Origin of the sequence: Bradyrhizobium hereditatis (assembly GCF_020329435.1) — a bacterium.
Classification (GTDB): domain Bacteria; phylum Pseudomonadota; class Alphaproteobacteria; order Rhizobiales; family Xanthobacteraceae; genus Bradyrhizobium; species Bradyrhizobium hereditatis.
On the sequence record NZ_JAGKJK010000003.1, the window covers coordinates 1 to 230181 of the forward strand.

Annotated in this window: 204 protein-coding genes and 16 pseudogenes (1 of these 220 only partly in view); 89 read left to right on the top strand and 131 right to left on the bottom strand. The window is 60.5% G+C overall.

The window, feature by feature from the left end; all coding sequences use genetic code 11:
- The first annotated feature begins 811 nt into the window (after positions 1-811).
- The gene (locus J6524_RS08025; protein WP_225669858.1) at positions 812-1852 is read left to right on the top strand and encodes an alpha/beta hydrolase; all 1041 of its coding nucleotides are present in this window, start codon (positions 812-814) and stop codon (positions 1850-1852) included.
- Positions 1853-1996: 144 nt separating this feature from the next.
- Here J6524_RS08025 and J6524_RS08030 read toward each other — a convergent pair whose 3' ends face one another.
- Positions 1997-2464 carry a MarR family winged helix-turn-helix transcriptional regulator gene (locus J6524_RS08030; RefSeq protein ID WP_225669859.1) on the bottom strand — a complete coding sequence of 156 codons (468 nt, stop codon included), beginning with the start codon at positions 2462-2464 and terminating at the stop codon, positions 1997-1999.
- A 191-nt stretch (positions 2465-2655) separates the two neighbouring features.
- On the opposite strand from J6524_RS08030, the gene J6524_RS08035 reads away from it, so the two are divergent.
- From J6524_RS08035 to J6524_RS08060, 6 genes are all read left to right on the top strand, one after another.
- On the top strand, positions 2656-4581 hold the full coding sequence (locus J6524_RS08035) for an FAD-binding monooxygenase (RefSeq protein ID WP_225669860.1): 1926 nt from the start codon (positions 2656-2658) through the stop codon (positions 4579-4581).
- A 328-nt stretch (positions 4582-4909) separates the two neighbouring features.
- A complete protein-coding gene (locus J6524_RS08040) occupies positions 4910-5203 on the top strand; it encodes an acyl carrier protein (RefSeq protein WP_028346689.1) in 294 nt (97 codons plus the stop codon).
- Positions 5204-5212: 9 nt separating this feature from the next.
- Positions 5213-5683 (top strand): 3-hydroxyacyl-ACP dehydratase FabZ family protein, encoded by a 471-nt coding sequence (locus J6524_RS08045; RefSeq protein WP_225669861.1) that lies wholly within the window; start codon positions 5213-5215, stop codon positions 5681-5683.
- Positions 5680-6879 (top strand): beta-ketoacyl-ACP synthase, encoded by a 1200-nt coding sequence (locus J6524_RS08050; protein WP_225669862.1) that lies wholly within the window; start codon positions 5680-5682, stop codon positions 6877-6879. Before J6524_RS08045 ends, J6524_RS08050 begins: the two co-directional genes overlap by 4 nt.
- 86 nt (positions 6880-6965) lie before the next feature.
- A complete protein-coding gene (locus J6524_RS08055; RefSeq protein ID WP_225669863.1) occupies positions 6966-8243 on the top strand; it encodes a beta-ketoacyl-ACP synthase in 1278 nt (425 codons plus the stop codon).
- A gap of 21 nt (positions 8244-8264) precedes the next feature.
- On the top strand, positions 8265-9200 hold the full coding sequence (locus J6524_RS08060; protein ID WP_225669864.1) for a lipid A biosynthesis lauroyl acyltransferase: 936 nt from the start codon (positions 8265-8267) through the stop codon (positions 9198-9200).
- A 20-nt stretch (positions 9201-9220) separates the two neighbouring features.
- On the opposite strand, the gene J6524_RS08065 is transcribed toward J6524_RS08060, so the two are convergent.
- From J6524_RS08065 to J6524_RS08085, 5 genes are all read right to left on the bottom strand, one after another.
- Positions 9221-9544: a DUF5615 family PIN-like protein gene (locus J6524_RS08065; RefSeq protein WP_225669865.1), complete on the bottom strand. Its 324-nt coding sequence runs from the start codon at positions 9542-9544 to the stop codon at positions 9221-9223.
- A gap of 32 nt (positions 9545-9576) precedes the next feature.
- Positions 9577-9807 carry a DUF433 domain-containing protein gene (locus J6524_RS08070; protein ID WP_225669866.1) on the bottom strand — a complete coding sequence of 77 codons (231 nt, stop codon included), beginning with the start codon at positions 9805-9807 and terminating at the stop codon, positions 9577-9579.
- A gap of 425 nt (positions 9808-10232) precedes the next feature.
- The gene (locus J6524_RS08075) at positions 10233-11339 is read right to left on the bottom strand and encodes a polyamine ABC transporter substrate-binding protein (RefSeq protein WP_225669867.1); all 1107 of its coding nucleotides are present in this window, start codon (positions 11337-11339) and stop codon (positions 10233-10235) included.
- A gap of 2 nt (positions 11340-11341) precedes the next feature.
- Entirely contained in the window at positions 11342-12514 is a 1173-nt protein-coding gene (locus J6524_RS08080; protein ID WP_225669868.1) for an aminotransferase, read from the bottom strand.
- A gap of 6 nt (positions 12515-12520) precedes the next feature.
- Positions 12521-12799: a rhodanese-like domain-containing protein gene (locus J6524_RS08085; RefSeq protein ID WP_210265022.1), complete on the bottom strand. Its 279-nt coding sequence runs from the start codon at positions 12797-12799 to the stop codon at positions 12521-12523.
- Positions 12800-13219: 420 nt separating this feature from the next.
- On the opposite strand from J6524_RS08085, the gene J6524_RS08090 reads away from it, so the two are divergent.
- The 4 genes from J6524_RS08090 to J6524_RS08105 all read left to right on the top strand — a co-directional run bounded on the left by J6524_RS08090 (position 13220) and on the right by J6524_RS08105 (position 18640).
- A complete protein-coding gene (locus tag J6524_RS08090; RefSeq protein WP_225669869.1) occupies positions 13220-14908 on the top strand; it encodes a Na/Pi cotransporter family protein in 1689 nt (562 codons plus the stop codon).
- 725 nt (positions 14909-15633) lie between these two features.
- Complete coding sequence (locus J6524_RS08095) at positions 15634-16854, top strand: vanadium-dependent haloperoxidase (RefSeq protein WP_225669870.1); 1221 nt, start codon at positions 15634-15636, stop codon at positions 16852-16854.
- A gap of 4 nt (positions 16855-16858) precedes the next feature.
- Entirely contained in the window at positions 16859-17884 is a 1026-nt protein-coding gene (locus tag J6524_RS08100) for a hypothetical protein (RefSeq protein ID WP_225669871.1), read from the top strand.
- A 141-nt stretch (positions 17885-18025) separates the two neighbouring features.
- The gene (locus J6524_RS08105; RefSeq protein ID WP_376712002.1) at positions 18026-18640 is read left to right on the top strand and encodes a L,D-transpeptidase; all 615 of its coding nucleotides are present in this window, start codon (positions 18026-18028) and stop codon (positions 18638-18640) included.
- A 57-nt stretch (positions 18641-18697) separates the two neighbouring features.
- On the opposite strand, the gene J6524_RS08110 is transcribed toward J6524_RS08105, so the two are convergent.
- The 4 genes from J6524_RS08110 to J6524_RS08125 form a co-directional block, all read right to left on the bottom strand.
- A complete protein-coding gene (locus tag J6524_RS08110; RefSeq protein ID WP_225669873.1) occupies positions 18698-19456 on the bottom strand; it encodes a hypothetical protein in 759 nt (252 codons plus the stop codon).
- A gap of 205 nt (positions 19457-19661) precedes the next feature.
- Positions 19662-20012 (bottom strand): DUF6665 family protein, encoded by a 351-nt coding sequence (locus J6524_RS08115; protein WP_225670211.1) that lies wholly within the window; start codon positions 20010-20012, stop codon positions 19662-19664.
- Between the two features lie 322 nt (positions 20013-20334).
- Complete coding sequence (locus J6524_RS08120) at positions 20335-20538, bottom strand: hypothetical protein (RefSeq protein WP_225669874.1); 204 nt, start codon at positions 20536-20538, stop codon at positions 20335-20337.
- Positions 20539-20696: 158 nt separating this feature from the next.
- Entirely contained in the window at positions 20697-22889 is a 2193-nt protein-coding gene (locus tag J6524_RS08125) for a PAS domain S-box protein (RefSeq protein ID WP_225669875.1), read from the bottom strand.
- A gap of 231 nt (positions 22890-23120) precedes the next feature.
- Between J6524_RS08125 and J6524_RS08130 the strand changes: the two genes are divergently transcribed.
- From J6524_RS08130 to J6524_RS08150, 5 genes are all read left to right on the top strand, one after another.
- Positions 23121-24479, top strand: coding sequence for an ABC transporter substrate-binding protein (locus tag J6524_RS08130; RefSeq protein WP_225669876.1), 1359 nt, complete (start codon positions 23121-23123; stop codon positions 24477-24479).
- A 404-nt stretch (positions 24480-24883) separates the two neighbouring features.
- Positions 24884-26623 (top strand): pyrroloquinoline quinone-dependent dehydrogenase, encoded by a 1740-nt coding sequence (locus tag J6524_RS08135; RefSeq protein WP_225669877.1) that lies wholly within the window; start codon positions 24884-24886, stop codon positions 26621-26623.
- 64 nt (positions 26624-26687) lie between these two features.
- The gene (locus tag J6524_RS08140; protein ID WP_225669878.1) at positions 26688-27047 is read left to right on the top strand and encodes a c-type cytochrome; all 360 of its coding nucleotides are present in this window, start codon (positions 26688-26690) and stop codon (positions 27045-27047) included.
- A complete protein-coding gene (locus J6524_RS08145; protein ID WP_225669879.1) occupies positions 27040-27846 on the top strand; it encodes a substrate-binding periplasmic protein in 807 nt (268 codons plus the stop codon). The genes J6524_RS08140 and J6524_RS08145 overlap by 8 nt, the downstream gene beginning before the upstream one ends.
- Before the next feature lie 136 nt (positions 27847-27982).
- Positions 27983-30010: an alpha-amylase family protein gene (locus tag J6524_RS08150; RefSeq protein WP_225669880.1), complete on the top strand. Its 2028-nt coding sequence runs from the start codon at positions 27983-27985 to the stop codon at positions 30008-30010.
- Between the two features lie 83 nt (positions 30011-30093).
- On the opposite strand, the gene J6524_RS08155 is transcribed toward J6524_RS08150, so the two are convergent.
- From J6524_RS08155 to J6524_RS08210, 12 genes are all read right to left on the bottom strand, one after another.
- On the bottom strand, positions 30094-31602 hold the full coding sequence (locus J6524_RS08155; protein WP_225669881.1) for an amidohydrolase family protein: 1509 nt from the start codon (positions 31600-31602) through the stop codon (positions 30094-30096).
- Between the two features lie 485 nt (positions 31603-32087).
- On the bottom strand, positions 32088-32336 hold the full coding sequence (locus tag J6524_RS08160; RefSeq protein ID WP_225669882.1) for a metallothionein: 249 nt from the start codon (positions 32334-32336) through the stop codon (positions 32088-32090).
- A gap of 209 nt (positions 32337-32545) precedes the next feature.
- Positions 32546-33469 carry a complex I NDUFA9 subunit family protein gene (locus tag J6524_RS08165; protein WP_225669883.1) on the bottom strand — a complete coding sequence of 308 codons (924 nt, stop codon included), beginning with the start codon at positions 33467-33469 and terminating at the stop codon, positions 32546-32548.
- A gap of 109 nt (positions 33470-33578) precedes the next feature.
- The gene (locus J6524_RS08170; RefSeq protein WP_225669884.1) at positions 33579-34154 is read right to left on the bottom strand and encodes a hypothetical protein; all 576 of its coding nucleotides are present in this window, start codon (positions 34152-34154) and stop codon (positions 33579-33581) included.
- Positions 34155-34429: 275 nt separating this feature from the next.
- Complete coding sequence (locus J6524_RS08175; RefSeq protein WP_225669885.1) at positions 34430-36355, bottom strand: potassium transporter Kup; 1926 nt, start codon at positions 36353-36355, stop codon at positions 34430-34432.
- A gap of 152 nt (positions 36356-36507) precedes the next feature.
- Entirely contained in the window at positions 36508-38406 is a 1899-nt protein-coding gene (locus J6524_RS08180; RefSeq protein ID WP_225669886.1) for a potassium transporter Kup, read from the bottom strand.
- 157 nt (positions 38407-38563) lie between these two features.
- Positions 38564-39391 carry an OmpA/MotB family protein gene (locus tag J6524_RS08185; protein WP_225669887.1) on the bottom strand — a complete coding sequence of 276 codons (828 nt, stop codon included), beginning with the start codon at positions 39389-39391 and terminating at the stop codon, positions 38564-38566.
- Between the two features lie 37 nt (positions 39392-39428).
- Positions 39429-40202, bottom strand: a complete 774-nt coding sequence (locus J6524_RS08190; protein WP_225669888.1) for a motility protein A — start codon at positions 40200-40202, stop codon at positions 39429-39431.
- A gap of 453 nt (positions 40203-40655) precedes the next feature.
- Entirely contained in the window at positions 40656-41375 is a 720-nt protein-coding gene (locus tag J6524_RS08195; protein WP_225669889.1) for an RraA family protein, read from the bottom strand.
- Between the two features lie 134 nt (positions 41376-41509).
- Positions 41510-42394 (bottom strand): CDP-alcohol phosphatidyltransferase family protein, encoded by an 885-nt coding sequence (locus J6524_RS08200; RefSeq protein WP_225669890.1) that lies wholly within the window; start codon positions 42392-42394, stop codon positions 41510-41512.
- Between the two features lie 76 nt (positions 42395-42470).
- Positions 42471-43169 carry a phosphatidylserine decarboxylase gene (locus J6524_RS08205; protein ID WP_225669891.1) on the bottom strand — a complete coding sequence of 233 codons (699 nt, stop codon included), beginning with the start codon at positions 43167-43169 and terminating at the stop codon, positions 42471-42473.
- Positions 43170-43224: 55 nt separating this feature from the next.
- Positions 43225-45222 carry an ABCB family ABC transporter ATP-binding protein/permease gene (locus J6524_RS08210; protein WP_225669892.1) on the bottom strand — a complete coding sequence of 666 codons (1998 nt, stop codon included), beginning with the start codon at positions 45220-45222 and terminating at the stop codon, positions 43225-43227.
- 212 nt (positions 45223-45434) lie between these two features.
- Here J6524_RS08210 and J6524_RS08215 point away from each other — a divergent pair, with 212 nt between their 5' ends.
- Complete coding sequence (locus J6524_RS08215; RefSeq protein WP_225670212.1) at positions 45435-46040, top strand: LOG family protein; 606 nt, start codon at positions 45435-45437, stop codon at positions 46038-46040.
- 93 nt (positions 46041-46133) lie between these two features.
- On the opposite strand, the gene J6524_RS08220 is transcribed toward J6524_RS08215, so the two are convergent.
- The 4 genes from J6524_RS08220 to cysS form a co-directional block, all read right to left on the bottom strand.
- Complete coding sequence (locus tag J6524_RS08220) at positions 46134-46511, bottom strand: VOC family protein (protein WP_225669893.1); 378 nt, start codon at positions 46509-46511, stop codon at positions 46134-46136.
- Between the two features lie 120 nt (positions 46512-46631).
- Positions 46632-48230: a citramalate synthase gene (cimA, locus tag J6524_RS08225; protein ID WP_225669894.1), complete on the bottom strand. Its 1599-nt coding sequence runs from the start codon at positions 48228-48230 to the stop codon at positions 46632-46634.
- Positions 48227-48730 (bottom strand): GNAT family N-acetyltransferase, encoded by a 504-nt coding sequence (locus J6524_RS08230; RefSeq protein ID WP_225669895.1) that lies wholly within the window; start codon positions 48728-48730, stop codon positions 48227-48229. The genes cimA and J6524_RS08230 overlap by 4 nt, the downstream gene beginning before the upstream one ends.
- A 117-nt stretch (positions 48731-48847) precedes the next feature.
- Positions 48848-50263 carry a cysteine--tRNA ligase gene (cysS, locus tag J6524_RS08235; protein WP_225669896.1) on the bottom strand — a complete coding sequence of 472 codons (1416 nt, stop codon included), beginning with the start codon at positions 50261-50263 and terminating at the stop codon, positions 48848-48850.
- A 301-nt stretch (positions 50264-50564) separates the two neighbouring features.
- Between cysS and J6524_RS08240 the strand changes: the two genes are divergently transcribed.
- Entirely contained in the window at positions 50565-50876 is a 312-nt protein-coding gene (locus J6524_RS08240; protein WP_225669897.1) for a hypothetical protein, read from the top strand.
- A 168-nt stretch (positions 50877-51044) separates the two neighbouring features.
- Positions 51045-52199 (top strand): DUF2865 domain-containing protein, encoded by a 1155-nt coding sequence (locus J6524_RS08245; RefSeq protein WP_376712003.1) that lies wholly within the window; start codon positions 51045-51047, stop codon positions 52197-52199.
- Between the two features lie 56 nt (positions 52200-52255).
- Here J6524_RS08245 and J6524_RS08250 read toward each other — a convergent pair whose 3' ends face one another.
- Positions 52256-53170 carry a DUF2189 domain-containing protein gene (locus tag J6524_RS08250; RefSeq protein WP_225669898.1) on the bottom strand — a complete coding sequence of 305 codons (915 nt, stop codon included), beginning with the start codon at positions 53168-53170 and terminating at the stop codon, positions 52256-52258.
- 531 nt (positions 53171-53701) lie between these two features.
- Here J6524_RS08250 and J6524_RS08255 point away from each other — a divergent pair.
- The 6 genes and pseudogenes from J6524_RS08255 to J6524_RS08280 form a co-directional block, all read left to right on the top strand.
- Entirely contained in the window at positions 53702-54535 is an 834-nt protein-coding gene (locus J6524_RS08255; RefSeq protein ID WP_225669899.1) for a cytochrome c oxidase subunit II, read from the top strand.
- Positions 54536-54612: 77 nt separating this feature from the next.
- Complete coding sequence (locus J6524_RS08260; RefSeq protein WP_225669900.1) at positions 54613-56388, top strand: cytochrome c oxidase subunit I; 1776 nt, start codon at positions 54613-54615, stop codon at positions 56386-56388.
- Positions 56385-57089: a cytochrome c oxidase subunit 3 gene (locus J6524_RS08265; protein ID WP_225669901.1), complete on the top strand. Its 705-nt coding sequence runs from the start codon at positions 56385-56387 to the stop codon at positions 57087-57089. Before J6524_RS08260 ends, J6524_RS08265 begins: the two co-directional genes overlap by 4 nt.
- A gap of 10 nt (positions 57090-57099) precedes the next feature.
- Positions 57100-57819: a heme-copper oxidase subunit III family protein gene (locus J6524_RS08270; protein WP_225669902.1), complete on the top strand. Its 720-nt coding sequence runs from the start codon at positions 57100-57102 to the stop codon at positions 57817-57819.
- 57 nt (positions 57820-57876) lie between these two features.
- On the top strand, positions 57877-58224 hold the full coding sequence (locus tag J6524_RS08275) for a cytochrome C oxidase subunit IV family protein (protein ID WP_225669903.1): 348 nt from the start codon (positions 57877-57879) through the stop codon (positions 58222-58224).
- Positions 58225-58230: 6 nt separating this feature from the next.
- A pseudogene (locus tag J6524_RS08280) lies at positions 58231-58344 on the top strand (GYD domain-containing protein); the annotation flags it as partial.
- 6 nt (positions 58345-58350) lie between these two features.
- On the opposite strand, the gene J6524_RS08285 reads toward J6524_RS08280, so the two are convergent.
- Genes J6524_RS08285 through J6524_RS08295 form a run of 3 tightly spaced genes read right to left on the bottom strand, consistent with a single transcriptional unit; the run spans position 58351 to position 61891 of the window.
- Positions 58351-60102 carry an NAD+ synthase gene (locus J6524_RS08285; RefSeq protein ID WP_225669904.1) on the bottom strand — a complete coding sequence of 584 codons (1752 nt, stop codon included), beginning with the start codon at positions 60100-60102 and terminating at the stop codon, positions 58351-58353.
- 45 nt (positions 60103-60147) lie between these two features.
- A complete protein-coding gene (locus tag J6524_RS08290) occupies positions 60148-60501 on the bottom strand; it encodes a diacylglycerol kinase (RefSeq protein ID WP_225669905.1) in 354 nt (117 codons plus the stop codon).
- Position 60502: 1 nt separating this feature from the next.
- A complete protein-coding gene (locus J6524_RS08295; protein ID WP_225669906.1) occupies positions 60503-61891 on the bottom strand; it encodes a class II 3-deoxy-7-phosphoheptulonate synthase in 1389 nt (462 codons plus the stop codon).
- 172 nt (positions 61892-62063) lie between these two features.
- On the opposite strand from J6524_RS08295, the gene J6524_RS08300 reads away from it, so the two are divergent.
- Positions 62064-62969, top strand: coding sequence for an alpha/beta hydrolase family protein (locus tag J6524_RS08300; protein WP_225669907.1), 906 nt, complete (start codon positions 62064-62066; stop codon positions 62967-62969).
- 155 nt (positions 62970-63124) lie between these two features.
- Here the strand turns inward: J6524_RS08300 and J6524_RS08305 are convergent, their stop codons facing one another.
- Positions 63125-63475: a C40 family peptidase gene (locus J6524_RS08305; protein WP_225669908.1), complete on the bottom strand. Its 351-nt coding sequence runs from the start codon at positions 63473-63475 to the stop codon at positions 63125-63127.
- A 243-nt stretch (positions 63476-63718) separates the two neighbouring features.
- Here J6524_RS08305 and J6524_RS08310 point away from each other — a divergent pair, with 243 nt between their 5' ends.
- Together J6524_RS08310 and J6524_RS08315 are read left to right on the top strand one after the other, a co-directional pair.
- Positions 63719-64309 (top strand): cysteine hydrolase family protein, encoded by a 591-nt coding sequence (locus tag J6524_RS08310; RefSeq protein WP_225669909.1) that lies wholly within the window; start codon positions 63719-63721, stop codon positions 64307-64309.
- Positions 64310-64390: 81 nt separating this feature from the next.
- Positions 64391-65467: a flavodoxin family protein gene (locus tag J6524_RS08315; RefSeq protein ID WP_225669910.1), complete on the top strand. Its 1077-nt coding sequence runs from the start codon at positions 64391-64393 to the stop codon at positions 65465-65467.
- A 216-nt stretch (positions 65468-65683) separates the two neighbouring features.
- On the opposite strand, the gene J6524_RS08320 is transcribed toward J6524_RS08315, so the two are convergent.
- The 4 genes from J6524_RS08320 to rpiA all read right to left on the bottom strand — a co-directional run bounded on the left by J6524_RS08320 (position 65684) and on the right by rpiA (position 69357).
- Positions 65684-66535 (bottom strand): 3-hydroxybutyryl-CoA dehydrogenase, encoded by an 852-nt coding sequence (locus J6524_RS08320; protein WP_225669911.1) that lies wholly within the window; start codon positions 66533-66535, stop codon positions 65684-65686.
- Positions 66536-66675: 140 nt separating this feature from the next.
- Positions 66676-68061: a glutathione-disulfide reductase gene (gene gor / locus J6524_RS08325; RefSeq protein WP_225669912.1), complete on the bottom strand. Its 1386-nt coding sequence runs from the start codon at positions 68059-68061 to the stop codon at positions 66676-66678.
- A gap of 33 nt (positions 68062-68094) precedes the next feature.
- Positions 68095-68634 (bottom strand): DUF2059 domain-containing protein, encoded by a 540-nt coding sequence (locus tag J6524_RS08330; protein ID WP_225669913.1) that lies wholly within the window; start codon positions 68632-68634, stop codon positions 68095-68097.
- A gap of 24 nt (positions 68635-68658) precedes the next feature.
- Positions 68659-69357: a ribose-5-phosphate isomerase RpiA gene (gene rpiA, locus J6524_RS08335; RefSeq protein WP_225669914.1), complete on the bottom strand. Its 699-nt coding sequence runs from the start codon at positions 69355-69357 to the stop codon at positions 68659-68661.
- 119 nt (positions 69358-69476) lie between these two features.
- On the opposite strand from rpiA, the gene J6524_RS08340 reads away from it, so the two are divergent.
- The 4 genes from J6524_RS08340 (at position 69477) to J6524_RS08355 (ending at position 74009) form a co-directional block, all read left to right on the top strand.
- A complete protein-coding gene (locus tag J6524_RS08340; RefSeq protein ID WP_225669915.1) occupies positions 69477-70172 on the top strand; it encodes an HAD-IA family hydrolase in 696 nt (231 codons plus the stop codon).
- 287 nt (positions 70173-70459) lie between these two features.
- On the top strand, positions 70460-71488 hold the full coding sequence (gene moaA / locus J6524_RS08345; RefSeq protein WP_225669916.1) for a GTP 3',8-cyclase MoaA: 1029 nt from the start codon (positions 70460-70462) through the stop codon (positions 71486-71488).
- A gap of 383 nt (positions 71489-71871) precedes the next feature.
- Positions 71872-72411, top strand: a complete 540-nt coding sequence (locus J6524_RS08350; protein WP_225669917.1) for a TRAP transporter small permease subunit — start codon at positions 71872-71874, stop codon at positions 72409-72411.
- Positions 72408-74009, top strand: a complete 1602-nt coding sequence (locus tag J6524_RS08355) for a TRAP transporter large permease (RefSeq protein ID WP_225669918.1) — start codon at positions 72408-72410, stop codon at positions 74007-74009. The genes J6524_RS08350 and J6524_RS08355 overlap by 4 nt, the downstream gene beginning before the upstream one ends.
- A gap of 79 nt (positions 74010-74088) precedes the next feature.
- Here the strand turns inward: J6524_RS08355 and J6524_RS08360 are convergent, their stop codons facing one another.
- From J6524_RS08360 to J6524_RS08375, 4 genes are all read right to left on the bottom strand, one after another.
- Positions 74089-75177: a TRAP transporter substrate-binding protein gene (locus J6524_RS08360; RefSeq protein ID WP_225669919.1), complete on the bottom strand. Its 1089-nt coding sequence runs from the start codon at positions 75175-75177 to the stop codon at positions 74089-74091.
- A 168-nt stretch (positions 75178-75345) separates the two neighbouring features.
- Positions 75346-76434 carry a TRAP transporter substrate-binding protein gene (locus J6524_RS08365; protein ID WP_225669920.1) on the bottom strand — a complete coding sequence of 363 codons (1089 nt, stop codon included), beginning with the start codon at positions 76432-76434 and terminating at the stop codon, positions 75346-75348.
- Between the two features lie 186 nt (positions 76435-76620).
- Positions 76621-77745, bottom strand: a complete 1125-nt coding sequence (locus J6524_RS08370) for an Mrp/NBP35 family ATP-binding protein (RefSeq protein WP_225669921.1) — start codon at positions 77743-77745, stop codon at positions 76621-76623.
- Positions 77746-77922: 177 nt separating this feature from the next.
- Complete coding sequence (locus J6524_RS08375) at positions 77923-78360, bottom strand: VOC family protein (protein WP_225669922.1); 438 nt, start codon at positions 78358-78360, stop codon at positions 77923-77925.
- Between the two features lie 102 nt (positions 78361-78462).
- On the opposite strand from J6524_RS08375, the gene J6524_RS08380 reads away from it, so the two are divergent.
- From J6524_RS08380 to J6524_RS08400, 5 genes are all read left to right on the top strand, one after another.
- A complete protein-coding gene (locus tag J6524_RS08380) occupies positions 78463-79407 on the top strand; it encodes an NAD(P)-dependent oxidoreductase (RefSeq protein ID WP_283843272.1) in 945 nt (314 codons plus the stop codon).
- Between the two features lie 202 nt (positions 79408-79609).
- The gene (locus J6524_RS08385; RefSeq protein WP_225669924.1) at positions 79610-81208 is read left to right on the top strand and encodes a sensor histidine kinase; all 1599 of its coding nucleotides are present in this window, start codon (positions 79610-79612) and stop codon (positions 81206-81208) included.
- A 47-nt stretch (positions 81209-81255) separates the two neighbouring features.
- Positions 81256-81459, top strand: coding sequence for a DUF1289 domain-containing protein (locus J6524_RS08390; RefSeq protein WP_225669925.1), 204 nt, complete (start codon positions 81256-81258; stop codon positions 81457-81459).
- Positions 81460-81499: 40 nt separating this feature from the next.
- Positions 81500-82057, top strand: coding sequence for a TIGR02281 family clan AA aspartic protease (locus J6524_RS08395; RefSeq protein ID WP_225669926.1), 558 nt, complete (start codon positions 81500-81502; stop codon positions 82055-82057).
- A 162-nt stretch (positions 82058-82219) separates the two neighbouring features.
- Positions 82220-82411 carry a hypothetical protein gene (locus J6524_RS08400; protein WP_225669927.1) on the top strand — a complete coding sequence of 64 codons (192 nt, stop codon included), beginning with the start codon at positions 82220-82222 and terminating at the stop codon, positions 82409-82411.
- A 52-nt stretch (positions 82412-82463) separates the two neighbouring features.
- Here J6524_RS08400 and J6524_RS08405 read toward each other — a convergent pair whose 3' ends face one another.
- Positions 82464-82946: a MarR family winged helix-turn-helix transcriptional regulator gene (locus J6524_RS08405; RefSeq protein ID WP_225669928.1), complete on the bottom strand. Its 483-nt coding sequence runs from the start codon at positions 82944-82946 to the stop codon at positions 82464-82466.
- Positions 82947-83125: 179 nt separating this feature from the next.
- Here J6524_RS08405 and J6524_RS08410 point away from each other — a divergent pair, with 179 nt between their 5' ends.
- From J6524_RS08410 to J6524_RS08435, 6 genes are all read left to right on the top strand, one after another.
- On the top strand, positions 83126-83644 hold the full coding sequence (locus tag J6524_RS08410; RefSeq protein WP_225669929.1) for a flavin reductase family protein: 519 nt from the start codon (positions 83126-83128) through the stop codon (positions 83642-83644).
- 45 nt (positions 83645-83689) lie between these two features.
- The gene (locus J6524_RS08415; protein WP_225669930.1) at positions 83690-84922 is read left to right on the top strand and encodes an acyl-CoA dehydrogenase family protein; all 1233 of its coding nucleotides are present in this window, start codon (positions 83690-83692) and stop codon (positions 84920-84922) included.
- A gap of 28 nt (positions 84923-84950) precedes the next feature.
- Positions 84951-85976 (top strand): amidohydrolase family protein, encoded by a 1026-nt coding sequence (locus tag J6524_RS08420; protein WP_225669931.1) that lies wholly within the window; start codon positions 84951-84953, stop codon positions 85974-85976.
- Between the two features lie 45 nt (positions 85977-86021).
- A complete protein-coding gene (locus tag J6524_RS08425) occupies positions 86022-87398 on the top strand; it encodes an MFS transporter (protein WP_225669932.1) in 1377 nt (458 codons plus the stop codon).
- 77 nt (positions 87399-87475) lie between these two features.
- On the top strand, positions 87476-88552 hold the full coding sequence (locus J6524_RS08430; RefSeq protein WP_225669933.1) for a maleylacetate reductase: 1077 nt from the start codon (positions 87476-87478) through the stop codon (positions 88550-88552).
- 13 nt (positions 88553-88565) lie between these two features.
- Positions 88566-89462: an intradiol ring-cleavage dioxygenase gene (locus tag J6524_RS08435; RefSeq protein ID WP_225669934.1), complete on the top strand. Its 897-nt coding sequence runs from the start codon at positions 88566-88568 to the stop codon at positions 89460-89462.
- Positions 89463-89523: 61 nt separating this feature from the next.
- Here J6524_RS08435 and J6524_RS08440 read toward each other — a convergent pair whose 3' ends face one another.
- The gene (locus J6524_RS08440; protein ID WP_225669935.1) at positions 89524-90138 is read right to left on the bottom strand and encodes a hypothetical protein; all 615 of its coding nucleotides are present in this window, start codon (positions 90136-90138) and stop codon (positions 89524-89526) included.
- A 288-nt stretch (positions 90139-90426) separates the two neighbouring features.
- Positions 90427-91413: a tRNA dihydrouridine(20/20a) synthase DusA gene (gene dusA / locus J6524_RS08445; RefSeq protein WP_225669936.1), complete on the bottom strand. Its 987-nt coding sequence runs from the start codon at positions 91411-91413 to the stop codon at positions 90427-90429.
- A 135-nt stretch (positions 91414-91548) separates the two neighbouring features.
- On the opposite strand from dusA, the gene J6524_RS08450 reads away from it, so the two are divergent.
- The gene (locus J6524_RS08450; protein ID WP_225669937.1) at positions 91549-92676 is read left to right on the top strand and encodes a site-specific integrase; all 1128 of its coding nucleotides are present in this window, start codon (positions 91549-91551) and stop codon (positions 92674-92676) included.
- A 145-nt stretch (positions 92677-92821) separates the two neighbouring features.
- Here the strand turns inward: J6524_RS08450 and J6524_RS08455 are convergent, their stop codons facing one another.
- Positions 92822-93028 carry a helix-turn-helix domain-containing protein gene (locus J6524_RS08455; RefSeq protein WP_312002355.1) on the bottom strand — a complete coding sequence of 69 codons (207 nt, stop codon included), beginning with the start codon at positions 93026-93028 and terminating at the stop codon, positions 92822-92824.
- Positions 93029-93207: 179 nt separating this feature from the next.
- Here J6524_RS08455 and J6524_RS08460 point away from each other — a divergent pair.
- Positions 93208-93368: pseudogene (locus tag J6524_RS08460) on the top strand (serine O-acetyltransferase); the annotation flags it as partial.
- Between the two features lie 16 nt (positions 93369-93384).
- On the opposite strand, the gene J6524_RS08465 reads toward J6524_RS08460, so the two are convergent.
- The 6 genes from J6524_RS08465 to J6524_RS08490 all read right to left on the bottom strand — a co-directional run bounded on the left by J6524_RS08465 (position 93385) and on the right by J6524_RS08490 (position 98015).
- On the bottom strand, positions 93385-94260 hold the full coding sequence (locus J6524_RS08465) for an ABC transporter permease (RefSeq protein WP_225669939.1): 876 nt from the start codon (positions 94258-94260) through the stop codon (positions 93385-93387).
- Positions 94253-95113, bottom strand: coding sequence for an ABC transporter ATP-binding protein (locus J6524_RS08470; RefSeq protein WP_225669940.1), 861 nt, complete (start codon positions 95111-95113; stop codon positions 94253-94255). The genes J6524_RS08465 and J6524_RS08470 overlap by 8 nt, the downstream gene beginning before the upstream one ends.
- On the bottom strand, positions 95110-96177 hold the full coding sequence (locus J6524_RS08475) for an ABC transporter substrate-binding protein (RefSeq protein WP_225669941.1): 1068 nt from the start codon (positions 96175-96177) through the stop codon (positions 95110-95112). The genes J6524_RS08470 and J6524_RS08475 overlap by 4 nt, the downstream gene beginning before the upstream one ends.
- A gap of 30 nt (positions 96178-96207) precedes the next feature.
- Positions 96208-97137, bottom strand: coding sequence for a TauD/TfdA dioxygenase family protein (locus tag J6524_RS08480; protein ID WP_225669942.1), 930 nt, complete (start codon positions 97135-97137; stop codon positions 96208-96210).
- A gap of 91 nt (positions 97138-97228) precedes the next feature.
- A complete protein-coding gene (locus J6524_RS08485) occupies positions 97229-97420 on the bottom strand; it encodes a hypothetical protein (RefSeq protein WP_225669943.1) in 192 nt (63 codons plus the stop codon).
- Positions 97421-97679: 259 nt separating this feature from the next.
- Positions 97680-98015 carry a hypothetical protein gene (locus tag J6524_RS08490; RefSeq protein ID WP_225670250.1) on the bottom strand — a complete coding sequence of 112 codons (336 nt, stop codon included), beginning with the start codon at positions 98013-98015 and terminating at the stop codon, positions 97680-97682.
- On the opposite strand from J6524_RS08490, the gene J6524_RS08495 reads away from it, so the two are divergent.
- Together J6524_RS08495 and J6524_RS08500 are read left to right on the top strand one after the other, a co-directional pair.
- Positions 97932-98165 carry a class I SAM-dependent methyltransferase gene (locus J6524_RS08495; RefSeq protein WP_225670214.1) on the top strand — a complete coding sequence of 78 codons (234 nt, stop codon included), beginning with the start codon at positions 97932-97934 and terminating at the stop codon, positions 98163-98165. The genes J6524_RS08490 and J6524_RS08495 overlap by 84 nt on opposite strands.
- Positions 98056-98493: a Cof-type HAD-IIB family hydrolase gene (locus tag J6524_RS08500; protein ID WP_225670251.1), complete on the top strand. Its 438-nt coding sequence runs from the start codon at positions 98056-98058 to the stop codon at positions 98491-98493. The genes J6524_RS08495 and J6524_RS08500 overlap by 110 nt, the downstream gene beginning before the upstream one ends.
- Positions 98494-98499: 6 nt before the next feature.
- Here the strand turns inward: J6524_RS08500 and J6524_RS08505 are convergent.
- The 3 genes and pseudogenes from J6524_RS08505 to J6524_RS08515 all read right to left on the bottom strand — a co-directional run bounded on the left by J6524_RS08505 (position 98500) and on the right by J6524_RS08515 (position 101554).
- A pseudogene (locus J6524_RS08505) lies at positions 98500-99353 on the bottom strand (ABC transporter ATP-binding protein).
- The gene (locus tag J6524_RS08510; RefSeq protein WP_225669944.1) at positions 99350-100153 is read right to left on the bottom strand and encodes an ABC transporter permease; all 804 of its coding nucleotides are present in this window, start codon (positions 100151-100153) and stop codon (positions 99350-99352) included. Before J6524_RS08510 ends, J6524_RS08505 begins: the two are co-directional and overlap by 4 nt.
- A gap of 3 nt (positions 100154-100156) precedes the next feature.
- Positions 100157-101554 carry an ABC transporter substrate-binding protein gene (locus J6524_RS08515; RefSeq protein WP_376712004.1) on the bottom strand — a complete coding sequence of 466 codons (1398 nt, stop codon included), beginning with the start codon at positions 101552-101554 and terminating at the stop codon, positions 100157-100159.
- Positions 101555-102039: 485 nt separating this feature from the next.
- Between J6524_RS08515 and J6524_RS08520 the strand changes: the two genes are divergently transcribed.
- Positions 102040-102732 carry a Crp/Fnr family transcriptional regulator gene (locus tag J6524_RS08520; RefSeq protein WP_225670215.1) on the top strand — a complete coding sequence of 231 codons (693 nt, stop codon included), beginning with the start codon at positions 102040-102042 and terminating at the stop codon, positions 102730-102732.
- Here the strand turns inward: J6524_RS08520 and J6524_RS08525 are convergent.
- The 14 genes and pseudogenes from J6524_RS08525 to J6524_RS08585 form a co-directional block, all read right to left on the bottom strand.
- The gene (locus J6524_RS08525; RefSeq protein WP_225669946.1) at positions 102729-103694 is read right to left on the bottom strand and encodes a HEAT repeat domain-containing protein; all 966 of its coding nucleotides are present in this window, start codon (positions 103692-103694) and stop codon (positions 102729-102731) included. The two genes, J6524_RS08520 and J6524_RS08525, sit on opposite strands and share 4 nt — an antisense overlap.
- A 1-nt stretch (position 103695) precedes the next feature.
- Complete coding sequence (locus J6524_RS08530) at positions 103696-103929, bottom strand: 4Fe-4S dicluster domain-containing protein (RefSeq protein ID WP_225669947.1); 234 nt, start codon at positions 103927-103929, stop codon at positions 103696-103698.
- 14 nt (positions 103930-103943) lie between these two features.
- Positions 103944-105680 (bottom strand): fumarate reductase/succinate dehydrogenase flavoprotein subunit, encoded by a 1737-nt coding sequence (locus J6524_RS08535; protein WP_225669948.1) that lies wholly within the window; start codon positions 105678-105680, stop codon positions 103944-103946.
- Between the two features lie 9 nt (positions 105681-105689).
- The gene (locus J6524_RS08540; RefSeq protein ID WP_225669949.1) at positions 105690-105977 is read right to left on the bottom strand and encodes a gamma-butyrobetaine hydroxylase-like domain-containing protein; all 288 of its coding nucleotides are present in this window, start codon (positions 105975-105977) and stop codon (positions 105690-105692) included.
- Positions 105978-105992: 15 nt separating this feature from the next.
- The gene (locus J6524_RS08545) at positions 105993-106355 is read right to left on the bottom strand and encodes an ABC transporter permease (RefSeq protein ID WP_225670216.1); all 363 of its coding nucleotides are present in this window, start codon (positions 106353-106355) and stop codon (positions 105993-105995) included.
- Positions 106241-106867 (bottom strand): ABC transporter permease, encoded by a 627-nt coding sequence (locus J6524_RS37610; RefSeq protein WP_225670252.1) that lies wholly within the window; start codon positions 106865-106867, stop codon positions 106241-106243. Before J6524_RS37610 ends, J6524_RS08545 begins: the two co-directional genes overlap by 115 nt.
- A gap of 4 nt (positions 106868-106871) precedes the next feature.
- A complete protein-coding gene (locus tag J6524_RS08555) occupies positions 106872-107669 on the bottom strand; it encodes an ABC transporter ATP-binding protein (protein WP_225669950.1) in 798 nt (265 codons plus the stop codon).
- Positions 107670-107686: 17 nt separating this feature from the next.
- Positions 107687-108613 (bottom strand): ABC transporter substrate-binding protein, encoded by a 927-nt coding sequence (locus J6524_RS08560; protein WP_225669951.1) that lies wholly within the window; start codon positions 108611-108613, stop codon positions 107687-107689.
- Between the two features lie 193 nt (positions 108614-108806).
- Positions 108807-109172, bottom strand: coding sequence for an IS66 family transposase zinc-finger binding domain-containing protein (locus tag J6524_RS08565; RefSeq protein ID WP_376711991.1), 366 nt, complete (start codon positions 109170-109172; stop codon positions 108807-108809).
- Positions 109173-109176: 4 nt separating this feature from the next.
- The gene (locus J6524_RS37850) at positions 109177-109356 is read right to left on the bottom strand and encodes an IS66 family transposase (RefSeq protein ID WP_376711992.1); all 180 of its coding nucleotides are present in this window, start codon (positions 109354-109356) and stop codon (positions 109177-109179) included.
- Positions 109316-109620: pseudogene (gene tnpB / locus J6524_RS37070) on the bottom strand (IS66 family insertion sequence element accessory protein TnpB). The gene J6524_RS37850 and the pseudogene tnpB overlap by 41 nt, the downstream one beginning before the upstream one ends.
- The gene (locus J6524_RS08575; protein ID WP_225669952.1) at positions 109617-109850 is read right to left on the bottom strand and encodes a hypothetical protein; all 234 of its coding nucleotides are present in this window, start codon (positions 109848-109850) and stop codon (positions 109617-109619) included. Before J6524_RS08575 ends, tnpB begins: the two are co-directional and overlap by 4 nt.
- 21 nt (positions 109851-109871) lie before the next feature.
- Positions 109872-110069 carry a transposase gene (locus J6524_RS08580; protein WP_225669953.1) on the bottom strand — a complete coding sequence of 66 codons (198 nt, stop codon included), beginning with the start codon at positions 110067-110069 and terminating at the stop codon, positions 109872-109874.
- Positions 110070-110334: 265 nt separating this feature from the next.
- Positions 110335-110931, bottom strand: a complete 597-nt coding sequence (locus tag J6524_RS08585; RefSeq protein WP_225669954.1) for a super-infection exclusion protein B — start codon at positions 110929-110931, stop codon at positions 110335-110337.
- A 156-nt stretch (positions 110932-111087) separates the two neighbouring features.
- Here J6524_RS08585 and J6524_RS08590 point away from each other — a divergent pair.
- The 4 genes and pseudogenes from J6524_RS08590 (at position 111088) to J6524_RS08605 (ending at position 113429) form a co-directional block, all read left to right on the top strand.
- A pseudogene (locus tag J6524_RS08590) lies at positions 111088-111451 on the top strand (hypothetical protein).
- A 124-nt stretch (positions 111452-111575) separates the two neighbouring features.
- Positions 111576-112040, top strand: coding sequence for a hypothetical protein (locus tag J6524_RS08595; RefSeq protein WP_225669955.1), 465 nt, complete (start codon positions 111576-111578; stop codon positions 112038-112040).
- 230 nt (positions 112041-112270) lie between these two features.
- Positions 112271-112429, top strand: coding sequence for a hypothetical protein (locus J6524_RS08600; RefSeq protein WP_225669956.1), 159 nt, complete (start codon positions 112271-112273; stop codon positions 112427-112429).
- Positions 112398-113429, top strand: a complete 1032-nt coding sequence (locus J6524_RS08605; protein WP_225669957.1) for a pentapeptide repeat-containing protein — start codon at positions 112398-112400, stop codon at positions 113427-113429. The genes J6524_RS08600 and J6524_RS08605 overlap by 32 nt, the downstream gene beginning before the upstream one ends.
- Before the next feature lie 151 nt (positions 113430-113580).
- Here the strand turns inward: J6524_RS08605 and J6524_RS37615 are convergent, their stop codons facing one another.
- A complete protein-coding gene (locus J6524_RS37615) occupies positions 113581-113796 on the bottom strand; it encodes a helix-turn-helix domain-containing protein (RefSeq protein WP_225669958.1) in 216 nt (71 codons plus the stop codon).
- Between the two features lie 88 nt (positions 113797-113884).
- Here J6524_RS37615 and J6524_RS08615 point away from each other — a divergent pair, with 88 nt between their 5' ends.
- Entirely contained in the window at positions 113885-114280 is a 396-nt protein-coding gene (locus J6524_RS08615) for a hypothetical protein (RefSeq protein WP_225669959.1), read from the top strand.
- A gap of 14 nt (positions 114281-114294) precedes the next feature.
- Here the strand turns inward: J6524_RS08615 and J6524_RS08620 are convergent, their stop codons facing one another.
- The 13 genes and pseudogenes from J6524_RS08620 to J6524_RS08680 all read right to left on the bottom strand — a co-directional run bounded on the left by J6524_RS08620 (position 114295) and on the right by J6524_RS08680 (position 127543).
- A complete protein-coding gene (locus tag J6524_RS08620; RefSeq protein WP_225669960.1) occupies positions 114295-114528 on the bottom strand; it encodes a DUF2274 domain-containing protein in 234 nt (77 codons plus the stop codon).
- A gap of 3 nt (positions 114529-114531) precedes the next feature.
- Positions 114532-115809: a TraB/TrbI/VirB10 family type IV secretion system protein gene (locus J6524_RS08625; RefSeq protein ID WP_225669961.1), complete on the bottom strand. Its 1278-nt coding sequence runs from the start codon at positions 115807-115809 to the stop codon at positions 114532-114534.
- Positions 115806-116831, bottom strand: coding sequence for a P-type conjugative transfer protein TrbG (gene trbG, locus J6524_RS08630; protein ID WP_225669962.1), 1026 nt, complete (start codon positions 116829-116831; stop codon positions 115806-115808). The genes J6524_RS08625 and trbG overlap by 4 nt, the downstream gene beginning before the upstream one ends.
- Positions 116828-117532: a conjugal transfer protein TrbF gene (gene trbF / locus J6524_RS08635; RefSeq protein WP_225669963.1), complete on the bottom strand. Its 705-nt coding sequence runs from the start codon at positions 117530-117532 to the stop codon at positions 116828-116830. Before trbF ends, trbG begins: the two co-directional genes overlap by 4 nt.
- A gap of 3 nt (positions 117533-117535) precedes the next feature.
- Positions 117536-118699, bottom strand: coding sequence for a P-type conjugative transfer protein TrbL (gene trbL, locus J6524_RS08640; protein ID WP_225669964.1), 1164 nt, complete (start codon positions 118697-118699; stop codon positions 117536-117538).
- Between the two features lie 11 nt (positions 118700-118710).
- The gene (gene trbJ, locus J6524_RS08645) at positions 118711-119463 is read right to left on the bottom strand and encodes a P-type conjugative transfer protein TrbJ (protein WP_225669965.1); all 753 of its coding nucleotides are present in this window, start codon (positions 119461-119463) and stop codon (positions 118711-118713) included.
- A gap of 28 nt (positions 119464-119491) precedes the next feature.
- On the bottom strand, positions 119492-122080 hold the full coding sequence (gene trbE, locus J6524_RS08650) for a conjugal transfer protein TrbE (protein WP_225669966.1): 2589 nt from the start codon (positions 122078-122080) through the stop codon (positions 119492-119494).
- Positions 122074-122331: a VirB3 family type IV secretion system protein gene (locus J6524_RS08655; protein WP_225669967.1), complete on the bottom strand. Its 258-nt coding sequence runs from the start codon at positions 122329-122331 to the stop codon at positions 122074-122076. The genes trbE and J6524_RS08655 overlap by 7 nt, the downstream gene beginning before the upstream one ends.
- Positions 122331-122600, bottom strand: a complete 270-nt coding sequence (locus J6524_RS08660; RefSeq protein ID WP_225669968.1) for a TrbC/VirB2 family type IV secretion system protein — start codon at positions 122598-122600, stop codon at positions 122331-122333. The genes J6524_RS08655 and J6524_RS08660 overlap by 1 nt, the downstream gene beginning before the upstream one ends.
- 113 nt (positions 122601-122713) lie before the next feature.
- Complete coding sequence (gene trbB / locus J6524_RS08665) at positions 122714-123697, bottom strand: P-type conjugative transfer ATPase TrbB (RefSeq protein ID WP_225669969.1); 984 nt, start codon at positions 123695-123697, stop codon at positions 122714-122716.
- Positions 123690-124205, bottom strand: coding sequence for a CopG family transcriptional regulator (locus tag J6524_RS08670; protein WP_225669970.1), 516 nt, complete (start codon positions 124203-124205; stop codon positions 123690-123692). The genes trbB and J6524_RS08670 overlap by 8 nt, the downstream gene beginning before the upstream one ends.
- A gap of 48 nt (positions 124206-124253) precedes the next feature.
- Entirely contained in the window at positions 124254-126275 is a 2022-nt protein-coding gene (locus tag J6524_RS08675; protein WP_225669971.1) for a conjugal transfer protein TraG, read from the bottom strand.
- 501 nt (positions 126276-126776) lie between these two features.
- Positions 126777-127543 (bottom strand): annotated as a pseudogene (locus J6524_RS08680) (GSU2403 family nucleotidyltransferase fold protein).
- Here J6524_RS08680 and J6524_RS08685 point away from each other — a divergent pair.
- Positions 127439-127801 carry a hypothetical protein gene (locus J6524_RS08685; RefSeq protein ID WP_225670253.1) on the top strand — a complete coding sequence of 121 codons (363 nt, stop codon included), beginning with the start codon at positions 127439-127441 and terminating at the stop codon, positions 127799-127801. The pseudogene J6524_RS08680 and the gene J6524_RS08685 sit on opposite strands and share 105 nt — an antisense overlap.
- A gap of 77 nt (positions 127802-127878) precedes the next feature.
- On the opposite strand, the gene rlxS is transcribed toward J6524_RS08685, so the two are convergent.
- The 10 genes from rlxS to J6524_RS08735 form a co-directional block, all read right to left on the bottom strand.
- The gene (rlxS, locus tag J6524_RS08690; RefSeq protein ID WP_225669972.1) at positions 127879-129846 is read right to left on the bottom strand and encodes a relaxase/mobilization nuclease RlxS; all 1968 of its coding nucleotides are present in this window, start codon (positions 129844-129846) and stop codon (positions 127879-127881) included.
- Between the two features lie 316 nt (positions 129847-130162).
- Entirely contained in the window at positions 130163-130702 is a 540-nt protein-coding gene (locus J6524_RS08695; protein ID WP_225669973.1) for a S26 family signal peptidase, read from the bottom strand.
- Entirely contained in the window at positions 130692-130910 is a 219-nt protein-coding gene (locus J6524_RS08700) for a helix-turn-helix domain-containing protein (RefSeq protein ID WP_065745343.1), read from the bottom strand. Before J6524_RS08700 ends, J6524_RS08695 begins: the two co-directional genes overlap by 11 nt.
- Positions 130911-131063: 153 nt before the next feature.
- On the bottom strand, positions 131064-131783 hold the full coding sequence (locus J6524_RS08705) for a DNA -binding domain-containing protein (RefSeq protein ID WP_249789360.1): 720 nt from the start codon (positions 131781-131783) through the stop codon (positions 131064-131066).
- Between the two features lie 737 nt (positions 131784-132520).
- A complete protein-coding gene (locus J6524_RS08710) occupies positions 132521-132670 on the bottom strand; it encodes a hypothetical protein (RefSeq protein WP_225669975.1) in 150 nt (49 codons plus the stop codon).
- Positions 132671-132927: 257 nt separating this feature from the next.
- Complete coding sequence (locus J6524_RS08715; protein WP_028349841.1) at positions 132928-133245, bottom strand: DUF736 domain-containing protein; 318 nt, start codon at positions 133243-133245, stop codon at positions 132928-132930.
- A 727-nt stretch (positions 133246-133972) separates the two neighbouring features.
- Positions 133973-134110, bottom strand: coding sequence for a hypothetical protein (locus J6524_RS08720; RefSeq protein WP_225669976.1), 138 nt, complete (start codon positions 134108-134110; stop codon positions 133973-133975).
- Positions 134111-134418: 308 nt separating this feature from the next.
- Positions 134419-135357 carry a DUF2493 domain-containing protein gene (locus tag J6524_RS08725; RefSeq protein ID WP_225669977.1) on the bottom strand — a complete coding sequence of 313 codons (939 nt, stop codon included), beginning with the start codon at positions 135355-135357 and terminating at the stop codon, positions 134419-134421.
- A 348-nt stretch (positions 135358-135705) separates the two neighbouring features.
- The gene (locus J6524_RS08730) at positions 135706-136761 is read right to left on the bottom strand and encodes a DUF7146 domain-containing protein (protein ID WP_225669978.1); all 1056 of its coding nucleotides are present in this window, start codon (positions 136759-136761) and stop codon (positions 135706-135708) included.
- Positions 136761-137717 carry an ArdC family protein gene (locus J6524_RS08735; RefSeq protein WP_225669979.1) on the bottom strand — a complete coding sequence of 319 codons (957 nt, stop codon included), beginning with the start codon at positions 137715-137717 and terminating at the stop codon, positions 136761-136763. The genes J6524_RS08730 and J6524_RS08735 overlap by 1 nt, the downstream gene beginning before the upstream one ends.
- A gap of 916 nt (positions 137718-138633) precedes the next feature.
- Between J6524_RS08735 and J6524_RS08740 the strand changes: the two genes are divergently transcribed.
- Genes J6524_RS08740 through J6524_RS08755 form a run of 4 tightly spaced genes read left to right on the top strand, consistent with a single transcriptional unit; the run spans position 138634 to position 143709 of the window.
- The gene (locus J6524_RS08740) at positions 138634-140148 is read left to right on the top strand and encodes a GMC oxidoreductase (RefSeq protein WP_225669980.1); all 1515 of its coding nucleotides are present in this window, start codon (positions 138634-138636) and stop codon (positions 140146-140148) included.
- 35 nt (positions 140149-140183) lie between these two features.
- Positions 140184-141494, top strand: a complete 1311-nt coding sequence (locus J6524_RS08745; protein ID WP_225669981.1) for an aminotransferase class III-fold pyridoxal phosphate-dependent enzyme — start codon at positions 140184-140186, stop codon at positions 141492-141494.
- Positions 141495-141523: 29 nt separating this feature from the next.
- A complete protein-coding gene (locus J6524_RS08750) occupies positions 141524-142465 on the top strand; it encodes a sulfotransferase family protein (RefSeq protein ID WP_225669982.1) in 942 nt (313 codons plus the stop codon).
- A complete protein-coding gene (locus J6524_RS08755) occupies positions 142462-143709 on the top strand; it encodes an MFS transporter (RefSeq protein ID WP_225669983.1) in 1248 nt (415 codons plus the stop codon). Before J6524_RS08750 ends, J6524_RS08755 begins: the two co-directional genes overlap by 4 nt.
- A 399-nt stretch (positions 143710-144108) precedes the next feature.
- On the opposite strand, the gene J6524_RS08760 is transcribed toward J6524_RS08755, so the two are convergent.
- The 4 genes and pseudogenes from J6524_RS08760 to glmS all read right to left on the bottom strand — a co-directional run bounded on the left by J6524_RS08760 (position 144109) and on the right by glmS (position 150042).
- Positions 144109-145254, bottom strand: a complete 1146-nt coding sequence (locus J6524_RS08760) for a hypothetical protein (protein ID WP_225669984.1) — start codon at positions 145252-145254, stop codon at positions 144109-144111.
- 1170 nt (positions 145255-146424) lie between these two features.
- Positions 146425-146578, bottom strand: a pseudogene (locus tag J6524_RS37855) (IS5/IS1182 family transposase); the annotation flags it as partial.
- A gap of 669 nt (positions 146579-147247) precedes the next feature.
- The gene (locus J6524_RS08770; protein WP_225669986.1) at positions 147248-147445 is read right to left on the bottom strand and encodes a hypothetical protein; all 198 of its coding nucleotides are present in this window, start codon (positions 147443-147445) and stop codon (positions 147248-147250) included.
- A 770-nt stretch (positions 147446-148215) separates the two neighbouring features.
- Entirely contained in the window at positions 148216-150042 is a 1827-nt protein-coding gene (glmS, locus tag J6524_RS08775; RefSeq protein ID WP_225669987.1) for a glutamine--fructose-6-phosphate transaminase (isomerizing), read from the bottom strand.
- 1104 nt (positions 150043-151146) lie between these two features.
- Between glmS and J6524_RS08780 the strand changes: the two genes are divergently transcribed.
- The 5 genes and pseudogenes from J6524_RS08780 to J6524_RS08800 form a co-directional block, all read left to right on the top strand.
- Positions 151147-151893: a hypothetical protein gene (locus tag J6524_RS08780; RefSeq protein WP_225669988.1), complete on the top strand. Its 747-nt coding sequence runs from the start codon at positions 151147-151149 to the stop codon at positions 151891-151893.
- 1110 nt (positions 151894-153003) lie between these two features.
- On the top strand, positions 153004-153096 hold the full coding sequence (locus J6524_RS08785) for a hypothetical protein (RefSeq protein WP_225669989.1): 93 nt from the start codon (positions 153004-153006) through the stop codon (positions 153094-153096).
- Between the two features lie 1059 nt (positions 153097-154155).
- The gene (locus tag J6524_RS08790) at positions 154156-154434 is read left to right on the top strand and encodes a Gfo/Idh/MocA family oxidoreductase (protein ID WP_225669990.1); all 279 of its coding nucleotides are present in this window, start codon (positions 154156-154158) and stop codon (positions 154432-154434) included.
- 320 nt (positions 154435-154754) lie between these two features.
- Complete coding sequence (locus J6524_RS08795; protein WP_225669991.1) at positions 154755-155192, top strand: hypothetical protein; 438 nt, start codon at positions 154755-154757, stop codon at positions 155190-155192.
- An 83-nt stretch (positions 155193-155275) separates the two neighbouring features.
- Positions 155276-155650 (top strand): annotated as a pseudogene (locus tag J6524_RS08800) (transposase); the annotation flags it as partial.
- A 90-nt stretch (positions 155651-155740) separates the two neighbouring features.
- Here the strand turns inward: J6524_RS08800 and J6524_RS37860 are convergent.
- The 4 genes and pseudogenes from J6524_RS37860 to J6524_RS08820 all read right to left on the bottom strand — a co-directional run.
- A pseudogene (locus J6524_RS37860) lies at positions 155741-155815 on the bottom strand (hypothetical protein); the annotation flags it as partial.
- 486 nt (positions 155816-156301) lie between these two features.
- Complete coding sequence (locus tag J6524_RS08810; protein ID WP_225669992.1) at positions 156302-156808, bottom strand: cysteine hydrolase family protein; 507 nt, start codon at positions 156806-156808, stop codon at positions 156302-156304.
- Between the two features lie 65 nt (positions 156809-156873).
- Positions 156874-157512 (bottom strand): acyl-homoserine-lactone synthase, encoded by a 639-nt coding sequence (locus J6524_RS08815; protein ID WP_225669993.1) that lies wholly within the window; start codon positions 157510-157512, stop codon positions 156874-156876.
- A gap of 192 nt (positions 157513-157704) precedes the next feature.
- The gene (locus J6524_RS08820; RefSeq protein WP_225669994.1) at positions 157705-158433 is read right to left on the bottom strand and encodes a helix-turn-helix transcriptional regulator; all 729 of its coding nucleotides are present in this window, start codon (positions 158431-158433) and stop codon (positions 157705-157707) included.
- Positions 158434-158877: 444 nt separating this feature from the next.
- On the opposite strand from J6524_RS08820, the gene J6524_RS08825 reads away from it, so the two are divergent.
- Positions 158878-159756, top strand: a complete 879-nt coding sequence (locus J6524_RS08825; RefSeq protein WP_225669995.1) for a LysR substrate-binding domain-containing protein — start codon at positions 158878-158880, stop codon at positions 159754-159756.
- A 151-nt stretch (positions 159757-159907) separates the two neighbouring features.
- Here J6524_RS08825 and J6524_RS08830 read toward each other — a convergent pair whose 3' ends face one another.
- The 3 genes and pseudogenes from J6524_RS08830 to J6524_RS08840 all read right to left on the bottom strand — a co-directional run.
- Positions 159908-161785, bottom strand: coding sequence for an MFS transporter (locus J6524_RS08830; RefSeq protein WP_225669996.1), 1878 nt, complete (start codon positions 161783-161785; stop codon positions 159908-159910).
- Positions 161782-162696, bottom strand: a complete 915-nt coding sequence (locus J6524_RS08835; protein ID WP_225669997.1) for an alpha/beta fold hydrolase — start codon at positions 162694-162696, stop codon at positions 161782-161784. The genes J6524_RS08830 and J6524_RS08835 overlap by 4 nt, the downstream gene beginning before the upstream one ends.
- 619 nt (positions 162697-163315) lie before the next feature.
- Positions 163316-163812, bottom strand: a pseudogene (locus tag J6524_RS08840) (IS701 family transposase); the annotation flags it as partial.
- A 376-nt stretch (positions 163813-164188) separates the two neighbouring features.
- Here J6524_RS08840 and J6524_RS08845 point away from each other — a divergent pair.
- Positions 164189-164590 carry a transposase gene (locus J6524_RS08845; protein WP_225669998.1) on the top strand — a complete coding sequence of 134 codons (402 nt, stop codon included), beginning with the start codon at positions 164189-164191 and terminating at the stop codon, positions 164588-164590.
- A gap of 341 nt (positions 164591-164931) precedes the next feature.
- Positions 164932-165070, top strand: a pseudogene (locus tag J6524_RS38215) (transposase); the annotation flags it as partial.
- Positions 165071-165249: 179 nt separating this feature from the next.
- Here the strand turns inward: J6524_RS38215 and J6524_RS08850 are convergent.
- The 3 genes and pseudogenes from J6524_RS08850 to J6524_RS08860 form a co-directional block, all read right to left on the bottom strand.
- Positions 165250-165689 (bottom strand): annotated as a pseudogene (locus J6524_RS08850) (IS5/IS1182 family transposase); the annotation flags it as partial.
- 65 nt (positions 165690-165754) lie between these two features.
- The gene (locus tag J6524_RS08855; protein WP_225669999.1) at positions 165755-166114 is read right to left on the bottom strand and encodes an IS66 family transposase; all 360 of its coding nucleotides are present in this window, start codon (positions 166112-166114) and stop codon (positions 165755-165757) included.
- 66 nt (positions 166115-166180) lie between these two features.
- Positions 166181-170914, bottom strand: coding sequence for a Ulp1 family isopeptidase (locus J6524_RS08860; protein ID WP_225670000.1), 4734 nt, complete (start codon positions 170912-170914; stop codon positions 166181-166183).
- 556 nt (positions 170915-171470) lie between these two features.
- Here J6524_RS08860 and J6524_RS08865 point away from each other — a divergent pair.
- Complete coding sequence (locus J6524_RS08865) at positions 171471-171653, top strand: hypothetical protein (protein ID WP_225670001.1); 183 nt, start codon at positions 171471-171473, stop codon at positions 171651-171653.
- A 1013-nt stretch (positions 171654-172666) separates the two neighbouring features.
- Positions 172667-172897, top strand: a complete 231-nt coding sequence (locus tag J6524_RS37085) for a hypothetical protein (RefSeq protein WP_249789362.1) — start codon at positions 172667-172669, stop codon at positions 172895-172897.
- Here J6524_RS37085 and J6524_RS37865 read toward each other — a convergent pair.
- The 5 genes from J6524_RS37865 to J6524_RS08890 form a co-directional block, all read right to left on the bottom strand.
- Entirely contained in the window at positions 172811-173005 is a 195-nt protein-coding gene (locus tag J6524_RS37865; RefSeq protein ID WP_376712005.1) for a Flp family type IVb pilin, read from the bottom strand. The two genes, J6524_RS37085 and J6524_RS37865, sit on opposite strands and share 87 nt — an antisense overlap.
- A 328-nt stretch (positions 173006-173333) precedes the next feature.
- Positions 173334-173489, bottom strand: a complete 156-nt coding sequence (locus J6524_RS08875; protein WP_225670002.1) for a hypothetical protein — start codon at positions 173487-173489, stop codon at positions 173334-173336.
- A gap of 32 nt (positions 173490-173521) precedes the next feature.
- The gene (locus J6524_RS08880) at positions 173522-174337 is read right to left on the bottom strand and encodes a ferredoxin--NADP reductase (protein ID WP_225670003.1); all 816 of its coding nucleotides are present in this window, start codon (positions 174335-174337) and stop codon (positions 173522-173524) included.
- Positions 174338-175960: 1623 nt separating this feature from the next.
- Complete coding sequence (locus J6524_RS37620) at positions 175961-176521, bottom strand: DUF6036 family nucleotidyltransferase (protein ID WP_312002375.1); 561 nt, start codon at positions 176519-176521, stop codon at positions 175961-175963.
- A gap of 179 nt (positions 176522-176700) precedes the next feature.
- Positions 176701-177060, bottom strand: a complete 360-nt coding sequence (locus J6524_RS08890; RefSeq protein WP_225670005.1) for a hypothetical protein — start codon at positions 177058-177060, stop codon at positions 176701-176703.
- 409 nt (positions 177061-177469) lie between these two features.
- On the opposite strand from J6524_RS08890, the gene J6524_RS08895 reads away from it, so the two are divergent.
- A complete protein-coding gene (locus J6524_RS08895; protein WP_225670006.1) occupies positions 177470-177988 on the top strand; it encodes a putative pterin-binding protein in 519 nt (172 codons plus the stop codon).
- 27 nt (positions 177989-178015) lie between these two features.
- Positions 178016-180442 carry a putative bifunctional diguanylate cyclase/phosphodiesterase gene (locus J6524_RS08900; protein ID WP_225670007.1) on the top strand — a complete coding sequence of 809 codons (2427 nt, stop codon included), beginning with the start codon at positions 178016-178018 and terminating at the stop codon, positions 180440-180442.
- Between the two features lie 772 nt (positions 180443-181214).
- On the opposite strand, the gene J6524_RS08905 is transcribed toward J6524_RS08900, so the two are convergent.
- From J6524_RS08905 to J6524_RS08915, 3 genes and pseudogenes are all read right to left on the bottom strand, one after another.
- Entirely contained in the window at positions 181215-181763 is a 549-nt protein-coding gene (locus tag J6524_RS08905; protein WP_225670008.1) for a 6-pyruvoyl trahydropterin synthase family protein, read from the bottom strand.
- Positions 181760-182446: a GTP cyclohydrolase I gene (gene folE / locus J6524_RS08910; protein ID WP_225670009.1), complete on the bottom strand. Its 687-nt coding sequence runs from the start codon at positions 182444-182446 to the stop codon at positions 181760-181762. The genes J6524_RS08905 and folE overlap by 4 nt, the downstream gene beginning before the upstream one ends.
- 135 nt (positions 182447-182581) lie before the next feature.
- Positions 182582-182731 (bottom strand): annotated as a pseudogene (locus J6524_RS08915) (Flp family type IVb pilin); the annotation flags it as partial.
- Positions 182732-183392: 661 nt separating this feature from the next.
- On the opposite strand from J6524_RS08915, the gene J6524_RS08920 reads away from it, so the two are divergent.
- The 3 genes from J6524_RS08920 (at position 183393) to J6524_RS37625 (ending at position 187553) form a co-directional block, all read left to right on the top strand.
- Complete coding sequence (locus J6524_RS08920) at positions 183393-184511, top strand: branched-chain amino acid ABC transporter substrate-binding protein (RefSeq protein ID WP_225670010.1); 1119 nt, start codon at positions 183393-183395, stop codon at positions 184509-184511.
- Between the two features lie 592 nt (positions 184512-185103).
- On the top strand, positions 185104-186894 hold the full coding sequence (locus J6524_RS08925) for a ThiF family adenylyltransferase (protein WP_225670011.1): 1791 nt from the start codon (positions 185104-185106) through the stop codon (positions 186892-186894).
- Complete coding sequence (locus J6524_RS37625) at positions 186891-187553, top strand: Mov34/MPN/PAD-1 family protein (RefSeq protein ID WP_312002358.1); 663 nt, start codon at positions 186891-186893, stop codon at positions 187551-187553. The genes J6524_RS08925 and J6524_RS37625 overlap by 4 nt, the downstream gene beginning before the upstream one ends.
- A gap of 94 nt (positions 187554-187647) precedes the next feature.
- On the opposite strand, the gene J6524_RS37295 is transcribed toward J6524_RS37625, so the two are convergent.
- A complete protein-coding gene (locus J6524_RS37295) occupies positions 187648-189954 on the bottom strand; it encodes a glycoside hydrolase family 113 (protein WP_283843277.1) in 2307 nt (768 codons plus the stop codon).
- A gap of 1640 nt (positions 189955-191594) precedes the next feature.
- On the opposite strand from J6524_RS37295, the gene J6524_RS08950 reads away from it, so the two are divergent.
- A complete protein-coding gene (locus tag J6524_RS08950) occupies positions 191595-192032 on the top strand; it encodes a MarR family winged helix-turn-helix transcriptional regulator (RefSeq protein WP_312002359.1) in 438 nt (145 codons plus the stop codon).
- An 834-nt stretch (positions 192033-192866) separates the two neighbouring features.
- Here J6524_RS08950 and J6524_RS08955 read toward each other — a convergent pair.
- Together J6524_RS08955 and J6524_RS08960 are read right to left on the bottom strand one after the other, a co-directional pair.
- On the bottom strand, positions 192867-193097 hold the full coding sequence (locus tag J6524_RS08955; RefSeq protein ID WP_225670012.1) for a hypothetical protein: 231 nt from the start codon (positions 193095-193097) through the stop codon (positions 192867-192869).
- Positions 193098-193307: 210 nt separating this feature from the next.
- On the bottom strand, positions 193308-194138 hold the full coding sequence (locus J6524_RS08960; protein ID WP_225670013.1) for a Crp/Fnr family transcriptional regulator: 831 nt from the start codon (positions 194136-194138) through the stop codon (positions 193308-193310).
- Positions 194139-196563: 2425 nt separating this feature from the next.
- Here J6524_RS08960 and J6524_RS08965 point away from each other — a divergent pair.
- Entirely contained in the window at positions 196564-197040 is a 477-nt protein-coding gene (locus J6524_RS08965) for an Lrp/AsnC family transcriptional regulator (protein WP_225670014.1), read from the top strand.
- A 739-nt stretch (positions 197041-197779) separates the two neighbouring features.
- Here the strand turns inward: J6524_RS08965 and J6524_RS08970 are convergent.
- Entirely contained in the window at positions 197780-198454 is a 675-nt protein-coding gene (locus J6524_RS08970) for a 4'-phosphopantetheinyl transferase family protein (RefSeq protein WP_225670015.1), read from the bottom strand.
- Positions 198455-198888: 434 nt separating this feature from the next.
- On the bottom strand, positions 198889-199134 hold the full coding sequence (locus tag J6524_RS08975; RefSeq protein ID WP_225670016.1) for a hypothetical protein: 246 nt from the start codon (positions 199132-199134) through the stop codon (positions 198889-198891).
- A gap of 955 nt (positions 199135-200089) precedes the next feature.
- On the opposite strand from J6524_RS08975, the pseudogene J6524_RS37870 reads away from it, so the two are divergent.
- Both J6524_RS37870 and J6524_RS37875 read left to right on the top strand, forming a co-directional pair.
- Positions 200090-200176 (top strand): annotated as a pseudogene (locus J6524_RS37870) (antitoxin MazE family protein); the annotation flags it as partial.
- Complete coding sequence (locus J6524_RS37875; protein WP_376712006.1) at positions 200139-200525, top strand: type II toxin-antitoxin system PemK/MazF family toxin; 387 nt, start codon at positions 200139-200141, stop codon at positions 200523-200525. The pseudogene J6524_RS37870 and the gene J6524_RS37875, both read left to right, overlap by 38 nt.
- A 332-nt stretch (positions 200526-200857) precedes the next feature.
- Here the strand turns inward: J6524_RS37875 and J6524_RS08990 are convergent, their stop codons facing one another.
- Positions 200858-201514, bottom strand: coding sequence for an FkbM family methyltransferase (locus J6524_RS08990; RefSeq protein WP_225670017.1), 657 nt, complete (start codon positions 201512-201514; stop codon positions 200858-200860).
- 478 nt (positions 201515-201992) lie between these two features.
- Here J6524_RS08990 and gmd point away from each other — a divergent pair, with 478 nt between their 5' ends.
- From gmd to J6524_RS09005, 3 genes and pseudogenes are all read left to right on the top strand, one after another.
- Complete coding sequence (gene gmd / locus J6524_RS08995; RefSeq protein WP_225670018.1) at positions 201993-203078, top strand: GDP-mannose 4,6-dehydratase; 1086 nt, start codon at positions 201993-201995, stop codon at positions 203076-203078.
- Positions 203059-204012: a GDP-L-fucose synthase gene (fcl, locus tag J6524_RS09000; protein WP_312002360.1), complete on the top strand. Its 954-nt coding sequence runs from the start codon at positions 203059-203061 to the stop codon at positions 204010-204012. The genes gmd and fcl overlap by 20 nt, the downstream gene beginning before the upstream one ends.
- 147 nt (positions 204013-204159) lie before the next feature.
- Positions 204160-205139, top strand: a pseudogene (locus tag J6524_RS09005) (tripartite tricarboxylate transporter substrate binding protein).
- Positions 205140-205293: 154 nt separating this feature from the next.
- Here the strand turns inward: J6524_RS09005 and J6524_RS09010 are convergent.
- The 6 genes from J6524_RS09010 to J6524_RS09030 form a co-directional block, all read right to left on the bottom strand.
- Positions 205294-205449 carry a hypothetical protein gene (locus J6524_RS09010; RefSeq protein WP_225670019.1) on the bottom strand — a complete coding sequence of 52 codons (156 nt, stop codon included), beginning with the start codon at positions 205447-205449 and terminating at the stop codon, positions 205294-205296.
- Positions 205450-205778: 329 nt separating this feature from the next.
- Entirely contained in the window at positions 205779-207143 is a 1365-nt protein-coding gene (locus J6524_RS09015; protein WP_225670020.1) for a type II toxin-antitoxin system HipA family toxin, read from the bottom strand.
- Positions 207140-207418 carry a helix-turn-helix transcriptional regulator gene (locus J6524_RS09020; protein WP_035728200.1) on the bottom strand — a complete coding sequence of 93 codons (279 nt, stop codon included), beginning with the start codon at positions 207416-207418 and terminating at the stop codon, positions 207140-207142. Before J6524_RS09020 ends, J6524_RS09015 begins: the two co-directional genes overlap by 4 nt.
- Before the next feature lie 406 nt (positions 207419-207824).
- Positions 207825-208865: an LLM class flavin-dependent oxidoreductase gene (locus J6524_RS09025; RefSeq protein ID WP_312002363.1), complete on the bottom strand. Its 1041-nt coding sequence runs from the start codon at positions 208863-208865 to the stop codon at positions 207825-207827.
- Positions 208835-209137, bottom strand: a complete 303-nt coding sequence (locus tag J6524_RS37300) for an LLM class flavin-dependent oxidoreductase (RefSeq protein WP_283843280.1) — start codon at positions 209135-209137, stop codon at positions 208835-208837. The genes J6524_RS09025 and J6524_RS37300 overlap by 31 nt, the downstream gene beginning before the upstream one ends.
- Before the next feature lie 711 nt (positions 209138-209848).
- The gene (locus tag J6524_RS09030) at positions 209849-210454 is read right to left on the bottom strand and encodes a hypothetical protein (protein WP_225670021.1); all 606 of its coding nucleotides are present in this window, start codon (positions 210452-210454) and stop codon (positions 209849-209851) included.
- A 1352-nt stretch (positions 210455-211806) separates the two neighbouring features.
- Here J6524_RS09030 and J6524_RS09035 point away from each other — a divergent pair.
- The 9 genes and pseudogenes from J6524_RS09035 (at position 211807) to J6524_RS09075 (ending at position 224550) form a co-directional block, all read left to right on the top strand.
- Positions 211807-212556: a P-loop NTPase family protein gene (locus J6524_RS09035; RefSeq protein WP_028351144.1), complete on the top strand. Its 750-nt coding sequence runs from the start codon at positions 211807-211809 to the stop codon at positions 212554-212556.
- 61 nt (positions 212557-212617) lie between these two features.
- Positions 212618-213289 (top strand): hypothetical protein, encoded by a 672-nt coding sequence (locus J6524_RS09040; protein ID WP_225670022.1) that lies wholly within the window; start codon positions 212618-212620, stop codon positions 213287-213289.
- Positions 213290-213778: 489 nt separating this feature from the next.
- Positions 213779-216013 carry a hypothetical protein gene (locus J6524_RS09045; protein WP_225670023.1) on the top strand — a complete coding sequence of 745 codons (2235 nt, stop codon included), beginning with the start codon at positions 213779-213781 and terminating at the stop codon, positions 216011-216013.
- Positions 216014-216158: 145 nt separating this feature from the next.
- Positions 216159-216446 carry a DUF3363 domain-containing protein gene (locus J6524_RS09050; RefSeq protein WP_028351141.1) on the top strand — a complete coding sequence of 96 codons (288 nt, stop codon included), beginning with the start codon at positions 216159-216161 and terminating at the stop codon, positions 216444-216446.
- A gap of 776 nt (positions 216447-217222) precedes the next feature.
- A pseudogene (locus J6524_RS09055) lies at positions 217223-219208 on the top strand (hypothetical protein); the annotation flags it as partial.
- Between the two features lie 2077 nt (positions 219209-221285).
- A complete protein-coding gene (locus tag J6524_RS09060; protein WP_225670025.1) occupies positions 221286-221660 on the top strand; it encodes a type 1 periplasmic-binding domain-containing protein in 375 nt (124 codons plus the stop codon).
- A 35-nt stretch (positions 221661-221695) separates the two neighbouring features.
- Positions 221696-222385: a response regulator gene (locus tag J6524_RS09065; protein ID WP_225670026.1), complete on the top strand. Its 690-nt coding sequence runs from the start codon at positions 221696-221698 to the stop codon at positions 222383-222385.
- Positions 222386-222458: 73 nt separating this feature from the next.
- Positions 222459-223874 (top strand): type II and III secretion system protein family protein, encoded by a 1416-nt coding sequence (locus J6524_RS09070; protein ID WP_225670219.1) that lies wholly within the window; start codon positions 222459-222461, stop codon positions 223872-223874.
- A 10-nt stretch (positions 223875-223884) separates the two neighbouring features.
- Positions 223885-224550 carry a CpaD family pilus assembly lipoprotein gene (locus J6524_RS09075; protein ID WP_225670027.1) on the top strand — a complete coding sequence of 222 codons (666 nt, stop codon included), beginning with the start codon at positions 223885-223887 and terminating at the stop codon, positions 224548-224550.
- 42 nt (positions 224551-224592) lie between these two features.
- Here J6524_RS09075 and J6524_RS09080 read toward each other — a convergent pair whose 3' ends face one another.
- The 7 genes from J6524_RS09080 to sctN all read right to left on the bottom strand — a co-directional run.
- On the bottom strand, positions 224593-225630 hold the full coding sequence (locus J6524_RS09080; RefSeq protein WP_225670028.1) for an EscU/YscU/HrcU family type III secretion system export apparatus switch protein: 1038 nt from the start codon (positions 225628-225630) through the stop codon (positions 224593-224595).
- Positions 225627-226448, bottom strand: a complete 822-nt coding sequence (gene sctT, locus J6524_RS09085; protein ID WP_225670029.1) for a type III secretion system export apparatus subunit SctT — start codon at positions 226446-226448, stop codon at positions 225627-225629. Before sctT ends, J6524_RS09080 begins: the two co-directional genes overlap by 4 nt.
- Entirely contained in the window at positions 226449-226733 is a 285-nt protein-coding gene (locus J6524_RS09090) for an EscS/YscS/HrcS family type III secretion system export apparatus protein (protein ID WP_028350693.1), read from the bottom strand. It abuts the gene before it with no gap.
- A gap of 2 nt (positions 226734-226735) precedes the next feature.
- A complete protein-coding gene (gene sctR / locus J6524_RS09095) occupies positions 226736-227401 on the bottom strand; it encodes a type III secretion system export apparatus subunit SctR (protein ID WP_028350692.1) in 666 nt (221 codons plus the stop codon).
- A complete protein-coding gene (gene sctQ, locus J6524_RS09100; RefSeq protein WP_225670030.1) occupies positions 227394-228449 on the bottom strand; it encodes a type III secretion system cytoplasmic ring protein SctQ in 1056 nt (351 codons plus the stop codon). The genes sctR and sctQ overlap by 8 nt, the downstream gene beginning before the upstream one ends.
- A 63-nt stretch (positions 228450-228512) precedes the next feature.
- Positions 228513-229043, bottom strand: coding sequence for a YscO family type III secretion system apparatus protein (locus J6524_RS09105; protein ID WP_225670031.1), 531 nt, complete (start codon positions 229041-229043; stop codon positions 228513-228515).
- On the bottom strand, positions 229019-230181 hold the 3' portion of the coding sequence (gene sctN / locus J6524_RS09110; RefSeq protein ID WP_312002364.1) for a type III secretion system ATPase SctN. Its footprint extends 187 nt past the window's final position; only the last 1163 of its 1350 coding nucleotides appear in the window; the start codon falls outside the window, past its right edge — the gene reads right to left on this strand; its stop codon occupies positions 229019-229021. Before sctN ends, J6524_RS09105 begins: the two co-directional genes overlap by 25 nt.

Here is a 230181-nt window from a genome sequence, read left to right on the forward strand (position 1 = left end):
GGACGATGACAGGTGAATGTGTGCCGGCGTTCTCGCGACGCGACTTGCGTCCGAGCTTTGCCAAGAAAACTTGTCTCCCCAACGAGAGGGAGCAGGGAATGCCGGGTGCACGCTGCACCCGCGGTCTCGTGTGCAATATGCGCAAAGCAAAACGCACACGAGCATACAGGTACAGCCGAAGCACTCCGGCATTCCCTGCGCAATGGTTTGACGGCTTATGCCGCGATCTCCCCGGAGCCGAATTCCTCTGGCCTCCGTCACTGCCGGCTTGATGGCCAAATCAATCCGGTTGGATTGAGTTCACCACCGGCAGCTTGGCACCAGCCACGGGTGTCAGGACCACACGGTTTTGCCGTACGCATCGAGCGCCGTCATCGTGCGCACCGTTTGCCGCTCATGAGGTTCATCTCACCCTGCGACCACGTCGTGCGCCGACGCCCTTGCGTCCACTGCATCCCGCCTCACGTTCGTGACGATCGCGATACGCCCCTCTTGTCGAGGCGGGACGGCGGAAGTTGTACGCGTGATTTGGGTCTGCGGAGAAGCGGAATATTTTTGATTCCCGGCCTTGACATGACTTCTGAAAATCAGAAGTGATTTGCCAGTTGGGTCGACATGTCACAGAAATCGTAGTGTGGGCAAAGCGAAGCGTGCCCACCATTTGGAGAGGCGGCCGGTGATAGATGGTGGGCACGGCGCTGACGCGCCTTTGCCCACCCTACGAATCTCCGCAAAGAACAAGGTGCATGCTTGCGCAAATCTCGCTACGTTCAAATCAGAAGCAAAACGAAGAATACCAGGGGAGGCACCATTGAGACTTTCAATCGCTGCCGCGGGCTTTTTTCTGGCAACGCTCCTTTCCATTCCCGCGCTCGCACAGGCGAGGCCTCTCGTGACCGAAGAGATGATGGTCAAGACATCTGATCCCGGCATCGATATCTACGTCCGCAACAAGCGGCCGGCCGACATGACCTCGTTCCGGCCGGAGCAGACGGTGCTTTACGTTCACGGCGCGACCTATCCTTCGGAGACTGCATTCGACCTCAAGCTGGATGGCCTGTCCTGGATGGAATACATCGCCGCGCGCGGTTACGACGTGTGGCTTCTCGATCTGCGCGGCTACGGCAAATCCACGCGTCCCCGCGAAATGGCCGACAAGCCCGATGCCAATCCGCCTATCGTAACCGGCCAGACCGCGGTGAAGGACATCGGTACCGCCGTGGATTTCATCCTGCAGCGCCGCAACATCCCGCGCCTCAACCTGATCGGCTGGTCCTGGGGCACGACGCTGATGGCGACCTACACCACGCAAAACGCGTCGAAGGTCGAACGCCTTGTCCTCTATGCACCTGTCTGGATCCGGCAAACGCCGTCACTCGTTCAGGCAGGGTCGGGCAAGCTTGGCGCATATAGAATGGTCACGCGCGATCAGGCCAAAGAGCGCTGGTACACCGGCGTGCCGGAGGACAAGAAAGCCAATCTCATTCCCGCCGGCTGGTTCGAGGCGTGGGCAGACGCGACATTTGCAACCGATCCGGACGGCGCAACGATGAACCCTCCGGTCGTTCGCGCCCCCAACGGCGTCGTGCAAGACGGCGCCGAATTCTTCGGCGCCGGCAAGCCCTACTACGATCCCGCCAAGATCACCGTGCCGACATTACTGGTCGGCGCCGAATGGGACCGCGACACGCCGCCCTACATGGCGCAGACGCTGTTTCCGCTGCTGGTGAATTCGCTGGGCAAACGCTACGTCGCGCTCGCCGAGGGTACGCACTCCATCATCATGGAGCGTAACAGGCTAAGGCTGTTCGAGGCGGTGCAGGCGTTTCTCGATGAGGGGAAGAGGCCGTGAGAAGCCGGTTGCGTAGGATGGGTGGAGCGCAGCGATACCCATCAAAGCGGCCCGAGACGCGATGGGTTTCGCTGCGCTCTACCCATCCTACAGACTGACAGAGCGCGGCGGATTACGCCTTGCGGCTAATCCGCCCTACGCTTCTCACCGCAACTCCGCCTCCCGCAGCGGCGCGCGACTTAGTTCGTTGCCGGCGGCGATGGCTTTGCGCAGCAGCCGCATCAGCTCCGTGCCCTCCTTTGCGGTGAGGCCACGCAGCATGGTGCGCTGGGCTTCCTCGACGGCCGGCGTGATGGCGCGGAGCGTGCGCTTGCCCGCTTCGGTGATCTGCAACTCGCGGGCGCGGCGGTCGCGGGGGCTTGGGTGACGGATCAGCAAGCCCCTCTGCACCAGACGATCGACCACGCCGGTGATCGTGGTGCGGTCATAGGCAATGAGGCCGGCGAGCGTCACCTGATCGACGCCCGGATTGGTCCTGATCGCGGCGAGCGTGGCATATTGCACGGGCGTAAGATCAAAGCCCGCCTCCTCGACCTCCGCGAGGAATACGGCCACTGCAATCTGCTGGAAGCGGCGCGCCAGATGGCCGGGCATCTCATTGTTATCTCTCACTGATCCCTCCCAAGGCCGGACAGAAGCAGCCCAACACAATTGACAAGCATACTGATAATCAGCATGCTGATCAATATTTCATCCCGTGCGCTTTGGTCGCGGCATAAATTGTGACCTGTGCCCTCGATGAAGGGCGATCCGTTCGGCCACAATCAACTCCGGATCGGCAAAGGACAGGAGGAGCAGGTTTCATGCAATTTCATCTGAATGGCTTCGAGCCGGGCGACCCTGAGATCGCCGATCCTGCGGAGCGGGTTGCCCCTTCCGGCATGTCCGGCTCCGTTCCGGCTGATGTCGATGTCCTGATCGTTGGCTGCGGACCGGCGGGCCTGACGCTGGCGGCGCAGCTTTCGGCGTTTGCCGACATCAAGACCTGCATCGTCGAGCAGAAGCCAAGTCGGCTTTTGCGCGGTCAGGCCGACGGCGTCGCCTGCCGCACCATGGAAATGTTTCACGCCTTCGGCTTCGGCGAGCGCGTGCTGAAGGAAGCGTGCTGGATCACTGAAACAACATTCTGGAAGCCAGACGATCGAAACCCTGAACACATCGTGCGCAGCGGCCGCGTTCAGGACGTCGAGGATGACCTATCGGAAATGCCGCACCTCATCCTGAACCAGGCGCGCGTGCATGATTGCTATCTCGATGTCATGCGCAAATCGCCCACAAAACTCGAGCCATATTATTCACGGCGCCTGCTTGACCTTGAGATAGCGCCGGCGGCGCGGTTCGAGGACCACGCGGTGACCGTGCGCCTCGAGCGGCTCGATGCCGGACACGAGGGCGAAATCGAGACCATCAAAGCGCGCTATGTCGTCGGCTGCGACGGCGCGCGCAGCACAGTGCGAAAGTCGATCGGGCGCGAGCTGCGCGGCGATTCCGCCAATCATGCCTGGGGCGTGATGGACGTCCTTGCCGTCACCGACTTCCCCGACATCCGCTACAAGGTGCTGATCCAGTCGGCCCGTGATGGCAGCATCATCGTGATCCCGCGCGAAGGCGGCTATCTCGTCCGCCTCTATGTCGAGCTCGCCAATCTCGATGCCGGCGAGCGGATTGCCAGCCGCAACATCACGTCCGACGACTTGATCGCGAAGGCGCGGCGGATTCTCAATCCGCATACGCTCGAGGTGAAGGAGATCGCCTGGTGGTCGGTCTACGAGATCGGCCAGCGGCTGACCGACAAGTTCGACGACGTGCCGGCGGATGAGGTCGGAACGCGCCTGCCCCGCGTGTTCATCGCGGGCGACGCCTGCCACACGCACAGCCCGAAGGCGGGTCAGGGCATGAACGTCTCGATGCAGGACGGCTTCAATCTCGGATGGAAGCTTGCTTCTGTGTTGCGCGGGCGCAGCGCGCCGCATCTCTTGCACAGTTATTCGGCGGAACGGCAGGCAGTTGCGAAGGAACTGATCGACTTCGACCGCGAATGGGCCGCGATCCTCGCGTCCGCCAAAGGCGACAACAAGGGCGGCGACGCGGCGCAAATGCAAAATTATTTCGTCCGTCACGGCCGCTATACCGCTGGCACCGCGACGCACTACCGCCCGTCCATCCTCACCGCCCAATCCGATCACCAGCATCTGGCAAAAGGTTTTGTGATCGGCACGCGCTTTCACTCCGCGCCGGTCGTCCGGCTCTCGGACGCCAAGCCGGTTCACCTCGGCCATGTCACGAAGGCGGATGGGCGCTTCCGGCTCTTCATATTTGCCGGCGCAGAAGATCCCGCGGCCGACAACGCTCCGCTCCGCTCGCTCTGCGATTTCCTGAGCGAGAGCCCGAAGTCGCCAATCAGAAGACACACGCCAGCGGGCGCCGACATCGATTCCGTGATCGACGTGCGCGCCGTGTTCCAGCACGCGCATGCCGAGCTCGCCATCGAGAAGATGCCCCCGCTCCTGCTCCCGCGCAAAGGACGCTACGGGCTCATCGACTACCAAAAAATGTTCTGCCCCGATTTCAGGAGCGGCCACGACATCTTCGCGATGCGCGGAATCAATCGGGACAAAGGCTGCATGGTCGTGGTCCGGCCGGATCAATTCGTCGCGCACGTGCTGCCGCTTGGTGCGTATGCGGAGCTTGCGGCCTATTTCGACGGGTTCATGCTAAGGGCGGAGTGAGCCGTAGCCCACATGAGCCAACGGGTCGCGCGAATGCGCGCCCGATGACAGGCTCCGCGATATGCGGGGGGTACTGTCCCCGGGGTCGCTTCGCTCGCCCGGGCTACACTCCGCTACGCTTCCACAGCGCCCCACCACCACCTCCCCGAAACTGCCACTTTTCCCGCCAAATCCATTGGGCTGGGATCGGGCCCTTTCCATTGAACTAAGCGCCCCGCTCCGATATACGGGCACTCGACTCCGGCCGGGGGATCAGGGCCTTCCGGGGCCGCTCACCCGCCCCCTCCAAGCCGCTACGGAATACCTCCAATATATCAAAGGCTTAATGATGTCTTCCACATTCGATCAGATCGCCAACATTATCGCGGAGACCTGCGACATCCCGCGCGACACGATCAAGCCGGAGAGCCACGCCATCGACGATCTGGGTATAGACAGCTTGGACTTCCTCGACATCGCCTTTGCCATCGACAAGGCGTTCGGGATCAAGATGCCGCTCGAAAAATGGACCCAGGAAGTCAACGACGGCAAGGCCACGACCGAGCAGTACTTTGTGCTGCAGAATCTCGCCGATCGCATCGACGAACTGGTCGCCGCCAAGAATGCAGCCCCGGGCGCCTAATCGCCCGCCATGGACCTTGATTACTTCAAGCTGATCGACCGCATCGTCGAGTTGAACCTCGACGAGAAGAGGATCACGGTCGAGGCGCAGGTTCCGGCGCAGCACACTATCTTCGAGGGTCACTTTCCGGGATTTCCGACCATGCCCGGCGTCTTGCTGACCGAGGCGATGGCACAGAGCTCCGGCTGGCTGCTGCTCGGCCTGTTGAAATTCGAGCGCATGCCGTTCCTTGCCATCATCAAGGAAGCCAAGATGCGCGGGTTCGTCAGCCCCGGCACGCTGCTGACGATCGAGGCGAAGCTTGAACACGAGGGTTCCGGCTTTGCCGTCACCAAGGCCAAGGGCCGCGCCGGCAAGGAATTGAAGTGCAGCGCCGAGATCACTTTTGGCCTCACTCCTTTCCCCGACCCCTCCATGCGCGTGCACATGGACGCGATGGCGAACAAGATCGGCTTCCCACTGCAGGCAATCACGCAATGACTGAGCCAAAATCCGCGGCCAAGGAAGTCTGGATCACCGGCATCGGCATCGTCTCCTCGCTCGGCGAAGGGCTGGACGCGCATTGGGATGCGCTGAACGAGAAGAAGATCAACGTCGACGACAAGCGGTTTGCGCCCTACATCGTGCACCCGCTGGCGCCTGTCACCTTCGACGCGCAGATTCCGAAGAAGGGCGATCAGCGCCAGATGGAAGCGTGGCAGCGCATCGGCACCTATGCCGCGGGGCTCGCGCTGGAATCGGCCGGCGTCAAAGGCAACCAGGAAATCCTGGGGCGAATGGACATGATCGTCGCCGCCGGCGGCGGCGAGCGTGACCTTGCCGTCGACGTTGCCATCATGACCGCCGACGCCAAGGGCAATTCCAGCCCCGGCTTTCTCAACGAGCGGCTGATGAACGATCTGCGGCCGACGCTGTTTCTGGCGCAGCTCTCTAACCTGCTCGCCGGCAACATCGCGATCGTGCACGGCGTGTGCGGAACGTCGCGCACCTTCATGGGCGAGGAAGCCGCCAGCATCGACGCGGCGCGAATCGCGCTCGCCCGCATCGAGTCCGGACAGAGCGAGATTGCGCTGGTCGGCGCCGCCCATAATGGCGAACGCAAGGATCTTCTGGTCCTCTATGAGTTCGGCGACTTCAACCTGAAGGAAAAGTTCGCTCCGGTCTGGCAACGCGAAGGCCAAAGCGGCTTTGCGCTCGGCTCGGCCGGCTGCTTTCTGGTGCTGGAATCCCGCGAGCATGCGGAGGCGCGCGGCGCCAAGCCATACGCGAAGCTGACCAAAGTGGTCTCCGATCTCGCGCAGCGCAAGCAGCCGGGCGCGGTGACTAAATCGCTGGAAGCGCTGTGGCCGAAACTCGGCGTTACCGCCGAGAGCGGCAACGTGATCACGGGCGCGACCGGCGCCGAGCCGGTGACATCGGAAGAGAAGGCCTTCCTGCGTCAACACCCGGGCTTTGCCGTGCGCGCCACCGGAACGATGTTCGGCCATACGCTGGAGACCCAGTTTCCGTTGGGCTTGGCGCTGGCCGCGCTCTCGCTCTCACGCGGCGCGCTGTTTCCGCCCAACGATCCCTCGGGCTTCGAGGTTGAAAAGGCAGGCAGCCCGGACCAGATTGTCGTGGTGGGGGCCGGTCACTGGCAGGGCGAAGGGATGGCCCTGGTCGAGGCCGTCAAGTAAGCGTCGCCGAAAGCGCGCTTTCGGTACGGCCAGAAGTGAGAGAGGCGCGCGAAACGCGCGAGTTACGGCGCAGCAGTGGGGGAACCATGTCAGCACCACGCGATAAATTCGGCAGACCGATCGTCGTCGTCACCGGCATGGGCGTGGTGACCTCGCTCGGCGCCGGCAAGGAAGACAATTGGCGCAGGCTGACTGCGGGTGAATCAGGCATCAAGACCGTGACGCGCTTTCCGGTCGACGGCTTGAAGTCGACCATGGCCGGCACGGTCGATTTCGTCACCGTCGATCCCGTGACCTCGACGGGGCTGACCGAGCGGCTGGCCGAAATGGCGACGGAAGAAGCGCTCGCACAGGCCGCGATCGGCGGCAAAGCCGATTTTCCCGGCCCGCTGTTCCTGGCGGTGGCGCCGGTCGAGGTCGAATGGCCGCAGCGGCTCGAGCTCGGGCGTGCAATCGGCAAGACCGAACTCAGCTATGACGATATGCTGCGCATCAGCGGTGGCGGCCGCTACGCCAAATATCATCGTCGCTTCATGTTCGGCTCGGTGGCGAGCCACCTCGCCGAAACCTTCGGCACCAAGGGTTCGCCGATCTCGCTCTCTACAGCCTGCGCCTCCGGCGCAACCGCGATCCAGCTCGGCGTCGAGGCGATCCGCCGCGGCGAAGCCGATGCTGCGCTGTGTGTCGGCACCGATGGCTCGGTGAACCCTGAAGCCATGGTGCGCTTCTCGCTGTTGTCGGCGCTGTCGACGCAGAACGATCCGCCGCAGGCCGCATCAAAACCGTTCTCGAAGAACCGCGACGGTTTCGTGATGGCGGAAGGCGCTGGCGCGATGGTGCTGGAAAGCTATGAGGCGGCGATCGCGCGTGGCGCCAAAATTCTCGGCGTGGTGGCCGGCTGCGGTGAGCTGACCGATTCCTTCCACCGCACCCGCTCAAGCCCCGACGGCAAGCCGATCATCGGCTGCATGCGCAAGACGCTGGCGGACGCCGGCCTCGAGCCGGAACAGATCGACCACATCAACGCGCACGGCACCTCGACGCCGGAAAACGACAAGATGGAGTACAACACGACCGCAGTCGTATTCGGCGATCATCTGCCGAAGATCCCGGTGTCGTCGAACAAGTCGATGGTCGGGCATACGATTTCCGCGGCGGGCGCAGTGGAGGCGGTGTTCTCGCTGCTGACGCTGGAGCACCAGCGGATTCCGCCGACCATCAATTACGAGATTCCGGATCCGGCGATCCTGTTCGACGTGGTCGGCAACAAGGCGCGCGACGCCAAGGTCACCGCCGTGATGTCGAACTCGTTCGGCTTCGGCGGCCAGAACGCCTCGCTGATCCTGACGCGCGAACCGGTGTAGCGACCGCGGTCCTCCTCGACGATGAACCGCCTGCTCCTACGTACCAAGGCGCGCCTGCGCGACGCTGCCAAGCCGGTGGCGGAAGCCGCCGTCGGCGCGCTGACGGTCGCGCTGCTCCGCACCACGCGCTACTTCGATCCGGACAAGACTGCCAATTTCTTCGGCCGCGTCACCCGCTTCATCGGGCGACGGCTGCGCGAGGATCGCATCGGCCGCGAGAATCTCAAGGCCGCCTTCCCCGAGAAATCGCCGGAGGAGATCGAGACCATTCTGACCGGCGTGTGGGATAATCTCGGCCGCATCGGCGCCGAGTTCGCCCATCTCGATCACATCTGGGACTATGACCTCGATCATCCGGAGAAGCCGAGCCGCATCGAGTTCACGCCGCGGACCAAGGAAATCTTCGATTCCCTGCGCGACGACGGCAAGCCTGCGATCATCTTCGCAAGCCATCTCGGCAACTGGGAAATCCCGGCGCTCGGCGCGGTGGCGCATGGGCTCGATTGCGCGATCCTGTTCCGCCGGCCGAACATCGAGGCCGCCGACCGCGCGATCGAGAGGATCCGCGCCGTCAAGATGGGCACGCTGGTGCCGGCCGGCCGCGACGCGCCGCTCAAGCTCGCCGAAGCCCTGCAGAGGGGCCAGCACGTCGCGATGCTGGTCGATCAGTACATGGGCAACGGCGTTGAGGTGACGTTCTTCGGCCGCAAGACCAAGGCCAACCCGACGCTGGCGCGGCTGCTCCGGCAGGTCGAATGCCCCGTGCACGGCGTGCGCATCATCCGCCTGCCCAATCACCGCTTCCGCGCGGAGCTATCCGAAGAGGTCAAGCCGGTGCGCGACGCCTCAGGCCAGATCGACATCCAGGGCACGATGCAGGCGGTGACATCCGTAGTCGAAGGCTGGGTGCGCGAATATCCGGACCAGTGGCTGTGGCTGCACCGGAGATGGCGGTAGGGGCGCAGCGACAGCGGCCTTTACCGCGTCAGTGGTCGCATGCGGATGCGGCCCGGTTCAACGACCGAGAAATGGCCGGTCCAATCGTGGCGCGCCATCAAACTCGTGAGCTGCTGCCCGACTTCATCGGGACGGGGCATAGGAATACGCAGCAAAATTACCCCGCATGCTGCAGGCAATCCCGATGCCTTCGCAAGTTCTCCGAAGTCTTTATCAAAAGTGAGCAGAATACGCCCGTCGCGCACCGCCCACGCCAACACCTCCTGATCGCGACTGCCAGGCGCTTCGGCCCTGATCCAAACGACGTCATTTCCGGCCCACACGAAGGGCTGTGACCAGCGCACCCGGTATATTCTCATTGGCAAGAAAGCGCATATCAGGCCGCGCTGGGATAGACCCTCTCCCCACTCAACGTATCGCGGGCATAAGCAAGGCACGCGATAACGTCGTCATGGGTAATATCGGGGTAGTTGGTCAGAATATCGGACTCGGTCCAACCATCTGCAAGCAAGCCAATCACGAATTCCACGGCGAGCCTGGTCCCGCGAATAACAGGCTTCCCGGCTAGCACATCAGGCGACAACGATATGCGAGGATGTTCAGTCATGTCGGCGGCCGCTCCTTATCCAGAGCCAGATACTACCTGAGTCCGGCCAGCTGCGCGACGACAGAATCGTAGAATGAATCCGTCTACAATGGAGCGGTGCGGGACCCCGGATAATTTCGGCCTACGCTACCCGCCGAACAGCAGGCCGAGGCTCCACGCTTTCATCGCAACGGTCGATGCCAGGACGAAGATGATTTGCAGCAGTGTGCGTGTTGAGAAGAATGCGAGGAAGTTGGTCATGTGATGCTCCTGGAGGGAGCTATAGATTCTCGCTCGGGTACCGGCAACAGGAGTTTGTTGGGATAAGCGTAGCCCGGATGAGCGCAGCGACATCCGGGATATTACCGACGCCGGCCCCGGATATCGCTTCGCTCATCCGCGCTACGGCTTCGCAATGACGGCGGAGAGACGCTCGCGCGCTGCCATCACCTCCCCGTCTTCACCCTTGTCCACAGCCGGTTGATGACGCGCTGTGTCGCGGGATCACGGGCCTTGATGACGAACAGCTTTTTCTGCGTCGCCTCGTCCGGGTAGATATTCTTGTCGTTCAGAATCTTCGGATCGATCAGCTTCTGGCTGGCCAGATTGCCGTTGGCGTAGGACAGGAAATTGGAATTCTTCGCCGCAACATCGGGGCGGTAGAGATAGTTGATCAGCTCATAGGCTTCCGCGACGTTCTTGGCGTCCGCAGGGATCGCGAGATTGTCGAAGAACATCTGCGCGCCCTCCTTCGGAATGGTGTAGCCGATCTCGACGCCGTTCTTGGCTTCCGCAGCGCGGCTGCGCGCCTGCATGATGTCGCCCGACCAGCCCACCACGAAGCAGATCTCGCCGGAGGCAAGCGCGCCCAGATATTCCGAGGAATGAAACTTGCGGACATTGGGCCTGATCTTGGCGACGAGTTCGGCGGCCTTTTCGAGATCGGCCTGCTTGGTCGAATTCGGGTCGATGCCGAGATAGCTCAAGGCCGCGGGCAAAATGTCGTCGGCGGAATCCAGCATGTGGATGCCGCAGTCTTTGAACTTGGCGAGGTTCTCCGGCTTGAAGACGATATCCCAGCTATCGATTTTCACGTCGGGGCCAAGAATTTTCTCTGATGTCTTGACGTTGTAGCCGATGCCGGTGGTGCCCCACATGTAATTGGCGGCGTAGTTGTTGCCGGGATCGTAGGTCGCGAGCTGGTCGGTCACCACAGGCCAGGCGTTGGCGAGATTGGGCAGTTTTGATTTGTCGAGCCTGGTGAAGACTTTTGCGGTGATCTGGCGCTGCAGGAAATAGCCCGTGGGCACCACGACGTCGTAGCCCGACTTGCCGGCCAGAAGGCGCGTCTCCAGCGTCTCGTTGGCGTCGAACGTGTCGTAAACCACCTTGATGCCGGTTTCCTTGGTAAAATCCTCCAGCACGCTAGGTGCCATATAGTTCGACCAATTGTAGAAATTGACCGTGCGCTCCTGCGCCGACGCGGGCGCGAGCAACAACGATGCAGCGATCGCGCCGATCAGGCACAGCGAATTTCGGATCGAATCGCGCATGTCTACCTCTTGCGACGGCCGTGCACCGCGTCGGACAGGCGCTCCAGCGCGGTATCCAGCGTTTCGTCCTTCTTGGAAAAACAGAACCGCACCACCGAGGTTACCGCATCCTGCTCGTAGAATGCCGACACCGGGATCGCCGCGACCTTATAATCGGTCACGATGCGCTTGCAGAACTCGACATCGGTTTCATTCAGCCCGAGCGGCGATAGGTCGACGGTGAGAAAATACGTCCCTTGCGATTTCAGCACGGGAAAGCCGATGCTCTCCAGCCCCTTGGTCAGGCGGTCTCGGCTGCGCGCGAGGTCGTTGCGCATGTCGTAAAAATATTGGTCGGGCTTGCCGAGGCCGTAGGCGACTGCGGCCTGCAGGTTCGGCGCGGTGGTGAAGGTCAGAAACTGGTGCACCTTGGCCGCCACCCGCAGCAGCGGCGGCGCGGCGCAGACAAAACCGACCTTCCATCCCGTCAGCGAAAAGATCTTGCCGGCGCTGCCGACCTTGATGGTGCGGTCGCGCATGCCTGGAATCGTGATCAGCGGAATATGCTCCCGGCCATCGAAGATGACGTGCTCCCAGACCTCGTCGCAGATCGCGATGGTGTCGAACTTCTGGCAGAACCGCGCCAGCAATTCGAGGTCCTCGCGGGGATAGACGACGGCAGCCGGATTGAGCGGGTTGTTGAACAGCACCGCCTTGGTCTTCGGATTGAAGACGCTTGCCAGCATCTCCTCGGTCAGCCGCCAGCCCGGCGGCTCGAGCCGGAGCAGGCGCGGAATGCCGCCGGCTTGGCGGATGATCGGCAGATAGCTGTCATAGACGGGCTGGAACACCACGACCTCGTCGCCGGGTTCGACGACGGCGAGAATGGAAGCGGTCAGCGCCTCGGTGCCGCCCGAGGTCACCATTACCTCAGTCATCGGATCAAGCGAGAGCTTGTGCCAGCGCCCGTAATGGGCGGCGATCGCCTGCCGCAGCTCCGGAATGCCCATCATCGACGGGTACTGGTTGTAGCCGTTCACCGTGGCGTCGGCCGCAGCGCGGCGGATATCCTCCGGTCCGGGATCGTCGGGAAAGCCCTGTCCGAGATTGATGGCGTTGTTGTCGCGCGCCGCCTGCGACATCGCCTCGAACACGGTGACGGGAAGGTCGGCGAAGACCTTGTTCATGGACGTCATGGCGCGTCAGCCGCCGGTCCTGGTCTGCAATCCCGCAGCCTTCCACGCCAGAATGCCGCCCGCCAGATGCTTGTCATAGGGCAGCCCTGCCGCCTGCGCCGCGAGCGAGGCCGTCACCGAGCGCTTGCCGGAGCGGCAGGCAAACACCACCTGCCTGCCCTTGGGATCGGGAATGGCCGCCGGGTCGAACGATTGCAGCGGCACTACGACGCCATCCGGATAGGCTTCCACCGCAACCTCGTTGGGTTCACGGACGTCGACCAGGAGATAGCGTCCTTCCGCCATTCCCTTCGCCACGTCTTCCGGCGTCAAATCGTGCACCTGATGGTCCGCCACGCAATCCTCCTGACAAGCCGCCGCGAGGGCTCCGATTGGCCCCCGCCAAGCGGGCGCCAAAGTCGCCCCTCGCGAGACGAAAATCAAGCGCTGCGAACGGTTTAAACGACCGCCCAATGTGCGGTTCGGCCCACCACGATTATTCTCCGCGCGCCCCTGCTCTCAGGTCAGAAGTTCTTTCTCTATGGGCCAGGCGCCTTCCGGCGTTTGCGGGGCCGGCCGGTAGCCGCGCCGGAGGTAGAAACCACGGGCGTTTGGGCTTGCCTCCGCGAACGCCTTCTGGAACAGCCGTTCGCGGATCAGCCCTTCAAGCATAACTGCGCTACAGTCTGGGAGCTGGCCTGACCGTCATTCACCTCAGGAGCCCGCATGGCTACGGCAATCTCGGTACTCGGCGGCGTGGGCCTCTTCCTGCTTGGTATGACCGTGATGACGGAAGGCCTGAAGAGAGTGGCCGGCTCCGCCCTGCGCGCGATGCTCGGCAAGGCAGCGGCGACGCCGCTGCATGGCTCATTTTGGGGCGCGATCGTCACGCTTCTGGTGCAGTCTTCCAGTGCAACCACCATGACGACGATCGGTCTCGTTAGCGCGGGCTTGCTAACGTTCCCGCAAGGGTTGGGCCTTGTCTTCGGCGCGAATGTCGGCACTACGGGGACCGGCTGGCTGGTCGCGCTCATCGGCGTCCGCGTCTCGCTCACGGCAGCAGCGCTGCCGATGATCTTCATCGGCGCGTTGACCAAGCTTCTGGCGCGCGGGCGAATGTCTGGGGCGGGCGCCGCTCTCGCCGGGTTCGGGCTTGTGCTCTTTGGGCTGACGACCCTGCAGCAGGGTATGGGCGGGCTGGCCGAACGATTGCACCCGGCGGATCTGCCCGCGGTTCTCGGAGGTCCGGAAGCGCGCTGGTGGTCGGGCCTGTTCGGCGTGCTGGCGCTCGTCGCGATCGGACTGGTGATGACCGCGCTGATGCAGTCGTCAACGGCCGCCGTCGCAGTGACCTTGTCCGGCCACTATGCCGGCGCGATCGGGCTGGACCAGGCCTGCGCGCTGATCATCGGCCAGAACATCGGAACGGCGACGAGTTCGGCCCTGGCCGCGATTGGCGCGAGCACCACCGCCAAGCGGCTGGCCATCGCTTATGTCCTTTTCAAGCTGGTCGCGGCCGTGATCGCGCTTGTGCTTTTTCCCGTCGTCATCCCTCTGCTTCTGCGCGCCGCGAGTACTGTCGACGGTGTCACGCTGCTGGCCGCCTACCACACGGCGTACAATGTTGTCGGCGTGGTGGTCCTGCTACCGCTGGTCAACCGGTTCACGCAACTGATCGAGCGTATCCTGCCCGAGCGTGGCTCGCCGCTGACGCGATGCCTCGAACCCCTGGCGCTCGCTAGTCCGATCGTGGCCGTGGAAGCGGTGCGGCGAACGATCGCGCGCGTGCTCATAACCGTGTGCGGTTCGGTCGAGGCGGCATTGACAGGCCGCGCCAAGCAGATTCGTCTCGGGAAGGACGCCGTATCGGTGCAGGAGGCGGCCGACGCCCTGCGCCAAGCGCAATTATTCCTGTCGGATATGACCGGCCCCCCTGACACCGACGAGGAGCAACGGCGTCTCACCAGCACACTACACGCACTCGACCGCGCGTCTCGGCTGACGGAGGTCGCGAATGGAGGAATCAATTTCGCTTCGGTGGGGGACGGACCGGAGGACATCCGGGCCGGAGAATTATGCGCAGAAGCGATGCGCAGCGCAGCCGCGATTGCGCGCGGCGTGGCAGCGCCGCCTCGCGTTGCTGGCTCTCCGCAAATTGTGCCGGCTTCACGTGGCGACGACGCCATGTCCGGTCCGCGTGCGATCCCGCCCGACGAGGCGATCGCCGAACTCGAACGCTGTACGAAGCAACTCGACGAAGCGCTGCGCACCCACCGCAGCGCGACGCTCGGCGCGGTCGCCAATGGAACGCTCACCGCCGATGCCGCGCTCCTTCGCGTCGAAACGGTGCGAAACCTCGAAGCGCTATCGCAGCACGCTTGGCGCTCTGCAGCTCATCTTGTCGGTCGCGGCTAGCCAAGGAAGCAGGACTGGGCTGGGGACAGGTCCCATCGAAACGCAAACGACCAGCGCACGGCAAAAGCCGTAGGCCCACTCGAATGTCTCTAGCCATAGGTGAGCTATTTCACATCGAGATCAAAAGCGAAGGACTAAGATTCCCAGCCTCAGCTGGCGTGAAGAAAGCTGAATACATTCGAATCTGGGACAACTTCGTTGTCCGATCTGTAGTCGCTCAAACATAGTTGAGCGCATTGTTGTTGAACCGTCGCGAAGTTCCCGTGACCCACGATAAGGGGCTTTGAGGACCGCAGGAGGTTCTGATGACGAGGCATCGAACGATTACTGGGTTCGTGGCTGTCGCTCTGCTCGCTGTAGCCGCATCAGCTGCCACCATGAGATCGCACTCGCCCTCGACCGAGGGCATTGGCGTCTCCGACGCGACTATGTTGAAAGGCCCCACGGTCGAGGCGAACGAAGTCCCGGCTGCGAGTTTTGACGAGCGCTGGTCCGCTATGTCCTCTTCGACGACGGACAAGCCTGAGCGATAAGCTCGACGTTCGCTAAGTGCCGCCGCAACCGGCCCACTTGGTGGAAATTGCAATGGACTCTGAGCAGTTGGGCGACGCATTCGCGTGACGAAGCGCAGATGCGGCTGCGCGCACGAGGAGATGAATACGGAGGCACGACACACCACACCACATTGGCAGTCATTTGAAAATTTATTTTCGAAGGAGGCAACGATGAACGTACTGAAAGCTGCAATCGTCGGCCTTGGACTAATTTCAGCCAATACAGCGGTCCACGCGGACGTCATCGCCGACTGGAACAACACCGCAATGGCCGTGATGAAGGCGGTTAATGTGGCCGGCAATCCGTGGACGCGCAGCATGGCGCTGGTGAACGTGTCCATGTCTGACGCGGTCAACTCTGTGCAGAACCGATATTCACGTTACATACCCGAGCTTCCACTAGACCCGAACGCGTCGGCCGAAGCCGCGGCAGCGGCGGCTGCCCGCGAGATTCTCATGCGCCAATATCCCGGCCAGAAAGACCGGATTGAAACGGCCTTCGCGGAGACGATGAAAACCATTCCGGACAACCCAGCGCGGGCCGCGGGGATTGCTTTAGGCGAACAAGTCGCAGCTGCTATTTTCACAGAACGGCAGAGCGACGCGACAAACATGCCCGACACATACCGCCCGCTCACCACGCCCGGCGTGTGGGTGCCGACCACACCGCCGCTCTTCCCTCAATATGCGACGGCCAAGCCGTGGGGTATGGAGAGCGCTAGTCAGTTTCGCCCGGGTCCGCCCCCTGCCCTCAACAGCGCTCTTTACGCGCGCGATTACAACGAAACGAAGGAAATGGGCGGCGTGAAAAGCACGAAGCGGACCGACGCGCAGTCCGACGCCGTGCGCTTCTGGACACAGGCCAACCTTGGGCCCGCATGGTTCCAGGCGGCCAGGCAGGCTTCCGCTCGTCGTGATCTCCCTGTGGCAGAAAGTGCGCGAGTGTTCGCACTGATGTCCATGGCTCTCGCCAATTGCTTCATCGTCGATTGGGACGCCAAATTCCAATACAATTTTTGGCGGCCGATCACCGCCATCCGCAACGGCGACCAAGACGGCAACGATGCGACGGAACGCGAGGCAGGCTGGCAGCCTTTGAACACCACGCCGATGCACCCCGAATACCCGTCTCAGGCGGGGATCAACGCGGGCGCGGCGCGAGGCGTTCTGGAAGCCGTGTTCGGCAATGGGACGGAAAGCTTCACCGCGACCGATACTTCCGACGCGCGCCTATCGCGCCAATTCACCAGCTTTGCGCAGATGGCCGAGGAGCACAAAGAGGTGCGCGTCTGGGGCGGCATACATTTCCGCAATTCGCTGGAGGTCGGAGAGGCGATGGGTCGCAGGATCGCTGACCATCTCGTGGCAAATTACATGAAGCCGACGCGGTAAGTCCATGTTCGGCGCCATCTCAAGGCGCTCGGTAACAGGCGGCGCGCTGCTGCTCGCCGCCTTCCTCGCCGCGGACGCCGCCGGCATAGATGACGATCTGCCCGACCTCAAGGACCAGATCACGCGGATGGCCTCCGACGTCGCGCTCGAATTGCAGGAAGTTTGTCCGCCTGCTTCACCGTCGGATCAGGCGGCCTTCGATCGATGCCGACGCAGCTTGTTCGGCGATTCCGCGCTGCGACGCAACCTCGCACCGAGGCTGCTGTGGGGCCGCCGAAATCAGGATGCCACGGCAGCGCTCGATGACACCAATCTCACGCAGTTTGCGCCCGATGTGATCACCGGCCTCTATCTTTCGCTGTTCATGTACAGCGGCGAGTACAGCGTCGAGTACGTCGAGCGCGAGCGATTGTACCTGATCCGTCTGCGTGCGGGATTCCGCAACCTGTTGCCGCCCGGGCAATTTCCGTATCCGTTCTGGCACGAAGAGACGAAGTGGAGTGTTTATCAGGCCGCGAACTCGGTTCTGTTCTGGGTCAATCCAAAGACCGCGAAAATCATCATCGGGCAATTTACCGAGCGGGGCGGCAATAGCCCGGTTGTCGACACGCAACCGATATGGCCCAAGTTCGATGGCAAATGGATGTGGATGGACAAGGACGGACGCATCCAGCCGCGCGTGACGCTCTTCGATGGCTTGTTCCGCCAGGATAATCCTTATCTGCCCGAGCTTGACTCCACCTACAGGACGCTGGCGCTGCGGATGCGCGACGCGCAATGCGACAAGTGTCACGTTCCGAACAATCCGATGCCGATGCGCCGGCTGCTGCTGTTGCACACGCCAGCCCACGCGGCAGGCGAGATCGCCCGGTTATTGAAGACGGTGCTTGCAGACAAGATGCCGCTCGACGATGCAGGCAACGAAGAGCCGCTCGAGCCTGCGCTCAAACGCGCGCTGCTCGAAAGCGGCGCAGCTTTCGAAGTAACGGTGAAGGCTGCAAAAGATTGGGAAGCGGCACACCGGGAATGAATGGCACTCGGCTGATCCGGTTGCTGAGCCACCTGCTCCGGGTGATCTTGTTGCGAGACAGGTTATCGTCACACGACGCCTTGATTTCTACACTTTTTGAGCAACAAATTGCGACACACAACTCTTGGAGGACACGCGATGATGGGGCGTGGGCTCGCGTTGTTACTGGTAGGGCTGCTCGGCGGCTGTGTGCAAACGACGCTTGCGCCGTCATCGACAGCCAGTTTGTCCCCAAGGGACCGGCAGTTGCTCGCCCATCCGCCCTACGCGCAGGTGAGCATTCCGGAGACCTATCGCCGGCATATTGTCGACTACACGCGCAAAGAACTGCCAGGCACGATCCTGGTCGATACCAACGCGCGTTATCTCTATTACGTCCTGCCGGGGAGCAAGGCGATCCGCTACGGCGTGACGGTGGGAGAAGAAGCGCTCGCTTGGTCCGGCGTCGCAACGGTTGGCCGCGTGGCTGAATGGCCGGATTGGATTCCGACGCCGGAGATCCAGGCTCGGCTCGGCCCCTACCCGAAGCGCGTTCCCGGAGGTCCAGCCAATCCGCTAGGCGCGCGGGCGATCTATCTTTACGAGGGCAACAAGGACACCCTCTACCGCATCCATGGCACCAACCAGCCGGAGTATATCGGTCAGGCCATCTCATCCGGCTGCATCCGCATGCTCAACGAAGACGTGATCGATCTCGTGAACCGGGTGAAGCTGGGCGCGATCGTCGTCGTCCTCCCGCCGGGTCGGAGTGCGTAGCGCGTGACGCAAAGCTAGGGCTTCGCGAGGCTCGTGGCCGCCTGCTCCGTCCTCACATTAACCGCGCAACAGCACGGCCTCCCGAAGGGTTCGGCTTGAACCTAGGATGGAGAGCAGCCCCAGCGCCATCAGCAGCACGCCAAGCCAGGTTGCCGTCCAGCCCAGACCGTCATCGGCTGCTTCGGCGATGGGAAAAGCAACCGACCCGACCGTAACAGGCACGGAGGCGTCGACCGCGTTTCTAGCCGCCGGCGCGGCCGCCAGAAGCGTCTCCACGTCGACCTGGCGCGGTGCGCCATGGTCAGGCGTGAGCCGGTCCGTCGCGAGTTTCTCGATGGGTGCCCGCGGCACGAAGGCCGCAGCCCCCGTAGTTACGACGGAAGCGGCATCAGCCACCTTGAGCTCGGGCGCGGGCGGCATCGGCTGAGACGATTCCGCCGGTGCGGAGCGCAGCAGCTCCGCACGCGCGTCCGCGACCGCCTTGCGCTTGCGCTGCGCGCTCTCGTTCTCCGCGGGAGCGGCGACACGAGGCTTCGTGGGCCGATGACGAACCTGCTTCTTCACCGCGGTCCCCTCGGCAGCCTGGAACCAGCATCTGCGGCCGCCATCGAAGCGGTAGACCCAGTGCTGACCTTCCGCCGTCGACTTGCCGGGCCGCGGCAAGCACTCCTCTTCCGCGGCAGCGGGCGCGGTGGCCTGCTGGGGAGCGGCATTGAAATTGAAGAAGTCGGTAAAAGCATTCGAACACGCAGGCGATGGCGTGAGACCTGCGAAAAGGACAAGAGCGGCGAAGCAAAATCGCGAATGACCGGACATGGAGACCCCCCGGTGCTGTGCCCCCGCGCGCACGACCTTTCGCCCCGACCTAGGTCACAATGCGGCTCAAATCCGGCAACGGGGTGGATTCATTTTGGCCTGCAAAACGAATCCAGGCGTGGGTGCGGGTCCTGCAAGCCGCGCGAAATACAACCAAGGTGACTTCTGACCTTCGACATTCGATAGGTGATTGAAACCCAGCGAGTCAGGTTGCGGCCCGCCTCGATGTGACGGGAATCGCCCCCATGCAGTGCTGCAATTCGTTCGGCACATTATATTCGCGCATGACAGCCCGACTGTCGCGCAAGCCACACGCCTCTCGCTGCACCACGAACATCCACAGCGCGTGGCCAGCCTCCGTGACCAGGGTGCGCCGTGCCTGCCGCGCTGACTCCGGAACGCCCGAGCGCGGATGGGCGGCATCGAACTCCCGCAATCTGGCGAGGGCCGCCTCCAGCGCTCGCCCCAGTCGTCCAAGCGCAACGGCCTGCTCCTGCGCGATCTCATAGTTGAGAACGTCGACGGGAGGGCGATCAAGGCGAAAGCCGTGGGACATGGGCAACATATAGCGCCACATGGGTCGCATGCGCAACGATGCGCCTTACTGCAGCATCTTCGCGCTTTATCGTCGGATGGTTGTCGACAGGCGTTCAGGTCTGCTGTTGGAGCAGACGATCGGCCTCCCTGCAAACGCTGCTTCAGGTGAAAGGTTCTCTTGCCGAAGAGGAGGCTCTGAGCCACCCAGCAAAACGAAAAACCCCGGCGTGAAGCCGGGGCTCGAAAAGCCACGGCGTACATCCGGCCATGACGATCGGTTTTTATTTAGCACGCAGTTCTTGAAGAAAGTGTGACGCTGCTGCTCGCGCCACCGGGCAGCTTTACTGACCGAAATTCTCGCCATCTGAACGCAACTGCGACGTCGGGCGCTGCTTCATCAGCGCATCCATTCCATTCCGGTGCAGCCAGAGCAGCCCCGTGGCAAGCTGCCGCAGATCATTGCGGGCCGCGCCAACAGGCAACCTTCTTGCACGGCGCAGCGCGTCGGCAGCTTGCTTTTCCAATGCTGACAGCTCGCGTTCCACCTGCTGCTCCCGATCAGGTCCCGCTTTGCCAGAGCTCTTTATCGCATTTCACACGCAAGCTTTGTGAAAGGGATCACTAGCGGCTCAGGCCCGCACTGCATCGGCGCTGGAGCACCGCGCCGCAACGGATGTCATTCTTCTTCCTGCAACCTGCAATCTCAAGCGGCTGGATTGGACTGGAGCTGCTGGGCTGCAATGCTCTCGTCTCGTTCCAGCGGTAGGGTAAATTGAAAGACGGCGCCTCGAGGTTCATTCGCGCTCGCCCACAGCCGTCCTCCGTGAGCTTCGACCATCGACCGGCAGATCGCGAGGCCCATGCCCATGCCCTTGGCCTTCGTCGTGTAGAAGGCCTGGAATACACGCTCGACATCCGCCGGGTCCAGGCCAGGACCGGAATCGCGAACCGTGACGAGAATGCCGGTGGCACCCGTCTCGGTGCTGATCGATAGCACGCGTGTTCCGTCGTCGAGGTCGACCATGGCTTCGATAGCATTGAGGATCAGGTTCAAGATCACCTGCTGCAGCTGAGTGCGATCACCCTGCACCACAGGCAAACCCTTCGCGAGCCGAGTCTGCAGCGAGATGCGGTGCTTGAGCGCTTCGCTTCGGGTCAGCACGATCATTTCGAGGATGGCTTCGTTGAGGTCGAACCAATCCTTCCGCGACGGGACCTTGTGGATGAGCGCGCGGATGCCGCCGATGACATTGCCGGCGCGCTTACCGTCCTCAACGATACGGTCGAGGGAGTGACGGACCTCTTCGAGATCGGGCGGTTGAGCGCGCAGCCAGCGCAGGGCAGCCTGGGCATTGGTCACCGTCGCGGCGATCGGCTGATTGACCTCATGGGCGATCGAGGCTGATAGCTGCCCCATCGCGGTGACGCGATTGGCGTGCGCGAGCTCCGCCTGCATCGCACGCAAGGCTTCCTCAGCGCGCCTACGTTCGGTGATGTGCCGACCGACGCCGCGGTAGCCGACGAAGCGCCCTGCATCATCAAACATAGGCAGCCCGGAGACCGAGACGTAGCGCTTGCTGCCGTCGGGGGCCAGCCGCGCAAGCTCGAAATCGCGAAACGGCAGGTGGGCATCCAGCGTCTCCCGATGCTTGCGCCAGGCCTCTTCATCGGGCTCCAGATAAGGCACTTCCCAACGTGTCTTGCCGATCTCGGAGCCCGGCGCCGGCGCATCGGCAAGCTCTTCCGCGAACTCCTGGTGCGTGAAGCGATGCTGCGCATCGGTCTCCCAATAAACGTCGAAGGAGAACTGCACGAGGGTGCGAAAGCGCTCCTCGCTCTGCCGCAGCGCCTCTTCCGCCCGCTTGCGCTCGGTCAGATCGAGCACAAAGCTGACACCTTGATTCGAGTTTTGTTCGAACATCACCCCACCGAGCAGCACCGGCACGCGGCTGCCGTCTTTCCGGAAGTACTCTTTCTCGGATGGTTGGACGGTCCCCGTCCGTCTCAGCTCTTCCGCGGCGCGTGCGTCGCGGTCGCGCCATTCCGCCGGCGTCAGGTCCGTCCAGTTCAGCCGACCCGAGGCAAGATTTTCGCGGTCGTAGCCCAACATACGGAGAAACGCGTCATTGGCCTCGAGAATGCGACCTTCGAGATCCCAAATGACGATGCCGACGATGTTCGCGTCGACCAGGCGCCGGATCTTCTTGTCACGCGCCAGGACATCGCCGTGGAGCGCGATGTTCTCCGCAATGGCTTTGCGCCGCCGGATCGCCTCGAGCCGTGCCAGCGCCAGCGCCACCCCAGCCAGGACCGCGACAATGATGACAGCGATCGTGATCAGCCAGGCTTTGCGTCGTTCGAGCGCCTCGGAGCGCTTGTCCAGATCCACACGTAGAAAGCGCTCATGATCCACCATCTGGTCGATCTGGGATCTTATCTCGTCCAGGCTGCGGATCATGGCCATAGCGGCCGGCCCCGAGTAGGTACGGACCGTTTTGACGATTTCGTCGATCTCGCGCAGCTTTGCTGCAACGGTCGCCGCCAGGTGTCCGGCACGATGGCTCTGCAATGGGTCGCCCGCTACCAGGTCCTTGAGCGCCTGGGCGTCCCGGCGAACGCTGTCGTCGGAGACACCATAGGCCTTGAGATAGTGCGGATCGAGGGTCAGCAGATATCCGCGCCTCTGCGCCTCCACGTCAGCGATGACTGTTTTGAGCCGTTCCAACGTCTCGAGCACCTGGCCGTTGCGCTCGTACGCAACATTCGCCTCTCGTCGCTCCTGCAAGTATCGCAAGCCGAAAAATCCGGTCGCGACAACCACAGTTAGAAGCGCCGCAACGACCAGCACCAGCGGACGAGCAAACCACCGAAAGAACTGGCGCAGGGATACTGACATTGGCCTTAGTCTTCGATGCTAGCGTGAGCGGCTGTTTTCTGATGCCGACGCAGGGCATTGCTAGTATAATCGAAATACAGCCACGGTCCGCACAGGTGAGACGGGAACTGGCAGATCCAACCGCGCAGATTTACACCGGCTTAAAAGGCCGTCAGTGCCCTCGCAAGGGGCCAGAACGTCACGGGTGGGAGCTTCTGCGCATGTCGTGCCGATCCCGGCAGGAGCAACCAGATGGCTCCAGGAAAAAAGTCGCCGAGCAGCCGACGTAACTTCGTCAAGGGATTGGGCGCGACGGGCGTAACGTTGCCTGCCCTCGCCATGTTGCCGCGGTGGGGTCTCGCACGGGATGTCGCGACGCCCTATGCCAACGCTGCAATCGATTGGAGGCAATCTGCGGGGCAGACGATCACGCTTGCGGGGGCGATCCATCCCTGGACGAACGCGATCACTCCACTTTTGCCTGATTTCACTGAGCTCACCGGTATCAGCGTCGTTCCCGACTTCCGATTGGAGACCACGTATCTGGGCGCACTGCCGATCCAGCTCAACCGCGGCGACAGCACGCCCGACGTCTTCATGTTCACGACCTATGGCCAGGGCATCTCGGCGGGATGGCTGGAGCCGCTGAACGCCTATTACTCCGACAGGTCGCTGACCGATCTCGGCTGGTACGACGAGAGCGACCTTCTCAAGACCGCCCGTGCCTTTCCAGTGTGGCGCAGCGGCGAACGCTACGCCATGCCGATCACATCCGAAGCGGTGACGTTGTTCGTCAACAGCGAAGCGCTGAAAGCCAAGCAGCTTCAGGTTCCCAAGACTTTCGAAGAGCTGCTGGTCACCGCGAACGCAGTCAAAACCGACGAGATGTCCGGGATAGCCATGCGGGCCCAGGCTGGCGGCAATTCGTCCGTGCCGGCGATGAGCTTTGTGTTCTCCCATGGCGGGGACATGGTCAAGGACAACAAGGCCGCCTTCGCCAGCCCCGAGGCAATCGCAGCGATCGAGATCTACGGTCGGTTGCTCAGTCAAGCAGGGCCGGCCGGTGTGAGCGGCTATGAATGGTACCACGTGCTGGACGACTTCCTGCAGGGCCGAACGGCGATGGCGATCGATAGCAGCAATTTCGCTACCGACATCTCCAATCCGGCAAGAAGCCAGGTTGCCAACCAGGCCGTGTTTGCTGCCTTCCCACACGCCGCCGGACGGCCGCCCGTCCCCTTCATGTCGCATTGGCAGGCGTGCATCAATTCCAGGTCACGACACAAGCGGGCGGCTTTTTTGTTTTTGCTGTGGGCGACAAGCAAGCCGACCTCGCTGAAGGCAGCCGCAGCGGGGCTGGCGACGACACGCGTGTCGGCCTGGTCGAGCGAGGGGTTCAAGAAGGCGTTCGGCGCTCAGGCCGCGGAGGCGGCGCTGATCAACTTGCAGAACGCCGATGTCGATCGCGCCAAGGCGATCCTCTTCCATCCGCAATCAAGACCGATCCTGGACGCGTTCATGATCGGCGTGAATGAAGTGGTCACCGGTGCGAAACCGGCGAAGATTGCCATGGTCAACGCGGCCGAGAAGGCCAATGCGGCGATCCGCTGATAGCAGAGCCTGTTACGGAGGACGGCCGCCGATCTGCCGAGCGCGGTGGCCGTGATAAGGTTGACGATGCCGACGGCGCTCCACAAAAAAACAACAATCCGGTCAACTAATGGGCGCGCATCGAGGAATGTGTCATGGTGCACCGCACCGACATCGCCGGGCGCAGTATGGGGCAGGCAAGTGCTGGTAATGACGGCATATGCCGCTATGCGTTGAATGACGCCCTTCTCGAAAACAACTTCTCACGCAAGCGACTGGAAATGCTGCCGCCTCTCAACGGCAGCTCCGCCGGTCCATGCCACCTATCCCGAGCTCCTGACCCTATGAGGCTTTGACACCAGAGAAACCTTGCAAGGGTCGCGACGAAAATTCGGCCCAACAAACACACCAAGGGGAGGATACAGATGACTTTGCGTGAACGATATCTCGTCGGCTGCGCCGCGCTGGCGGTGGCTTCTCTGGTCACTGTCTCGCCGACGCGCGCTCAGGCGCCGACGCAGCCACCAGAAGCTGCCCTAAATGCCGAGGCGGCCCAGAACAACTGGCCGACCTATCACGGCACCTACAAGTCCTACCATTACAGCGGCCTTGATCAGATCAATACCGGCAACGTCAAGAATCTCGAAGTCGCGTGGATGCATTTCCCCGAGCGCGCCACCCGCGGCGTTCAATCGACGCCGCTCGCGATCGACGGCGTGCTGTACTATTCGGGCTCCTACAGTCGTGTTTACGCGCTGGACGGCGCGACCGGCAAGACAATCTGGGCCTATGCGCCGGAGCTCGACGAGGACCTGGTCTCCAAGCAGACGCACTCGCCGTACAACCGCGGCATCGCCATCGGACACGGCAATCTCTATGTCGGCACGGTCGATGGGCGCCTGATCGCGCTCAGTCTGAAGGACGGCAAGCCGGTGTGGGATACGAAGCTGCTGGATTCCAAGAAGGTGACAGTCGGCTTCACCGGCGCGCCGCTGGTCGTGAAGGACATGGTGATCATTGGCGCCCAGGGCGGCGAATGGCCCGGTCGCGGGCCGATCTTTGCGGTGGACGGCAAGAGCGGACAGAAGAAATGGGAGTTCTTCACGGTCGCCGGTACCGAAGAGGCCAAGGCGACCTGGGGTGGCGACTCCTGGCGGACCGGCGGCGGCGGAGGCTGGATGCCCGGAACCTATGACCCGGAAACCAACACGGTGTGGTGGGGCACCGCCAACCCCGCGCCGCTCTACGACTGGGCGGGAGCGGACTGGAAGAAGAGCGGACCGCGTCCGGGCGACAATCTTTATACGACATCAGTCATCGCGCTCGATCCCGATACCGGCAAGCTCAAATTCTACCATCAGGAGCTGCCGCACGATGCCTGGGACTTCGACTCTTCCGTGGGCGAGTTCGTCATGCTCGACCGTGGCGGCAAGAAGCTCGTGGTGCACGCCAACAAGAGCGGATACGTCTTCGTCTATGATCGTTCCAACGCCAAGGTCGAGAACGTCTGGCCGCTGGTAAAGAACATCAATTTCGTCAAGAGCATTGACCCGAAGACCGGCGCACTGATCGGTCGTCGCGACCTCTCGGAAGGCAAGGTGGACCCGCCGTTGTGCCCGGCCATCGCCGGCGGCATCAGCTGGAATTCCGGCGCCTACAGCCCCAAGAACGGGCTCTTCTACCGGATCGGGCAGGAGTGGTGCATGGAGCTGACCGTCGAGAAGACCACGCCGGTACTGGAACCGATGGCCCAGCTCAACCTGGGCGCCACGTTCAAGTTTGTGCCGCCCCCGGACGGACCGGCCCGTGGTCATCTGAGCGCCCGCGATCCGGTCACCGGCGAGAAGAAGTGGGAGGTCAACTACAAGTACCCGCCGCTCGCCAGCGTTCTCGCCACTGCGGGCAATCTGGTATTCGTGCCGGATGCCGAAGGCGTCGTGCACGCTTACAACGCGGACACTGGCGAAGAGCTCTGGTCGCGTAACAACGGCATCGGGCATAATGGCGGCATCATCAGCTACATGGCCGGTGGCAAGCAGTACATCGCCGTACCGGCAGGCTGGGGCAGCTTGGTGGGCGACGAATTTGTCGCGCTTTTTGGCGAGCCCTTCAAGAGCATGTCCAAGAATACCGGAGCGCTGATAGTCTTCGCACTCAGGCAATGACGATGGCATGGGCGGCAGGACTGATCTCTCCCTGCCGCCCTTGTCGGCTAATACGGATGCTGGAATGCGAGTATCGCTTTTAACTGCTGCCTCCCTGGCCATTATCTGGCCATGGCTGTCGACCGCTACGTTTTCCCAACAGTCCAACTCAGCGGGCTCTGCGAGTCCGCAGGCGCAAGCCGAAGCCTCGCCAAACGACGTCGATGGCCGGAAAATGTTCACAAGCAACTGCGGCTTCTGTCACCAGGATGGCGGGCGCCATGCCGGTCGGGGTCCGAAGCTATCGAAGTCCGAGCGCAGCGACGAATTCATCATCGAGCGTATCAAGAAGGGCAAAACGGGCGCCATGCCCGCCTATGGTGAAGTGTTCAATGACGCCCAGATTGGCGCGCTTCTGGCCTACATACGAGGGCTGGATGACTAGGGCGTCTGCGGCAGACAAACCGCGTTATCGCCTCGCGCGCTACGCGGCAAGCCTCGCGCTGCTGATGCTCTGGAACGCGCCGCCAGCGGACGCCCGCTCGCTGGAAGCCGTCATCGAGCGCGGCGCCCTGACGCTCTGCGCCAGCCCCAATGCGCTGCCGTTTGCCAGCAAGTTCGGGCCGGTCCCAGGATTTCAGATCGAACTCGGCGAGAAGATTGCCGAGCAACTCGGCGTCAAGCTGACGCGGGAATGGGTGGTCAGCGCGATCCAGTATCGCCGCGCCGATTGCGATCTCGTGCTGGACGTCATCGCCCGCAAGGATACGGCGCCTGCGGGCGGTGTGCGGGTTACGCGCCCCTACCATCGCAGCGGCGTCGTACTCGCGGTGCGCAGCGACTCGAAGGCATCGTCGCTGGCAAACCTCGACCCCTATCAGCGGGTCGGGGTGCAGGTCGGCTCGCTGGTCTCCATGACCCTCAGTAAGGGCGGCGCCACCACCTCCCCGTTCGTATACGAGGACGACATTGTTGCAGCGCTGGCCAATCGCGAGATCGAGGCGGCCGCCGTCACACCAATGACGGTCGGCTGGTTCAACCTGCAGCATGCCGACAAACCTTTGCGCATCATTCCGGCGTTCGACAACGATCAGGACTTGAGCTGGAATATTGCGGCAGGGCTGCTGCGCCCCGACGACAAGCTGCGACAGCGCGTGGATGCGGCGATCGAGGCCCTGCTGGCCGATGGCACCATCGCGCGGATCTATGCGCGCTACGGCATCGAGCTGCGACCTCCACAGTGAGGTGCGGGTATCGCGCCATCATCGGGGCATGTTTCTGCGCGCGTTGATTTCGGCAGCCAGCGTCCCGATCATGGCGCCTCGGCAATCGCGTAACGGCTGGAGCACGCGGTGACGCCGACATCTGAGGGAGAGGCCGATGCGCTTTGATCTTCTCCAGAGAAAGCGCACCCATTTTGTGCTCTGGCGCCCGGGTAGCGTGAACCCGCCCCCTGCCCTCGTCATCGGCAGCTTCATCGAAGGAAACCCACCGGGCTTTCAACTGCTGAACAAATTCGATCTGGCTGCTTCACCTGTTGCGGCCGATCTATGGGAAATAGCGGCCACAGCCTGTGGGCTGGCGAACAACCGCGTCTATCATTACTGGTTCGAAGTCACCAACGCGAACCCGAAGACGCCATCGTCCGCGCGCATCCAGTGCACGGACCCGACTGCCTGGACTGTGGATTGGCGGCTGCGCGCACCGGCGCTGCCGCTCCCGTTCACCGACGACGACCGCGGGCCTGCGGCGGTCGTGAAGTGGCGGGATAACGAGCTGGTGCCCTGCGATCCCGCCGGCGACGAACCGGATTGGCAGGACGACGTTCGGCTCGACGGGCTCCCCGGCAACAACCGTCTCGTGATCTACGAGTTGCCAACGCGGTGGAGCCGGATTGAAACGACGGGCACCGTTAGCATCGCCGGCGGGACTTTCCGTGACGCCCTTGCGCTCATCGAGCGGGCCGCGGAGCCGATCAATTTTGCAGGCGTAGCTGCGCTGGCGGCCGGCCAGGCTCATCTCGAGGACCTCGGCGTCAACGCCCTCGAGCTCCTGCCGCCGGCCGACAGCTTCGTCAACCGCGAGTGGGGCTACGCGACGAGCAACTATTTCGCCGCCGATTTCGATTTGGGACTTCCGAGGGGCCATGCCTCGCCGACCGCGTCCGCCGATCTTGCGGCGCTCGTGGCCGCGTGCCATCGGCATCGCGTTCGGTTCTTCGCCGATGTCGTGATGGCCTTCGCGACCCGATACGCTTACCGGTATATCAACTTTCTCGATTTTCACGTCCACCGCCGGACGGGTGACCCGGAGGAAGACGCCCGGGATGATTTTGGCGGCGACCTCTTCAAGTACAACTTCCTGACCGACGCCTACGACCCGATCGGCGGAGGAACCGCGCGCCTTGTGCCGGCCCGCCGCCTCATGCTCGCCTGCCTTGCGCGCTGGATGCTCGACTTTCGGATCGATGGCATCCGGATGGACAGCGTGCCCAACATCATGAACTGGGACTTCGTGCAGGAATACAAGGATCTTGCCCGAACCCTATGGCACTCGCGGTGGCTGGCGCAGGGCCTTCCGGCATCGGGCTCCGGCGAACGCTTCCTCGTCGTCGGCGAGGATCTGGCTGTGCCGATTGATCTTCTGCGCCAGAACCGCCTCGATGGCCTGTGGAACGAAGAGTTCAAGCGGATGGTTCGATGCGCAATCCTGGGACAAAACGACGAGAAGGAGCCGAGTTTCGAAGAGACGGTGCGCAAGCTGATCGACTGCCGTCTGCTTGGCTTCTCCGATGGCTCCCAAGCGATCAACTACGTGACCTCGCACGATGTTGAGGGCTTCAGGAATGAGCGTCTGTACGATTTTCTCAACAACAATGGCGTTTGGAGCACGGAGCGGCGAATCAAGCTCGCCTTCGTTTGCCTGATGACGGCGGTCGGCATTCCCATGATTTTCGCCGGCGAAGAATTCGCCGACCAGCATGATCTCGCGGTCGTGCATCCACAAAAGCAGATCGATCCGGTGAACTTCGATCGCCTGCAGGACCCTTGGCGCCGGCGCGTATTCGAATATTGCGCCCGCCTCGTCCGTTTTCGCACGAGCTCCAATGCACTTGCCGTCAACGATACGGAGTTCATCCATGTCGATTTCGAAGAAGGCAAACGCGTGCTCGTCTGGCGGCGGGGCCGGCGGGGCATCGATCACCCCGTGATCGTGATCGCCAATTTTTCGGATTTTGAAACCGCGCTGCCGTTCGCATCTACTTCCGAATACCGTGTGCCGAACTGGCCGGCGACCCCGACGGGCATGCGCTGGCGCGAGATCACGCAGGATCGCTACGTTCCGCCCGAATGGGTCGGCCGGGAGCCGATCTTTCCGTGGGAGGCCAAGGTCTATGCGCTGACTTGAATGGAACGGCTAGCTGTTCTGTGAGGGGCAAGTGAATGGCGCCGGCGAAGCTTGGCCGCTCCGCCGGCGCGGCCGCCTAACGTTTACGCGGCGCGAACGTAACCATAGCGCAGGTTCGAGGGCTGCTTGGCCGCCAGCGAATACTCGTTCTTGAGCGCCGCGAGGCGATCCTCAGAAAACGTTGGCATCCTCGTATTGTCAGCCGCTCTCAGCTTGATCTTATAGAACCTGGTTGCGTTGCCGCCGAAGATCAGCTGCTTGGTGGCGCTATTGGCGTCGCCGAGCGGCGCAAAGCCGTACTTCTTCTGCATGTCCTCGGGGATTTCGAGCCGGCGCAGCGCCTCGATCTGCCACTGCGGCGAGCCGTACCAGACCGAGTCGGTGCCCCACATCACGTGGTCGACGCCCATGCCCTTGATCAACGTGCCAACCAGCGCGGCACAGAACTTGGGATGCGCCACCGCTGAGTTGGCAAAGGATGTGCCGAGCTCAGCATAGACATTGGTGACGCCGAACTTCTGCGGGATTTCCGCGAGATCCGAGGCCCACTGGATGCGGCCGGTCTGCTCGAACTCCGCCCACGCCTTGTCAGGCAGTTCGAGGAACGCTCGCAGCGCCGAGTGATAGATCACGAAGTTCATCTGCGGCCAATCCTTGGCGGCCTTTCCGATGTCCCATGCGGTTGCGTATTCCCACACGCCGGCGAATGACTTCTCATAATCCGGCGGCAGCAGCCCTTTGTGGATACACAGCGTGTTGATGCCGGCCTTCACCGCTTTTTCGTAGAACGGATACATCACCTGCTCGTCGTCGAGCCGCCATGGGAACTTGGAGGGCGCCAGCGGATCGCCGATGGTGTAGGACTTCCAGGAATCCGGCTTGTAGATCTCGATCGCCTTGTCGACCTCCTCCATCCAGCCTGGCTGCTTTGGCGTGATGACGCTGTGGGCCAACAGGCGGCGCGAACCGGCGAATTCGTTAATGAGCTCGCGTGCCTTGACGATCTGCTCGTTGGAAAGAAGCCACCAGCTCGGATCGTCGAACGGCGCGCCGCTCAATAGCGCCATGTTGGTGTCGCTGTCGTAGTAGATCTCTTTCACATAATTCTGGAACTTGTAACGGGCGAGCGAGGAGACGCCCTCCTCCTTCATCTTCGGATTCCAGTGCTGGCTCGCAAAGTCCGCCAGCCCCAGGAGCTCCTTGTGATCGAAGTCGTCGCGCACGAAATGGGTCTGAACGTCGAAGATGAACTGGCCGGCAAGGTCTTGCGCACGCGCCAGCATCATTTCGGGCTCTCGAGCCTCCGCAGGCGCGACCTGGAAAACATTGCCGTAGACGTCGTTCATGGCGAGGAATGCCGCGGCCATGCCGCAGCTCGTGTGCAGGAACTGCCTGCGGCTCAAGCCGAGGTGCTTGCCGTTCGCGTCAGCGAGCTCGTTGATCCGTGCCTCGACCTTCTTTTGTATGGCGCTCTGCGGGGGCGGCAGATACTCGCCGTTGGAAACGATCTGGGTGGGAATCGGCGTCGCGGCCGATGCCGCTTCTGCACCCGCGACAAGACGTTGCTCTCGCTCACTAAGCCAGGTGCTCATTGTTCTCCTCCCTTTGCTTGGCCATAGACGGTACTGGGCGCATAAGGCTGCGCGTTTGGCCACTCCCGATTAGTGCAGGGGTCGAAACAGGATACCCTCCCGTTTAGTGACGCACGAGGCCATCATGCTCGCCTCACACCTAAGCGAGCTTGTTCTTGCTTTGATACTGAGAGGGTACGGAGACACTTTGAAAAACGACTTGCGGTAGTGGCCCATCTCCGCCGAATTCAATGCTCAAACTTCGTTTGGCGCAAGCAATGTTATCTGGCAGTCATGTTGTCCCAATGCGCCTCAATGCGATGGCAAGTTTGCACGACCGGGGGCAATGCCTCTAGCTGACCGCGATCGTTTCGACCGCGGAGTATTCTCTTGATAACGGGAATGCCGTGGAAACGCCTGTCGATCTTACGAGGCAACCGTTGCAAATGAAGTATCACGTTTGCACACAGCCGGAGGGGAGCCTAGCCCGCACCGACTGCCCGAGCCTAGATCCGATCACGCAGCCCTTTAACGCCTTCCCGTTCGGCGCAATGCTCGCAACAAAAGAAGGTGCCGGACTTTTCCAATCCGTGCCCGACGATGCGGATGCCGCAATGATCGCAAGTCGGCGCGAGCGCATGAATGGCACACTCGAAACTATCGAATGTATGCGCCTTGCCGTCCATTGTGACCTGAAACGTCTTGTCATAGTCATTGCCGCAGGTTTCACATGTAGCCATGATGTCCGCCTTCACTATGACGCGTGGCCGCCCCCTTCACATTGAGTGAATTCAATAACGGTGTCGCCAAAGGTTGGTTCCTCAGCGCAACGTCGGGACCGACGGATCAAGGCGCGCGGCAGGCCTTCGCGGCGGTTTCCAAGCCTTTGCTCGCCAGATCCGAAATCCGGGCGGGTCTCGGTCGCAACGGCAAGCAAGGCGTCTGTTGACCCGGATCGAGGAGCTCATCCTGCGGAGTTCGACAGCATCTTCTGGAGTATTGTCTCGACTGAGTGCGGCGAAATCCCAAGCTCAACAAATCCAGGCATGTCTGGCGATGCCACGGTGTCGATTTGCATCAACTCCACCTGATTGCGGGTCAGCAATGGGATCTGGAGCAATTCGGACGCCCATGCCAGCGCATGCCAAGCGGCAAACGGGATTGGTATCAGTCGAGGCGCAAGCCCGGCTTGGTGCGCCACGGCCCTGAGAAGCTCCTCGTAAGAATACACGCGAGGGCCACCGAGCTCGAAGATCCCAGACAGCTCGGCGCGCTGCATGATCCCGCCAATTGCATCCGCAACGTCATCCACAAAGGCCGGCTGCAATCTGGTCGTGCCGCGACCGAACATCGGATAGACGGGAAGCTGGCGGAGCAGCTTGAGGATGACGGTCAGAAACGCGTCGTCAGGTCCGAACATCACCGCCGGGCGGATGAAGGTTGCCTCGGCGAATGCAGAGCGGACCGCCAGTTCGCCCTCGCCGCGTTTTCGGATGTAGCGTGAATGTGAGGCGGCATCGGCGCCGATCCCTGAAAGGTGAATGAGGCTTTTGACTCCAGCCCTGTGCGACTGAAGCGCGACGCGCCGTGCTGCCTCGACGTGAACGGAATCAAACGTCTCAGGTCCGCGCTCGACGTAAAGGCTGACCGCATTTACAACACCGTAAGCGCCAGCAAGCGCATCCGCGACGGATCGCTCGTCGTGAACGTTGGCCTCTACGGCTTGAAGTTGCGGATCATCAGCACCAGGCAGGGTATACCCCTGATCCGGATGTCTTGACGCAATCCGAACCGGAAATCCGCGTGAGCGCAGATGTTGGACGATGCGGCGGCCCAAAAAGCCGGTTCCGCCGAACACGGTGATGATTTGACCGCTCGTTGCCACCATGGCCCATTCGCCAATTCATGTCGCAACGTTCCCATTATAGCGGGCTTGGACCCGGCTGCGGGAAATAACTGCAAGCCGATCGCACCGGCCGAACTTACGCTCCCCGGCGCTATTTCCTTTGCTGCCACTGAATGAATTTTTCGAGCAGAGCTTGGGATTTTTCGGGCCCCTCTTTGGCCGTTCCAGCGGGAGCGGGTTCAGAAACAGCCCGTTCCTGATCTTCGCTTCCTTGTACCCCTTGGAATCGCTTGAATCCTTGAAGCAGCGCCTGGGAGTCTTCGGACGTCGGCTGGGTCGGCGTAGCCAGTGCAGGCGTCGAAATGGAAACGGCGAGCTCCGAGGGATCGCTCTTTGATTTAGGAAACGCGTTGAACAAAGCGAGCGCCAAGATCACGATGGCGCCGATCGCTGCGGCAATTGCGCCTGCAGTGGCGAGCCGTCCGCGTGGTGGACGGCGTTCGGAAACGAACTGGGACTCCAACGGACGGGTAGATTTGGCGAAGGCTTCCTCGCGCATCTCATCAGAACGAGACAAACGGGGAATGGGAGGCAAATGGTCTGACCTCGTCTGCGGTGGAGGGCTGGATCGTGGGTCCGCCATGCTGCGCCTGGAGCGCGGTGCGTAGTAGAGGGGATCATCCGGACTAGGGGGATTGGGATGGTCGTTCGCGCCGATGAAACTCATTTGCGCTACTCCTCACAATGTCAGCTCATCGCATGGGAATATTTTGGCCCATTCTCAGGGCTTCAGTCCAGACTTCCGAGCCCACGATCGCGCATGAAATGCCGCACGCATTCGCACCCTGCGGCCGGCGGGGGTAAAATTTCGATCCGACGACCCCGGCTTTGGGAGACTGATCCAAACCGGGACGCCTGTGGAGTCAGATGTTCTTCTCCGCCCAAGAAACAATACAGCTGTTGCCGTCTTGCGACAGCGCAGGTGGAACTTCGGGTTGGCGCCTAGATCGTGACCTGTGTTCCCACCTCGACGACGCGCCCTGTCGGGATCTGGAAATAGTCGGTGGCGTCGTTAGCGGAGCGGCTGAGGCGGATGAACAGCAAATCCTGCCAGCGCGGCATGCCAGAATGGGCAGCCGGCTTCAGCGCGCGACGGGAGAGGAAGAACGACGTCGACATGATGTCGAACTGCCAGCCGAGCTTGCGGGCGATCGCCAGCGTCTTCGGCACGTTGGGCGATTCCATGAAGCCAAACCGCAGCGTCACCCGCGAGAAGGTCTCGCTGAGCTGCTCCATCCGCACCCGCTCGGCATCGTCGATCCGCGGCGTCGGCGCGGTCTCGATCGTGAGAATGACGTTCTTCTCATGCAGCACCTTGTAGTGCTTCAGGCTGTGCATCAGCGCCGTCGGCGCGCATTCGGGATCAGAGGTCAAGAACACGGCGGTGCCGGGCACCCGCTGCGGCGGACGCTTCTCCAGCATCGCCACCAGCTCGGCGAGCGGGAATTCCAGCTTGCGCGATTTCTCGAACAGCAGCCGGCTGCCGCGCCGCCACGTATACATCAAGAGCATCACGACGCCGCCGAGCACCAGCGGCACCCAGCCGCCCTCGAACACCTTCAAGAGATTGGCCGCGAGGAAGGTGACGTCGAGGAACAGGAAAGGCGCGATCAGCGCGGCGGCGGCGATCGGCGACCACTTCCAGACCCGCCACACCACGACAAAACCCATCATCGCCGTGACCACCATGGTGCCAGTCACCGAGATGCCGTAGGCCGAGGCCAGCGCACTCGACGAGCGGAATAGCACCACCAGCAGGATCACCGCCAAGAACAGCAGCAAGTTGATCCGCGGGATGTAGATCTGGCCGGAATGGGCTTCCGAGGTATGGCGAATTTCGAACCGCGGCAGTAGCCCTAGCTGGATCGCCTGGCGCGTCAGCGAATAGGCACCGGTGATGACGGCCTGACTCGCGATCACGGTCGCCACCGTCGCGAGCACCACCATCGGGATCAGCGCCCAATCCGGGAACATCAGGAAGAATGGATTCTCGATCGCCTTTGGGTCGGCGATCAACAGCGCGCCCTGCCCCAGATAGTTGATCGCTAGCGACGGCAGCACGATGAAGAGCCACGCAGTCTGGATCGGCCGCTTGCCGAAATGACCGAGGTCGGCATAGAGCGCCTCCGCGCCGGTGACGGCGAGAAACACCGCACCCAGCGTTATGAAGCCGATCAGGCCGTGATGGAGCATGAAGGAGACCGCATACAGCGGATTGAAAGCCTGCAGCACTTCGGGATGACGCGCGATCTGCGGCACAGCGGCGATCGCGATCACGGCGAACCAGACGCACATGACGGGTCCGAAGAACGCAGCCACGCGCGCGGTGCCGCGGGACTGCACGGCAAACAGCGCCACCAGAATGATCAATGTCAGCGGCACGACATAATGCTCGAAGGTCGCAGTGATCAGCTTCATACCTTCGATCGCCGAGAGCACCGACAGCGCGGGCGTCAGGACGGCGTCGCCGTAAAACAGCGCGCCCGAGATGATGCCGAGCAGCACGATCGCCGCCCCGCCCTTGCCGACCGCCCGCTGCGCCAGCGCCATCAGCGCCAGCGTTCCACCCTCGCCGTTGTTGTCGGCGCGCAGGAGGATCACGACGTATTTCAGCGTCACCACCACGATCAGCGCCCACAGGATCAGCGAGAGCACGCCGAGCACGGCCTGCGGCGTGGCGGCGGTCGAAGCCTCGCTCGCGGCCACGACGGCTTCGCGGAGCGCGTAAAGGGGGCTGGTGCCGATGTCGCCGTAGACGACACCGATGCTGCCGAGCATCAGCGCCTTGAAGGTGGCGGTGGAATGCGCTTCGCCATGACCGTTGGCCGCGGGCGTTTCCGCCGCGGTGACCGCAAACTGGACTGACATGGGATGGAGGGCCTCGTTTGCCGCGCTGCACAATGCAGAAGGGCAGCCCTATACTCCCGCCGCCGCCCTGCAGGTTAGCCGGATTCCGGGCCTCCGGTATGCAACAATCGCATGGATGTCGACACGTGGGCTCAAAGAATCTACGCGGTTTATCAGATAGTTACCTGAGTTCCAACCTCGACGACTCGTCCCGTCGGGATCTGGAAGTAGTCGGTGGCGTCATTGGCCGAGCGGCTCATGGCGATGAACAGATGATCCTGCCAGAGCGGCATGCCCGACTGCGCCGAGGGCTTGAGCGAGCGCCGCGACACAAAGAACGAGGTCGCCATGATGTCGAACTGCCAGCCGAGCTTGCGCGCGATCACCAGCGCTTTCGGCACGTTCGGCGATTCCATGAAGCCAAACCGCAGCCTTACGGTGGAGAACTTCTCGCTGATCTTCTCCATCTTGACGCGCTCGGCGAGGTCGACGCGCGGCGTCTGTGCCGTCTCGATGGTCAGGATCACGTTGTGCTCGTGCAACACCTTGTTGTGCTTGAGATTGTGCATCAGAGCGGTCGGCACGAAGCTCGGGTCCGACGTCAGGAACACCGCCGTGCCCTTGACGATGTGGGGCGGACGCTTTTCCAGGCTCTTGATCAGATCCGCCAGCGGCACCTCGATACGCCGCGTCTTGATGACAAGGATCGCCGCGCCGCGGCGCCAGGTCCAGATCATCACCGCCACAGCCGCGCCGAACAGCAGCGGCACCCAGGCGCCTTCGAGCAGCTTCAGCAGGTTTGCGGCAAAGAAGCTCATGTCGACGACGACGAGCGGCAGAATGACGGCCGCCGCCGTCGCCGCACGCCAGTTCCAGAGCTTCCAGATCACGACAAAGCCCATGATGCCGTCGACGACCATGGTGGTGGAGACGGCGATGCCGTAGGCCGACGCGAGGCCACTCGAGGTACGGAACAGAAGCACCAGTAGCACCACCCCGATCAGCAGCAGCCGGTTGACGCGCGGCAGGTAAATCTGGCCGGCGTGAGCTTCGGAAGTGTAACGCACCTCGAAGCGCGGCAAGAGGCCGAGTTGCACCGCTTGGCGGATCAGCGAAAAGGCACCCGTGATCACCGCCTGGCTCGCGATTACAGTCGCTGCGGTTGCGAGCACGACCAGCGGCAATACCAGGATCTCCGGCACCATCCGGTAGAACGAGTTTGTGACCGCCGATGGATCGGACAAAACCAGCGCACCCTGCCCGAAGTAATTGATCAGGAGCGACGGCAATACGAAAAAGAGCCATGCAGTCTGGATCGGCTTGCGTCCGAAATGGCCGAGGTCCGCATAGAGCGCCTCGCCGCCCGTCACCGCCAGAAACACCAGGCCCATCGTCACCAGTCCGACGACGCCGTGGGACAGCATGAACTCGATCGCATACCAGGGATTGATCGCATAAAGCACGGTAGGATCGTCGCTGATGTGGACGAGGCCCATCACTGCCAGAACCACGAACCAGATCATCGTGACCGGCCCAAAGAGCGACGCGACGCGCGCGGTGCCGCTGCTCTGTACCGAGAACAGCACCACGAGAATGAAGATCGTCAGCGGCACCACGTAATGTTCGAACGCCGGCGTGACGAGCTTGAGACCTTCGACCGCCGATAACACCGAAATCGCCGGCGTGATCATGGAATCGCCGATGAACATCGAAGCGCCAACGACACCGAGCGCCAGCAACACCCAGCTTCGGTGGCCCAGCGCCCGCTGACCCAGCGCCATCAGGGAGAGCGTGCCGCCCTCGCCGTTGTTGTCGGCGCGCAACAGTAGCAGCACATATTTGGCTGTGACGACGATGAACAGCGACCACAAGATCAGCGAGAGCACGCCGAGGACGATGACGCGCGATACTGGCTGGCCCTCGGCCGCGTGGGTGACGGCCTCGCGAAACGCATACAGCGGCGAAGTGCCGATATCGCCGAACACTACGCCGATGCTGCCCAACGTCAGGGCCCAAAAGCCTGAGGTAACCTGCCCCTCATGGGCCTCGGTGGATGTGACGCTGACAGTCATGATGGAAGAGGAACGTTCTCGTCGTTGAATTGATCCGCGCGGCTATCGACGCTTCCGCGTTGCCTGTCAATCGGCCAAGCATAGCACCACAGCCGATGCGTAGCTTACGCAAAGCAGATTGCATCGAATTTTCAAGATGGTACTATGGTAGGTACGCTTACGGCTTCAAGTTTGGCGGAAGCGGCGGATTTTCGCGCATCAATGTGATGGTGACGCGACGGTTTGCAGGCAAAGTCGGATCGTCGGGAAACAGCGGCTGGCTGTCTGCCCGGCCGCCGACGGCGTAGATGTGGGATGCCGGAAGGCCCTCGCGTTCGAGGATCTGGCGCACCGCATTGGCGCGGTCCGCCGACAGATCGAACGCACCATATTCGCCCCGCGACGGCACAAAGCCGGCAGAAGTGTGCCCCATGATGTTGATGCGCAGCGGCGTCGCCTTCAGCGGAACGGCCAGTTTCTGAATCAACCGGCGAGTACGGTCATATGGCACCTTGGAGCCGTCGGGAAACATGGAGCGGCCGTCCTGGTCGACGATTTCGAGATTGAGCCCCTCTTTGGTCTCCTCGAACATGATGTGCTTGGACATTTCGGTCAGTTCCGGCATGTCCTGCAGCGCCTGGCGCAGCGAGGCGGCAGCGAGCGCGAATTCGCGATCGACTTTCAGGCGGGCGCCGATTTCTTTCTGACGGTCCTTCTCGTCGGGTGTCGGCGTATTGGAAGCTTCCTCCGGCGAAATGTGGGCGACATTCTTGAGCTTCGGCCGCGTCGGCAGGCCGTCGGATTCCACGATGCCCGAATGCCGGGACTCGGTCTGCACGCCGAACGCTTCGCGCATCGAGCCGGCGACGATCTTGAGCTTCTGCTGATCCTGGCTGGAGAACGCCACCAGCATCACGAAGAACGACAGCAAGAGCGCCATCAGATCGGCGAACGTCACGAACCAGCCGTGTCCGCCATGTGCCTCTTCGCGTTTTTTCTTGGCCATGCGTCTTACGTCCGCGCCTTAAATGCCGCCCAGTCGATCAGGCCGGAACCAGCTCGCCTTCTTCTTGGCGGTGCTTTTCGGGCAGATAGGCCAAGAGCATTTCGCGCACCAAGGCCGGACTCTTGGAATCGCGAATCATCAGAATGCCGTCGATGATCAGCGTGCGGTTGGTTTCCTCGTCGATGAGCTTGCCATGCAGCTTGTCGGCGATCGGCAGGCAGATCAGGTTCGCAACGACCGCACCGTAAAGCGTCGCCAGCAGAGCGACCGCCATGAAGGGGCCAAGCTTCGAGGGGTCCGACATGTTCGAGAACATCTGCACCATGCCGAGCAGCGTGCCGATCATGCCGAACGCCGGCGCGCAGTCGCCGATCGCCCGATAGATCTTCGAGCCCTCGTTGAGGTGCATCAGGAAGTTGTCGCGATCGCGCTCCAGATTATCTCTGATGAATTCGAGGTCGTAGCCGTCGGCGACGTAGCGGATGCCCTTGGCGAGAAACGGCTCGTCGGTCTCGACCTTTTCCAGCCCGACCGGACCCTGCTTGCGCGCGATTTCCGCGATGCGCGCCAGCTCGTCGACGAGGTCGCGTGCCGAAAGCCGGCTCATGGTGAAGGCGAATTTGGCGCCGAGCGGCATGCCATGCAGGATCGCGCTGAGCGGAAAGCGGATCATCGTCGCGGCGAACGAACCGCCGAAGATGATGATGACGGCGTGGATGTCGTAGAACATCCGGAAATCACCGCCCATCAGGATCAGCGTCGACAGGACGATCGCACCGGCTGTCAGGCCAACGAGCGTGGTGATATCCATTCTGAACTCCAACGCGTACGCGAACGACCGGCCATCCTGACCGGGCGCGCAGGCCATCCGGGACCTAGCGCAGGAGGTACCCTACGATCACTGCAATTAAAGAGCCGTAAAGGTTAAACTCAAACAGGGAACGTAAAATTGCGGGCTGCCGGGCGAGCGGCTTCAGGATTTAATAACCATGATGTGCCGTCGCGTCTGAGCAGTCTCCGCCGTCATTGCGAGGAGCTCGCGACAAAATTGCGAAGCAATTTTGCGCTGAAGCGACGAAGCAATCCATCTATCCACTTATGGCGCTATGGATTGCTTCGCGGAGCCTGTCATCGGGCGCGCATTCGCGCGACCCGTTGGCTCGCAATGACGGGGTTAGGTCAGCTGACCACGGCGTGCACCTGCTGCGCCTGTGTGCCGATATCGGCGGCCTTGATTGGCCGTCGTTTCGATCTCAGCCTCTCGTCAGTGAATCTCCGCCGAGCGCTTCAGCGCTTCTTTGAGCTTCTCGAGTGAGAAGTCGGGGCTGCGGGCGATCTCCAGGATGGGCGTCTCGCGGCGGCCGCAGAGCTCGCAGGCATCGGGCAGCTTGGCCGCCACGTCATGGGGAATGACGATGGCGCCGTGCTGGTCGGCGTGGATGAGATCGTCGGAGTGCACGGTCATGCCGGCGACCCGCACTTCGCCGCCCCAGCTTTCGGCGTGCACCCAGGCATGCGACGGCCCGATCGAGCCGGCCAGCGCCTGGAAACCCGGCGCCCATTGCGGGATGTCGCGGATCGAGCCGTCGGTGATGACGCCGAGGCAGCCGAGCGCCTTGTGCACATTGCTCTGCACCTCGCCCCAGAACGCGCCGTAGCCGACATCGGCGCCGTCGATATCCTGGATCACGGTGATGCGCGGGCCGAAACCGGTGCCGACATATTCGTAATAGGCGATGCGGCGCCTGGCCTGCTCGTCGGGCGGAAGGGTCGATTTGAGCACGGAGCGGATCGTCACGGTGCGGGCATAGCCGACCATCGGCGGCAGGTTCGGGAACGGGCAGACCAGCGGCTTGGTGGTGTAGCCGATCAGGCGGCGTTCGGGCGCGACGATCTCCATCGCGTTGCAGATCGTCGGCGTGTCGTAGCGCCCCAGCGCTTCGATGACGGAAGCAGGCAGCGGGGCGGTAACGGCTTTGTTCACGGCGTCTTCTCCTGATTGTTCTTGTGCCGGCTATCGTCGAAAGCCGCGCGTTCACATGCCGTATAGCCGAGATTGGGGGCGAACCCAACTCGGCAGCCGCTCATGGCAGATATATCGGAAGCCCCAGCAGGCGCTCAGTTCAGCCGCGCCGGCCGCTCGTCCTCACCATCGCCCTGGGCCGGCGCAAAGGCCGGTGGCGGCGTTGACGGCGCAGCTGCCTCAGCCGTCGTGGGCGGCTGCGCGGCAGCGGCATTTCGCTCATGGTCGCGATAGGACTTCCATCCCCATGGCAGGCTCAGGAGATAGAGCACCGAGCCGATCGACAGGATATGCCAGGGATAGCCGATCAAAAGCGCGACGAAGAACACGACGGAGACGAAGACCGGCAGCACCATTTCCGGCGGCACGCGCATCTTCACTGTCTTGCCGGAAAAGACCGGCAGCCGCGAAACCATCAGGAATGCGATCAACAGCGTATAGCCGGCCGTGAGTGTGGCCGGCGGCTTGGAAATGCCAAGAAACGCCAGATAGAACGGCAGCATCGCGAGAATGGCGCCGGCCGGCGCCGGCACGCCGGTGAAATAATTCGCAGCAAAGGCCGGCTTGTTGGGATCGTCGATAGAGGCGTTGAAGCGCGCCAGCCGTAGACCGCCTGCGATCGCAAACACCATGGCCGCGATCCAGCCGCCATTGTTCAATTCGTGCAGTTGCCAGAAATACAGCATCAAGCCGGGCGCGACGCCGAAATTGACGAAGTCCGCCAGGCTGTCGAGCTCGGCGCCGAATTTCGACTGGCCCTTGATCATGCGCGCGATGCGACCGTCAACGCCGTCGAGCACGGCTGCGAAGACAATGGCCGCGACGGCAAGCTCCATCCGCCCTTCGATCGACAGGCGGATTGCCGTCAGCCCGGCGCAGATCGCAAGCAGGGTAATGACGTTGGGTACGAGCATCCGCACCGGGATCGGACGAAACCGGCGGCGGCGCAGTTCAGGGTATTTGGGATCCGGGATCAGCATGACCTGCAATTATATAGCAAGCGCCGGTCCGGTTCGCCATTGGCGGCGCCTTCCCCTTTGGGCGACTGCGAAGTGGTTAATCGGCGCGGAACGTCCGGCCGTGCTCGGTCGACCCGAAATCGGCCAAAATCGTCTCGCCGGCAATCGCGGTCTGGCCCTCGGAGACCAGCGCCCGCGTGCCCTCAGGCAGGTAAACGTCCAGCCGCGAGCCGAAACGGATCAGGCCGAACCGCTCGCCGGCCCCGATCGACTGGCCTTCCCGCACGAATGAGACAATCCGCCGCGCCACCAGGCCTGCGATCTGGACCACGCCGATCCGCCCATTGGTGGTCGAGATGACCAGCGAGTTGCGCTCATTGTCCTCGCTCGCCTTGTCGAGCTCGGCATTGATGAAGGCGCCGGGACGGTAGGCGATGCGGTCGATGCGGCCCGCCACCGGGCTGCGGTTCACGTGACAGTTGAACACGCTCATGAAGATCGAGATGCGCGGCAGCGGCCGATCGCCGAGGCCGAGTTCGGCCGGCGGCAGCACCTGCGCGACCATGGATACGCGGCCGTCGGCCGGCGACACCACGATGCCGTCGCGCACCGGCGTAACGCGAACGGGATCGCGGAAGAACAGCGCGCACCAGACGGTCAATCCCGTTCCGATCCAGCCCAGCGGCGTCCAGATCCAGAACAGGATCAGGCTGGCCAGCGCAAAGGCGCCGATGAACGGATAGCCCTCGGAATGGATCGGCGGGATTTGCGCGCGGATGGAGTTCGCAATCGACATCGAGGCTCACTGCTGTCTGGCTGCTCCCCGTCGGGGAAGTGGCGCTGGTTTTGGATTATTCCGCGGCGGTTGCCAAGGGATCTTTGGGACCGTCCCTGGGCGGCCCCTTCGGCCCCTCGTCGAGCGGATCGTGCACCGGCGGCGGGGCGCGGTTCGGCGCCACGTTCTCGTCGTCGATCTGCGCGAGCTTCTCGCGCGCCGCCTCGGCCTCGCGCTGCCTGTTCCACATGCTGGCATAAAGCCCGCCGGCGGCCAAAAGCCTGACATGGGTGCCGCGCTCGGCGATGCGCCCTTGATCCAGCACGATAATTTCGTCGGCTCCGACGATGGTCGAGAGCCGGTGCGCGATCACGAGCGAGGTGCGGCCGCGCGAGACACGCTCCAGCGCTTCCTGGATTTCATGCTCGGTGTGACTGTCGAGCGCGGATGTCGCTTCGTCCAGCACCAGAATCGGCGGCGCCTTCAGAACCGTGCGCGCGATCGCCACGCGCTGCTTCTCGCCGCCCGACAGTTTTAGCCCACGTTCGCCGACCTGGGTCTCATAGCCCTTCGGCGAATTCCTGATGAAAGCATCGATCTGCGCCAGTTGCGCCGCCTGCTCCACCTCGGCATCGCTGGCGTCCCAGCGGCCATAGCGGATGTTGTAGCGGATGGTGTCGTTGAACAGCACGGTGTCCTGCGGCACCATGCCGATCGAAGCGCGCAGGCTCGCCTGCGTGACGTTGCGGATGTCCTGCCCGTCGATGAGAATGCTGCCGCCGGACACGTCATAAAGCCGAAACAATAGCCGCGAGATCGTCGACTTGCCGGCGCCGGAGGGACCGACGATCGCCACTGTCTTACCGGCAGGCACCTCAAAGCTGAGGCCTTTCAGGATCGGCCGCTCCGCATCATAGGCGAAGCGCACGTCGTCAAAGCGCACGCTGCCTGCGCTGACCACGAGCGGCGCCGCACCCTCGACATCCTTGATCTCGGGATTGCGCGACAGCACGTTGAACATCTTCTCGATGTCGATGATCGCCTGCTTGATCTCGCGATAGACCATGCCCATGAAGTTCAGGGGCTGGTAGAGCTGGATCATCATGGCGTTGACCATGACGAAATCGCCGACGGTGTTGGTGCCGTTGCGCACGCCGAGCGCGCACATCAGCATGGTCGCGGTGAGGCCGATGGTGAAGATGATCGCCTGCCCGGTATTGAGCACGGCGAGCGAGGTATAGGTCTTGACGCTGTTATGCTCGTAACGCTCCATCGAGCGGTCGTAGCGTTCGGCCTCACGCGTCTCCGCGCTGAAATACTTCACCGTCTCGTAATTGAGCAGCGAGTCGATCGCTTTCGTGTTCGCCTCGGTGTCGGAATCGTTCATCTTGCGGCGGATCTCGATCCGCCATTCCGTCGCGATGTAGGTGTAGTACATGTAGATCACGACGGTGATCGCCGTGACCAGCACGTAGCGCCAGTCGAACTGCCACAGCAGCACGGCCATCAAGAGCGACACCTCGACGATAGTCGGGATCAGCTGCAGGATCACCATCCGCACGATCACCTCGATGCCGGTGCGGCCGCGCTCCAGCACGCGCGTCAGGCCGCCGGTCTTGCGCTCCAGATGGAAGCGCAGCGACAATTCGTGCATGTGAACGAAGGTGATGTGGGCGAGTTTGCGCACCGCATGCATCGCGACGCGGGCGAAGATGCCGTCGCGCCACTGCGTGAGCACCGCCATCAGGATGCGGACCGCGCCGTAGCTCGCGGTCATCAGTAGTGGCGAGGCGATCAGCCACAGCATCCAGTTCGACGGCGCGACCGGCGCGGTGCCCATGCCGTTGAGCGCATCGATCGCCCATTTGAAGGTGAAGGGCACTGTCAGCGTCGCGAGCTTCGCGGCGAGCAGCAGCACCATCGACCAGACCACGCGCATCTTCAGATCGGCGCGATCGCCGGGCCAGATGTAAGGCCAAAGATGGACCAGCGTCCCGATCAGGGTCGCCTTTTCAGGAGATGCGTCGGCCGGCGCGGCGGCACCTGCAAGCGGCTGCGAATCAGCGTCAGCCATGGGCGTCGCGCCCACGGCGAGGTGGCGCACCGGTCACCCTCAAGGAAGTTTCGGCAGTCTGCATACGCCCGTCATATAAAGCGTTTACCTCTCTCGTACACCCTTGAAAGATAAATCTTTCCCCCGTTTGGTTTGATTTCGGGCCTATTTGTGCCGCATCACCGAAGTCAACCGGACTTGAGCTTTATCGGGTGCAGTGCCACATGACGAAAATGGATCAAATCAAAACTGTCTGTGTCTATTGCGGCTCCGGCCCTGGTTCCAGTCCCCGCTTTGTCGAAGCCGCCGTCGCCCTGGGAAAGACGTTCGCCGAAAACAGGATCCGCCTCGTCTATGGCGGCGGCTCGGTCGGCCTGATGGGCGCGGTCGCGAAATCCACGCTGGATCATGGTGGTCTCGTCACCGGTATCATCCCGGATTTTCTCAGGTCGCGTGAACATGCGCTGACACGCGTCCAGGAGATGATCGTCACGCCCGACATGCACGAACGCAAGCGGCTGATGTTCGAATGCTCCGACGCCTTCGTGGCGCTGCCCGGCGGCATCGGCACGCTGGAAGAGCTGGTCGAACAGATGACCTGGCAGCAGCTCGGCCGTCACTCCAAGCCTGTTCTGCTCGCCAATATCGACGGCTTCTGGGAGCCGCTGATCGCGCTGCTGGCGCATATGCGCGCAACCGAATTCATCCGCGCCTCGCTTCCGATCGAGGTGCTCAAGGCCGACCGGATCGAAGACGTGCTGCCGCGCCTGCGCGCCGCCGCCGCGCGTGCGCCGGCAGGCACCAAGGAGATGGCGCCCGAATTTGCGCAGAAGCTGTAGTTCGGTTCGTAGGATGGGTGGAGCGAAGCGATACCCATCATCTCTCCGCGCAGGGATTGATGGGTTTCGCTTCGCTCTACACATCCTACGCTTTCATTCACTCGTAAACGTCACGGCCTCGATGCGGTTGCCGTCGGGATCGATGACGAAGGCTGCATAATACTTCACGCGATCATGCGGCCGAATTCCCGGCGCGCCGTCGGAGCGGCCGCCGCTCGCTAGCGCCGCCGCGTGAAACGCATCGACATCATCAGTTGTTTTCGCGCGAAGGCAGATATGCGTGCCGCTCTCCGGCGGCACCGGTGTCATGCCGGCGCGCAGATTGATCCAGAATTCGGGATAGGTCTTGCCGAAGCCGATCGTGGCCGGGCGGGTGACGAGGCGCGAGAGGCCAAGGGCTGCGAGGGTTGCTTCATAGAAGCGTGCGGCGCGTTCGAGATCGGCGACGCCGACGGAGATGTGGTCGATCATGGAATGGCCCCCTGCTCGCTCCTGTCATTGCTACCGCTCGTAGCCCGGATGAGCGTAGCGACATCCGGGGAACGTGGGTGAGAGAATCCCGGATATCGCTGCGCGGCTACAATCTCAATCTCACGCCGGCGCGCCTGATTTCACCAGCTTGTACACCACCGAATCCATCAGCGCCTGGAACGAGGCGTCGATGATATTGGGCGAGACGCCGACCGTGATCCAGTTGTCGCCGTTTTCGTCCTCGCTCTCGATCAGCACGCGCGTCACCGCTTCCGTGCCGCCATTGAGGATACGCACGCGATAGTCGATCAGCTTCAATCCCTCGATGTATTTCTGGTACTTGCCGAGGTCCTTGCGCAAGGCGACGTCGAGCGCATTCACCGGGCCGTTGCCTTCCGCGGCCGAGATCAGCCGCTCGCCCGCGACATCGACCTTGACTACGGCAAGCGCCACCGTGACGCGCTGCCCGTTGGCGTTGTAGCGCTGCTCGACATTGACGTCGAACTGCTCGACCTTGAAATATTCCGGTACCTTGCCGAGCGTGCGCCGCGCCAGCAGCTCGAACGAGGCGTTGGCGGATTCATAGGCGTAGCCCGCCGCTTCCCGCTCCTTCAACTCCTCGACGAGACGCGCGAGTTTCGGATCGTCCCTTTCGTAAGGAATGCCGGCACGCTCGAGTTCGGCCATCACGTTGGAGCGGCCGGCCTGATCGGAGACCAGCACCTTGCGGTGATTGCCGACGGCTTCCGGCGAGACATGTTCGTAGGTTTGCGGGTCCTTCAGGACGGCGGAGGCGTGAATGCCGGTCTTGGTCACGAAGGCGCTCTCGCCGACGTAAGCAGCATGGCGGTTCGGCACGCGGTTGAGCATGTCGTCGAGCGTGCGCGACACCTTCATCAACGTCGCCATCTTCTCCGCGGTGACGCCGATCTCGAAGGCGTCGGAGAATTCGTTCTTCAGGCGCAGCGTCGGGATCAGCGAGCAGAGATTGGCATTGCCGCAGCGTTCGCCGAGCCCGTTCAGCGTGCCCTGGATCTGCCGCGCGCCGGCGCGCACGGCGGCCAGCGAGTTGGCGACCGCCTGCTCGGTATCGTTATGAGCGTGGATACCGACATGGCTGCCCGGGATATGCTTGGTGACGGCGCCGACGATGGTCTCGATCTCATGCGGCATGGTGCCGCCATTGGTGTCGCACAGCACTACCCAGCGCGCCCCGGACTCGTAGGCCGCCTTGGCGCAGGCGAGCGCAAAATCGGCGTTCTCCTTGTAACCGTCGAAGAAATGCTCGCAGTCGACCATCACCTCGCGCCCTGCGGCCTTGGCGGCTGCGACGCTGTCGCGGATCGAGGCGACGTTCTCCTCGTTGGTGGTCTCGAGCGCCACACGCACCTGATAGGCCGAGGATTTGGCGACAAAGCAGATTGCGTCCGCCTTGGCCTCAATGAGGGCCGCCAGCCCCGGATCGTTCGAGGCCGAACGGCCCGGCCGGCGCGTCATGCCGAAGGCGGTGAATTTGGCGCATCCGAACTTCGGCTTGTCGGAAAAGAATTCGGTGTCGGTCGGATTGGCGCCGGGATAGCCGCCCTCGACATAGTCGATGCCGAGTTCGTCCAGCATCTGCGCGATGATCTGCTTGTCATGCAGGGTGAAATCAACGCCATTAGTCTGCGCGCCGTCGCGCAGCGTCGTGTCGAACAGGTAAAGGCGTTCGCGGCTCATTGTGGCGCTCCCGGCGCGGGCAGCGCCTTCTGCATCGTGGTGTTGGCTAGCCATTCGCCGTTGATGGAGACGGTGTTGCGCTGTTTGGCCGTGTAGCCGCGCTTCCTGAACAGCGGCTCGGCGGTATCGCTGGCATCGACCGTCAGGGTTTTGGCGCCGCGCGCGCCTGCAAGCTTCTCCAATGCATCGACCAGCATGGTCGCAACCCCCTGCCCGGCCACGCTCGGATGGACGAACAGCATGTCGATGTGGTCAGACCCTTTCAGCGAGGCAAAGCCGACCGGCGCATTCTGAATGGTCGCGATCAACGTCAACTGCCCGGCGAGCTTCTTGCCGAAGGCAGCTTCGTCGTCGGCAGCTGCCGCCCAGGCTTCCTGCTGCGCCTCGCTATAGTCGTCGCCGGTCAGTTCCTCGATAGCGGCAACGAAGATCGCCGCCAGCATCGGAACATCCGCCGGCAGAAACGGCCGCAAGGCCGGTTTGGGCATCGACTGTCCCATCGCGTCAAAATACTCCGAACAGTCTCAAGGCCAGTATGACCGCGGCAACGATCAGCGCCCATTTGATGAAGATGTAGTATCGCCAGTGTTTGGGGAACGGCGTATCGGGTTTTTCCATTACGCAATCTCCCAGGTGGTTACAGGCTTTCCGTCGGCATCCTTGCCGTCCTTGATGGCAATGCCCATCGCGGAGAGTTGGTCGCGGATGCGGTCGGATTCCTTGAAGTCCTTGCGGGCGCGCGCAGCGGCGCGATCGGCGATCAGGCGCTCGACCTGCTCTGCATCGATACCACTCGCCTGCTGCTTGCGCCCCTTCCACTCGGCCGCACTCATCGAGAGGAAGCCGAGCAGGCGAAGCGAGGCGGCAAACTCACCGCGTTCCCGCGCCCCGCCCGACGCAGCAGCGTTGCGCAGGCCATGCAGGACAGCCATCGCCAGCGCCGTGTTGAGGTCGTCATAGAGCGCCTCGATCATGGCCGGCGACGGCTCGGTGGCCACGGCGTCGGCCGCAACCGCGTACCAATCGTCGAGCGTCTTCGCGCTCTCTTCCGCTCCCTTCAGCGTCCAATCGAGCGGCGAGCGATAATGCGTCTTCAGCATATTGAGACGCAGCACCTCGCCCGGCCAATCGGCCAGCATGTCGCGGATCGTGAAGAAGTTGCCGAGCGACTTCGACATCTTCTCGCTCTCGATCTGCAGGAAGCCGTTGTGCATCCAGACATTCGCCATGCGGTCGGAATGAAAGGCGCAGCAGGTCTGCGCGAGCTCGTTCTCATGGTGCGGAAACACCAGGTCGATGCCGCCGCCATGAATGTCGAACTTTTCGCCGAGATGCTTCCAGGCCATCGCCGAGCATTCGATGTGCCAGCCCGGACGCCCCTCCACCTTGATGCCCGAAGGCGATGGCCACGACGGCTCGCCCGGCTTTGACGGCTTCCACAGCACAAAGTCGGTGTTGTCGCGCTTGTAGGGGGCGACATCGACCCGCGCGCCGGCGATCATCTCGTCGAGAGTGCGCTTCGACAGCGCACCATAGCGCGGCATCACGGAATTGGCTTCGTTCATCGCCTGCGGCGAGAACAGCACATGATCTTCGGCCACGTAAGCAAAGCCGCCGGCAACCAGCTTCTCGATGATTTCCCGCATCTCCGGGATATGCTCGGTCGCGCGCGGCTGCACCGTCGGGGCCAAGCAGCCCAACGCCGTGACGTCGTCCTGATACTGCTGATACGTCTCTTCGGTGACCTTGCGGATCGCTTCGTTGAGCGGCACGCCCGGATAGTCACGCGCGGCGCGGACGTTGATCTTGTCGTCGACGTCGGTGACGTTTCGGACATAGGTCACATGGTCAGCGCCGTAGCGATGGCGCAGCACGCGAAACAGTACGTCGAACACGATCGCCGCTCGACCATTGCCGATATGGGCGAAGTCGTAGACGGTCGGTCCGCAGGCATACATGCGGACGTTGTTTGGATCGAGCGGCGCGAACGGCCGCTTCTCCTTCGTCAAGGTATCGTACAGACGCAAATCCATGGAAAACCCATCCCTTGCGGCCGGGCGTCCAGTGATCTCAATTGTTGAGAAAAGACGGCCTCAGCCAGCGAATCGCTAGCTAATAATCTCGCGGCAAATGCTGCAGATGGCGAGGAGACCGTTCATGGTTCCACCATTGCGGTATCGGAAGGACGCCGTCAAGGCCTTGCTTGTGCCTGATTTGGGACCGAACAGGTCGCGTAATCCCGCCATTCGCTGCCGCTCCAAGGCTCATGGTTAATCATTGTTAACCCTTTGGGCCTGGTTCTGGCAGCAGTCCCTTTCCCTTGCCGGTGTCCCCATGCGACTCTCCTCCGCGCTCCTAGCCTGCGGTCTCCTTGTTGCGGCCGCCTCGGCCGCTTCCGCCGACAGCCGCGTCTTCATTGTGGCCAACCAGGCCGACGGCTACGGCGTGGATGAGTGCCTCGCCCAAGGCCACAAATGCGGCGCCCACGCCGCCCGCGCCTTTTGCCAGTCACGGGAATTTGCGCAGGCCACCACCTATCGCCGCGTCGAGCCTGACGAGCTCACCGCCACGGTTCCAAATGGCGGCGGCGAGCGCTGCTTGGGCCCGTCGTGCGGCGAATATGTCGCCATTACCTGCCAGCGCTAGGGCTGAATATCCCGTAGAATCAAGGGCCGATTGCCACATCCGCGCCGTGGAAACGACGTGACGCTGCCCCGAGAAGCGGCTATTGGATGCAGCCTTGGCCGCAGAATGCTGCCTTGGCCGCGCCATCAGGGCTTGCAAGCCGCGCGGATCAGCCCTCAATGGCCGGACATGCTGGAAATTCTCAACCTTCGCCCCTCCCTTCGGACCTTGACCTGCGCTCTCCTGCTCGGCGTCGCCATGGGCGCACCCGCTCTGGCGCAGACCAGCCAGGACGCGATGGCGCAGATGAGCCCGGACGCGCCGCCGAATGCGCAAGGAAATCCGATCTGCATCCGGCTCGAAGGCCAATTGGCGACGATCGACCGCGGCGCCGGCACCGGCGACCCGGCCAAGGATGAGCAGATCCGCCGCTATCAGGAGGCCCAGGGCAAGCAGCAGGCTGAACTCGATCGGGTGACGCTGCAGGCCAAGCGCATGGGCTGCGAAAGCTCGGGCTTCTTCTCGCTGTTCAGCGGCCGCTCCGCCGAATGCGGTCCGGTGAACAACCAGATTCAGCAGATGCGTGCCAATCTCGATCAGATCACCACCAGCCTGGAGCGGCTGCGCAGCGGCGGCATCGGCGGCGCAGAGCGCGAAAACCAGCGCCGCTCGGTATTGATGGCGCTCGCGCAGAACAATTGCGGGCCGCAATATGCTGCTGCGGCGCGCGGCCCCGGCAACTTCATCGACAATCTGTTCGGCAACAACAACACACTGCCGCCGCCCAGCCCCGATCTCGGTGCGCCGTCCGGCACCTTCCGCACCGTCTGCGTCCGCACCTGCGACGGCGGTTACTTCCCGGTGTCGTTCGCCACCTATCAGCAGCGGTTTCAGGACGACGAGCGGACCTGCAAGGCGCTTTGTCCGGCGACGGAAGCCAACCTGTTCACCTATCGCAACCCCGGCGAAGATATTAATCAGGCGGTCTCGATTAGCGGCCAGCCCTATACGTCGCTGCCGAACGCCTTCAAGTTCCGGACCGAGTTCAATCCCTCCTGCGCCTGCAAGGCGCAGGGCCAGACCTGGTCGGAAGCGCTGAAGTCGGTCGATGACCGGGCCGGTGTCGAACAGGGCGACATCATCGTCACCGAGGAAAGCGCAAAGCGGATGCAGCAGCGCGCTCAGTCGAAGGGCGTGCCGCCCCCGCCCGCCAAGAAGGGCGCCGCGCCAGCCGGCACCACCGCCGCCTCGCCGGCCGCAGCCCCGCCGCCCGACACGACCGCCAATGACAAGGACCGGCCAATCCGCACGGTCGGCCCCACCTTCATCCCGCCGAAGCAATAGCTCCGGCCGTGTTAAACAGCTCCCGGCGACCGCCGCGATCGCCGGGCTCTTCGCCGCTACGGCTCGCGCTCACGGCTCCACGGGAAGAGAACCGCCGGAAAATCTGCTGCGTAGCGATGTCCCTTCCGCAGGTGGGGGTGTTCCTCTGGAGGGTTGGGGTTCGGCTCCACGACTTTCCGGTATAGATGCCAGGTGGCATGACCGAGCACGGGCAGAACGACGGCGAGACCGACGAACAGCGGTATCGAACCGATCACTAGCAGCGCCGCAACGATCAATCCCCACCCGGCCATCGGAATCGGATTTTTTATCACAGCCTGCATTGACGTCCGGATGGCGTCGATCGCAGTCGCATGCCGGTCGAGCATCAACGGAAACGACACAACGCTGACGCACAGGGCCACGACCGCAAACAGAAAGCCCACGCCGCATCCAATGAGGATGAGCGACCATCCATCCCGCGTCGTCAGCACGCGCGTTGCGAAGTCGGGGATGCTCGCAGCCGGAGCGTGACCAAAGATTTCAACGTAGATTGCGTTCGCTGCGCCGATCCAGGCGCCGAACAGAACGAGCAGGAGAATGCCAAGTTCGAGCATGGCGCCGAGAGACGGAGCGCGGAGCACGTGAAGCGCATCCCATACGCCGACGTCCTCGCCGCGCTCGCGGCGGCGGCTGAGCTCGTAGAGACCAATCGCGGCAAAAGGTCCAATCAACGCAAATCCGGCCGCCAGCGGAAACAGCAGCGGCAGTACCGAATAGCCTAGGACCATCCTGAACAGGGCAATACCGAGAACGGGATAAATCACGCACACCACGACCGCGTGACTCGGCATTGCCTTGAAGTCTTCCCATCCCAGGCGCAGCGCCTCGCCCAGGTCGGACAGTTCTATTTTGCGTATCGGATATGAGACGGCCTCGCCGAATATGTGCCGTCCTACCCTTGCGATGCTCTCGGAATACTGAGTGGCCATAAACGCACCCTCCCGTGCTTACAGTGGCGGCGATCGAATGACGCGCCGCAACCCGCGCGTCTCCGCCTTCATGAGCGAGAGTCGCGGTCGAGCCGAGTACGGCAAACTGCATCGAAAGGAGCTTAGCCGGACGAAACTTGTCGCGACCTGCGCAACGACTTTAGCGCCGTTGTGCTCAGACAGCGCTCACGGTTCTGTGTGAATTGTGCACGTTCGCGGTCATTGGGTGCATTGCGTCATCATCAAACGATCACCCTACGCTCGCAGCTTGCTGCATCACCGCATCGTCCTCGACGCTCAAGTGTCTATTGACGCCGCCCCCGACGCGTATCATCTTAATTTCTGACGCCCGGATCAATGAATTGCGGTCGTAACGTGCGCGCCGCGCCACGTTTTGATGTCACGACCGGTTCAAAGTTGGGCGAGGCAAGACGCACTGCGATGGCGCACGTGAAGTCGGCCATCAAGACAGGTGCGAGCTCCGCCCTTTGATTCATCTCCGTTGCCTTAGGTGGCAAGGAGGAATGAGGGATGATTGTCGCCATCATATTGCTTCTAGTCGCAGTCGGCTCGGTGCTGTTTCACATCTACAGCCCGTGGTGGTGGACGCCGATCGCCACGAACTGGCGCTACATTGACGACACGATCAACATCACTTTCTGGATCACCGGCGTCGTTTTCTTCGCGGTGATCGCCTTCATGGCTTATTGCGTCTTCCGCTTCCATCACAAGGAAGGACGACAGGCAGCCTACAATCCCGAAAACAAAAAGCTCGAATGGTGGCTCAGCATCGGAACGGCGGTCGGCGTCGGAGCCATGTTGGCCCCGGGCTTGTTTGTCTGGCACCAGTTCGTCACGGTTCCGGCTGACGCCACCGAGATCGAGGTCATGGGCCAGCAATGGAGCTGGAACTTCCGCCTTCCCGGCAAGGATGGCCGGATGGGCACGACCGATGTCCGCTTCGTCAGCGCCGAGAACCCTCTGGGCTTGAACCCCGACGATCAGCACGGACAAGACGACGTCGTCATTGCAAGTGACGATCTGCACCTTCCCGTCGGTAAGCCGGTCAAGGTTCTGCTCCGCTCCCTCGACGTCTTGCACGATTTCTACGTACCCGAATTCCGGGCGAAGATGGACATGGTCCCGGGCATGGTCACCTATTTCTGGATGACCCCGATCCGAACCGGAACGTTTGACGTTCTCTGCGCCGAGTTGTGCGGCTCAGCGCACTCGCAGATGCGAGCAAAGGTTATCGTTGACGAGGAGCGTGACTATCAGGCCTGGCTGGAGAAGCAGAAGACGTTTGCGGAATTGTCAGGCCAAAGCGCCGTTATGAAGGCGACGTATAAGTCCGGCGGCAAGTAAGGATTGCTGCCGCAAGATAGATCGGGCGCGCAAGACCGTTCATCGCGCCCCAATGGAAGCGACCAAGGAGGTACTCGATGGTCGATGTCCAATATGATGCACTCGCAGACGCTCCGCCTGCAGAAGTGCCGGAGGTTGAACTCTATCATCCCAAGAGCTGGTGGACACGATACGTCTTTTCGCAGGACGCCAAAGTCATCGCCATCCAGTATTCGCTCACAGCGACAGCAATCGGATTGGTTGCTTTGGTGCTGTCGTGGATGATGCGGCTGCAATTGGGATTTCCCGGCACGTTTTCCTTTATCGATGCAAACCAATATCTGCAGTTCATCACCATGCACGGCATGATCATGGTGATCTACCTGCTGACGGCATTGTTCCTGGGAGGCTTCGGCAACTACCTCATTCCGCTGATGGTCGGCGCCCGGGACATGGTCTTCCCCTATGTGAACATGCTGAGCTACTGGGTCTACCTGCTCGCAGTCCTGGTGCTGGCCTCGACCTTCTTCGTGCCCGGCGGGCCCACCGGCGCCGGCTGGACGCTATACCCGCCGCAGGCGATTCTCTCCGGCACCCCCGGACAGGATTGGGGCATCATTCTCATGCTGGCCTCGCTGATCCTGTTCATCATCGGCTTCACCATGGGCGGGCTGAACTACGTGGTGACCGTGCTGCAGGCGCGCACGCGCGGCATGACCTTGATGCGCATGCCCCTGACGGTGTGGGGCATCTTCACGGCGACCATCATGGCGCTGTTGGCCTTCCCGGCGCTATTCGTCGCTTCTGTCATGATGCTGTTCGACCGCGTGCTGGGAACCAGCTTCTTCATGCCGGCCCTCGTCGAGATGGGGCAGCAGATGAAGTATGGCGGTGGAAGCCCGATCCTGTTCCAGCATCTGTTCTGGTTCTTCGGCCATCCCGAAGTCTACATCGTGGCACTTCCGGCATTCGGCATCGTTTCGGATCTGATCAGCACCCATGCGCGGAAAAACATCTTCGGCTATCGCATGATGGTCTGGGCCATCGTGGCGATCGGCGCACTCAGCTTCATCGTTTGGGCGCACCACATGTATGTGAGCGGCATGCACCCGAAGTTCGGGTTCTTCTTCGCCACCACGACGCTCATCATCGCCATCCCGACTGCCATCAAGGTCTACAATTGGGTACTGACCCTGTGGCGCGGCGACATCCATCTCACCGTCCCGATGCTGTTTGCGCTCGGCTTCATCATTACGTTCGTGAACGGCGGGCTCACTGGCCTCTTTCTCGGCAACGTGGTCGTGGATGTCCCGCTATCGGATACCATGTTCGTCGTCGCGCATTTCCATATGGTGATGGGTGTGGCCCCGATCATGGTTGTGCTGGGCGCGATCTATCATTGGTACCCCAAGATGACGGGACGGATGCTCAATGACGCGCTCGGCAAGTTTCATTTCTGGGTGACGTTCCTCGGCGCCTATCTGATTTTCTTCCCCATGCACTACATCGGACTGCTCGGCGTTCCGCGCCGCTATCACGACATCGGCGAAGCGGCGTTCATCCCCTCATCGACCCATACGCTCAACGCCTTTATCTCGATCATGGCTTTGATCGTGGGCTTCGCCCAGATGGTGTTTCTGTTCAATCTCGTCTGGAGCTACTTCAAGGGCCGGCCTTCAGGCGGCAATCCGTGGCGGGCGACAACGCTGGAGTGGCAGACGCCGGAGACCCCGCCCGGCCACGGCAACTGGGGCAAGGAGCTCCCGGTGGTTTATCGATGGGCGTATGACTATAGCGTGCCGGGTGCCGCGCAGGACTTCATTCCGCAGAACCAGCCGCGGGCGAAGCCAGCCCTTCAAGGAGCTGCTCCGTGAGTGCCATTGTCCTGTTCATGGCGGTGATCGCGGTCATCGTCGGATGGTGGCTTTCGCAGCAACGGCTGACGGCCAAGCCCTGGCTGGAAGAAGGTGCGCCGGGTGATTTTCCCGACGCGGACGCCATGACCTGGCCCGCAGCGAAGATCGGACTGGGCGTGTTTCTCGCCGTCGCCGGCTCGCTGTTCGCACTCTTCATCAGCGCCTACTCCATGCGCATGAACATGGTGGATTGGCGGACGCTGCCCGTGCCTGGACTGCTGTGGTTCAATACGGGCGTGCTGGTCGTCAGCAGTATTGCGCTGCAATGGGCCTACCTGGCCGCGCGTACCGACGACATGGAAAATGTAATCATCGGCCTATGCGCAGGGGGCGCATCCGCCATTACTTTCCTGGTTGGACAGCTGGTGGCGTGGCAACAGCTGAGGGCGGCCGGCTATGTTGTCGCGTCCAATCCAGCCAATTCATTCTTCTACCTGATCACCGCGGCGCACGGGCTGCATCTGATCGGCGGTCTGGTGGCCCTGGGCAGAACGACTGCCAAGGTGTGGCGTGGCGCGGAGATGGCGCAAGTGCGCCTGAGTGTGGAGCTCTGCACCATCTACTGGCATTTCATGCTGCTGGTCTGGCTGGCCTTGCTCGGTCTGCTCACAGGCTGGACGGACAATTTCGTTGAGATCTGTCGCCGGTTGCTCACCTAGGAGAGACCTGATGGCGGAGACTGCGCTGACAAACCCTGGTGGACAGCCCGCGCCTGGCGGCTGGCAAGGCATTGCGGCCGACTGGTCCTCGGATCAGCGCGCCTTCAAGAATGTCTCCTGGGGGAAGGCCATGATGTGGATCTTCCTCCTGAGCGACACCTTCATCTTCAGCTGTTTCCTGCTGTCCTACATGACAGCGCGAATGTCCACGACCGTGCCGTGGCCGAATCCGAGTGAAGTCTTCGCTCTCGAGATTGCGGGGCACCATATCCCCCTCATCCTGATCGCCATCATGACCTTCATCCTGATCAGCAGCAGCGGGACGATGGCGATGGCCGTGAATTTCGGGTACCGCCGCGATCGCGTCAAAACCGCAGTGTTGATGCTGGTCACAGCGGCGCTTGGCGCAACGTTCGTCGGAATGCAGGCCTTCGAATGGACCAAGCTGATCATGGAGGGCGTAAGGCCCTGGGAAAACCCGTGGGGCGCGGCGCAGTTCGGCTCCAGCTTTTTCATGATCACAGGGTTCCACGGCACCCACGTGACGTTCGGCGTGATTTTCCTGATCGCTATCGCACGGAAGGTTTGGCGCGGAGATTTCGATCACGGGCGCCGCGGCTTCTTCACGAGCAGGAAGGGGAATTACGAGATCGTCGAAACAATGGGCCTGTACTGGCACTTCGTCGATCTGGTTTGGGTTTTCATCTTCGCCTTTTTCTATCTTTGGTGAGGTCGGCGCATGGTAGACGCAGCGATACATTTAGAACGACAACAACCTTCGTTACACATGCATGAAGCATACGCATCGGAAGCTACGCACGCAGAGGGGCAGCAGCATCCAATCAAGCTGTATCTCGTGGTCTGGGGATGGTTGTTCGTCCTCAGCACCTTCTCCTATCTCGTCGACTACTTTGGCCTCCAGGGCTATCTCAGATGGTCGCTGATTCTGCTGTTCATGGTGTTGAAGGCCGGCTTGATCGTCGCCGTCTTCATGCACATGGCCTGGGAGCGGTTGGCACTGACCTATGCAATCCTGCTGCCTCCGGTGCTGGTGCTGGTCTTCGTGGCCATCATGGTGTTCGAATCCGAGTACACGCACCTCATAAGGGTCCTGTTCTTCGCGTCGCCGACTTGAAAACTGCCTGATGACGCCGTGGCGGCACGCTTGCAGCTGGGCTCGCTGGGAAACGTCAAGACGCGCACGCTGAAAGCGTTTCCGGAAGCGGCCTATCGGGAAATCATCGGTTCGCTCGGCTCGAGCCTATCCGTCAAATACATCCGCCGACGCACGGCCGGCGCGGGCGACCAGCTTCTGGTCCGGCACGGGCAGTGCCTTGCCATTGTCGCGAAAGCGGTTGGTGATGGGATAGCGGCGGTCGCGGCCAAAGTTCTTTTCCGTGACCTTGACCCCGGGCGCCGCCTGCCGGCGCTTATATTCGGCGACGTTGAGCAGCCGGTCGATCCGGGTCACCACATCGGCCGGAAATCCGGCGGCGATGATCGTGGCGAGCGGCTCCTCGCGCTCGACCAGCCGTTCGAGGATGGCATCGAGCATCTCGTAGGGCGGCAGCGAATCCTGGTCGGTCTGGTTCTCGCGCAGCTCCGCCGTCGGCGGCCGCGTGATGATGTTGACCGGGATCACCTCGCCCGACGGCCCGAGCGCGCCATCCGGCTTCCATTCGTTGCGCAGGCTGGAGAGGCGGAACACTTCGGTCTTGTAGATGTCCTTGATCGGATTGAAGCCGCCGTTCATGTCGCCATAGATGGTGGCGTAGCCGACCGACATTTCCGACTTGTTGCCGGTCGTTACCACCATCGCGCCGGTCTTGTTTGAGATCGCCATCAAGAGCGTGCCGCGGGTGCGCGCCTGCAGGTTTTCCTCGGTGATGTCGTGTGGCAGGCCGGCAAACGGACCGGCCAGAATCTTTTCGAAGCCGTTGACGGCATCCGCAATCGGCAGCACCTCGTAACGGATGCCGAGCGCTTTCGCGAGCTTGGCGGCATCGTCGAGCGAGACCTGTGCGGTGAAGCGGAACGGCAGCATCACGCCGCGCACCTGGTCGGCGCCGAGCGCATCCACCGCAATCGCCGCGCACAATGCGGAATCGATGCCGCCGGAGATGCCGAGCAAGACGCCCGGGAAGCCGTTCTTGCGGACGTAGTCACGCAGGCCGAGCACACAGGCGGCATAGTCGGCCTTGTCGCCCTCGAGAAGCGGCACGACGGGGCCCGAACAACGCCAGCCATCCGTGCCTTTGGTCCAGTGCAGCGTGGTGATGTGCTCCTCGAACGCGGGCAGTTGCGCCGCGACCGAGAGATCAGCGTTGAGCGCGAATGACGCGCCGTCGAACACCAGTTCGTCCTGCCCGCCGATCTGGTTGAGATAGATCAGCGGCAAACCGCTCTCCGTGACGCGAGCGACCGCGATCGACAGCCGCAGGTCGTTCTTGTCGCGGGCGTAAGGCGAGCCGTTCGGCACCACGAGAATTTCCGCGCCGGTCTCGGCAAGGCATTCGACGACGTTCTCGTATTCCTCTGATTCTTCGAGCCAGATGTCCTCGCAGATGGGAACGCCGACCCGGATGCCCTTGACCGTGACCGGCCCTGCGGCGGGGCCGCGGGCGAACAGCCGCTTCTCGTCGAACACGCCATAATTCGGCAGATTGGCCTTGAAACGAAGCGCGGCGATGCGGCCCTGATCGAGCAGCGCGCAGGCGTTATAGAGTTTGCCGTCCTCGACCCAAGGCGTGCCGATCAACACCGCCGGACCGCCGCCCTTGGTCTCGCGCGCCAGCTCTTCGACCGCGGCGCGGCAGGCCGCCTGGAAGGCAGGCTTGAGCACCAGATCTTCCGGCGGGTAGCCGCAGATGAACAATTCCGGCAGCAGCAGAAGATCGGCGCCGTCAGCCGCAGCCTTCTCGCGCGCGGCGCGCGCCTTGGCGGCATTTCCCGTGACGTCGCCGACCGTCGGGTTAAGTTGCGCCAGGGTGATCTTGAAGGTGGGTTCGGTCATGGAGGCGATGGTGCCTTGCACACGAGCAAACTGCAATTGCTCGCTTCAAATTGCGCCTATGCGTTCGGCGAGGGCGAACAGCCAGAACGCGCCGGCCATTAACAGCGCGACGCCTACCGCCGCCGAGCCCATGTCCTTGACCTGGCCGATCTTGGGATCGCGATCCATGGTCAGGCGGTCGGCGAGCTTCTCGATCGCGGTGTTCAGCAGCTCGACCACCAGAACAAAGGCAACGGCCGCTACAAGTTCCACGCACCGCATGACCGTCGTGCCGACCAGCCAGGCCAGCGGCACCGACAGCGCCAGCGCGAACAATTCCTCGCGGACGGCCTGCTCCGAACGGATCGCAAAGGCGAGGCCGTTACGCGTATTGATGGTGGCCCGCCAAAGTCGCAGCAAGTTACAGTCCCGCTGCGGCCGGCATCGGCTTTTCCTTGCCCGCGCGTTCCTGCTTGAGCAGTTCGGCGATCAGGAAGGCAAGATCGATTGATTGTTCGGCATTGAGGCGGGGATCGCAGACCGTGTGATAGCGGTCGTTGAGGTCCTCGTCGGTAATGGCGCGGGCGCCGCCGATGCATTCTGTGACATCCTGCCCGGTCATCTCCAGGTGCACGCCGCCGGCATGCGTCCCCTCCGCGGCATGGATGGCGAAGAACGACTTGACCTCGGACAGCACGCGGTCGAATGGCCGGGTCTTGTAGCCGGTCGTCGAGGTGATGGTATTGCCGTGCATGGGATCGCAGGACCAGACCACGGTCCGCCCTTCCCGCTGCACCGCGCGGACCAGGCCTGGCAGATGCTCGGCCACTTTGTCGGAGCCGAAGCGGTTGATCAGCGTCAGGCGTCCCGGCTCGTTCTCGGGATTGAGGATGTCGATCAGCTTCAACAGCTCGTCCGGCTTCAGCGAGGGGCCGCATTTCAGGCCGATCGGGTTCTTGATGCCGCGGAAATATTCGACATGGCCGTGGTCGAGCTGGCGGGTGCGGTCGCCGATCCAGATGAAATGACCAGACGTCGCGTACCAGTCGCCGGTCGTCGAATCGACACGGGTCAGCGCCTGCTCGTAGCCGAGCAGCAGCGCCTCATGGCTGGTGTAGAAATCGGTCGAGCGCAGCTCGGGATGGCTTTCAAGGTCGAGGCCGCAGGCGCGCATGAAGTTCAGCGCGTCCGAGATACGGTCGGCCAGCTCCTTGTAACGCCGCGACTGCGGGGAATCCTTGAGGAAGCCCAGCATCCACTGATGCACGCTGCCGAGATTGGCAAAGCCGCCTGTCGCGAACGCGCGGAGCAGGTTCAGCGTCGCGGCCGATTGCCGGTACGCCATCATCTGGCGCTGCGGATCTGGGATGCGCGCTTCGGGCGTGAAGGCGATATCGTTGATGATGTCGCCGCGGTAGCTCGGCAGCTCGACGCCATTGACCTTCTCGGTGTTTGACGAGCGCGGTTTGGCGAACTGACCGGCGATGCGGCCGACCTTCACCACCGGCAGCGCGCCGGCATAGGTCAGAACGACCGCCATCTGCAGCAGCACGCGGAAGAAGTCGCGTATGTTGTTGGCGCCATGCTCGGCGAAGCTCTCGGCGCAATCGCCGCCCTGCAGCAGGAAGGCCTCGCCCTTGGCGACGCGCGCCAGCGCCTTTTTCAGGTTGCGGGCTTCACCGGCAAACACCAGCGGTGGAAACGTAGCGAGCTGCGCCTCGACGTCTGCCAATGCCTTGGCATCGGGATAATCAGGGACTTGCAGCACCGGCTTGGTGCGCCAGCTGTCGGGCGTCCACCGCTCGGACATGACGTTAACTCCTGAGCAAAAACCGCTACTTACCAGCGGTTACGAAGGCCCGCGTTATACACAGGCCTTTGACCAACCGCCAGTTAGATTTCCGGTAGTCCTGACAAGCCCTTGCGGCAAAAGCCGATTTCGCTTCTGTTATGGCCGCTCGCAAAGCTGGCAGGAGAACACGGTGGCCGAGCCGGAGCTGGACGAAGTATTTAGCGAAGATATCACGGTGCCGGCGACGGATGGACATCCCCTGGCCGCGACGCTATTTCTTCCCCGCGGGACCAAGCGGCATGCTGTCCTGATCAACTCGGCGACCGCCGTCCCCCGCAAGGTCTACCGGGGCTTTGCCGGCTACCTCGCCAAGCGCGGCTGCGCTGTGTTGACCTACGACTACCGCGGCACAGGCGATAGCCGGCGCCAAGCGCGGGCCGGCACCAACCAGCCGAAATCGCTGGTCGGTTTCAGGGCTTCGATGTCGGACTGGGCCGCACAGGACATCACGGCGGCGGTCACCTGGATGCGCGAGCGCTACAAGGCGCTGCCTTTCTCCTATGTCGGGCATTCGTTTGGCGGCCAGGCGCTCGGCCTGTTGCCGAACAATTCGGAAGTCGCACGCGCGCTGCTCATCGCCGCCCAGGCCGGCTACTGGAAACTGATGACGGCGCCGGAACGCTACCGCGTCTACGTCCTCTTGAATTTTGTCGGCCGCCCCCTCACCCGCATGCTCGGCTACATGCCCGGCAAAGCCGGCCTCGGCATGGACCTGCCGAAGGATGCATTCCTGCAATGGACCGGTTGGGTGATGAGCCCGCGCTATCTGTTCGACGATCCCAAACTCGACGCTCTGCAGAATTTCCAGAAATACCAGGGCGCGCTACGCGCGCTCTGCATGTCCGACGATCCCTGGGCGACGCGGCCCGCGGTCGAACTGCTATGCTCGGGATTTACCGCGATCAAGCCCGAGATCGTCACCGTGACGCCGGCCGACGCCGGCGCCGCGAAGATCGGGCATATGGGATTTTTCAGGCCCGAGCACCGCAACACGCTATGGCGCGGCGCGGCGGAGTGGCTTGAGGCGGGGGAATAGAGATTTCGCCGTCGTCTGAGAACGTCGATATGCAGACGGGCCCAACCGTCATTGCGAGGAGCAAAGCGACGAAGCAATCCATGTCTCCGCTTGCGGAGCTATGGATTGCTTCGCTGCGCTCGCAATGACGGTGCGGGCGGCTTCCGCGCTTTTCGCTACACGCGCCTGAACGCGATCGCGCCGGCGAGCGAACGTGGCCGCGTGCGGACCGCGCCGCCATCGTTGCCGCTGTGCACGATCCACTGACCGTCGGGCGTTTGTCCCGTGATGATTCCGACATGATGCCGCCAGACAACGACGACGCCTATGCCGGGACCGCCGGCATTCATGCCTTCGCTCGCCCAAGAGCGTGCCAGCGCAAGGCGTCGATCTGATTTGCCGAGAAACTTGCTTAAGTAACTGCCACACCAGGCGTGTGCTCTATGTCCATGATGCCGCGGACGCGCCTCGGCTTGATAGGAAAAAACGATCAGGACCGCCGAGGCAACCAGGAAGGGTTTCAGCATAAGCTACTCCACGCTGATGGGATGGGCAGGTGCAAACGCGCCCCCAACAATTGTTCCTCGTAGATTGTTCCCGCATAGCTGCCATTTCGCATCATCTGAAAACGGTCCGGACCAACTCCGACGCCATCGCGGATGTCGCTCACATCACGCGCTTCCGGGTCGCAGACGTCGATTGTTTCATCCTCATTGCGGAAACCAGTTCGCGCCTGCCGAATTAGCCAACAACCAAACCAGAGGCCCTCGATGCAAGCCATCAGCGACGCCGCGCATCTATGCATCGACATGCAGAATCTCTTCGCCAGAGGCGGCATTTGGGAAACGCCGTGGATGGAGCGCGTGCTGCCGGTCATCTCGGATATCTGCGCGCGCTATCGCGAGCGGACGATGTTTACGCGCTTCGTCACGCCGGAAAAGCCCGAGGACCGCCGCGGCCAATGGCAGATCTATTTCACGAAATGGCAGCGCGCCACGCGCGACAGTCTGCCGCCGAACGCGCTCGATCTGGTGCCTGAGCTCGCGCGCTACACGCCTCCGGCGCTCGTGGTCGACAAGCCTGCCTATTCGGCGTTCTTCGGCTCCAGGCTTGGCCACCTCTTGGTCGAGCGGCACGTCAGAACCGTGATCGTCTCGGGCGCAGAAACCGATGTGTGCGTACTCTCGACCGTGCTTAGTGCCGTCGATCTCGGCTTTCGGGTCATCATCGTACAGGACGCGCTGTGCAGTTCTTCCGACACCGGGCACGACGCGTTGATGACGATGTACCGGACGCGCTTCAGCGAGCAGATCGATCTGGTCAGTGCAGCGGAACTGTTTGACAGCTGGCGGCCGGACTAGACGTGCGGGCCGGACAGGCGGAACTGCCGCTCCAGCTCCGGAGTTGATCTTTGGCCAGTCACATCAGGCGAGGATCGATCCATGGCGGCGCCGGACATTCGCAAGGAAATGCCGCCCGTTAAATTGCCGCGCGGTGAATTCGAAAGACGCTATCGCAGCCGCTTCGTCGATCCTGCGTTCCAGCCGTTGCAACGCGAACTCGACGCTATTGTCGCCGCCGCGTGGGACGCGTACAGCCATTCGCGCAAGGCCCCGCATACGCGCAAAGCAGGCCCGGGCTTTGCAGATCCGGAGTATGAAATCTCCGTCGACTGGCTCGCGGCGCGCGAGGCCATTCTCGAGGCGCAGCGGCGGCACGATGACGCTGCAGCGCCGCCGCGCATTCTCATCATCAACGGTTCGGCGCGCAGCGAGCATACCTGTCCTGGCGAGACATCGAAGACATGGCGTCTGGTCAAGCTCGCCGAGCCGATCTTCGTCAAGATGGGATTTGCCGTCGACATTCTCGACCTGTCGCGACTGGCATCGGAATATGGCCGGCAGATTCATCCCTGCAAGTCCTGCGTCGCCACAGCGATACCGCTGTGTCACTGGCCCTGCAGCTGCTATCCGAACTATTCGCTCGGGCAGACCGACGACTGGATGAACGAGATCTATCCGCTGTGGGTCGCAGCCCATGGCATCCTGATCGTGGCGCCGGTCAACTGGTATCACGTTCCCACACCGCTGAAGGCGATGATGGACCGTCTGGTCTGTGCCGACGGCGGAAATCCCGATCCGACCTCGACGCACGGCAAGCATGCCGATCAAGCCAAGGCGTTGGAGCTGAAGGGCTGGCCCTACCCGCGGCATCTGGCGGGACGGCATTTTGGCCTTGTCGTGCACGGCGACAGCGCGGGCGTGGAGACGCTACGCCGCTCGCTGTCGGACTGGCTCACCGACATGGCGTTGATCTCAGCCGGCCGCACCGCGGAAGCGGAGGGTTATGTCGGCTACATGGCGCCCTATGCCACCTCGCACGAGGCGCTCGACGAAGATCGCGAATTCCAGGAAGAAGTGCGCAATGCGGCCCGCGCGCTGGGCAATGCGGTGAAACTCGCGCGGGCGGGGAAGCTCGAGAATCCGGCGGCAGGGCTCGTAGAGCCTGATCCGAAGTAGCTGCGTAGGATGGGCGGAGCGAAAGCGATACCCATCACCCATCCGCGCAGGGATTGACGGGTTTCGCTACGCTCCACCCATCCTACACGCTGCCAGACCTCATCCTGAGGAGCGCGGAACGCGCGTCTCGAACGATGAATGGCACGAGCGGGGCCGCATGGTTCGAGACGCCGCTAACGCGGCTCCTCACCTGAGGGTTTAGCTTTCCCGCTGCTCTCACTTCCCATAACTATAAAACCCCTGCCCGGTCTTGCGGCCGAGACGGCCGGCAGCAACCATTTCCTTCAACAGCGGCGCCGGACGATACTTGGGATCGTTGAAGCCCTCGTAGAAGACTTCCATCACCGAAAGCATCGTGTCGAGACCGATCATGTCGGCAAGCGCCAGCGGGCCGATCGGATGATTGCAGCCGAGCTTCATGCCGGCGTCGAGGTCCTCGGCGGTCGCAATACCTTCCTGAAGCGCGAAGATCGCCTCATTGATCATCGGGCAAAGAATGCGGTTGACCGCAAAGCCCGGGCTGTTCTTCGCCGTGATCGCGACCTTGCCTATTCGCTTTGCAAAGGCTTCCGCCTTGGCGTGCGTGTCATCAGACGTTTGCAGACCGCGGATCAATTCCAGAAGCGCCATCAGCGGCACCGGATTGAAGAAGTGCATGCCGATGAAGCGGTCCGGACGGTCGGTCGCGGCAGCAAGCTTGGTGATCGAGATCGACGAGGTATTGGTCGCGAGCAGCGCCTGCGGCCGCAGCTTCGGGCAAAGATCCTTCAGGATCTTGACCTTCAAATCCTCGTTCTCGGTTGCGGCCTCGATCACGAGATCGCAGGTGGAAAGCTTTGCAGTGTCCGTGGTCGTGGTGATGCGCGCAATCGCCGCCTGTCGGTCGGCATCGGTCATCTTCTGCTTGTTGACGAGCCGCTCCAGGCTGCCCGAGACAACCGACATGCCTCGGGTCAGCGCGGCATCGGCGATGTCGGTCATGACGACGGGTAGCCCCGCGGCGGCGCACACCTGCGCAATGCCGTTGCCCATCGTGCCCGCGCCGATAATGCCGATCTGCTCAATCATTGTTCGCCTGCCTTTGTTTGAATACTGGGTACGTGATTATCAGTCCGCGTAGCCCGCATGAGCGAAGCGATATGCGGGGAAAGAAAGGTCCCGGATGTCGCTTCGCTCATCCGGGCTACACACTAGATCTTCCAGCCGCCCTACTCCGCCGCCTCTTTCACATACCGAGCGGCCGGCGTCCGCATCGTCACCAGCTCTTCCGCCGCGGTCGGATGCAGCGCAATGGTCGCGTCGAAATCGGCTTTCGTTGCCTTCATCTTTACCGCGATGGCGACTGCCTGGATGATTTCGGCGGCGGTGTCGCCGACGATGTGACAGCCGAGCACGCGGTCCGTCGTGCCGTCAACGACGAGCTTCATCATGACGCGAGTGTCGCGGCCGGACATCGTCGCCTTGATGGGACGAAAATCGGTCTTGTAGATGTCGACACGGCTCACCAGCGCACGTGCCTGCGCTTCGGTGAGGCCGACGGTGCCGACTTCGGGTTGCGAGAACACCGCGGTGGGAATGCTGCTGTGGTCGACCTGAACGGGGCGCTTGCCGAACACGGTGTCGGCGAAGGCCTGGCCCTCGCGGATCGCCACCGGCGTCAAATTGAGGCGATGGGTGACATCGCCGATCGCATAGATGTTGTCGACGGAGGTCTTCGACCACTCGTCGACAGCAATGCCGCCATTCGCCGGATTGATGGCGACGCCGGCGTTCTCGAGCCCGAGATTGGCGACGTTCGGGTGCCGCCCGATCGCGAACATCACCTTCTCGGAGGCAATGCTGGAGCCGCTCGACAGATGCGTGGTGAATTCGTCGCCGTGCTTGTCCACCTTCTCGATGGTGCAGCCGGAGATGATGGTGATGCCCTGCTTCTCCATCTCGGCGCGCACATGCTTGCGGACGTCCTCGTCGAAGCCGCGCAGAATGTTGTCGCCGCGATAGACCACGGTCACGTCGGAGCCGAAGCCGGCAAAGATGCCGGCGAATTCCAGCGCGATATAACCGCCACCCTGGATCACGATGCGCTTGGGCAGTTCGGTCAGGTGAAACGCCTCGTTGGAGGAAATCACGTGCTCGATGCCGGGAATCTCGCGGCCGTGGTTGGGCGCTCCTCCCGTCGCAATCAGGATGTATTTCGCGGTGATCTTTTCGCCGGTCATCAGCCGCAGCGTGTGGGCGTCTTCCAGCATCGCACGGGTCTTCACAATGCGCGCGCCGCTCTTTTCGACATTAGCGGCGTAGATGCCTTCGAGGCGAGCGATCTCCTTGTCCTTGTTGGCGACCAGCGTCGGCCAATCGAACGAAAATTCGGGGATGGTCCAGCCGAAGCCCGCGGCGTCGGCAATCTCGTCGCGGACGTGGGAGCCGAGTACGAACAGCTTTTTCGGCACGCAGCCGCGGATCACGCAGGTGCCGCCCATCCGGTATTCTTCGGCGACCATGACCTTGGCGCCGTAGCCGGCGGCGATGCGGGCGGCGCGAACGCCGCCCGAACCACCGCCGATGACGAAGAGATCGACGTCGAACTCAGCCATATCACCCCCGTCCGAAGTCGTGTTTAGGATGAATCAAATGTCCTTGCCGCGCTTCTTCATCTCGGCGCGGAACTGGCCGTTGATGACCTCGGCAAAGGCCTGCGCCCACTGATTCATATAGGACATGCTGAACTGAATGGCGCGTGGCTCGCTCGCGAGCAGCTTCTGGCCGAGCGGCGATTTGTAGAAGGTGACGAGGTCCTTCAGCTCCTGCTCGGTGAACTCGTTGGCGTAGACCTGCGCCATGCCGTCGCCGATTTCCTTCTCACGGCCGGCGAGCTTCTTGGCAACGATCACGGCGACCTCGTTGAGGTCTTTCTGATAGTTCAGATTGCTCTGCAACAGTACGTTCTTGGTCTGCTCGACGAGATTGGGAACGGCGTTAGCGTACATCGCGCTCGCGTTCTTCATCGCCAGGATCTCCTTGGCGGCGGCGATCGCCGCCGGCGAACCGGGCTTCAGTGCTTGCGTGGCTGCGGGCGCGTTTTTCTGCTGCGCGTCGGCCGGGACGGCGGTCAGCGCCAGTCCGACTGCAAGGCCGGCGGCCGACAAAATCCCTGAAAGGCTCTTCATTCCAATTCTCCTCGATTACCGGCGTTACCGCCGCTCAACTACGCGAATTCCCTGGGCGCCTGCCAGGACGGCGGTGCTGGCCAGGCCAATGAACAACCCGTGTTCGACGACACCCGGGATCAGGCTCAACAGGCCCGCCAGACGCGGCGCATCCATGATGCGCCCCAGATGGGCATCGACAATCCAGTGGCCGCCATCGGTGACAAAAACGTGGCCGTCCTTGCCCTTGCGGAGCCCCATTTGCCCGGAAACGCCGCTTTGGGCAAATGCCGCGGCCATGGCCCGTTGGGTTGCGGCCAGCCCGAACGGAATTACCTCCACAGGTAGGGGGAAACGGCCGAGAACATCGACCCACTTGGTATCGTCGGCAATCACGATCATGCGATCCGAAGCTGCCGCCACGATCTTCTCCCGCAGCAGCGCGCCGCCGCCGCCCTTGATCAGGTTGAGGGCGGAATCGACCTCGTCGGCGCCGTCGACAGTGAGATCAAGCCGGTCGACTTCATCGAGCGTGGTCAGGGGAATTTTGCAGGCTTCAGCCTGGGCGCGGGTCGCCTCCGACGTCGGCACGCCGATCACGCGCAACCCACCGGCAACGCGCTCGCCGAGCAGTTCGACAAAATGCTTGGCGGTCGAGCCGGTGCCGAGCCCGAGCTTCATACCGTCCTGCACCTGCTCCAGTGCCTGCGCCGCCGCCTGTCGTTTCAATTGGTCCATGTTCACGTGCTGACGATGCTCCCAGGAATCCGCCGGTCCGCGGGCGCATGTCTAGCGTCGTTTTCGCCTTGGGAATAGCGCCATGAGGACTTGCATGAGGCTCCGCCTGCCGCTAGCGAATGCCGATGACCCCTGCCCGAATCGTTGTCTTCGACCTCGACGGCACCCTCGTCGACACCGCGCCCGACCTGATTGCCGCGCTCAATTACGTGCTCGACCGTGAGGGCCTGCCGCCCGTTCCCCTGAAATCGGCACGAAACATGATCGGCGCCGGCGCACGAAAGCTGATCGAGCGCGGGCTTGAAGTGGATGGCCGCGTGGTTGGTACCGATGACCTCAACCGCCTCACGAAGGATTTCATCGATTATTACGCTGCCCACATTGCGGACGCTTCGCGGCCGTTCGAGGGGCTGGAGGCAGCTCTCGACGAGCTTGCAGCACAGGGCTGCCGCCTAGCGGTGTGCACCAACAAGCTGGAATGGCTGTCGAAGCTGCTACTCGACCGACTGAGTCTGAGCGGACGATTCTCGGCCATTTGCGGCGCCGACACTTTCGGCGTCTCCAAGCCTGACCCAATCATCCTGCAACAGACGGTGGCGCGGGCGGGAGGGACTCTTGGCGCCACCATCATGGTCGGCGACGCCGGGCCCGACGTCGGCGTGGCTCGGAGGGCGGGGGTTCCCGTAATCGGGGTCGAGTTCGGCTATACGGACGTGCCGATCGCCGAACTGAAGCCCGACCGGCTGATCGGCCATATGCGCGACCTACCGGCGGCAGTGGAAAGCCTCAGCAGGGGTTCCGTCTCGCTCCTAAACGCCTGATTTATCTGATGTGTTTGGAAGGCTGATTTTTGCCATTAAACCATCTTTTAGGGATTTTCCCCGGAGCCGATGCGACGACCTCGCTCGGACCGGCTGCAAGACCCTGCTCTGTTGAAGTGCCCGCGCCCGAATTCCAGCCGGTCACGGTGCAGGTCCAGGTGGTCCGCAGTCCCCTCCCGACGAAGCGCTCAGCTAGTTGCCGATTGTGGGCGCCTCACAAGGTGCCTAGATTATGCTAACGAACGGCAGGCACAGGCAGCCCTTTACAAGGCGACAAGGCAGTTTGAATGAGCGGATTCCCGTCACCTGACCACCTGACACGTCCGATGGTCGACCCCTTCGGCCGAACCATCCGGTATTTGCGCGTGTCGGTGACCGATCGCTGCGATCTGCGCTGCTTTTATTGCATGTCCGAGGACATGACGTTCCTGCCGAAGAAGGACCTCTTGACGCTGGAGGAACTCGACCGGCTGTGCTCGGCCTTCATCGCCAAAGGGGTGCGCAAGATCCGCCTAACCGGAGGCGAGCCGCTGGTCCGCCGCAACGTGATGTCGCTGGTGCGCTCGCTGTCGCGGCACCTAGGCACTGGTGCGCTCGATGAGCTGACGCTGACAACCAATGCTTCGCAACTAGCGCGCTTCGCCGGCGAATTGCGCGATTGCGGCGTCCGCCGCGTCAACGTCTCGCTCGACACGCTGGACGCACAGAAGTTCCGCGCCATCACGCGCTGGGGCGATCTCGACAAGGTTCTGGCCGGCATCGAGGCTGCGCGCGATGCGGGCCTCGCCGTCAAGATCAATGCGGTGGCGCTAAAGAACATGAACGAGGAAGAAATCCCCTCGTTGATGGAATGGGCACACGGCAAGGGCATGGCGCTGACCCTGATCGAGGTCATGCCGATGGGCGACATCGGCGAAGGACGGATCGACCAGTATGTTCCGTTGTCGCTCATCCGCGCTCGCCTCGCCCAGCACTACACGCTGACCGATCTGGACGAGAATACCGGAGGCCCTGCCCGCTACGTCCGGGTCGGCGAGACCGGCGGCAAGCTCGGCTTCATCACGCCGATGACGCATAATTTCTGCGAGTCCTGTAACCGGGTACGGATCACCTGCACCGGCACGCTGCACACGTGCCTCGGCCACGAGGATGCCTCCGATTTGCGCAAACCGTTGCGGGCATCAGCGGACGACGAACTGCTGTCGGCCGCCATCGATCGCGCCATCGGGCTGAAGCCGAAGGGCCATGATTTCATCATCGACCGCCGGCACAACCGCCCGAGCGTATCTCGCCACATGAGCGTGACCGGCGGCTAGAGGCCGCCGCTGGCTTATCTCCCGTAAAAACGCGGATTTATCAGACCAACCAATCAATTGGTCCCCGCGTCAATTTGTCCATTTTCCGATTGACGCCGCCGCGACGCGCTGAAATGGTGCGCCTGCTTTCACGCCAGCACGGCCGGGAACAGGCCGCTGCATACCTTTGAGGTTGCAGTCAAGACGGCGGTAGCGCGAGACGGGGGGAGGACTGATCGTTGCAATCGCATGTGCGAATGAGCTGCGGCCTCGTGCGTTTTTCGCACGGGAGCGAACCTGCGCGTTGGTTGCATGGCAGCGGCTCCAGACGTCCGGCGCGAGATGGCAACGCAATATCAATGAAGAAATCCGGCACGCGTCACTGACGTGCCGAGGAGAGCGTAATGCGCCCATTGTTGGCACTGAGTAATTCAATCGACTGGCTCAATGAGAAACTAGGCGGCATCTGCAACTGGCTCGTGCTCGCAGCCTGCGTGGTGAGCGCCGCCAACGCGATGATCCGCTACGCGTTCGGCTATTCTTCAAACGCCTGGCTCGAACTGCAGTGGTACATGTTCGCCATCTTCGTGATGTTCGGCGCCTCCTACACGTTCAAGAAGAACGAGCATGTCCGCGTCGAGATCCTCTATTTGATGCTGTCCGAACGCGGCCAGCTCTGGCTCGATCTGATCGGCACGCTGTGCTTCCTGATTCCGGCCTGCCTGCTGCTCAGCTATCTGTCCTGGCCGTTCTTCATGCAGGCCTATGCGGTCGGCGAGACGTCGAGCAACGCCGGCGGCCTCCTGCGCTGGCCAATCAAGCTCGTCGTTCCCGTGGGCTTCGTTTTCCTGGCGCTGCAAGGCGTCTCCGAGGTGATCAAGCGCATCGCGGCGCTGCAGGGTTATGTCGTAATTGACGCGAAATACGAGAGGCCGACTCAATGATCACGCTGGAGATGATGCCGCCGCTGATGTTCGGCGGCTTGATTCTGGCCATGCTGATCGGCTTCCCGGTCGCCTTCACGCTGGCCGCGCTCGGGTTGTCGTTCGGGTTCCTGTCGATCTATCTCGGCTTCTTCGACATGAACTTCCTGCAGGCCATTCCGGGCCGCATTTTCGGCGGCGTGCTTTCCAACGAATTGCTGCTGGCGATTCCCTTCTTCACCTTCATGGGCTCGGTGCTCGAGCGGTGCGGCCTTGCGGAAGACATGCTTGACTCGATGGGCCAGTTGTTCGGCCCGATCCGCGGCGGCCTCGGCTATTCCGTCATCATCGTCGGCTTCATCCTCGGCGCGATCACCGGCACGGTAGCCGCGCAAGTCATCGCCATGGCGTTGATCTCGATGCCGGTGATGCTCCGCTACGGCTACAACACGCGCTACATCACCGGCGTGCTCGCCGCGTCCGGGACCATCACCCAGCTGGTGCCACCCTCGCTGGTGCTGATCGTGATGGCCGACCAGCTCGGCAAATCGGTCGGCGACATGTATCTCGGCGCCTGGGGGCCTTCGATCCTGCAGATCGTCCTGTTCGCCGGCTACACTTTCTTTCTGAGCATCTTCCTGCCCCACCACGTTCCGGCCGTCCCCAAGGACGCGCTGACGCTGCGGGGCTGGCCGCTCTGGCGCAAATGCCTGATGGGCATCATTCCCTCGGCCGTGCTGATCTTCGTGGTGCTCGGCACCATGATGATGGGCCTGGCGACGCCGACGGAAGCCGGCGCGATGGGCGCCATCGGCGCCATCGTTCTCGCCGCGATCCATCACAAGGACCTGAGCAGCAAGGGACAAAAAATGCTGCTCGTCGGCATCGCCGCCACCGGTGTCGCCGTCATCGTGGGAATTCTGGTCGGCGAAGGAAAGCTGTTGAAGCTGTCTTTCGCGGTGCTCTACATCGCCATCGTCTGGCTCTGTCTCGAAGCCGTCCGCATTCCGGACCTGCGTGATCTGATCAAGCAGGGCTACGAGTCGACGATGCGCCTCTCCACCATGGTGGTGTTCATCCTGATCGGCTCGACCTGCTTCTCGGTCGTATTCCTCGGCGTCAACGGCGGCGTCTGGCTCGAACATCACCTGACCTCGATCCCCGGCGGCGTCTGGGGCTTCCTGATCTTCATCAACCTGTTCATCTTCTTCCTGGCGTTCTTCCTCGACTTCTTCGAGATCGCCTTCATCATCCTGCCGATGGTGGCGCCGATTGCGCAGAAGGTGCTGGCGCCCGTCGTCGGACCGGATGCGGCGCTGATCTGGTTCGGCGTCATGCTCTGCGTCAACATGCAGACCTCGTTCCTGCACCCGCCGTTCGGCTTCGCGCTGTTCTATCTGCGCGGCGTCGCGCCCAAGGAAGTGAAGAGCTCCGACATCTATTGGGGCGCGCTGCCCTGGATCGGCCTGCAGGCGATCATGGTGGCGATCGTGATCGCCTTCCCGGTCGTGGTGACGGCGCTCCTCGACAAGCCGCTCGACGTTGACCTCAGCAAGGTCAAGATCGAGGTGCCGCAGATCGAACTGCCGCCCTTGGATTTCGGCGGGCCGAAGCAATAGCGGCGCACCTTCTCGGCAAGACAAAAACCCCGGAGCTTTCGCCCCGGGGTTTTCGTTTGTCGAGGTCTACGCAGTGCGGTCAGCCTTGCGGATTGCGCGCCATAAAGCTGTCGTAGCCGAGCTCGGCGACCTGGAACCACTGGTACCCGTTGGTCGTGAACGAGTTCATGGAGTCCAGCACCTTCTTGAAGTTCGGGTTAGAAGCAGCCGTCTCGGCGTACAGCTCCTTGGTCGCCTTCAGGCAGGCCTGCATGATCGCCGGCGAGAAGTTGTGTAGCTTGGTGCCGCCCGCGAGCAGCTTCTTCAGCGCCGGCGGGTTGCCCTGATCGTATTTCGCCATCATCCAGCTGTTGGCGGTCTGACCGGCCTGCTCGATGACGCTCTGATAGTATTTCGGCAGCGAATTCCACTTATCCAGGTTGACGAGGCCGAGCAGCATCGGGCCGCCCTCCCACCAGCCGGGATAGTAGTAGTGCGGCGCGACCTTGTTGAAGCCGAGCTTCTCGTCGTCATAGGGCCCGACCCATTCTGCGGCGTCGATCGTGCCCTTTTCGAGCGCGGGATAGATGTCGCCGCCGGCAAGCTGCTGCGGCACGACGCCGAGCCTCTGCATCACGCGGCCGGCGAAGCCGCCGATCCGCATCTTCAGCCCTTTCAGGTCGTCGACGGTATTGATCTCCTTGCGGAACCAGCCGCCCATCTGGCACCCGGTATTGCCGGCCAAAAATGAGGTGACGTTGTAGCTCTTGTAGAACTGGTTGAGCAGGTCCCTGCCGCCGCCCAGCATGTACCAGGCCTGGTTGAGGCGCTGGTTGGGGCCGAACGGGACCGCCGTGCCGAAGGCAAAGGTCGGGTCCTTGCCGAAATAATAATAGGACGCGGTATGGCCCATCTCGACGGTGCCGTTCTGCACGGCATCGAGCACCTGCAGCCCGGGAACGATTTCGCCGCCGGCAAAAGCCTGGACCTGGAACTTGTTGTCGGTGGCTTCGCCAATGAGTTTGGCCATCAGCTCGACCCCGCCCCACAGGGTGTCAAGTGACTTTGGCCAGCTAGCCGTCAGACGCCATTTGAGCTCCGGCATCGATTGAGCGATGGCGGGAGCCGCCAGTGTGGCGGCACCAGCCGCGCCAATGCCAGTCGCTTTAAGAAAATCTCTTCTTTTCATTGAATCCTTCCCTGTTGGTGATGCGTATCGTGGCCTTCTTGGCGAGGCCTTCGCGAGGCACCATGGAACAAACAGTTCCCGATTTCCATCCCGAATGATACGGGCACACGAAAAAGCCCGGCCTTCTTGCGAAGGCCGGGCTGCGGTGTTCTACGACTTAAGACGTAATCAGCCGCGGGTCCGTGAGCGGATCATGAAGCTGTCGTAGGTGTATTCGGCGACCTGCCACCACAGATACTGGTCGGAGCGGTAGGCCTGCATCGCGTCGATCGACTTCTTGAAGTCAGCGTTCTTGCCGGAGATCTCGGCCCACAATTCGTTGGTAGCCTTCAGGCAGGCTTCCAGCACTTCATTGGTGAAGGGACGCAGCTGCGTGCCGCCGGCGACCAGTCGCTTCAGCGCGGACGGATTTTGCATGTCGTAACGCGCATTCATCCAGCTGTTGGCGTGGGCGCATGCATTGGCCAGGATCGCTTGATAGTTCTTCGGCAGCGAATTCCACTTTTCGAGGTTGACGAAGGAGTGGACCATCGGCCCGCCCTCCCAGAAACCCGGGTAGTAGTAGTATTTTGCGACCTTCTGGAAGCCGAGCTTTTCGTCGTCATATGGACCGACCCACTCGGCCGCATCGATGGTGCCCTTTTCGAGCGCCGGGTAGATGTCGCCGCCGGCGAGCTGCTGCGGCACCACGCCGACCTTCTGCAGGACTTGGCCGGCGATGCCGCCGATCCGCATCTTGAGGCCGGAGAGATCGGCAACCGTCTTGATCTCCTTGCGGAACCAGCCGCCCATCTGCGTGCCGGTGTTGCCGGTGGCAAAGCCGATCACCCCGAACTTCTTGAAGAACTCGTTGCCGAGCGCCTCACCGCCGCCCTGCGACCACCAGGAGTTCTGCTGGCGCGCGTTGAGGCCGAACGGGACCGAGGCGTAGATCGCAAAGGTCGGATCCTTGCCGACGTAATAATAGGAGACGGTGTGGCACATCTCGACGGTGTTGTTGGACGTCGCATCGAGCGCCTGCAGGCCGGGGACGATTTCGCCAGCGGCGAATACCTGGATCTGAAACTTGTTGTCGGTCATCTCGGCGACGTACTTCGCCACCTGCTCAGCACCGCCATAGATGGTGTCGAGCGACTTCGGGAAGCTCGATGTCAGACGCCATTTGATCTCAGGCGATGATTGCGCGATCGCCGGCGAGGCAACGGCTGTCGCGGCAGCACCGGCCGCTGAAACCTTCAAAAAATCACGACGCTTCATTCAAGTCTCCTTAAAGACGGGACGTTTCCCATATTCCGCGAGCGTGTCCTCCGGCGGGGCGAATTCCACGTCGTCCGGGGCGCTCTGGCGGGGGCGCTTTAACACGGAAGTTGCCTACCGAAAACGCGACAAAGGCATGACTGCACTGATTAAAACCAAAGTCTTATGGGGGGTTATAAGCAGGGCTTACGCGGCGGCAATGGCGCCCTGGAGCTGGTCGCGTACGCTGGCCCCGATCGCCCGGTAAATCGCGGCATGCGGCCCATCCGGCTCGCTGACGACTACCGGATTTCCTTCATCCGAGGTGGTCCGAATCGACATGTGCAAGGGTATTTCGCCCAGGAACGGAACACCCAGGCGCTCCGCCTCGTGCCGCGCGCCGCCATGGCCAAAAATGTCCGAGCGCGTGCCGCACTCCGGGCACTGGAAGTAGCTCATGTTCTCGACGATGCCGAGCACCGGCACGTTGACCTTCTTGAACATCGCAAGTCCCCGCCGCGCGTCGATCAGCGAGAGGTCCTGCGGGGTCGAGATGATCACCGCGCCCTTCAGCGGCACGTTCTGCGCCAGCGTCAGCTGCGCGTCGCCGGTGCCGGGCGGCATGTCGACGACGAGAATATCGAGCGTGCCCCACGCCACATCGCGCAGCATCTGCGTGATCGCCGACATCACCATCGGCCCTCGCCAGATCATCGCGGTATTTTCCTCGACCAGGAAGCCGATCGACATGATCGAAAGGCCGAAACGCTTGATCGGAATCATCTTCCTGTTGTCATCGAGCTGCGGCTTCTCGTTGATGCCGGTCAGCCGCGGTACCGACGGACCGTAGATGTCGGCATCGAGCAGGCCGACGCGCAGGCCGAGATCGCGCAAGCCTAGCGCCAGGTTGAGCGCGGTGGTCGACTTGCCGACACCGCCCTTTCCTGAGGCCACCGCGATGATGGCGGCCACGCCGGGGATTTCCGCCTGCTTCGACATCGGCGACGGACCCTGCGGCGGCCGGTGAGCGGAAGCGGGTTGCACGCCTTGCGCATGCCGCTGCGGTGCGGTCTGCGGCGAGCCGGGCTTGCGTTCGGCAGTCAGCGCGATCATCGCCGTGGTGACGCCGGGGATCGCGCGCACCGCGGCCTCGGCCTGCGCGCGCACGCTTTCCCAGGCTCTGGCCTCGGCAGCATCGACATTGATGGAGAAGAACACCTTGCCGTCGGTAACCGAGATCGCCGACAGCACGTTGGCATGGGGCAGCGGCACGCCGCGCGGCGAGGCCACCTGCCTAAGGGAATCGAGAACCTGTTGCTGCGTTACGCTCACCGCGCATCTCCTGAAGCCCTTGCGGTTCAACGTGAGAACCCGGGCCCTACTCGCTTGTATTGACGCGCTTTCCTGACGCGGCCCGATCGGTTTCGGAGCCAATCCGAAAGCTAGGGCCTCGTTCCAAAACGCCATGCCAGTCCGATGCGACCCAATAGAGCGGTTCAGCGCAAAAGGCTACCTTGCTCCCACGTCGTCCCGCCGCTCCGCGGGGGCTTCGGCCGACTGCTCCTTGGCGGCATCGTAGTTCAGCTCGATCATGACGCCGTTGGGATCATTGACGAAGATCTGCCAGAGATCGCCGCCGGGAACCTGGCGGGAGTCGTAGGCCATGCCTTTTTGTTCCAGCCGCCGCTTCATGCCGTCAAAGCCCTGGCTGGCAAACGCGACATGGTGGACGACGCCGGAATCGGGCTTCTGTGGCTCATCGGTCTTGGAGATATCGACGAGGTGCACCACCGCCTTGCCCTCGCTGTACATCCAGGCTCCGGGGAACGCGAAGTTCGGCCGGGCACCCTTTTCCAGGCCCAGAACGTCCTCATAGAACCGGACCGTGTCGGCAAGGTTGCGGGTCCGGATGTTGAAATGGTCGAGCACGCCCACGCTGACGCCCATGCGATGTCACTCCCTTTTTTGTGAGGTTATTGAGCGTTTATCCTAGCACAAATCGGGACCTGCCGGCCAAACGAAGGCGTTGCCCTCCCCTGCGCAGCGGTTATGGTGCGGCTCCTTCCAAAAACACCGTCCGGCCGGCCCAACGTCGCCGGCGAAAACTCCAAGGTAACACACATGGCTAAAGTCGCTTTTCTCGGTCTCGGCGTTATGGGTTTCCCCATGGCAGGACATCTGGTGAAAAAAGGCGGCCACGAGGTGACCGTGTATAACCGGACGGGAGCCAAGGCGAAGGAATGGGCGGACAAGTTCGGCGGACGCACCGCGCCGACTCCGAAGGCCGCGGCTGAAGGCCAGGACTTCGTGATGTGCTGCGTCGGCAATGACAATGACCTGCGCGCGGTCACGATCGGTCCCGATGGCGCCTTCGCCGGCATGAAGAAGGGCGCAGTGTTCGTCGACCACACCACCGCCTCCGCCGAGGTCGCCCGCGAGCTCGACGCTGCGGCCGCCAAGGCGGGCTTCAAGTTCATCGACGCGCCGGTGTCCGGCGGCCAGGCCGGCGCGGAAAACGGTGTGCTGACGGTGATGTGCGGTGGCAAGGAAGACGCCTATGCCGCTGCCGAGCCGATCATTTCCGGCGCTTACGCGCGGATGTGCAAGCTGCTCGGACCGGCAGGCGCCGGGCAGCTCACCAAGATGGTCAACCAGATCTGCATCGCAGGCCTTGTCCAAGGCCTGTCCGAGGGCATTCATTTCGCCAAGAAATCCGGGCTCGACGTTGGCGCTGTCATCGAAACCATCTCCAAGGGCGCGGCGCAGTCGTGGCAGATGGAGAACCGCTACAAGACCATGAACGAGGGCAAGTTCGATTTCGGTTTTGCGGTGGAATGGATGCGCAAGGACCTATCGATCTGCATCGCCGAGGCCCGCCGCAACGGCGCCAATTTGCCGGTGACCGCGCTCGTCGATCAGTTCTACGCCGAAGTCGAGAAGATGGGCGGCAAGCGCTGGGATACTTCGAGCCTGCTCGCCCGCCTGGAGCGGTGAGTTAAAGAAACAGGTTAAGGCAGCAACGACGGCCCCCGCTTCTTATCTCGTCAGAAAGCGGGGTTCCCTCTGCTCGACTGGTTAATTTTAACCTCCCGTTAACGAGAATTTTTAGCTCTTTAAGTCATCGCTTAATGTTTTAGCGGCACAGATAGACAATGCAAAAGCCCGCGCAGTTCGTGGGCAGGATTTGTGTTGTTTGATGAGTAACCCCGCAGAAAAGCCCGAGGTTGTCCAGCTTCCGGCGGAAGCGCCGGTGGCACCACCGCTGAATACGCGGCGCGTGGCGGCACAACGGGTGCGCGAGGCGCGGGATCGGTTAACATCAACCAGCGGAACGCGTCCCGCGTTCGACACAGAATTACTCCGGCAGTACGCTCAGACCCGGGTCTCGGCTTCCTTCGTCGTCATGCTGCTGGTCGTTTCGACCGGCGTGCTGTTCGGCCTCTGGAAGTATGCCGTGCCGGCCGCGGTCTGGACCGTCGGCATGCTCTGCATCCATGCCGCCATCATCCGCAACTGCAGGCGCTTCCTCAGCGAGCAGCCCACGCTCGCCGCGACGCGCAAATGGCAAACCCGTTTCGTCCTGCTCGACCTGCTGTACGGCCTGTGCTGGACTGCGATCCTCCTCCACCCTGCCGGCCTCGACGTCGTCTCGAATACGATGATGATGTTCTTGATGCTGCTGGTAATCGCAGTTTCGAGCATGCTGGCAGCAACGCTGCCCATTGCGGCGGTAGCGGCAACCGCGCCGGTGACGGCAGCGATCGCGCTCAATTTCGTGATGGGCGGCACCTTCGACAATTACGCGCTCGCGCTGCTTGCGGTCGCCGCCGAATGCTATTTTGCGTTGCTCGCCCACCAGCTCCATTCGACGACGCTGCAGACCCTGGAAGCGCGCGCCGAAAAGGATGCGCTGATCGGCGAGCTCGAACAGGCCAAGGCAATCTCGGACGAAGCGCGGCACCGCGCCGAATCCGCCAACGTCGCCAAGTCGCGCTTCCTGGCGCAGATGAGCCACGAGCTGCGCACGCCGCTGAACGCGATCCTCGGCTTCTCCGAGGTGATGAAGAGCGAAATCTTCGGCGCGCATGCGGTAGCCGTCTACAAGGAATACTCCGCCGACATCCACAATTCGGGCGTCCACCTGCTCAACCTCATCAACGAGATTCTCGATCTGTCGCGGATCGAGGCCGGCCGCTACGAACTCAACGAGGAAGCGGTGTCGCTGGTGCATGTCGTCGCCGACTGCCATCATCTGTTGAAACTGCGCGCCACCAGCCGCGGCATCACCATCCACGAGGTGTTCGAGCACGGCATGCCGCGAATCTGGGGCGACGAGCGCGCCACGCGCCAGGTCGTGCTCAATCTCATATCCAACTCGATCAAGTTCACCCCGCCGGGCGGCGATATCTGGCTCAAGGTCGGCTGGACCGCTTCCGGCGGCCAATATCTCAGCGTCAAGGACACCGGCTCCGGCATTGCCGAGGACGAGATCCCGATCGTGCTGGCCTCGTTCGGCCAGGGCTCCAACTCGATCAAGTCGGCCGAACAGGGCGCAGGCCTCGGCCTGCCGATCGCCAAGAGCCTGATCGACATGCACGGCGGCACCTTCACGCTGAAATCGAAACTGCGCATCGGCACCGAAGTCATCGTCACTTTCCCGCCGGAGCGGGTGATGAGCGCGCTGGCGCCGATGGCCGAAGACGAGGCGCCGCCGCTGCAGCCGGAGCCCGCCATCACCGACGACAAGCGGCGGGCGCGCCACAAGCCAATCATGAACGCCGGCACCGGCCTGTAAAGTTGGAGCGCTTGCGCTGAGGACTCAAACCGTTTCACTATCCAGGAATGAGCAAAGAAACGCCGTGTATCGCAGTCTGTATGATGGATCCCAAAACCAAACTCTGCTTCGGCTGCGGACGAACGTTGCCGGAGATCGCACGCTGGCACAGCATGGATACGGCGGAGCGGCTGTCGGTGATGGAAGGGCTTGCAGCACGCATGGCGGAAGCCGGCCTCGCGCCGATGCCGCCGCGACCTGCGCGCGGTTGATCTTCGGACCAATCCTGGGACGAACCGGCGGAGGCGCCGGATGATCCGCATCATGCTCGTTCTCGCGATGCTCGCTGGCACCGCCGGCGCCGTCGTCGCCTATGGTGATCCTCACCAGATCGCGCGCGCCAGCGACTCGGTAGTGAAGATGCTGCGGCAGCGCAGCCTGGAGCCGCCGCCCGTCGTGCAGATAGCGCGCGGCAAAGCCGGCGAATTCGCACTGCATGCCAAGATCAACGGCGTCAAGGCGCCGATGGTGATCGACACCGGCGCGACCTCGGTGGTGCTGACCTGGGAGACGGCGAAGGCGATCGGCTTGCCGATCGAGATGCTGGAATACAATGTCGAGCTCGAAACCGCCGGCGGCCACACCAAGGCGGCACGGCTGACGCTCGATCGCCTCGCGGTGGGCGGGCTCGTTGAGAAATCGGTGCCGGCGCTGGTCGTGCCGCGAGGGCAGCTCAAGACCAACCTGCTCGGCATGAGCTTTCTGGATCGCCTGGAAAGCTGGGGCGTGCGGGCCGACAAGCTGATGCTGCACGGCTATCCCGAGGTGGTGCCGGCCAACAACAAGCGCGCTCGCTCGGCTTCGAATTAGGGCGTGTACTCGCACCCTAACTGGTGAGTGTCAGTGCCTAAACTCTAACGAGCTTGGCAATGGCTCTGTTGAGCACTTCCCTGCTTCAGGGTGGCTGCCGCCCCGATCCATTCCCATTTGAGCTACAGGGGCGAGCACGTCATGTGCCATCGGAGATCGGCAATGACTACCAGAGCCTTCTGCATCCTAGCCGCCGCTATCTTTGCCCTGATCGCAGTTCTGCAGTTAATCCGGATCGTAATGGGATGGTCCGTCACCTTGAACGGCGTCGATGTGCCGTTCTGGGCGAGCTGGATTGCGGTCATCGTGGCGGGCGTGTTGAGCTTCGTCGGCTTCCGCGCCGCGATGCGCTAGGGCCGGCAAAAGTAGCGGGCGCACCCAGCATCCCGCGAATTGTCCGCAAGTGTCAGCCTCTCGCCTTTGCCGCCTTGCGCGCCTTGTTGGCTTCCGCGATTTCGGGCTCGATCGAATTCAGGCTCTCGTAGATTTCTGCGAGCACCGTCTTCAGATCCACAATGTTCTTTGCCGGAAAGTTGCTGACTGCAACTTCCTCGAAGTGAATCGCAATCGGGATCAGCTCTTCAACCAGCGTCCGTCCCTTCGGCGTGAGGTTGATCGCGACCGTGCGCGCGTTGTCCTTGAGCCGCGTGCGAGTGACGAGGCCTCGCCGTTTCATCTCGCCGATCAACCGCGACAATGTCGATATTTCGATGGTCGTCATCGCGGCGAGATCGCCGAGGCGCTGATCGCCCTTTTCCCAGAGCGCGGCCATGACGCGGTACATTGGTAGCGTCACGCTGTAGCCGGCGATGCGCCGGGAAAACAAATCGCCCATCCGCACGCCGACGCGGTTGAGCATGTAGGGCAAGGAATTCGTCAGCTGATACAAGATCTTGCATCCTGCTCTGAAGCAACTTTTGCATTCCTCCAATAGCCGGGCGCCAATCAGTTTTCAAGGCAATTGTTGCATATGAAAGTTTTCCGTTGACATATCATTTGCAAATGCAATTATTGTTTTTGAAAGTTAAGCCGCGGATCACAAGAGCGGACCGTTCAGTGGAGGAAACCATGTCGCTGGATTCGGCATCCGACTCATTGCGTGAAACGTTCAAGCGCGCGTTGCGGCGATTTCCCGCCGCGGTGTCGGTGATCACGTCTGCGGATCAGAACCGCCGCCACGGCATGACGGCGACCGCAGTGACCTCGCTCTCGCTCGACCCGCCCTCCCTGATCGTCTGCGTCAACCAGCAGACGCTGCTGCATGACATCATGCTGTTGGCGCGCCGGTTCTGCGTCAACGTGCTGCGCCGCGACCAGATCACGCTGTCATCGGCCTTCAGCGGCGCGGTCCCGGCCGAGGATCGGTTCGGGCTTGGCGACTGGATGACCTCACCTGAAGGCGTGACCTATCTCGCCGACGCGCAGATCAACATCTTCTGCAAGAAGGCGGCCGCCATGCCGTACGGCACGCACACGATCTTCATCGGCGAAGCCGAGACCGTAAATATGCGCGATCCGATCGAGCCCCTGATCTACCAGGACGCCACCTACTGCTTCTCGGTGCCCCACGACAGCCAGGCTGCGTGAACCGCCAGACCGCCTCTTATCCAATCGAAGATACGGAGCAAATCAATGGTATCAGTCGCCCAGTTGAAGGACGCGCCGGCGCCATCAGCCCGTCGTCCCGACATTGCGGAGCTGCGGAGCCGCGTGGCGCAGATCGCGCCTCAGATCAAGGCACGTGCCTACACCACCGAAAAGGCCGGCCGCGTTCCCGAGGAGAATATTACAGCGCTGCGCAACATCGGCTATTTCGACATCGTCAAGCCCGCGATGTTCGGCGGCTATGAACACGATTTCGACGTGCTGGTCGAACTCAACATCGAGCTTGCAAAATGCTGCGCCTCGACCGCATGGGTCGGTGGCCTGCTCGCAGCGCATCAATGGCTGATCGCCGGATTTCCGGAAGCCGCGCAGCGCGACGTCTGGGACAAGAATCCCGATGCGCTGGCCTGCGGCTCCTATGCGCCGGCTGCCAAGGCCATCGAGGTCGAGGGCGGCTATCGCCTCACCGGGCGCTGGTCGTTCGCCAGCGGCTGCGACAACGCGCAATGGTCGCTGTGCGCGGCGCTGTTGCCGTCGAAGACGGACAACGGACAGTTTGCGCCGGCGTTTCTGCTGGTGCCAGCCGCCGACTACATTATCGACGATACCTGGAATGTCGTCGGCCTCAGCGGCACCGGCAGCAAGACGCTGGTGCTGAACGACGTGTTTGTCCCGGCGCACCGCCTTATGTCGTTCGCCGACACCACCTCCGGCAAGACGCCGGGCGCGGCGCTTTATGCCGACAATCCGACGTTCGCGATCCCGATGCTATCGAATATTCCCTCCTGCCTGGCCTCGACCGCGGTCGGCGCCGCCGCGGGCGCGCTGGAAGACTATCTCGCCGTCACTTCGAGGCGGATCACCCGCGGCGCGGTCGCCGGCCACAATAACCGCATGGCGGATTTTCCGACCATCCAGCTCCGTGTGGCGGAAGCCACCGCCTCCGTCGATGCCGCGCGCGAAGTGCTGCTGCGCGATCTCCGCGATCGCGCCGCGACGATCCGCGCGGGCAAGTCAGTTTCGATCGAGGACCGCATCGTCAGCCGTCGCGGCCAGGCCTTTTCGGTCGCGCTCGCCATTCGAGCCAGCGAGGCGCTGAACGCCTCGACCGGCGGGCTCGGGCTCGACCTCTCCAATCCGGTGCAGCGCGCCTGGCGCGATGCCAATGCTGTTGGCCGTCACATCAGCATGAACTGGGACGCCGTCGGCACCATGTACGGCCAGCTCGCGCTCGGGCTGACGCCGCAGGGACAATACTGATCAACACCAGATATCTGCGAGGAACGACATGCAGGGGAAGATCGCGCTTGAGGAACATTTCGCCATTCCGGACACGCTGTTGGATTCAGCGGGCTTCGTTCCGGAATCCTACTGGCCGGAGTTGAAGGATCGCCTGCTCGATATCCACGACAAGCGCCTGGCGCAGATGGACCGGCACGGCATCGAGATGATGATCCTGTCCCTGAATGCGCCAGCGGTGCAGGCCATTCCCGACATCAAACGCGCCAACGACATTGCGATCCGGGCCAATGACTTCCTCGCCGAGCAGGTCGCCAAGCGGCCGTCCCGCTTTCAGGCGTTCGCGGCGCTGCCGATGCAGGATCCAGATCTCGCCACAGCCGAACTCGAGCGCTGCATCAAAACGCTCGGCTTCCGCGGCGCGCTGGTCAACGGCTTCTCGCAAATCGGCGACGGCAAGCGTCCCGTCTATTACGACCTGCCGCAGTACTGGCCGTTCTGGGCCAAGGTCGAAGAAACCGGCCTGCCCTTCTATCTGCATCCGCGCAACCCGCTGCCGCAGGATTGCGCGATCTATGAAGGACATCCCTGGCTGATGGGCCCGACCTGGGCGTTCGGACAGGAGACCGCGGTTCATGCGCTGCGCCTGATGGGATCGGGCCTGTTCGACGCCTATCCGAAGCTGAAGATCATCCTCGGCCATATGGGCGAAGGCCTGCCCTACAGCATGTGGCGCGTCGATCACCGCAATGGCTGGGTCAAGGCGCCGCCGAAGCACAAGGCGAAGAAGAAGATTTGCGACTACTTCAACGCCAACTTCTTCCTGACCACGTCGGGCAATTTTCGCACGCAAACGCTGATCGATTCCATTCTCGAAATCGGATCGGATCGCATTCTGTTCTCGGTCGACTGGCCGTTCGAAAATGTCGATCATGCCTCCGACTGGTTCAACAGCGCCAGCATCAGCGACAACGATCGCCTAAAGATCGGGCGGCGCAACGCCATCGACCTGTTCAAGCTCGATCTCGCCGACCATGCCATCGCCGAGCACGGCATTCATCAAGCAGCGGAATAAGCGGCATCAGAACGACACCAACACAGCCTTGGGAGGGAACGGACTATGGCCGCGCAGGCAATCGATCTTCATGAAGAGCTCGCCGAAGCAAAGGTAGGCAAGTTTCATTGGCGCCTAGGCGCAATCATGGGACTGCTCACGCTGTTTGACGGATATGACACGTTCAATCCGGCTTACGTCATTCATTATGTCGCAAAGCCCTGGGGCCTTCAGGCAGGTCAGGCTGGCCTGTTGATCTCCAGCGGCCTGGTCGGATTCCTGCTCGGGGCTGCGATCCACGGCATCATCGCCGACCGCCTCGGCCGCCGCGGCACCCTGCTCGGCGGCCTCTGGATCACCAGCATCTTCACGCTGCTGACCGCGATCCTGGCGAATTCGTTCCTGTCGTTCTGCATCCTGCGGCTCTTGACCGGCATCGGCCTTGGCGTGCTGCTGCCGCTTGCGACCACCTATATCAACGAGCTGGCGCCGCGGCGGGTTGCAAATACGTTTGCGCTGTGGGGCGTTGCCCTCGGCTGGGCGCTCGGCGGAACGCTCGCCGGTGTTGCCGGTGTGTTTGCGACGCCGCTGTTCGGCTGGACGTCGCTGTACTGGATCGGCTCGCTGTCGTTCCTGCTGCTGCCCTTCATGCACGTGATGCTGCCGGAATCGCCGAAATTCCTAGCACTGCAGGGCCGCGTCGGAGAGATCCGCGACATGCTCACCAAGCTCCGGCCCGAGCGCGCGAGCATTTACGTATCGGCCGAGATCGCCATCGCAGAGACCGAGAAGCCGGTCAATTCGGTCGCGGCGCTGCTCCAGGCCAAATATCGCCGCACCACGCTCGCGATCTGGGCATCGGCGTTTCTCAGCCTGTTCTGCATCTTCGGCCTGTCGGGCTGGATCCCGACCGTGATGATGCAGCGTGGCGAAACCTTTGCCGCAAGCTTCGGCTTCGGCGCGCTGATGCAGATCATGTCATTTGTCGGCGGCCTCGTACTCGGACATCTCGTCGACCGGACTGGCTACAGCCGCGGCCTGATCGCCACCTGGTGGGCGATCGGCGGCGTCGCGGTGCTATCGCTCGTCGTGCTCAACGATCACATCGTCAATATCACATCCGTCGCGGCCGCCGGCTTCTGCATCATCGGCGCGCAGTTCGTGCTGAATAATTTCACCGCCGCTTCCTACGAGACCAGCGTTCGCGCCACCGCTGTTGGCATGGAGCTCGGGGTCGCGCGGGTCGGCGCTATTCTCGGGCCGTTCGTCGCCGGCGCATTGCAGCAGATCTACCAGAGCCCGACGCCGATGTTTTTGTCGATCGGAATCTCGGCGATTGCTGCCGGGGCAATTATCCTGCTCGCCAGGCGGCCGGCGAGCGCGCCTGCTGGCAGCCTTGAAGAGACGGCTGCCTTGCGCGAGGTTGCGCAGCCCGCCTCTTGAGGCAGGATGGCAGTTGCGGGAAATCCGGCTCCGGCGCACATGATCCGGGGCCGGCCAATTCGCCGCAAGGAGCAACCATGCAACACTTCGTCTACCAGAATGCGCCGATGCGGGTGGTGTTCGGCACCGGCACGCTGCGCCAATTGCCCGATGAATTGTCCCATCTCGGCGTCACCCGCGCGCTGGTGCTGGCAACTCCGCGGCAAAAAGATCTGATCGCTGACATCAGCGAGATGATCGGCGAACGCTTCGCCGGTGTGTTCACCGGGGCGGCGATGCATACGCCGGTCGAGGTGACGGAACGGGCGATGGGAATCGTGAACGACGTGCGGGCCGATGGTCTTGTCGCGATCGGCGGCGGTTCGACCACCGGCCTTGGCAAGGCGATCGCCTTGCGCACCGACCTGCCGCAAATCGTGCTGCCGACCAGCTATGCCGGCTCGGAGATGACGCCAGTGGTCGGCCAGACCAGCGGCGGGATCAAGACCACGCAGTCGAGTCCGAAAATTCTGCCTGAGACCGTCATCTACGACGTCGATCTCACCATGACGATGCCCCCCGGGCTATCCGCAACATCGGGCATCAATGCGATCGCGCATGCGGTCGAAGCGCTCTACGCGCGGGACCGCAACCCGCTGATCTCGCTGATGGCGCAGGAAGCCATCCGCACGCTGGCGCATGCGCTGCCAGCGATTTGCGCTCAGCCGAACGACAAAGCCGCGCGCGCTGACGCGCTCTATGGCGCCTGGCTCAGCGGCATCTGCCTTGGTGCAGTCGGCATGTCGCTGCATCACAAGCTGTGCCATACGCTCGGCGGGTCGTTCAATCTGCCGCATGCGGAGACCCACACCGTCATTCTCCCGCACGCCCTCGCCTACAATGCGCCCGCCGCGCCCGAGGCGATGGCGCGGATCGCCGCCGCGCTCGGCGCGCCCGACCCGGCGCTCGGCCTGCATGATCTGGCGCGAAAGCTCGCCGTACCGCTGTCGCTGCGCGAGATCGGCATGCCCGAGAGCGGCATCGACCAGGCCGCCGATCTCGCCGTGAAGAACCCCTATTGGAATCCGCGTCCGATCGAGCGAGAGGCGATCCGCAATCTGATCGCGCGCGCCTGGCGCGGTGACGCGCCGGAAACCACGCGTGCGATCGTTTGAAGAGAATATGGACATGCGCAACTTTGACGAAACCACGATCACCGATGCCGTTCTGGAACGCGTAAAAGCCGCAAAGAACGATCGTATTAGGCAAGTCAGCGAGGCGTTGGTGCGTCACCTCCATGCGTTTATCAGGGAGATCGAACCGACGCAGGCGGAATGGGAGGCCGGCATCGATTTCCTGACCCGCACCGGGCAGATGTGCGATGACAAGCGGCAGGAATTCATCCTGCTGTCCGACACGCTCGGTGTCTCCATGCTGGTCGACGCCATGAACCACCGGACGCCGGCAGGCGCGACCGAGACGACCGTGCTTGGACCGTTTTACGTGCAGCGAGCGCCCGAGCATCCGCTTGGCGCGGATATCTCAGGCCCCATCGAGGGCACGCCCCTTCTCGTCACCGGCACGGTCTCGACGGCCGAGTGTGAGCCGCTGGCCGGCGCTATCATTGACGTCTGGCATTCGGATGATGACGGCTACTACGACGTTCAGCAGCTCGACGAGATCGGTGAATTTGCGATGCGCGCACGCTTTCGCACCGATGAGAACGGCCGCTTCTGGTTCTGGTCGATCAGACCGGCGGCCTATCCGATTCCTCATGACGGACCGGTCGGCAAAATGCTTGAGGCGCAAGGCCGTCACCCCTGGCGGCCGGCCCATGTCCATTTCATGATCGCAGCGCCGGGGCACCGGACGCTGGTCACGCATGTATTCGCCGCTGATGATCAGTACCTCGACACGGACGTCGTCTTCGGCGTCAAGGATAGTCTCATCCGGGAGTTCGCCTGCATGCCCGCCGGAACGGCTGCCGATGGCCGCGAGATGAGGCGGCCGTATCATCACCTGAACTACGATTTCGGCCTGAAGGCGGATACCGACGCACGCCGGGCCGAAGAGCGCGCCGCTTGACGCTTCACGCTACAATCGAAGGGATCGCTGCGTGCTCGCATTCCCGCCTTCTCGCAACCTCCTACGTGACAGGCCGCGCCGCCTCCTTGACCGCCTGGCCCGTCGTCGCCATTCCGGCCGCATAGGCAGCCCCAGCGCCAAGCAGCAGAGCGCAGAAGCTGGCAAACATCACGTAAGCGAAGTGTTTGCGCGCTTCGTCAATCTGAGCTTGTGACGGAGTTCTAGTGGCTGCCCCGACCGTCTCGCGTCCGGGAACACCCGACAAATACGCGACACGGGCGCTGGCAGCATAGGACGGTCCCACCAGATTGCTGGCAATGCTGGTCGCAGAAGTCGGAAGCATCGCCGCCGCCGCGATCACCACGACGGTGGCGACCGCCCAAGCCGCCAGCGCGTGTCCAACGCGACCGAGGCCGGTCTGATCCGGCGAGTTCGCGGCCGCAACCGCACCTCCCACAAACGCGGCGATGATTCCTGACACCGCCCACCACACGAATGCGGCCCAGCCGGCGCCCGCGGGGGCGGATTGAGCGGTCGGTATGTCGATCGCAAGCAGTCCGATGCCGAACCCGAGCATGGTCAGCAAGATCTGTACAACCAGCGATGCAAACACACCGGCCAGCACGGCCGACCAGGTCCAACCGAAGAAAGCGTTTGGAAATCTGAGCATAGCCATGACCTATTCCTCCACTGCTGTTTTTGGTTCCAATGCTGCCAGCAAACTTTGGTTCCTCATTTTCGGAACCACCGGAAGCCTCCGTCGATTGAACTGCAAACAGTTCTAGGAGGATGGACATGACATTTGGCAGAGGCGCACTGCTCTGGCTTTTGGGAATTCCGCTTCCCGTGATCCTGCTGCTGGCGCTCTTCTGGCGTTAGCTGTATCGCGAGTTGTATCGGGCGATGCCGATTGTGGCCGATAGATTGGAAGAGCGCGCGAATGCATAACTTGAGAGCTTAGCGCTCACGCTGCAATCGCGCGGTCTTCGACCAGCGCGATCGCATCGCGCAGCACCTGAACGCCGGCACCCGGCCTGACGCCCTTCTCCGCCAGATGGCGGCGAAAGGCGCGCGCGCCGGGCACGCCGTGAAACGCGCCGACGAAGTGCCGCGTCATCGCATGCAGCCTTGTGCCCTGCGCCAACTGGTCCTCGATGTAGGGCAACATCGCCTCGAAGACATCCTTCATGGTGGCGTGCGGCGCCGCTTCGTCGAACAATTCTGGATCGACGTCCAGCAACCGCCACGGCTCCTGATAGGCCGCCCGACCCAGCATCGCGCCGTCGACATGCTCGAGGTGGCGCTTCGCCTCGGCAATGCTGCCGATGCCGCCATTGATGATGACGGGCACGTCCGGCAGTGCCGCCTTCAGCCGGTAGACCCTGTCGTAATCGAGCGGCGGGATGTCGCGGTTTTCCTTCGGCGACAGTCCGTTGAGCCACGCCTTGCGGGCATGCACAATCAGCGCGTCGGCACCTGCCGCGACGACGCCGCGCGCCAGCACGTCGAGCGCCACTTCCGGATCCTGGTCGTCGATGCCGATCCGGCATTTGACGGTGACGGGAATCTTGACCGCGCGCTTCATGGCAGCAACGCCATCGGCAACCAGCGCCGGCTCCGCCATCAGGCACGCGCCGAAGCGGCCGTCCTTCACGCGATCGGACGGACAGCCGACATTGAGATTGATTTCGTCGTAACCGAACTCCTCACCGATCTTCGCGGCGGTTGCGAGATCGGCCGGATCCGACCCGCCTAGCTGCAGCGCCACCGGATGCTCGCTTGCGTCGAAGCCAAGCAGCCGCTTGCGGTCGCCATGAATGATGGCGCCCGTCGTCAGCATCTCCGTGTACAGCCGCGCGCGCCGGCTCATCAGACGGTGGAACACGCGGCAGTGCCGGTCGGTCCAATCCATCATCGGAGCCACAAAAAAGCGATAGTCTTGCGATTTCAATGATTTACCTTATCATCTCAATAGGATGAAACGCGAACATGTGCACTCCAAATTAGCCGAAATTGCACACGTTTGTACCCGTTTTGACCTCTCGGTGCACACGTAGCGCACACGAATTGGGGAGTGCACACGGCCATGGCCAGCTTCACTCAGTTGCCCTCCGGGAACTGGCGCGTTCAGGTCCGTCGCAAGAACCGCTATGTGTCAGAGACCTTCCGCCGTCGCAAGGACGGTGAAGACTGGGCGCTCGACATGGAGCGCAACATCGACCGCCGTGGATCACCGAAACCAAAGGCTGCTGCGCAGGCTCGCTCATTCGGCGACATCATCGATCTTCATGTCGAAGATATGCACGAAGTCGGCCGCCCTCCCCGCCGCTCCAAGGCCGCTGTCTTGGAGGCCCTGAAAGAAGCCTTGGGAGGAGTGAAACTCTCCCAGCTCAATCGTGAGCGACTGATCGAATTCGGGCGAAAGCGGGCGAAGCAAGGTGCCGGGCCGGCCACACTGGCGATCGACTTCTCATTCATCAGAACCGTTGCCACACATGCCGCTGCTGTACATGGCATTGAGGTCTCGGCTGAAGAGGTTCGACTAGCGCGTTTTGCAATGAAGCATTTGGGACTTGTCGGCAATTCGGAGGAGCGAGACCGACGGCCAACCCAAGATGAGCTCGATGAGCTTATCGAATACTTCGAAACCAATCGTCGGCAATTCATCCCGATGGGCCGCATCGTTCGGTACGCTGTTGCGACAACGATGCGGCAGGAAGAGATTTGCCGGCCCGACTGGCCCGATGTCGATATGCAAAAGCGGGTCCTAGTCATTCGCGACCGCAAGGATCCCCGGGCAAAGGATGGCAACGATCAGAAGGTCCCGCTTCTCAACCTGACCGGCTACGATGCGTGGGAGATCATGCTCCAGCAGCGCATCATCACTCGGGGCTGGGGACGTGTATTCCCTTATAACCACCGCTCAGTCAGCGCGGCCTTCACGCGGGCCTGCGACGAGCTGAAGATCGAGGACCTGCATTTTCATGACCTGCGACACGAGGGGACTAGCCGTCTCTTTGAAGCAGGGCTCACAATCGAGAAGGTCGCGCTTGTGACCGGCCACAAGGATTGGCGCACGCTGCGGCGTTACACCAAGTTGAAGCCGGAAGAACTCCACAAGCTACAAACGGCGCCACAACCATCTTTGGAAGAGTTCATCCAAACGCTCACGACAAACGAGCCTGCGATCGCAGCGGTCCGACAGCAAGTCTAGAGATCCAAGGCCGCGAGTTGCGCTCTGATGGTGCGCTCGGAGGGAGGCCGCATTTTTGTGATTTCAACGGGTTACGGAAGTAGATAACGAGTTGGCATTTCGCGCTCAAAAGTGCTTTCTAAACGTTACCGCGCCGGCGAATGAATTACGCTAATTCGTCTTTAAGCAACTTCCAGGGCTCTATGCCGGGGCCATCGGCAATCCGCACCACGTTGTCGATCGACACATTGCGTTCGGAACGTTCAACTCCACTGAGATGGGTCCGGTTCAACCCACTCTCGTGCGCGAGTTGACTCAGGCCACGCGCAGCCCGAAGGCGGCCCATGTTTTCGCCAGGATGTCGCCCGTCCATCCGAAGAAATGGCCAGGAAGCTTGGCGGCCGCTTTTCCATGAGACCTGGCGAGAAACTTGGTCCCCGAGCTGATGTGAGCTGGACGAGATTAAGCAGACCAAATGTGTCTGGTCCGCTGATTAAAAGTCCCAAATTGGCGCTTCGCCACCATTTCCAAATGCACCCTGTGTTACGACGACTCGAGGACGACGTGGTGATCTACGCAGGCGCCACCATCCTCGGGCGCATACGGTCGGACGGGGCTCGACGATCGGCGGTAACGTCTGGCTGACCAGGGATGTGCCGCCCAACAGCGTTGTGACGCAGGCGACGGCCAAGAATACACCCGGCGCGTCCTGACCAGGCCCTGCCCGGTTCACGCCGTCGCCGGCTCCTTCCAGCGCATGAAACGCCGCTCGAACGCCAGCAGGATCGAATTGAAGGTCAGCCCGATGGCGGTGATGCCCAGGATGCCAAAGTACATCTGCGGGATCAGGAAGCTGTACTGGCTGTTGATGATGAGATAACCGAGGCCGGCCTTGGCACCAACCATCTCGGAGGCAACCAGCACCAGCATGGCGGAGGCGCTGGCCAGACGAATTCCGACAAAGATGGTGGGAAGCGCCGCCGGCAGGATCACCTTGCGGAACAGTTGCTGTGGGCTCGCCCCCATGGTCCGAGCCGACTTGATCAAGAGCGGGTCGACCTGCTTGACCGCGGCGATGGTGTTGAGCAGGAGTGGCCAGGCGCAGCTGTAGATCACCATCGTGATCTTCGACAATTCACCGATGCCGAGCAGCAGGATAAACACGGGCAAGAGCGCAAGCGGCGCCGTGTTGCGGCAGATCTCGATGAACTGATTGAGCAGATCGCCCAGCCGGGCGTACCAGCCGATTGCGAGGCCCAGCGGCACGATCAGGGCAACCGAAATCAGGAAGCCGCTCAGCGCGCGCAGCAGGCTCGCCGAGACGTCGTCGTAGAGCTCGCCGGTTTGCGCCAGATGCCAGCCCGCGGCAATGACCTCGGAAAACGGCGGCAGAAATACGGGATCGATAAGTCCAAACCTGGGAGCGGCCTCCCACGCAGCGATCAGTGCGATCAGCAACACAGACCGTTGTCCCAGAGCGGCGAGTCGGCGGATCGAAGGGCGCAGGAAATTGCGAGTCGGCAACGATTGCGCATCGGTCCCGACTGCGGGGATGGGCCCGCCGCGGGCGAGCTCGAGCAGCGACAGCATCTCAAGGCTAGACATGTGCGACATCCTCCAAAACCCTGGCGCCGCGCCCGGCTCCGGCAGCGGCCGCCTGTTGCTGCGCCTTCAACACCTCCTCGCGCAGCAGAGACCAGACTTCGTGCCGCACGCGGCCGAACTCCGGCAGCGAGCGGACGTCCTCCTCTTCGCTTTGCAGCGCCGGAGGAATCTCGACAACGTGCTTGATACGGCCCGGCCGCGACGTCATCACGGCAACCCGCTGGCCAAGCACCACCGCTTCGTCGATTCCGTGGGTAATGAAGAGAATGGTCTTGCCGGTCGCCCGCCAGATGCGCGTCAGCTCATCCTGCAACGTCTCGCGCGTCTGCGCATCAAGCGCGGCGAACGGCTCATCCATCAGCAGCACTTCGGGGTCATAGGCAAGACTGCGGGCGATGGCGACGCGCTGTTTCATGCCGCCGGAAAGCTCATGCGGATAGCGGTCGGCAAATCCTGCAAGGCCAACGAGCTCGAGATAGTGCAGCGCCCGTTCGCGACGCTCCCTGCGCTTCATTCCCGCGATGTCCAGCCCGAACTCGACGTTCTGCGCGGCAGTGCGCCATGGAAATAGCGCATATTGCTGAAACACGATGCCGCGGTCGCGCGCCGGTCCTTCGATCGGCCGTCCGTCGAGCAGGATGCGGCCGCTGGTCGGCGTCGCCAGTCCGCCCAGCAGATCAAGCAAAGTCGATTTCCCGCAGCCACTCGGGCCGACCAGGGCGAGGAATTCGCCGGGCCGCACATCGAGGGTGATGTCCTCCAGCGCGACGAAGCGGCGCGCCTTCCCCCCGCCCTCGCCGCGGACGGAGAACTCCTTGCGGACGTGCTCGAAGCCGATCTTCACCGACGTCATCTGGCCTCCGCGGTCTTGCCCGGGCGATAGTGGTTGAACTCGTTGGTATAGACGTCGGAGGCCTTTATCTGACCCGGCTTGAACAGGCCGTCCTTCTCGAGCCAGTCAATCCAGACCTGGATCTCGCCGTCGCCGATGACGCCGCCCTTGGAGGCGACACCGGTGCTCTTCCAGTATTTGATCGATGAACCGTCTTCGTTACGCTTGCGTTCTGCGATGATCCTGTCGAAGCGCGCCCGAACTTCTTCCGGCGGGGTGGTCTGTGCCCAATGAATCGCGCGCGAAATCCCTTCGACGATCTTGCGGGCGGTGTTGGGATTCTCCTTGATGAATTTCTCGCGCAACACATAGGCGCCGCCGGTGAACTGGCCGAACAGGTCTTTGTCGGCGAAAAGGGCGCGGATGCCGCCGCGCTCGAGCGCCTTGTCGCGCAGGACGCCGTTGAGCGCGCTCACCTCGACCTGGCCCTGACGCAGCGCCTGCTCGCCGGTCACCGGCGGGATCGCCACCAGCGTCACCTGCTTTGCTTCGGCCGCGCTGAGACCGTTTCGCGCCAGATATTCGCGGAGCACGAACTCCAGATGCGCGCCTAGCGTGTTGACCGCGACCTTTTTGCCGATGAGGTCGCGCGCGGTCCTGATCGGGCTGTCCTCCTTCACGTAGTAGCCGTAATAGGTGTTGGCATCTGAGCCGTAATAGCCGACCACCGCCTTGATCGGCGCCTTAGCGGCAATCAGCTTGAGGATCGCGCCGTAAAAGCCGCCGCCGATGTCGATATCGCCGGTGACCACGGTCTGGATGTCCTGCGGCCCGCTGATGGTATTGCCGACCCATTTGAGTTTGAGCGGGGCCAGATAGCCGAGGTCCTCAGCAAGCTCCGGAAAGGTCACCTGCCCGGCCCAGCCCTGGTAACGGATCTCGGTTTTCTCGAGTGGCGGCTCGGCAAAGGCCTGGCCGGCCAGGCCGAGCGTCACAGCGCAAGCGGTCCAGAGGACGCGCAGCAAATCGCCGGCGCCTCGCGAACGGCGGCGCCTTGCACGTATGGATCGAAACAGGGATGTCATGGCTGGGTTCCTCTTGGGTGCGGGCGGTGGTCAGGCGGCTTTGGCCGCTTGCGGTTTGGTCGCCTTGATGCGGGTCGTGCTGCGGCGCCCGTCAAGGCTGACGGGCACGTCGCCATCGATGGTGGCACGGCGCACGACGCGATGCTGGTCGCCGTAGTCGTTGACCGCATAGTGCTGCGTGGCGCGATTGTCCCAGATCGCGACGTCGCCGGTCTGCCAGTTCCAGCGCACCGTGTTTTCGGGGGCGGTGATGTGCGACTGGAACAGATCGAACAGTTTTTGGCCGTCATATTTCGGCAGACCGACGAAGCGCTGCACGAAATTGCCGAGCACCAGCGTGCGCTCGCCGGTTTCGGGATGAACCCGAACGACGGGATGCTCGGTCTCGTAGATCGTTCCGGTGAACACCTCGTCGAAATGCTTTCGATCAGCATCGGTGGCGCGCGACTTCACCGCATAATCATAGGCATTGCTGTGGACGGCCCAGAGTTCGTCGGCGAGCCGCTGCAACGGCGGCGGCAGGTCAAGATAGGCCCCAGCCGTGTTCGACCATACCGTGTCGCCTCCGAAGGGCGGGATCACCACGCCGCGCAGCACGGAAATCTTGGGATAGGCGTCGACAAAGGTGACGTCGGTGTGCCACTGGTCGGCGCGCCCGCCGCCCCTGGCGGAATCCAGTTCGAGAATCGACGACGTGCCCTTGATCGCGCCGACGGTCGGATGCGGCACCAGTCTGCCCAGCCGGACGGCAAAGCGCTCCTGCTCCGCATCGTCGAGATGATCCTGGCCGCGAAAGAAAATGACCTTGTGCTCGAGCAGCAGCTTGTTGATCGCGCCGATGGTTTCGTCGGAAAGGTCTCCCGATAGCTTGACGTTCCTGATCTCGGCTCCGAGCCGCGCCGCGCGTTTGACGATATCCGCGCGCGGAATGACGTTATCGATGGTGGTCGTTTGGGTCATGATCGTGCTCACCGCCGCGATCCTTGCCTAAAACTGCTCCGCCATGCGCCGATCGCGGGAACGAGGGCGGAGATGAAAATCGTTCGCCGCTCTATTCGGGCGCCACGGGATGCGGCGACCGCCAGATCGCCGACGCATAGAGTTCGAACGGGAAATCCTCGGCGATCGATCCGTTAACGACATTGTGGTCGATGCCCTCACGGCCTGGCACCCAATTCTGCGGATCAGGCCCGATCAGCCGAAGCGTTTCGCGGGCAACAGCGTCTTGACCTGATTGCGACATGTCGATCGACCTCGTCCGTGGCCAACAAATCGTAAGAGCGGTCCGCAGACAGTCAATGAAATGAAATCAGCGTTGTTTTCGCGCACCGACAATGATCGCGTCGCCGTCGATACCGGCGTTGAAAAATTTGCAGCGATTGTCATTGAGGACGCCATGGCAGCATGCATCGCGACACCGGATTGAGCGCGTGAAGCGCAAATTGTTGCTGCATTTGGGCAGCAATCGATGTCAGGAGGTGCACACTCACTCCGAACGCGGATCAACCACGCGATTCATGCTCGCGTCCCACATAACATTGCAAATTCATTTCATCGACAGCGTCGCGATCGCAACCGTAAAGTTCGTTGTGTGAAGCGCAAGCAATCAAGCGCAGCGGTGATGGACATCGGCGATGCCACGGTCCGGCGGAACGATCAGCCTTGAAAGGGATACTCCCGAGCTTGCCCGCAGCTACGAGCAAGCCGGCATTGTCCAGTTCCAGCACGGCAAGTTCCTGATCGGACCGCTGGCGCTGAAGGCGAGCGAGCGCGTCCTCGACATTGGTACTGGAACGGGACGGCTCGCCGAATTCGTCGCCGGTCTGGTCGGCCCGCAAGGCCGCGTCATCGGGATAGATCCTCTAAGTTCGTACGGCCGTGCCTGGCGCCGCCTTCGCGGAGGACCAACCGTTCCGGCTGACCAGCCTGGCGTTCGTCCAGCCGGACGATCCCGCGATGCGTCATGCGATTATCACGTCGCTGCGTGACGCAGGCGCCGAAGTCACGGTCAATAATCTCTGGGTGCTTGGCTGGCTTGGCCAATATGACAAGCTCGCGATGACGCGCCGCATCATGGCCAAGAACTACAGCATCGATATCGACCGGAATCGGGATGCCATCCTATATGTCGGCGATTCCGCCAACGACGCGCCGATGTTCGGCTTCTTCCGGCACACGGTCGTGCGTCAGCACCGTATTGCGCTATTTGCCGAATATCCCACGCCGCCGAGCTGGATCACTGACGGTCCGGGCGGCGCCGGCTTTGTCGAGGCCGCCAACGCCGTGATCTCATCGCGCTCCTTGCAGCCCTCATAACGCACATTACGTGTGCGCTTGGCCGATCGACAAGCCGAGCGGGCTCAGGCGCGGGAGCGGTGCTTCGCCGTCCGGCCGCCGCAGCAGGTTGAGGATATGACGTTTCAGCCGCACGAACTCGTCTCGGTGACAAGCTCGCCGTGTCGCGGCCGTGCGAACGGCAGGCGAATGTCATCGATCACGCGACCGGGGCGCGCGCTCATGACGATGATGCGGTCGGCAAGAAACAGCGCTTCCTCAATATCGTGGGTCACGAATACCGTGGTGGTCGGCATCTTGGTCCAGATGTCCAACAGCACTTCCTGCATCAGGCTGCGTGTCTGCGCATCCAAAGCGCCGAACGGTTCGTCCATCAACAGTACCCGTGGCTGGTTGATGAGCACGCGCGCGATCTCGACCCGCTGTTGCATGCCGCCCGAGAGCTGCGAGGGATAGAAGAGCTCGAAGCCCTCGAGACCGACGAGCTTGAGTAGCTCCTGGGCAGCACGCCGCCGCTCCGCCTTGCCGATGCCGCGCATCTTCGGTCCGAAAGCGATATTGTCGCGGACGCGCTTCCAGGGGAACAGCGTGTGCTGCTGGAAGACGATCCCCCGATCGGGACTTGGACCGAGAACCTGCTGATCGTCTACGGTCAGTTGCCCCTGCGTGAGCGGAAGATGCCCAGCCAGAGCGCCGAGCAAGGTCGACTTGCCGCAACCGGAGGGACCGACAATGCATACGAACTCACCCGGCACCACCGCAAAATTCAGATCGCGGATGGCCTCGAACGCATCAACGCCCTCCCCGAGCGAAATCGAGACGCGCGCAACCTCGATGCGGCTCACTGTCTGCGCTGCAATATCGGAAACCCGGATGTTCATCGCGCCACCGCCGGATGCCGCCATGGCATCAGATAGTGCCCCAGCGTCGTCAACAGCCAGCTTGAGCCCATTCCGAGCAGGCCGATAACGAGCATGCCAACAACGATATCGGCATAGTTCTGCAGCGTGTAGGCCTCCCAGGTGTAATAGCCGATGCCGAACTGGCCGGAGATCATCTCCGCGGTGACAAGACAGAACCAGGACGTCCCCATGCCGATAGCGAGCCCAGTGACGATGCTGGGCGCAGCTCCCGGCAGCACGATCTCCCGCAGGATCGCCGCCGGCGTGCCACCAAGGCTGTGCGCGGACGCGACGAGCCTGCGGTCGATATTGGCCACGCCGTGCACAGTGTTGAGGATGATCGGAAACAATGCACCGATGAAGGTGATGAATATCATCGATAGTTCCGACGACGGAAAGATCAGGATCGACAACGGTATCCACGCCACCGCCGGAATCGGACGCAACAATTCGAGCGGTGGCAGCAGCAGGTCGCTGGCTGCGCGCGACCGGCCGATCGCGAAACCGAAGGCAATACCGATCACGACCGCGGCGCCATAGCCTGCGAACACCCGCCATAGACTGCTGCTGACATGGGCCAGCAGTTTCGGAGACTTCAGCAGGACGATCGCCGACTGCACAACCTCGGTCGGCGGCGGCACATTGCGGAACGTCACGATGCCGAGATTAACGTGGAGCGAGGAGGCAAGCTGCCAAAACCCGATACAGGCAAGAATCGAGGCGGCACGCGTGAGCCACCGCAGTCCCGGCATCCGCTCGGCGAGGCGTTGGAACGCCATCGGTTAGCGGCTCGCTACCAGGGATGCGCGTGCGCCGGCGTAATCGATGACTTCACCGCCGTGCTTCTTCGACCATTTCTCGGCGCCGTCCTTCAGCAAGAACGCACTCAGCTCCCCCTTGCCCGAGCGAGCGAACCACGCCTGGTTTGCGAACAGCTTGATGCCGGTCTCACGATCCTGTGCATAGACCACGCGAATTGCCTTGCCCTCCTTCTCGAGCGCGGCCAGCGCCTTCAGGGCGTTCTCGGGAGAACTGAAGTGACGAAGCTGAGGCTCGTCCTTGACCCAGATCTGCGCCACCCGGCTGAAATCGGTGATCTCGGCTCCGGTCGTCGCATCCTTGGCCTTCAGGGGAAGCTGGGCGTAGTTCTTCAACTCGGTATCGTAGTCACGGCCGGCCTGCGACCAAGCCACGCGAATGAACTTGTCGGTCACGAACTGATTGATGTCGAGGCCGCTGTCAGCGCGCTTGAGATGCCTCAGTGTCTTGATCGAGGTTGCGACGGCCTGACGATATTCCGGTTTCCAGACCCCGCTGCGCGTCTGCAGGCCAAGCGGCCCATGAAACAGGTAGACCACCTCCGCTTCTATTCCCGTCACCTTGGCGATCAGCTCGCTGTATTTCTCCGGTTCCTCTGCGATCAGGCGGTCAGCCTCCAGCGCTGCGCGCAGATATGCAACGACGATCTCAGGATATTTGTCGGCATAATCGGCATCGACCAGCGAGCCATGAAAGGTTGGCGTATTCGCCTGTGAGCCGTCGAAGATCTTGCGTGCGAAGCCGCGCCATGGAAAAACCTCGGCGAAAGGAACGAAGTCCGCATGGGCCTCGATCTTGTTGGCCTGCAACGCAGGACCTGCCACCTCAGGCGCCTGCGTGATAATGTTGACGTCGGTTTCCGGGTTCCAGCCCTTTGCCTCGATGGCCCGCAGCAACATGCCGTGCGAGGTCGACGCGAAGGGCACCGAGATCGTCTTGCCCTTCAGGTCGGCAATCGACTGCACCGGAGAATTCACCGGCACCACGATGCCGTTACCGCTGCCCCTGGTACTGCCCGAGAGCACGCTGATAAAGAGGCTACGCCGACCCGCCTTCTGGAAGGCCACGCCGTTCAACGAACCCGGAAAATCCGCCATGGCGCCGAAATCGAGCTTGCCGGCCACCATCTCGTTGGTCAGCGGCGCACCGCTGGTGAAGTTCTTCCACTGGATGTCGTAAGTAACGTCCTTGTACTTGCCATCGCGTGGCAGGAATTTCTCCAGGAGCTTCAGTTCGCGGATCAGAAGCCCTCCGGTCGCGCAATTGATGGTCGTGTCCTGTGTTCCGACTGCGACGCGAATAGTTTCGGCACGAGACAGGCCGGTCAGGCCAAGCACCGCAACCGCGACGGCGGCGGACATTCTCACAACGGCAGAAGATATCATTGGGCTGTCCTCGACGATCGATGGCCGGCACACTGCCGCCGATATGAACGATCGATCCGACTATCGGACCTTCACAATGACGGCTGAAGCAATTACTTGCGTGGCCGTTTCGTTGCCTGCGCCACGTCGCGCTTCCGTCGCAATGCGGCTTGCTTGCGCGTCAAATGATTTTCTCGTCACGGCACGCCCGGCAGATAAATCGTTTCGACAACGAACTCGTTTACGCATGAACCTTTGCTAAGTGCATTTGGAATCGATCAAACAAGTGGACTTTGACATTGCGCCGCATTTAGCTATCCGCATCGCAACGCGAAACCACGGCAATGACGACACTCGAAGAGGCACTCGAAACGGATTCCGTGATGGGCCGGACTGGCGCCGCCGTTCAGCTCGATTGGCCGGCCAGGGAACCCGTCGCTGTCACGCAGCACCCACGGGCGCGCGACGAGTCCGCGCTGTTCATGAGCGAGTCCATCGAAGGGTTGAACGTCGGCGCGCATTTTCTCGATCGCCTGTCGGCCGATCAGTTGGCGCAGGTGCAGGCCGCCGGCCGCACCTTTCCAGTGCGGCAGGGCGCCATGGTATTCAACCAGGGCGAACAGCATGACGGGATCTTCGTCATCCGCCGCGGCCAGGTCCGGGTCTATTACACCGCGCCCTCGGGTCGCGAGATAACCCTCGCCTACTGGACGCCCGGGCATTTCATCGGCGGTCCGGAGATATCCGGCGGCGGCGTGCATATGTGGTCGGGGGTCGCCATCGAAGATTGCGAGATCACGGCATTGCCGAGCGCCTCCCTGCAGAAGCTTCTGGTGCAGATGCCGGCTTTCGCGCTGGCGCTGATCGACGGATTGATCGCCAAGGGCAAGTGCTACTCCTCGATGGCTCAGATCCTCGGGACCCGTTCCGTGATCGAGCGGCTGGCCCAGTATCTGTTGAACCTGTCGGAGCTCTACGGAATCGCCGACGGCGACACGGTCATCATCAATCGCAAGGTGACCCACGACCAGATCGCGGCAATGGTCGGATCGACCCGCCAGTGGGTCACGATGATGCTTAAACGGTTCCAGATGAAGCACATCATCGGCATCGAAGACAGTATCATCCGCATCAAGCGCGTCGACCGGCTCGAGGCGATCTTGTTCAAGGACTAGTTACGCGCTCCGATCTGTGCCAGCGCCCATATCGCGGTCTTGCGCACGTCGGGATCTTCGTCGTGGACGCGCGTGGCAAGCGCGTCGCGGGCTTCCGCATCAGCGATATCGCCGAGCGCGGCGGCGGCATCCTTGCGAAGCGAGGGCAGTGCGTCAGCGAGAAACGGGATAATGGCGCCGACCGCTGCACGGGCGCGAAGCTTCCCGAGGTTCTGCAACGCCTTCTGACGAACCTGCCAGTAGCCGTCCTGCAGCGACGCGATCAGTGGATTTACCGCCGAAGCGTGCCCGATCCGTCCGATCGTCTCGGCCGCTGCCGCCCTTACCTGCCACTCCCTGTCGGATAACGCGCTCGCAGCAGCCTGGGCGGCCGCGTCGTTCCGTGCAAAGGACAGCGCATTGATCGCCGCAAGCCTGACATCCGCGCTAGCATCACGGGTCGCGTGGATCAGCGAAGGCAGCGTTTCGACCTGCTTCAGATAGCCGATCACGCCGACGGCCTGTACGCGTACCGCCGCATCACCGTCTCCGAGCGCGGCAACAGCCGGCCCGAGCGATTCACTCACCTGCAACGCCTTGAGCGCCCGAAGGATGGCAGCCCGGACAAAGGCCGACGAATGCGCCACCAGCGGAAGCAACACTGCGCTGGCCCTGGAATCCCTGATCTCGGCAAGACTGCCTGCGGCCTCCTGTGCGACCGCCGCGTCGGAATCGACGAGAGCGCCGATCAGCGCCTTGGCCACATCAACGCCATCAAACTCGCCAAGCGCGCGCGCCGCCTGCAGCCTGACCTCTGCCGCCGGATCGCCCGCAGCTCTCACCAGTAGCGGAATAGCCTCGCCGCTCGACGTTTCCACGAGATCGATCACGGCAAGACGCCGCACCGACGGATCGGGACTTGCTAGTCGCTCCGAAATCTCGTCGAGGTCGCCGAACGCCTCGAAGGGTTCAACTCCCATCATCTCAGCGCAACAGATAGGGAATGTTGACGGTCACCGCCCCGGTCGGACAGTCGGCCTCGCAGGGCATGCAGTACCAGCATTCGTCATATTTCATGTAGGCCTTGCCGGTTAGATCGCTGATCCGGAGCACGTCGAGTGGGCAGACGTCGACGCAGACCGTGCATCCCTTGTCGGCGATGCATTTGGCCTCATCGACGATGACGGGGACGGTGGTGGGTGTGTGGGCAATTGGCATGTGCTACCCGTATTTCAGGCCTGCTGGCGGATGCGCTGACGATCGTAGGCCGAGCGCTCGGATTCGTCTATCGGGACAATGTAGGGCGCGACCGGGCGCTTCTCTGCGGTCATCTGCCTGTTCTGCTGGCGCAAGATGCTATGGCAGAACCATTCATCGTCGTTCTTCTCCGGATACTCGACGCGGTGATGATAGAGACCCCAGCGGCTTTCGGTCCGGAACAAGGAGGCGAACGCCGCCATCTCCGCGCAGTCTAGGATGGACGCCACCTCCAGCGACCGCATCAGTTCGTGCGCATCGCGCACCACCATGGCGTTTTCCATGTCGTCGCGGATTTCAACAAAACGCGCCTGGCCGAGCTTCATTTTCGCCGTGACCTTCGGCGGTTGGAGGTAGTCGTTCACGAAGCGGCGCGTCTTGTATTCGAGCTGGTTCGGCGGAATCCCGTCTTCGCGTTTGGTCGGCGCCAGCACGCGCGCCTGCTCGCGGGAAACGTCGCCGGGATCGTACTCGGGAAGATCAATGCCTTGTGCGAAGTCCGCAGCATGTTCGCCGGCCACGGCACCGTTGGTGAAGGCGCCGAGCATGTAATTGTGCGGTACGCTTGCCATGTCGCCTGCAGCGTAAAGCCCGGGCACCGTGGTGCGCGCGAACTCGTCGACATAGACGCCGGAGGCGCTGTGGCCGGAGCAAAACCCGATCTCGGAAATGTGCATCTCGATCATGCGCTCGCGGTAGTTCGTACCACGATTTTCGTGGAACCGGCCGCGTGACGGACGCTCAACGTTGTGCAGTACAGCCTCGATCTTGCCGACGGTGTCGCTATGCAAATGGTTGAGTTTCAGGAACACCGGTCCCTTGCCGGATTGCAGTTCGTTGTAGAACTCCTGCATCATCTGGCCTGACCAATAGTCGCATTCGATAAACCGGTTGCCTTCGCTATTGGCGGTATAGGCGCCGAACGGACCGGCCACATAAGCGCAGGCGGGACCGTTGTAGTCCTTGATCAGGGGATTGATCTGATAGCACTCGAGATTGGCGAGCCCCGCGCCTGCGTGATAGGCCATCGCATAGCCGTCACCGGAATTGGTGGCATTCTCGTACGTACCCCAGAGATAACCGGATTGCGGCAAGCCGAGGCGCCCTGCGGCGCCCGCGCAGAGGATCACGGTCTTGGCCCGCAGCACCAGGAATTCCGCGCTGCGCGTATTGATCGCGATGGCGCCAGCGATCTGCCCGTCCCGTCCCGTCAGCAGACGCGTCGCCATGTAGCGGTTCGAGATCAGCACCTTCTCGCGGCGAAGCTGGCGATAGAGCGCCTTCTTGACCGTATCGCCGTTCGGCATCGGCAGCACATACGAGCCGAGGTGGTGAACCTTCTTGACGTCGAAATCGCCGTTCTCGTTCTTCTGGAACTTGATGCCGACGCGGTCGAGCTCCTGAATGATGTCGAAGCAGTGCGACGCATATTTATAGACCGGCGCCTGGTCGCAGATGCCGTCATTGGCGATGGTTATTTCCTTCGTGTATTGCTCTGGCGTCGCGTAGCCCGGGACAACGGCGTTGTTGAGCCCATCCATGCCCATCGCGATCGCGCCCGAGCGCTTGACGTTGGCCTTCTCCAGCAGCACCACGCGGGTAGCGGGATTGCGGCGCTTGGCCTTGTACGCGGCCATCGGCCCGGCGGTGCCGCCACCGATCACGAGAACATCGCAGGAAACTTCCGTCAGGCCGTCCTTGATCTCATCCATGGCGCGATCTCAATGCTGTGTGGCAAGCTCGCGCAAATAGGACCAGGGATAAATGCCGCGATCGTGTCCGTCCGAAAACGACAGACGCAGGGCGTAGTTTCCGATCGGCTCGATCGCAGACACAAAAAGCCCCGGCGGGATCACGAGCTCGATCCCTTCGATCTGCCGACGAATTTCGCTTGCCGCGCGACTTGCCCGGCGTAACGTCTCCGCGTCGAGCAGCCGGGTTCCACAATCCCGCCAGGTCAGTGCCAGGACCGTGGAGCCTTCGCGGATTTCGATGTTGGTTGGTTGCACTTTCGCCTCGTGTGATCATTGTTCGACTTTTAGGCCAGTCGAAGCATTGCGGCCCGCAATAAATTGCTTTGCGCGGCTTCGCTCGCATGCCGGCCGGCGCTCGACCTGCCCGCCCCGCTTTGCCGCCGTTTCGGCGCCGTACCAGGGAAGCAGCTGGCGCACCGTGCGTTCGAACAAGAGATCGGCTGCAAATCCCATCGCTCCGAGCACGATAAGGCCGACGAACATCTGATCGACGCGAAACACCTGCTGCGACATCTGGATCAAGTATCCGACGCCGAATGCTGTGCCGGCCAACTCCGCGGCCACCAGCAGGACCAGTGCGACGGAGAGGCTGACGCAAAGTCCGGCGATGATGAAAGGCAGCGCACCGGGAATGACGACATAGGCAAAGTTGCGCCAGCCGCGCGCGCCGAGGCTCGCCGCCGCTCTTCCCAGAAGCGGACTGGCGTCGCGCACCCCGATATAGTGTTCACCCAGACCGGAAAGAACACGCCCCAGGCGATCAGGAAGATCTTCGATGCCTCACCGATTCCGAACCAGAATATCACAAGCGGCACGAATGCCAGCGACGGTACCGCCCGGAACATCTGCACCAGCGGATTGATGGTTTCGTGCAATAGCGGCAATTGCGCCATCGCTACGCCCAGCAGAGAGGCGAGCACCGACCCGGTGACAAAGCCGACAGCTGCCCGCAGCAGGCTGGCGCCGAGATGGCGGGCAAGCTCGCCGTCGACGATCAGCGACCAGCCGGACTGCACAATCGTGCTTGGCGCAGGCAATATCACGTTCTTGACGAGACCGCTCCGGCTGAGTGCCCCCCAGGCACCAAAGAAAGCAAGAGCGCCAACGACGCCGGCGATCGTATTGCGGCTAAGTTGCAAAGCCATGCGCCTACTCTGCCGTCTCAAGGCCAATCGCCCGCTCGAGATGCTCGTATAGTTCATTGAAGCGCGGCGAAGTCCGCCGGCGCGGCCGCGGCAGATCCACCTTGATGTCCTCGACGATCTTTCCCGGATTGGGCGACATCACGATCAGCCGGCTCGCAAGAAACAGCGCCTCGGCGATGTTGTGCGTCACGAACAGGATGGTCGGCTGCTCCTGACGGTGAATGTCGATCAGCTTCGCCTGCAGGGAGCTTCGCGTCATCGCGTCAAGCGCCGCAAAGGGCTCGTCCATCAGCAGAAGCGAGGGGCGGGTGGCCAGCGGCCGCGCAATGGCAATGCGCTGCTTCATGCCCCTCGACAGCTCAAACGGGTATTTTGCGCCCGCCTCGGGTAGGCCGACGAGCCGGAGCAGATCGCGCGCGATCTCGGCACGTTCCCTCGCCGCCTGCCCGGCCATCCGCAAGCCGAACTCGATATTTGCCTGCGCCGTCAGCCACGGGAACAGCGAATAGTCCTGAAACACGACGCCGCGTTCGGCACTCGGGCCTTCGATCGCCCTGCCGTTGACCTGGATATCACCGTGCGAGGGTACGACGAAGCCGGCAAGAATGTTGAAAAGCGTGGTCTTGCCGCATCCGCTTGGTCCGAGCACGCAGACGAACTCGGCATGGTCGATGGTGAGCGAAATATTGCCGAGCGCCGTCGTCCGGCCGCGCCCGGAGTCATGGACGTGGCCGAGATCGATGCACGTGATCAGCGGCTGATCGAGGCCAACTTGCGGCGCGACTTCCACCCTTGCATTCATGCAAGCCCGCCCCGCCGCTATTCCCTGCGCGCCCTGTCGAGCACCGACGTCACCACGACCGTGTTGAAGTCGGGAATTTCGGCATCCGGCCGCACGAGCTTGTTTTCGACCGCCCACTTGGCCTGCTCTTCGAGCAGCGCAACCAGTGCTGCCTTGTCAATATCGAACTTGACGTTCGTCCGCTTCCAGAACACTTTGGCGATCACGGGGTCTAGCTTGATGCGCTCGGCCGTCAGTGTCGCCGCCACGTCGGGATTCCGCTTGATATTGTCATCCGCCTCGGTCAGGGCTTTCAGTGCCTTGACGAGCAGATCCGGCTTGTTGTCGATGGTCGATTGCAGGGTGATGACCGCCGAATAGGTATTGTAGTGGCCTTCGGCGCGGATGATATGGAACTTGTCCGACCCTTGGGCGACCGCTTGCGACAGATGCGGCTCGGTCCAGATGAATCCATCGATCGCCCCGCCCGCAAGGCTGCTAACGAAGTCGCCAGGGTTGAGGCTAACCGCGGTAATGTCCGACCACGACAAGCCTTCCTGCTTGAGCAGCTTGAACAGGTAGTAATGCGCGTTAGTCCCTTGCGAATAGCCGATGCGGCGGCCCTTGATGTCCTTGTTGGTCTTAATGTCCTTGATGGCAACAAGATCGAACGGCTCATGCCGGTTCAACGTGGCGATGATCCGCACTGGCAGTCCGTTGAGGGTCGCGAAGACGACCAGCGTCTCGGCCGCCGTTCCGATCACGACACCGCCGCCAACCAAGGCATCCAGCACCAGGCGGCCGCTCGCGAAAGTCGATACATTCGGAACCAGCCCCTGCTTTTGCCAGGTCTTGTCATGATCGGCGACGAAGAACTGCCCCCAGCCGAGCGCAATGCCTTCGCCGATGGTGATGTCCTGGGCGCGCGACGGCGCTGCCGTCAACGCCACAATGGCGAGTGCCATGGCGCCTACCACACGCGCGAGCCCTCTTCTTCCGACAACAGCAGCAATGGGCATCACGTTAGAATCTCCTCGCGTTGATTGACATGACTGGAACGGGCCGTGCGCAAATGGCGCGCGCCGAACGGCAGGCCGCTTGCGCGATGGAAACGGTCTGCGATCGAAGCTGCATGACGATCGGCAAAGGCGGGCGCGATCAGCGTGATACCTTGTGGCAGGCCATTGGGCAGGTCACCCAGCCGGCAAGCGTCGACCGGTCAAGATGGACGCCTTGGCCGGCCAAAATCCGCACCTGCCGGTACAGCGGCAAATACCAGGCGAACTTCGAGACCACCACGTGGCTCACCAGGGCCGTCGACACCATGCCACTCTCAATCAGGCGCGGCAGCACCTTCGCCTGGACCACACCGTCGGTGCAGCCGCGGCAGGCGTATTTGGGACGGATCGTCCGCAGCACCCGCAAGATCGCCGGGATGATGTCCAGTACCTCACTGACGTCCTCGCCGATCTTGTGGAGCTGGCCCTGGCAGCACGGGCAGGCGGTCGCCTCAGGCTCCAGCACCTGCTCAAAAGCGCGGCAGGTGCTTGGGCAGCGCGCCGATGTTGCGGCGCGCCTTCTTGCGCGGCTTATCAGACGGCTTCGCCGCAGCCGCATCGTCGTTGGCGGCCGCAGGCGGGGTGGCGCCGGCCTCAAGGTCGTCAAGCTCAAGCGCGAGTTGCGCGCGTCCACTCGAGCTGCGTTGCACTTAGATGCACCACACCGTCGCGGATCGGCGGCCAGGTGAAACGCCCCTGGTGCAACCACTTCGTCACCAGCACCATGCCGCTGCCGTCCCACGCAAAAGCTTCACTCTGTCCATGCGTTTGCTGCGGAACACGAAGACGTCGCCACAATACGGGTTCGCACGGAGCGCTTCGCTCACCAGCGCCGACAGCGTGTGGACCGACTTGCGAAAGTCGACCGGCTGCGCCGCAAGCACCACCTTGAGGTCGGAGCGTAGTGCAATCACCGGATGCCCCGAAGCGCTGACAGCACCGTCGAAAGTGTCGTCAGCTCCACGCCCGGCTCAACCCGGATGCGCGCCCCACTCAGCTCGATCTCGATCACCCCGCAGGGCTTGGCCGGTGGCGCGGCGATCTCCGTTTGTGCCGCCAAAATACGTTCGGACTCGCCAGCTGTCCCGCCACCGCTTCCGGCGCCAATTTGGATCGGCACGAAGTTCGGCGCCTTGCCGGCCACTGCCGCCGCAACCTGGCGTCGTCACACCGTGAGCAGCCCGCGGGAAACGCCATTGCGCCGCGCCACCTCGGAGATGTTCGCACCTTCCTCAAAGCTCTCCGCCGCCATCCGGGCCTTCTCCTCGCCCGTCCACCGTCGCCGTCGGCGCTTCCCAGTGATCACCTCGACGCGACGATAGGAGTCACCTTCCTGCCTGGCATCAAGCATGGCATTTGCCATCGTTCCACCTCCAGCGAACCGCTCATGCCAGGCTGTATCGCAGGCGAACCTCGCGATCGCGAGGTGGGGACCTCATGCCGGTTACCGATGAGGCGTCAGCGCAGCGCCAGCATCGAGCCGAGCCTGCCGCCGCTAGTCTCGCGTCGATGGCAGGCTCATTCGAGTGGTCAGGTGGTCGCCGCTCGGCAGAGAGGCCGTCGCTTGCTGATGGGGAATGCTCGGCAGCGGCGGCCCTTTTCGCTCGATCATCTCTTAGACGAGCTTGCTAACCGCACTCGGAGGGCCTGCTATCTCGCCATCCATGGCACTCGCCACGGATGCGGCTCGATATCATTGCGGCCCCGCGATTGATGCGGAAGTGATCTTTGTGCGCTATGAGCACGTCCCAGACGTGATCCGGAACGGCCATAGGAACATCGGACATGGTGATGTGCTGGCCGGGCCGCGCCGCCACGACGACAATTCCGCGCGAGAGCAAGGAAGCGGCATACCCCCCATCGCTCTCGGCCGTGAACATCTTCTGGTTCTTGGCTAGCATGTAAGCGACGATCTTCTTTTTCTCTTCGGTCATGAAGGGGATGTAGTCGCGCACCGCGCGCTTCGCGCGACGTAGCTTGACTGCATGCAAAACCCAAGTCTGCACGGGGAAAAATTTCAAAGCGGCGCTGATAAAGCTGGCGATGGCGAGAAAGCCGCATATCAGGCCGGCGATTGCCGCCAGCTGTATCATCCAGGGATCGAGCGGCGGCAGCCAGCTCCACCTTGCAAAAAGCAAGAAGAGTCCGCAGGCGGCCGAGACGGCGGCAGTTTGCCAGCCGCTCGCTTTGAGAATTTCCAGCCATCTTGGGTCGGGTATCGCCAAAATTGCACCTCTGGATGCCACCCCCGTTTATCACACACGGGGCAATTACAGGGTTCCGCCCTCGCATTTAGTTACAGTTACTCCCACTAGACTTTGTGTTCACGTGTTCACTATTTGTTCTAATTGAATATAGCGGATCGGCCCGCGAGCTGGCGCATGCCCACACCAAAGCAATTCGAGAAAATGGCCGCAGAGGCCGAGCGTCCGCGCGATCCGACACCTGGCCCAGCCCCCGGGTGATCCAGTCCCGGACGAGCTATGGACGAGCCTGTTGGCCGATCCGCGCGCGGCCGGAAAGCCAAAGCACCCTATCCAGCAATGCCGTCTCGCCAAGATCGCGCGCCATGTCCTGCGCATCGAATGCTCGCGCTGCTCTCGCATCGTCGAAATTCAGAAGGCGGAGGCCGTCAGGTTCTACGGACCGCACGCGCTCTGGAAAGATGTCGGTCAGCGGCTGCTCGACCAAAACTGCCCTATCCGCACAGGCAGGCACGAGGAAGATGGATGCTGGCCCAATTAAAGTAGTTGATTGATTACGACTCGGCTCAACCCGTGATAGACATTAGTCAAGAGCAAATTCGATCAATCCGCAGGAGGTCAATGTTTTGGACTGCAATTCAATCTCAGAGCTTGTTGAGCTTACGATGCTCGTTGCCAAATCCGAGGAAAAGCCTGACGAAAGCGACCTCCAGGTGGACCTTCGAGTAAGTCCGGCACAGATTGAAGGGCCCGACGATCTCACTATATCCGTTTCGGTCAAGCGGCTGACATTAAGCCTGGACCTAGCGGGTCTGCATATTGCTCCCAATTCGCGCTTCGGCGAATTGACCAAACCCAACGTCGATGTTCATGAAACGACGCTTAAAACGGAAACCTCGGTTGAAGGCGAGATGAAGGGCGACGCCGGACTTAAGCTGAATGCTACATCGCTGCCTGAAGTAAGTTTTGGAGTCGGCGCAAAGAGAGTCGCGAAAACAACTAATTCAGTTTCTTCCACTGCGAAGCAAAGCCATGTTCGGGTCCGAGCGCGCGGAAATCAAACATGGGATGTGACTGAACCACCTTGGGAGGATGTGAAACATCTTGATGCAACATATTTAAAACAGTGACGTCCTTTGTAAGGTGCGGTCGCAGAAGGGAGCTAACGCCAGAAGCGTGCACCTTAGCGCGTTCGCTAAACAGAAAGAGTTAGCACTCTCTGCAATCAAGCCGCGCTCACTTCTTCAATTCCGCAGCACAAACCATGAGCGACTAATGAGAGTGCTCATTGGCAAGGCGATCTCATCGTCTGAAGGCGAATATAGTGGCATCGTGACATTCTCTAGTTCAGAGGCCGACCTTGAAGATTGATCGTTCCGCATCCGACTTGATTGCGCCAGAAGCCCTAGAACTCGCCAATCGCTTTTTGGCGTATGAGAGTACAAACTTCTCCGATCAACTCGCATTTCTCAAGATCGACCCCAGCCGTGAATTGCGTCACGCTGACCTGTCCTTCTGACTTCTCAGGGTCTGATTTGAGCGGGTTCGATTTCACTGGGGCAAATCTTCACGGCGTGACTGGTGTTAATGTAAAATGGGACGACACCACGAATTTTCACGATGCTGATGTATCAAACTCAGTTTTCGCGTATCCGCTCGCCAAGAAACAATTCTTCACTGAAAACCCCGACCTGGCAGAGCGGGTCGAGCGGCTCAAGAACGAACACTGGGCTAACGCGATCCTCACAGTCGAGGCGATGTTGAGGGCGGATGCAAGATCCCGATCAGGCGACGCATTGAAGGTAGCGCGGGCAGTTTTTGATGAAGCAAAGAGCCTCACTGTTAGGTCTGAAATTCTTCTCTACATGGGGCTCGGTGTAGAGAGCAAAGAGGAACACAAAGCATTCATATATAACACGCTCCGCAATTTTAACAGCGAGCCGAGCATCCTTCGCTCCTGCTTGAGGGCGTTAAGATCGCTCTATGCAAACGACAAAGACGCGTTCAATCTGATGGCGCAGTACGTGGCCCACCCCGACGAAAAGGTAAGTCAGGAGGCAGTTGTCGGCGTCTTGTACTCGCGACATTTTTCTTCCGCTAACGACAACGTCAGAGACTTGCTGGCCTCCACCGGTTCTGGACTGGCAAGGCGATCTTACGTTGAGCGGATAGCAGTAGCTGAGTTCAAGAAATTTTCCGAGATACTGCTCGACGACGAAGTGGTGAACTACATCGATTTTGCAAAGCCGATTTCCAATGCAAAGCTCGAAAGGATGGCACGGCGTTCGTTCTCCAACCCTCGTCTGCGTGGTATCCGCGCTAAGGAACACGTCGCATTGCTTGTCGACCGCGACTCGCGGCCACACGCCGCTGACGAGGATGATCCGGCGCGCCGCGCGCTCATGATAAAGACGCTATTGATAGCCATCGGACAGAAATACCGTATTCCGTTCCGATTGGATGAACAGCCTATCGAGATGGGGAGGCCCCTCTCTCGCGAGAAAGCGTTGAGCAGCTAAAGCGAGCCGAGCACGTTCTTTCTGCCGCTTCGCTAAAATATTCGCTAGCTCCCGCGAGGGCTGATCAAAACAAGTGCTAACTACTTGATTTGATTGGTGGGCGCACCAGGGCTCGAACCTGGGACCCGCTGATTACGAGTCAGCTGCTCCGCTAGCGCCGGCGGCGACGAAACAGCTCCTCAGCGTCGACATTCAAGGCATTGGCAATCCGCTCAAGCACTAAAAGAGATGGATTTCTTTTGCCGGTTTCGACGCCACTTAGATACGTTTGATGAACCTTACACATGTCAGCCAGCTCCTCTTGGCTGAGTTTCTTTGCTCGGCGCAATTCCTGAATATTTAGGCCGACTCGGTCCCGCAAGTGCATGCAGGGAAAGCAGAAGAAACTGCGTCGTCAGCCCATAGACTATGAGTCATAAAATGGATAGATTCGCGTAGCCGAAATAGAGAGACTTATGCCGTCAGATCCGGTCGAGCCGCGACTTGGTCCCTTCGTCGAAGGTGGCCAAGGAATTACGAATGTAGGTTATCGAGACGAATTGACGGGGCAAGTCGTGTCCTCAGTCGAGATTCCGTCCGAATTAATCGAACGTACCGTTCTCGATCGCATCTCGGTGGAAATCGCGTTTTCAGGCGACGGACAGATCGCATCAGCCGCAACTGGTAGTCGGTCAGCTTCTTCGAAAACAGTGGTCTACGTTGACGAGTTGATCGAAACATTCTTGACCAGCAATAATCTTCATTTGGAGGAGGTCACGATATTCGAGTTGCGAAGGCTTCTTGAGAGACTCGAAATATCCGTTCGAGCGGTACAGCGATCGATCGCGCAGCTTAAAGAGGCGTCGAATTGAGCGACGGGCGACCTTCAGGAAGAGGAAGCTTTCGGCTCGCGCCGTCCTAACTTGCGACGCTTTCTGAACTCCGGATCTGCCTCGATAAATGCATCGAGCATAAACGGTATCAGATCCGCGACTTCCTCCCGGCCACGGTACGTTTCCGCATAGAATTCGGCATACTCCCCCAGCCGTTTTGCAAGGCCTGGCGCCAGCACAACATTTATCTTAACTGGCGTCCTATCAGGTAACTTCGCAAGCTTCATCCTTCACCTATCCTTCGCCACAGTTTGAGTGTCCTGATACGGCTTTAGCAACAAATCCTTCGAAACAATCACTCGCAGCGGCCATCCGGGCCGCACCGTGATCGTCGGCTGCACATCGAGCTGTCGCTCTACCAGGCGCTGCCCTGCCCGATTAGTCGTTTGCTGCGTGCTCTGCCGCAGCGCCTTGACGAGATCGCTCTCATCATTGTCAATCGATAATTGCGTCCCGACTCCAATCAGAGTCGCCAGAGCCACGCCCTTCAGCATCTGCCAAGTGTGGAAATCAACCTCATCCTCAAGGCCGGTGTAACCGGCAACGTCGGTAGCCGGAAGGTTTTCGATCACGATCGAGTTTCCGTTCGGCAGGATGAGCCGTGTCCATACGACCAGGGCCCGCTTCTGGCCGAAGGCAACGACGCTATCGTACTTGCCCACGAGCCTCGTTCCCTGCGGGATCAACAGATGTTCACCCGTCACCGTGTCAAAGACGTTCTCGGTGACCTGGCCGATGGTAGCTCCAGGTAAGTCTGAATTCAGCCCCGTCACGAGACTAGCCGGGATGATCGTCCCTGCCATTACGGCATAGGTGGATGGCGCCGGCTTGAGCGCGTGGGGGTTGGTGGTTTCCGTGTCGGCCTTGGCGCTTGCAAAGGCAAGCTTGCGTGCTTGTGACGAAGGAATGATCTCGTCGGACCTGTCGATCATTGCCTGTGCTGTCCTTGCCAGCTCTGCAGCGGATGGTCCCGTATCGGGCGCCGGCGGCCGGAATGGGGATGGAGAAGCACCCGTCACTTCGGTCGCGCTTGCCTGCTTGCGCTTCTCCGGCTTTTCCGACAAGCGGACGAACAATCCCGACTCCTTCGCCTGCTGGGCAATTCTCGCTTGCCGGATCCGTTCGGCGCGTTCAGCATCTTCCTCCGGGTTGGTCCGGAAACCCGCGTCCGGTGCAACGCCGGCCTTCTTCTCGTTCTCCGCAAAGGCCCGGCCGATATCGCCCGGCGACGGAGGTCCAAGCCGCGGCACGGATGGCGGCAGATCCTCATAAGACTTCGGCAGCTTGCTTAACCCCTCGGCAGTCTGCTTCCGGTCGGTATTGTAAAGCTCTGCCCGCTCCGCCTGCTTGAACGCGCGCGGTCGCAGCGCAATGAGGGTCGCACAGCCAACAAACAGCGCGGCGATCGCGCAGCCGATTATGAGAGCACGCCTGTTGAGCCGCCGAATGGGCCGCGGCCGAGCCCGCAATTCCAGCTGCTCCGGATCCTGGTCCAATCCTGTCGTCATGAGGCGCTCCCGGTGCTGAAGGCCTGCGACACCGGCCGGGCATCGATACGGATGATCCGGACGATACGCTGCGGATCCTCACCGAGGCGTAGTTCGGCGGCACCAAACATCCGGTCGACGATGTAGTAGGAACCGCGGACCCTGTAGTTTACGAGATTTGGCCGGCCATCCGTTCCGGCGACAAACAACGGCGGTGCCTCGCCTTGCGACAGGCCGGATGGCATCTGGATATAAACTTTGCGACCGTCGTCGAAGGCGCGCAGCGGGCGCCATGGCGGATCGTCTCCTTCAATGCGATAGCGGAACTTCAGGCTGTCGAGCCGGACCCCACGATCTGCCACCCGCTCCTCGCTTTGTTTGGCGGCTGCGTTCTGCTTGTGGAGGGCAACGAGAGTGTCCGTCGGATACGTCCACGAGATGGACGCCATATAGGTCGGTTTGGTCGAGAGTAATTCGAGATGATACGCCCGCCGGTCGGTCAAAACCACAAGGTTGGTCTGAATGTCCGGGAGTGTAGGCTTGATCAGGATGTGAACCCGCCGGGCGCTCCCCTGTCCACTGGAAGTATCGCCGACCACCCAACGGACCGTATCGCCCGTGGAGACATCGATCAGTTCCTCGCCCGGTTGCAGCGCGATGGTCGAGACCTTTTCAGGGCTCGCATAGAGCCGGTAGAGCGCGCCCTCCGTCCAGGGGTAAACCTGAATTGCGTTGATGTATCCGGCGCGCGTCGGCTCCATCGTCGCGGCCTTGTTCGCCTTCTCGATCGCCTGCTCCGGCGGCAGTTGTTCCTCTTTGGCTCTCTTTCTCGGATAAGGCTTCAATTGACCAGGCAATGGCAGGACTTTTGGCGTTTCGACCACTTGTACAGGCTTTGGCGGATCGGCCTCTGGAAGCGCCTTCTCAAAGGTCATCTCATCATAGGGCGCTTCAAGATTGAGCTTGGTGGCACATCCGCAGAGCACAATTGACAAGGAAAGGACGCTGGCCGACGCAAGCTTGGTGAGGAAAGCGGAATTCATTTGGCGTCTCCAATGAGGTCGCGTGACCAGTTGAGGGAATGCACGTAGATACCGAGGGGGTTCTTACGGAGCGTTTCGGCATCCGTGGGCGATTTTAGAACCGTGGTAACGAGACCGGTGTAGCGCTCGGTCTTTGCGATCGAGCCGTTCTCGTAAGCGTTCTCCTTCCAGCGAATCTCAAAGCTGTCGCCGGATGCCCGCACAACGGACGTGACTTCCGCGGTCACCGTCTTGGACCCGATCTTTGTGAACGGATCGGCTTCGCGTGCGTAGTCGTTCAAAGCCTGAGCGCCACGATCAGTAAGGAAGTCGTAGGCGCGCAGCCAGTTCGCTCGAACGATCACCGGATCTATCGACAGAGAGCGGACGTTCTCGATGAATCGCGCGAGAAAATGCGCGATTTGCGCATCGGTTGGCTGGTAGGCTTCCAGCGCCGGCCCGACCGCGCGGACTTCGCCGAGCCGATCGACTTCAACCACGTAAGGCACGACACCGGAGCGGGCGATCTGGGTAAAGATCGTCAATCCGAGCACGCCGGACAGGCCGATAGCCGCCAGCGCCGCCAATCGCCAATTGCTCGCCTGCACGCGGGCGGAACCTAGCCGTTCGTCCCAGACCTGTGCTGCCTTCTGATAAGGTGTGACAGGCTCCGGCGTCTCGCCGTATCGAACGGACACACGTTGGAACGGATGAGATGCCATTTCTTATTCCTCTCCCAGCTTCGGACCTGAAGAATGCCCGCCTTTGTCACCCTCTTTCAGAGTATGCGCTGCAACCTGGGCTGCCTTCCTCGCGTGCCCCAGTCCTGGCGATGTCGGCGCACGGCCTTCCCGCGAGACAGCTGGTCCACTCTTTGTGCTGCCACTGCTCGCGTTCGAGAGCTGATCCGCTGCGACCGTTCTGAGCGAAGCGCCCCCAGCCGAAGACGCCCCCGTTAGCGATGCCGCAGAGCGGACGGCAGCCATTGAACCGCCTGCCGCAAGGCGCAGACCACCTACTGCCGCCGCGCCGCCCCCGATTGCGACGGCCGCCGCGCCCGCGACCGTTCCGGCGGCAGCCCCTGCTCCAAGCTGGGGCGCACCTGAGACCAACCCCGCAGCTATGCCCGGACCGAAGATGCCAAGGCCAAACAGGGAAAGGGCCGCAAGCAACAGGCTCATCGCCGACACAATATCGACCGGCCGCGTCAACGTGCCTGCGAGCTGATTGAAAATAGTCGAGCCGATGCCGATGATGATCGCAAGCACCATTACTTTCACGCCGGACGCAACCACATTGCCGAGCGTCTTCTCCGCCAGAAACGCCGTTTTGCCCCACAAGGCGAACGGCACCAGAATGAAGCTTGCAAGCGTGGTTAGCTTGAACTCGATTAGTGTGACAAAGAGCTGCACTGAGAGCACGAAGAACGCGAGCACGATCACGATCCAGCAGAATAAGAGGATCAGGATCGTAGGCAGGTTGGTCAGAACCTCGAGGCCGGAGAACTGGCTGGTCTCCTCCAGAAGAGGATGGGCGGCCGTAAACCCGGCCGAAGCGACAAAGCCCGGCCGCGTCAGGTCCGCCGCGCTCAGCGTGCCGCCGGAGGCCCTCAGGCCGATGCTGGAAAAGGATGCGAAGACAATTTCGGCAAGGCTCTTGAAGTTGCCAATAATGAAGGCGAACGCGCCGATATAGAGCACCTTTTTGGCGAGCGTGACCAGGATATGGTCGTCGGCGCGTAGGCCCCAGGCAAGTCCTGCCAACGTCAGGTCGATGGCGATCAAGGTTGAACTCAAGAACGAAACATCGCCGGACAGAAGCCCAAAGCCAGAATCGATGTAGCGCGAGAAAGTCACGGTGAAGCGGTCAATGACGGAAAGATCAGCCATGGCGCCCTCACCTACTTTCCGACGTTGTAGGCTCGGCCATCACCGATGAAGCGGATGAAGCGTTCCTTGGCAGCGGCGGCTGACGCCTGCTGTTCGGCCGTTCGCAGCGTGTCCGCGCGCGCCTGTGTTGCGAGAAGCGCCTGCGTCTGCAGCGCCTGCTTAATTTGCAAGGCGAGCAATTCATTGCCGGCTTGTTGGGCCTGTAGCGAGCCGATCGCGCCGGACGAATTCGCCATCAGCGTTCGAAGCGTCTGGCCATCCTGGTCCAGAGCACTGACGATAGCCGATTGAATTGCGAGCGACTGCTTCAGTCCCTCGTGGCTATTGTCCCAACGCTTTGTCGCGTCCTGCACCATCTTGTCTGACGAGATAGCTGCTGCGTACTGGCGAGGATAGAACCGTCCAAATTCCTGCTGGGACGTCTGAATGTCAAACGAGATGCCCTTTGCCTGAGCGATGAGACCGTTGGTCTGACTGATCGTCGACGAGAGCTGGCCGACCGCGCTTGTCGGAAGTCGCGCGAGATTCCGGGACTGATTGAGCAGCGATTGCGCCTGGTTTTGCAGACTCCTGACCTGATTGTTGATCTGCTCAAGTGATCGAGCAGCAGTCAGGAGATTCTGGCTATAGTTCGACGGATCGAACACGACGAGTTGCGCCTCAAGCCGTCTGGAGCCATTCGCCGCAATGATGAGAGACAGGGCAATGACTACGGCCGCTTTTAGCGTCCGGCATGGGATGGGTGCGAAGATGATTTTCAGCATGGGCAGCTCCGTGGGATTGGGATTGGGCTCAGGCCTTGCGAGCCTTTTCGAAGGTGCTGATCAGGTTCGCGGCCCAGTGCAGGTCTCGTTCGACGAGATAGCGCTCGGCAAAGTGATGGGGGCCGGTGCGAGCCAAAACCGCGTCTATGGCCCGTTGATCCTCAGGCGAAGATGCCGCGACAAGCGCGAGCGCCACCGGTCCCAGACCCAGCTCGAACAGGCGGTTGCCGGCGCGGGATTGCAGATAGTAGTCCCGCTTGGGAAAGGCATCTGCGACTAGGCGGATCTGCGTGTCGTTCAATCCGAACCGGCGATAGGTCTCGGTCTGGGTCGGCTCCAGTGCGCGTGGGTTCGGCAGGAATATCCTGCTTGGACAGGATTCGATGATCGCAGGCGCAATCTGGCTGCCGGCGATGTCGGCAAGTGACTGAGTGGCGAAAATGACGGCTACGTTCTTCTTGCGCAGCGTCTTGAGCCATTCGCGGATGCGGCTTGCGAAGAGCGGGTCATCCAGAAAGACCCAGGCCTCATCAAGCACCAGCAAAGTCGGCCGGCCGTCAAAGCGATCTTCAAGGGTATGGAAGAGATAAGTGAGGACGGGCGCGACCAGGCCTGGCAACGCCATAAGTTCTTCCATTTCGAAAGTGAGCACGTCTGCACTGGAAAGACGGTCGGCGTCCGCATCCAGGAACCGGCCGTAGGGTCCTTCGAGCGTGTAGGGTTGCAGCGCCTGTCGCAATGCGTCGCGGGCAAGCAGCGCAACGAGTCCGGTCATGGTCCGCTGCGAAACGGGCGCAGAGCCGAGGCTCTTAAGTGCCGACCACAGCGTCTCCTTGACCTCAGGCGTTACCGTCACACGCTCATGCGCGAGCACGCCGCACAGCCAGTCGAGCGCCCAAATCCTTGCGCCCTCCTCCGAAACGTTCTTCAGCGGTTGAAAGGCGATGCCGCCTGTGGCGCCTAGCTCATACCAGGCGCCTGACAGCGCAAGCGTAGCGGCACGGGCGGACCGCCCCTTGTCGAACGTGATCAATTGGGCCTTCGGATAGCGGCGGAATTGAAGGGCGAGCATCGAGAGCAGCACGGATTTTCCCGCGCCGGTCGGGCCGACAATGATGGTATGCCCGACGTCGCCAGCATGGAGCGATAACCGGAACGGGGTCGCGCCCTTGGTCTTGGCAATCAAAAGCGGCGGCCCATCGAGGTGATCGCACCGCTCGGGTCCGGCCCACACCGCCGACAATGGACACATGTGGGCGAGGTTCAGCGTGTGAACGATGGGCTGACGGATATTGGCGTAGGCTTGTCCCGGTAGACCCCCGAGCCAGGCCTCGACCGCATTGATGCTCTCGCGGATCGCCGTGAAACCCCGGCTATTGATCACCCGTTCGACGGCGCGGAGCTTCTCATCCGCTTGCCGTGAGTCTGCGTCACTCACGGTGATGGTCGTCGTGACATAGCCAAAGGCAACCAGATCGTCGCCAAGTTCGGACAGCGCCGCATCGGCATCAAGAGCCTTGTTGCTGGCATCGGTGTCGAGCAGTGCCGCCTGCTCGTTGAACATGACCTCCTTTAGGATTGCTCCAAGGGACTTTCGCTTGGCAAACCATTGCCGACGGTAACGGGAGAGCGTCGCGTTCGCCTGGGTGCGATCGAGCGGAATGAACCTTGTCGCCCAGCGGTAGGCAACGCCAAGCCTGTTCAGTTCATCAAGGAGGCCCGGAAAGGTGACGTGCGGAAAGCCAAGGATTGTCAGCACGCGAAGGTGGTTTCGTCCGATCGCCGGCGACAATCCGCCGGTCAGCGGCTCATCGCCCAGGAAACAGTCGAGATAGGCCGGAATCTCCGGAACCTTAACCGGATGACGTTTGGTCGAGATGCAGCCGTGAAGGTAGGTCAGCGTCTCCGCATCGTTGAGAGGCCAGATTTCCGGAAGCGCCGATGAAAGCAGATCGATTGCCCGGTCGGTTTCCTGGATGAATCGCTGGAGGTGGTCCCGATACGCTTCCGCGCTTTTTTCAGGCCGTTGCTTGTCAGCGACATCGTTATCGCGGCCGGCGCGATCGGCGGAACCGTCCTCTTGACCATCGCGGGTGCCGGATTGACTGCGACGAACGCGCCTTCCCTTGGTCGCCATGCCATCGCTTCCCACTTGGCGTTCGAGAAAGAGGCCCTCCAAACGGGAGACCCTTTCCGCGGGCGGCAGGTACATCAAGGTGAGATGCAGCACGCTCTCAAAGTGCTGCCCGCGGGGACGCGCAGGATCCTCCCAGGCGGTATCTGCGGCCCCTTCAAAGGCAGCACGCCGTTCCTCGTCGACGAGCCAGGACACCGAATCCGGGAAATCCGAGCGTGGATACTCGGAAGCTGGGACGCGCGTTGCATCGAAGAAGAGAGCCCACCCCGAACCAAAACGTTTCAGAACGTTGTTGACGCGCGCGGCCACGCTCATCAGTTCGGCCTCGGTTGCACTGTCGACATCCAATCCCCGGTAACGCACCGTGCGCTGGAAGCTGCCATCCTTGTTCAGGACCACGCCCGGAGCGATAAGGCACGCCCATGGCAGCCAATCCGCGAGGCGATGCGCGTGGCTGCGGAATTCTCTCAAATTCAGCATACAAGCCAGCCTTTGTGTTTGGTGTGACGGATGGCGACTTCGACAAAGGCTGGGTCACGCTTGGCGAGCCAGACCGCTATGCTGTGCCCGGCGATCCAGAGCACAAGGCCCGCGAGCCAAAGCCGCAAGCCGAGCGCCAACACAGCCGATAGCGTGCCGATCAAGATCGCGGCCGCGCGCGGCGCGCCGCCCATCAAAATAGGCTCGGCCAACGAGCGATGGAGCACGAGTTCGAATCCTTCTACGCGCATCAGAACAGTGCTCCGCCACCAAACGAAAAGAATGAAAGAAAGAACGAACTGGCGGCGAAGGAGATCGAGAGGCCGAACACCACCTGGACCATCCGCCGGAAGCCACCCGAGGTGTCACCGAAGGCGAGCGATATGCCGGTCACGGTGATGATGATGACGGCGACGATTTTGGCGACGGGCCCTTGCACGGACTCGAGGACACGCTGGAGAGGAGCTTCCCACGGCATGCCCGAACCGGCCGCATTTGCCGCCGAAATCGTAAAGAGCATGCAAGCCGCCGCCCCACCGAGTTCGGTCAGGGGAAGGCCCGGTGGCACGCACCAGCGACCATGTGAACGCACGCATAAACGCACTCGAACAAGCATCTTGCAGCCTCCGTTGATCAGGGACGATGAGCGAGGTTTGGAAGCCCGGGGGGCGTTTCAAGCAGGTAGTCGCCGGACGGATCGAGGCCCTTGAGCTCGGCGATCGCCTCGATACGGCGTGCAGGGCCCCGCCCCTTGATGAAGACGATCAGGTCAATCGCCTCGGCGATCAGACGGCGAGGCACCGTAGTGACCGCTTCCTGGATCAATTGCTCGGTCCGGTAGAGCGCGGCGCGGGCCGAGTTTGCGTGGACGGTGGCTATTCCGCCGGGGTGGCCAGTATTCCACGCTTTCAGCATATCGAGGGCTTCGGCCCCTCTGACCTCACCAACGATAATCCGGTCAGGGCGCAAACGGAGCGTCGAACGCACGAGATCGGCAAGGCTCGCCACGCCGGGCTTGGTTCTGAGCGTCACCGCGTCCTTCGCATCGCAACGCAGCTCGCGGGTGTCTTCAATGATGACTACCCTCTCCTCAAAGCTTGCAATTTCCGCAAGGAGCGCATTGGCCAAGGTGGTCTTGCCCGAGCCGGTTCCGCCAGCGATCAAGATGCTGCGCCCTTCCGTGACCGCGGCCGTCAGCACCTTCGCCATCACCGGCGAGGCAATCTGCGACTTGACGTAGTCGGCCAAGCGGAACGTGGTCGTTGCTGGTTTGCGGATGGCAAAGCACGGAGCAAGCGAGACCGGCGGAAGGACGCCTTCGAAGCGCTCGCCTGTCTCAGGAAGCTCCGCTGAAACGATCGGCGATGACCCGCTCGCCTCCGCTCTGACATGGCTGGCGACCAGACGAATGATCCGCTCTGTTTCCTGAGCCGTCAAAACCACACCGGTGTCCGACCGGCCCGTTCCGTGCCGATCGAGCCATAGCCTGCCGTCCGGATTGACCATCACCTCGAGGACATCACCTTCCTCCAAAGCGAGTGCGATCGCCGGTCCCATTGCGGTTCGCAGCATGCCGCGGCGGCGTTCGCGCGTTTCGGGCGAGAGGAGATCAGACATTGCCGATCTCCTCCCGTCCTGCCGGAGACGGCTCCGGCTGCTGGCCCGTCGCATCCTGCGATCGGGATTTGGATGCGGCCGCCCGGGAAGCGCCCAATGGGGCGCCCTCCTCGATGTGCCGCATGAAGAGGTCGGGATTTGAGGTGCTGACCCGCTCCATCACGTCCGCAACGAGCCTGCCACCGGAAGCGACCCGCTTGCCAACTTGGGCGACGAACATTTCGAACCGCTCGCGACCAAGTGCGCGCGCCGCGTCCTGATCTCCCGAAGGCAGCGGGGGCGTGATGGTCAGGTAGTAGCGGATGAAGAGCGCGATGGTTTCCGCCATCACGGAGAGATCGCGGTCGGTTCGCTCGAGCTGCCGGCTTATCCGGTCCAGCCTTCTGACCAGCGGCGCATCACCGCTCGCGTCTCGCTCGGGATTGAGGAACCGATCGAGCGCGGCATCCACGATGGCTGACTTGTTCGTGCCCGGGCGGCTGGCGGCAAGCTCGAGCCGTTGAGCCACGCTATCGGAGACATAGGCTGACAGTTTTGGTTTCATGAGGAGCGCTCTTCAGAATGCAGGGAGGAGATCGTCATCGTCGCGGGTGACGGCATGGGCCTGGCGGATGGTGCAGGACGCGTCTGCGGCTCGCTGCATCTGGCTGCGATCGGCGGCGGCATCAGAGTCATCGTCGAGCAATCGCTCCTCAATGAGGCGCGCTACGCGCGGTTGGTGCGTAGCTTCCTCAAACAGCGACGGTTGCTGCTTGAGACCGCCCTCCTCGCCACCCGCCGGTATGAGCTCTCCGTATGGGGTTGTTGCGAGGCGAAGGTCGATGTTACGAACCTGGCCGTGCCAATCATCAGGGCGTGCCGCTGGACGGTTAGGATAGTCTCCACTGCCAAGTCGCGGCGGCTGACGCAAACGGCTCACAAAGTTTGCATCTTCATAATGCCGGAGCTTTGAGGCTCGCACCGGTGCAAGTCCCGAGACGAGAACAATCGCCTGATCGGCCGGCAATTGCATCACCTCGCCAGGAGTAAGGAGCGGCCGGGCGGTCTCCTGGCGGCTAACCATGACGTGGCCGAGCCAGGGGGCAAGCCGATGGCCGGCGTAGTTGCGTTGCGCCCGCAATTCGGTCGCGGTGCCTAGGGCATCCGAAATGCGCTTTGCTGTCCGCTCGTCATTTGCGGCAAAGGCGATTCGGACATGGCAATTGTCCAGGATCGCGTTGTTCTCGCCGTAGGCTTTTGCGATCTGATTGAGCGACTGTGCGATCAAATAGGCCCGGATGCCGTAGCCCGCCATGAAGGCGAGCGCGCTTTCGAAGAAGTCGAGCCGGCCGAGCGCTGGAAACTCATCCAGCATCATCAGGAGTTCGCGCTGCTTGCGCTTGCCCGTGTTCAGCGTTTCGGTCAGCCGGCGGCCGATCTGATTGAGGATCAACCGGATCAATGGCTTGGTCCGACTAATGTCCGATGGAGGCACAACGAGAAAGAGCGTGACCGGCTTGTTGGCACTGACCAGGTCAGCAATTCGCCAGTCGCAACTTTCGGTGTTTCGGCTGACGATGGGATCGCGGTAAAGCCCCAAAAAGCTTACAGCCGTCGAGAGCACGCCTGAGCGCTCGTTCTCCGACTTATTCAGCAGCTCCCGCGCAGTCGCGGCGACCACGGGGTGAACTTTGGGCTCGGCCGCCGTCCCAAGGTGGTTCGTGGCCAGCATGATCCTGAGGGTTTTCTCAAAGGACTGCGCGGGATCCGCCAAGATCTCGGTGACCCGAGTAAGCGTCTTCCGCTCTTCGGCATAGAGTACATGGAGGATGACGCCGACCAGCAGCGAATGGCTGGTCTTCTCCCAATGGGTGCGGCGCTCGAGTGCGCCTTCAGGGTCGACAAGGATATCGGCGATGTTCTGGACGTCGCGCACCTCGGCCGCGCCTTTGCGAACCTCGAGCAACGGATTGTAGCGCGCGCTTCTGGGATCAGTCGGATTGAATAACAGACAATGCGAGAAAGTTGAGCGCCAACCAGCCGTAAGCTCCCAGTTCTCCCCCTTGATGTCGTGCACTACCGCGGACGACGTCCAGGACAATAGCGTCGGCAGTACCAGCCCGACGCCCTTTCCTGAGCGCGTCGGCGCAAAGCACATCACGTGCTCCGGCCCGTCGTGCCGCAGATAGTTATTCGCGAGACGACCAAGAAATACGCCCTTGGCCGCGAACAGCCCGGCAGCCTTGATCTCCTTGGAGCTTGCCCAGCGCGCGGATCCGTAGGTCGTGACGAGGAGATTTTGGCGCGCGCGCCAGACCGAGTTGATGACCGCAAACAGCGCGCCTGTGACGCCGCCGGCCGCAGCTATGGTGCCGCCCTTCTCGAAGATCTCGGGCGCATAAGCCTCGTACGCGAACCACCATTCGAACAATCGCCAGGGCAGATAGACGGGATAGTTGGCAATCGAGAACCACGGGGCACCCAGCCGCTCCTGAAACCCGAGAGCCGCTGCGGCCCATTGGGTCGCGCCCCAAGTTGACGCGACGACGATGCCGAACACGACGGTGATCTGACCAACATAGATCTTCGCTGGAAACATTCGGCTCGTCCCATTCACCACACCAAGTGAACGACACGATGAAAAGGGCGAACGCGTCCTGCGTTCAATCGAAATAAAAATTCGGCCTAGGAAGAAAGAGCAATGTCGATCGCGCGGGATCCGGCGAGAAAGAACAGCGTCAAGTTTCGGCGCAGGTGATCCGACACCTCAATAAAAGGTGAACTGTTTACTCAAGTTTGATCAGCCTTCCCGCGACCTGATTGCAGCAAGACTGCAGGCGCATTACCGCATCTGACGCCACTGGAGCTATCGGTTGGAGCTGGATCAGAGCGAGTTGGTAGCCGCACGGAGTTGAGATTGATCGCGGCGCCGAGTGAACCGGCGGACATGACTGGTTGTGCGCAGCTTCACGACCTGCCACGATCAAGCCAACTGTTCCAGTGGCCGCTGCTGCTGCCGATCATATGATATCACGCATGAATGAACCGACAGCATGTCGCGTTGATACATGCCCGCGAACTCGCGGCCAGAACTCTTCGGCTATTTGAGACCGGACTTGGAGGTTCGCTCTTTGGGAGGCTCTTCTGCGAGCTCGTAGTCCAGGGGGTTCGAACCGAGCTCGATCAGACCCCTTGAAAGTTCGGTTTGCAAGGACGCTTGGAAGTCGTCGTCATAAGTCGCAATACTCTGACGGATCGCAGCCCGCCAATGATCGCCACGATCCCATGCTTCCGTAAAGGCGGAAGCGAAATCTGCGTGCTGCCGGTTCGCGATCATTGCCTCGATGATGGATCTGGCCTGAAGCCGGTCTTTCGAGCTCTTTGCAGTTGGGTCACGATCCTCCTTCCGGCGCGATCCGATGATGAGTTTGTGGATGGCGTATCGTTCCGGTGATGGCATGAGGACCGGCACGCCTGCACCATGCAAGAGGACCGCACGAATTGGCTGGTAGATCAGGAAGTCGAGGAAGCGTAGTGGGAACGCCGCCGCCCCGCCCAACGCTGGCATTGGGTCTGGCTTCCCTGCCTGATCGTCGGACCACTGGTTTGGCGTGAGGAATTCCACCTTGAAGTTGTCCCTTGAGACGAACTGGGTGGAAACCCGTCCGTCGCTTTGGCTCGGACCTCGCGGAAGGTTGGATCAACCCGTCGAAGCACCTCCAGGATGGGCGGCATGGAGTCGCCAACGGCCACCGAGATTTCGTGGAATTGCGCAAAGTCGGCATCGCCGGTCTGCATGGCGACCGCGTCGAGGCGTGTACCGAGCACGGCGGAGTAGCACTGATAGGCAACGGTGCCGACGAGCACGCCCCGCAAGCGAAAGAAGCCGGCCTTCGCCAGTTGCTCCACGACTTGACCAGTCATCTGGAGAGGACGCGGCAGATAGGCCTCGCGCGTCAAGGTGGAGACAAGACGGCGACGTCCTCTCATATCGGCCTTCAGATTCTTGAACGCCTCGACCCTCTTAGTGATTTCGGGATCGTCCACCGGACCGACGTAACGGCGGTCCTGGCCGGCGGCGTCGCGCTTTGGCAAGGGCGCGCTATACTAAAATCGCAAATATAGTATAACTACCATAAATTTCAGTATCTTACGATATAATTAGGTATTAACAGACCGGTCCCCCACAAACCAAACAACCTCTAGCGCCCGAAGCTGCGCTTCAAGCCGACCGACCAAGATATGCCCTCCCCGCCGACCTGACCTGTGACCAATTGCCCGCGCGCCCGCTCCAGCACCGGCCGCCAAGGCACTAGCACGAATTCGTGGGACCGCTCGATCAAGGCGAAGCGACCACTGTTCAGCGTCAGCATCCGCCGGCAGACGCCCGTGAGGCTGTCGCCGGTCTTGACGTCGAGATGTTCAAGCCCCGTGCGAGCAGAGATATCCGCAGCTGTCCGCGCCAGTTCGCGCGTCTTAAGCGTGCGCAGCATATTTCGCGCATAGCGCACTTGCCCCTCTTCCTCTCGTGCGAGCCCCTGTCCGATTAGCCATTGCCGTCTTATCCGCAGCGCTGTCTCGACTTCCGCGCCGAAGCCGATTGACGCGAGCCCATCAGGCTCCATTCCAGTGAGCTTGCGATCGAGCCAGGTCGCACCCAGCGCCTCCGGCAGATCCTCGAGCCTTTGCCATGAGAGCACGGCGACTCGTACAGGATTGCGCGAGCGCCGGAGCACCTCGTATCGAAGCGCCCGACCGAGATAGTCCTTGTCGACATTCCAGCTCCCATCGGCCAGACGGCTTACCATCCCTTCTCGCCGCATCGCCTCCAGACGCCGAACGTGGGATCTGACATATTCACTTGAGGCCTGCGGATCGAACTCACGATGAAGGGGGGCGCTATAGATACCATGATGGGCGGCGGCGATCTTTGCGATGGTTCGGTCGATCGCACGTGGTTCTGCAGTTTGCGATCTGAGTTCGACGATAGTGTTTCGGACCAATAGCTCTTCGTTCGGACCGAGAGCGCCGATCTCGGCATAGTGCGTCCGCCCATCTAGTCCATCAATCACCACATACCGGCGCTCCCGCAGTTCATCCGAAAACCCTTCCCCTACGACCCGTCCGACCAGGCGTTGGCCACTCCGCTCCGGATCGAAGATCGCATAGCTACTGGCGGACCGAGCAACCCCACCCGCTGCAAGCTCGCGATGCATGGTCTTGATGATGTCGACTCGCTCACCCATCCGCCGGAGCTTCGTTTCCAGTTCGGCATCGATCCGCCAATGGCCGTGACTCACCTCCTCCGCCAGCCCCATCCGCTCCAGTGTTCGGAGCCGCCCCATCCGCGCAGAATGCCAGACTGGATCCTTTGTGGGCTGCACGCTGAGCTGAAAAGTCCCCTCCCAACTGTCACGAAGGATTGCCCTATCAAGGCGCGTCAAACGCTCGGCCGCGACCTCCTGCTGGAGCTTGCGGGCGGTCTCGATCTCCGTCTCAGGGCCCAGCTCCCGAGTGACGAGGTCTGCCGCCCGCGCCCGCAAGCCATGGGCGATATAGTCACGGGCTATGACGAGGTCGTTTCCACCTTCTTCCTTGCCGCGCAGCACGACATGGGTGTGCGGATGACCCGTGTTGAAATGATCCGCAGCAACCCAATCGAGCCTGGTACCGAGATCCTGCTCCATCTGCCGCATCAGGTCGCGGATGAAGGGCTTCAGGTCTGTTAGCTCTGCGCTATCCTCCGGGGCGACGATGAAGCGGAACTGGTGGCGATCGCCCTCGCTTCGTTCGGCGAACGCCTTGCCGTCCGCCTGGTCGCTGGCGGCGTCGTAAAGCTCGCCTGGCTCGCCCTCACGCGTGACGCCGTCACGTTGCACGTAGCGCAGATGCGCACGGACGGCGCCGGCGTCACCTGCCTTGATGCGCACGACGCGCGCCTTGATCACAACGCGACGTCCACCCTTGCTCCGTCCCCGTCCGGCCAGCGCCGCACCTTGGGCGTGTCCGCGACCAATGCGCTCACCCGTGAAGGGCGAAGTGCGCCGCGACGCGATGCCCGCCTTTGCGACTTCCTGGCGGACACGCCGCAGATAGCTGTTTGCCCTCCTGGCCTTCTTGTTGCCGATTCGCCCGAGCTTCACGTCGAACTCGTCGTCGAATTCCTGCATGGCCCTCAAGTCCGCACTGGCGTGGACAGCGGATATGTGAAGCCGATGACTGGTCGCCAAGATGAATAACGTTAGGCCTGATCTGGCGACATCGCGCGCTGCGGTGTCGCCAAATCTTGGATGTGCAGACAACGGGTTAGGCCCATCGAGGCGCGAGTGCTTTTATCTTGCCCTCCCGCTTCGCTGGTTCACCCGTTGATCTCAATGGAAGAGCTTGCTTCACCGCAGATTCGCGATCTGCCCGAACGAAGGCTCAGCGGCATACCAGGGAAAGGTGCGCGCCCTTTTCTGACACGCACATCGCTGTCATGGAAATTCAAATATCTGGATTCCAGGTCCAGAGCGGATGCGCCACGCCCAGGATGTCGCAGCGCAGCACCGGGCCGAAGTATCGCGAGTCGAACGAATGAGGGTGCGGCTGCAGCAGGAAAAATTCTCCTTCACTAAGCCGCAAGCAGCCTTCCCAGGTTGGCAGGGGCCGTCCCCGTCGATCGTTCTGAAGCACCTCTACAATGACCCTTCCATTGACCAAAACCGATTCGACCGGTGCTTTGGCGCGGCACACTTCATCGCCGCCCGCCGCAGCCACCTGCTTCAAAAGGGGTACCGGGCCCGGCAAAACGCCATGCGCGATGATAAGGAGCTCAATAGCCGGCGGCGGTCTGAACAGCGCCAGTTCACCGTGCGCGGGCAGACGTTGCTCCAGATAGTAGAAGCCGAGTGGCGCGCTGCCCGAGGCATTGTAGATCAAAAGCGGCATACCGCTCGCGAAGGAAATCAGCACTGCGATGATGCTGGCGCACATGGCCGAGAGCACGGCCAGTTGGCGCCAGCGGCTTGCGCGATCAATCAGCATCGGAGGTTGACCTCCGCTTATTGGCTTGCGAATATTCGATGAGGTCTTCGATGTGGTAGCGGACATAGCGTCCGTGCTTGCGGTAGGCGGGCCCTCTGCCGTTCACTCGCATTTTTTCAAGGGTATTCTTGGTGAGGCGCAGCCAGGCGGCAGCCTCCACCGTGTTGAGAAACGGCTTATCGGACCCTTTGTCGTCACTGTTAGTCATTTCCGAGGCTCCTTCTCACCTACCTCGTCAAGCACGAGGCGTGAGAAGAAGCGTCGTCACATTAGCAACCTGATTGGGAGTGGCGAATGCGGCAGGGTCTGTTTCGCCATCCTGCGAAAGCAAGTCTCGTCAAGCAGCCGCGACAAGAAGCGGCTAGCTCAGGAGATCGCGATAGCCGCCCTTCATCAATTCGGTTCCCTTGGCAACAAGCCGTCGCGTGCGATCCTTCAAGAACTGACTATGCCCGTACCATTCCTCCGCAACTTTTTTCTCCCCGAAGATCGTGATTGCGATCTGGCGGTAGGTCTTGCCCTCCAGGCTCTCATCGAGCGCGATCAGGGCGTGATGCATACGTTCGTCGCTTGCGAATGGCGGCGTTTGTATTGTCCTCTGGCCAGGCTCGGTGAAACGCTTCAAGCGCTTCAGAAGCTCGAATTGCGCGGAGAGGTCGCCGAGGCCATGGAGCTCGAAGACCGGCGCAAATGGCGCAGTTAGGGCAGGAAGACCGCGGATTTCGAGGGGGACATGTACGCCCGCTCCCTTCACCAACACCAACGGGACTTTGTCGACACCGATGACCGCCGTTCGATTGAACTTGAAGTCCGCAAGCGTGGACGGCGGCGTGTTTTCGTTGCCATTTCGCATTTGGGCGTTGAGGCGGATCACCCGCTTCAGGGCATCGACGTGCCAGAACACCGGCGCCTGCCGGGCGCATAGCGCGGGGTCGGCAAAGGCATAAAGTCCCCATCGTTCGGCGCGAGGAAAGCGGCGCCGCAGCCGCAACAGCCACGTCCCATCGCGAAGTCTGATGTACGGCAGACGTCGAGGAACGGAGCCTCGCCACTCGGCGATATAGTCTTTGTTCCGGCGCAAGAACTCCCACGCCCAATCGCATGCGTCATAGCCCGTCGGATCAAGGCGAGCGACGCCATCGCGCGAACGGCGGTGCGAAGACATGACGGGATGGTTCAGGGCCTGCCCCAAGCTAGAAAGCACATCGGAGCGCTGATCGTTTCGGCCAAATGGGGCAACAGAACGGCCCAGCGGGTACTTTCGGGCGCCGATTGCATCAGTCCGCCAGAGTCGAGATCATGCCCGCGCAAGTTTCTGCTAGTGTCTTTGTGGATCGCCCAACACCGGATCACGTAATGCGAATCGGGCGTGGTTGCGAGAACCCTTCTCTCGCCCCCGTGCTGACCCCACGGCAGACACTCGAACGCGGTAGCCTCACGAACAAGACGTCTCAATGTCAATCTTGCATATTCTGTGGTACGCTTTCTCGTGTGCGGGTCGATTCCGGTCTGCGCAGTAAGCGATCTCATTTTGAGATTTAACGGAGGGGCATATGGCCAAGAAAGCGAAGAAGGCGAAGAAGACCACCGTGAAAAAGGCCAAAAAGAAGAAGATGAAGAAGTAAGTCTTCAACGACCTTCTGCTCGTTCCTAGCAAGATGTCTGCTGCGGCAACGTTTGCAATAGTCGACCTCGCTTTGGTCTGAATGGATCGATCAATGGTTGGGCCGGACCGCATGGCGCCTTGGGCGCTGTGCAGTCCGGCCCTAGGATTCTTACAGCCTTTCTGGCAGCTCTGCTCTGAGTTGGCCGACGCCTCTAATGCATTCCATTCATCACCGTCACGACATTCGATAGCAGGACGCCGGTCGATGTGAGCGCGGCAAGGCTGATAATCATTTGCGCCAGGCAAGTGCGCTTAAGCGTCACCGCTGGTGGATCGGGAAACACCATGAACGGACTCGCCATCGTCAGCTCCGTGAAGCGGTGAACACGTTTGTAGTGGCCGAGAAATAGGGTGAGTCGCGTCGATCGCGATGCAGTATATTTGTTGCCCGTAAGGTTGACTCTTCACCGACTCGGCTGAGGCAAGCTCGCGGGCACGAATTGAGGCCCCGCGCCGAATCGGTTGGCCTAAGTTCAGGTAAACAAAAGATTAACGGCTTCCGTCGCACGGCTAAAAGGCCCCGCCCGAGTGGGTCGGGCGGGGCTCGGTGGCGAGAACCTCAGTCGCCGTTCTTCCGCGGCCGCGACCAGAGCAGGGTATGACCTTCGTCTTCATCCTCGAACAGGTTCGCGTAGATCGGCGCGTTGAACGAAGGATCATCGAGCTTGAGCGAAAGGTAGTCGCGGCCCTCCTCTGACCGCTTCGACCAGGCTGCCCCGATCTCGGCCCGGCCGACATAGACGCGGTGGCTGGGCGCGTTCTCGTTGGTGCGGTTGGGCTCGGCGACGATGCGGACGCCCTTCGCTTGCACGCTAAGCGTGACGATCTCACCCTGAAAATCGTTGCCGACCTTCTTAAAGGAACCGATGTTAGCCATGTCACTTCTCCTTGAGTTTTCGAGCCCGCGACCACCGCGGCCTCGATGGTGATCGGGAGGCCGAATGACGATCGGCGACGCACCCGCTCGCGGGCCGGAGCGTGGCGGAGGACGCTAGCCGGAAGACTTTCTTGGCTCGCGAGGAATGGGCGTCAGCCCAGGGGAAGAAAGTCTGAACGGCGGCGTTGCGGCTCAGACGATCGAGGCGGAGCCGGTCTTCGGCCAGATCAAGCCATCAAGAGGCAAGGTGCGTCCGTGCGCTGAACAGCCTTAAGAAGACGGGGCGGGACGTCGGCCGTCCTGTACAAGAGGTCGAGAGGTTCAGGCGAAGAAAGGAAACAACGTGCGGGAAAAGTTGGGCGTCGGCCGCCCCGAAACAGCCGTTAGAGAACGCCCGCCCCGACACTAGCAGAGTTGCCGATGATTGGCATAATGGCCGTGTAGTGCTCTGAGGAGACCACCCCTCCCTGCGATGCCGATCATTGGCGATCTCGACGCGCCTAATGATTGAGGAGAACCCTGGGCACCGAGCCGAAGGGCTATAGCCGTCTTGGCCGCGAGAACTGGTTGACGTTCGGTTCGCCTGCCCTGACTGACTGCAGCGGGCAAGCTCGGCCAAGACAATCATGAGCGCCCGCCCCGTGTCACCGATGAAGATCGAACCGATGCAGCCAAAGATCTCGTGTGCCAGAGCGGGGATGGCACCCCAACATACGATATCCGAGAATCACATAATAACGGCAACGGCGGCGGAAATGGTAAAGACTGCCGCGATGGCTGCGCGCAAGACAAATGACCGCGCGGTGGCAAAGGTGATCTGACCGATGAGGAGCATCATCGCGGCGGGAGCAATGCCGACGAGCAACGCGCCGATGGCGCCCGCATTATGAAATACCATCACGCCGGCAGTGAACCTAACCAGGAATGAAAGGGAGTCTACAGCGAGAGAAAAGATCTGAGCAGAATAGACCGATGCGAAGTATTGAGGAAGTCCGAGAGCAATTCGCGCCTTCCACGATCACCTGGACGCGAGGTTACTCAAGCCGGAACTAGTTAGAAGTGCGGCTCACTGTCTAACCACATTCGAGGTGGCGAATGTGCTCGGGGGCGCAATTGCGTCGGTTGCGACGCTTGCCCTATGCAGGGAGATTTCGAAATCGGCATGGACGGCGCTCACGCGCCGCCATCCCCAAGCTTCCAGACTGGGATACCGAGTCGTTTCGCCTTGTCGGCGAGATTGCTCTGGATGCCAGTGCCGGGGAAGACCATGACGCCGATCGGCAAGATCTCCAACATCGCGTCATTGCGCTTGAACGGTGCTGCCTTGGCGTGCTTGGTCCAGTCGGGCTTGAAAGCAATCTGGGGCACCTTGCGATTGGTCGCCCATTTGGCGGCGATCAGTTCGGCGCCTTTCGGCGAGCCGCCATGCAGCAGCACCATGTCAGGATGCTTAGCGTGGACCTTGTCAAGTCGATCCCAGACCAGATGATGGTCATTGAAGTCGAGGCCACCGGTTAGGGCAATTTTAGGGCCGGCCGGCAGCAACAGTTCGGTCTCCGCCCGGTGTTTGGCGGCGAGGAAATCCCTGGAGTCGATCATCGCCGCAGTAAGCTTGCGATGATTGACCAGCGATCCAGAGCGAGGACGCCAGGGCGAGCCGGTATGGACCTGGAAGCGCTCCATGGATTGATCGCGGAAGAGCTCCATGCAGTTGCGACGTTCGACCAGCGTGATGCCTTCGGCCGTGAGCCGCTCGAGTTCGACCGATCTGATTTCCGAGCCGTCCTGTTCACGCTGGCTCTTCCGCTGCGCTTGCTCGTTGTCGTCGAGCTCGCGCTCGATGCGCTCGGTTGCACGGTGGAACAGGTTGACCGTCGACCAGAGCAGGTCATCGAGATCCGGCTCGAGGCGAGTGTCGCTTAGGGTTGCGACAAGGGCGTCGAACATATCGGCGACAGCACCCGCGATCATCTTGCCTTCGGGAAGCGGCCTCGGGTCTGGCTCGTCGTTGAAAGGACGGTAGCCAAAGAGCTGAAGTTCGCTAATGACGTGATCAATCGGGGATGAGCCGTGCGTTGGTTCGAAATCGAGATCGTTGCGATCGGATGTCATGGTCGAGGTCCTTTGCCCGGATCGGCCGCGCCCATCACGGCCTTCGTGGCGATCACCTGACAGCGGGCGGAACGGACCAGAACCCGAAGCGAAGCGAAGGGCCGCAGCGACAGCGGAGGATGGCGAAGTCCGGCTATTTTGTTTCGCGATGCAAAGGCGCGTGGCCGGGGCCCCGCGAAGCTTTCTTCGTGGGGTGAGCACCGCCGGCGGAAAATAGCCGGGCGCAGCCATTGCCGGTCGGTCCGAATGCTGTCCGATCGCCCTCTAGAAGGCCAGGGCGCGGCCTCTCCTCGGCACTATGGGCCTCCCATCGACCTCCCGTGACAATGTCGCTGGTTACGCCGGCTCTTATCCCTTCTCCGCCATAACCAAGAAGCGGGTAACGTCCTGCGGCGCGAGTTGAATGCGCATGGCCGCTCGAAGATCGTGAATGCCGAATGTGCGGAGATCGTCATTAAAATCTCCCAACCGAGGAGACAAAGCGATCGCCACGATACCAGCAGCCTCCGAGCGCTGCCTGAGGGCCGCCGTCGCCGCGTCTCCCGCCGCATCCGCATCCCGGACGATGTACAGGCGACGCAGCGTCGGCGGTAGCAGCATGGCAGCGAGGTGATTGGCCGATAGTGCGGCGGCCATTGGCAAGGTAGGCAGTGCGTAGCGCAGCGACAGGATGGTTTCGATCCCTTCGCCCGCGACAAGCACATCATTCGCCGTACCGAAACGAACTGCGTTGCCGAGCAGATCGCCCATTGCCCGTCGTGGTGTGTCGATCGGCGCCTTGCCGAGCCGGATCGGGTCAAAACCTTCGGGATTGAGCCAGGTCCGGTGCGCGCCTGTTATCCGGCCATCGAGATCGGTGACGCGAGCAATCATTGCAGGCCAAATCTCGGTCCGCGCATCCTCATCCGGACGATAGTAGCAGCGTGGGTGGAAGCGCAGGCTCGCTCCGTAGTGCAGCTCGAAAATGGCGCGTCCGCGCAAATATGCCTCCACGAGGGTCCCGTCTATCGACCGAGATATCGCGAACAGCCGCCGCGCCGCTTCCGGCGATCCTGCTTTTACTGTAGCGCGGACGGGCTTCGTTGGGAGATCCGGGTGCGGTCGAGGCAGCTGAAGGAAGCGAGTTGCCTCGTCCACGATATCGCGGAATTCTGTGAGGCCGCAGGTTTCGCGGATGATGTCGAGGAGATCACCGTGTTCGCCCGTGGCGGCGTCGGTCCATTTGCCCGCAGGTCCCTTCTGTGATTTCTGTAACCGCACGAACATCGAGCGGCCTGGCGTGTTGCGGACGTCGCCGACCAGCCAGTAGCGCCCCACGCGCCGACCATTAGAGAGATAGTGGCGGCACACCGCCTCGGCCTCGCGCGCGAGGCGGTGTGCCAGTTCGGAAGCATCGAACGGCATCAGGCGGCTTCGCAGTGGGCGGGTTCTTCCGCCGGGCTCGAGGCGAGATCAGGCAAGAACGCGAGCAGATAATCTGCGACTTTGCTGGCCTGCGAAGCGGCGCGGACGATCGCGCGATTGTCTTCGTAGAGCACCTCAAGCCACGAACCAATATAGTCCGCATGCCGCACGGTCGGCACGATGCCGAGCGAAGCACAGCAGAATGCAGCGGATATCTCCGCTATGATTTCCTCGAAGGCGTATTTCTTGGTGCCGTAATTTCCGGTTAGATCCCGGTTGAGCCGTGAGGAATGGCCGGTGGCATGAGCCAACTCGTGCAGAGCCGTGCGGTGCCAATTGATCGGCTCAAAGTAGGCAGCCGGAAATGGCACCTGAACGTAGTCCTCAGAAGGACAATAGAAAGCTCGGTTACCGCCGATTCGAAGATCGATGCCGCTGGCCCTAATCAGCGCTTCGACTTGCGGCTCGATCATGTGAGGTAACGGGAGAGGCGCCATAGTCGACACCTCGGCTGGCAGCCCGTCACATTGGTCGGTATTGAAGACCGTAAAACGTTTCAGAAAGGGAATCGCTTGGGCTTCGTCGGCCGCCTCAATCGCCCGCTTCCTCTCCTCTTCGGGCACGAAGCGGTCAGCATAGACGACGGTCGTTCCTCGCTCTCCTTTGCGGACGTGGCCACCCAGCGACAATGCCTGCCGGAAGGTGAGCCAGCTCTGGCCGGAGAAGCCCCGCTCGACCACAGCGCCCCAGAGGATCAGGATGTTAATGCCGCTATATCGCCGATGTGTTGCTCCATTGTGAGGCATGGCAAGCGGCGCCTTCGCCGCGGCCGTTCCCCACGGTTGCACCCAGGGCACACACCCCGCCTCTAGCTCGGCAATGAGTCTATTCGTGATCTCGTCATAAAGATTGGTCCGGCTGGGGCTGCTCTGCGAAACTTGGTTGTGCCTGGACATCGCGGTTCTCCGCGACGGGCACCGCGAGCCTCTCTCGCGGCTACAAACCCGTCACGGCAATCCAGGCCGCCACTCTTGGCTCTCTGGAGATCTCCTCGTCTCGGCCATCTCGGTGCGTCTCGACCGTGAATGCGATCCAGAGTCCCATCCTTCTCAAAGCCCAGGTCGTGGAAACCGGTGTGGCCTCCGTCCATGCCCGGCGAGTGGCTTACTCGATAAGGGGACGAAGCTTATGTTACTGACATCGAAATCGTGCGCGAGTATCGCGGCGTTCTGACTCTAAGTGCGAATTTTCGACCCGATCAAATGCGTCGCATGGGCGCCACGCCGGTCACGCGCGGGCGTTGCCCGATTGCGGGCGCGGGATCAAGTTCTTGTGGCTCTCAGCGCGCGAGACCATAGACCTCAGCACCATGGACGGGCGGCCTCAGTTAGTTTGCTGTAAGCGCGGCATGGATCGTGAAAACCTCTTACAGCAGTCGGCGGTAGCCCACCGCAAGTCGCCCAGGACCCCGCGCGCATTGCCAAAAAAGGAAGTGCCTTCAACCTGGACTAAGTCCGTGGGGCAAGGTCCGGATGCGTAGCCCCTCGATCATTGTCCGCTTTCTGACAGCGACACACAACCTGTGAGATTCAAAACACCGTGCGCCGTTTGCGCATCGCGAACTGTTTCAAAGCACAATCAGGCGCTTAATGCGCGCGAGAAGCGCTGGCACGGCCGTTGCTCTATCTCACCGTAGGGCAACAGGCCAATGAACATGAACGGCACGACAGGATCTTGGATTTACGGAGAAAAGCGCTGATGCCGAGGAAAGAACAGACCAAGGTCAAAGAAGTTCGCGACAGTTCGATGCAGGGCCGTTTTGTGAGCATATCACAGGACGCGATAGTTGCGGCTAGAACGGCCAGGTAAGACATGACGGCCAATGCCGTTGACGTATGCGTCGTCGGGAGTGGTGCCAGTGGCTCGATAGCCGCCCACGAGATCGCTCGAAACGGATTCCGAGTGCTCGTCCTCGAAGAAGGCCGGACGCTTCCCCCCGGCGCCTCACTGGCGACTATCCAAAGTGGTTTCGATAACGCCTTGGTGCCCTCTCCTGCCGGAACGTTGACGCCGTTCGGGCGCCCCTGGACCGTGTCGGCGCTCGGCGGTGGAATGACGCTGTACGCCGGGATCGCCTTCCGTTATCGGACCATCGATTTTGACGCGCGAGCCCATGTGGCCGCGGACGCGCTCGACCCAGTCTGGCCGATCGACTACGCCGAACTACGCCCCTATTACGAGGAGCTCGAACAGCGGATGGGGGTGGCCCGGCTCCCTGGCGCGGACCCGCTCGAACCGCCCAGCGATCCCGCCGTGCTGCCGCCGCACCAGTACAGCCCACAGGGCCTGTTGATCGCCAAGGCGGGCGGACGCCTAGGCCGGCTGCCGTTCCCCACCCCGCTGGCTATCAACTCGTTGCCCTATGGCGGCCGCCCGGCGTGTCACTGCTGCGGTCCTTGCAACGAACACGTGTGTCCGACCGGTGCGAGGGCCGATGCGCGGTCCCCATTCTCTGACGTGCCCCTGCCGCCCGGCGCACTGACAGTCGCCCTGGGCAGCAAGGCCGTGCGTATCGAGTTGGGCAACGTGAGCCGCGCGGACTCGGTGGAATGGCTGGACACCGTCACCAGTCAACGCGCTCGGGTCCGCGCCCGCTGCGTGGTGCTCGCCGGCAACGCGGTGCAGTCTGCCGCCCTGCTGCTACGGTCGGCGCAGTCCGCGGCGCCCAACGGCATCGGCAATGCCACTGGCATGGTCGGCAGCGGGATCTCGTTCAAAATCAGTGGCTACGTGTCCGGCAACACCACGCTGGACCGGCTGCCCGCGCGGTCGCCGGGCGGCCCGTTCTCCACGGTCGCAATGTCGGATCACTACCTCGACGACGAGGCGCCCTCCGGGCTGGGCGGAATGATCTACGAAGCCAGTCGTGCCGAGCAGGCGATTTGTGACGGCAATATAGCGCTACGGCTTCATTTCCTGGCGGCCGATCAGCCCATGCGCAAAAACACGGTCCGACTGGCCAACAGTCGAGATCGGTTAGGTCTGCAGAAAATTATTCTTGAGTACTGGACCCATCCGCTGGACAAACGCCGATTAGGCTATTTGTCCCGACGCGCGTCGGAATTGCTCGCCGAAGCCGGCGTGAAAAAAGTCGCTTACCAGGATTCCAACTATCAGTCCGGTAGCGGGCATCTGCATGGCGGCTGTCGAGCAGGTGTCGATCCAAAAGAGTCTGTAGTCGACCGCTGGGGTCGGGTGCACGACATCGACAATCTCTATGTCGCGGACGGCGGGTTCTTTCCGTATTCCGGAGGCGTCAACCCGACCTTCACTATTCAGGCGAACGCGCTACGGATCGCTCGAAGAATAGTCACGCAGCTCGCCTGACCGACCATGGGCGGAGAATCAACCGGAGATCATTCATGCCCATGAACACGCCCAGTGCCACCGTCGCCGCGACCGACGCGCAAAAAACTGCGCTCCGCCGCGCGCTGCGGATCACCGCGTCGGAGAAATGGGATCTCAACCGGCGTTTTCCAGTGGTGATGAGCCGCGCGTCCGGCGCGCATGTCTGGGATGTTAATGGAAAACAATACGTAGATTTCACCTCATGCAGCGGGGCCGCGCCGTTGGGAGCCGGATACGAACCTGTGCTCGCGCACGTCGCCACGGAAATGCGCCGCACCGGCGGCATCCTACCCGGGCCGTTGTCCGTACACCGGGTCGAGGTGGCCGAACGGCTCGCGGAAATCTTTCCGGTCGCGCAACGCTCGGTGTTCTTCCGCACCGGCTCATGCGCCACCACCGCCGCAGTCCGCCTCGCTCGCGCGCACACCGGCGTCAACCTGGTGCTTACTAGCGGATATCACGGCTGGCACGACTGGCACTTACAGGACCGGCCAGCGATGGGGCTGCCCAGGCGGGACCCGGACAGCGTGGAGTTCCGCTACGACCTGGACCTGCTTGAGAAACTGCTCAGCCTCCAGCGCGTCGCCGCGGTGATCATCACTCCCGAGGTCAACTTCTTCCCTGCCGAATACCACCGGCGATTGCAGACGCTGGTGCACCAGCACGGTGCCCTGTTGATCCTGGACGAGGTTATGACCGGTTTCCGCTACGCCCTCGGCGGATATCACACTGCAGTCGGCCTCACGCCCGACCTGATCACACTGAGCAAAGGACTGGCGAACGGCATGGCTCTATCTGCGGTGGCCGGTCGGGCTGACGTGCTCAACGCCACCGAAAAGACCTACCTGGGCAACACCTATCAGCGCGAGGTTACCCCGTTCGCGGCCGCGCTGAGCACCCTAGACGCGCTGCGCGACGGGACCGCACTGGCGCGGATGCGTCAGGTTGGCGAGCAACTCATCAACGGGCTCAACGAGGTCTTCGTCGGCCAGCAGGTCGAGGCGTGGGCGTTCGCCTGGCCTACCATGTTCGACGTCATGTTTGCCGACGCCGAACTCGGCCACGCGTTCTTCCAGGAGATGTGGTCGCGAGGCTTCCTCATGCAGTACGGCGGCCGGTTCATGCCATCCGCGGCATTGTCCGACGCTGACGTACGGGCCGCGATCGAAGCCGCCGGGCAGGCTTTACCGGTGGCACTGGCGCGAGTGGATAGCACTGGCGACGACCCGGATCCGGTGGCCGCCGCCGTGCGGTTCGCCGGTGATCACTTCGTGGCCACCCCGGATTCTGTCCGGCGCTGGTTCACTGCGCCCACCTACCCATGAACACCAGCTGTCAAACAGGGAACACCGCTATGCCCGAGGCCGACCCATTTCCCACTTCGCCGGTTCTGCTCGGCGGCGACAACAGGTCCGGCACGACCTTGCTGAGCGTCGTGCTGGACTCGCATCCCGATCTGGTGATCGGGCCGGAGATCGACTTCCTGGAGCCGCCTAATCTTGGTCCGCACATCCTGCGCGCGATTGACCTGCTGGATGCCCGCGACCCCAAGGTCACCGGCACCACAAAAAGCACGATCGATCCATTCTGGTACGACGGCGTACACTTCGCGGTGCAGTGCCGACGCTTTGGCCTGGACTTCGACGACGTGCGCGAACTGGTCAGCAAGGTAATGGTCGAGGTGGCCAATGACATTGTGTCGTTCGCCGACCGGTGCCGGCTGATCAATGAGTTCGGAGAGTTCCGCAAGGCTCACACCGGAGCCCGGCGGTGGGGACTAAAACTACAGCGCAAGATCGCTCAGGTCGATTCTTACGCCCGGCTGTGGCCGAGGGCGCATTTTGTGCACATCGTGCGCGACGGTCGGGACCTGGCCGCCTCGCACCTGAAAACCGTGCCGGATTGGGGTTACCGGACCGCCGCCGAAGCCGCGCGGGGCTGGCTTGAAGTGGTCTCCCGGCCGCATCGGGTCGCGCCGCCGGACCGCTACCTCGAGCTGCGCTACGAGGATCTGGTAAGTCGTCCTCGACCCACCCTGACCCAAATCCTGGACCACCTCGGCTTGCCTTGGAACGAGGCCGTGCTGCGGCACGCCGAGTATCAGCACGCGCTCTTCGACCATCCGTACGGCCACCCGGCGGCCGAATCCGCCGGCAAACCGCTGCACTCGGGGCGGCTCGGTCGCCACGCGGAGGATCTGACGCGGGCTCAGATCGCGGAGTTCGAGCGGATCGCCGGCAGTGAACTAGCCCGGCTTGGCTATCTATCGGCCCCGACCTCAACCGTCGAAGCGTGAGCCGCGCCCACTGTTCCGCCGCCCTGCTCCGACTGCCGCGCGGCTACCTGGCGCTACTCGTTGGCCAGACCGTGTCGTTGCTGGGCTCCCAAGTGACCATGCTAGCGCTGCCGCTTACCGCGATTACTCTGCTGGGCGCGGGACCCGTGCAGACCGGGCTGCTGCTGGCTTGCGGTCGGGCGCCGTACCTGGTGGCGGGCCCGTTCGCCGGCGTCATCGTGGACCGCCTCCCGCACCGGTGGATCCTGTTGATCGCCAACTTGGTAATGGCGGCAACGCTGGCCACGATTCCCCTGCTGGCCGGCCTCGGACACCTCGGAATGGTCCAGCTGTGTACGGCAACGGCGCTGGTCGGGGTGGCGGCGGTGAACGCCGAGGTGGCCTATCTGGCGTGCGTACCCACGGTGGTGGACCGGACTCGGCTGGTCCAGGCGCAGAGTTTGTTAGAGCTCAGCCAGGCAAGCGCGGTGGCAGTCGGTCCGTTCCTGGCCGGCTGGCTGGTGAGCACGTTCTCCGCGCCGACCGCGATCCTGGCCGACTCGGCCTCTTTCCTGCTCGCCGCCGCGTTGCTGTCGCTCGTGCCGATGCGCGCGGCCGCCGGCTCAGCGGCCGGGCCGACCCAGCTATTTGGCCAAATGGCCGAAGGGCTAACCACCGTGTTCGGCACCCCGATTCTGCGGGCAGTCACGTTGGCCACTGGCACCTTCATCTTTTGGTACAACGCATATTCGGCGGTCTTCCTGCTGCACCTGACGAAAGATCTGGGTTTGGAGGGCGGGACTGTCGGCATGGTGCTCGGCATCGGTGCACTCGGTGGCGTCGTCGGCGCGGTCACCGCACCGTGGGCGGGACGCGCGATCGGCCTCGGGCCGGTGCTGATGGTCGCGCTGGCGCTCAGCGCTGGAGGCATGAGCTTGGCGGCGCTTCTCACCCGGCCGTGGTGGGCCGCGTTAATGTGCGTGGCACTGTCTCAGTTCCTGCTGTCGGTTGGTCAAGGGATTTACAACGTGCAGCAGGTCCCTATTCGATATGCGCTGGCCCCGCACCGGCTGCAGGGCCGGGTGAACGCGAGCATCCGGAGCGTCGTGTGGGGACTGGCGCCACTGGGCGCGCTGGTCGGCGGCGCGGCGGGTGCCGCATTGGGCCTGCGTGCCACGTTGCTGGCTAGTAGCGTGCTCGGCGCGGCGTCGGTTCTGTGGATCTGGTGGTCGCCGCTGCGCCACACGCACAGTTTGCGTCTCTAACTAGCAGACAGGACCGCTTATGGAAATCAAAACACTGGACGAGCTTGGCCTTCACCAGGGCCCCGGCTGACTGTGTGGCGGATCAACGTGCCCGATCCTGACCCTGGCGCCCCGACCCGCGGGCGACGGTCTCAAAGGCGGAATCGGGGCGGCCGCTTGCGTTTCAAGCGGCCGCCCGCTTTTTTACCGTATTGCACGTCGCCAGGCTGGATGGGCAGGACGGCAGATCTCAGTGCGGACCAATGGACTTTAGCAGTTCGCACTTATCAGCGACGTAGCCCAACCATTCGATTTTACCTCAGCAACTCAGATGGCCTTGAGACCCGCTCCTGAAAACCGATCCCGAAGAGCCTTCCATCTTCTACCCAGCTTTACGACTACTGCTCAGTCATTGGTTTCTTACTGTCGGACAAGATGAATGTCGTTCTGTTTGCCTGTTGGTCCCAACACGGCCGTGTAGGGCACGCCATTGATGCTGATGTTTGCCTGCGGCCGGGATGCGCTCGGCAGCACGTCGTGCCGGTGCATTCCGCGCATGAGGTTCTCCGACGCGCGTTGGTTGCCGTGCTGCCAGTCCGCGGGGGCGTACGCTGCTAAATCTGGTGGCGCGGGCGGCATGTAAGGCGGCATGTAATATGTCGGGCCGAAGATCGATGCCCCGAGGTTTTGATCCCAGGTTGGCGGGCTCGGCTGATTGACGCTTTGCGCCGGCGAAGGGGGTGGAGGCGCCCCCTCCCAGAAATTTGCTGTGTTGAAGCTGTCGGTTGGCAACTGGGTTTGATCAACTGCCTGCCAAAACTCCGAATTTAAGCTTTGCGGCGAGGCGGAGGGTTGGTCAGCCGCTTCCGCCGCTCGCCAAATTTCCTCTAGATCGGAAGTCCCAGGCGACAGAGTGATTTGTTCCACCGGCTGCCGAGAGCTGCCTTCCCCAGCACGCGACGTGCCTTCCCCGATGGTCTCACGGTACTTCCTAAGCATAATCACCCCATTCCTGACATCTCTGTTATCCGGAAACAACGTCCGAGCATGTTGGAGCAGCGAATGGTGGTCGAGTCCAACGAGATTCAGCCCGTGAGGCTCGAGCGCCTGAGATAACTTGCGGAGACCAGTACTATAACTGCTGACGGGGTGCGCCTTAGTCCCGCGAGCCTTTGCAGCCTGAGCCGCCGCCTGGATGAGGGGCTCGTCTTCAGCGGAGGCTCTATAAAGGAAACGGCTTGGACGGCTTACGACAGGTGATTGCTGCGGCTCGGCTTGGGGCACCTCGCCTAGATGCTGTTCAAACTCCGCTTGCCCCGCTTGCTGCTGTTGCAACATAGCGTAGTACGTTGCGAAATTTGGATCGAGGGGATCGAGATTGAGGAATGGGTCCATATTAATCTCCGAATAGGCGCAGGTTTCCAGATCTGAGGAGTTAACTTCGAAGCGCCGTGCTCTCATACTAATCGGGCTAGCTTTCGAGAGGCTGACGAGAGCAATATCGACCGCTATGGTTCTCCCCGAAATGTCGCCGTTGGTGGCCGCCGCGGAAAAGCTGACGATCATCAGAGATAGTTTCGAGCTCCGAAAGACGATCTCGATGTTAGCGCGCCGGCAACGCTGTTTGCATCCGGATCAGCTGTTTCGTCGAAGAAACAGGCGGGAGCCGTGTTCGATCCAGCGCTGTCAGCGCTGCTGGTCGTGGCCGCCGCGCGCCATGCGGCGAGTGGCCGAGCACGCGTCACTCAGCATGCTCCGATTGTTCTGCGCGTCATCGTCGCGGCCTCTGCGAAGAAGGGCAGGAATCGACTCTCGCGCGGCGGTCGGCCCGCTTGCACAGCTGGTATCGGCCAGTTCGCCGGCATAACTGCCGCCCGCGTATACAACTTGATGCATCGCATTCGTGCACCCTCTTCCAAAACAGCGCAGCTGCCCGTCAGCACCGCCCGATCAGTGCTCTGAAATTGGCATTCTCGGCGCGCCCCCCGGGGTGTTCGAAAAGAATGGGCGTCGCTGGATTGCTTCCCTGATTCGTCAGCTTCTCGAAAGCCGCCCATACGAAAATAAAACCTGGTGCTCGAGGGGAACAGAATGTACGACATCATCAACGGGCCCCGCAACAGCCGAGCGACGTGAGCGCACAAGCCAGCTCACCAGCACATTCGTCCTTGGATCAAGCGAAGTTTGCGCGGCAGCTAAGTGAGGTGCGGCCAATCCACCAAACATCAGATTCAGCTGCCGCTTTGTCTGCTTCCGGAATTGAATCACGCTCGACTATGACCAAGAGCAATCTGAGAGAGCGCGCTATCAAGGAAGGTGAAAGGTGCCCAGCCCCCTCCTTCGTCAGGGATCGCGCCCAGCTTGCCGCTACGCTGACCGGCGCGACATTGAGGCGCTCAGGAACGCGATATCCGGCTGGCCGAGCAGCGATCAGCATGGTGGTCAACAGCGACCGGGTCTTCGGCCGGCAGCGTCGATGGTGACCGCATATTCGACGAGGTGGTGGCATCATCGTATGTACCGCTGCGGTGAAACGAGGACAGCGATTGCAAGCCACGCGCGGAAGACCCGAGACTAACGCAAAATCACATCTGCGTGACACGGCGCCTCGAGCATTCTTCCGTTGGCCATCCTCTGGAGTGATATCCTCTGAACCTGGCGCGCCAAGCTGGATGGCATATGCGCCCTCGGACGGGATCTCCTTTTGTGTCATTGCTCGCAACAGAGCTGCAGTCAGCGGACGAGACGACGGAAGTTGTAGCCGGCGGCGGGCGAGCACGGCATTGGTAGCATCGCCCTGACGACGCCGGAGATAGTTGCGGCCCAACCGGTGTTCGGACTTGAGATCGCTGATGGCTGGTTCAACGACCGAACGGCGGCGCAGCTCGCGTGTGGCGTCACTCGCTGCCTCGGGCCAAACGCCCTGATTGAATGTGTAACCGGATGACGCATTGTACCCGCGATAGCCTTTGTCGAGAACCATTCGTCGACGCCAGCGCGTCAGCGGCGAGCGATCGAACACGAGGCGGTACTGCAAGAACTCCTCGCTGCAGAAGAACTGGTAATAGGGCTTTCTCACCCAGCACTCCCACAGCCATTCATCGGAAAGGACGTAGGTGAGCTTGAGGACGGCAAGTCAGCCGCGTCGATGCCGGGCCAGGCTTGTCCTCGTAAATCCACCGAACCGTTCCTCGATGAACGAGCTGTCGATGGTTCACGCCAACTTCACCAGCATGCTTCATGTGGATGATTGCGTCCAGCCCCGAGGAGGATCGACCTGTCCGCTGTCCCATCGTTCCTTGGATCGCAATCTTCTACTCCGATGCGACCGCGGAATCACGACGCTATTCGCTGCAATCGCAAAAACGAAAATCGCAAGCTTTCCGGCCTTCAAACCCGAAAAGCTTGCAATCTCAAAGGTCGCGCCGCTACAAAAAAATGGCTGCCCTCAAAAGCTTGGACAGCTCTTCACGGACTACCGTCAGGGACAGCCATAGGTTCGAAACCTTGTGCGGCTCAGTCCCTACCGCGCGCGCATCAAAATACTTTCGATGAGCACCTAAGCTTGGGGAAGCGATACCTCTTCTCGAGTCATCGTCTGCGCATCGTAAATTCTGATCTGAAGCATTGGAAAGCGCTTCTTCAGATCTTCTGCCCCTGACTTTGCTCCGTCTCTGCTGACGAATTCGGCTTTCAATCGACCATCCACTTCGAGCGCGTAGCCTGACGTGGGCAGTTCGCGGGCGGCAGCAACCATTTCGTTTCTCCGTCGCATTGGGATTGTTGGAGAATAATAGCCTAGCGTGAGTCGCTCAGATCGCGCCAGCGGTAGAATGAGTCTGTGTGAATCGTGGCGAAGCGATAGTTTATGAGCAAATTGACCTTCGGACCTTCGATCCTTCGGGGAATTCCCTGATCTCTTCGCTGAGAACGATGGATGCCGCACCTTCCAAGCGTGATCGCGGCACTTTTAATAGGAATTGCACATGGTGGACAACGATTATGCACACCGCGGATATCAGCCGCCGACGATGGGAAAGCGCTTGGAGCCAGCGATGGAGCGGTCGGGCTCACACCAAAAGCGCCAAGGTCACGAAGCTTGCCGCGACGAACATGAGTAAGAGCTCACGAAGCCGAATTTGCGGAGGGACCTGGATGGCTATCTCGTCGAAGTCGCCGCGCTGGCCCGCCGGATCAGCAGCGCCCGGCTGTGGTGGTAGCCGACTAATTCAAGCGGACCTTCAGTTACCGATGCACGGCAGACAAAGTTCCTATAGATTGCGCCATCCGTGAATCCCGGTCCGGGAGCTGAACTTCAGTTGTACTTTTGAGGTCATTATCGCATTCGAGGTGCGAACGATTCATGTCCGAAAGGCGATATGGACGCACGCAGCAACGACGATCGGCAAGGATGGATAGGAGAGAAATCGAGGATCTGCTCGGTTTTGGCTTCCACAGAACGGAACAACCAAACACGAGGCCTATTCGCTGGAGGCTCACAACCACCGCGACTTACGCCCTGCCCGCCTATTCTACGGTCACCGATTTCGCGAGATTGCGTGGCTGATCGACGTCCGCTCCCATTACGACAGCGGTATAGTAGGCCAAGAGCTGCACCGGAACGGCATAGACCATGGGTGTAAAGGTTGCCGCCATGCCTGGCAGCACAATGGTCACGAGCGAATCCACCGTCGCTTCGGAAGCCCCTGTCGCATCGGTCATCAGGATGATGTTGCCGCCACGAGCGGCGACTTCCTGCATGTTTGAGACGGTTTTTTCGAAAACCCGGTCGTAAGGAGCGATCACCACCACCGGCATGCTCTCGTCAATCAGCGCAATCGGGCCATGCTTGAGCTCACCGGCGGCATAGCCCTCGGCGTGGATATAGGAGACTTCCTTCAGCTTGAGCGCGCCCTCCAGCGCCAGGGGGAACGACGTGCCGCGGCCGAGATAGAGCACCGCGCTCGATTTGGCGATATCGCGCGCGAGCTTCTCGATCTGCGGTTCGATCGCGAACGCCGCAGCGATCAGCCGCGGAACTTCGATCAGCTCACCCACGAGCTTCAATTCATCGATGTCCGACAATTCTCCGCGCCCTTTGCCTGCGGCGATGGCAAGGGCGGCCATCACCATCAGCTGACAAGTGAAAGCTTTGGTCGAGGCGACGCCGATTTCTGGGCCAGCCAGTGTCGGCAGCACGGTTTCGCTCTCGCGCGCAATCGTCGACGTCGGTACGTTGACCACGGAAATCGTGTGCAGACCCTGCGCCTTGGCGTAGCGCAACGCGGCCAGCGTGTCGGCGGTCTCGCCGGACTGCGAGATGACGATCGCGAGATCCCCCTTGCGCAAAGGCGCGTCGCGGTAGCGGAGTTCAGAGGCGACATCGATCTCGACCGGCATACGCGCCAGCCGCTCGAACCAATACTTGGCGACGTGCCCGGCATAGCTTGCGGTACCGCAAGCCGTGATCGAGATGCGCCTAATGTCATTGAAGTCGAATGGCAGTTCGAACGGCAGCGCGATGCGCTTTGCGGCCACATCAACATAACGCGCCAGCGTCTGCCCGACCACCTCCGGCTGCTCGTGAATTTCCTTGGCCATGAAGTGGCGATAATTCGCCTTGTCTACTAGGAACGATGACGCGCCGGACTTCAGCGTGTCACGGTAGGCGACGGCGCCTTTCGAATCATAGATGACGCAGATCGTGCGGGTAAGCACGGCCCAGTCGCCGTCTTCAAGATAGGTGATTGTATCGGTGAAGGGCGCGAGCGCGATAGCATCCGATCCCAAATACATTTCGCCGTCGCCATGTCCGATCGCGAGCGGCGACCCCCTGCGCGCGCCGATCATGAGATCGTTATGACCTTTGAACAGGAATGCCAGCGCGAACGCGCCGCGCAGCCGCGGCAGCAACGCTTTCACTGCGTCCTGCGGTGAGTAGCCATGCTTTAGATAGGATTCGACGAGATGCGCCACCACCTCGGTATCAGTCTCCGAGGCGAAGTTAGCGCCATTCTGCTCTAGCTCAGCGCGCAGCTCGCGGAAATTCTCGATGATCCCGTTATGGACGACGGCGACATTGTCCGTCATATGCGGATGGGCATTGCGCTCGGTCGGCTTGCCATGGGTGGCCCAGCGCGTATGACCGATACCTGTATGACCCGATAGCAGATCGCCGTGTAGCCGCGCCTCGAGATTTTTCAGCTTGCCCTGGGCACGCCGGCGCTCGAGATGGTCGCCTTCAAGCGTCGCGACGCCTGTGGAGTCGTAGCCACGATATTCCAGTCGTTTGAGTGACTCGACCAGCTGCCCCACGACCGGACCACGCCCCAAGATGCCGACAATCCCGCACATGCTGATCAATGCCCTCCAGCTTCAAGGAAATCATCTTCAAAATCGCAGAAACTTCTTAACCAAATTCACTCGTCTGAACGTATTCAATACTCATTGCGGATGGCGACGTCGTTGACGGTTCAACTCTGGAATTCGCTGTCAGAGCAATTGGTCTCGCCGCGTGCACACGCGCGAGCTAGGTCTTAGAAGTTTCAACCATCATCGGTTCGCCCAACCCCAGCGCGGCTTTGGCGACCACGACCGAATACCAGTACGAAGCGGTAGCCAGCGCAGCAAACGAGCTGAGAGTTTCGAGGTGAGCCAAGTACTCAGGCGCGAGTCCATGGTCCCGTGCAACAGCGAGCCATGGCGCAAACAGACTCTTCGTCCGGTAGCGAAGATAGCAATCGTAGTCGCAATAGGGCTGCTGGGTGGAGATATCTCGCTGGTAGCGTGACCCCAGGGATCGACGACACTCGATGCAGATCGACGGACCGCGTGGCGTCCTGCGATAGAACTTCATAATCGTCCGTCAGCTCGTCTTACTTCCTTGCGCCGAGAGCCATTCAGGACGCTCCGGCCCGATTCTCGACGAGACTAAAACTATTGCGATTGATGGCTCAATTGTACGTAGGTAAACCTTCAATATTGAAAGGGTTTGGAGCGCCATACGAAGGTTTGTAATCCGCCGCTCCTCCGTTAGTACTGATATCAGCGGTCCACCTTGCGCGATCCCGTTAGCGGAAGCAGTTTGTCATGAACAGACTCGCTCCGTGCCACCTAGGCCGCGGGATCTGTTCCGGAGTTGAACGCCAGGTTGTTTCTGGGCTGGCCTAGTATCTCGACACAGAGGTTTTGACTGATTGGTTGGTTCCAAGACGGGTAGCTGCTGAGGAGGGACCGTCACTTCGATGCTGCGGGGCGAGCCGGGTTGGCCGCGCGGGGCTTCTATTGAGCCGTGAAGGCGACGCTTCAGGCTAGGAAGGAGTGCGGCCTGAAATTGCATCCCACCAAACCGAGGAGGCGACAGCATCTGTGCGTAGCTAATATGCTTTGCGAGCGTTCGGGAAGAAAAGAATGCGTCTGCCGAGACCGCTCGTACCGTTCGTGATTCGGAGGAGTCGGATGATCACGCCGGTTCGACGGAATTGGAGTCCCAAAGAATTGTTCAATGCTCTGACGCCGGTGATGTTCACCGCCGAGCCATCAGTTCTGCGCGCACGTTGGAAAAAGTTGTGGCCAGAACTGTATACTGAATATGACGCGAGGCATCTGAAAAAGGAGTTGTCCATCCGCAACTTGATCGCCACCGAGGAGGCTGCGGCATTCTTTGATGCCTGGGCCACGGACGAGGAGCGCCATGCCGAGGGCTTTATCCAGATCATGGAGCTCGTCGCTGATGGATCCGAAAAGGATCTTTGGGAGAGATTGGACGCTCGATCACACAATTTTAGTGCAATCAATGAATACCTGAAAGACGAATTCTCTGTGATGGTAATGATATCCTTTGATGAAATGTGCACGTGCCACGCCTATGCTGCGGATAAGGGTTTTTATGCAGGACTTGGGAGCGATAAATTCGTTCGTTGGCTAAGGGAAGTGACTGCCGACGAGGCAGTTCACTCGATGAACGCGGTTAACGTTATCCGCGCCCGATACTCCGATCGCATCCGCGAAGTCGGCACAATCCTCGACGGCCTCACCAGCGGCGTCGCCGATGAGTCAGACTACGGCGGGACCTTCGTTCTGGATTACTTCGGCGAGAAGTACACGAAGGAGATGCTAGCCAACTGCCGCGCCACAATCCTGAGAAATGTTGCCAAGCCGCTCACGACTGCAGAGCGAGACGGACGGAGCGGTCGGCCAAGTTGAACTCAACGCCTTCGCACCCGCCGCGGACTGATTCCGGCGCCCAGCTTGCTCCTTCGGGTCGTACTTGGCCGTCTACCGCGCAGCGGAACAACGAACGTGCCCATGCGATTGAACTGCGACCCTCCTTTTAGGGATGGTGGACGAGGCCCCTCGTCGCCTCTGGAGTCAATCGCGCGAATTATCTCGCGATTCCAGCGGCAGCTCATCATGCAGGCGAGCGACCCCGAATATACCTCAGCGCCGCATGGTGGAGGCACGACGCAGGCACCCCCGCCTTGCAGCCGAGCCAGGCAATCCTGACTTTCGTAGGTGGCAGCGAAGCTCCTCTTTATGCCGAGGATGCGTCCTCATCGAAGCGTTGAGGCCGGCCCTGATCAAGCGCAGTTTCAGTGAGCGCACCACCAAAACAATGTAAATTCTGTCCCAACTCGGGCGTTGGCTCGTTGCAAACAACAACAAGGTCGGGATTGCTGCCAGAATTTCCGACAAGTCGCTGGACAAAGATGCCGTGGCGTCTGACCGAAGTGGGAAGCGGCGCGTCCTTGCGGCACTACCTTACGTCTGCCTGCGTGTACTCGCGACGGACCACCGGCGGATGTTCGCGACCGGACCCAGTCCTCATCCTGCTCCAAAATGAGCGGCTTTTTTTGGCGTCCGAGAATTTTGTGGCCTTCTTCGTCTCCCGCTTCTCCCAGCCGAGGCGATTCGGCAGCGCAAAAGTCTAACAAACGGAAGGACATTGTCAGCCTTGCTGTGATCGGACTTTGCTGGCCCTGTGTAACCACAGCAATCCTTTTCAATTGGCGGCTATAGCCGGCGCTGCCCATTCTCGGCGCTTGAGCGCACCCTACGTCGCAGCGACAAGCGACAGCCGACGCGCATCCCTCTCCACATAAGCGATCCGCAATTTGCGGACCTTATTGCTGCAACTTCCAAGAGGTCCTTCGTGAGCACCGATAGTTGCGCCAAACGTCCCACCCTGTCGGAGCTGATCGACCGTTTCCAAAAGAAGATCCGGGCTGAAGGGGCCTCGGCACCGGCCTACGCGCCGAGAAGCGAGGGAGCGGGTGATAGTGATCTCATCGTCATATGCATCCGGGCAGCTCTCGCATGATCGGCCGCGGTTCACTTGCCAGGCTTCTCGCCTACGGAAAGGCTAATCAGACCGTCGTCGACATAGCCCGCGAGGTTCTGCCATCTTAAGAGCCCGGTTCTTGCCAGGATCAACGACACGGATCGGTTCCGTCATTTCCAAGCATCTTACGCGATAACTGAAGGAGATCGGGTTCTCTGGCGTGCAGAACTTCGCAAGCCTCGGTCTGATGACAGAATTTTCCGTTGCCGTGCTGTCCGAGTGCCAACCCGGAAGATGCCCGCTTCATGCTCGATGCCTGCCCCGGGGCGCCACGGATTCTACGGAGCAAGCAGCATGGAGCGTTGCCTATCGAGGAGGCGATCAAGTCCCAGGCGGTCGCTTTCAAGGCGATCCGCCGCCAAACAACCTGACTGCAGAATGGAGAGGAACACTATGTCGGTTTTCAGAAGTGGAGAACAGTCATTGCATTCGAGTTTGTCGAACTCGCTGGGCAGCGCCGGCCGATAGGATCAATGCCAAAAAACAGTGCTCGTCACACGAGGATCTTGCCGGCTGGCGAGCGCAGAGGGGCGCAAGTACTCTGTGAAGGTCAGTTTTGTGACCTCGATGAGACTAACGGTCCCTTTAGCGCAGACGCTGGCGATGGGGCGGCGCAGGTCCTCATCTTTTCCGGCAGGTGGGGCACTGAGTTGGGCGGTTGCGGCATTTTCAAGCTAACGCCGAGCACTCCAATAGTGGCAAAGGGGGACCCAATTAACTACCCCAAGTCGACCAATTTCGATTCTCACTGTCATGACTGTGATGAATACTGGGTCATCATGGAAGGGGCAGGCACGGTTGTGGTCGGATCGCGCAGCTTCGAAGTTGAGCCGGGTGATTGTGTTGCCATTGGCATGGGCCACATCACGATCTTGCTCACGTTCGGGGCGACGTAAAGGCCGCGTATTTCGAGACAACACTCGAAGGCAAGAAGCGGTTTGGGCACCTTTGGGAGCACAAGCACGGACCTGCTGACATTCGCGCCGAGCGGGTGTGAGTCGGCTCAAGTCCCACCCGTTGAAGGAACATTCATGACCTATAATGTCCTGCGTATTGGAGCCGGCGGCTTTGGAGAGCGCTAGTGCGATACGTTCCTGCCGCCAAACGTGACAGACGGGACGATCGAGGTGGTCGGCCTGGTCAATATCGATACCAAATTCCTGGAACAGGGCCGGCGGCATCTTGGTTTGAAGGCGGAGCAGTGCTTCACCTCGGCACAAGAGGCTTTCCGGGCGGTAAAAGCCGACTTCTGTACTATCGTGATCCCGCCCGCTCTGCACGAGCTCATTGTCGATCTCGCCCTGCATATCCTATCAGAGAAACCCATTGCTGACACAATGGAGGCTTCTGTCCGGATCGCTGACAAAGTGAAAGCAGCCGGCCGCAAGATGCTGCGGATGACCTGATTGATGCAATTGACTGGAGCGACCTGCGCTCGCCGAAGAATTTCTCATCAATGATGAGAATGATGCAGCCCAATCGAGGCGGACGAAGAGGCACAGAATCGCGGATTATCCGCAGGACGTCTCCACTGGGCGGCAGTTGATCGACAGCGGCAATGCAGACGCTCGCGGGCCAATTGACCCGCAGCCCATCACGTCGCTGGGATATGCGGCGCCGCGGCGTAATCGCACCCGCTCCGCTGTATCATCGGCTGCTCGTCCCAAGGCATGAAAGCACCGCCGACTCGAATGTACGCTCTCTGCGAAGATTGAGCCAGTGAGCGATGCTGACGGGGATGGCGGCGGCGATTGGTCGCTGCTGCTCATTGATCGCCACTCTGGAAGGGCCGATTGCCTATCACTACCACTACCCCGCTGGCGCACCCCATCACAGGATCGCAAGAGCCTTCGCAGAAAGGCTGTACGCCTACCTGGAGCAAGTCCGCATGGCCCAGCAGCAGAACGGTTATAATTGCGGCGTCATTGTCGTGGACGGCACGCGCGAGCTGGTTAGACGATTGGCGCAAGACGGCGGCCAGGCCTGCTGCGTGTCAACAATCTCGTCGCGGATCGGCAGACAATCCAACAGCGATTGCGGGCTGATCCAAGCTTGGGCTGATGAGGCGGGCTGGAACGGCTCTCGCCAACACCAAGCTTCGAATTGCAGGCGAAACCCCGCGCTGCCCAGCCCCCACACATTCCACGATTATGCAAGCAAGTAGACGCAGCTCGGGCGACTCGGCGCCGGGTATTTGGGCCAAATGGAGGCGCTGTCCCTACCGCCCGCGCTGCTAGCTCAATATAACACCTGATGGTTGATTCTACCATCGTCCGAGCCCACCAGCACCTGCCGAGGCTAAAAAAGGGGCCGGAAGATCAAGCCATCGGCCGTTCTCGCGGTGGCGCCTGAGCACCAAGATCCAGTTGGCCGTTCGAGGCTTGGGATGTCCCGTGCGGTTCACACGGACTGCTCGGTCAGAGGTGATGCACCGCAAGCCGCAGCCCTGACAGAGGGATTGTCCGCCGAAATGGCTGACACAGCGTATGGCACGGACCGCTTACACCAAGCCATCGCCGCCAAGGGAGCGCTGGCTGTCATTCCCAACAATCCGTCACGGGCGCTAAAAATATGTTCCATAACCATCTCCACGCCCAGCGACATCTTGCGGAATGCTGCTTCAGAGCTCAAGCAGTTGGGGCATAGATCGCTCCAGCCAAGGGCATGCCGTCCGATAAAGGCAATATTGACGGCATATTCGGGAATCCTCTGAACGAATTCCATGGTTCCGTCGAGAGGATCGAGGAGCACGAAGCGGCGCTCGCTTGCGGTAAGCTTCGAGCCCATGTTTCTTCAGTGAGAACGATGATTCGGGAAGCGTTCGAAAAAGATACGAACGGATGATCTGATCGGCTTCAAGGTCTGTGACTGTTCACTGGCGAACATCGTCCGTGTATTGAGCGTAGGCCGGGACATTCATGATCGCATCTCCAGCGCGCATCGCGATGACGCCAAAAAGCCGCGCAATCCTGTCGAGCTCATCCAAAGAAGATTTTTCCTTATCGGACCACGTGGTGGGCTAGCTCCACATTGCTGCCAGCGCGAGCCGTTTCCGAGCCCCTCGCACGTGCGATGAAGCTCGTCTTACCTGCGCTTTCTCACCTGAATCTCGGCAGACCGCAGGGCAGCGCTAGACTTGGTCACGCCCTTGGACGCCTAGCGCCTCGCCATGCTGCGCATCTGCGTCAGGATCAAAGCCGCAAGACCAGTACCGCCCGAGCACGGTTCACAAGAACGGGTGCCCCGCCTTTAGGGGTGCGATGGCAACCCAGATCATGATAGAAGCTGCTGAACTTTTTGCGTCAAAAGCGGATCATGCAGACATACCGCCCATTCCAGCAGCATCTGGCGCACCGTGGTCGCCAAGATGCCATGAAGCGCCATCCGATCCAAAGCGAGTGATCGATCCGCGTCGATACGCGTTGCAATAAGGTCCGAGAGGAGGCGTACGTCATATCCACGCTCGGCGGCCTGCAGTGCGGCAATGAAGATATCTTCTTCGAGCCAACCTCCTCCGAAGAAAATGATACCGGTTTCGCGTGAAGCCAGATTGTCCGTAAATCGCCGATCATGCCAAATGGAAAGAGTGTCAATGTCCAGTTGCGTCGTTGAGTGCACGAGTTGCTGACCCATAATCCCGAACGGCTGGCATTCGCCGATGAGGGTCGACGCGACGCCGAACATCTCCAGGCCCGTCTGCAGCAATGAGAAACTGACATGCCGCGGGGCAAGACCGGCCGAAGCCGGCGTCTTACCACGCGTCATATTGATCAAAACCACCCGACTATGTCGTGGGCTTGCGAGCATACGTCAAATGACCTTTGCTGGATGCTGCTCGTGGGGCATTAGGCGGCAGCGCTAACAAGATCCGCTGGCACAAGCACGGGGCCATTGACGTCGGCTTGTTCGTACATCGTGTGAAGCGTTTGTTCGGACATGTCGAGAAAGCCGGCGACCGCCATGGTCGATCCGACCTGCTGCGGAGCGGCGATCCGTCTCAATGGCCAGCGCGCGCGCCGGAGAATGCGCTCCATACGCGTATCAGTCACTGTCACGATGCTGTCTGCGCGCGCGGCGCTTGCTGCCTCCATCATGGCGGCGAAGAGGATAAAGGTTGCGCGGTTGAGACGATTGGCTGCCTGCTCCGCGATAAGACTGGTGTCGATGCAAAAGCGTGAGCTTTCGAGAATTCTTTCGTCATGCGGCGCTGGCGTCCCGCCGAGCAGAACGGGAAAGGTGTCGGCCAACATGGTTGGTCCGGTCGTCGGAAGCAGACGAACCGAACCAACCGGCTCCCCGACGCCTGCCATCAGAACGAGATAAGTCGGCCCGAGAGTGTCATACACATCGAGCTCGAATTCACCCGAGACCGACACTGACCAGTCAAGCCTGTCCTTGAAGACACGGCGCCGCAGCCGATACATCGCCGCGAGCAACTCCAGATGACGACCAAATTGAGAGGCGTGAATTGCGATGGCACGCATAGCGACCTCCTGAAATTGTCGGGAGGCCTCAAAATCAGAAAGAGAGGTGCTAATCGCCTGTCAAATTTTACAGGTACCCCTTATTCAGTTTGATTACGTTAGACCTTTTTGGACAGAACACAATACAACATGCCCGGCGCGACGAGCGCCCAGGTCTGTTTTGCATCTCGCGAAATGAGAGGGTGTGGATGATTAGGACAACAAACCACGCCGCAGCGCCTCGGCGACGCATTGAGCAATAGATGCTGCACCTAGTTTGCGGCGCGCGTTCTCAAGATGAAACACGACAGTTCGCGGTGCAATTTGGACCAGCACCGCGATATCGGCGATAGTTTTTCCGCGCGCGGTCCATGCAAGGCATTGGCGCTCGCGCTGACTGAGCTCACTTGCGATGAGTTTACTGGCAGAGAGTACGTCAAGTCTGGCGGCAACATAACAATGAAAGTGCAACCCGACGAGTTGTATGAGATCCTTCCCGTCCGCCACCAGCCGCTCGGGATGAAGATCGCGGTCGCCCGTCGCCAGTGTAAATGCAGCCATCCGGCCAAATCCACCCCTGATTGGCACAGTGATGCCTGATCTAATTCCGAAAGTCATCGCTTCATCGAAGAACCGGCGCTGCTCGCGATTTCCGGCCAGGGCTGACGCCTCGCCTCCCCAGCTGAAAAGCGCGTGCTCGGCACGCGCGCGGCGCACCACCGGATCGAGCTGCTGATATCCAAGTTGGAAGTACCGGCTGGTCCAGGATTTGGGATATGACGAGATCAACATCGGCGTCTCGCCGGTCAAGCGCAGGTAGGCAAATCGCTGGAAGCCAAGCCTCTGCGTTAGCCGCGTTGCGACGCGCTCGAACTCATCCGCGCTGGTTGCGGTTTGGATGGCATCAATAAATTCCTGGAAGATGCATTCGACCGGGCTCATTCCGGCTCTACCATTTGAACATAGTCACGTGCTTCCTAATGACCCCACCGCCGCCTTTGGTGAAGAAGCTTCTCGGCTTACCAGGTCCCGCGAGCTCCCGCCAGAACACCCACGGGCTCGAGACCGGGTGGCCGAGGTGGAGGCGAAAAGGCCCTGCCCGCGAATCTACCGGCATCATTCTATGCAACCTGTTCGGACAGGATCTCGGCGAAGTTGAAGAAGCTGTGCGAATGATGAGCCCCGCCAACAGACTAAAATTGCCATCTAATCGTTATTTCTAACTGAGAACCTGCAACGCAGCCTTACAACAGCTGGAGAATCTCTTACAATCAATCTTGTTGTCATTTTCGTCGAAAAACTTTCAATCGCGCGGGTTAACAGCGTTTTCGTGATCTGGAAAGTATCATTTATTGGGATCAATGTTAGAGAATCTAACACCTAAGCATGCGCAAAATTCCACCTTTCACCGCTCTTCGTGCCTTTGAGGCGCTGTCCCGACATGAAAGCCTCACGCAAGCTGCGGCTGAACTGAGCGTCAGCCACAGCGCTGTCAGCCAACAGTTGCGGCTGCTGGAAGGATATTTCTCTTGCAAATTGGTGCGGAAGACTGGCAACCGCATTGAATTGACGCCTGCAGCACGTTCTTACGCTCATGAAGTACGCAAGAGCCTCGATCTGTTGGCCGTTGCTTCGGCGGACTTTGCCAGCGCCGGCTCCGCACACTGCATCCGCATCAACGCGACGCCATCGTTTGCGATGCGATGGCTGATCCCCCGTATCGCAGCCTTTCAGCGACTGAATCCGCGTATCGAAATCCGGCTTGAAACCTCTAACACCGATGAGTTCGAGTCGAGCGTCGACCAGAGCGATCTTGTCATCCGGTGCTATCCTATGAAAAAGGCCGGATTAGCTTGCCGTCATCTTCTCCATGACGAAGCCGTGGCGGTCGTCTCGCCAGCGCTGCTGTCGGAATTGAAAGTCCGCCATTCGAGGGATTTGACGCGGTGCCCGCTGCTGCACATGAAGAGCCGTATCTCGGCTTGGCCGGACTGGTTCCGTAAGGCTGGTATAGATGTCAGTCAGACGCCGCGTGGCCAAGTCTTTGACTACTTCTTCCTCTGCATAGAGGCGGCAATCAATGGCTATGGTATTGCTCTTGTGCCGGAGGCTCTCGTTTCGCTCGACATTGCAGAACGGCGCCTTGGAATTCTTTTTCCTCAATCACGCATCATTGGCTCTGGGTTCTACGGCCTATTCAACCCCTCAGCGCGCAAAGCCAAAAGTGTTGAGCAGTTTATCACATGGCTGACGCAGGAAGACTAGCTCCACTTGAAGACGTCGGTCGAGGTTGAGTGGCCCTGCCTGTCGCCTCCTCGCAGGAGCAACTTCGCAAGCGACCGGGAACGTCAGGTTGAAGACCGCCCCACACAGACCGCGGATCTGGTGGCGCCGTTTTCCACATCTTGCAGAGCTTCTAGAGCGGGCGCTTGCTCCCGGCATCACTGCCTCGTAAGGGCACGGGGATAATAAACCAGAACCATGCTCCGAGCTGAACTGCAAGGTTGACTGCAAAGGCTATCTGGTAACCAATTTCCGGATAGTGGCCCTGCTGAGGTGTCCAGTACTGAATCAAGAAACCCACCAGATACTGGACCAGAAAGGCGCAACCGATGTGAAAGACGTTGAGCGCCGCGGTGGCACGTCCAGCAAGCTCTTTTGGGAAAAACTCGCCCAAAATCGCGTAGCTAAGGACGGTCGCCGCCCCGCAGGCAGAGACAATCATCCACGGAACAGATGATGGCAAAGGTACTCGCAGGATCACTGCCAATTGGGCTACGAAGAACAGAAGTGCGACCAAGCCCAGGAGCGGTCGAGGACCTATCCCGTATCGACGAAGCTTTTGAGCCGCAAAGCCTAGAACCAGGGCGCCCGCACTCGATGCGATTGCCATGACAAAGAGATTGCGAAGCAATTCCGATCGGTCCAGGCGCTCGACATCAGCGAACCAATGGGCAGCCCACAGCCCCTGTAACGCCCAGGCCGTACCAATGCAGGTTGCAGAGAGCGGCGCCAAACGCCAGAAGCGAGGATCTGAATAAATCATTCGTAGTCCAATGGTAGTCCCCTTCGCGGCCAATGAGCACGTGCCCTTTGGCACGAGAAGGAAAATTGCAAGGGCGCATCCAATCGATGCAATGGCTAGGAGCTCAAACAATCCCCGCCAGCCGATCGACACGAGCAGGTGTTCGGCCGGCAATGTTGCCGTCACGGCCCCAAAGGACCCAAGCATGATCATCAGGCCATTGAGCAGTGGCACCTGCTCGGCGGGAAACCAGAGAACCACGGCTTTCAATCCGGCCGTCAATGCTGCAGAAGCGCCAAAGCCGATTAATGCTCGGCCGAGAAGAAGAAGCCAAAAGTTGTCGGAGACGGCAAATAGCGCTGCCCCGGCGGCTGCGGCCATCAGCACGACACTCTGGATTTTTCCTGGACCGTATCGGTCCACTAACACCCCAATAGGAATCTGGGCGGCCGCGAAGGTCAGGAAGTAGATGGACGTCAGGAGACCGAGGTCGTCGGCACCCAGTCCAAACTCATAGGTCAATGGTGCAGCTATGGTCGCGTTTATGTTGCGAAAGAGAAAAGAAAGATAGTAAGCTGCGACGAAGGGTAAGAAGACGCGCAAAACTAAAAGCCAATCTGTGGAGAAGGCTCGTGACCGCTGCGGCCCCGTAGCACGCCATGGCGCCAGAAACGGCCGCCATGTCGCGCCAGCCATTGTTTGTTCTGCTCTTGTATCGGGTTCGCGATCGAAGGCTGCGCCTCGAGCAACAGGCGGAGATTGTGGTTTGTTGCCGGCGACAGGCGCCGCAACGCCGTTTGGTTCCTGGTGTGTGGAGCGGGCCGACCCTTCTTGCCTCACCGGTTGTGTTGCAACATGCGCCGGATCAGTCGAATTCACCCGCTCAATTGTTTCCTTGATGAGCGACGTTCCTAGATGAACCCGCCTTGTCACCTGTGCAGCAAATTCGTCGAAGCGCGCGAGTCCTAGGGTACAGGCGGCAGGTTGGTCGGCGGCTGCAAACGGAGGCGTGACGGCGAGAAGAAATCGAGCCTGAAGCGCAACAGTCTCACTCACAATCCGCAACTCTTGATGAAGCTGTTCGAGGTTCTGGTTGATGGCGTTCAGCCGGCGATCAACCGAGGGGTCATCGACGTCATGATCTGGCCCGAAGAAATCAGCGAGGGCAGCCTCAATGATCTCCGATTTGGTAGCCCCGGGATGTTGCGCTGCGACTGCGAGCCGCGCGGCGACGGGCTCGGAAAGGTAGATAGCGATCCATGACTTCATGGAAGCGCTCCGTCGAAATTCAATGGAGCGGCCGTTGAATTCTCATATCCCGAGACGGGCTGTTTCCGCCGGTCGATATGGCCCCAGCTTCCTCGCTCGACGGCGCTGAAGAACGCTTCAATCTGCGAGTTGAAGGCTGCAGGTTCTTCGAGATTGATGGCATGGCCCGTATTGGGGCACACCCAAATGCCGGCGGCGGGAATTGTGGATTTGAGCATCAGGCCGGTTTCTAAACAGGGCTTGTCTTCGTCACCCACGGCGAGCAGCACCGGGACCGTCATCCGTGAAAATTCATCGCGGAAGTTGTGCAAGGACGGTCGCACGGCTTGGCACTGGAGCAAGGTATTGGACATACCCTGCGCCGAATGCTGCTTGAGCCGATTTACAAACTCCTGCCAGCCCTTCGGATCCTTGTGTTTCAGTTGAATTCGCGTGAGGTGGCGTGCCATTTTCTCTGCCATGGCATCCATGCCTCGCGCCGCCAATGCGCGCGCGAGAACAGACGTGTTCTTCAACCACCTTTCACGATCCGAGGCTGGAGATCCCGCCCCTGCTCCCGCTGCGACGATCGCGCTACTCCTTTCGCGGTACCGCAACCCAAACAGCAGAGCAGCATAGGCGCCCATGCTAGATCCAACCATGTGGGCGCGCTCGATCGAGAGGTCACTCATGACGATGCCGATGTCCTCTACGGCGACCTGCCAGCCGTATATGGCGGGATCATCAGGAACGTCGCTCGGTGGATATCCACGCGCGTTGTAGGCGATGCACCTATAGCCACGCGAAAAATAACGGATCTGCGCTTCCCAGCTGTGCAGGTCGGATTCGAATTCATGAACGAAAATGATTGGATAGCCCCGCCCATATTCCTCGAAATACAGCCTTATTCCACCTGACTTGATATAAGACATCGCCACCCCTTTTCTTGGAGCGCGGCAAGACGTTGCCGCCCATCGGGTGGCGTTGTGGATGAGCAGGGATAAGAATGGAGGTGTCGATTACCGGCGAATCGGATTTCGACACATCTCTTGTCTGACGCGCTTCGTCCAGGCTCTTCAGGTCTTTATCGGGAGCAACCCCATAAGGTCGCCCGAGAGCACGATATGGCTGAAGCAACGGGCGAGCCTCACGCTATCTCCTCGAGAATGAGCGCATGTGTCTGTTGAATAACCCGCCGAAGGAGGCTGCGCAGCTCCGCTAGCGGGCCCAACCGCACCCGCAACGTCTTGATTCTAAATGTTTCTGCGCGTATGCCTATTTTACCATCAGAATGCTATGCTGGAGCCAGGTTATTCAGAATGCCGTCGCTATTGCGATTCGTGCTTTAGCCGAACGCTATCACGTCAAGTACCAACAGACTGCGTTGGACGTGTTTGCAAGTCGTATAACGCGTCTTGCTGGTAATGATGCTCGATGAGCCTGCTTTGCTTTTGATTGCGTCGGGCCGGGCTGGTTATATCTCGAGCCAGGAAGCTGCGCGTTTGCAGGCCGAGTATCTGCTGCCAAGTACGAATGACTTTTGATCCATTCGCGAGCGGGGTCGTCCGTCCATTCCTTTGGCAGGTAGAGCGCCCGGTCGATGAAGGCATGGCCATGCCGCGACACATAGCAGCCGAACACTCCGATCTGGCAATTGGTGATCTTGCCCGCCGAGCCAGTGTACTGGCGTGCGACCCCGCACGAGGCCTTGCCCCGTTTCAAAAAGCCGGTCTCATCGATGACCAGGACCGCGTCCTCATCGCCAAGCCTCTCCAGTGCGTACTCACGCACAATGTCGCGCAGCGCGTCGGCATCCCACTGCCCCCGGCCCAGGAGCGCCTGCTGGCGCCACGGGCCTGGATCGCCGGCCGCTTCCGCCCGCATCCAACCCGTCTTGCGCGGCTCGTTGCCCAACAATCCGTCGAGAAACTGCCCCGCCGAGGCCGCGACCCGCTCCTGCGTAAACAGCAGACGGATGCTTGCTTGACATCTCGCAACGACGAAGCCCACAGCGTCAGCGTATCTTCAACCGACGCGCCACCAATCATCAGATCCCGAATCCTGGTCGCCCATGGATTCAGAACCTTCAACACAATGCAACTGTAATGCTAGTCTAAAACTGATCGGCTCGACACCGAGCATTTGAAGCGCGCTCTCCTCGGTTGGCTGCGCGGCGAGCCGAACCATTGCCAAATGGCAGCAATCCCAAGCCGATGAAGAGGACGCCCGGCGTCCAAACCGCGAGCGGGAAAACCTTGTCAGCCGACAAACCAGCATCGTCAATCGAATGAAGGCATGTCTCATTCGCCTGGGTATTCGCAATTTCAAGCCGACCCTACGTCATGCGTCAGAGCGGCTCGAGACTCGCGCACGCCGGAAGGGGTGCCTCTGCCACCCAACACTGTCGCCGAGAGGCGCCGGGACATGGTCCGCCTTCGCCTCGTCAGGGAGCAGATCAGGGAGATCGAGGCAGCTCGATTACAGCGTTTGCAGGTTTCTGACGGCGGAGCGCACGCGATGGTCAAATTGCTGGCGCGGATCATTGGCGTTGGAATCGAAACAGCGGACATGCTCGTGCATGAGATCCTCTCCCCGCAATTGAGAGATCGCAGAGCGGTCGCGCGCGCGGGCCTCACGGGCGCTCCCGATGAGAGCGGCAAGCGAAGACGGGAGAAGGGCCTTGCACGCGCTGGCAATGCCCGGGCGCGGCGTGGTATGATCCAACTGGCCTGGCGCTTTCTCCTTTTCCAGAAAGACAGCGCATCAGCACGTTGGTACCGTACTCGCGCGGCCGACGCGCGCGGCGGCACGCGCGCAAGACCATGATCGTGGCGCTGGCGCGCAAATTTCTCATAGCGTTCTGGCGCTTGACGACGACAGGCGAAATACCTGTAGGGATCAAGTTACGCCCGGTAGCATGAACGCGAGACGGGACACCTCAATTGGGGCTTGGCGAAGCAATCGCTAAACCCTGATACTCCGAGGTGGCGGTGACCCGCGCTACAACTTGGTCCATATGACCTCGCGGAAGAATGGGCCCGCTGCCCCAGCTTCGCTAGAGATGCGCATTGCTGCATCATGGTCGAAGATAGCGTTCGACCGCATACAAGTACGCGGCGCGATGCCCGCCGGAGATTGCAAGCTACCTCGGAATGTCTCTCAGTCGCCATGCCATGGAGTTAGTGGTCTCTGACGATCATCCGAGCTTGAAGAAGGTGATCGCTGAGGTCCTGACAACGCCATGTGCACTTCTTCAGGAACGCGCTCTACTCCGTGCCCCGCAAGGTCGACGACGATTGCCTGCTTTATCGCGCTAGCTGCTGAAAGAGCGCAAAAAAGGAGGCGTTACGCCCTGCCGCTTGACCATACTCAGGCCCACCGAGGGGATGGGCCCCCCCTCTCTGCCGCCGTCGCTCGCCAGCGCTGCGCTTGGGGGCAAGCGAGCGACGGCGGCTCCGAGGGGACGGCTTCGCCGGACCCCACGATCAATTTGCCGAACTTGACGCACACAACTGCGCCCTCGGTGCAAGGAGAAGAATGGCTAAGAGCTCTTGACAGGAGACACCCCATACAAGTTTGTAGCCGGGGGCGGCGAGGACGGCGTTGATGGCGTCGCCCTCGCGATGCCAGAGGTGATTGCGGCCCATTCGATGCTCGGACTTGAGATGGCCGATGACCGGCTCGACGGCGGAACGCCTTCGCAGCTCGCGCTTGATCTGTGGCGTCACCCGCCCCTTCTGCCCTGAGGCGAACACCCTGAACTTGTAATCGGGTGGGGCATTGTGGCCGCGATAGTGTCGGCGAGGAGGCGCTCGAGGGTGATGCCGATGAGGGCCTCCATGTCCGGAATGACGGTTGCGAGCGTATGCCCGTCATAGGGGGTGCCGGGCAGCGCCTTCACGTGGGTCACGAATTGACCGCCTTTGAACGCCATCATGCGGCGGCTCCTGTAGAGACGACCGCGCAAAGAACCATGAACCCGGCAGTGGATCACGTTTGTCTATCGGAGTTGACACCGTGCCCGCGATTAAAGAACGGAGACTCATTCATATAATAATGCGGCGCGCGCTGGCGCGACCCGCCCGACTGTGCCCTTACACGACGGTTTACAATCGTTTCAATCACTGCTGCGGCGCTCGACGATGGCGCTGCAATCTTCTCGGCTGCCATCTGCGCTGCGGTCTTAGCTTGCGCCGCGGTCTCCTCCACGTTGGCGAGCTTTAGCTCGAGCTGCTCCAGCAATGCGCCTTGCTCGGAGGACTGTCCGAACTGCTCGTGCCGGAGCTTCTTGATCGTGAGTTTGAGCTTCTCGATCAGCAAGGCCTCCTGGGCTTCGGCTTCCGCGGCCAAACAGGACGCTCGCTCGGGCGAGCCCCCCCGGTGTAGTGTCCGGGAGAGCCGCTCCAGCCAGCTCCATTAGCCCAAGCCGGGATGAGCCAGTCGACTCTGGAGGGACCGCCGATTGGCGACGAGGTTGTCAAGGTGCAGCGGCTCGTGCGCTGGCCGCTCTCCTTGGGCCAATCGTCGAACCAGCGCCCGCGTGCCGTCCACCACAAAGACGCCGCAATCATAGCTGTTCCGTTGCTGGGCCATGCTGGGTGACTCCAGGCGGGCGCGCAGCCGTCGTGCGAGCTGCGCTGCCGCCTCGTGGTTGTGTCCCCGGACAGAGTCGTAGTGATAGGCAACCGGCTCTCCTCGCGTGTGGCGATCAAGGAGCAGCAGCGACCAATGCGTGCCGAGGCGATTAGGATCCATAGCGTCGTTCACTGGCAGGAACAGGAAGTCGGCCGTATCATTACCATTTGGATCGTAGACGATGCGCTGGAACACGCGGAGCATGTCGGGCTCGGCGCCGAAGCGCAGTTGATAGTGAGCTATCAGGGGGTCCACGAACTGCGTCAGGGCGGCGAGTTCCGGACGGCCCCGCCGCAACTCCTCCGCCAGGAGCTCGTAATCCCTGTGGATATGCTTGTCGCCCAGCCATTCCTTGGCGCCGAGCTCTAGTCCACTGCGGCCGTGGGAGGAGGCGGTCGGATCCAAAGCCCCGATCTGAGCATCGGCGGATGTGCGCGGGAAAGGCGCATAACGAGCATCATCACGCAGCTCCTGCAGCGTGGGCGGATCTAGATCAATCACCTGCGGTCTGGGCGCATCCCGACCAACAAATAATACAGGACCAGCGTAGGTGTCCGAGCGCCCCCTGGCAGGATGGGCTGGCGCAAAGTGAGCATCGTCGCGCAACTCGGACGGCGTTGGCGCATTCAGATCAACAAATGGCTCAAGACCAGCATAGGTGTCTGAGCGACCCCTGGCAGGAGCGGCTGGCGCAAAGTGAGCATCGTCGCGCAACTCGGACGGCGTTGGCGCATTCAGATCAACAAATGGCTCAAGACCAGCATAGGTGTCTGAGCGACCCCTGGCAGGAGCGGCTGGCGCAAAGTGAGCATCGTCGCGCAACTCGGACGGCGTTGGCGCATTCAGATCAACAAATGGCTCAAGACCAGCGTAGGTGTCTGAGCGACCCCTGGCAGGAGCGGCTGGCGCAAAGTGAGCATCGTCGCGCAACTCGGACGGCGTTGGCGCATTCAGATCAACAAATGGCTCAAGACCAGCGTAGGTGTCTGAGCGACCCCTGGCAGGAGCGGCTGGCGCAAAGTGAGCATCGTCGCGCAACTCGGACGGCGTTGGCGCATTCAGATCAACAAATGGCTCAAGACCAGCGTAGGTGTCTGAGCGAACCCTGGCAGGATCGGCTGGCGCAAAGTGAGCATCGTCGCGCAACTCGGACGGCGTTGGCGCATTCAGATCAACAAATGGCTCAAGACCAGCGTAGGTGTCTGAGCGAACCCTGGCAGGATCGGCTGGCGCAAAGTGAGCATCGTCGCGCAACTCGGACGGCGGTGGCGCATTCAGATCAACAAATGGCTCACGCCTGCCCTTAGCATTTGACGCGGGCCTGGATGGTGATGCTGGTTCTTGCCGCTGTTCACTCAACCAAACCCAAGCTCCAGCGCTTCGGCTGGCCGGCGTTGAGGGAAGATCCTGCGAAGAGCCGGAAAACCGATCGCCCTGCGCGGCCGGCGAGCTCGGCTGCTCAGGGCCTCGCAGCCCCAGCTCTCGGTTCGCCTCAATGAGTTTCAAGTAGCTGCGAAGATGCGACAAATCGGGACCGTGTACTCTGCCTCCAGTCCGTTGGAATGCTACCACGTCATCGTCGAGGGATAACTGCTGCCTGCTGGAGCCGTTTAGTCGCCCAATAATGCTCCCTTTGCCATTCCCTCTAAGCCACGCACTCAGCGCACGAAGACGTGTCGCCCGCTGTTGCGCAGACTGCCTCAGCTTCGCAGTCGGGGTTTTAAGATCTTTCAGGGCTTGGCTCAGCGCGCCCTCGATGAGGGGCGCATCTTCTGGATGAGGAACGTGGTGACGGGGGGCACCGAGAACGCGGGGTTCGGGTGCTTCGACTTCTTCCCCCCCACGTAGCAGCCGCCTGAGAACGTCCACAGCCGATCTAATGCGGTTCTGGGGGTCACGGCCCAAGCTCCTGTACTTCGCTATTTCCTCATCGAGCGATGAACCGTCTCGGAGCCGAGAAGCTACAGGGCCCCTATGACTTGCGTTGACCCAGCGGACAAAAGTCCTAAGCCCGGAAACACTGTTGTTGATGGCCCCTGGGGTGAGCTTGCGCCGCTCGGCGTCTACACGAAACCTCGCCAAGAGCTCCGCGTCTTCGGCCGGAAGCTGCTCGCCGATCAGCTCGTCCGGCGACGACACCGGAGCTTGCCTCTGCGATGGTGACGCCGCCAGTTGATGGGATGGGGTCTGCATCAGCTGCCGCTCAACCGCGTCGCCGTGCGGAGGCGGCGAGGAGCTGGGTCCGTCCATCGTCTCCAAAAGCAGATCCTGCTGGTTCGCAGGCAGAGTCTCCGGCCAGCTGACAGCTCCGTTCGACCCGCTGTGCTGCGCAGTCGCGGTGAGGGTCGGCTTCGTCTCGGCGCGAACCGCGTCTTCGAGATCAGGAAGGGGGCGAATATGACGCAGGAGTTCGATCGTTCTAGCACCCGCCGGCGACCTCAGGAGATGAGCCAGTGCGGCTCCGGCTTTTCTGCGGCCATGGGGGTCCGCCTCCTTATACCGACTGACGTCTTCATCCAGCGAGTCGTGGCCAAGCCGAGCAGCAATGCCGGGCTTATCGTTTTCACGGAGGTAATCACTGAAATCGATAAGAAGAGTTGCATAGCTCCTGGCGGTGTTGGCGGTGCTTGGGGCTGCTTCTTCCTTGTACCTTTTGATGAGATCCGCATGCTGGGGATAGGGATTCCGCTCAACCCGGCTTGCAAACGGCGTGATGCCGCCCGGCGATTGGAAGGCTCGAAGATGATCCAGTGGGGTAGCGATGGCCTGCTCCTCCTTCTCGGCGAACTCCTGGGCATCCTTGTCCAGCGACTTGTCGTAAAGCCGGGAAGCAATGCCCGGCTTGTCGTTCTTCACGAGCCAATGCCCCAAGCTGAGAAGACCACGTAGATTGCGGCCGACCGTGCTCTCGGAGGCCCCAGCCTTGATGAGTGCCGGCCTCAGCCCCTCAATAAGAGAGGCATCTTCGCAATAAACAGGATCCAGGCTGCTACCTGCGAAAGCCAATTTTGCATGGCCGGGCGGTAGCGCCGAGGCATTCAGCATCGTTCCACCGCCTTGACCGTGCGGAGGCGGCGTAGATGGGTGCCCGCTCGCCCGCATGATGGGAATCTGCTCGCCTGGCACGAGGATGTTGCGGTAACGTTCATCCGTCAGCTCGTCGTCCTGGTGGCGCCAGTTCACGGGATTAGGGGACTCTGTAGGATTCAATGCCAGGCCATGCCGCGGTGGCTGAAGACACGACGATGCACCGGCTTCGTCGACCGTCCCAAAGAATAAATCTTGATCATCCCCCTCAGCGAGTGCCGCTGGCCAACTGAAGGCGGGCTGCGAGCCGCCCTGCTTAGCCGCGGCCTCAATGCCCCCTGCCCGGGCAGTGATTGAGGCGACTCCGCCCGGCGACTGAGAGGCGCGGAGACGATCTAGTGCGGTAAGAACGAGGTGCCTGCGACTTTGATCGAAGATCGCAGCGTCGCTGCTGAGCGATTCGTCGTTAAGCCGAGCAGCCACTCCCGGCTTGTTTTTTGCAAAGAGCCACCGGCTGAATCTGCGAAGAGGACCAACATAATTCGTCTTAGCGGTGATCTTCTCGTACCCAGCCTTAACGAGTGCTTCTTGAAGTCCGGAAATCAAGGGCGCGTCTTCGGGATGAAAAGGCGGACCGTTGAGTTTTCTCGCTCCATTACGGAGATGATCAAGTGCCGCGCCGATACTTTTGTTACCGCCGGCGTCCTTGTAGCGCTGGATCTCTTCATTGAGCGGTTCGTCCTCGTTCCATGTCTCGTCCTGAAGCCGAGCAGCAATGCCAGGCTTGTTGTTTGCCCGAAGGTAGTGGCTGAAATCCGTGAGAATAGATGCATAGGTTTTGGCGGTACTTGAAGTTCCGGCCGCCACTGCTTGCTTTCTGTATTCTTTGATGAGAGTTCCGTCCTTGGGATAAGGAGTCAGGTCAGGGCGGCCTGCGATCGGTACGACTCCTCCCGTCAATTGAGAGGTCCGCAGATGAGCTAGTGCCCAAGGGACGTTCGCCGTCCCACCTTTGGTTATGAACTCCTCGACATCCTTGTCCATCGACTCGTCATGAAGCCGATCAGCAATGCACGGCTTGTCGTTTGCAAAGAGCCAGCGGCTCAAGCTGAGCAGATAACCGACGTTGCTCGTGGCGGTGCTCTCGGCGGCTCCACCCCTGAGGAGCGCCTGCTTAAGGCCGGAAATAAGGCGCGCATCCTTAGCATAAAGCGGCTCCTTGCTGCGACCTACCAAGACCCAATTTGACTGAGCGGTCTGTAGCGCTGCGGCGCCCAGCACCGCCTCATCGTTTCCGGCATGCGCCTCAGATCGCGATGCCTCCGCTTGATGCGCGCGGACCTGCATGAGCACGGGAGCAGCCGGGACAGCGATCTCACTCAGCTGCTGCTCAAAGGCCGCCGCATCTGTGGACGGAGCCGGTGAGCTCTCTTGCGGGCCCGCGGTGCCCGATTGTTGACGCACCCAGTTGGCGGATTGGAACTTCATTCGTTCTCACTTTCGGAATATAGGCCAATTGAAGCCTGAGTGATTTGGCACGGACTCGACTCGGCAGCATCGAACCCAGCAGAAAACTACCGTGAACGCCCCAAAATGCCCCGTCCAAGCACCCCCGACCCCGCGCTCCAGTATTCTTGCGGCGATCGCCAGCTATGATCGCCTCTGGAGACCCTACTCTATGTGCGATAGCTGTCGAGAACCTGACGCGGAGCCGCCGACTTGCTGCAGCGGACACGCATGCTGCCCCCATGGCCGGAAATCGATAAAGAACCTCGCGAAGAACGGTTCTGTGGGCTTTCCTGAGCCTTGTTGCATAATGAAGAACGGCCCCATGGGGCGATCGGCAATCGACCCGATTTTGCTGCAAAACCGCGATGGCGCCACCAGCCCGCCAACGTGTTTAGAGTCGTAAAACTCTAGTTTCGAGTGGTGCAAAGTTCGGTCTCGCTGCAGAACCACCGAGACTCTAACTGCCGCTGGATGAAAGTTTAGTGGCAGGTCACCGGTACCCAACCAGCGGGATAGCGGCCGACTATCGGTTGCCGTGGCGGTTCTGGCGGTTCCTTACGCTTGCTATGAGCAATGGGCTGCATTTGCAGAAGCCCAAAACAGTTGCTGGAAGATGATGACGACGCTGGAGTGCGGCGCGCCTTTATCGGAAGAGACGCTGACACCGGCCATCAACCAAGCTGGCCTTGTTGATCTCGGCAAGGGTGGGCTGCTCTAGCCGGAGTTCTGGCACCGTCGAGCGAACTTCTCAGGCCCGCAACGGCGCGACAAGGTGCGAGTGGATGGAAACAGAATTTAGGCTGGGGCAAGCGGCCGAGTATTCACCTGCTTCCGCAGCTCTAGCCTTGCTAGTCGTAAACTTCTTGGGTCTGGCACTGATCGCGCTGCGCGCCGTCTTCGGTTGGATCGTGGCAGGCTACAGGCCCTCACCAGCCTGACCGAGTGATAGACGGTGTTTCCTTGAAGGTCCACTGCCACGCGGTGCCCTCTCGACGTTGCCGGCCATCACGCGCAGGTTCGGAGCCGTCTCGTTGTCGGAGGGTTCGGCCGGAAGGAAACGCGCTTTGAGCGAGCGAGAGCATCTTAATGATGCTGGCGTACGAGCCATCTTCGGCGCGGGTGAAGGTGCCAATCTGAGCGGTGGTGATCTCCTGTTGCTGTTTCCAAGACCGCGACCAGCGCGGCCTCGATGGCAATGTCTGAGCGCCGCAATGACCGACCCGCAGCCTCTGGCCCGCAGCGTCAGCGGAGGATGGCAGGCTGGGCGATCTTATTGCCTCGCGAGGAATGCCGCCGCTTGGCTGCAGGGCGCGAACGAGCCATTGCGGGTAAGGGCCGGCGAACGCGGCGAGCGTTTAGTGGATTGTGATCCGTCAGCAAGAGGCCGCTATGGCCGTGGGCGCAAACAGCAGCGGCTTACAGGAACTCATCACCGCCATGATGGCAACACCACTCTGCAACAGTAGCTGAAGGCAGGGCGGCCTTTTCTGCGCCGCCCCCGATTCAAAGTCAAAAAAACCTCGATCGGACGCGCGTAAAGGCGGGCTTTGGTATTCCAATTGAGCCTCCGCCCGAGGATTGACCATCAGCGCGAAGCGCTCGGGCCGGCGCTACAATTGAGAGGCGTCGACCTCCTCATCCGGGAAGTTCTCGCGTCCAGCTCCAGCCGGTTCTTCGCCTCTTCTCCCATGTGATTAGCACGTAGTCTTCGAACGTGTTCGAGGAGCTGACATGCGTCTCGATCAGCTGCCGCAGCTCGTGCCTGATCCGGTATTTGCTGACGATCATTTGCCTTTATCATTGCTGGGTTCACGTACGAGATTGAACTTGTCGAACTGGCGCGTCGAAACGTTTGATGATGGTGAGGAACTGCAATCAACATTGCGGTTGGAGCCAAGAACATTCAGCGCAAGGGACAAGCGTAGCAGAAATCCCAGCTGCGATCAGGGCGTACTCAATTGAGCTCGCCCCAGCCTTATCCCGCGAAAACGTAGAAGAGGAGATGACTTCATTGCAATGCCATTGTCCCGGTTGGACCGCTAGCGGATTCCGTTCGACCGCTCCCGCCAGTCATTCGCTTGGGCTGCGTGCGGTCCATCCAAAAATGATGCCCGATCCTCGCTCATCTGAGTTTGAGAAATAGTTCAAGATTGGCGCTGTTAGAAGCTGACCGATGCCGCACGACACAGACAAGGCGACAAAACACAGCGTAGAGATATGCCGCAAGTTGAGACCAGAATTCACTGTCGCGATTGAACATTAGACCTCATATACAGCCCCGCGCTTCCCACTAAAAATTAAGAGCTCGCCCCCACGGAACATAAGGGAGGGGCTGGTCGCCTGGCTCCCGAAGCGTGGAAGCCACGCTGCTGGGAAACAGCGCGCACTTCGGCATCGCTCACAAGCGTTCCGATTTTCCGCTCCCGGCGCTCTTTACGACGGTTGAAGAAAATTCAGAAAGCTGCACAACCTGCCGTTTGAGAAACGCAACCAGCTGTGTGAGACGAAGAATCACTTGCTTGCAGCGCTCCAGCTCGCGCTGTTCGTCTGTCATTTCAGACGCTTCATGGCGATTCCTACTTGCCGTCACGATTCATGTAGACCCCTTGACCTAGCAGAGCTCAAATTATTTCGTTCGGCGAACTCCTTTTCGAACACGAATTGCGCCGGCTCGCCGTGATTGCCTTCGATAAACCCCTTCGCCACCAATAGCTCGCGGGCATCGCGCACCAGTTCGGGGCTGCCACATATCATGACGCGGTCATGCTCCGGGTCGAGTTCCGGCAGCTCGATGTCTGAAAACAGCTTGCCTGACGCGATCAGGTCGGTGATCCGTCCACGGTTGCAGAAGCGATCGCGCGTCACGGTTGGATGATAGATCAACTGGTAGCGCACGAAGTCGCCGACCAGCTCGTCGCTCGGCAGTTTTCCCGTGATCATCTCGCCATAGGCGAGATCCGCGATACGACGGCAGCCATGCAGCAGCACGACATTCTTGAATCGCAGATAGGTTGCAGGATCCTTGATCACGCTCAGGAACGGCGCAAGCCCGGTGCCGGTGCCGATCAGATAGAGATTGCGCCCGTACTCGAGATTATCGATGACCAGCGTCCCCGTAGCCTTGCGGCTGACGATGATCTCGTCACCCTCCTTCAGTTGCTGCAGACGCGAGGTCAAGAGACCATCCGGCACTTTGATCGCGAAGAATTCCAGCCGTTCCTCGTAATTGGCGCTGGCCAGGCTGCACGCACGCAGCAGCGGCTTCTCGTCGATCTTGAGCCCGATCTTGGTGAATTCGCCGCTACGGAAGCGGAACGACGGATCCCGCGTAGTGGTGAAGCTGAAGAGATTGTTGGTCCAGTGATGGACGCTCAGCACGCTTTCTTGGTTGAAATTGCTCATCTCACACTCCCGCGAAACTACCCGCGGGTCCGCGTTAGTACGACGTGTCTGCACGGGTTTTCCAAATAATACTGCGTGCACCAGCTGAGGCTCTCGATGCACTATCGTCGGACCGATAGGTTCACACCCTCAACTGCTTAGGCTTTCAAGATCGGCCTGTGCCCCCGCCTGCAGCAATCAACCCGGCCGCTGACCATTCACAACATCTCCAATCGCTTGACTCGTTTAGCCCGCCGGGCATCTGCGTTGCTAAGATGATGAGTTTTTCCTCCAGGTTAACGCCGGGCAGGTTGGCTGGCTTTGCCAGCTCACATCCTGCCAAGTGGGCGTGCCGTCGCAGAACGCAATGGCAAATTGGGCACACCTTTGCTCCGACAAACACAGTACGTAACGAACGAAGAATCTCGTTTCTCAACTGAGTGTGTCGTCTCGGCTTCAGATTCCTTAGAACCTTTTGCTCTGTTGCAAAGCTGCTGCAACCGATCCCAACGAAGATCGACGCTTCGCCGAGGTAACACCCGCCGAACATGCGGTCTGCGAGCGCCTGTGGTTGGCCTGGGTCTGACTGTAACAATATTGTAATATTGATTAACGCAATGACCCGCGTGATTACGCCTAAATCCTGCATTTGGGGTCGCCTTCGATGGATTTCACGGCATAGCGATCCACCTGCTCCCGAATGGTCCCGATCAGTGGACAGCAGGCGGCATGACCTCACGTGCTCGGTCCGATGCAGAACGCCGCAGGCTTCAGCCTCCACTCGAGCCAAGGAGGGAATCGGAAACAAAAGAGTGCATGAGCGCGGACTCCAAAGTCTGCATCGAGCGGCAGCTCGGCAGAATAGAACGCCCCTAGCTGCGGCGCCTCTTTGAGCCAAAGGTGATGTTGCGCTCCCTGAATTCGCACTACGGCATAACAACATCGGATGCCTGTCTGATGCTGCCCGATGCAAGGTCAGCAAGCAGTAGCGCCGCGGCGTTGATTTGCGAGGCAGACGCGCTCCGCATGACTGGCACTAGCCTTGCAGGACCTCAGGTGCCCCAAGAGCAACTTGCCTAGATGCCGGCAGTGACCGCTGATATATTGGTGGCCTTGAGAGGCGATCTGAGAACTCGACAATTGATCTTCGCGATCGGCTAGCCGAAGCGCTGGGTGTCCATTTATCTGAGCTCTTTGTTCACTCTCCTATGCCAGCAGCATTGAAGTTATTGTGCGTATGATAACGCCGCGAGGTGCCAAGGCCCGCGAGGCTGAGCAGAAGGCTATCGAAGCCATCGCCAAGTATATTGATGGCTACACAGCCAATAACCACAGCGAAAGCCGGCTTAAAGGCATAGCGGTGAACGCTGTTCAAAGAACCGCAAGCTCTCGACTATTCAGGCGCTCAGAGAGCTCGGTGAGCTCGAGCACGGAGTTTTCCGCTTGAGACAACATCCGAAATTGGGTCGCTCACGGAGCGTACTATCAAACTACATTGATCGAGGACCGGCAGCTTCTCGAACTATTGGATCACTCGATCGCTCGTCCGCGAGCTGATCAGGCGGCGTTCAGGCGCAGGACCGGTCGAACGATCTCCTCGGCAAGGGCCGTCTTGATGCGAATCTCACGCCCTTGGGAGCGGCCTCAATCCGCCTCTTCGAGTCGATAGGCAGGTGCGGTCGTGAGCGACCTAGCGTAGGACGCGGACCAGCCAAGACGACTGACATGGTCTGCAAGCGAGGCATTTGTCTTAGATTGGAGAAAGAATGCCTTGCTTGGCGCAGCATCTGGCTTCGGCGCGTCCGCGAGGCCGCGTACGAAGTTTATGGCTCGCTCCTGAAGTTCGGCCTCCAGTTTGGTTGCCTTGATGCGCTCGATAACGAGCTCGCGATCGAATGGCCGCGCCTTGTGATAGCCTTCCACGAACTCTTTGTCCTTCTCGGACAAGCGGGCGAGCTTGGAAACAATAATGTCCTCAGGACATGGTGCGACGGCAAGGACCTTTCGACCGTCGACATCGACCGTCCTCGTGATCGCGCGCTTATTCCGGTCTTCGGGCAGCCGCGCTGTATTCTCGTCGACACCGTCGATATAGAAGCCGTGCTCCCTACGGAATAGCGACCCCTCGTCATAGAGAGCGTTGATTTCTTCTGAGGCCTCCGGATCGTCGTCTGGATCCAGCTCCTTTTGCTGAATCTCCCAGATCCTTGCGTTTTCCGGCTAGGCGTCGATCTCGCCGGAGGTGCGCAGAACGACCAGCGCGTCCGGCCAGGAGAGCAAGATACTCTGACTGCCGATGATGAAAACCTTGTCTGTCTTGAAGACTGGCTATCACCCTGACCGTCTCGACAAGATCTTCGATAGTTCGAAGAAGGAGCATTGCGTCACGTAGCGATCCGCGGAAGCTCCGTGAGCTGATGGATCACGGATCTCTCAGCAATCCGCTTTGCCGCCTTCCAGATACGACGTCGCAAAGCGTCGTCCTCGAAGTTGATACCTTCCGCCAAAACGAATGGCGAGGACAAGCGCAATCGCGTCATTTCTTCGTCGCGACTCGTCAGACGACGGCGTACCGTGGATGGAGGACGGCCAAGGACGTCAGACCATTCGCGAACGAAATCGTAGCCTTCGTAACGCTGCGAGCTACGGGCCAAAGAATGCTTCGCCCTTTCGACCAGTGACGGGTCGCGACCGATCTGCCGCGCAATAAGCCGATGCATCATCAGCTTCGCGGTGTCGTTCACGTATTCCCGGTTGACCCGAACGCTCATGGCTCTTGACCAATACCTACCTCAACAAGGGAAAATAGGCATCTACCCGTAAAAATCCAGCTACTCACCAATCCTCGGCGCCGGCAAGTACCGTACGAAACGAACGAATGATCTCGCTCCTCCACCCTAGCGCATTGTCCCGACAGATCGGATCGCTTCGCACAAAGCCCCTCTGTCACTCGCTTTGAATTTTAGGTTCTGCGCAGCAGCCCCTGCTGGTTAGTCCGAAGCGGTAGTTATGCGGCTTTGCCGATTTCACGTTAGCAAAATGGTTACCGTCAAGTGCAACAGCCGGGCCCTCGAGCGGCAGCGTTAGCACTTCGAACAGAGGCGCAGTGTTAGTTCATCGCTTCATTCAATCAGCCCCTCCGGGAGATTCCGCATGTCTATGCAGACGCGCCGCGTCGAAGTCATAACGTTCGTTGTTACGGCCTGCCTGGCGTTCGCCTTCACCTGCTTGCCTGAGACCGGCATAGCGCAGGAACACCCGATTCTGACCATCAGCGGCAGGATCAATGCCTCCGACGCCGAAGCCGGCCTCACCTTCCGCCGTTCCGACCTAGAAGCGATGGGAATGGTGAGCTTCGAAACCAGCACACCCTGGTACAAGCATCCCGTCAAGTTCGAAGGCGTTCCGCTCAACAAGTTGATGAAGAACGTCGGCGCCACTGGTCAGCGTGTGGTCGCCATGGCGCTGAACGACTACAGCACCGAGATTCCCGTCGAGGACTTCGCGAAATACAACGCCATCCTCGCAATCAAACGCGATGGCGAATATATGCCGATCCGCGACAAGGGGCCGCTGTTCATCGTCTATCCCTACGATACGGACCCGGAGCTGCGAAGCCAGAAGTTCTACAGTCGCTCGGCGTGGCAGGTGAACCGCCTGATCGTGAAGTAGCGGGCAAACCAGCGTTGTCGCTCGACGATGGCCGCCATGTCGAACCTTCGCCCAATCAAAATTTTGCTCGCGCTGGTCACCGGCGTGTTCGTTGCCGCCACCGCTTACATCTCCACATTGGTAATGGAGCGCCAAAGCGCGCTCGAGCGGGTCTCGCGCTACAATGTCGCCTGGTTGGTTGGTCAGGCGACATCAGAGTACACGCGTCTCGAGCAACGGGTAAGCGCGTTCGGTCTCCCGGACAGCAAGGTCAGCGCGGACGAGGTGCGCCTGCGCTTTGACATCATTGTCAACCGACTTTCGCTCCTGCGCACCGGTGAGGTCGAGGAGTTCGTGAAAGCAGATGCGGAATACGCCGCGACCATTGACGCGCTCGCGCGAGCCCTTGACGCCGTCCAACCGTACCTCGAGGATCTGAAGCCGGCGCATGTTCCGAGATTGCTGCAGATCCTGCTGCCGGTGGATGCCCGTCTCGCCCAGCTCGCCGCCGCCGCCAATCGCGTCGGCGGCGACCGCGTCGCGGACGATCAGCGCCAGCTGATCCGCCTACACTGGACCTTCTCGGTAATGGCGGCGGGGCTGATCGTATGCGGCATCGCACTGATCGTCTTGATTGCCTGGCACAATCGCCTGCTGCAGAGAGCCCACAACGAGATGAAGGTGCTCACCAATGACCTACGGGTCACATCCGAAAACCTGGCGGAAGCTCATCAGGAGGTGCAGTTCGCCAACGCCGAGCTGGAGCGGCAGAACGAGACGCTTGTCCGGCGCGATCGTGACCTGCGCACGCAAAACGAAAGGTTCGAGGCCGCTCTCGGCAATATGTCGCAGGCGCTTTGCCTGGTGGACGCACAGCAGCGACTTGTCATCTGCAACCAGCGCTACCAGGCGATGTTCGGTTTCGACAAGAACCTGCTGAAGGCCGGCACGCCGATGCGTCACCTTGCGGAATTCCTTTCCGCGAGCAGTGACGAGGGCGCCAGCCTGTACCAGGTTTATGCCAATCAACAGATCCTGGTCTGTGAGAACCGGGCCCGGACCTACTTCGAGGAATTGAACGACGGGCGCACCGTGGGCGTATCACATCAGCCGCTCCGCGAGGGAGGTTGGGTGGCAACATATGAGGATCTGACGGAACGGAGGCGTGCCGAGGCGCGGATCGCGCACATGGCGCACCATGATGCGTTGACCGATCTACCAAACCGCACGTTGTTTCATGAGCGCATGATCGCAGCGCTCGAGCGTGCAGAAGATGGCGGAGGATTTGCAGTCATGCTGCTTGACCTCGACCGCTTCAAGACCGTGAACGATACGCTCGGCCATCCGGTCGGGGATGCGCTGCTGAAATCTGTGGCAGAACGCCTGAGCGCGACCGTGCGGCCCGGCGATCTGGTTGCACGGCTCGGCGGAGACGAATTCGCCGTGCTGGCGATGGATGCATCCAATCACGACATCTCCCAGTTTGCCGACCGAATACTTCGGGCCATCGCCGAACCATTCGAGACCGGTGGACACCACATCAACATCGGAACGAGCATCGGCGTCGCGCTCGCGCTGGCGGACGGCCACGCTCCTGATGAGCTGCTCAAGAACGCAGACCTCGCCCTATATCAGGCAAAAGCGGCCGGCCGGGCGACCTTCTGCTTTTTCAAAGCGGAAATGAATCTGGAACTGCAGGCGCGGCGGCAGATCGAATTGGACTTGCGAGTTGCGCTGGCGGAAGGTGAATTTCACCTCCTGTACCAGCCGCAGGTTAATCTGACCTCGGGCCGGATAACCGGGTGCGAGGCGCTGCTTCGGTGGAATCACCCGGTGCGGGGGCCTGTGCCGCCGTCCGAATTCATCCCCATCGCCGAAGAGGCGGGACTCATTCCTACGATCGGTGATTGGGCGCTGCGTCGGGCTTGCCATGAAGCAGCAGGCTGGCGATCCGATGTCAAGATCGCGGTCAACATGTCGCCGGCGCAGTTCAAGAATCCCAACCTTCCGCACAACGTAGTGCTGGCGCTGGCGGCTTCAGGCCTCCCAGCCGAACGGCTAGAGCTCGAGATCACCGAATCGCTACTGCTGCAGGACAATGACACCACCATGGCTACGTTGCATCGGATGCGCGAACTCGGGGTCGGGATCGCGCTCGATGACTTCGGAACAGGATACTCCTCGCTCAGCTATCTTCGGCGCTTTCCGTTCGACAAGATCAAGATCGACCAAACGTTCGTCCGCGAGATGACCACGGATGCCGATTGCATGTCGATCATCCAGGCGGTCATCGACCTCGCGCACACGCTCCGCATGAAGACAACTGGCGAGGGAGTGGAAACAGTGCAACAGAAGGACAGCCTGCAGGTCGCCGGCTGCACCGATGCGCAGGGTTTTTACTTCTTCCGGCCCATGTCGGGCAAACAGATCGCCGATTTACTGGCGCCCGGTGCGAACCGGGAGACGGCGGCCTAGGCGGAAGTTATCAGGGCGGCGCTTTGCCCCGCCGCGTTGCACGGTTACTTCGAGCCTCGCCGGCCCGTGGTTATTCTTGAAGGCATGCACTTCACAAACGCCCCGGTAGCTGCCGTGTAAACGGAGAAAAGACGAGTGTTGCCCCGGCCTGTCGCGCGGGCACTGATGTGCTGACGCTTGATACGGCCGTTCGCGAATCTCTGAAGGGCGTCGCTCGAATTATTCGACGCCTCGAAGCTGTGTTTCGGCACGGCCATTAGCCTAGCCTTATGCGCGTCGGCAGGAGTATCAATTTTCATTTTGAATATTCGCCACGGCAGAGTTTTGCAGCGACCCCGGTTTCTGTGGGCCCGACATTGAGACAATACGAAGCTTCGGTAGAGACCGTCATCGAACTCGACTATTCCGGCGCTCTGTTTGCGCCCGACGAGCGTGTTACGTTTTGGCCTGCAAAGCTTTCTGATGTTCCAGCGATCGCCGTTCCAAGGGGGCAGTAGTCGCCTGTGATGGACGGGCGGCTGGAGTTCGGCTGGCCAAAGGGCAGATCGACATTCGAATCGCGGGAGGCCAGTTCCGCATGGTCAAAGACGATTATATCGAAGTCGTCGCAGTCAAGATTGCTTTTAGCGGCAGTGTTAGTCGCTCGTTTTTGTCGCTGTCTTCGTCCGCTCGCGACGGTAGCCGTGCGCCCTCTCGGGACTTCAGTCGAGCGCCGTCCACGCAGTCACGCGAGGATGTCGTCACTGTCCTGAACGTTGCATCGGTGTGGACATCAGGCTCCGGCCGGATTGCAGTAGATCGCGGAGTTGCCGCTGTGTTCGCGGACTTCCACGCTTTCAAGCCACACTCTGGCCGCGGTTTTCTTCGCCACATAATCCGATACGTGATCGAAGGCGTGCCTTGCAACCGCTTCGCACCCCACTGCCGGCAACACGCGAAGCTCTGCCAGCCCCATCCGCTGCAATGATTCAAAGACGGGCAGGTGCGGATCGTCCGCCGCGACCAGCGTCGTGTGATCGAACATGTGATGTAGCCACGCCTTGACCTCCTTCAGGTCTCCGAAATCGAAGCACCAGTTGCATTCGTCGAGCTCGCGTGTGCCGAAGACAAAGGCGAAGGACAGAGCGTAACCATGCAGCAGGTTGCAATGCGAGTGCGTCGCGCGCCACTGCCGAAAGCAGCATGACAAGCCTTCGCTGTGACCGTACGTCTTGGTCGAACGGTAGATCGGACCGGCCGCAGCGGGCGCCATCGGCGGCGAGGAAGGTTGAGACAGCAGGCCGGTTGCCATGCGAGATTTATTTTCTTGACGAACGTTCATGCGCCGATGCGCCGTTCCAGCGCCAGAGCCTCGTGCAGGAATTCGTTCTTAAGATCCTGGTTGTGCAGCATCTCACCGAAGAAGGCGCTGTTGATCATCCGGCTCTGCTCGCTCGCGCGGACCCCGCGGTGGGTCCTGCACATGTGAACTGCGCTAATCCGAATGGCGAGCCCCTTCGGCGCAGTCGCGTCGACGATGTAGTTGCCGATCTGGGAGACGAGCTCCTCCTGGATCTGCAGTCGCGCGCAGAAGTACTCGACGATGCGGTCGTATTTCGACAGGCCGATGATCTTGCCCTCGGGCGATGGAAGCACGCCGATGTAGGCTTGCCCGTGGATCGGCATGAGGTGATGCGCACAAGTCGAGCGCACGTCGATCGGTCCGGTGACAATAAGATGATCACAGCGTTCGACATTTTCGAACTCGGTGATTTTCGGCGCCGCGTCGTAACGGCCGCGCAGCACTTCCTCAACGAACATCTTGGCGACCCGTCGCGGCGTATCGCGGGTGTTATGATCGTTCACGTGATCGATACGCAGAACGTCGAATAGCTCTTCTAATTTCTGCGACGCTTCCGCGATCATCGCGGCTTTCGCCGCTCGATCGGTAAATCCCTCAATGGCTTCGTTGCAAAGTGCGGCGCCACGCGGCGGCAGCCGCAATTTCTTGGCACTGTTATTCATGCTATCCCCTGCTGCGTTCCGTCCCATCCCCGGCTGGCGAGGAATGTCGCTCGCGTAATCTGGCCGCCCCCTTACGGTTCAGTTTACGACGCATCGGCTTATTCGGCGCGAGCGAGCCGTGCGGGCGCCACCGGTCAGAGAGCTGTTGATCGAAGCGGACTTCGTACTGAGTTTAGTTCCTAGCCTATTCACGGCTGCCATGATAGCAAGTGAGATACCGGTCGCTATCAGCCCATATTCTATGGCGATAGCTCGAGACTCATCGCGTAAAAAGCGAACTAGCATCTTCACATTGCGCACCCTTCCAACGTTAAGGCTCGGGACCTTACCGGCTATTTGTTAAAGCTAGCAGAATCTCATTCGAGATTTCGTTGTTATCGGCGTGGAAACTTTGTACGGAGCGGACCGATGCTCGCCGGAGCAAGCAGATAAAGCAGCTGGTACGCTTCGGACGAGAGTGAAGTATCACAATTAAAGGCGCGTTCTGTACGTTACGGACAGACCTATTGCTTTCATACCCACCTGATTCGGCTAATGTTCATGTTGGCAACTTCATGCGTTGACATTGCGCGGCGGTATGAGATCGATAGTGCTCTACGAGGGTGAGATGGGGCGAACGCATTGTAAGTTACGATCGCTTGGTCGGACGAACTTCCCTTTGCGTATGCCGCCCCGATTCCTTGTCCTGCTGGCCCGACGCCGGCAGATACTTACCATCCTGCTTTCGGGCGACGAGCTTTCTGCAGACACCTCCCCGACTAGAAGCTCGTGCTTTCGGCAGAGGCGGGTTGTTTTCTCATCGAGCTAAGGCGGGACCGCTTCTTTCTTCTGCGACGCAATCGACGGTGTTTCATGCGCGATCACGATTTTGTCTCAAATGGCTTCGTGGCATTGACGCGACGGGGCTCGTGCTGCTCTGCTCTCGCCTTCCTTTGAGGACCATTCCATGAAATCACTCTGGCTCTTTGGCTTGGCACTTGGTGCATCCCTCGCGTTGTCCACAGCGGCATTCGCGGAGGACATCACCATCGCTGTCGCGGGACCGATAACCGGCGGCGAATCCGCATTCGGCCGGCAGATGAAGAACGGCGCCGAACAGGCGGTGGCCGATATCAACGCCGCCGGCGGCGTGCTCGGCAAGAAACTCGCGCTGCAGGTCGGCGACGATGTCTGCGATCCCAAGCAGGCGCGCTCGGTGGCTGAAAAGTTCGCCAGCGCGAAGATCCCGTTCGTTGCCGGTCACTTCTGCTCGTCATCCTCGATCCCGGCCTCCGAAGCCTATGCCGACGGTAATGTGCTGCAGATCACGCCGGCCTCGACCAACCCGCTGTTCACCGAGCGCAAGCTCTGGAACGTGGCGCGCGTTTGCGGTCGTGACGACCAGCAGGGCCTGGTTGCCGCCGACTACATCGTCAAGAACTACAAGGGCAAAAACATCGCCATCCTTAACGACAAGACCACTTACGGTAAGGGTCTCGCTGACGAAACGAAGAAGGCGCTCAACAAGGCGGGCGTCACTGAGAAGATGTTCGAGTCCTACAACAAGGGCGACAAGGACTTTAACTCGATCGTCTCGCGCCTGAAGCGCGACAACATCGATCTGGTTTTTGTCGGAGGCTACCATCAGGAAGCAGGTTTGATCCTGCGCCAGATGCGTGACCAGGGCCTCAAGACCGTGCTGATGTCGGGTGACGCGTTGGCCGACAAGGAATATGCCTCGATCACCGGCGCCGCCGGCGCAGGCACGCTGTTCACCTTCGGTCCCGACCCACGCAAGAAGCCGACGGCGGCTGCAATCGTCGAAAAGTTCAGGGCCAAGAACATCGACCCCGAAGGCTACACGCTCTATACCTACGCTGCGGTACAGGCGTGGGCGCAGGCTGTGGCCAAGGCCGGCACCACGGATCCGAAGAAGGTGATGGATACGATCAAAGCGGGCTCCTGGGAGACTGCGATCGGCAAGCTGGAATATGACGCCAAGGGCGACATCAAGCAGATCGACTATGTCGTTTATAAATGGGACGACAAAGGCGGCTATGCCGAGGTGAACGAAAAGGGTTCCTGACGCATCTCAATCCGATATAAGAAAGCCCTGACGATCGCCGGAGCGTTTTCTTTTCAGAGCCCGCCATTTGGTGGCTCGGCGGGCTTAGGGCGGAGATCATCAGTCGATTGCTCCAGGACAGCAAACTAGAACTGAAAGAAATTGAGAACTCGGCCTACAGTTAGGCCCTGCGCTCGCTTTGCTTCATTGATCTTCCGGGCTCCGGCAATAAGCGAGAATCGAAACCGCCTTGGCTGCGCTTCCCGCGGGCACGCAATTTTTCCCGTGGATTGCGGAGGCATTTGCTTGAATTGTGACAATCGCGGATCCACAAGCGGGTCGTCTCGATTTTGCCGACTGGCGTGAGGTTGCGGCGACGAGCAAAGTACGTCCCCCACAAGTGTGTCCCCTAATCGGGGCAAAGTAGGCCCCCTACTCGGCGCTACGGCGCCGAGCGCGACAGCAAGCAGAGAAGGAATTCACGAATGGCTAAACCGCCCCATCCGACACATCCGGAGCATCCCGACGTGCCGCCTGGCCCGCCCAGCGAGACACCGGGCAAAGGCCCGCCGCGCCCGAGTTCGCCGCCCGGACATCGTCCTGTAGGCTAAGCTTGGCTAAGCACAACGAGCCCCGCGCCGACGAGGATTGGTGGACGATTTGGCCCGAGGTTCTTGATGCCGAGCTGGCGGAGTTCGCACGGCTCGGCATTGCGCCCCGAACTATTCACAAGGGAAACGGGATCCTGATCCTGGAAGCGGACTGGCCGGTGGATGGACAGTCCGTCCCCATGCTGTTGTGCATCGGGTATTCTCCGCTGCACCCCTTTTGCCGCCCCGCGGTGGCTGCGCCGAACGAGAGCTTTGAGCGGCATCAAAACCCCCTCAGCCGCGAGCTGTGCCTGCTGACGCAGGAATCGGGACAGTGGGACTCCAACCAGCTCGTTGCGGCCTTTGTCCAGGAGCGCTTGAACCATCTCCTGCGCGCCCTCGCCGCAAGAAAGGAGGGTCGCTGGGACGATGCAGCCAAGCTCGAGGAGCAGGCCGCCGATCCGTTAATGCCGTACTTCGCGGGAGCCTCCGAGGAGGACTCGGTCATCCTATTCGACGGTCATGCTCCGTTGCCGCCGGCGCCGCATGGGCTGCTGGAGGTGGTCTGCTCGGGTCGCTTCAGCAACACGAACCAGGCCGCGTTTGAAGGCGTGCTGCGGCAACAGAAGACCAGCAGCGGCGCGGCCATCGGAAAACGGTTTGGATTTCCGACGGAGCCACGTGACGCTCAGGTGCTCACCGGTCGATGGATCAAGTTCACTCCGCCCGTGACCACCGATGCGCGCGAGTTGCTCCGGCTTGCCGAAGCAGAACTTGCGCGCCAGGCGGTGATGCAGCCGGCCAGCGTGCGCAAAGTCAACGAGGCGGCGCGTGGCCCCCTCTCGATCACCGGCATCGCGTTTCCGGAGGAGGTCAAGTACGGCCCTAAGAAGAACGGCGCGGGATGGCTGTTCCTGGTCACCCGGCCTGCACTTGCGGACGGAAGGACTGCCGGTGCGCCGCGGCTGGTGCTCGGCGAGCGCGCCGGAAAGGATGACGTCTTTTCACGACTGCCCATCGCCAAATCGCTTCTGACAAAGAAGGCCGTCGTCGTCGGGGCCGGCGCGATCGGAAGCTTCTCCGGCCTAGAACTGGCGCGCGCCGGCATCGGAGAAGTCACCTTTCTTGATTTCGACATGGTCCAACCGGGCAACAGCCTGCGCTGGCCGCTGGGTCGCTCGGCCTGGGGAAGAGGCAAGGCCGCGGCTCTCGCGAACTTTATCGCCGAGAACTATCCATGGACGAAAGCGTGCTTCATTCCCGGGCGTCTCGGCGAGGCAACCACCAATGCCGCCGCGATCTCGCCTGACCCCGGCAACGTGCTGGCGCCGGTCTTCCAGGCGCTGCGCGGCGCGGATGTGGTGGTCGACGCTTCCGCATCGGAAGAAGTACAGCTTGCCCTGTCACACTACTGCAAGCGGCTCGGTGTACCTTACGTGGTCGGTCACGCGACACATGGGGTTGCAGGCGGCCTGGTCGCGCGTTTTCTGCCAGACGCCGAAGGCTGCTTCGTCTGCCTCAACGAGCACTGGAAGGACAAGCGCATACCCGAGCCACGGGTCGACAACGCCGGCATGGTGATTCCGGTCGGCTGCAATGCCCCGACATTCACCGGCGGCGGCTTCGACCTACAGGAGATCTCGCTCGAAATCGTTCGTACGGCGGTCGGACTGCTCTCGGAGGGAAACTACGATCCCGGCGGTTGGACCGTTGCCGTACTGACGCTCAAGAACGAAGACGGATCGAGGACCCTGCCCCGCTGGGAGGCACACCCCTGCCCACCTCACCCAAAATGCTGCGGAGCCAGTCGATGATCGTGTGGCTGTCCTCGCGCGTGATGCAATCGATGGTCGAATGCGCGCGGGATTTGTCGCCCCTGGAGAACGGAGGGATCCTTCTGGGCTGGCGTTCAGGCGAGGATCGTATCATCGTCGATCTGCGCGGCCCCGGCCCCCTCGCCCTTCACGGTCGCCATTGTTTCCTGCCGGAGGCAAGCGGCGCCGATTTGGACTATCTCGGCGACTGGCACTCGCATCCCGACGGCGTTGCCGAGATGAGCGATCTCGATTCGGCGACGCTCTTGCGGATAGCCCGACGGGTGAGTGAGCCGTTGATGCTCATCGTCGCCGGGAGCGGAACGGACTGGTCGCCGCGTTGCTGGAAGGGACAGGTCGTCCGTTCATTGCTTCGGAGGCGACTGTTGGCGACGCCGCAGGAGCTCAAGATTTTCGATCCTTCTTCGGTCTGGCCGCGGCAGACTGCAATCTTATCGACGTCGTTGAAGACTCCGGCGCTAAGCTCGCCTTCGACCGGGCCTCATCTGGTCTCCGGATTTCTTCCGAGTGACCGAACGCAATCGGTCGATCCTATCCACCCAAAGGCAATGCCGGTCATCTCGACGACTGACGAAGAGCGCGACATTGGATGCACGCCACGTGGGATGAGCCAGGGCGCTCCAGCGGCCTCTTCCTGACGACGCTTTGAAGATCGTCATGCGCGGCGTAGGCAATGAAGACAATGTCCTTGCATGATTAAGAAGGGTCTCTTCCATCTTTCGGGGTCAGTTATCAGATGAACCAGAAATCGCTCGCGTGGAGCTGATCCAAGGTCGTATTCTTGATCTCAATCGTGTTGTTAGCGTCTAAGGTGATCACGACGCTGGTGCCGCCCTGGATCATGTGCGATTGCACGGCATTGAAATCGGCAAGCACCGTCTTGTCGATTTGAATGAGGTCCTGGACACCATCGGTGTTCTGAAAGTCGGCGACTGTGTCCTTGCCGAAGCCGGCAGCAAAAACGAACGTATCATTGCCGGACCCGCCGGCCAGATAATCGTTGCCGCCGCCACCGGTCAGGCGGTCGTTGCCGCTGCCGCCATACAGGAACTCGTTGCCCGTACCGCCCTGCAGGCTGTCATTGCCGTCATCGCCAGACATTTGCGTTGCCGCGGTGCCGCCTTTCAGTTGGTCGTCGCCGGCGTCTCCGTGCATGATATCGAGTCCGCCGCTACCGGAGAGATAATCGTTTCCATCACCGCCATTCATGACATTGGCGGCCCAACTGCCATAGAGCTGGTCCTTGCCGGCGCCGCCGTCGAGCAGGGCGCCGGTGTCGCCGGTGGTGGCTTTGATAATGTCGTTGCCGTCATCGCCATAAAGTTGATCCGTCGCCGTGGTGACGCCGGAGCCGCTGTTGATCGTGTCGTCTTCCGCTCCGCCGTGAATCACGTCCGCGCCCGGACCACCATTGATGGTGTCGTTGCCCGCACCGCCCTGGATCATGTCCGTCCCGGCGCCGCCGTTGATCACATCCTTGCCGGCTCCTCCGTCAAGGTTGTCATTGTCGGTCGATGAGCCGAAGAACAGGTCCTGATGCGCAGTCATGTCATAGTGGATGGACTTGTTCTGATAGAGATTCCACGTTCCCGGCGAGCTCGGATTGACGGCGTCGGCGGCGGCAAGATGCTCGCCGTTGACGGTAATGTCCTTGATGTAGAGGTTGCGGTCCCCATTGGCGTTGGCGACGTCGTTGACGAAAGCAAGATCGAGACTGGAGACTGTCGCCGGGTTGGCGAAGGTGAATGTAAACGTCTGGAAGCCCGATGCATCGGTGGCGCTTCGGAATTCGACGGTGTTGCCGACCTGCTGCCCGTTGATCAGGAGCTGCATCTCGGCGCCGACGCCGTCGACGACGGAGCCGTAGCCCGTCACGGTGATAGTGGTCTCCGCGAGTTTCGGAATGATATCGGGGCCGCCGGTAACGCTGTCGTCGCCGCCGCCCGACTTGATCGTGTCGTTGCCGACCCCACCCGAGAGCACGTCATTGCCGCCGCCGACATCCATCAAATCGGCGGACGGAGAGCCCGTCAGATTCTGGCCGGGCGGCTGGTGCTGTCCGCCGTACCATTCAGTAATCAGCTCCCGCGCCGGCTTGCCTTGCGGCGAGTAGCCGATCGGCGAGTATTTGTTGTTCGTGTCCCAGTTCCAGATCGACGCGCCCCTGAACCAGCTTCCGCCTTCCGATGCCCACACCTGAAAGAAGGCATTGAAGGCGTCATACTGCTCCTGGACGTCCTGCGTCGTGCCTTCGGCCCAGCCGCCCGGGCTGATATTGGTTCCGTCGACGCTGCGATAGCCGGTTTCAGTGAAGAACACCTGCTTGTCATACTGCAGGGCAAGGGAGTGGAAGAAGTCGACCGGCGACATGTGGTTCATCACCTTCGCCCAGTAGTCGTCCGTGGACATGCTGTTCCACGCATTGACCATCTCCTCGACGGTCGGCTCAGTCGTCGTCGTCAGCGGCGGATAGGCGTTGATGCCGATGACATCGACCTTGTCCCAAAAGCTGACATTGATGGCTTCGTCGGTCGCGGCGGCATAGGTGATCTCGCCGTGGAACACGGCGCGTATGGAATCAATGAGATCGACCCAGTAGCTTCGATATTCGGGGCCGGAGATCTTGCCCAACTCATTGCCGATCACAAATATGCTGACGTCTGCTTGTTCGGCGAGCTCCGCCATGTGAACCATTTGCCTTTTATAGGAAAGGAAAAAGGAGGCGGGATCGCTCGGATTAAGTACGTACGCAAGACCGCCATCTAGGGCGGAGACCATGGGCTTCAGCGTGACAGAAAGGCCGAGCGCCTGGGCATTTGCCATGGCCTGAAGAATATTGGCATCGCTCTCGGTCTTGGCGGGATGGGCGAAGACATCGTTCGATGTCCTGGTTTGCATAAAAAGCCGGGGGGCGAACTCAATCGAATTTGCATTCGTTCCCGCAATCGCCTTCATAGCGGCGAGCGCGGAACTGGTGACGAATGCACCATTATAGTTTGAGAGGAACCCAAACCCTTGAACTGGAAATACGCCTGCCATCGTACGGCTCCTCATTCTTTCTTCAGTTTCTCTTGCTGCCTGGTGGCTCGGTTGCTTGCGCAGAGGCACCGGTCTGCGTGTTCAGCGTATTCAACGCAGCAGAGCATTCCACTCGCGCGCAGCGATGCAGCACGCCGCAGATACGTGTTCAACGTGGGCGTGTTATGACAGAATTAAGTTGATCTTGCGATTGCTGCTGTGCGTCTTTGCAATGTGAAGTGGATTTCAACTAAAACTCGAAACGGGCTTACTCAAAAATTCGAACCCCTTCACGCCACACCAACGTTTATGCCCCGGCGCAATGGTTTGCGCGTCCGACGGGGGGGGTTATCCATATTGAGCTAACGAGAGTTGACCTGCTTCGTTCGGTCGATAACGACACGGCAAATCAATTTTAGACTGATTTCGAAATCCTGAACTCGCAGGCTAGGAGCACGCGCGATTGCCCGAACGCAATCTGGCTGTTTAGATTCCAATTAACGGGACATCAATTTGCGGCCGATGTAGCGCAAACTGTCATGTCGTACGATGCTTTCGAGGGATAGCTGCGACCAGTTGGTCATTCTTGCGCGAAAGATGCGAAACATGAGCGAGATTCTCCGCCAAGCGACGCAAGAAGATCGTTATGCGATCATTCGTTCCTGGAGCTCTAGTTCAGAGGCCCATGGGGCGTTTCCTCCCTGACTTGGCCGTGTGTAAAGTTCGCGCGGGCTTTTCTTTGCATTCAGCAAAAGCGCGGCGTTCATACATGTAAAGCGTAAAAGAGCTAGCAAGGGGCGGCCAAGCGAATTGATCGTTCGCCGTTGGTTGAATCGCAATGCGGTCAGGCAAAGTACTTCGTGCTGAGCCGCTTCGGCGGCCGTGCAGCCTGCTCCTCCGCGTTTGGGCGCGCAGCCAGCTTCCCCGCTGGCGCCAAAGCACTCGAAGTGGCCACACTCGAATTGTAGATCTTCCGGCCCGACAAAAATATGAAACGTGGCGAAGTCGTCAGCGTTCGGTATGCGTCGGGGAATTCCTCTCGTGCCCTCTCCAGCGGCATAGGTTGTCGATACGCTCGATTGAAAAGCGCGCCCAGTTCAGGGCTTCCATCCGCCGACATGACGCTGGGGCTGGAAATGCGCCCTGCGATCGCATCTGAGGCGTGCCGCGGTAGAAATACCTAGCCATGTCCCCCTCCTATGCCGTTTCGCCGATTGAGATGGGTTTGACCGCGCGATTGTATTTGGCGACACCCAAAACAGTCGGGCTCGTAGAAACAGGGTTACGCTTGGCCCTGCATAGTAACGAGATATCGATATCGATTAATGCAATGCGTCCGGCGTCGGCGAATAAATTCTGCGCTTCCGCGCTTTTCTCGACCGATTTCACCACACCGAATTGCCCACTTTTGCTCGCAGCAACCCAGCCCCCCCGGTTTTCGATTGCAGTGACGCCAAGGTGATCCGGAAGTTCGCCGAGTGCCCGAACGATCTAAGCGCGCTGTGGGTTCGCGCGGACAGCATTGTCCGCATTCTTAATCTGCGCTAGGGGAATCGAACCAAAGGATGAACTGCTGACATATGATGCCTCAGAATATGCCCAGTCTAGCAAGAGCGGTCGACAGTGGCTCTGCTGAGAGTCAGGAGGTGGTCCGGCGATTCATGTGGGAAATAAGATCGATCAATTTATGTCTGGAGGAACTTCGCCAATTCCGGGCCGATGTACTTGGCATTACTGGGCCACAGTGGATGATCTTGATGGCCTTGGCGGAGTTGGACAGAGAAAACGGTGTTCCGGTCAACGTGGTATCGAAATTTATGCATGTCGACCCTTCATTCGTCACGACCCAATCAAAGCTGCTGGAGAAGAAGGGCTTCCTGCGGCGTAGGACCTCCACTAGCGATGCCCGGGTCGTCCAGATGTCACTGACGGACAAGACTTACAAGCATCTCGCTAGCGTCGCTGCACAACAGGAAGTCCTCGATGAGTTTGTTTTTGGTGATTTCGGTCTTCACGAACTGAGTGAGTTCGCTAACAGGCTCACTGCACTCAGGCATCGTCTAGAGAAAGCTCGCTTGAAAGTCGCTCTGGAGTCCTAAGGACCAAAACGCATAATCCTTATGGCGTATCTGAAAAAATTCCGACCTCGGCCTGCCGGATAGCTCGCGTCGCCTCGACATCGACCATGAGCGCGGAATCTCGGCATTCGAGCATCGCGAGCGCGAGTTTCTCAAACGGGATCGCGACAAGCGGATAAGACAGCTACTGCGCAGCATGCAAAAGAGCGAGAAGCGTCAATAGCACGGCCGTAATCAATAGTCCGAGACAAGCGCTAAAGTCTACCAACCATCCCGTGATGGGACATCAAAAGGTAACTTTAGGCCGTCCTACAGCGCCCTTTTTATTGGACCTCGACTAATGACCTTCCTAAGCAGATCGACTCCTAGGTAAGCTTGACCTGGAGGCCCACGGCACGTCCTGATCGCGGACCTCAATTGTCATCCGAGCCCTTTGGGGCTGTCGCTCGGGCTGGCTCGGCTTCCTGTATCTGCACATCGAACCAGCCAAGGTCCCTTAGCTCGCGCGCTTTCTTTTCGGCTCCGTCCCGACTATCTCGCTTCAATACAATGCGGCTTGCACCATCGCGGGCAAAGATCAAATAGGCCATTCTTCAGTTCATATTTGGTCTGAGTCCGAGCGAAAAGAGGTCGCAGGCATTTTCGCGCTGCGACCTTCGGGCTTAAACAATCAATTATAAAAAGGCTCGATCCGCCTGCCCGATATTTCGGATACTGATCTCCGCAATAAGGACTGTGGAGTCATATTTTGCTGTTCCTAATGAGGAACAGAACGGTTGTTGCAGCACCGAAACATGTTAATGCAGAGCCCGTTACCGTTGGGGTTATTTAAGTGGCGTTCGGGAATGTCATCGATCAGATGACATTTAACAAGATCATTCCGGCAACTGTACCGATGCGTGCGAGGTCGGCCCAATGGCGACGCCCTTGTAATGTGCGGCCGATCGCCAGATGCCGACCGTTGCGACGATACTGTAAGTACTGCAAGTGCGTAGCCGACACAAAGGCAGCTACACTTCGATCGCCCATGATCAATGCCAGGAAGAAAATTGACGTGAGCACGTTGACCGCAATTCCGCCGGCCACCGCTCAATTCCAGAACGCCTGCCGCAGCGGCAAGTCCCCTTTCCAAAAGCGACGCAGGACGTTCATGTGGACCAATCCAGTATGGGACGATAATGCCTCGAAGCCGAAAACGGCATGACGGTGTATCTGCGCATGTTAATGCGACCGGGCAGTCAACACTGCCGCCGGCAACGCGTCTGCAAGATGCAACTGAACGCCTGGGCGATCTTGCTAACCGCCTGCTCTTTTGCTGAGGGACTCAGAAAGGGCATAAGCGCCTGAAAGAAGCTTGTAACAGCCACATGCCTTTTGCTCGAGACCCTTGCGTTCATGGATCTGCAAGACACCACGCATCTTGCGAATTAACCTTTGTTCTTCGAATCGGATTAGCGTCTCGGTTACACCAGCGCGGCGCAACCCCAACGCGAACGAAAGGTAGTCATGGGTAATTGGAAGCACATGAGTGCCCAGAGCATCACTCGCCAAACAGAGCCAGCTCGCGAGCCGCTGTTCGCGATCGTGCCGAACCCCGCACAATCCCGTCTGAGCGCAATGCAAGGTCAACGCTTGAACGTACCGAAAAAGATGTTCTCGGATTTCAGGACGCTCCTTCGTCACCCGACGCAAATCCTCGACACGGATCCTGTGCGCACTTCCGGGAAAGAGCACAACAGATTGGTGCGTCGAAATATGCCCTACCACTAAGAGCGAAGCGCCGACGGCCCCCCAATGTCCTATCACCGCCGATTCAAGGATGCTTTCCGCCGCGACAATTCTCAGCGAGACGAGGCCCGACTCGATAAAATAGACGTAATCAAGATGCTTTTTCGGCTCCTGCAGGATCATGCGTTCTTTCAGCACGATCGGCTCAAGGAACTCGCCTATTGCCGCGAGGTCTTGCAGAGAAGGACTGGCGAGGATCGCATTTTTCACAAAGGAGCGCGTACGAGGACGCATCTTAACAGGCCGGTCGAGCATCGGCTGTTTGCCGGAGGCCTTCGTGAGCGCTGCATCTCTTGAGCCGTCAAGCGCTTCGCGGACGGTGGACACATGGTCGGTCATAATGCGGCCCCCCTCTCCCGACATGCGGCGGTCACCTCGCTGACACGTAACGAAAATTTGATTGGGACTGTAAGGACACTTTCATCCTGATTAATGCAATGAGCCTGGCGTTGAAGCTCAAATCCCGCGTTCGAGCGCCCTTCCTCGACGGATTCAATACCTTCCCTGTCGAACTGCTTCTCAAGTGCGGTGTCAGCCAGGGCGCCTCAGCCCGCCAACGCGAGCGTTGCGCGAGCCACCGCTCGATAGATTCCACGAGCGGTTGGCTGTTGCCGAACGAGACGGCGCCTCGGGGCTACCGCAACGGGTGTCCTTCTCGATGGCATAGAACTCGGCGATGTGCTTGAGCGTCTCGCCCACAATGGGCGAAGGACCAGGAGTAGTAAGTTCGCAGAAGTTACGCCGCGCGCCGATCGGCAGAATTGAGAGCAAAGGCTGAGTGTCGATGAAACAGCGTCGGCCAGCATGATCAAATTGAATCGAAGATTGAGTCCGACCATCGTTGGTGAAGCGCACGCCACCATCAACTCGTCGTTGGGCCGATGCCCTTCGTCCTCTAAGCTGGGTGACACCTTCCCGTCAGCTCGTCGTCAGCTTGCCTGAGTATCATTTGCAGCAGGGCGTAAGCAGCCCGAACTCACTGCGACGAAACGTACGCCGAAGCGACCCGCGAATCGCCATGTATAATCGAATCAGTGGCTTATCCACACACGCTGCCTGAGGTGACGAGCTGAGTCAGTCGGTGGACAGCGACAGCTTTACCCGCCGTTATCAACCGTATTCTATGGCGGTAGCTCCAGACCGATCGCGTAAAAAGCGAATAACTAGCGATTTCATAGCGCACTCCTTCCATCCAGACGACGATGATCGGAACAAATGTGGAGAGTGAGCTTCTCTATGGCTCCGTAATGAGACAGGACGGCCGAGATCGACATCTCGCAAACTCCGCCGGTAACAAAGGGCTCGTCCGTTGAAGCTTGTTGGCCTGGCTGTATTGGCAGTGGCGACTTCACGTGTGCTGCTACACGCAACCCAACGTGTCCCAGCCGCTTGAATTCACCAAAAAAAGGCCCCAAAACGCAGAAATTAACCGTAGATGCGCAGCTCATTGCATTAATCGAGATCTAGATATTCGTTAAAATTCAGCAATCCTCGCGAAGCGCTTAGCGAGCTGCTTCGCCAAGAACGTGCACATCAGACTTGGCCTCGCTGCACCTCACCTGCGGGCATGGTGGAAGCGGCGAAGACGTATGGTGAAACGGTGAAGACAATGTAGGGAGGCTATCTACGGAATGCCCGGCTAGAGGCAAACATCGCAAAGCTTCCATTTTGGCTCGATTGAGAGCCTATGATCTGTGGTGGCCCCGAGATAGCGCGCGAGGCTTGCATCTATCGACGCTACCTCGGTGACATGGATGTCACTGTCGGCCTGATCTTCCGGTCCCCCCAAACACACCTGAAATTCGTGATGAAGCCACGGTGCGGGGCTTCGAAGGATGACGCGGTTGACAAGTTTTCAAGGGTTAGTTGTTCCACACTGTGCCACATCTATGAGCAGTTCGATTGACGATAGCTTAAGTGAGATGAAATCAGTGCGGAACGACATTTGGCGTTGTCGTAAGTTGCTTCAAAACGAGTTGCCTGATGAGCAGCGAAAAATCATCGCGCAACGCTTGGTTGAACAGTGTTCTGCTTTCGATCGGCTCGTAGCGACCACATTTCCTTTCACGTTGAGGCTCAGGTCAACTTCAGTGCCTGTACCGCTCAACACCTAACCAAACTTAACCAGCATGAGCTCCTATCCTCTCTATCCTTCGGCTCCCCTGCGATCCAGCCCACTGAGTTGATCAATGGAAGTGAAATGGTGGCAAATGCGATGCATGATACCAGGCAGGATGTTGATTCCTATCATTGCATCGAGGTGATGGCCCCGGGGCGCCGGCGGCGACGATGGATAGGCGACGAGAATGCCCGCATCGTGGAGCAACGTTTTCAGAAGGGTGTGAACATTGTACGCGGTCTTTGGCGCAATTGCGTTGCCCGCGGAAGGCCGCCATCGGCCGCCAGCTTGAGCAAATCCGTCAGCAAGTCAGAGCGGAGAGGCCGCAATCTCCGGAAGCAAAAGAAAAAGCAGAGCCAGCTTGAAATTTCAGCATAGGCGCTTCTTTAAAGCGAACGATCTTTGCCGAAGGTGGGAGCAGCAGGTGATCGCACTAACGTCTCATACCACTCACGCCTCGACGTTAAGGTTCAATGGTCGATCTTACTCCGGCATGATGATCGGCTCCTGGCAGAGCAGAGTCATCACCCAGCGGCCAGGACGGTGCGATCGCCCACGCGGTCATTTGTTGAAATCATCGCATGCATTTGGGATATTTTGGACGATTTTCGGGATGAAATTCACCTCAAGGCCGGGGAGCCGACTATGCGATACGATCGGATAGACGCCCGCATCCTCGAGATCGTGCAAAAGAATAACCGCCTAACTTCCGAGGTGATCGGCGCATTGGCAGGGCTTTCTGCTACCGCGTGTCAACGCCGACTGAAGAGGCTCCGTTCGGAAGGCATTATCGAGGCCGATGTTTCAATCGTTTCGCCGAAAGCGGTGGGCAGACCCATTCAAATGCTGGTGCTGGTGACCCTGGAGCGAGAGCGTTCAGATATAATCGATAGATTCAAGAAGGCCATCAGATCGTCAGTTGAGGTCGTCAACGGCTTCTACGTCACCGGCGACGCGGACTTTGTCCTGTACGTTACCGCGCCCACCATGGAAGATTATGAGGAGTTCACTCGGCGATTCTTTTATGTGAACCCGGACATCAAGAGCTTCAAAACAATGGTCGTATTGGATCGCGTAAAAGCGGGCTTCGCTGTTCCAGTTGAGACACCATCCGAGAATTGACTACACGCTGATGCAGGCGTTTCACCCTGCGGATCGACGCATTTCGCGCTTTTCGTCACTTAATGGACATAGAACCGACGATGGATTGGCTCGGCCTGTCGATATTGATGAAGAAGGCTTTGAAAAGCTTCCGTTCTCCCTTTCGGTACGACAGCAAGCGATAGGTGTGCCGTACCTGCTACCTGAGCGGACGAGCTCCATTTGATCAGAGGCCTTGGATGAGTTGAGCCTCGCCCGTCGTTTGCTCAACCTCACGCAAAAGCGTCGAAAGGTCAGTACCTAATCTCGCGCCGATACGTTCAAGCAGCACAATGCTGACGGCCGATTGCCCGCTTCGAGCCCGCGTCGCTCCCACGAGATCGATGTTGCGCATCCCGCAGTTACATAGGGGTTCGATGTTGGCCCCAATGGCCATCGCTATTGCGACCGTGGGCATCATCGCGCGAAACCCGGATAACGGCAGCTAGTTGTGACCTGCCAGGCGATACTTGGTTTCCTGATTGAGAACCCACATGAGTGACCGGCATCTCAGGTCGCATTCGACCAGAAAGGGCTCGTTGGAGGACCTTGTCTAGTCGGATCAGGGGAACCGGGCGCTACGGACTCACACATATCAAGCTTCTTATCGGAATCAACGCCCGGCCTCACTTGCTTCCTAGAACAGAAGACCATTCTTCAATTGCACGGCACACTCGATGAGGTCCCCTGTGGCCTTCCCGCATTTAGGAGACGAGATGCATCACGCGCCTCGAAATCGCACGGCTAGTGCTAGAATTCCTCCGACAAATGGGCGATAGATTCCTTTTATGGTTCGACTGCCAAAACTAGTAGGCTTTTCTGGGTTGACAATCTCGGCCTCGAAGACCCCGCACTGGTCATTCGTTCTGACACTGACATCTTGAAAATCCAAGAATTCACCAGTTGCCGGCGCATATGATTTGTATACGGCTTCCTTTATTGCGAACAACAATTTCGGGCCGAAGCGACTGCTGGACCACTCCTTGCGCTCGATTTCCTCGTAGGTGCATACGAACGGCAAAAGGTCCGGTTCGAGCGGTTCTTGATCTTCAATGTCCAATCCCAGAGCGAGCACATTCTTGGAAATTCCGGCAACAGCTCCGCAATCAGATGAAGAGTGTGAAATGCTCCCGACGACTCCCGAAGGCCAAAGCGGAGCCCGATCTACTCTCGACAAAATCGGAACAGGAGCGAAACCCAATTTACGCAGTGCCTCATGAGCGTGATGCCGTCCCCAGGCGAACTCACGCCGACGACGAAGCGAGACGTTCCCCAACATGTCGTCTTCAGCCGGAAATGGGAGGGGAAACGGGTCATATATTGATCCGCCAGAAAAGCTGATGTCGTGTGCCAAAGCTGCGCCGATAGCAGCCCCTAACGTCGTGAGCGTTTTCATAGATTGGGCGAACCTTTGTTCTGGAAAAGTGTGAAGCTGCAAATCTGCACTTGCTTTACGATAGCTAACCTGAGACCGCAGACCACTCAAGGCTCGCAGCGTCCGAGACGAGGTCATGCTCTGCGACGCTCGATATTTCGACGGCAGGATCGGACCGATCGAGCGTGCATCGGACGAGCTCTGCGCTGACGCGACCCGCTTTCGAGATCGACAGCCGGCGCGCCACACCTGGCTGGCCGAATTGCATCACCATTGTCGGGGCTGTCGCAGAGTGCTCCGAGTGGACGGGTACGGCTTGGTGAGGCAGAGATCGGGGGCGCGTTGGTACTCTGCTTGTGGACCTCGAGCAGAATTATGTAGTCTCCATTATGATGTCGAACCCACGAGGGCGACTTTGTGCTGCGCGCACGTGCAACGAGCTCCATTCCGTTCGCTCACTGCATTTGATCCGTGCCGCGACCGATGAACTCGAGCACCGACTGCGCCTTGTGGATCTCACGTGCGAGGCAATTGAAGATCCGGGTCGCAGATTCAAGTGTGACGACAAGTCCAACCCTCTCGCATGATAGCTCAAAATGGTGCGCAACCTGTTCGTTGGTGGGTGCAATGCCACTTTGCAGCGAGCTCATCGCTAATGATGCGAGCATGTGCTCGACCACGTCTTTTTCGGCCTGAGTCAAGAAATGCTTCCTTCTGAATGTTGGCTCGCCTGTTATCGAGGTTGTGGTCGCCGTCGAAGGTCCGGCCAACGCCGCTCCGCTTCCACGCCTGTGTTGCCACGAGGGTCACATCATGCGGGCTCACGAAACTTGGCGCGAGACAGCTTCCGTCGACCTCCAGGATCTACTTCTGGGGCTGCGGTAAGCAGAGCAAGGCTCAAAGACGACCTTGCGCATACGATCTCGAAGGTTCGCGACATTTGCCAGATCCGCAGGCTCACCGATTGGGTGCTTCGCCGCGACACGAACTGGAAATCGGTGGCGTCGACTTCTACGCGCATGGCGGGGTCCGCAATTACACGAACATGTTGACCATGCGGCCGGCGCAACAGCCGGGGGCGCGGTGAGCAGTAGACTGAGGTTTCCCAACGTTCCCCACGAAAGGAGGAGATAGCGCAAGACATCACAGAGGACAGCTCCTTCGCAGTGGTACCGCGCTTCCTAAGAATTCGGCGCGCTCTCGCCACGTGCTACAAAGATCGTCTATGCATGCGCGCCTAAGAAAACCGTGCCACGCGCCTCAGCCAGTGCGGCGCACGCCTCACCCACATGGGGGACTCTGCCTTACGGGGAGGCCGGCCGCCCCAACCGCTTGCACGGACCTGATTTACCTTCCACGTCGCACTACTACGAGCCCTCTTACGAGCCCTCTTGGATTTGTAGATCTTCGATCCTTGACTCCGATCAGTTTCAACCTGCTATCACGCGAAGTGACTCAGCCTCTCAAAGCCCACACTGACTGAAAGCGTCACGAGGATGCTCGCGAACACACGAATCTCTCAATGCTAACGTTGCGTGGCACTCAAATTTGAGTTGCTAATGATGGGCTTTGGTCAACAAAAGCCTACAACCTGACGCAACGTGAGATTCAAGCTGTTTTTGTTGGGCTTGCGGTCTTCCGGGATTGGTACCCGATGTGCGGTCTCCATTCTTCCGCAAGCAGGCCCATCGTCAGTCACTTGCTGTTGCAGCCAGCAGCCAAGCCCGCAAGGAGCAGGCTTTCATCGACGACTGTCCGACCTGGACGGACGAGACGCGGCGAGATCTGGACCGTCGCTTGCGGCAAGAATTATGCAGGCAAGCCGCGCCCGCTCGTCATCGTGCAGGACAACAGTTTCAATGTGACCGGCTCAATCACCATTTGCGCCGTCGCCACCTATCCGACGGATGGCCGTTGTTCCGGCTCATCATCGAGCCGAATGGGTGCAACGGCTGCTCGCGACATCAGACTGATGGTAGACAAATCACAACCGTTCGCACCGTCAAGATCGGCAGGCGTGTTGGGTCGCGACGAGATATCGTACAGCTCAATCAGCGAAGATGGTGTTCCTCGGCATGGCCGTATCACCTAGGAACACGAAAATGAAGCCGTGGCGCACAACGATAGCCATTTTCCAGAGGGACGGAGACCTCAACACGAAATTCGGTTAGCCACTCTTACCTGGCATTGATGTTCATGCCTCGTGCCAGTCAACCTAGTTTGCGCTAGCGTTTCAAAGATGGTTTTAAGAAATCATCTCAGGAAAATAAGTGCGATGGAGGGATTCACTATCAGGTCTGTTCATCCTATTCGTCGTGACCCTGCTCGCCGACCGCACTGCAGGTAAGTACGGTCAGCGTCCGCCCATATTGGCCGAGGCCGACTATCTCTTCGGCGGCCTTGTACACGCACTCACAGCTCCTTCTACAGGCTCGTGTTCCTAAGCAAGACATCACCCTCGACTCCATGGGGATACTGCTTCACGACTTCGAACGATGGTAACAAGTCAAGAATGGCTTGCAGGGACTGCTGCCCTTCATAGAGCTCCTGGTCGCTGTATTCCGTATAGATAAAGCGCGTGTTGCTCAAGCTATGTCTGCCGCCAGCGATCACATCGGACTCGGCTCCCTGCACGTCCATCCAAATGAAATCGATGCGTTTTAAGTTCGCCTCATTGCACCAGTCGTCCAACCGTCGAGTTTCAACTGAGATGGGATGATCAAACCGAACCCAGTCATATTCCAGGAGGTGATTCTTGGGTCGGCGTATTGAGCCAGAGAGATCCCAGTCCTTGGCATCTCCATTTCCATTGCTTGGATGGAAATCGATCCTGCCATTTCGGTCACTGATCGCGATCTCAAATAGCTTCACCTTGTCGAGGTACCGATCCATGTTTTTCTTGAAGCGAGCAGCCGCGCGGGGATCTGGCTCAAAGCAGTAGAGCTGAGCCTGAGGGCAGAGCTCGACAAACTTTCGCGTATCGGTTCCGTCGTTGCAGCCGATATCCAAGATAACGGGATCCGGCTTTTGAAGAAGAGAAACAATCTGCTGATGTACTGTTAAGGAAGATGTGGGTTCCATGGAAATATGCAGTCTCTTAGAGAAGGCCTGCCGAAGCCTAGCAGCAGTCCTGTCGAGAACTTTTGGAGCGCTCGGCAGCTGGCCTACTTACAGGGCCTCGCGGAGGTCCGTTGAACTTTGTCTTTGAATTCTCGATTACACGCACGCCCCTCCTGCGCAATGTATATCAATGTATACATAGTGCACTTGCCGGCGTGACGATAATCGGATGGATTATGTGCGCCTCTCGATCAACTCGTGCCTTTTTAGAATGTGGTCGCCAGCGTATCGCGGGCTCTTCAACAGGCGCGCAGTACCATGTCATTGCTGCCGAAATCAAAGTAGCTCGTCACAATCGCACCACAGCACAAGGCAAAAGGCGGGCTCCAGCATTAATTGCCCGGTCGATGCTGATTCTGCGGCCTACCGCCCGATTTGAATCGACTTTCAGTTAGACTTCGCAAATGACGGCCCTCCCTTGCGCGTAACCGGAGAGAGAATGATGGCCCTGGACTCAAAGCGGCGCGTGGCGCTGATCACCGGCGTCACCGGCCAGGACGGCGCCTACCTTGCCGAATATCTGCTCGGGCTCGGCTATACCGTCCACGGCGTCAAGCGGCGGTCGTCCTCGTTCAACACCGCGCGGATCGACCACCTCTACCAGGACCCGCATTCCAACAACGTGCCGTTCCTGCTGCACTACGGCGACATGACCGACTCGACCAACCTGATCCGGCTGATGCAGCAGATCAGGCCGACCGAGATTTATAACCTCGCCGCCCAGAGCCATGTCGGCGTCAGCTTCGAAAGCCCGGAATATACCGCCAACGCCGACGCGATCGGCGTGCTTCGGCTGCTCGAAGCGATTCGGATCCTCGGCATGGAGAAGGAGACGCGGTTCTATCAGGCCTCGACCTCGGAACTCTATGGTCTGGTGCAGGAAGTGCCGCAGAAGGAGACCACGCCGTTCTATCCGCGCTCGCCGTACGGCGTCGCGAAGCTTTACGGCTATTGGATCACGGTCAATTACCGCGAGGCCTACGGCATGTTTGCCTCGAACGGCATCCTGTTCAACCATGAGAGCCCGATCCGCGGCGAGACGTTCGTCACCCGCAAAATCACCCGCGGCGTCGCCCGCATCGAGGTCGGCCTCGACGAGGCGATCTATCTCGGCAATCTCGAGGCCAAGCGCGACTGGGGCCATGCGCGGGATTATGTCGAGGGCATGCACATGATCCTGCAGGCCGACAAGCCCGACGATTTCGTGCTCGCCACCGGCGAGACGCGCTCCGTGCGCGAGCTGATCGAAGTCGCCTTTGCCGAAGTCGGCCGCAGCATCGAATGGCGCGGCAAGGGCGTCGACGAGACCGGCGTCGACAAGAAGTCCGGCAAGACCGTGATCAGGATCGATCCGGAGTATTTCCGGCCCACGGAGGTCGACCTTCTGATCGGCGACGCCAGCAAGGCGCGGGAGAAGTTGGGCTGGAAGCCCAAGACCTCCTTTGCCCAGATGGTCAAGGAGATGGTCGCGAGCGACCTCGCAGACGCGCGGCGGGAGGCGGCGGGTGGCAAGCATACCGTTTGAGCTGAAAGGCAAGACGGTCTACGTCGCCGGCCATCGCGGCATGGTCGGTTCCGCGCTGGTGCGCCGGCTAGCGCGGGAAGACGTCGAACTGCTGACAACGACCCGCAACGAGGTCGATCTGCGCGATCAGGCCGCCGTCGACCACTGGTTCGCCGCCACGCGTCCGCAGGTGGTATTTCTGGCCGCCGCCAAGGTCGGCGGCATCGCCGCCAACAACATGCTGCGCGCCGAATTCCTGTACGACAATCTGGCGATCGCGACGAACGTGATCCACGCGGCGTATGTCCATGGCGCCGAGAAGCTGATGTTCCTCGGTTCGTCCTGCATCTATCCCAAGCTAGCGCCGCAGCCGCTGCGCGAGGAGTCGATGCTGACGGGGCCGCTGGAGCCGACCAACGAGCCTTATGCGATTGCGAAGATCGCCGGGATCAAGATGGTGGAGGCCTATCGCAGCCAGTATGGCGCCGACTTCATCAATGTGATGCCGACCAATCTCTACGGCCGCGGCGACAATTATCATCCCGAATACAGCCACGTCGTCGCCGCGCTGATCCGCCGCTTCCATGAGGCGAAGCAATCCGGCGCCAGCGAGGTCGTGGTGTGGGGCACCGGCACGCCGCGGCGCGAATTCCTCTATGTCGACGATCTCGCGGATGCCTGCATCCATTTGATGAAGACCTATTCGGATGGCGAACTGGTCAATATCGGCACCGGCGAGGACATCACGATCGCCGAATTCGCCCGTGTCGTGGCGGCAACCGTCGGCTACACCGGCGAGATCAGTTTTGACACCTCGCGCCCGGATGGCACGCCGCGCAAGCTGCTCGACGTCAGCCGGCTGGCCAAGCTCGGCTGGCGGGCCAGCACCAAGCTCGAAGATGGCATCAGGCTCGCATATCAGGCTTTCCTCAGTGAGCACGCGGTGAACGCCTAGCGTCCCGGGTCAGAGGCCTGTTAGGCCACGTCACCGCGGCAACGTTTCGCGCTTCTCCCGGCGAAAACCGGTATCCGTTTTTCTCGATCATGCTCTAGGATACTAACGCCGAGCGGCCGCAGGAGCCGCCGGCGCAGTGGAGGAAGCATGATGCAATATCGCCGTCGCCAATTCCTACAGCTCATGGCCGCTGCGTCTGCACTTCCGGCCGCATCAAGCATCGCCAGCGCGCAGGCCTATCCCTCGCGCCCCGTTCGCCTCGTGATCGGCTACACGCCCGCGGGTCGGCTGATCTCACGTCGCGCCTGATGAGGCAGTGGTTGTCGGAAAGGCTCGGACAATCCTTCGTCATTGAAAACCGTCCGGGCGGCGGCACCAACATCGCGACCGGGCAGGTGCTGCGCGCCATGCCTGATGGCTATACGCTGCTGCTGGTCGCGCCGGCGAACGTCATCAATGCCACGCTCTATGACAAGCTGCCCTTCGATTTCCTGCGCGAGATGGAGCCGACCGCGGGCATCATCCGCTTTCCCAATGTCGTGGTGGTGCATCCGTCGTTGCCGATCAAGTCGATCCCCGAACTAATCGCCTATGCCAAGGCCAATCCGGGCAAGCTCAACATGGCCTCATCAGGCAACGGCTCGACCATCCACATGTCGGGCGAACTGTTCAAGATGCTGACCGGCACCAACATGCAGCATGTGCCATACCGCGGCGGTGCGCCGGCGCTGACCGATATGCTGTCCGGCCAGATGCATGTGATGTTCGACAACCTGCCGACCTGCGCCGAGCGTGTCAAATCCGGCAAGCTGCGCGGGCTCGCGGTCACCAGCACGACGCGTTCGGACGTGTTGCCCGATCTGCCGCTGGTCGCCGACTACTTGCCGGGCTACGAGGCCAGCGCCTGGTATGGCCTCGCCGCACCAAAGGGCACCCCGGCGGAAATCGTCAACACGCTGAACAAGGCGGTGAACGAAATCCTCGCCGCCCCCAAGGCAAAGGTGCGATTTGCCGAGATCGGTGCGATCCTGCTGCCGGGCTCGCCCAGCGATTTCGGCAAGCTGGTGGCAGACGAAACCGAGAAATGGGACAAGGTTGTAAAATTCGCCGGCGCCAAGGTGGACTAGTGGCGGTGAAACTGCCCGGCGGGCAGCTCGCCCTCCATAGGCTCTCCGGAGCGACGACGTGCCCTCGATTCGGCAGCGCCAGGCGGATCGTCGACGCGCACCGCCCCTCGTAGGGCCAAAAGATCGAATTTTAGGCGCGTTCCTAGGCCCTCGGTTACGTCGCGGCGCGCGCTTCGTTCGGCGAGCCTGCCGTTGCGGCGACAACGGGGTCACCGGCCGTGCTCGAAGTGGCTTCGACCAGCTCGGGTTCCTCCGGCTCTTCCGCTTGCGGATGTTCTAGCGCCTCCAGAATCGTTCGACCGTCGTCCATGATGGCTACTCTTCAGCTTGGCGGACATCCAAACGCTGACTGAAGGTGTCGAGATCTGGCGCGAGAGCAGTCAGACGCTTAATGCGTGCGACCCAATCCGATCCGCTCGTGTGGAAGATCTCGAGATATTGCTTTACGACCAGGATCGTGGCGTGCCCCTCGTGCTGCCGGCTAATATCTTCAGATGAATAATTGAAAACTCAGGCGCCGCTCAGCATGAGATGAGCGTGCACATTAGCCCTTCCTGACCTGCGGCGCGCGACCTATGTGCAATCAACGTCGAAGAGTAAGCTTAACCTCACCCCCGCGACGCATTTCTGCAAAAATGTTCAAGAGAATCCTGGGGGACGCGTGGTGGCCTCGGGATCAGGGTCCTTTTCGGGCTCGTCCTCGACATCGCTTTTCAGATTCCGCAGCATGTCGCGGCAATAGCCGGCGACGTAGTCCGAGATTTGCTGGTAGACCGGAGACTTCTTCAGCGCGTTCAACTCTTCGACGACAGACGGCAGTGCATCGAGGACAGCCTGAGACAATTCGCCGACGCGGCGCCTCACCTGCGCGCCGGAAAGCTGGTTTTCCTCCGCCATCCGATCCCAATGTCGGGCGTAGATGTAGTGACCGCGGTTCTTGCCGGCGATCTTCATCGCCAGGTTTCGCGTGACGTCCGGATAGATGTCGCCGTTCATGACGTCGTAGAGCGGCGCCATGGAGACGCCGCCGCTCGGCTGCAGCAGCAGCGAATAGTTCTTCGAATGCGCATCGACGTTTCCGCAGAGAACGTTGAAGACAAAGAAATCGACGAAACGGGCGGCGTTGAAGGCGCCTGCCTGCGTGTTCCGCAGAACGTCAAAGCAGTCTTTCAGGGTTGGTCCACGCAGCTTGGTCGCCGGATTGGATTCGTATTTGGTCGACGGGATGTGCCCCGTGGCCTGGCAGAAATCCTCCTGATGGATTCTGCGGAGGCTTCGCCCGTGAGGCTCGCGGTCGTAGCGCTTCACCAGCAGGTAGTCGAGATCCTCCGCCTTTCCGATCGTACATTCGGCGACGGGCAGCTTGACCTTGGCCGCCAAGCGAAGACAGAAGGCCTCGTTCTCGACGGCGTTGCTGAAGTGCTTGTTGGCCGGCTTGAGGATATGCGTCGTCGGCGCGCCATCGAGCGCGAGGCCGACGCCGCCGTCCGGATACTGGACTACAGGAAGCTTGTCCTGCGCGCCGGCCAAAGACATGTGGATGCCCTCCTCGCCGACGAGAAGCGGCTTCTCCGGAAGGCGCCGAATGGCGGCGGCGAGTTCCGCTTCGGTGAGCCGCTTATAACGCGGCGTCCGCTTCGGTCGCTGGTCGGCGGGCCGGTAGACTTCGAGTGCGCCCGGAAGATCCTCTCCCAACTCCTCAAGGAGCGCGAACACGTTCGCCTCCGGAATCTTGAGGATGGTGCCCACCGTCCTCAGCGTCCGGCCTTCTGGCAGTAGGTTCAAAAACCATCGGTACACGACGTCCGGCTCGTGAACGCGCTGAGCGAGCGGCATGCGGATCGAGACGGCGAACGCCTGAGGATCCTTCACCCACGCTTCATCGTAGACGAACTCGATGTCCTGAATTTGCTCCGAGCGCCGGCGCAGCAGCCCGACGAGCTTGTCGCCGCACCGGACTTCCAGGGTCTCGCCGGCGCCGCCCGCTTTCGGCTTGCTCGTCATGACGGCGTGAAGTTATCAGGGTCGAAGGTTTCGGATTCCTCGCTGGCCGACCGAGCCGCCGGCACAGGGCTCATTTCCGCCGCCAACCGGATGCCGAGCGCGTGCAGCAGGCGGAGGACCAGACCGACCTGGCTTGTCTCCTTGCCATTCTCGATGTCGACGATAAACCGGACGCCGACGTTCGCTGCCAAGGCGAGGTCCTGCTGCCGAAGACCTAAGGAGGTCCGCCGGTTCCGGATCGTCTCGCCGAGTTCTGAGGTGGTCGTGATGGTCATGTCATTTTCCCGAGCGGGAATATTAGCCCCGAAAGGGCATTCCAGCAAGCCTGAATTTACCGATCGGGAAAACTAACGCTTAAATGGGGTTCCACACAGCGAAATTTTCCCGAGCGGGAAAATATCTGCTCAGAACCGCCTGCGACACGATCCAATTTACCGATCGGGAAATCTGATCCAAGTCTATCGGCGGCTAAACGTGAGAACCGCCACGATCATGGGGTGATCGCGCTTCGCGCGTGCTGATCTTGATCGCAGTTCCGCGGCAATCATGCCTCACCAAAACGGCGTGGTGCGGGCCAGCACACAGGCTTCTTCGGACTGTGAGCGAGGCGTGGCCGATTTCCTCAGTGGCTGCCGGCCACTAACCCACCCGCGCATTCGGGCAGATCCCATCGTGGTGCTATCAGTCGACATTGGTCGACTTAGCGAAGGACTCGCGTGAGGCCATCGGAATGGCGCCTCCGCGGGTCGGGTCCGCGAACGTGCCACCCGCCGCGGCGTAGTCCTTACCTGTACAACGCTCGAGCACGATGCCTATCGCCTCGACATTCGGGATGTCCGACTCGCTCAGCTCGGGCATCGATGGCTTGCGGGCAAGTGCCGCCTCTACGTAGGGAGCCAGCTCCTCTTCTTTACGTCGGACGCGCTCGTCTTCCCGTTCTTTCAGAGCAGGCATGACCTCTTTGGCGAACAGCTCGAGTGCCTCACAAATATGCTCGTGCTTATTCGTGCCGCACTGCTGGATAAAGATCATCTGGTCGATACCGACATCAGCATACCCCATGAGATGCTCGCGAACGCTCCTGGGCTGTCCGATGCTGCCTGAGCCTGGCGTCTCCTTCATCTCGTCCTTGATCGATTGGAAGCGCCGCCACAAATTCGTGCGCCCAGGACGGTGTTCGCCATATACCGCATAATGCGCGATCGAATAGCCGAAGAACTTGAAACCATCGAGTCCTCGGCGCATAGCTTCTTCGGCGTTCTCATGAACCATCATACCGTTGAGAGCGGCGATGTTGGCGTTTACCGAATGCCCAATGGGCACGCACTCATCGGACTTGATTATTTGATAATATTCGTCACGCCAAACTTTCGCTTGCGACGCCTCCACAAATCCAAAAACCAGCGCCCCTACCCCGTGACGCGCGGCACGCAAAATACTTTCGCGCCGGGAACACGCCATCCAGATCGGTGGGTGCGGCTTCTGGACCGGCTTTGGCACGATGTTACGGGTCGGCATTGTGAAGAATTGCCCATCGTACCCGGGATATGGCCGCATCGTCATCATATTGGCGGTCTGCTCGCCCCCTTCCCGCCACATGGCATTTTTCTGCTCGGGCTCTATCCCAAAGCCATGCATCTCGATCAGCGATGCGGATTCTCCGGTCCCCCACTCAGCGCGCCCCCCAGAGATCAGATCGAGCGTCGCCAGGCGCTCCGCCACCCGCGCCGGATGGTTGTATTCGGGGAGGAGAGGCAAATGCCGTGACCAATGCGAATAGTCTTTGTACGCTGGGAGACGGCCCCCAGAAATACTTCCGGTGCGGATGAGTGGGAGTATTCCTCGAGGAAATGATGCTCAACCTCCCACATGTAATCGAATCCGAGCCGATCGGCCAGTTCGATCTGCTCCAGCGCATCACTGAACAATTTTCGCTCGCTGCCGTCCTCCCAAGGCTGCGGCAACTGGTGTTCATAAAACAGTCCAAACTTCATCCGCTTTCTCCCGGTGCACGACGGTCATAAACCCGCTTCAAATTTTCTGGCCACGGCGCAGCATCACGCTGTGACAGTTGGCTGGGCACCATGTACTCCGTTCTCTTCGTTGAAAAATCTTGCGCGCCGATCGGAGCTCTCCGTCTCACTCGACCCGCCCGATCTGCTGGAACGGCTTGCCGCGCCCTGCGAAGGTAGCGCGCAGCGCCTCATACGCGACTATTCCGGACAAGGCCGACTGAAAGGCAGGCTCGCCAGCGCGCCGCGAAACCGAAGCCCCACCTGGATGTGCCTCTCTGCCGACGATCAGACACGATTGAGGGACAATGCCGCTGCTGGCCGAATGACAGCGGCACCACGAAGGACGTTGGTTCAATTGTCGTGACCGCACTCAAAAATGCAGCATTTATGGCATTGATTTGGATCAACTGAGCAAGTCTCATCTAAACTCCCGGGCCGGTGCTACGATATCGCCATTGTCGTAGCGGATTCTTTACCGGCGCGGAGCAATCGGCGTGCCACAAGACCTTCGGTGCGAGCCGCTCGAATAGGAAAACGATGTGCTTTGCCGACGGACTACTACCTGCTCAGTGTCGGGCTCTGGAAAATTGACGTCTTCAACCGGACACGGCCGAACACGACAACACGTGCGTCAAACGAAGACCGTTGGTCCTGTGACGAGCTCGAATGCCTGCTCGAGGATCATGTTCCTTATAGCGACTTCACGACCGGGGCGCTTGTCATCTCAGCATGCAGTAGGCGACGTGGTGGTCTCGGGCATTCTGAGCTCGGCAGCTCGCAGCCGGCAGGGTGTGCTTGCGCTACGTGCAATACCCTTTCGGCTCCCCAGTGGCGGATGTCCTTGGCGGTGTGCAACCTCTTGCTGATCTTTCGCAGGCGCTGCTCGAACTCCTCGGCGTTCGCTTGATCCAGCGTATCTCTGCTCACTTGCTGCGACTCTTTGTGGGAATCGTGATTGGAAATCTGGCCTTGTAGCTCTCTGGCGATATCCGCCATCGCACGGTGGCACACCACCTCTTCCGGCCATGTAATGAAACCGTTCACCAGGTTCGCCAGTCCCTGCTGGGTAAACTCAGAGAGCCGGGCGGCGCGAAGGACCTCACCCGCGATTGCGACTGTGGCTTGGCGACAGACAGCCGCTTCTCGCCACTTGCCGAAACCGTTCACCAGCTTCGCCAAGTCCTGCTGATTGATATGAGACAGCTGGTCGTCGCCGCGGCGAAGGACCTCACCCGCAATCGCGAATATGGCTTTGCGAGAGACAGCTTCTTTTGGCCACTTGCTGAAACCGTTCACCAGGTTCGCCAGTCCCCGCGGGGTAAATCAGAGAGCCGGGCATGGCGGTCTGCACGGCGAAACACCTCACCCGCGAGTGCGATCGCGGCTTGGCGAGAGCCGTCTCTTCTGGCCACTTGCTGAAACCGTTCACCAGTAGTCCTAGACTTTGGCTGTTCAACTCCTGAAGCGCTCGGCTTTCATCGTGACAACATTCGGCGATTCTGATCGTTGCACTACGGCATTCCCCCACTCTTGAGTGTCGACCGAATGATGATGCGAACAACGAAAGGGCTCTGAGCCCGACTTCCTTAATCAGAGCCTTATCAAGCCGCGACACACATGCAGCTATGCACTCGCACGCTTGGATACCTGCCTGACCTCCGGCCTGCCGGCTCACCGCGTTGCATGTCGTAGCGTACCCCAACGATTTCCCGGCGCGGATGTCTTCTTCGAAGCCTGCCACAAATCGAAATTGGAAATCCGCGGCGGCCTTTTGCAGAAAGGTTGCGTGGTCCACCATCCGCAGCTGCTTGTCGTGCTTCAGCACTGCAGCCGAGAATTCACCGATCTCGCTTAGCGCTTCACTAAGTTTCATCAGAACGTACACAACGTCATTACGAGATCGCACCAGGGGTGCTCTGCGCGGCTACACCGTCGCAGCGCCGCTTTCTCCGGGCCGGAACCCCGGCCGGACAAAGATTGTCCTTTGCAGTGGAAGCGCGTCTGTTCGCGAGCTTCTGATAAGTTGATCGCGGCTGGCAGCATGCGACCTGCGCAATTGCAGCTTACATTACCAAGCATTCAGCATCGTAATCATCCGACACTCCCCAGGCCACATCGCGACTTTGCTCTCTTTCAGTGTCATTCCAACAACCGGCGAAAGCGCCTCCCATCCTGGCACAAGCTGCACCTGAATAATCGATCATCATCCGCAAGCGAGACGGTCGACTCCGCAAGCCATACCGCTCGAATTGATTTCTCAAATGAGCCATAGAGGCCTGCGTGGTTAGCCTTGGTCATCGTTCTTCCAAGCCTACAACCTGACGCTACGTGAGATTCAAGCCGTTTGATGCTCATCGATATAACGGCGATGTACTGCTGATGATGGTCGCGGTGATCATCGCCGCAGTCGACTTTTTCCGACGGAGTCGATCGCAGTTTACAAACCTGACGTGGAACACCGTTCACAGCAACTAGTCGTCTGTATTCCAACGTCACTGATGGCTCGCATTAAAAATTCCCCACCAATCACGTTGGTGACTCGTCAAAGATTCCACTATCCCTTGTTTCTGCCATGTTCGCATCCAAAGCAGAGATTTGCCGATTGCACACGTCGCGGTCGGCGGTAGCGAGTGCTTTAGGGGGATTCCATGACAAAGCCGGTTGTGATTGTGGTGGGTGCGGACAAGGGTGGGGTCGGCAAGACGACCGTATCCCGAACGCTTCTGGACTATTTCAATACCAATAACGTGCAGACACGCGCATTCGATACTGAGTCGCCGCGAGGAACGTTGAAGCGATTCCACCCCGAGATCACCGAGATCGTCGACATGACCACGACTGCGGATCAGATGAAGATCTTCGACACACTGAACTCAGGGCTATCCGTCACGGTGATCGACGCCCGCGCAGGCTTGCTGTCCCCGGCGCTGGCATCCTTGCGCGACATCGGTTTTCTGGATGCCGCGCGGTCCGGCCAGATCACCTTTGCCGTATTCCACATCTTGGGATCATCCATCGCTTCCCTGGACGAGATCGCCGAGACGTCCAGTTTCATGACTGGTGCAAAGTATTTTCTGGTCAAGAACTTCATCAACGACACTCAATTCTTCCAGTGGGACGAGTCGACCTACAACTCCTATTTCCACCGAATCAAGAACGCGACCGAGCTGACGATCCCCAAGCTCAACGAGATGGCCTATGAGCAGGTCGAAGTTGCTTCCGTCCCGTTCGTCAACTTTGTAGCCAATAAAGGTCGGAACGAGGATGCCGCGAACCACTCCTTCGTGCTGCGCGGCTACGTTCGGCACTGGCTCGCGAATGTCTGGCGCGAATATGATCGCATTAACTTGACCGACTTGGCCGGCGCCAAGTCAGTGACCCGTGGTGGTGAAAAATAGTCGATCGTTCGGCGATCGAACGGGCTGAGCCACGTATGAAGTTCGCTTAATATTACTGCCAATGTTAGCTACGCCCGTTTACATCATCTGCTCGCCTAGCCCGCAGGTCGGTAAGACCCTCGTCTCTCGCCTCATGAGCGAGTTCTTGCTGCTGAAGAATGGCACTGCGCTCTCCTTCGACATCAACCTGAAGGAGCCGTCACTGGTCGATTACCTCCCTAACATCACTGAGACGGCGGATGTGATCGACACATACGGCAAGATGCAGCTGATGGACCGGCTTATCCTGGACGATCGGGTGGCCAAGGTAATCGATCTTGGCTTCCATGCCTTTGATGAATTCTTCAAGATGTGCGAGGAGATCGGATTCATCAGGGAGGCGCTCCGCTGCCGTGTTGCCCCCGTCGTCCTGTTCGTGGCCGGCACCGACCGCATCTCCTCGCGCAGCTATGAGATGCTGAGGTGGCGGATTCCGCCAGGAGCGCTAATCACCGTCCACAATGAATTCATGCTGCGCGGCGAGTTACCTGAAGCCATGGATGGCGCGCGTGTACTCCGCTTTTCGGCGCTACCAGTATTTCTAAAGACCTACGTCGACCGACTGAGCTTTTCATTCACAGGATATCTGCGCAACGAGAAGGATTCGTCCAGCGAGTTGCATCAGTGGATCTGGCGCAACTACGTCATGTTCCGCGATCTCGAATCAAGGGCGATGCTACAGCCGTCGTCTTGAGTCGGATTCCGCATGTGGAGAATTCCCGGGAACAAGTGTTCTTCATTTTGGTCGTATCGCTCGCAGACATAATGTGCGAGCTGTCGGCGAGGCCGTTTGCCCGCTTCGTTTCGGGAGGGCCTCGTGCGTGGTTTGGGCCAAAACTCACGTGGCGAGTACGCCGCAGCTTTCTGGAGAAAATCAACGTGGTCGCCGTTGGCTCATTATGAACTTCTGAGACTCGTCAGCTTCTCAACAGGTAACTCTCCTAGCATGAGAACGTCGATATCTAGACGGCGACGTCATCCGTCGTAAAGGAAATGAACACCCGATTGCTTGATCTCGGAAATCGGAGGGGCGTGGCGGCGGTCTCGGTTGCTACAAATGATTGTTGATTGTCGGTTGGCTTCAGGCTTCGACAGTCGGAATCTCGGCCGAAAGCTCCACCGCTTCCACTCAATCAGCCTACCGTGCGCCAGAAACGAGCTTTGCTGTGGGATGTGAGGTGCCATGGAGCGAACGAATAACAACTTTAACCTGTTTGATTTTGATGTGGAAGGATTCGCACGAGCGTACTATCAACAGTCGCGCGCGGGGCAGCAATCGGGCAATACGAGCGAGCAAGCTAGCTTTGAGCAGCAGATGGGCGAGTTGCAACTCAATTCGCCTGATGAGAGCTCCGCAACCTCCAGTTCACCTGATGAAAGTCCAAAGAAGGGCGGTGGAGGAATCCGGCGCACTGACCTCGGCGGTTCGATGAGGATGCCGCCACACTCCCCGCTGATTGACAACTCGTTCAGCAGCACGCGCCACAGCGTAGACATCCCCCGAACTCACTTTCGAGATTCGGCTCAATTACCGTCGCAGTCCAGTTTGCGGGATGATCTGTTCAGCAGTGCGCGCTACACTTTGCCACCTGAGGAGCAGCCCGCGATTCAGACGAAGAATAGCAAGAGTCGCGGACTGTGGTCGCGTATCAAGTCAGGTGTCGGAAAGGCGTTTGGGACTAGTCGCAGCGAAGAGCCGTCGGGCTCCACGGCTGAGCAAGAGGTCTTTTCAACGAAGTTTCGCGTAGATTACGCCAAGCAGCCCGGCCGAACACGCGGGGTCCCTCAGGAGGACGAGGAGCTGTTTGAGGACTTCAAAAGCAGAGCCAAGCTCACCCGGGACGACGGCACCGGCAAAGCACTGGGCGACGGCACTGTCCGAAATGCGATAGCCGATCTGCGAAATTTCAGCGCCTGGCTTAGCGAGAACGGGAGGCCATCAATCGCAGACCGTATTGGCAACCCGGAGTTAGAAGCTGGGTTGGATGCCGATGTAGAGGCCTACGCGAGGGATTCCAAGAAGGATCCTAAGCTTACGAGGAGGCGCACCAACGCGGCCTTGAAAAAACTCCGCGACGTCGGCGCCGGAAACGCCTTGTCCGCCGATATCCGCCGCCTGGCTCCTTATGCCACAGACGCGACCCTCATCGACATGTTGGCCAAGGCAGAAAAGGCGACAGCCAGGGTTGAGCCGGAGACGGTTGATAGACGGGCGCGCCGTCTTTACAGGCTGAGTGACTGGCTGAAAACACGGGAAAAAGGCGCCATGGCTGGCCGACTGAACGACGATGGGCTGGCCCAAGATGTTAAGGAGTATAGGAATCAAACCGGGGACTCCAAAATTGACGCCGATTTGCTCAGGCTTCGGCGTTACCAGCAAGTCCTCGAGGCGAACAGAGCGCTGGGGCTGGCTCCTCCTGAGAGCGCGCCTCCGCTCGCCGGGGAAGGCGCTCGGCAGCCCGGATCGCCGCAGGAGCTTCCCGCAACGCCAGCTACTCCGAGCGAGGGAGCTTGGGATTGGTTCAGGAATCAGATGCAAGACCCCGCGTCGTCCTCATTCACGCCGCACCATGATCCGCAGCTGCACTCGCTTCAGGAGCTTCCGGCAACGCCAGCCACCCCGAGCGCGGGCGCTTGGAATTGGTTTAGAGAGCAAATGCAAGAACCCGCGTCATCCTCGTTCACACCGCACCGCGGCCCGCAGCTGCACTCGCTTCAGGAGCTTCCGGCAACGCCAGCCACCCCGAGCGCGGGCGCTTGGAATTGGTTTAGAGAGCAGATGCAAGAACCCGCTTCACCATCATCTGCGAGGCGTCCGTCGTCAGACGTCTACGGCGGGCTTGGGCCGCTGCTTAATTTGAATCCGCCCACACCGTATGAATTGCGTGACGACGCTCACTCTGTGCCGGCGCCTGACCTCGCCAGACAGCCGTCGTTCGTTGGACCATCAGGGGCCCCTCAGGAGCTACTGGATATCGGCTCTATCGTTGGCGAAGGCTGGCACCACGGCTCTCAATCGGCCTCGGACGTCTTGATCGATGTACTGAGCAACATCAATCTCATGCCGAACCAGTTTGGCCCAAGCCAGTTCGCGATCAACGGTGAGCATTACTCGGCCACGTTTGGGCCGGGAGGGCGCAGGGACGTTCGTCTCATCCATCATCCTCGCGCGAGGCCGATGAATGAAGCTGGGCCATCGCGTCAGCCCATAGCGGATCTTGGGTTTCTTATCCGCGGGGGATGGCAGCACCGCGAACGCTGGCTTCCGCCTTACCTTGTCCGTGTACTAGAGGGGGAGCACCTCATGCCGCAAGCCGGGCGCCCGACACATATCAACATCCGCGGCGTGCCTTACAGGGCCGAGTTGCTGGAAACGGACGGCGGCTCACGCGTTCGTATTTATCCCGAAGCTGGTTGAAGAACGCGCTTGGGCTGCAACCTCGAGGGTCAGCGGGGCGGCGCACCGGGAAACGTTTTACCCGGGAGCAAGCGGCATAGGCTTGCTCGCAGCAGGGCACCAAGGGGAAACGCCTGGGCGTGCATGAGCGTTTGGATAAAAGGAAATGGCAAACGCGAAATTCAAGTTAGTTGGTGCCGAGGTCCGCGCGGCACTCGAGCGGTTGATCGATGTGCTGGCAGACCTGGGGCTTGCCTACCGTCAAGGCGACAAGGTCAAGCTTGGCCGCAACCTGATCGAGAGCCTGCAGCGTGAGCTTGACACCATCGGAAGAGGCCTCGCCGAGGAAATGGGGCTTGCGCATTACCCGCTGATGCAGGTGAGTAGACTGCGGGGATCTATTGCCGATAGGCTGTCGCACGTCTCGTTGCGCTTGGGCATGATCGACCATTGATCTCGGTTTCAGCTCGTGCCCTGGTTCTCATCGCTCCAGTGCGAATTGAGCAACTAGGTGAGCGGCGTCGCCGGCCAGTCAGCGTTGACTAGAGCCTTAGGGACAAACGCGGCCTTTCGCTCTGACCCACAGATCTGTGCGGTGGGACCCGCGCGACTTGCGATGCGCGAGCGGATCGTGGTTGTGCTCGCAGGTCAGAACATGTCCAGATCTCGTATGTCCCGACAAAATCACCCAGCATCAGGTGATCCGTAAACGTCGTTTTGCCCCTACCCTCTCGCGGCGCATGCGATAGGCGAGGTTCGCGATTTCCTTTGAAGGGACCGCCTTGCATTTATTCTTGACTATTACGCTTAAGTCGGACGCGACGGCGCCGACTGGAAGTGGTCACGAAAAAAGGACGCCGGCGTTGGATCTCTAATGACGATAAGGCTCGGATTGTGGAGGAGACGATGGTTCCAGCCGCCGCCTCTTCCGAGATTGGCCGGCGCGAATACCTCCCGGCTACGGGACCTTGGCCACGTCAGGTTCTCGAAAGCTTGCCCGAGTAGAAGACCTGCTCAGTTGTCTTTGGACGTGAGGCTAGCGTGGACCCGCAAAATTTTGACCCATCGAATTTAACAACGTGGCCCCGGGCGCAACACGCTGCGCAAGAACATCAAGGGGACCGACCCGGGCAAGAGGTTTTTGAGCAGCAATTGCACGAGGCGCGTCAGGCCGATAATGCGCTGGCCGACAGATGGCCAAGCCGTAGTCCCCCTTCAAATGTGTCTAGCGACGGCCAGCAGTCCCCGGACGAGCTGATGGGTGCGTTTGCCAGGAGCAACCTCCTGCCAAGCAAGGAGGTCCTCATCGACAATGAACATGACACAGATGAGTTGAGAACAGCGAAGAGGCCGAGGACCCTAGAGAATCCGCAAGGGATTGCGATTGAGCGGCAGCTGAGCGAGATCGCCGGTTCAGGAGGTGGTGGTGGAGAAATGCCGGCCGCCTCGGCGCTGCAGCCGGTTCAGTCAACCGGGATTGTGATACGGAGGCATCAGTGGGACAATCGGGAGCCTGTTTATTCCGAGGATGCTTCCGCTATCTTGGGGCTTGAGGAGGCCCTCATCAAGGGCGGGATGGCCGCCAGCGGGACGAAGCAGCATGTAAACGCTCTTCTTAGCTATAGCCGTTGGCTCTTCGCAAAACGCAGACCGAGCATTGTTGCTCGGATGGACAGTAAGTCGCTGAGCGATGGCGGTGACGTACGCGAGTTCGTCGGAAAAGGCAATCCCACGAGACTCCTGGCAGCATTAGACCGTCTCCGCACCTTTCGGTCGACGGGCGAAGTCAAAGTCGTCCCAAGGAGCGGTCGCGCCAAGCTCAATCCTGCCGCCCCGAACGTGGCCCCCATCCATTCCGAAAGCGCGGTACTGATGGAACCGAGGCGCCTCGACAACGCCGTTGCGCAACACAGCGCGGCGCCGCAGCCGGCTCAGTCGACGGGGATTGTGAGAGGGCACGACATGCGGCCTCCTTCTTCCGAGAATGCTCCCGTTGTCCCGTGGCTTGAGAAGGCCCTCATCGAGGCCGGGACTAGGCGCCTCGACATCGCCGCTGCGCAGCTTAGCGCGTCCTCGGCGCTGCGGCCGGCTCAATCAAGTGGGGTTGTGACAGGGTCGGACATGCGGCCTGTTTATTTCGAGGATGCTCGCGATATCTCGGGGCTCCAGGAGGCCTTCATCAAGGCCGGGTTGCCAAGAGAATCCGCCCGCCAATATGCAAGTCCTCTTCGTAGCTTTAGCCGTTGGCTCTTCGCAAAAAACAAACCAAGCCTTGTTGCTCAGCTCGACAGTGAGTCGTTGAGCGGTGACGTGTCCGGGTTCATCGGGAAGCGTAATCCCGACGGACTCCTTAGGGCAATAAACCATCTCCGGACCTTCCGGTTGACAGGGACGATCGTGCTCCCCTACACCAAGCGCAATCTTCACCCCTCGGACGCGGCTCCCATTCATCCCGAAAGCGCGGTATTGATGGAGCCGAGGCGCCTCGACCACGTCATTGCGCAGCACAGCGCGTTGCAGCAAGCCAGTCGGCCCGAAGAGATTCGGGAACTGCGGGATGATCAACCCGCCCCATCGGCTTTCGTCCAAGGGCGTGTCGCGTTCGATCCAGAGCAGATTTCTCGGGAGGAGCTTCGGCAAGTGCTGGATAATCAACCCATCCCGTCGCCAGTTTTCGTCTCTTCAGAGGAGCTTCAGCGACTGGAAAACGATGTGCATGACGAGCCTGACGGCCGACGGGACGAATACCCTGCCCAGTCGTTCTCCATCGATCCAGAAGAGTTTACTTTCAATCTAGAGGAGTTCTCTCCAGGGGAGCTTCGACGACTTCTTGATGATGACTCTGCGCAACTAGGCGAACTTCAGGAACGGCGGAATGATCAACCCGCGCCCTCGGCTTTCGTCGAAGGGCAGGTCGCGTTCGATCCAGAGCAGATTTCTCAGGAGGAGCTTCGGCGACTATTCGATCATCTAGATAATCAACCCATCCCGTCGCCAGGTTTCGTCCCTTCAGAGGAGCTTCAGCGACTGGAAAACGAATTGCATGACGAGCTTGACGGCCGACGGAACGATCACCGTGCCCAGTCGTTCTCCATCGATCCAGAAGAGTATACTTTCAATCTAGAGCAGTTCTCTCCAGGGGAGCTTCGACGAGATGATGGACCCCCACAGTTGGAAGTGGATCGCCTAGCCCGCCAGTCGCCAATCGACGAATGAGTAAAACGAGCCGTTCGCCGAGCCCGCCACCGTGTGATCACAGTTTTGGCATATCCAGCTCGGCTCGGCGCATCAGGTTCGAGAGTCATTCAAGCATCGGTCTGATCGGCGCCGTCGAGGAACACGCAGCAGTTACTATCCTGTGGAGCTCTGATACGGTCCTCCGCGCTGCGGCCGCAGATCTCCTTCTCAGTCGCATAGCGCGATCGTCTAGTCTAAGAGCATCGGGTCTTGAATCTCGCCCGGTGCTCGGGCGCGTCAGCGGCTCGTTCCATCCGGCTTCTACGAAATCGCACACATCCCCCGCGCGCGGCTCCTGCCGCCACGCGACCTCACCGAACCCTCTGATCTGGTGGGTAAATTGCGGGGGATCTATCACCGAAAAATTGTCGATCGCCTCGAGTCGCTTTGCCGTGATGGCATCAGTCTCGGTTTCAGCTCGTGCCCTGCCCCCTCGCTCGAGCGCGAATTGAGCAACTAGGTGGGCTGCATCTCCGCGCTAACTGGAGGCTTAGGCGCAAACGCGGCCTTTTCGCTCTGCCCCCCGATCTCTGTGCTGGGACGCGCGCGACTGCGATGCGCGGGCTGGGCCGTGGTTGTACCAGGGTCGATGGACCTTTCCGTATCACTATAGCTCGTAGTGGCGCCCATCGTCGTAACGGCCCTCGCCAGAAGCTCCTTGTGATGACTTGATGACCGCTGCACCTTGGCCGCTCGTCTTGGGAAGCCGCCTCGCCTTCATGGCAGGCTCTGGCATGCGACTTCCTAATCAGCCCGGATCCTTAAATCAGCTCGAACGGGCCTAGTGATCCAGCCGAATGCCTCCTCGATCCGCTTGCGGATGCGCTGGCTGACAGCATAGCCGCCGTGTCGGGTGGAAGACTTCGTCAACGAGCTGCGCTCGATGAACGTGACGCCGCATGTGGCACAGAACTGATGGTGATCTGTCAGGAAACGACGCGCCCCTTGCTTATCGCGGGTGAAGTGGTGCAACTCTCACCCGCGCGATGGCTTATCAATTTGCGTCGGTGCACGACGTCACCGGATATAAAGACGGCAACACGTCGGACAAGATTATGAATCGAGGTCAGGGGTTTGGCCGTTTATATTCATGCAACGAGCTTTCGGAAGACCCGAATCGTACGCAGCATCAGATTGTGCTGTTTCCGACACAGGTCGCGACAATACTTGCTGACAGATAGCAAGAAGCGCGAAATGTCTCAAACCGCCATGACAGGCAGAGTCTCGCGGCCAGAACAGGCTCTCTAGTTCCCGTAAGATGCTTTGCTATTTGATGCGTCGGGTGCTTTTCATTGATCTTCCGTGTGGCTACCTCAGCAGGCCTGCGATTTATAAAATATTCCGTGCCACGAGCTCTCGAAGGGACTTGAATCGCACGTAGCGTCAGATTGTAGGGTTTCCGACATCAGTCGCGACAATGCGTCGCGCGCAACACTTCCTGACAGGTAGCAAGAATTGCGAATGTCTCCAACCCGTAGGGCCACGCCGCCCGACCCCGTCACGCTTCTCGTTCAGTCCACCGGAAGGCCTGTTGGCAACGCCGCCTACGCGCCGGAGGGGGTACCCGCGCCAGCCAAGTTGAGGCGGCAACAGCACGATGAGCTGAGGAGCAGTACTCGCTGTCTTCGCGTTCCCTTTGTCGGAGCGGAAACGAAGTTGACTCCAAGTTCGGCATCTGCCGCCGTTCGTTCCGAGAGGTGGAATGCAGGCGGCGGAACCACGCGAACCACATGCCTGATAACGCCGCTGCGAGGACGGACCCGTCATTCGTCGGTGTGCCAGATGGGCCGCAGCCTAGCGGGCGCGTTGGATCTGTCTGAATGCCGGGTTTCGCCCGCTCCCGATGCACGTCATCGCCCACCTAGACAATCTTTTCATAGCCCGCGGCGCATTGGTTGTTCGTCCCACGCTAGCGGCATCTAGAGCATCGGCCCGCTGCGGGGGTGCGATCCGTCTTCACGCGTTCAAGCTTGCATTTGCTGTGATCAAACGACCTCACACGTCGATGGCATAGCAAGACTCACCGCAGAGTCAGGGCAACATGGGAACCTTCCAAATGTCTCGTATCAGTTCGTATGCCAATCCAGCCATTCTCTCTTGTGCTTTGGTTTCGAGTGCGCGTGCTAGCGATGCGCTCGCCGAGCCGATGACCAGAAGCACTGCCGCGATTGGCGCGAAAATGTACGAGGGCCGAGCCACAGCGCTCAATGCTTTTACTTATTCTGGCCTGATTGCCGACATGAAGACCACGTTGAGCCTTGTCGAGGACGTATGCGATCCTCAGCAGACGGCCGAAAGTGCTAATCGGCAGGCAATGGGCGGAGTGAGAGCTAGCCGTCGGCAACATTGCTCTTCTTGGTCGGTACCTTCTCCCGACGTTTACGTTGAAGCTGGAGAACTCAATTTCGCCCGACTTCATGGTCGACGGTGACCTGCTTGGTAGTTTTGGCATGAAGAGGCAATGAAATGCGAACGCTACTGGTTGATCATGATGAGGCCCTTGCGCGCGCTGTGCAAGGAGCGCTCTCGGATTGCGGCTTCGCGGTTGATGTGGCGGGCACTCTGGATGAGGCGGCGACCGCTCTGGACTACGCCAAATACGACATTCTTCTGCTCGAGTTGGCTCTACCGGATGGAAACGGCTTGGAGTGGCTGAAGCGGTTGAGACGCGACGGACATTTTATGCCTGCCATGGTGATGAGCAGCCGCAATGATCTCGGTAGGCGGATCGCCATTTTCAATGGTGGTGCAGACGATTTTCTGCCGAAGCCCGTGTCTACCGATGAACTCATCGCTCGGATGCGAGCCATTCTGAGGCGATCAACGCAAATGACAGCCCCCGTCGTTGTGTTTGGCAATCTAAAATTCGATCCGATCGCCCGGCAAGTTTCAGTTGGTGGTCGGCCGCAAAAGATTGCACGACGCGAAGTGTGCATTCTCGAGCTTCTGCTCAGCCGCGCAGGCCGCGCCGTGCCTCGCGCCTCGCTGGAGGACAGCCTCTATGCGTTTGACGATGAGGTCTCTACCAATGCGCTTGAAGTCGCAATCTATCGCTTGCGCGGTCATTTGAATCAGTCTGGTGCTACGCTACGGATCACGACCGTACGCGGCATCGGCTATATCCTTGAATTGAATAGCGCGGCATCGGCCGCGTAGTCGATCGAACTTGAAAGCAAAGACTACCTTGAAGATCGCTCTTGATAATGAGGGTGGCAGCGATCGACGCTCGATCGTCGCTAGCGCCCTGTGGTCTGCCGTTTGTCCTTCTCTTTCCCACCTCCTGTGCGCGGTCGCTTTGCTATCACCACTAGCTGCCGCAGCTCAGACGACGCGGGACGCTAGAGGAGGCCCGCCGCGCGCGGCTCTTAGCAGCATCAACGGGACGCTCGACCTTTCCTCCTCGCTCGGCAAGACAATTCATCTGCCCGGGCCGGCGGCGAGCATCTTTGTCGCCGACCCGACGATCGCGGATTATCAAGCGCCATCGAATACAACCATCTTCGTCTTTGGCAAGAAGTCCGGACGGACCAGCCTGTTCGCTTTGAACGACAATGGGGAAGCTCTCGCCGAGTTGCGTGTTGTCGTCACGCAGCCGATCGAGGATCTGCGTGCCATGTTGAAGGCCCAGGTCGGCGACTATCCGATCCAAGTCAGCTATACCCCCCGCGGCGCGATCCTTAACGGTACGGCTCCCAATGCCGATATCGTCGCCACTGCCGTGAAGGTCACAGAGCAGTTTCTCGGTCCGGGTGCGCTGGTCGTCAATAAAATTCAGGTCGCCGGCTCGTTACAGGTCAATCTGAGCGTTCGCGTAGCGGAGGTCTCACGCAGCGCCATGAAGGAGCTCGGCATCAACCTCTCCGCTTTGGGCCAGAATGGCACTTTTTTCTTTAGCAGCGGCAAAGGTGCTGGTTCCGGCACGGCTAGCGGCGGCGGCAAGGCAGGTATCGGCTTCAGCGCCGGTAGTATCAACATCGGCGCTGTTCTCGACGCGCTCGCCAGCGAGCACCTCGCTTCCGTGCTGGCTGAACCGAATCTCACCGCAATGTCCGGTGAGTCCGCGAGCTTCCTTGCGGGCGGCGAATTTCCAATTCCGGTCATGCAGGACAACCGACAGGTTTCGGTCCAATTTCGTCATTTTGGAGTGAGCCTCGACTTCGTCCCGACCGTTCTTAACAACAATCAAATCAATGTCCGCGTGAAACCTGAGGTCAGCGAGATTTCGAAGGAAGGTGAGGTCAAAGTGAACGGTATGGCCGTGCCTGCCCTCTCTACGAGGCGTGCGGAGACGGTTATCGAGCTTGGGAGCGGACAAAGCTTTGCAATAGGCGGGCTAATCAGGCGTAACTTCAGCACGGATATTAGTACTTTTCCTTGGTTAGGCGACCTTCCCATTCTCGGTGCACTGTTTCGCTCTTCTTCCTTTCAAAAGCAGGAGACGGAGCTCGTTATTATTGTCACGCCTTACATTGTCCGGCCAGCATCGAATCCGAATCGGATGAGCGCCCCCGCCGACCGCATCGGACCGCCCTCAGATCTGGGGCGCACATTGACGAACACGTTGGCAAGCCCGCCGCGAGGCCGCGACGCTCCGCGCACCAGTGTACCAGGCGCGACAGGCGGCGCCGCCTTTATTATCGAATAAGGATCGTCGAATGACTTTACGAGCCCTGCCCCATCTGTTCATTCTGATGGCGAGCCTAGGCGGCTGCACAAGCACTACTCTGGTCAACACCGGGGCGGCTGAACAAGCAACCGTGGTGCAGCAGCAGAACAGTGTCTTGGTGCTGCAGAGCCTTCGTGGCCTCGAGCGGTATCGGCTGCGGGATTTCATTGCCGCCGCCAGCCGCGGTCGGTTTGATGCGCTCCATCTCGATATCACCGGCTCGCCCCGGCTCGCCGCGCAGGTAGCCAGCGAGGCCCGCGCAATGGGCGTCGCGCCTTACAACGTCCGCCTGTTCCGCCCTCGCATCGACCGGCCTGTCGGCTTCGCGGTGCAAATCGAGGCCATTGTCTATGAAGCACGTCCTCCCGTCTGTCCGTCCCTTTCGATCATTGGTCCCTCGGTTAACGATAATTCGTTCGACCAGACGCTAGGCTGCTCAATCCGCAACAATCTGGGAATCATGGTCAACGATCCGGGCGATCTGCTGGACAATAGAGCTGTCATGGCAACAAAAGGCGATCGTGCCGCCATTCCTGTTGCCACATATGGGTCCATGGGACGGCGCAACAAGAGCGACTTGGAAGATGGAATTGCCAACAGGTCCTCGCCAGAAACCGGGTCAACGGCAACGAGGGATATACAGTCGCCGCGATAGTGCGCGCCGGATCGCGTCGCAATCATTGCTGCCATAAGATGTCTAGACCAGCCCGGCGGAATAGAGTGCTCTCGCAACCCCTTCAAAGCACTTCCCAGGAACGGCGTTGCCCAGCATGGCATTCCGCATGAGCTGACGCGCCAGGGCCGGGTCCTGAACAATGCTGAGGCGCAGCGACTGCGCCTCAGCAAGCAGTCGTGAGGCAAGTTCGCCCTCACCACGGCAAACCACGATCGGCACGCCGGTCTCGCCACGAATGTAGCGAAGCCCAATCAAGATCGCTTGTCCTGTCACTATCAATGTAGCGCGATGCACGCCAAGCGGAGGCTCGTTCGCCGTCTCCTGTCGAAGGCGACGGTGTTCTCGTTTGACCTGCGGATTGCCCTGCTGTTCTTTGGACTCGCGCTTGGCCTCGGTCTCCGTCATGCGCATGTCCTGTAAAAACAACCAGCGCTGGATAAGAAGATCGGCCAATCCGGCGATCAGAAAAGCACCGGCGGCAATTTCAGTCAGCAATTTGATCTCAGTGAACACGAAGCTGAGACACCGCCTACCGCAGGTCGGCAAGTATACCAGTGCCTTCCAACTTGCGACAACCGTGAGTAGCAGGCTTGCGCCGAGAACGCACAGCTTAAGAAGCGACTTCGCGAGTTCAATGAGCGACCGCTTAGACGCAATCCGCTTGAGCCCCTTGATGGGATCCAAATTCTCGAATTTCGGCTTTAAGGGCTCGAAAGAGACGTTTAATCCACCATTGGCTAGGACTCCCGCTAGAATACCAGCGGCAACACCGGCCCCGAGAAATGGACCAACGGCCGCAAAAAACAGTTCGATCAAGCCGCCCAGCGCCTGGTGGACCGCGCTTGTGAACGGCTGCCCCTGCAGTTTGTCGATTAGCCGTACTGTTTCATGCCACTTGGTCTCAATGAGGCCCGCTCTTAACCAGAGGCAGCCGAAACCGGCGCAAACACTGACTGCGCTGACCAAGTCGGTGCTGCGCGGACTCTGCCCTTTCTTGCGAGCATCTTTTAGCTTCTTGGGAGTGGGAGGGAGCTTCTTCTCTTCGCTCGAGCCACTCATTTAAGGAGATTCTTGAACAACTCGAGCACGGTGTTGGACTGACTGATTTCCGATCCCATATATTCGACGAGGAAGGTGGCGTAACTTACCATGATTATCCCATACGCCAGATTCTTCATGGTGGGAGAGACATCGTTCAGCTTGAGTTGCGGCGCAAACCGCCCGAGTATCATGACCGACACATCGAGTAGCAGCAGGAATGCCAACACCGGGCCAGAGACCAGTAGCGCCGTATACATGATGTGACCGAGAAGCCCCAGAAATGCCATCGCGCCTTGCACGGTTAAGCTAGGCATCAACCGATACACGGGCCAGATCAAATAGCTGCCATAAAGGCCCCTAATCATATTCTCCAATCCCCCGGCTAGAACGAAAATCGTAATCGCAGTGGTACCGAGCAAAACCGCCGTCGCCGAAGCCTGGCCACGCGTGGCTGGATCATCGGAAGCAACAGGGTTCGTAATCCCTCGTTGGGTATCGATGATCTCACCCACTGCCTGGATGCTCCATAACGGAATACTGAGCAAAAAGCCGATGAGCAGGCCGACGAACACCTCCTTCAAACCGAGCAGCGTCACACTGATCAGTCGTGAGCCCTGATCCAACGACTGCAAGCCGTGCCTGATCTGCAACAGGCATGGCAGTCCCATCGCAAAGGTCACGCAGCCGCGGATCAGCCCGCTAATGCGCGGCAGCGTAAATACGGGAAGGACCAACATAATGCCAAGGGCGCGGGCTGCCGCGAGCCCGGCTGCAAGCACGAGTTCGATCGCCTCCTGGATCAGAGTTTGCGTTTCGGTGAGTGAGGGGACGTTCATCTAACGTCGACTAATACTTGCTGTGAGTGCGGGAAAGTCGGTAAATACCTGCTCTGCTTCCTTGATCAGCGCGGCGCTGAGCACTGGAGAGAACAAAGCGATCACCGCGACAACGACCAGAAGCTTCACAGTCAGTGGCAACGTTTGATCCTGAAGCTGCGTTGCCGCTTGGATGATACCGACGACCAAGCCGACAACGACCGCGGCGATAAGCGTAGGCAGAACCCAGATCATGAAGAGCACAAGTGACCGGCTCATATGAGTGAGAATGCTCGCCTCATCCATGCTTAGCCTCCCGGTGTTGTGTAGCTGAGCACCAGCCCGTGCATGAGCCGCGACCAGCCGTCGATTGAGACGAATAGGAACAGCTTAAAAGGCACGGATATCACCGTTGGCGAAACCATCGACATACCCATGGCCATCAAGATCGTCGTTACAATCAGATCGATGGTGATAAAGGGCAGATAGAGAAGAAAACCAATTTCGAATCCACGCTTGAGTTCCGAAATTAGGAACGATGGCACCAGAATGACCAGGTCATCGGCGCTCACGTTGCCGCGCATGTCCTCGGGCCAGACCTGTTCGGTTGAAGCCAAGAAGAAACGGCGCTGCTCGTCAGCGGTGAACTTCTTCAGATGCCCCCGCAGCGGCTCCTGCGCCTCCTTTGCGGCGCTTAGCCAATCGTCGACCGTTTGGTAGCGGAGTTGTGGCGCAGAAAGGCGATTATAGGTCTGTTGAATCACTGGCGCGCTAATGAAAACTGTCAGGATCAGCGCCGCCCCGTATAGAACGAGGTTCGGTGGGATAGATTGAGTCCCGAGCGCGTTGCGAACGAGGAAGAGCACGACGGATACTTTTATGAACGCTGTGCTTGTTACGACTAGGAACGCCAGCAGGCCAAGGCCGGCTGTGAGCGCAAGAAGACCAAGAATTCCCGGTTGAATGTCAGTCATTGACGGCCAACCTGCCCCGCAACCTGACGCCGAGCTCCCCGCCGATGCTTACGATGTCCCCGCGGCCTATGCGGCGGCCGTTAGCAAGGATATCAACCGGTCCGTCGAGCGGCCGGCCAAGTTCGAACACATGTCCCTCGCTGATATCCCTCAAGGCTCCGAGTGCGACAGTCCAGCGGCCGCATTCGAAAACAAGAGTAATCTCGATGTTGTCGAGATCACCTTCAGAGGGCGGCCGGGGTTTTTCGGATTGGGTCATCATATGTGCACACTCCAGGGGATGTGGTTGGAGGCGGAACGCCCCCCGTACGATCAAGCGATCCTCTGCAACGTGTGCTGGAGCCCATAAGGTTCCCGTGTTGAGGATGGCTTGGCCACGGGCGAAGGGTATTACGTCCGGCAATAGAGCGTCTCCTGCATTTGCTTTCCGTAGCAACGCGACTGTCGCACGGAGCGAGCCGATCTCTCCTTTAACGATGACAGGCAATTCTGAGGGACGCTGGCGATCCTCTCGCGGCAGCTGACTGATTAGTCCGCCTAACGCCCGAAACGCAGGTGGAACTGAACCATCGAGAGGTGAGAACAGGAACAGGCGCGCTTTGCCCTTGAATGGGCCGTAGGTGATTTCGAGCTCCAGATAAGGACCTCGAGCCGTCGCTTCGCTCAAACAAATCAGCTGCAAATTCTGTTGCGTCAGACCCTCTAGTTGATTGAGCAACGGATCGAGTGCAAATTCGACGAGAAGCGAACGAGTGGGCTCGGCAGGCAGGCCAAGCCCACTTTGCACCGTCGCGATCAACCCTTCTACAACCGGACGGGCCAAGGATAAGATGATTGTTTCATGTCCAATGGTCCAAACGCAGTCGAGCATCGATACCGCACACGGCTCCGGCTCCCAAACAAGCCGTTCCATCCGCAGGGATAGCGGCTTATCACTTAGACGGCTTTGCAGAGGCTTGCGGGCTGCAGCGATCTCGTTGAGCCAAGAGACGACCGCAGGGGACAGGGTTAGCGCCGGTTTAAATCCCGATTGTTCACCCGTAGCCATGGTCACAGGCGCGTCTACAAGACAAGGCGCTTTCCCTGGCATAAGAGAAGAAGCCATCAGAGTTCAGTCGCCAGCCGTGTGAGTACGCGAACCACTGCCATACCGAAGCAAAACCTCATCATCGGCCTCTATCTCGGCTTCCGCCTCTGAATGGGCATCACTCGCGCGCTGAACGTCGCCTTCAATTTGCTGCCATTTGTGACTCGCAGCTGAGCACTTGGTCAAAATAGTCCTCGCCTCGAAGACCGCCGTCTCGGCCCGCTCTTGAGCGGCGCGCGCTTCCTCAAGCGTTCGGCGTGCTCCTGCGATCTCAGCCTTGAGCCGTCCAATGACGATGTGACAGCGACGATCGAGCTCTTCGACAGATAGCGAATCAGAATATGCCAGTTCTCGGTAAAGCTCCGCTTCGAGCGCCGCTTGGCTTTTTTCGGCCGTTGCAAGATCCCGGACAGCTTGTTCCACCGCTTGAAGCGCGGTGCGGCGCTGGGCCTCCATGTTGGACACCTCACGAAGGGCGCTCCGCTGTCTCATATCCTTCACTAGCCGCAATTTCGAGGCATGGACACGATTCACGCGGTCAGACGTGACATCCATGTGACCGTCTCCTCAAAGCTTGACGCCTCGTCTCCGCCCTGACGCAGGAATTTCCGCAACTCCTCGATCGAATTGATTGCCCGGTCTGTCAGAGGATCACTGCCTTGCTTATATTCGCCAACCTTCACCAAGAACTCGGCCTCGGCGTAGCGGGAGAGCAGGTCACGGAAGAAGGAAGCCGCCTTTCGATGCGATCCAGAGACGACCGCATTCATCACGCGGCTGCGGCTTGACAATACGTCAATAGCTGGAAAATGCTCGCGTGCAGCCAAAAGGCGTGAGAGAACAACGTGGCCATCAAGAATGCCTCGTGATTCTTCGGCGATTGGATCACCCGAGCCGTCGCCTTCGACAAGCACAGTATAGAAGGCCGTGATTGAGCCGCGCTCGCCCATGCCGGCACGCTCCAACAGGCCAGGAAGCATCGCAAAAACCGATGGCGGAAAGCCGCGCCGCGTCGGCGGCTCTCCTGCGGCAAGGCCGATTTCGCGCATGGCGCGGCTAAAGCGCGTCAATGAGTCCATCATCAGGACGACGCGAAGTCCTTCATCACGAAAATATTCAGCGAGTGCCGTCGCCATGTGAGCGCATTGCGCTCGTTCCATTGCCGAGCGGTCGGAGGTCTCAACGACAACGACGGTTCGGCGAAGCGCTACCTCACCAAGGTGCTGCTCGATGAATTCCCGCACTTCACGACCGCGCTCACCGATCAACGCGACTATGGTGGCGTCGGCAGCCGCGCCTTTTACAATCTGCGACAGGAGCGTCGACTTACCGCACCCTGGGTCTCCGTAGATGCCGATCCGCTGCCCCTCGCCACATGTCAGAAGCCCATCCAAGACACGGACGCCGAGTGGGAATGTTCGCTCGATACCGCGCCTTGTCATTGGGTTGGGTGCTTTACCGCGCAGCGGACGAGTTTGAGCGACGTTGATTGGACCCTTTCCGTCGATTGGCCGGCCGAAGCTGTCGATCACCCGGCCAAGCAAATCGGGGCCGACCGGTACTTCATGCATTCGTCCGGTCGCGACCACTTCTGCTCGGCTGGATAAGCCCGCCATATCACCAATAGGAGTGAGCAATACCCCATCTTGCGATAGGCCGATGACCTCGGCCTCGAGAGACCATCCGGTGCGGG

Bases quoted from the DNA above. Each gene is read 5' to 3' on its own strand.
- J6524_RS08035 (WP_225669860.1), top strand. From the start codon at position 2,656: ATGCAATTTCATCTGAATGGCTTCGAGCCGGGCGACCCTGAGATCGCC.
- J6524_RS08040 (WP_028346689.1), top strand. From the start codon at position 4,910: ATGTCTTCCACATTCGATCAGATCGCCAACATTATCGCGGAGACCTGC.
- J6524_RS08045 (WP_225669861.1), top strand. From the start codon at position 5,213: ATGGACCTTGATTACTTCAAGCTGATCGACCGCATCGTCGAGTTGAAC.
- J6524_RS08050 (WP_225669862.1), top strand. From the start codon at position 5,680: ATGACTGAGCCAAAATCCGCGGCCAAGGAAGTCTGGATCACCGGCATC.
- J6524_RS08055 (WP_225669863.1), top strand. From the start codon at position 6,966: ATGTCAGCACCACGCGATAAATTCGGCAGACCGATCGTCGTCGTCACC.
- J6524_RS08060 (WP_225669864.1), top strand. From the start codon at position 8,265: ATGAACCGCCTGCTCCTACGTACCAAGGCGCGCCTGCGCGACGCTGCC.
- J6524_RS08070 (WP_225669866.1), bottom strand. From the start codon at position 9,807: ATGACTGAACATCCTCGCATATCGTTGTCGCCTGATGTGCTAGCCGGG.
- J6524_RS08075 (WP_225669867.1), bottom strand. From the start codon at position 11,339: ATGCGCGATTCGATCCGAAATTCGCTGTGCCTGATCGGCGCGATCGCT.
- J6524_RS08080 (WP_225669868.1), bottom strand. From the start codon at position 12,514: ATGACGTCCATGAACAAGGTCTTCGCCGACCTTCCCGTCACCGTGTTC.
- J6524_RS08085 (WP_210265022.1), bottom strand. From the start codon at position 12,799: ATGGCGGAAGGACGCTATCTCCTGGTCGACGTCCGTGAACCCAACGAG.
- J6524_RS08090 (WP_225669869.1), top strand. From the start codon at position 13,220: ATGGCTACGGCAATCTCGGTACTCGGCGGCGTGGGCCTCTTCCTGCTT.
- J6524_RS08095 (WP_225669870.1), top strand. From the start codon at position 15,634: ATGAACGTACTGAAAGCTGCAATCGTCGGCCTTGGACTAATTTCAGCC.
- J6524_RS08100 (WP_225669871.1), top strand. From the start codon at position 16,859: ATGTTCGGCGCCATCTCAAGGCGCTCGGTAACAGGCGGCGCGCTGCTG.
- J6524_RS08105 (WP_376712002.1), top strand. From the start codon at position 18,026: ATGGGGCGTGGGCTCGCGTTGTTACTGGTAGGGCTGCTCGGCGGCTGT.
- J6524_RS08110 (WP_225669873.1), bottom strand. From the start codon at position 19,456: ATGTCCGGTCATTCGCGATTTTGCTTCGCCGCTCTTGTCCTTTTCGCA.
- J6524_RS08115 (WP_225670211.1), bottom strand. From the start codon at position 20,012: ATGTCCCACGGCTTTCGCCTTGATCGCCCTCCCGTCGACGTTCTCAAC.
- J6524_RS08125 (WP_225669875.1), bottom strand. From the start codon at position 22,889: ATGTCAGTATCCCTGCGCCAGTTCTTTCGGTGGTTTGCTCGTCCGCTG.
- J6524_RS08130 (WP_225669876.1), top strand. From the start codon at position 23,121: ATGGCTCCAGGAAAAAAGTCGCCGAGCAGCCGACGTAACTTCGTCAAG.
- J6524_RS08135 (WP_225669877.1), top strand. From the start codon at position 24,884: ATGACTTTGCGTGAACGATATCTCGTCGGCTGCGCCGCGCTGGCGGTG.
- J6524_RS08140 (WP_225669878.1), top strand. From the start codon at position 26,688: ATGCGAGTATCGCTTTTAACTGCTGCCTCCCTGGCCATTATCTGGCCA.
- J6524_RS08145 (WP_225669879.1), top strand. From the start codon at position 27,040: ATGACTAGGGCGTCTGCGGCAGACAAACCGCGTTATCGCCTCGCGCGC.
- J6524_RS08150 (WP_225669880.1), top strand. From the start codon at position 27,983: ATGCGCTTTGATCTTCTCCAGAGAAAGCGCACCCATTTTGTGCTCTGG.
- J6524_RS08155 (WP_225669881.1), bottom strand. From the start codon at position 31,602: ATGAGCACCTGGCTTAGTGAGCGAGAGCAACGTCTTGTCGCGGGTGCA.
- J6524_RS08165 (WP_225669883.1), bottom strand. From the start codon at position 33,469: ATGGTGGCAACGAGCGGTCAAATCATCACCGTGTTCGGCGGAACCGGC.
- J6524_RS08170 (WP_225669884.1), bottom strand. From the start codon at position 34,154: ATGAGTTTCATCGGCGCGAACGACCATCCCAATCCCCCTAGTCCGGAT.
- J6524_RS08175 (WP_225669885.1), bottom strand. From the start codon at position 36,355: ATGTCAGTCCAGTTTGCGGTCACCGCGGCGGAAACGCCCGCGGCCAAC.
- J6524_RS08180 (WP_225669886.1), bottom strand. From the start codon at position 38,406: ATGACTGTCAGCGTCACATCCACCGAGGCCCATGAGGGGCAGGTTACC.
- J6524_RS08185 (WP_225669887.1), bottom strand. From the start codon at position 39,391: ATGGCCAAGAAAAAACGCGAAGAGGCACATGGCGGACACGGCTGGTTC.
- J6524_RS08190 (WP_225669888.1), bottom strand. From the start codon at position 40,202: ATGGATATCACCACGCTCGTTGGCCTGACAGCCGGTGCGATCGTCCTG.
- J6524_RS08200 (WP_225669890.1), bottom strand. From the start codon at position 42,394: ATGCTGATCCCGGATCCCAAATACCCTGAACTGCGCCGCCGCCGGTTT.
- J6524_RS08205 (WP_225669891.1), bottom strand. From the start codon at position 43,169: ATGTCGATTGCGAACTCCATCCGCGCGCAAATCCCGCCGATCCATTCC.
- J6524_RS08210 (WP_225669892.1), bottom strand. From the start codon at position 45,222: ATGGCTGACGCTGATTCGCAGCCGCTTGCAGGTGCCGCCGCGCCGGCC.
- J6524_RS08215 (WP_225670212.1), top strand. From the start codon at position 45,435: ATGGATCAAATCAAAACTGTCTGTGTCTATTGCGGCTCCGGCCCTGGT.
- J6524_RS08220 (WP_225669893.1), bottom strand. From the start codon at position 46,511: ATGATCGACCACATCTCCGTCGGCGTCGCCGATCTCGAACGCGCCGCA.
- cimA (WP_225669894.1), bottom strand. From the start codon at position 48,230: ATGAGCCGCGAACGCCTTTACCTGTTCGACACGACGCTGCGCGACGGC.
- J6524_RS08230 (WP_225669895.1), bottom strand. From the start codon at position 48,730: ATGGGACAGTCGATGCCCAAACCGGCCTTGCGGCCGTTTCTGCCGGCG.
- cysS (WP_225669896.1), bottom strand. From the start codon at position 50,263: ATGGATTTGCGTCTGTACGATACCTTGACGAAGGAGAAGCGGCCGTTC.
- J6524_RS08240 (WP_225669897.1), top strand. From the start codon at position 50,565: ATGCGACTCTCCTCCGCGCTCCTAGCCTGCGGTCTCCTTGTTGCGGCC.
- J6524_RS08245 (WP_376712003.1), top strand. From the start codon at position 51,045: ATGCTGGAAATTCTCAACCTTCGCCCCTCCCTTCGGACCTTGACCTGC.
- J6524_RS08250 (WP_225669898.1), bottom strand. From the start codon at position 53,170: ATGGCCACTCAGTATTCCGAGAGCATCGCAAGGGTAGGACGGCACATA.
- J6524_RS08255 (WP_225669899.1), top strand. From the start codon at position 53,702: ATGATTGTCGCCATCATATTGCTTCTAGTCGCAGTCGGCTCGGTGCTG.
- J6524_RS08260 (WP_225669900.1), top strand. From the start codon at position 54,613: ATGGTCGATGTCCAATATGATGCACTCGCAGACGCTCCGCCTGCAGAA.
- J6524_RS08270 (WP_225669902.1), top strand. From the start codon at position 57,100: ATGGCGGAGACTGCGCTGACAAACCCTGGTGGACAGCCCGCGCCTGGC.
- J6524_RS08275 (WP_225669903.1), top strand. From the start codon at position 57,877: ATGCATGAAGCATACGCATCGGAAGCTACGCACGCAGAGGGGCAGCAG.
- J6524_RS08285 (WP_225669904.1), bottom strand. From the start codon at position 60,102: ATGACCGAACCCACCTTCAAGATCACCCTGGCGCAACTTAACCCGACG.
- J6524_RS08295 (WP_225669906.1), bottom strand. From the start codon at position 61,891: ATGTCCGAGCGGTGGACGCCCGACAGCTGGCGCACCAAGCCGGTGCTG.
- J6524_RS08305 (WP_225669908.1), bottom strand. From the start codon at position 63,475: ATGCTGAAACCCTTCCTGGTTGCCTCGGCGGTCCTGATCGTTTTTTCC.
- J6524_RS08310 (WP_225669909.1), top strand. From the start codon at position 63,719: ATGCAAGCCATCAGCGACGCCGCGCATCTATGCATCGACATGCAGAAT.
- J6524_RS08315 (WP_225669910.1), top strand. From the start codon at position 64,391: ATGGCGGCGCCGGACATTCGCAAGGAAATGCCGCCCGTTAAATTGCCG.
- J6524_RS08320 (WP_225669911.1), bottom strand. From the start codon at position 66,535: ATGATTGAGCAGATCGGCATTATCGGCGCGGGCACGATGGGCAACGGC.
- gor (WP_225669912.1), bottom strand. From the start codon at position 68,061: ATGGCTGAGTTCGACGTCGATCTCTTCGTCATCGGCGGTGGTTCGGGC.
- J6524_RS08330 (WP_225669913.1), bottom strand. From the start codon at position 68,634: ATGAAGAGCCTTTCAGGGATTTTGTCGGCCGCCGGCCTTGCAGTCGGA.
- J6524_RS08340 (WP_225669915.1), top strand. From the start codon at position 69,477: ATGACCCCTGCCCGAATCGTTGTCTTCGACCTCGACGGCACCCTCGTC.
- moaA (WP_225669916.1), top strand. From the start codon at position 70,460: ATGAGCGGATTCCCGTCACCTGACCACCTGACACGTCCGATGGTCGAC.
- J6524_RS08350 (WP_225669917.1), top strand. From the start codon at position 71,872: ATGCGCCCATTGTTGGCACTGAGTAATTCAATCGACTGGCTCAATGAG.
- J6524_RS08355 (WP_225669918.1), top strand. From the start codon at position 72,408: ATGATCACGCTGGAGATGATGCCGCCGCTGATGTTCGGCGGCTTGATT.
- J6524_RS08360 (WP_225669919.1), bottom strand. From the start codon at position 75,177: ATGAAAAGAAGAGATTTTCTTAAAGCGACTGGCATTGGCGCGGCTGGT.
- J6524_RS08365 (WP_225669920.1), bottom strand. From the start codon at position 76,434: ATGAAGCGTCGTGATTTTTTGAAGGTTTCAGCGGCCGGTGCTGCCGCG.
- J6524_RS08375 (WP_225669922.1), bottom strand. From the start codon at position 78,360: ATGGGCGTCAGCGTGGGCGTGCTCGACCATTTCAACATCCGGACCCGC.
- J6524_RS08380 (WP_283843272.1), top strand. From the start codon at position 78,463: ATGGTGCGGCTCCTTCCAAAAACACCGTCCGGCCGGCCCAACGTCGCC.
- J6524_RS08385 (WP_225669924.1), top strand. From the start codon at position 79,610: ATGAGTAACCCCGCAGAAAAGCCCGAGGTTGTCCAGCTTCCGGCGGAA.
- J6524_RS08390 (WP_225669925.1), top strand. From the start codon at position 81,256: ATGAGCAAAGAAACGCCGTGTATCGCAGTCTGTATGATGGATCCCAAA.
- J6524_RS08395 (WP_225669926.1), top strand. From the start codon at position 81,500: ATGATCCGCATCATGCTCGTTCTCGCGATGCTCGCTGGCACCGCCGGC.
- J6524_RS08400 (WP_225669927.1), top strand. From the start codon at position 82,220: ATGACTACCAGAGCCTTCTGCATCCTAGCCGCCGCTATCTTTGCCCTG.
- J6524_RS08410 (WP_225669929.1), top strand. From the start codon at position 83,126: ATGTCGCTGGATTCGGCATCCGACTCATTGCGTGAAACGTTCAAGCGC.
- J6524_RS08415 (WP_225669930.1), top strand. From the start codon at position 83,690: ATGGTATCAGTCGCCCAGTTGAAGGACGCGCCGGCGCCATCAGCCCGT.
- J6524_RS08420 (WP_225669931.1), top strand. From the start codon at position 84,951: ATGCAGGGGAAGATCGCGCTTGAGGAACATTTCGCCATTCCGGACACG.
- J6524_RS08425 (WP_225669932.1), top strand. From the start codon at position 86,022: ATGGCCGCGCAGGCAATCGATCTTCATGAAGAGCTCGCCGAAGCAAAG.
- J6524_RS08430 (WP_225669933.1), top strand. From the start codon at position 87,476: ATGCAACACTTCGTCTACCAGAATGCGCCGATGCGGGTGGTGTTCGGC.
- J6524_RS08435 (WP_225669934.1), top strand. From the start codon at position 88,566: ATGCGCAACTTTGACGAAACCACGATCACCGATGCCGTTCTGGAACGC.
- J6524_RS08440 (WP_225669935.1), bottom strand. From the start codon at position 90,138: ATGGCTATGCTCAGATTTCCAAACGCTTTCTTCGGTTGGACCTGGTCG.
- J6524_RS08450 (WP_225669937.1), top strand. From the start codon at position 91,549: ATGGCCAGCTTCACTCAGTTGCCCTCCGGGAACTGGCGCGTTCAGGTC.
- J6524_RS08455 (WP_312002355.1), bottom strand. From the start codon at position 93,028: ATGGACGGGCGACATCCTGGCGAAAACATGGGCCGCCTTCGGGCTGCG.
- J6524_RS08465 (WP_225669939.1), bottom strand. From the start codon at position 94,260: ATGTCTAGCCTTGAGATGCTGTCGCTGCTCGAGCTCGCCCGCGGCGGG.
- J6524_RS08470 (WP_225669940.1), bottom strand. From the start codon at position 95,113: ATGACGTCGGTGAAGATCGGCTTCGAGCACGTCCGCAAGGAGTTCTCC.
- J6524_RS08475 (WP_225669941.1), bottom strand. From the start codon at position 96,177: ATGACATCCCTGTTTCGATCCATACGTGCAAGGCGCCGCCGTTCGCGA.
- J6524_RS08480 (WP_225669942.1), bottom strand. From the start codon at position 97,137: ATGACCCAAACGACCACCATCGATAACGTCATTCCGCGCGCGGATATC.
- J6524_RS08485 (WP_225669943.1), bottom strand. From the start codon at position 97,420: ATGTCGCAATCAGGTCAAGACGCTGTTGCCCGCGAAACGCTTCGGCTG.
- J6524_RS08510 (WP_225669944.1), bottom strand. From the start codon at position 100,153: ATGGCGTTCCAACGCCTCGCCGAGCGGATGCCGGGACTGCGGTGGCTC.
- J6524_RS08515 (WP_376712004.1), bottom strand. From the start codon at position 101,554: ATGTCCGCCGCCGTCGCGGTTGCGGTGCTTGGCCTGACCGGCCTGTCT.
- J6524_RS08520 (WP_225670215.1), top strand. From the start codon at position 102,040: ATGAGCGAGTCCATCGAAGGGTTGAACGTCGGCGCGCATTTTCTCGAT.
- J6524_RS08525 (WP_225669946.1), bottom strand. From the start codon at position 103,694: ATGATGGGAGTTGAACCCTTCGAGGCGTTCGGCGACCTCGACGAGATT.
- J6524_RS08530 (WP_225669947.1), bottom strand. From the start codon at position 103,929: ATGCCAATTGCCCACACACCCACCACCGTCCCCGTCATCGTCGATGAG.
- J6524_RS08535 (WP_225669948.1), bottom strand. From the start codon at position 105,680: ATGGATGAGATCAAGGACGGCCTGACGGAAGTTTCCTGCGATGTTCTC.
- J6524_RS37610 (WP_225670252.1), bottom strand. From the start codon at position 106,867: ATGGCTTTGCAACTTAGCCGCAATACGATCGCCGGCGTCGTTGGCGCT.
- J6524_RS08555 (WP_225669950.1), bottom strand. From the start codon at position 107,669: ATGAATGCAAGGGTGGAAGTCGCGCCGCAAGTTGGCCTCGATCAGCCG.
- J6524_RS08560 (WP_225669951.1), bottom strand. From the start codon at position 108,613: ATGGCACTCGCCATTGTGGCGTTGACGGCAGCGCCGTCGCGCGCCCAG.
- J6524_RS08580 (WP_225669953.1), bottom strand. From the start codon at position 110,069: ATGGCAAATGCCATGCTTGATGCCAGGCAGGAAGGTGACTCCTATCGT.
- J6524_RS08595 (WP_225669955.1), top strand. From the start codon at position 111,576: ATGCTCGTTGCCAAATCCGAGGAAAAGCCTGACGAAAGCGACCTCCAG.
- J6524_RS37615 (WP_225669958.1), bottom strand. From the start codon at position 113,796: ATGCACTTGCGGGACCGAGTCGGCCTAAATATTCAGGAATTGCGCCGA.
- J6524_RS08615 (WP_225669959.1), top strand. From the start codon at position 113,885: ATGCCGTCAGATCCGGTCGAGCCGCGACTTGGTCCCTTCGTCGAAGGT.
- J6524_RS08620 (WP_225669960.1), bottom strand. From the start codon at position 114,528: ATGAAGCTTGCGAAGTTACCTGATAGGACGCCAGTTAAGATAAATGTT.
- J6524_RS08625 (WP_225669961.1), bottom strand. From the start codon at position 115,809: ATGACGACAGGATTGGACCAGGATCCGGAGCAGCTGGAATTGCGGGCT.
- trbG (WP_225669962.1), bottom strand. From the start codon at position 116,831: ATGAATTCCGCTTTCCTCACCAAGCTTGCGTCGGCCAGCGTCCTTTCC.
- trbF (WP_225669963.1), bottom strand. From the start codon at position 117,532: ATGGCATCTCATCCGTTCCAACGTGTGTCCGTTCGATACGGCGAGACG.
- trbL (WP_225669964.1), bottom strand. From the start codon at position 118,699: ATGGCTGATCTTTCCGTCATTGACCGCTTCACCGTGACTTTCTCGCGC.
- trbJ (WP_225669965.1), bottom strand. From the start codon at position 119,463: ATGCTGAAAATCATCTTCGCACCCATCCCATGCCGGACGCTAAAAGCG.
- trbE (WP_225669966.1), bottom strand. From the start codon at position 122,080: ATGCTGAATTTGAGAGAATTCCGCAGCCACGCGCATCGCCTCGCGGAT.
- J6524_RS08655 (WP_225669967.1), bottom strand. From the start codon at position 122,331: ATGCGCGTAGAAGGATTCGAACTCGTGCTCCATCGCTCGTTGGCCGAG.
- J6524_RS08660 (WP_225669968.1), bottom strand. From the start codon at position 122,600: ATGCTCTTTACGATTTCGGCGGCAAATGCGGCCGGTTCGGGCATGCCG.
- trbB (WP_225669969.1), bottom strand. From the start codon at position 123,697: ATGTCTGATCTCCTCTCGCCCGAAACGCGCGAACGCCGCCGCGGCATG.
- J6524_RS08675 (WP_225669971.1), bottom strand. From the start codon at position 126,275: ATGTTTCCAGCGAAGATCTATGTTGGTCAGATCACCGTCGTGTTCGGC.
- rlxS (WP_225669972.1), bottom strand. From the start codon at position 129,846: ATGCAGGAATTCGACGACGAGTTCGACGTGAAGCTCGGGCGAATCGGC.
- J6524_RS08695 (WP_225669973.1), bottom strand. From the start codon at position 130,702: ATGCTGATTGATCGCGCAAGCCGCTGGCGCCAACTGGCCGTGCTCTCG.
- J6524_RS08700 (WP_065745343.1), bottom strand. From the start codon at position 130,910: ATGACTAACAGTGACGACAAAGGGTCCGATAAGCCGTTTCTCAACACG.
- J6524_RS08710 (WP_225669975.1), bottom strand. From the start codon at position 132,670: ATGGCGAGTCCGTTCATGGTGTTTCCCGATCCACCAGCGGTGACGCTT.
- J6524_RS08715 (WP_028349841.1), bottom strand. From the start codon at position 133,245: ATGGCTAACATCGGTTCCTTTAAGAAGGTCGGCAACGATTTTCAGGGT.
- J6524_RS08725 (WP_225669977.1), bottom strand. From the start codon at position 135,357: ATGACATCCGATCGCAACGATCTCGATTTCGAACCAACGCACGGCTCA.
- J6524_RS08730 (WP_225669978.1), bottom strand. From the start codon at position 136,761: ATGCCGTTCGATGCTTCCGAACTGGCACACCGCCTCGCGCGCGAGGCC.
- J6524_RS08735 (WP_225669979.1), bottom strand. From the start codon at position 137,717: ATGTCCAGGCACAACCAAGTTTCGCAGAGCAGCCCCAGCCGGACCAAT.
- J6524_RS08740 (WP_225669980.1), top strand. From the start codon at position 138,634: ATGACGGCCAATGCCGTTGACGTATGCGTCGTCGGGAGTGGTGCCAGT.
- J6524_RS08745 (WP_225669981.1), top strand. From the start codon at position 140,184: ATGCCCATGAACACGCCCAGTGCCACCGTCGCCGCGACCGACGCGCAA.
- J6524_RS08750 (WP_225669982.1), top strand. From the start codon at position 141,524: ATGCCCGAGGCCGACCCATTTCCCACTTCGCCGGTTCTGCTCGGCGGC.
- J6524_RS08760 (WP_225669984.1), bottom strand. From the start codon at position 145,254: ATGATCGTCAGCTTTTCCGCGGCGGCCACCAACGGCGACATTTCGGGG.
- J6524_RS08770 (WP_225669986.1), bottom strand. From the start codon at position 147,445: ATGGTTGCTGCCGCCCGCGAACTGCCCACGTCAGGCTACGCGCTCGAA.
- glmS (WP_225669987.1), bottom strand. From the start codon at position 150,042: ATGTGCGGGATTGTCGGCATCTTGGGGCGTGGTCCGGTCGTGGGGCAG.
- J6524_RS08780 (WP_225669988.1), top strand. From the start codon at position 151,147: ATGATCACGCCGGTTCGACGGAATTGGAGTCCCAAAGAATTGTTCAAT.
- J6524_RS08785 (WP_225669989.1), top strand. From the start codon at position 153,004: ATGATCGGCCGCGGTTCACTTGCCAGGCTTCTCGCCTACGGAAAGGCT.
- J6524_RS08795 (WP_225669991.1), top strand. From the start codon at position 154,755: ATGCTGACGGGGATGGCGGCGGCGATTGGTCGCTGCTGCTCATTGATC.
- J6524_RS08815 (WP_225669993.1), bottom strand. From the start codon at position 157,512: ATGCGTGCCATCGCAATTCACGCCTCTCAATTTGGTCGTCATCTGGAG.
- J6524_RS08820 (WP_225669994.1), bottom strand. From the start codon at position 158,433: ATGAGCCCGGTCGAATGCATCTTCCAGGAATTTATTGATGCCATCCAA.
- J6524_RS08825 (WP_225669995.1), top strand. From the start codon at position 158,878: ATGCGCAAAATTCCACCTTTCACCGCTCTTCGTGCCTTTGAGGCGCTG.
- J6524_RS08830 (WP_225669996.1), bottom strand. From the start codon at position 161,785: ATGAAGTCATGGATCGCTATCTACCTTTCCGAGCCCGTCGCCGCGCGG.
- J6524_RS08835 (WP_225669997.1), bottom strand. From the start codon at position 162,696: ATGTCTTATATCAAGTCAGGTGGAATAAGGCTGTATTTCGAGGAATAT.
- J6524_RS08845 (WP_225669998.1), top strand. From the start codon at position 164,189: ATGGTCCGCCTTCGCCTCGTCAGGGAGCAGATCAGGGAGATCGAGGCA.
- J6524_RS08860 (WP_225670000.1), bottom strand. From the start codon at position 170,914: ATGAAGTTCCAATCCGCCAACTGGGTGCGTCAACAATCGGGCACCGCG.
- J6524_RS37085 (WP_249789362.1), top strand. From the start codon at position 172,667: ATGCGTCTCGATCAGCTGCCGCAGCTCGTGCCTGATCCGGTATTTGCT.
- J6524_RS08875 (WP_225670002.1), bottom strand. From the start codon at position 173,489: ATGACAGACGAACAGCGCGAGCTGGAGCGCTGCAAGCAAGTGATTCTT.
- J6524_RS08880 (WP_225670003.1), bottom strand. From the start codon at position 174,337: ATGAGCAATTTCAACCAAGAAAGCGTGCTGAGCGTCCATCACTGGACC.
- J6524_RS08895 (WP_225670006.1), top strand. From the start codon at position 177,470: ATGTCTATGCAGACGCGCCGCGTCGAAGTCATAACGTTCGTTGTTACG.
- J6524_RS08900 (WP_225670007.1), top strand. From the start codon at position 178,016: ATGGCCGCCATGTCGAACCTTCGCCCAATCAAAATTTTGCTCGCGCTG.
- J6524_RS08905 (WP_225670008.1), bottom strand. From the start codon at position 181,763: ATGAACGTTCGTCAAGAAAATAAATCTCGCATGGCAACCGGCCTGCTG.
- folE (WP_225670009.1), bottom strand. From the start codon at position 182,446: ATGAATAACAGTGCCAAGAAATTGCGGCTGCCGCCGCGTGGCGCCGCA.
- J6524_RS08920 (WP_225670010.1), top strand. From the start codon at position 183,393: ATGAAATCACTCTGGCTCTTTGGCTTGGCACTTGGTGCATCCCTCGCG.
- J6524_RS37625 (WP_312002358.1), top strand. From the start codon at position 186,891: ATGATCGTGTGGCTGTCCTCGCGCGTGATGCAATCGATGGTCGAATGC.
- J6524_RS37295 (WP_283843277.1), bottom strand. From the start codon at position 189,954: ATGGCAGGCGTATTTCCAGTTCAAGGGTTTGGGTTCCTCTCAAACTAT.
- J6524_RS08950 (WP_312002359.1), top strand. From the start codon at position 191,595: ATGTGGGAAATAAGATCGATCAATTTATGTCTGGAGGAACTTCGCCAA.
- J6524_RS08960 (WP_225670013.1), bottom strand. From the start codon at position 194,138: ATGACCGACCATGTGTCCACCGTCCGCGAAGCGCTTGACGGCTCAAGA.
- J6524_RS08965 (WP_225670014.1), top strand. From the start codon at position 196,564: ATGCGATACGATCGGATAGACGCCCGCATCCTCGAGATCGTGCAAAAG.
- J6524_RS08970 (WP_225670015.1), bottom strand. From the start codon at position 198,454: ATGAAAACGCTCACGACGTTAGGGGCTGCTATCGGCGCAGCTTTGGCA.
- J6524_RS08990 (WP_225670017.1), bottom strand. From the start codon at position 201,514: ATGGAACCCACATCTTCCTTAACAGTACATCAGCAGATTGTTTCTCTT.
- gmd (WP_225670018.1), top strand. From the start codon at position 201,993: ATGATGGCCCTGGACTCAAAGCGGCGCGTGGCGCTGATCACCGGCGTC.
- J6524_RS09010 (WP_225670019.1), bottom strand. From the start codon at position 205,449: ATGGACGACGGTCGAACGATTCTGGAGGCGCTAGAACATCCGCAAGCG.
- J6524_RS09015 (WP_225670020.1), bottom strand. From the start codon at position 207,143: ATGACGAGCAAGCCGAAAGCGGGCGGCGCCGGCGAGACCCTGGAAGTC.
- J6524_RS09020 (WP_035728200.1), bottom strand. From the start codon at position 207,418: ATGACCATCACGACCACCTCAGAACTCGGCGAGACGATCCGGAACCGG.
- J6524_RS37300 (WP_283843280.1), bottom strand. From the start codon at position 209,137: ATGAAGTTTGGACTGTTTTATGAACACCAGTTGCCGCAGCCTTGGGAG.
- J6524_RS09035 (WP_028351144.1), top strand. From the start codon at position 211,807: ATGACAAAGCCGGTTGTGATTGTGGTGGGTGCGGACAAGGGTGGGGTC.
- J6524_RS09040 (WP_225670022.1), top strand. From the start codon at position 212,618: ATGTTAGCTACGCCCGTTTACATCATCTGCTCGCCTAGCCCGCAGGTC.
- J6524_RS09045 (WP_225670023.1), top strand. From the start codon at position 213,779: ATGGAGCGAACGAATAACAACTTTAACCTGTTTGATTTTGATGTGGAA.
- J6524_RS09050 (WP_028351141.1), top strand. From the start codon at position 216,159: ATGGCAAACGCGAAATTCAAGTTAGTTGGTGCCGAGGTCCGCGCGGCA.
- J6524_RS09060 (WP_225670025.1), top strand. From the start codon at position 221,286: ATGTCTCGTATCAGTTCGTATGCCAATCCAGCCATTCTCTCTTGTGCT.
- J6524_RS09065 (WP_225670026.1), top strand. From the start codon at position 221,696: ATGCGAACGCTACTGGTTGATCATGATGAGGCCCTTGCGCGCGCTGTG.
- J6524_RS09075 (WP_225670027.1), top strand. From the start codon at position 223,885: ATGACTTTACGAGCCCTGCCCCATCTGTTCATTCTGATGGCGAGCCTA.
- J6524_RS09080 (WP_225670028.1), bottom strand. From the start codon at position 225,630: ATGAGTGGCTCGAGCGAAGAGAAGAAGCTCCCTCCCACTCCCAAGAAG.
- sctT (WP_225670029.1), bottom strand. From the start codon at position 226,448: ATGAACGTCCCCTCACTCACCGAAACGCAAACTCTGATCCAGGAGGCG.
- J6524_RS09090 (WP_028350693.1), bottom strand. From the start codon at position 226,733: ATGGATGAGGCGAGCATTCTCACTCATATGAGCCGGTCACTTGTGCTC.
- sctR (WP_028350692.1), bottom strand. From the start codon at position 227,401: ATGACTGACATTCAACCGGGAATTCTTGGTCTTCTTGCGCTCACAGCC.
- sctQ (WP_225670030.1), bottom strand. From the start codon at position 228,449: ATGGCTACGGGTGAACAATCGGGATTTAAACCGGCGCTAACCCTGTCC.
- J6524_RS09105 (WP_225670031.1), bottom strand. From the start codon at position 229,043: ATGGATGTCACGTCTGACCGCGTGAATCGTGTCCATGCCTCGAAATTG.